This window comes from Actinomadura sp. J1-007 (assembly GCF_009793335.1).
Taxonomy (GTDB): domain Bacteria; phylum Actinomycetota; class Actinomycetes; order Streptosporangiales; family Streptosporangiaceae; genus Spirillospora; species Spirillospora yumaensis.
In genome coordinates this window covers 738,297-966,884 of sequence record NZ_WING01000001.1, presented here as the reverse complement: position 1 = coordinate 966,884, position 228,588 = coordinate 738,297, and the positions used below count along the sequence as shown (strand labels likewise).

At 73.2% G+C, this 228,588-nt stretch carries 199 protein-coding genes and 11 pseudogenes (1 of these 210 cut by a window edge); 123 read left to right on the top strand and 87 right to left on the bottom strand.

The genetic code is table 11. The features are described from left to right. Positions 1-80: 80 nt before the first annotated feature. The 5 genes and pseudogenes from GEV43_RS04350 to GEV43_RS04330 all read left to right on the top strand — a co-directional run. Positions 81-646: pseudogene (locus GEV43_RS04350) on the top strand (tRNA (guanine(37)-N(1))-methyltransferase); the annotation flags it as partial. A 132-nt stretch (positions 647-778) separates the two neighbouring features. Continuing rightward, on the top strand, positions 779-1,129 hold the full coding sequence (gene rplS / locus GEV43_RS04345; protein WP_030164333.1) for a 50S ribosomal protein L19: 351 nt from the start codon (positions 779-781) through the stop codon (positions 1,127-1,129). A 171-nt stretch (positions 1,130-1,300) separates the two neighbouring features. Continuing rightward, positions 1,301-2,254, top strand: a complete 954-nt coding sequence (gene lepB, locus GEV43_RS04340) for a signal peptidase I (RefSeq protein ID WP_309239445.1) — start codon at positions 1,301-1,303, stop codon at positions 2,252-2,254. A 1,724-nt stretch (positions 2,255-3,978) separates the two neighbouring features. Next, positions 3,979-4,716: a ribonuclease HII gene (locus GEV43_RS04335; protein WP_206681062.1), complete on the top strand. Its 738-nt coding sequence runs from the start codon at positions 3,979-3,981 to the stop codon at positions 4,714-4,716. Beyond that, positions 4,713-5,027, top strand: coding sequence for a DUF2469 domain-containing protein (locus GEV43_RS04330; protein ID WP_160819573.1), 315 nt, complete (start codon positions 4,713-4,715; stop codon positions 5,025-5,027). The genes GEV43_RS04335 and GEV43_RS04330 overlap by 4 nt, the downstream gene beginning before the upstream one ends. Here the strand turns inward: GEV43_RS04330 and dprA are convergent, their stop codons facing one another. Genes dprA through GEV43_RS04315 form a run of 3 tightly spaced genes read right to left on the bottom strand, consistent with a single transcriptional unit; the run spans position 5,028 to position 8,220 of the window. Continuing rightward, positions 5,028-6,257 (bottom strand): DNA-processing protein DprA, encoded by a 1,230-nt coding sequence (gene dprA, locus GEV43_RS04325; protein WP_309239444.1) that lies wholly within the window; start codon positions 6,255-6,257, stop codon positions 5,028-5,030. It lies immediately after the preceding gene. Between the two features lie 54 nt (positions 6,258-6,311). Continuing rightward, on the bottom strand, positions 6,312-7,868 hold the full coding sequence (locus GEV43_RS04320) for a YifB family Mg chelatase-like AAA ATPase (protein WP_160819572.1): 1,557 nt from the start codon (positions 7,866-7,868) through the stop codon (positions 6,312-6,314). A gap of 1 nt (position 7,869) precedes the next feature. Beyond that, positions 7,870-8,220 (bottom strand): YraN family protein, encoded by a 351-nt coding sequence (locus GEV43_RS04315; protein WP_160819571.1) that lies wholly within the window; start codon positions 8,218-8,220, stop codon positions 7,870-7,872. A gap of 155 nt (positions 8,221-8,375) precedes the next feature. Between GEV43_RS04315 and GEV43_RS04310 the strand changes: the two genes are divergently transcribed. Further along, positions 8,376-9,293, top strand: coding sequence for a tyrosine recombinase XerC (locus GEV43_RS04310; protein WP_160819570.1), 918 nt, complete (start codon positions 8,376-8,378; stop codon positions 9,291-9,293). 434 nt (positions 9,294-9,727) lie between these two features. Here GEV43_RS04310 and GEV43_RS55845 read toward each other — a convergent pair whose 3' ends face one another. After that, positions 9,728-10,564, bottom strand: coding sequence for a murein hydrolase activator EnvC family protein (locus GEV43_RS55845; protein ID WP_375539081.1), 837 nt, complete (start codon positions 10,562-10,564; stop codon positions 9,728-9,730). A 319-nt stretch (positions 10,565-10,883) separates the two neighbouring features. Between GEV43_RS55845 and rpsB the strand changes: the two genes are divergently transcribed. From rpsB to GEV43_RS04280, 5 genes are all read left to right on the top strand, one after another. Continuing rightward, entirely contained in the window at positions 10,884-11,852 is a 969-nt protein-coding gene (rpsB, locus tag GEV43_RS04300) for a 30S ribosomal protein S2 (RefSeq protein ID WP_160819568.1), read from the top strand. A gap of 80 nt (positions 11,853-11,932) precedes the next feature. After that, a complete protein-coding gene (gene tsf / locus GEV43_RS04295; RefSeq protein WP_160819567.1) occupies positions 11,933-12,769 on the top strand; it encodes a translation elongation factor Ts in 837 nt (278 codons plus the stop codon). A gap of 190 nt (positions 12,770-12,959) precedes the next feature. Then, positions 12,960-13,658, top strand: a complete 699-nt coding sequence (pyrH, locus tag GEV43_RS04290) for a UMP kinase (RefSeq protein ID WP_175250311.1) — start codon at positions 12,960-12,962, stop codon at positions 13,656-13,658. A gap of 101 nt (positions 13,659-13,759) precedes the next feature. Further along, on the top strand, positions 13,760-14,317 hold the full coding sequence (gene frr / locus GEV43_RS04285; protein WP_160819565.1) for a ribosome recycling factor: 558 nt from the start codon (positions 13,760-13,762) through the stop codon (positions 14,315-14,317). A 260-nt stretch (positions 14,318-14,577) separates the two neighbouring features. Next, positions 14,578-15,429 carry a phosphatidate cytidylyltransferase gene (locus tag GEV43_RS04280; protein WP_160819564.1) on the top strand — a complete coding sequence of 284 codons (852 nt, stop codon included), beginning with the start codon at positions 14,578-14,580 and terminating at the stop codon, positions 15,427-15,429. Positions 15,430-15,488: 59 nt separating this feature from the next. On the opposite strand, the gene GEV43_RS04275 is transcribed toward GEV43_RS04280, so the two are convergent. Further along, positions 15,489-16,718 (bottom strand): suppressor of fused domain protein, encoded by a 1,230-nt coding sequence (locus tag GEV43_RS04275; protein ID WP_241682782.1) that lies wholly within the window; start codon positions 16,716-16,718, stop codon positions 15,489-15,491. Between the two features lie 72 nt (positions 16,719-16,790). On the opposite strand from GEV43_RS04275, the gene rlmN reads away from it, so the two are divergent. The 3 genes from rlmN to GEV43_RS04260 all read left to right on the top strand — a co-directional run bounded on the left by rlmN (position 16,791) and on the right by GEV43_RS04260 (position 19,513). Next, the gene (gene rlmN / locus GEV43_RS04270) at positions 16,791-17,981 is read left to right on the top strand and encodes a 23S rRNA (adenine(2503)-C(2))-methyltransferase RlmN (protein WP_175249975.1); all 1,191 of its coding nucleotides are present in this window, start codon (positions 16,791-16,793) and stop codon (positions 17,979-17,981) included. A 69-nt stretch (positions 17,982-18,050) separates the two neighbouring features. Beyond that, the gene (locus GEV43_RS53595) at positions 18,051-18,557 is read left to right on the top strand and encodes a DivIVA domain-containing protein (RefSeq protein WP_160819563.1); all 507 of its coding nucleotides are present in this window, start codon (positions 18,051-18,053) and stop codon (positions 18,555-18,557) included. A gap of 110 nt (positions 18,558-18,667) precedes the next feature. Beyond that, a complete protein-coding gene (locus GEV43_RS04260; protein ID WP_160819562.1) occupies positions 18,668-19,513 on the top strand; it encodes a DUF1963 domain-containing protein in 846 nt (281 codons plus the stop codon). A gap of 134 nt (positions 19,514-19,647) precedes the next feature. Here GEV43_RS04260 and GEV43_RS04255 read toward each other — a convergent pair whose 3' ends face one another. Beyond that, on the bottom strand, positions 19,648-20,337 hold the full coding sequence (locus GEV43_RS04255) for a hypothetical protein (RefSeq protein ID WP_160819561.1): 690 nt from the start codon (positions 20,335-20,337) through the stop codon (positions 19,648-19,650). Continuing rightward, positions 20,334-21,104, bottom strand: a complete 771-nt coding sequence (locus GEV43_RS04250; protein WP_160819560.1) for an ATP-binding cassette domain-containing protein — start codon at positions 21,102-21,104, stop codon at positions 20,334-20,336. Before GEV43_RS04250 ends, GEV43_RS04255 begins: the two co-directional genes overlap by 4 nt. A gap of 955 nt (positions 21,105-22,059) precedes the next feature. Between GEV43_RS04250 and GEV43_RS04245 the strand changes: the two genes are divergently transcribed. Then, the gene (locus GEV43_RS04245; protein WP_309239443.1) at positions 22,060-22,503 is read left to right on the top strand and encodes an HIT family protein; all 444 of its coding nucleotides are present in this window, start codon (positions 22,060-22,062) and stop codon (positions 22,501-22,503) included. 1,718 nt (positions 22,504-24,221) lie between these two features. On the opposite strand, the gene GEV43_RS04240 is transcribed toward GEV43_RS04245, so the two are convergent. Both GEV43_RS04240 and GEV43_RS04235 read right to left on the bottom strand, forming a co-directional pair. After that, positions 24,222-24,485 carry a DUF1778 domain-containing protein gene (locus GEV43_RS04240; protein ID WP_160819559.1) on the bottom strand — a complete coding sequence of 88 codons (264 nt, stop codon included), beginning with the start codon at positions 24,483-24,485 and terminating at the stop codon, positions 24,222-24,224. 131 nt (positions 24,486-24,616) lie between these two features. Then, entirely contained in the window at positions 24,617-25,084 is a 468-nt protein-coding gene (locus tag GEV43_RS04235; protein WP_160819558.1) for an Lrp/AsnC family transcriptional regulator, read from the bottom strand. A gap of 160 nt (positions 25,085-25,244) precedes the next feature. On the opposite strand from GEV43_RS04235, the gene GEV43_RS04230 reads away from it, so the two are divergent. From GEV43_RS04230 to GEV43_RS04205, 6 genes and pseudogenes are all read left to right on the top strand, one after another. Beyond that, positions 25,245-26,690, top strand: a complete 1,446-nt coding sequence (locus GEV43_RS04230) for a gamma-aminobutyraldehyde dehydrogenase (protein ID WP_160819557.1) — start codon at positions 25,245-25,247, stop codon at positions 26,688-26,690. A gap of 209 nt (positions 26,691-26,899) precedes the next feature. Further along, positions 26,900-27,993, top strand: a pseudogene (locus GEV43_RS04225) (ABC transporter ATP-binding protein). Between the two features lie 62 nt (positions 27,994-28,055). Then, on the top strand, positions 28,056-29,213 hold the full coding sequence (locus GEV43_RS04220) for a spermidine/putrescine ABC transporter substrate-binding protein (RefSeq protein ID WP_160824294.1): 1,158 nt from the start codon (positions 28,056-28,058) through the stop codon (positions 29,211-29,213). Positions 29,214-29,329: 116 nt separating this feature from the next. Next, complete coding sequence (locus GEV43_RS04215) at positions 29,330-30,139, top strand: ABC transporter permease (protein ID WP_241682781.1); 810 nt, start codon at positions 29,330-29,332, stop codon at positions 30,137-30,139. Continuing rightward, positions 30,136-30,972, top strand: a complete 837-nt coding sequence (locus GEV43_RS04210) for an ABC transporter permease (protein ID WP_160819555.1) — start codon at positions 30,136-30,138, stop codon at positions 30,970-30,972. The genes GEV43_RS04215 and GEV43_RS04210 overlap by 4 nt, the downstream gene beginning before the upstream one ends. 68 nt (positions 30,973-31,040) lie before the next feature. Further along, positions 31,041-32,453: an FAD-binding oxidoreductase gene (locus GEV43_RS04205; RefSeq protein ID WP_160819554.1), complete on the top strand. Its 1,413-nt coding sequence runs from the start codon at positions 31,041-31,043 to the stop codon at positions 32,451-32,453. A gap of 21 nt (positions 32,454-32,474) precedes the next feature. Here the strand turns inward: GEV43_RS04205 and GEV43_RS04200 are convergent, their stop codons facing one another. Together GEV43_RS04200 and GEV43_RS04195 are read right to left on the bottom strand one after the other, a co-directional pair. Next, positions 32,475-33,647 carry a serine hydrolase gene (locus tag GEV43_RS04200; protein WP_160819553.1) on the bottom strand — a complete coding sequence of 391 codons (1,173 nt, stop codon included), beginning with the start codon at positions 33,645-33,647 and terminating at the stop codon, positions 32,475-32,477. Positions 33,648-33,717: 70 nt separating this feature from the next. Further along, on the bottom strand, positions 33,718-34,236 hold the full coding sequence (locus GEV43_RS04195) for a PH domain-containing protein (RefSeq protein ID WP_241682780.1): 519 nt from the start codon (positions 34,234-34,236) through the stop codon (positions 33,718-33,720). Between the two features lie 145 nt (positions 34,237-34,381). Here GEV43_RS04195 and GEV43_RS04190 point away from each other — a divergent pair, with 145 nt between their 5' ends. Beyond that, positions 34,382-35,026 carry a hypothetical protein gene (locus GEV43_RS04190; protein ID WP_160819552.1) on the top strand — a complete coding sequence of 215 codons (645 nt, stop codon included), beginning with the start codon at positions 34,382-34,384 and terminating at the stop codon, positions 35,024-35,026. Here GEV43_RS04190 and GEV43_RS49400 read toward each other — a convergent pair. The 10 genes from GEV43_RS49400 to GEV43_RS04145 form a co-directional block, all read right to left on the bottom strand. Next, entirely contained in the window at positions 34,987-35,157 is a 171-nt protein-coding gene (locus GEV43_RS49400) for a hypothetical protein (protein ID WP_241682779.1), read from the bottom strand. The genes GEV43_RS04190 and GEV43_RS49400 overlap by 40 nt on opposite strands. Positions 35,158-35,216: 59 nt before the next feature. Further along, complete coding sequence (locus GEV43_RS04185; protein WP_241682778.1) at positions 35,217-36,188, bottom strand: hypothetical protein; 972 nt, start codon at positions 36,186-36,188, stop codon at positions 35,217-35,219. A 208-nt stretch (positions 36,189-36,396) separates the two neighbouring features. After that, positions 36,397-37,242 (bottom strand): glutamate ABC transporter substrate-binding protein, encoded by an 846-nt coding sequence (locus tag GEV43_RS04180; protein ID WP_160819551.1) that lies wholly within the window; start codon positions 37,240-37,242, stop codon positions 36,397-36,399. A 44-nt stretch (positions 37,243-37,286) separates the two neighbouring features. Then, positions 37,287-38,867 (bottom strand): hypothetical protein, encoded by a 1,581-nt coding sequence (locus GEV43_RS04175; protein WP_160819550.1) that lies wholly within the window; start codon positions 38,865-38,867, stop codon positions 37,287-37,289. After that, on the bottom strand, positions 38,864-39,376 hold the full coding sequence (locus GEV43_RS47860; protein WP_309239441.1) for an FHA domain-containing protein: 513 nt from the start codon (positions 39,374-39,376) through the stop codon (positions 38,864-38,866). Before GEV43_RS47860 ends, GEV43_RS04175 begins: the two co-directional genes overlap by 4 nt. A 499-nt stretch (positions 39,377-39,875) precedes the next feature. Then, positions 39,876-41,180, bottom strand: a complete 1,305-nt coding sequence (locus GEV43_RS04165; protein WP_160819549.1) for a VWA domain-containing protein — start codon at positions 41,178-41,180, stop codon at positions 39,876-39,878. Continuing rightward, on the bottom strand, positions 41,177-41,737 hold the full coding sequence (locus GEV43_RS04160; protein ID WP_160819548.1) for a PP2C family serine/threonine-protein phosphatase: 561 nt from the start codon (positions 41,735-41,737) through the stop codon (positions 41,177-41,179). Before GEV43_RS04160 ends, GEV43_RS04165 begins: the two co-directional genes overlap by 4 nt. Positions 41,738-41,739: 2 nt before the next feature. Next, positions 41,740-42,543, bottom strand: coding sequence for a protein phosphatase 2C domain-containing protein (locus GEV43_RS54585; RefSeq protein WP_160819547.1), 804 nt, complete (start codon positions 42,541-42,543; stop codon positions 41,740-41,742). Between the two features lie 11 nt (positions 42,544-42,554). Then, entirely contained in the window at positions 42,555-44,777 is a 2,223-nt protein-coding gene (locus tag GEV43_RS04150) for a tetratricopeptide repeat protein (RefSeq protein WP_309239440.1), read from the bottom strand. Positions 44,778-44,976: 199 nt separating this feature from the next. Continuing rightward, the gene (locus tag GEV43_RS04145) at positions 44,977-46,182 is read right to left on the bottom strand and encodes a hypothetical protein (RefSeq protein WP_160819546.1); all 1,206 of its coding nucleotides are present in this window, start codon (positions 46,180-46,182) and stop codon (positions 44,977-44,979) included. A 211-nt stretch (positions 46,183-46,393) separates the two neighbouring features. On the opposite strand from GEV43_RS04145, the gene GEV43_RS04140 reads away from it, so the two are divergent. Then, on the top strand, positions 46,394-46,909 hold the full coding sequence (locus GEV43_RS04140) for a YafY family protein (protein WP_160819545.1): 516 nt from the start codon (positions 46,394-46,396) through the stop codon (positions 46,907-46,909). A gap of 73 nt (positions 46,910-46,982) precedes the next feature. Here GEV43_RS04140 and GEV43_RS04135 read toward each other — a convergent pair whose 3' ends face one another. Together GEV43_RS04135 and GEV43_RS04130 are read right to left on the bottom strand one after the other, a co-directional pair. Beyond that, positions 46,983-47,867: a lysophospholipid acyltransferase family protein gene (locus GEV43_RS04135; RefSeq protein WP_160819544.1), complete on the bottom strand. Its 885-nt coding sequence runs from the start codon at positions 47,865-47,867 to the stop codon at positions 46,983-46,985. Between the two features lie 117 nt (positions 47,868-47,984). Next, positions 47,985-48,731, bottom strand: a complete 747-nt coding sequence (locus GEV43_RS04130) for an SDR family oxidoreductase (protein WP_160819543.1) — start codon at positions 48,729-48,731, stop codon at positions 47,985-47,987. 538 nt (positions 48,732-49,269) lie between these two features. On the opposite strand from GEV43_RS04130, the gene GEV43_RS04125 reads away from it, so the two are divergent. The 3 genes and pseudogenes from GEV43_RS04125 (at position 49,270) to GEV43_RS49385 (ending at position 50,969) form a co-directional block, all read left to right on the top strand. Continuing rightward, a complete protein-coding gene (locus GEV43_RS04125) occupies positions 49,270-50,091 on the top strand; it encodes an SAM-dependent methyltransferase (protein WP_160819542.1) in 822 nt (273 codons plus the stop codon). Between the two features lie 54 nt (positions 50,092-50,145). Next, positions 50,146-50,724: pseudogene (locus tag GEV43_RS49390) on the top strand (TrmB family transcriptional regulator); the annotation flags it as partial. 83 nt (positions 50,725-50,807) lie between these two features. Beyond that, the gene (locus GEV43_RS49385; RefSeq protein WP_241682777.1) at positions 50,808-50,969 is read left to right on the top strand and encodes a hypothetical protein; all 162 of its coding nucleotides are present in this window, start codon (positions 50,808-50,810) and stop codon (positions 50,967-50,969) included. A 31-nt stretch (positions 50,970-51,000) separates the two neighbouring features. Here the strand turns inward: GEV43_RS49385 and GEV43_RS04115 are convergent, their stop codons facing one another. Next, positions 51,001-52,290 (bottom strand): glutamate--cysteine ligase, encoded by a 1,290-nt coding sequence (locus GEV43_RS04115; protein ID WP_206681060.1) that lies wholly within the window; start codon positions 52,288-52,290, stop codon positions 51,001-51,003. On the opposite strand from GEV43_RS04115, the gene GEV43_RS04110 reads away from it, so the two are divergent. Further along, positions 52,289-53,383 carry a dihydrodipicolinate reductase gene (locus GEV43_RS04110; protein ID WP_160824292.1) on the top strand — a complete coding sequence of 365 codons (1,095 nt, stop codon included), beginning with the start codon at positions 52,289-52,291 and terminating at the stop codon, positions 53,381-53,383. The genes GEV43_RS04115 and GEV43_RS04110 overlap by 2 nt on opposite strands. A 2-nt stretch (positions 53,384-53,385) precedes the next feature. Here GEV43_RS04110 and GEV43_RS04105 read toward each other — a convergent pair whose 3' ends face one another. The 3 genes from GEV43_RS04105 to GEV43_RS04095 are packed head-to-tail and all read right to left on the bottom strand — an operon-like array spanning position 53,386 to position 55,950. Further along, complete coding sequence (locus tag GEV43_RS04105) at positions 53,386-54,162, bottom strand: methyltransferase domain-containing protein (protein ID WP_160819541.1); 777 nt, start codon at positions 54,160-54,162, stop codon at positions 53,386-53,388. A gap of 52 nt (positions 54,163-54,214) precedes the next feature. Continuing rightward, on the bottom strand, positions 54,215-54,970 hold the full coding sequence (locus tag GEV43_RS04100; RefSeq protein WP_160819540.1) for a GNAT family N-acetyltransferase: 756 nt from the start codon (positions 54,968-54,970) through the stop codon (positions 54,215-54,217). Between the two features lie 50 nt (positions 54,971-55,020). After that, positions 55,021-55,950 (bottom strand): aminoglycoside phosphotransferase family protein, encoded by a 930-nt coding sequence (locus GEV43_RS04095; RefSeq protein WP_160824291.1) that lies wholly within the window; start codon positions 55,948-55,950, stop codon positions 55,021-55,023. 181 nt (positions 55,951-56,131) lie between these two features. On the opposite strand from GEV43_RS04095, the gene GEV43_RS04090 reads away from it, so the two are divergent. Next, positions 56,132-58,126 (top strand): NAD(P)/FAD-dependent oxidoreductase, encoded by a 1,995-nt coding sequence (locus GEV43_RS04090; protein ID WP_241682776.1) that lies wholly within the window; start codon positions 56,132-56,134, stop codon positions 58,124-58,126. Positions 58,127-58,151: 25 nt separating this feature from the next. Here the strand turns inward: GEV43_RS04090 and GEV43_RS04085 are convergent, their stop codons facing one another. Continuing rightward, complete coding sequence (locus GEV43_RS04085) at positions 58,152-59,759, bottom strand: PucR family transcriptional regulator ligand-binding domain-containing protein (RefSeq protein WP_160819539.1); 1,608 nt, start codon at positions 59,757-59,759, stop codon at positions 58,152-58,154. Positions 59,760-59,915: 156 nt separating this feature from the next. Here GEV43_RS04085 and GEV43_RS04080 point away from each other — a divergent pair, with 156 nt between their 5' ends. Both GEV43_RS04080 and GEV43_RS04075 read left to right on the top strand, forming a co-directional pair. After that, positions 59,916-61,223, top strand: a complete 1,308-nt coding sequence (locus tag GEV43_RS04080) for an aspartate aminotransferase family protein (RefSeq protein ID WP_160819538.1) — start codon at positions 59,916-59,918, stop codon at positions 61,221-61,223. After that, complete coding sequence (locus GEV43_RS04075; protein ID WP_160819537.1) at positions 61,220-62,731, top strand: CoA-acylating methylmalonate-semialdehyde dehydrogenase; 1,512 nt, start codon at positions 61,220-61,222, stop codon at positions 62,729-62,731. Before GEV43_RS04080 ends, GEV43_RS04075 begins: the two co-directional genes overlap by 4 nt. On the opposite strand, the gene GEV43_RS04070 is transcribed toward GEV43_RS04075, so the two are convergent. Then, positions 62,667-64,145 carry a phospholipid carrier-dependent glycosyltransferase gene (locus GEV43_RS04070; RefSeq protein WP_160819536.1) on the bottom strand — a complete coding sequence of 493 codons (1,479 nt, stop codon included), beginning with the start codon at positions 64,143-64,145 and terminating at the stop codon, positions 62,667-62,669. The two genes, GEV43_RS04075 and GEV43_RS04070, sit on opposite strands and share 65 nt — an antisense overlap. A gap of 385 nt (positions 64,146-64,530) precedes the next feature. Here GEV43_RS04070 and GEV43_RS04065 point away from each other — a divergent pair, with 385 nt between their 5' ends. The 3 genes from GEV43_RS04065 to GEV43_RS04050 all read left to right on the top strand — a co-directional run bounded on the left by GEV43_RS04065 (position 64,531) and on the right by GEV43_RS04050 (position 69,010). Then, on the top strand, positions 64,531-64,881 hold the full coding sequence (locus GEV43_RS04065; RefSeq protein WP_160819535.1) for a hypothetical protein: 351 nt from the start codon (positions 64,531-64,533) through the stop codon (positions 64,879-64,881). A 483-nt stretch (positions 64,882-65,364) separates the two neighbouring features. Continuing rightward, positions 65,365-66,792 carry an extracellular solute-binding protein gene (locus tag GEV43_RS49380; RefSeq protein ID WP_309239998.1) on the top strand — a complete coding sequence of 476 codons (1,428 nt, stop codon included), beginning with the start codon at positions 65,365-65,367 and terminating at the stop codon, positions 66,790-66,792. Between the two features lie 715 nt (positions 66,793-67,507). After that, positions 67,508-69,010, top strand: a complete 1,503-nt coding sequence (locus GEV43_RS04050; RefSeq protein WP_160819534.1) for a cell wall metabolism sensor histidine kinase WalK — start codon at positions 67,508-67,510, stop codon at positions 69,008-69,010. Positions 69,011-69,020: 10 nt separating this feature from the next. Here the strand turns inward: GEV43_RS04050 and GEV43_RS04045 are convergent, their stop codons facing one another. Next, positions 69,021-70,013, bottom strand: a complete 993-nt coding sequence (locus tag GEV43_RS04045) for a serine protease (protein WP_160819533.1) — start codon at positions 70,011-70,013, stop codon at positions 69,021-69,023. 214 nt (positions 70,014-70,227) lie between these two features. Here GEV43_RS04045 and dxr point away from each other — a divergent pair, with 214 nt between their 5' ends. The 9 genes from dxr to GEV43_RS04000 all read left to right on the top strand — a co-directional run bounded on the left by dxr (position 70,228) and on the right by GEV43_RS04000 (position 83,272). Continuing rightward, positions 70,228-71,463 carry a 1-deoxy-D-xylulose-5-phosphate reductoisomerase gene (gene dxr / locus GEV43_RS04040; protein ID WP_160824289.1) on the top strand — a complete coding sequence of 412 codons (1,236 nt, stop codon included), beginning with the start codon at positions 70,228-70,230 and terminating at the stop codon, positions 71,461-71,463. A 56-nt stretch (positions 71,464-71,519) separates the two neighbouring features. Beyond that, positions 71,520-72,716, top strand: a complete 1,197-nt coding sequence (locus GEV43_RS04035; RefSeq protein WP_160819532.1) for an RIP metalloprotease — start codon at positions 71,520-71,522, stop codon at positions 72,714-72,716. A gap of 185 nt (positions 72,717-72,901) precedes the next feature. Next, entirely contained in the window at positions 72,902-74,095 is a 1,194-nt protein-coding gene (ispG, locus tag GEV43_RS04030; RefSeq protein WP_206681059.1) for a flavodoxin-dependent (E)-4-hydroxy-3-methylbut-2-enyl-diphosphate synthase, read from the top strand. 277 nt (positions 74,096-74,372) lie between these two features. After that, positions 74,373-76,028 carry an alpha/beta hydrolase gene (locus GEV43_RS04025; RefSeq protein WP_160819531.1) on the top strand — a complete coding sequence of 552 codons (1,656 nt, stop codon included), beginning with the start codon at positions 74,373-74,375 and terminating at the stop codon, positions 76,026-76,028. Positions 76,029-76,344: 316 nt separating this feature from the next. After that, the gene (locus tag GEV43_RS04020; RefSeq protein ID WP_309239438.1) at positions 76,345-77,943 is read left to right on the top strand and encodes an alpha/beta fold hydrolase; all 1,599 of its coding nucleotides are present in this window, start codon (positions 76,345-76,347) and stop codon (positions 77,941-77,943) included. Positions 77,944-78,206: 263 nt separating this feature from the next. Beyond that, entirely contained in the window at positions 78,207-79,865 is a 1,659-nt protein-coding gene (locus tag GEV43_RS04015; RefSeq protein ID WP_164717171.1) for an alpha/beta hydrolase, read from the top strand. A gap of 75 nt (positions 79,866-79,940) precedes the next feature. Further along, a complete protein-coding gene (locus tag GEV43_RS04010) occupies positions 79,941-80,783 on the top strand; it encodes a GNAT family N-acetyltransferase (RefSeq protein ID WP_160824285.1) in 843 nt (280 codons plus the stop codon). A gap of 37 nt (positions 80,784-80,820) precedes the next feature. Next, entirely contained in the window at positions 80,821-82,038 is a 1,218-nt protein-coding gene (locus tag GEV43_RS04005) for a helix-turn-helix domain-containing protein (RefSeq protein ID WP_160819530.1), read from the top strand. A 358-nt stretch (positions 82,039-82,396) separates the two neighbouring features. Further along, positions 82,397-83,272 carry a hypothetical protein gene (locus GEV43_RS04000; RefSeq protein WP_160819529.1) on the top strand — a complete coding sequence of 292 codons (876 nt, stop codon included), beginning with the start codon at positions 82,397-82,399 and terminating at the stop codon, positions 83,270-83,272. Here the strand turns inward: GEV43_RS04000 and GEV43_RS03995 are convergent. The 5 genes from GEV43_RS03995 to GEV43_RS03975 form a co-directional block, all read right to left on the bottom strand. Then, entirely contained in the window at positions 83,269-83,583 is a 315-nt protein-coding gene (locus GEV43_RS03995; RefSeq protein WP_175250302.1) for a DUF3037 domain-containing protein, read from the bottom strand. The genes GEV43_RS04000 and GEV43_RS03995 overlap by 4 nt on opposite strands. A gap of 86 nt (positions 83,584-83,669) precedes the next feature. Beyond that, the gene (locus GEV43_RS03990; protein WP_160819527.1) at positions 83,670-84,497 is read right to left on the bottom strand and encodes a HipA family kinase; all 828 of its coding nucleotides are present in this window, start codon (positions 84,495-84,497) and stop codon (positions 83,670-83,672) included. A 178-nt stretch (positions 84,498-84,675) separates the two neighbouring features. Continuing rightward, on the bottom strand, positions 84,676-85,557 hold the full coding sequence (locus GEV43_RS03985) for a TIGR03619 family F420-dependent LLM class oxidoreductase (protein ID WP_160819526.1): 882 nt from the start codon (positions 85,555-85,557) through the stop codon (positions 84,676-84,678). A 2-nt stretch (positions 85,558-85,559) separates the two neighbouring features. Continuing rightward, positions 85,560-86,810 carry an LLM class flavin-dependent oxidoreductase gene (locus GEV43_RS03980; protein WP_160819525.1) on the bottom strand — a complete coding sequence of 417 codons (1,251 nt, stop codon included), beginning with the start codon at positions 86,808-86,810 and terminating at the stop codon, positions 85,560-85,562. Next, positions 86,807-87,685 (bottom strand): alpha/beta fold hydrolase, encoded by an 879-nt coding sequence (locus tag GEV43_RS03975; RefSeq protein ID WP_160819524.1) that lies wholly within the window; start codon positions 87,683-87,685, stop codon positions 86,807-86,809. The genes GEV43_RS03980 and GEV43_RS03975 overlap by 4 nt, the downstream gene beginning before the upstream one ends. 134 nt (positions 87,686-87,819) lie before the next feature. Here GEV43_RS03975 and GEV43_RS03970 point away from each other — a divergent pair, with 134 nt between their 5' ends. The 3 genes from GEV43_RS03970 (at position 87,820) to GEV43_RS03960 (ending at position 90,415) form a co-directional block, all read left to right on the top strand. Continuing rightward, the gene (locus tag GEV43_RS03970; RefSeq protein WP_160824284.1) at positions 87,820-88,659 is read left to right on the top strand and encodes an LLM class F420-dependent oxidoreductase; all 840 of its coding nucleotides are present in this window, start codon (positions 87,820-87,822) and stop codon (positions 88,657-88,659) included. 164 nt (positions 88,660-88,823) lie between these two features. Next, positions 88,824-89,489 (top strand): serine/threonine-protein kinase, encoded by a 666-nt coding sequence (locus tag GEV43_RS03965; protein WP_160819523.1) that lies wholly within the window; start codon positions 88,824-88,826, stop codon positions 89,487-89,489. Next, on the top strand, positions 89,486-90,415 hold the full coding sequence (locus tag GEV43_RS03960) for a hypothetical protein (RefSeq protein ID WP_160819522.1): 930 nt from the start codon (positions 89,486-89,488) through the stop codon (positions 90,413-90,415). The genes GEV43_RS03965 and GEV43_RS03960 overlap by 4 nt, the downstream gene beginning before the upstream one ends. 24 nt (positions 90,416-90,439) lie before the next feature. Here the strand turns inward: GEV43_RS03960 and GEV43_RS03955 are convergent, their stop codons facing one another. Next, a complete protein-coding gene (locus tag GEV43_RS03955; RefSeq protein WP_160824283.1) occupies positions 90,440-91,537 on the bottom strand; it encodes an alcohol dehydrogenase catalytic domain-containing protein in 1,098 nt (365 codons plus the stop codon). Between the two features lie 293 nt (positions 91,538-91,830). On the opposite strand from GEV43_RS03955, the gene GEV43_RS03950 reads away from it, so the two are divergent. From GEV43_RS03950 to GEV43_RS03930, 5 genes are all read left to right on the top strand, one after another. Further along, positions 91,831-93,087, top strand: coding sequence for an ABC transporter substrate-binding protein (locus GEV43_RS03950; RefSeq protein ID WP_160819521.1), 1,257 nt, complete (start codon positions 91,831-91,833; stop codon positions 93,085-93,087). Between the two features lie 41 nt (positions 93,088-93,128). Further along, entirely contained in the window at positions 93,129-95,849 is a 2,721-nt protein-coding gene (locus GEV43_RS03945) for an ATP-binding cassette domain-containing protein (RefSeq protein WP_160819520.1), read from the top strand. Next, complete coding sequence (locus GEV43_RS03940) at positions 95,846-96,586, top strand: ABC transporter ATP-binding protein (protein ID WP_160819519.1); 741 nt, start codon at positions 95,846-95,848, stop codon at positions 96,584-96,586. Before GEV43_RS03945 ends, GEV43_RS03940 begins: the two co-directional genes overlap by 4 nt. 146 nt (positions 96,587-96,732) lie before the next feature. Continuing rightward, complete coding sequence (locus tag GEV43_RS03935; RefSeq protein ID WP_160819518.1) at positions 96,733-98,787, top strand: tetratricopeptide repeat protein; 2,055 nt, start codon at positions 96,733-96,735, stop codon at positions 98,785-98,787. 55 nt (positions 98,788-98,842) lie between these two features. After that, positions 98,843-99,466, top strand: a complete 624-nt coding sequence (locus GEV43_RS03930; protein WP_160819517.1) for a PaaI family thioesterase — start codon at positions 98,843-98,845, stop codon at positions 99,464-99,466. Positions 99,467-99,488: 22 nt separating this feature from the next. Here the strand turns inward: GEV43_RS03930 and GEV43_RS03925 are convergent, their stop codons facing one another. Beyond that, complete coding sequence (locus GEV43_RS03925) at positions 99,489-100,064, bottom strand: TIGR03086 family metal-binding protein (protein ID WP_160819516.1); 576 nt, start codon at positions 100,062-100,064, stop codon at positions 99,489-99,491. Positions 100,065-100,130: 66 nt separating this feature from the next. Between GEV43_RS03925 and GEV43_RS03920 the strand changes: the two genes are divergently transcribed. Further along, positions 100,131-100,913, top strand: a complete 783-nt coding sequence (locus GEV43_RS03920) for an AraC family transcriptional regulator (protein WP_160819515.1) — start codon at positions 100,131-100,133, stop codon at positions 100,911-100,913. Here the strand turns inward: GEV43_RS03920 and GEV43_RS03915 are convergent. Beyond that, positions 100,867-101,361, bottom strand: coding sequence for an ATP-binding protein (locus GEV43_RS03915; protein WP_175249973.1), 495 nt, complete (start codon positions 101,359-101,361; stop codon positions 100,867-100,869). The genes GEV43_RS03920 and GEV43_RS03915 overlap by 47 nt on opposite strands. Positions 101,362-101,561: 200 nt before the next feature. On the opposite strand from GEV43_RS03915, the gene GEV43_RS03910 reads away from it, so the two are divergent. Further along, positions 101,562-102,287: a GntR family transcriptional regulator gene (locus GEV43_RS03910; RefSeq protein ID WP_160819514.1), complete on the top strand. Its 726-nt coding sequence runs from the start codon at positions 101,562-101,564 to the stop codon at positions 102,285-102,287. 47 nt (positions 102,288-102,334) lie between these two features. Here GEV43_RS03910 and GEV43_RS03905 read toward each other — a convergent pair. Continuing rightward, a pseudogene (locus tag GEV43_RS03905) lies at positions 102,335-103,122 on the bottom strand (SDR family NAD(P)-dependent oxidoreductase). Between the two features lie 132 nt (positions 103,123-103,254). Between GEV43_RS03905 and GEV43_RS03895 the strand changes: the two are divergent. From GEV43_RS03895 to GEV43_RS03875, 5 genes are read left to right on the top strand one after another with little or no spacing between them, the layout of a single operon-like run. After that, positions 103,255-104,385 (top strand): acyl-CoA dehydrogenase family protein, encoded by a 1,131-nt coding sequence (locus GEV43_RS03895; protein WP_160819511.1) that lies wholly within the window; start codon positions 103,255-103,257, stop codon positions 104,383-104,385. After that, positions 104,382-106,082 carry a hydantoinase/oxoprolinase N-terminal domain-containing protein gene (locus GEV43_RS49370; RefSeq protein WP_241682772.1) on the top strand — a complete coding sequence of 567 codons (1,701 nt, stop codon included), beginning with the start codon at positions 104,382-104,384 and terminating at the stop codon, positions 106,080-106,082. Before GEV43_RS03895 ends, GEV43_RS49370 begins: the two co-directional genes overlap by 4 nt. Next, positions 106,013-107,554: a hydantoinase/oxoprolinase family protein gene (locus GEV43_RS03885; RefSeq protein ID WP_309239437.1), complete on the top strand. Its 1,542-nt coding sequence runs from the start codon at positions 106,013-106,015 to the stop codon at positions 107,552-107,554. Before GEV43_RS49370 ends, GEV43_RS03885 begins: the two co-directional genes overlap by 70 nt. Continuing rightward, positions 107,539-109,257, top strand: coding sequence for a hydantoinase B/oxoprolinase family protein (locus GEV43_RS03880; RefSeq protein ID WP_160819510.1), 1,719 nt, complete (start codon positions 107,539-107,541; stop codon positions 109,255-109,257). The genes GEV43_RS03885 and GEV43_RS03880 overlap by 16 nt, the downstream gene beginning before the upstream one ends. After that, entirely contained in the window at positions 109,254-110,114 is an 861-nt protein-coding gene (locus tag GEV43_RS03875; RefSeq protein ID WP_160819509.1) for a TIGR03619 family F420-dependent LLM class oxidoreductase, read from the top strand. Before GEV43_RS03880 ends, GEV43_RS03875 begins: the two co-directional genes overlap by 4 nt. Here GEV43_RS03875 and GEV43_RS03870 read toward each other — a convergent pair. Further along, positions 110,111-110,629, bottom strand: a complete 519-nt coding sequence (locus tag GEV43_RS03870; RefSeq protein WP_175249972.1) for a hypothetical protein — start codon at positions 110,627-110,629, stop codon at positions 110,111-110,113. The genes GEV43_RS03875 and GEV43_RS03870 overlap by 4 nt on opposite strands. Before the next feature lie 27 nt (positions 110,630-110,656). On the opposite strand from GEV43_RS03870, the gene GEV43_RS03865 reads away from it, so the two are divergent. Then, a complete protein-coding gene (locus GEV43_RS03865; RefSeq protein ID WP_175249971.1) occupies positions 110,657-111,340 on the top strand; it encodes a response regulator transcription factor in 684 nt (227 codons plus the stop codon). A gap of 28 nt (positions 111,341-111,368) precedes the next feature. Continuing rightward, positions 111,369-112,712 (top strand): HAMP domain-containing sensor histidine kinase, encoded by a 1,344-nt coding sequence (locus tag GEV43_RS03860; RefSeq protein ID WP_160819507.1) that lies wholly within the window; start codon positions 111,369-111,371, stop codon positions 112,710-112,712. Here the strand turns inward: GEV43_RS03860 and GEV43_RS03855 are convergent. After that, positions 112,701-113,837, bottom strand: a complete 1,137-nt coding sequence (locus GEV43_RS03855) for a serine hydrolase (protein WP_160819506.1) — start codon at positions 113,835-113,837, stop codon at positions 112,701-112,703. The two genes, GEV43_RS03860 and GEV43_RS03855, sit on opposite strands and share 12 nt — an antisense overlap. A 427-nt stretch (positions 113,838-114,264) precedes the next feature. Here GEV43_RS03855 and GEV43_RS03850 point away from each other — a divergent pair, with 427 nt between their 5' ends. The 7 genes from GEV43_RS03850 to GEV43_RS03820 all read left to right on the top strand — a co-directional run bounded on the left by GEV43_RS03850 (position 114,265) and on the right by GEV43_RS03820 (position 120,914). Further along, entirely contained in the window at positions 114,265-114,681 is a 417-nt protein-coding gene (locus tag GEV43_RS03850; RefSeq protein WP_160819505.1) for a hypothetical protein, read from the top strand. Positions 114,682-114,913: 232 nt separating this feature from the next. After that, a complete protein-coding gene (locus GEV43_RS03845) occupies positions 114,914-115,351 on the top strand; it encodes a hypothetical protein (protein WP_160819504.1) in 438 nt (145 codons plus the stop codon). A 389-nt stretch (positions 115,352-115,740) separates the two neighbouring features. Continuing rightward, entirely contained in the window at positions 115,741-117,528 is a 1,788-nt protein-coding gene (locus GEV43_RS03840; RefSeq protein WP_160819503.1) for a BCCT family transporter, read from the top strand. Positions 117,529-117,657: 129 nt separating this feature from the next. Continuing rightward, positions 117,658-118,299: a hypothetical protein gene (locus GEV43_RS03835; RefSeq protein ID WP_160819502.1), complete on the top strand. Its 642-nt coding sequence runs from the start codon at positions 117,658-117,660 to the stop codon at positions 118,297-118,299. 228 nt (positions 118,300-118,527) lie between these two features. Further along, positions 118,528-118,668 carry a hypothetical protein gene (locus tag GEV43_RS03830; protein WP_160819501.1) on the top strand — a complete coding sequence of 47 codons (141 nt, stop codon included), beginning with the start codon at positions 118,528-118,530 and terminating at the stop codon, positions 118,666-118,668. A gap of 912 nt (positions 118,669-119,580) precedes the next feature. Then, complete coding sequence (locus GEV43_RS03825; RefSeq protein ID WP_160819500.1) at positions 119,581-119,814, top strand: hypothetical protein; 234 nt, start codon at positions 119,581-119,583, stop codon at positions 119,812-119,814. Positions 119,815-120,557: 743 nt separating this feature from the next. After that, positions 120,558-120,914 carry a hypothetical protein gene (locus GEV43_RS03820; RefSeq protein WP_160819499.1) on the top strand — a complete coding sequence of 119 codons (357 nt, stop codon included), beginning with the start codon at positions 120,558-120,560 and terminating at the stop codon, positions 120,912-120,914. 141 nt (positions 120,915-121,055) lie between these two features. Here GEV43_RS03820 and GEV43_RS03815 read toward each other — a convergent pair whose 3' ends face one another. Together GEV43_RS03815 and GEV43_RS49365 are read right to left on the bottom strand one after the other, a co-directional pair. After that, on the bottom strand, positions 121,056-123,083 hold the full coding sequence (locus GEV43_RS03815) for a hypothetical protein (protein WP_160819498.1): 2,028 nt from the start codon (positions 123,081-123,083) through the stop codon (positions 121,056-121,058). A gap of 824 nt (positions 123,084-123,907) precedes the next feature. Continuing rightward, entirely contained in the window at positions 123,908-124,198 is a 291-nt protein-coding gene (locus tag GEV43_RS49365) for a hypothetical protein (protein WP_309239997.1), read from the bottom strand. A 323-nt stretch (positions 124,199-124,521) separates the two neighbouring features. Between GEV43_RS49365 and GEV43_RS03805 the strand changes: the two genes are divergently transcribed. Further along, on the top strand, positions 124,522-125,904 hold the full coding sequence (locus tag GEV43_RS03805) for an amidase (RefSeq protein ID WP_309239436.1): 1,383 nt from the start codon (positions 124,522-124,524) through the stop codon (positions 125,902-125,904). A 47-nt stretch (positions 125,905-125,951) separates the two neighbouring features. Here GEV43_RS03805 and GEV43_RS03800 read toward each other — a convergent pair whose 3' ends face one another. The 8 genes and pseudogenes from GEV43_RS03800 to GEV43_RS03775 all read right to left on the bottom strand — a co-directional run bounded on the left by GEV43_RS03800 (position 125,952) and on the right by GEV43_RS03775 (position 132,072). After that, positions 125,952-126,713, bottom strand: coding sequence for a glucose 1-dehydrogenase (locus tag GEV43_RS03800; RefSeq protein ID WP_160819496.1), 762 nt, complete (start codon positions 126,711-126,713; stop codon positions 125,952-125,954). Then, entirely contained in the window at positions 126,700-127,728 is a 1,029-nt protein-coding gene (locus tag GEV43_RS54580) for a hypothetical protein (RefSeq protein WP_309239435.1), read from the bottom strand. The genes GEV43_RS03800 and GEV43_RS54580 overlap by 14 nt, the downstream gene beginning before the upstream one ends. Before the next feature lie 62 nt (positions 127,729-127,790). After that, a pseudogene (locus tag GEV43_RS54575) lies at positions 127,791-128,825 on the bottom strand (acetate--CoA ligase family protein); the annotation flags it as partial. A 60-nt stretch (positions 128,826-128,885) separates the two neighbouring features. After that, positions 128,886-130,457, bottom strand: coding sequence for a class I adenylate-forming enzyme family protein (locus GEV43_RS03790; RefSeq protein WP_160819495.1), 1,572 nt, complete (start codon positions 130,455-130,457; stop codon positions 128,886-128,888). Positions 130,458-130,595: 138 nt separating this feature from the next. Then, a complete protein-coding gene (locus GEV43_RS49355; RefSeq protein WP_375539029.1) occupies positions 130,596-130,763 on the bottom strand; it encodes a VOC family protein in 168 nt (55 codons plus the stop codon). Beyond that, positions 130,721-130,939, bottom strand: coding sequence for a VOC family protein (locus GEV43_RS49350; RefSeq protein ID WP_241682770.1), 219 nt, complete (start codon positions 130,937-130,939; stop codon positions 130,721-130,723). Before GEV43_RS49350 ends, GEV43_RS49355 begins: the two co-directional genes overlap by 43 nt. Then, the gene (locus GEV43_RS03780; protein WP_160819494.1) at positions 130,936-131,337 is read right to left on the bottom strand and encodes a Zn-ribbon domain-containing OB-fold protein; all 402 of its coding nucleotides are present in this window, start codon (positions 131,335-131,337) and stop codon (positions 130,936-130,938) included. The genes GEV43_RS49350 and GEV43_RS03780 overlap by 4 nt, the downstream gene beginning before the upstream one ends. Positions 131,338-131,382: 45 nt before the next feature. Next, positions 131,383-132,072 (bottom strand): endonuclease V, encoded by a 690-nt coding sequence (locus tag GEV43_RS03775; RefSeq protein WP_309239434.1) that lies wholly within the window; start codon positions 132,070-132,072, stop codon positions 131,383-131,385. Between the two features lie 76 nt (positions 132,073-132,148). Here GEV43_RS03775 and GEV43_RS03770 point away from each other — a divergent pair, with 76 nt between their 5' ends. Continuing rightward, positions 132,149-132,772: an isochorismatase family protein gene (locus tag GEV43_RS03770; protein WP_160819493.1), complete on the top strand. Its 624-nt coding sequence runs from the start codon at positions 132,149-132,151 to the stop codon at positions 132,770-132,772. Positions 132,773-132,823: 51 nt separating this feature from the next. Next, complete coding sequence (locus tag GEV43_RS03765; protein ID WP_160819492.1) at positions 132,824-133,558, top strand: SDR family NAD(P)-dependent oxidoreductase; 735 nt, start codon at positions 132,824-132,826, stop codon at positions 133,556-133,558. A 41-nt stretch (positions 133,559-133,599) separates the two neighbouring features. On the opposite strand, the gene GEV43_RS03760 is transcribed toward GEV43_RS03765, so the two are convergent. Continuing rightward, complete coding sequence (locus GEV43_RS03760; protein ID WP_160819491.1) at positions 133,600-134,841, bottom strand: serine hydrolase domain-containing protein; 1,242 nt, start codon at positions 134,839-134,841, stop codon at positions 133,600-133,602. A gap of 35 nt (positions 134,842-134,876) precedes the next feature. Here GEV43_RS03760 and GEV43_RS03755 point away from each other — a divergent pair, with 35 nt between their 5' ends. Beyond that, positions 134,877-135,791: a cyclase family protein gene (locus GEV43_RS03755; RefSeq protein WP_160819490.1), complete on the top strand. Its 915-nt coding sequence runs from the start codon at positions 134,877-134,879 to the stop codon at positions 135,789-135,791. 97 nt (positions 135,792-135,888) lie between these two features. Here GEV43_RS03755 and GEV43_RS03750 read toward each other — a convergent pair whose 3' ends face one another. The 4 genes from GEV43_RS03750 to GEV43_RS53160 form a co-directional block, all read right to left on the bottom strand. Continuing rightward, positions 135,889-137,394: an AMP-binding protein gene (locus GEV43_RS03750; protein WP_160819489.1), complete on the bottom strand. Its 1,506-nt coding sequence runs from the start codon at positions 137,392-137,394 to the stop codon at positions 135,889-135,891. Positions 137,395-137,432: 38 nt separating this feature from the next. Continuing rightward, positions 137,433-138,491, bottom strand: a complete 1,059-nt coding sequence (locus GEV43_RS03745; protein WP_160824280.1) for an LLM class flavin-dependent oxidoreductase — start codon at positions 138,489-138,491, stop codon at positions 137,433-137,435. Between the two features lie 220 nt (positions 138,492-138,711). After that, the gene (locus GEV43_RS53165; protein WP_160819488.1) at positions 138,712-139,230 is read right to left on the bottom strand and encodes a phosphatidylglycerol lysyltransferase domain-containing protein; all 519 of its coding nucleotides are present in this window, start codon (positions 139,228-139,230) and stop codon (positions 138,712-138,714) included. Beyond that, positions 139,227-140,363, bottom strand: a complete 1,137-nt coding sequence (locus GEV43_RS53160) for a phosphatidylglycerol lysyltransferase domain-containing protein (RefSeq protein WP_160819487.1) — start codon at positions 140,361-140,363, stop codon at positions 139,227-139,229. Before GEV43_RS53160 ends, GEV43_RS53165 begins: the two co-directional genes overlap by 4 nt. Positions 140,364-140,566: 203 nt before the next feature. Between GEV43_RS53160 and GEV43_RS03730 the strand changes: the two are divergent. The 6 genes and pseudogenes from GEV43_RS03730 to GEV43_RS03705 all read left to right on the top strand — a co-directional run. Beyond that, positions 140,567-141,013, top strand: a pseudogene (locus GEV43_RS03730) (flavodoxin family protein); the annotation flags it as partial. 200 nt (positions 141,014-141,213) lie between these two features. Continuing rightward, positions 141,214-141,513, top strand: a complete 300-nt coding sequence (locus GEV43_RS03725) for a Dabb family protein (protein WP_160819486.1) — start codon at positions 141,214-141,216, stop codon at positions 141,511-141,513. 238 nt (positions 141,514-141,751) lie between these two features. Continuing rightward, on the top strand, positions 141,752-142,891 hold the full coding sequence (locus GEV43_RS03720) for an acetyl-CoA acetyltransferase (protein ID WP_309239433.1): 1,140 nt from the start codon (positions 141,752-141,754) through the stop codon (positions 142,889-142,891). 99 nt (positions 142,892-142,990) lie between these two features. Continuing rightward, complete coding sequence (locus GEV43_RS49340; protein WP_160819485.1) at positions 142,991-144,310, top strand: sensor histidine kinase; 1,320 nt, start codon at positions 142,991-142,993, stop codon at positions 144,308-144,310. Then, a pseudogene (locus tag GEV43_RS49335) lies at positions 144,307-144,960 on the top strand (response regulator); the annotation flags it as partial. The gene GEV43_RS49340 and the pseudogene GEV43_RS49335, both read left to right, overlap by 4 nt. 554 nt (positions 144,961-145,514) lie before the next feature. Then, complete coding sequence (locus tag GEV43_RS03705) at positions 145,515-147,635, top strand: MMPL family transporter (RefSeq protein WP_241682769.1); 2,121 nt, start codon at positions 145,515-145,517, stop codon at positions 147,633-147,635. Between the two features lie 84 nt (positions 147,636-147,719). On the opposite strand, the gene GEV43_RS03700 is transcribed toward GEV43_RS03705, so the two are convergent. Further along, complete coding sequence (locus GEV43_RS03700) at positions 147,720-148,388, bottom strand: TetR/AcrR family transcriptional regulator (RefSeq protein ID WP_160819483.1); 669 nt, start codon at positions 148,386-148,388, stop codon at positions 147,720-147,722. Between the two features lie 97 nt (positions 148,389-148,485). Continuing rightward, positions 148,486-150,114 carry a zinc carboxypeptidase gene (locus GEV43_RS03695; protein WP_160819482.1) on the bottom strand — a complete coding sequence of 543 codons (1,629 nt, stop codon included), beginning with the start codon at positions 150,112-150,114 and terminating at the stop codon, positions 148,486-148,488. A gap of 240 nt (positions 150,115-150,354) precedes the next feature. On the opposite strand from GEV43_RS03695, the gene GEV43_RS03690 reads away from it, so the two are divergent. Both GEV43_RS03690 and GEV43_RS03680 read left to right on the top strand, forming a co-directional pair. Next, on the top strand, positions 150,355-151,323 hold the full coding sequence (locus tag GEV43_RS03690; RefSeq protein ID WP_160819481.1) for a UbiA family prenyltransferase: 969 nt from the start codon (positions 150,355-150,357) through the stop codon (positions 151,321-151,323). A 1,298-nt stretch (positions 151,324-152,621) separates the two neighbouring features. Beyond that, on the top strand, positions 152,622-153,293 hold the full coding sequence (locus tag GEV43_RS03680) for a hypothetical protein (RefSeq protein WP_160819480.1): 672 nt from the start codon (positions 152,622-152,624) through the stop codon (positions 153,291-153,293). 105 nt (positions 153,294-153,398) lie between these two features. On the opposite strand, the gene GEV43_RS03675 is transcribed toward GEV43_RS03680, so the two are convergent. Beyond that, positions 153,399-155,933 carry a M14 family zinc carboxypeptidase gene (locus GEV43_RS03675; RefSeq protein WP_160819479.1) on the bottom strand — a complete coding sequence of 845 codons (2,535 nt, stop codon included), beginning with the start codon at positions 155,931-155,933 and terminating at the stop codon, positions 153,399-153,401. Between the two features lie 297 nt (positions 155,934-156,230). Here GEV43_RS03675 and GEV43_RS03670 point away from each other — a divergent pair, with 297 nt between their 5' ends. Further along, positions 156,231-157,298 (top strand): zinc-binding dehydrogenase, encoded by a 1,068-nt coding sequence (locus GEV43_RS03670; protein ID WP_206681056.1) that lies wholly within the window; start codon positions 156,231-156,233, stop codon positions 157,296-157,298. A gap of 60 nt (positions 157,299-157,358) precedes the next feature. Here GEV43_RS03670 and GEV43_RS03665 read toward each other — a convergent pair whose 3' ends face one another. Next, positions 157,359-158,375, bottom strand: a complete 1,017-nt coding sequence (locus GEV43_RS03665) for a hypothetical protein (RefSeq protein ID WP_160819478.1) — start codon at positions 158,373-158,375, stop codon at positions 157,359-157,361. A gap of 219 nt (positions 158,376-158,594) precedes the next feature. Here GEV43_RS03665 and GEV43_RS03660 point away from each other — a divergent pair, with 219 nt between their 5' ends. From GEV43_RS03660 to GEV43_RS03635, 6 genes are all read left to right on the top strand, one after another. Continuing rightward, on the top strand, positions 158,595-158,891 hold the full coding sequence (locus tag GEV43_RS03660; RefSeq protein WP_164717170.1) for a hypothetical protein: 297 nt from the start codon (positions 158,595-158,597) through the stop codon (positions 158,889-158,891). 430 nt (positions 158,892-159,321) lie between these two features. After that, the gene (locus GEV43_RS03655; RefSeq protein WP_160819477.1) at positions 159,322-160,404 is read left to right on the top strand and encodes a sugar ABC transporter substrate-binding protein; all 1,083 of its coding nucleotides are present in this window, start codon (positions 159,322-159,324) and stop codon (positions 160,402-160,404) included. A 116-nt stretch (positions 160,405-160,520) separates the two neighbouring features. After that, positions 160,521-161,336, top strand: coding sequence for an ATP-binding cassette domain-containing protein (locus tag GEV43_RS03650; protein WP_309239432.1), 816 nt, complete (start codon positions 160,521-160,523; stop codon positions 161,334-161,336). An 11-nt stretch (positions 161,337-161,347) separates the two neighbouring features. Continuing rightward, positions 161,348-162,631 (top strand): sugar ABC transporter permease, encoded by a 1,284-nt coding sequence (locus tag GEV43_RS03645; protein ID WP_160819476.1) that lies wholly within the window; start codon positions 161,348-161,350, stop codon positions 162,629-162,631. A gap of 183 nt (positions 162,632-162,814) precedes the next feature. Next, entirely contained in the window at positions 162,815-163,576 is a 762-nt protein-coding gene (locus tag GEV43_RS03640) for an ATP-binding cassette domain-containing protein (protein ID WP_160819475.1), read from the top strand. Continuing rightward, a complete protein-coding gene (locus tag GEV43_RS03635) occupies positions 163,576-164,799 on the top strand; it encodes an ROK family transcriptional regulator (protein ID WP_160824275.1) in 1,224 nt (407 codons plus the stop codon). The genes GEV43_RS03640 and GEV43_RS03635 overlap by 1 nt, the downstream gene beginning before the upstream one ends. Before the next feature lie 147 nt (positions 164,800-164,946). Here GEV43_RS03635 and GEV43_RS03630 read toward each other — a convergent pair whose 3' ends face one another. Then, positions 164,947-165,468: a flavin reductase family protein gene (locus GEV43_RS03630; RefSeq protein WP_160824274.1), complete on the bottom strand. Its 522-nt coding sequence runs from the start codon at positions 165,466-165,468 to the stop codon at positions 164,947-164,949. Between the two features lie 405 nt (positions 165,469-165,873). On the opposite strand from GEV43_RS03630, the gene GEV43_RS03625 reads away from it, so the two are divergent. Genes GEV43_RS03625 through GEV43_RS49330 form a run of 3 tightly spaced genes read left to right on the top strand, consistent with a single transcriptional unit; the run spans position 165,874 to position 167,512 of the window. Then, positions 165,874-167,049 (top strand): acetyl-CoA acetyltransferase, encoded by a 1,176-nt coding sequence (locus GEV43_RS03625; RefSeq protein WP_160819474.1) that lies wholly within the window; start codon positions 165,874-165,876, stop codon positions 167,047-167,049. Further along, positions 167,046-167,369 carry a zinc ribbon domain-containing protein gene (locus GEV43_RS03620; RefSeq protein ID WP_309239431.1) on the top strand — a complete coding sequence of 108 codons (324 nt, stop codon included), beginning with the start codon at positions 167,046-167,048 and terminating at the stop codon, positions 167,367-167,369. Before GEV43_RS03625 ends, GEV43_RS03620 begins: the two co-directional genes overlap by 4 nt. Continuing rightward, positions 167,369-167,512 carry a hypothetical protein gene (locus tag GEV43_RS49330; RefSeq protein ID WP_241682768.1) on the top strand — a complete coding sequence of 48 codons (144 nt, stop codon included), beginning with the start codon at positions 167,369-167,371 and terminating at the stop codon, positions 167,510-167,512. Before GEV43_RS03620 ends, GEV43_RS49330 begins: the two co-directional genes overlap by 1 nt. Before the next feature lie 113 nt (positions 167,513-167,625). On the opposite strand, the gene GEV43_RS03615 is transcribed toward GEV43_RS49330, so the two are convergent. From GEV43_RS03615 to GEV43_RS03600, 4 genes are all read right to left on the bottom strand, one after another. After that, positions 167,626-169,242 (bottom strand): AMP-binding protein, encoded by a 1,617-nt coding sequence (locus GEV43_RS03615; RefSeq protein WP_160819473.1) that lies wholly within the window; start codon positions 169,240-169,242, stop codon positions 167,626-167,628. Positions 169,243-169,459: 217 nt separating this feature from the next. Then, positions 169,460-170,455: a hypothetical protein gene (locus GEV43_RS03610; protein WP_206681055.1), complete on the bottom strand. Its 996-nt coding sequence runs from the start codon at positions 170,453-170,455 to the stop codon at positions 169,460-169,462. A gap of 79 nt (positions 170,456-170,534) precedes the next feature. Beyond that, positions 170,535-171,602, bottom strand: coding sequence for an LLM class flavin-dependent oxidoreductase (locus GEV43_RS03605; RefSeq protein ID WP_160819471.1), 1,068 nt, complete (start codon positions 171,600-171,602; stop codon positions 170,535-170,537). Between the two features lie 116 nt (positions 171,603-171,718). Beyond that, a complete protein-coding gene (locus GEV43_RS03600; RefSeq protein WP_241682767.1) occupies positions 171,719-173,053 on the bottom strand; it encodes a lysylphosphatidylglycerol synthase transmembrane domain-containing protein in 1,335 nt (444 codons plus the stop codon). A gap of 231 nt (positions 173,054-173,284) precedes the next feature. Here GEV43_RS03600 and GEV43_RS03595 point away from each other — a divergent pair, with 231 nt between their 5' ends. Further along, a complete protein-coding gene (locus GEV43_RS03595; RefSeq protein WP_160819470.1) occupies positions 173,285-174,679 on the top strand; it encodes a hypothetical protein in 1,395 nt (464 codons plus the stop codon). Between the two features lie 96 nt (positions 174,680-174,775). Here the strand turns inward: GEV43_RS03595 and GEV43_RS03590 are convergent, their stop codons facing one another. The 3 genes from GEV43_RS03590 to GEV43_RS03585 form a co-directional block, all read right to left on the bottom strand. Then, positions 174,776-175,042 (bottom strand): hypothetical protein, encoded by a 267-nt coding sequence (locus GEV43_RS03590; RefSeq protein ID WP_160819469.1) that lies wholly within the window; start codon positions 175,040-175,042, stop codon positions 174,776-174,778. A gap of 151 nt (positions 175,043-175,193) precedes the next feature. Further along, entirely contained in the window at positions 175,194-175,514 is a 321-nt protein-coding gene (locus GEV43_RS49325) for a hypothetical protein (protein WP_241682766.1), read from the bottom strand. Next, positions 175,511-176,788: a hypothetical protein gene (locus tag GEV43_RS03585; RefSeq protein WP_241682765.1), complete on the bottom strand. Its 1,278-nt coding sequence runs from the start codon at positions 176,786-176,788 to the stop codon at positions 175,511-175,513. The genes GEV43_RS49325 and GEV43_RS03585 overlap by 4 nt, the downstream gene beginning before the upstream one ends. Before the next feature lie 361 nt (positions 176,789-177,149). Between GEV43_RS03585 and GEV43_RS54570 the strand changes: the two genes are divergently transcribed. The 4 genes from GEV43_RS54570 to GEV43_RS47835 all read left to right on the top strand — a co-directional run bounded on the left by GEV43_RS54570 (position 177,150) and on the right by GEV43_RS47835 (position 179,505). Then, on the top strand, positions 177,150-177,584 hold the full coding sequence (locus GEV43_RS54570) for an HAD family hydrolase (protein ID WP_206681054.1): 435 nt from the start codon (positions 177,150-177,152) through the stop codon (positions 177,582-177,584). Positions 177,585-177,704: 120 nt separating this feature from the next. Continuing rightward, complete coding sequence (locus tag GEV43_RS47845; RefSeq protein ID WP_206681053.1) at positions 177,705-178,391, top strand: exonuclease domain-containing protein; 687 nt, start codon at positions 177,705-177,707, stop codon at positions 178,389-178,391. Next, positions 178,388-178,819, top strand: coding sequence for a BRCT domain-containing protein (locus tag GEV43_RS47840; RefSeq protein WP_206681052.1), 432 nt, complete (start codon positions 178,388-178,390; stop codon positions 178,817-178,819). Before GEV43_RS47845 ends, GEV43_RS47840 begins: the two co-directional genes overlap by 4 nt. Further along, positions 178,816-179,505, top strand: coding sequence for a TerD family protein (locus tag GEV43_RS47835; RefSeq protein ID WP_206681051.1), 690 nt, complete (start codon positions 178,816-178,818; stop codon positions 179,503-179,505). Before GEV43_RS47840 ends, GEV43_RS47835 begins: the two co-directional genes overlap by 4 nt. An 84-nt stretch (positions 179,506-179,589) precedes the next feature. On the opposite strand, the gene GEV43_RS03570 is transcribed toward GEV43_RS47835, so the two are convergent. The 3 genes from GEV43_RS03570 to GEV43_RS03560 form a co-directional block, all read right to left on the bottom strand. Beyond that, entirely contained in the window at positions 179,590-180,027 is a 438-nt protein-coding gene (locus GEV43_RS03570) for a hypothetical protein (RefSeq protein ID WP_160819468.1), read from the bottom strand. Positions 180,028-180,111: 84 nt separating this feature from the next. Continuing rightward, on the bottom strand, positions 180,112-180,576 hold the full coding sequence (locus tag GEV43_RS03565; protein ID WP_160819467.1) for a ferritin-like domain-containing protein: 465 nt from the start codon (positions 180,574-180,576) through the stop codon (positions 180,112-180,114). Then, positions 180,573-181,067: a hypothetical protein gene (locus GEV43_RS03560; protein ID WP_160819466.1), complete on the bottom strand. Its 495-nt coding sequence runs from the start codon at positions 181,065-181,067 to the stop codon at positions 180,573-180,575. Before GEV43_RS03560 ends, GEV43_RS03565 begins: the two co-directional genes overlap by 4 nt. Positions 181,068-181,256: 189 nt before the next feature. Between GEV43_RS03560 and rimP the strand changes: the two are divergent. The 8 genes and pseudogenes from rimP to truB all read left to right on the top strand — a co-directional run. After that, positions 181,257-181,880, top strand: a pseudogene (gene rimP / locus GEV43_RS49315) (ribosome maturation factor RimP); the annotation flags it as partial. Between the two features lie 232 nt (positions 181,881-182,112). Then, positions 182,113-183,110, top strand: a pseudogene (nusA, locus tag GEV43_RS03550) (transcription termination factor NusA); the annotation flags it as partial. 112 nt (positions 183,111-183,222) lie between these two features. Next, on the top strand, positions 183,223-183,564 hold the full coding sequence (locus GEV43_RS03545) for a YlxR family protein (protein WP_160819464.1): 342 nt from the start codon (positions 183,223-183,225) through the stop codon (positions 183,562-183,564). Between the two features lie 1,291 nt (positions 183,565-184,855). Next, the gene (infB, locus tag GEV43_RS49305) at positions 184,856-186,697 is read left to right on the top strand and encodes a translation initiation factor IF-2 (RefSeq protein ID WP_241682762.1); all 1,842 of its coding nucleotides are present in this window, start codon (positions 184,856-184,858) and stop codon (positions 186,695-186,697) included. Between the two features lie 378 nt (positions 186,698-187,075). Continuing rightward, entirely contained in the window at positions 187,076-187,384 is a 309-nt protein-coding gene (locus GEV43_RS49300) for a DUF503 domain-containing protein (protein ID WP_309239430.1), read from the top strand. Positions 187,385-187,432: 48 nt separating this feature from the next. Next, positions 187,433-187,912: a 30S ribosome-binding factor RbfA gene (rbfA, locus tag GEV43_RS03530; RefSeq protein ID WP_160819463.1), complete on the top strand. Its 480-nt coding sequence runs from the start codon at positions 187,433-187,435 to the stop codon at positions 187,910-187,912. After that, entirely contained in the window at positions 187,909-189,255 is a 1,347-nt protein-coding gene (locus GEV43_RS03525; RefSeq protein WP_309239429.1) for a DHH family phosphoesterase, read from the top strand. The genes rbfA and GEV43_RS03525 overlap by 4 nt, the downstream gene beginning before the upstream one ends. A 7-nt stretch (positions 189,256-189,262) precedes the next feature. Beyond that, a complete protein-coding gene (truB, locus tag GEV43_RS03520; RefSeq protein ID WP_160819462.1) occupies positions 189,263-190,150 on the top strand; it encodes a tRNA pseudouridine(55) synthase TruB in 888 nt (295 codons plus the stop codon). A gap of 83 nt (positions 190,151-190,233) precedes the next feature. On the opposite strand, the gene GEV43_RS03515 is transcribed toward truB, so the two are convergent. After that, on the bottom strand, positions 190,234-191,322 hold the full coding sequence (locus GEV43_RS03515; RefSeq protein WP_160819461.1) for an SCO family protein: 1,089 nt from the start codon (positions 191,320-191,322) through the stop codon (positions 190,234-190,236). Continuing rightward, positions 191,280-191,987 carry a hypothetical protein gene (locus GEV43_RS03510; protein WP_160819460.1) on the bottom strand — a complete coding sequence of 236 codons (708 nt, stop codon included), beginning with the start codon at positions 191,985-191,987 and terminating at the stop codon, positions 191,280-191,282. The genes GEV43_RS03515 and GEV43_RS03510 overlap by 43 nt, the downstream gene beginning before the upstream one ends. Positions 191,988-192,083: 96 nt before the next feature. Here GEV43_RS03510 and GEV43_RS03505 point away from each other — a divergent pair, with 96 nt between their 5' ends. From GEV43_RS03505 to GEV43_RS55840, 10 genes and pseudogenes are all read left to right on the top strand, one after another. Continuing rightward, the gene (locus GEV43_RS03505) at positions 192,084-192,785 is read left to right on the top strand and encodes a hemolysin III family protein (RefSeq protein ID WP_160819459.1); all 702 of its coding nucleotides are present in this window, start codon (positions 192,084-192,086) and stop codon (positions 192,783-192,785) included. A gap of 185 nt (positions 192,786-192,970) precedes the next feature. Then, positions 192,971-193,914 (top strand): annotated as a pseudogene (locus GEV43_RS03500) (bifunctional riboflavin kinase/FAD synthetase). 278 nt (positions 193,915-194,192) lie between these two features. Continuing rightward, a complete protein-coding gene (rpsO, locus tag GEV43_RS03495) occupies positions 194,193-194,462 on the top strand; it encodes a 30S ribosomal protein S15 (protein WP_160819458.1) in 270 nt (89 codons plus the stop codon). 235 nt (positions 194,463-194,697) lie between these two features. Further along, a complete protein-coding gene (locus tag GEV43_RS03490) occupies positions 194,698-197,055 on the top strand; it encodes a polyribonucleotide nucleotidyltransferase (protein WP_375539028.1) in 2,358 nt (785 codons plus the stop codon). Between the two features lie 104 nt (positions 197,056-197,159). Then, positions 197,160-198,500, top strand: coding sequence for a pitrilysin family protein (locus GEV43_RS03485; protein ID WP_160819457.1), 1,341 nt, complete (start codon positions 197,160-197,162; stop codon positions 198,498-198,500). A 280-nt stretch (positions 198,501-198,780) separates the two neighbouring features. Then, positions 198,781-199,164: a phage holin family protein gene (locus tag GEV43_RS03480; RefSeq protein ID WP_160819456.1), complete on the top strand. Its 384-nt coding sequence runs from the start codon at positions 198,781-198,783 to the stop codon at positions 199,162-199,164. Between the two features lie 32 nt (positions 199,165-199,196). Continuing rightward, the gene (gene dapB / locus GEV43_RS03475; RefSeq protein WP_160819455.1) at positions 199,197-199,937 is read left to right on the top strand and encodes a 4-hydroxy-tetrahydrodipicolinate reductase; all 741 of its coding nucleotides are present in this window, start codon (positions 199,197-199,199) and stop codon (positions 199,935-199,937) included. 61 nt (positions 199,938-199,998) lie between these two features. Continuing rightward, positions 199,999-200,583 (top strand): transglutaminase family protein, encoded by a 585-nt coding sequence (locus GEV43_RS03470; protein ID WP_160819454.1) that lies wholly within the window; start codon positions 199,999-200,001, stop codon positions 200,581-200,583. Positions 200,584-200,592: 9 nt separating this feature from the next. After that, positions 200,593-200,823, top strand: coding sequence for a hypothetical protein (locus GEV43_RS03465; RefSeq protein ID WP_160819453.1), 231 nt, complete (start codon positions 200,593-200,595; stop codon positions 200,821-200,823). A 49-nt stretch (positions 200,824-200,872) separates the two neighbouring features. Further along, positions 200,873-201,649, top strand: a pseudogene (locus GEV43_RS55840) (hypothetical protein); the annotation flags it as partial. Positions 201,650-201,794: 145 nt separating this feature from the next. On the opposite strand, the gene ftsH reads toward GEV43_RS55840, so the two are convergent. Continuing rightward, entirely contained in the window at positions 201,795-203,948 is a 2,154-nt protein-coding gene (ftsH, locus tag GEV43_RS03455) for an ATP-dependent zinc metalloprotease FtsH (RefSeq protein ID WP_309239428.1), read from the bottom strand. Positions 203,949-204,131: 183 nt separating this feature from the next. Here ftsH and GEV43_RS03450 point away from each other — a divergent pair, with 183 nt between their 5' ends. Next, entirely contained in the window at positions 204,132-204,650 is a 519-nt protein-coding gene (locus GEV43_RS03450; RefSeq protein ID WP_160819452.1) for an SRPBCC domain-containing protein, read from the top strand. Positions 204,651-204,751: 101 nt separating this feature from the next. On the opposite strand, the gene modA is transcribed toward GEV43_RS03450, so the two are convergent. Then, on the bottom strand, positions 204,752-205,531 hold the full coding sequence (modA, locus tag GEV43_RS03445; RefSeq protein ID WP_160819451.1) for a molybdate ABC transporter substrate-binding protein: 780 nt from the start codon (positions 205,529-205,531) through the stop codon (positions 204,752-204,754). Positions 205,532-205,642: 111 nt separating this feature from the next. Here modA and GEV43_RS03440 point away from each other — a divergent pair, with 111 nt between their 5' ends. Further along, positions 205,643-206,323 (top strand): uracil-DNA glycosylase, encoded by a 681-nt coding sequence (locus GEV43_RS03440; RefSeq protein WP_160819450.1) that lies wholly within the window; start codon positions 205,643-205,645, stop codon positions 206,321-206,323. A gap of 654 nt (positions 206,324-206,977) precedes the next feature. Here the strand turns inward: GEV43_RS03440 and GEV43_RS03435 are convergent. Both GEV43_RS03435 and GEV43_RS03430 read right to left on the bottom strand, forming a co-directional pair. Then, positions 206,978-207,844, bottom strand: a complete 867-nt coding sequence (locus GEV43_RS03435; RefSeq protein WP_160819449.1) for a hypothetical protein — start codon at positions 207,842-207,844, stop codon at positions 206,978-206,980. Between the two features lie 564 nt (positions 207,845-208,408). After that, on the bottom strand, positions 208,409-209,713 hold the full coding sequence (locus GEV43_RS03430; protein WP_160819448.1) for a helix-turn-helix transcriptional regulator: 1,305 nt from the start codon (positions 209,711-209,713) through the stop codon (positions 208,409-208,411). Positions 209,714-210,016: 303 nt separating this feature from the next. Here GEV43_RS03430 and GEV43_RS03425 point away from each other — a divergent pair, with 303 nt between their 5' ends. Both GEV43_RS03425 and GEV43_RS03420 read left to right on the top strand, forming a co-directional pair. Then, on the top strand, positions 210,017-210,199 hold the full coding sequence (locus GEV43_RS03425; protein ID WP_160819447.1) for a hypothetical protein: 183 nt from the start codon (positions 210,017-210,019) through the stop codon (positions 210,197-210,199). Continuing rightward, positions 210,199-210,426, top strand: coding sequence for a hypothetical protein (locus GEV43_RS03420; protein WP_160819446.1), 228 nt, complete (start codon positions 210,199-210,201; stop codon positions 210,424-210,426). The genes GEV43_RS03425 and GEV43_RS03420 overlap by 1 nt, the downstream gene beginning before the upstream one ends. Before the next feature lie 589 nt (positions 210,427-211,015). Here GEV43_RS03420 and GEV43_RS03415 read toward each other — a convergent pair. The 8 genes from GEV43_RS03415 to GEV43_RS03380 all read right to left on the bottom strand — a co-directional run bounded on the left by GEV43_RS03415 (position 211,016) and on the right by GEV43_RS03380 (position 217,091). After that, positions 211,016-211,588, bottom strand: coding sequence for a TIGR03086 family metal-binding protein (locus GEV43_RS03415; protein WP_160819445.1), 573 nt, complete (start codon positions 211,586-211,588; stop codon positions 211,016-211,018). After that, positions 211,575-212,057, bottom strand: a complete 483-nt coding sequence (locus GEV43_RS03410) for an SRPBCC domain-containing protein (RefSeq protein ID WP_160819444.1) — start codon at positions 212,055-212,057, stop codon at positions 211,575-211,577. Before GEV43_RS03410 ends, GEV43_RS03415 begins: the two co-directional genes overlap by 14 nt. After that, on the bottom strand, positions 211,990-212,385 hold the full coding sequence (locus GEV43_RS03405) for a helix-turn-helix domain-containing protein (RefSeq protein WP_160819443.1): 396 nt from the start codon (positions 212,383-212,385) through the stop codon (positions 211,990-211,992). The genes GEV43_RS03410 and GEV43_RS03405 overlap by 68 nt, the downstream gene beginning before the upstream one ends. A 129-nt stretch (positions 212,386-212,514) precedes the next feature. Then, complete coding sequence (locus GEV43_RS03400) at positions 212,515-213,381, bottom strand: 1,4-dihydroxy-2-naphthoate polyprenyltransferase (protein WP_160819442.1); 867 nt, start codon at positions 213,379-213,381, stop codon at positions 212,515-212,517. A 34-nt stretch (positions 213,382-213,415) separates the two neighbouring features. After that, on the bottom strand, positions 213,416-215,101 hold the full coding sequence (locus GEV43_RS03395) for an MFS transporter (protein ID WP_309239427.1): 1,686 nt from the start codon (positions 215,099-215,101) through the stop codon (positions 213,416-213,418). 63 nt (positions 215,102-215,164) lie between these two features. Continuing rightward, entirely contained in the window at positions 215,165-215,728 is a 564-nt protein-coding gene (locus GEV43_RS03390) for a GNAT family N-acetyltransferase (RefSeq protein WP_160819441.1), read from the bottom strand. A gap of 96 nt (positions 215,729-215,824) precedes the next feature. Continuing rightward, a complete protein-coding gene (locus GEV43_RS03385) occupies positions 215,825-216,358 on the bottom strand; it encodes a GNAT family N-acetyltransferase (protein WP_160819440.1) in 534 nt (177 codons plus the stop codon). Positions 216,359-216,434: 76 nt separating this feature from the next. Then, on the bottom strand, positions 216,435-217,091 hold the full coding sequence (locus GEV43_RS03380; protein WP_160819439.1) for a CGNR zinc finger domain-containing protein: 657 nt from the start codon (positions 217,089-217,091) through the stop codon (positions 216,435-216,437). Positions 217,092-217,222: 131 nt separating this feature from the next. On the opposite strand from GEV43_RS03380, the gene GEV43_RS03375 reads away from it, so the two are divergent. Then, the gene (locus GEV43_RS03375) at positions 217,223-217,585 is read left to right on the top strand and encodes a VOC family protein (protein WP_160819438.1); all 363 of its coding nucleotides are present in this window, start codon (positions 217,223-217,225) and stop codon (positions 217,583-217,585) included. A gap of 363 nt (positions 217,586-217,948) precedes the next feature. Here GEV43_RS03375 and GEV43_RS03370 read toward each other — a convergent pair whose 3' ends face one another. Continuing rightward, positions 217,949-219,349: a PLP-dependent aminotransferase family protein gene (locus GEV43_RS03370; RefSeq protein WP_160819437.1), complete on the bottom strand. Its 1,401-nt coding sequence runs from the start codon at positions 219,347-219,349 to the stop codon at positions 217,949-217,951. Here GEV43_RS03370 and GEV43_RS03365 point away from each other — a divergent pair. Continuing rightward, positions 219,348-220,340: a DMT family transporter gene (locus GEV43_RS03365; RefSeq protein ID WP_160819436.1), complete on the top strand. Its 993-nt coding sequence runs from the start codon at positions 219,348-219,350 to the stop codon at positions 220,338-220,340. The two genes, GEV43_RS03370 and GEV43_RS03365, sit on opposite strands and share 2 nt — an antisense overlap. 107 nt (positions 220,341-220,447) lie before the next feature. Next, positions 220,448-221,473 carry a hypothetical protein gene (locus tag GEV43_RS03360; RefSeq protein ID WP_160819435.1) on the top strand — a complete coding sequence of 342 codons (1,026 nt, stop codon included), beginning with the start codon at positions 220,448-220,450 and terminating at the stop codon, positions 221,471-221,473. 16 nt (positions 221,474-221,489) lie between these two features. On the opposite strand, the gene GEV43_RS03355 is transcribed toward GEV43_RS03360, so the two are convergent. After that, positions 221,490-221,837, bottom strand: coding sequence for a hypothetical protein (locus GEV43_RS03355; RefSeq protein WP_160819434.1), 348 nt, complete (start codon positions 221,835-221,837; stop codon positions 221,490-221,492). Between the two features lie 245 nt (positions 221,838-222,082). On the opposite strand from GEV43_RS03355, the gene GEV43_RS03350 reads away from it, so the two are divergent. From GEV43_RS03350 to GEV43_RS03330, 5 genes are all read left to right on the top strand, one after another. Continuing rightward, entirely contained in the window at positions 222,083-223,078 is a 996-nt protein-coding gene (locus GEV43_RS03350; protein WP_309239426.1) for a hypothetical protein, read from the top strand. A gap of 129 nt (positions 223,079-223,207) precedes the next feature. Then, on the top strand, positions 223,208-223,405 hold the full coding sequence (locus tag GEV43_RS03345) for a hypothetical protein (protein ID WP_160819433.1): 198 nt from the start codon (positions 223,208-223,210) through the stop codon (positions 223,403-223,405). 491 nt (positions 223,406-223,896) lie between these two features. Next, the gene (dapA, locus tag GEV43_RS03340) at positions 223,897-224,835 is read left to right on the top strand and encodes a 4-hydroxy-tetrahydrodipicolinate synthase (protein WP_160819432.1); all 939 of its coding nucleotides are present in this window, start codon (positions 223,897-223,899) and stop codon (positions 224,833-224,835) included. Continuing rightward, positions 224,832-226,517 (top strand): ribonuclease J, encoded by a 1,686-nt coding sequence (locus GEV43_RS03335; RefSeq protein ID WP_160819431.1) that lies wholly within the window; start codon positions 224,832-224,834, stop codon positions 226,515-226,517. Before dapA ends, GEV43_RS03335 begins: the two co-directional genes overlap by 4 nt. A 216-nt stretch (positions 226,518-226,733) precedes the next feature. Continuing rightward, positions 226,734-228,588 carry the 5' portion of a DNA translocase FtsK gene (locus GEV43_RS03330; protein WP_160819430.1) on the top strand. The gene runs 797 nt beyond the window's last position, so only the first 1,855 of its 2,652 coding nucleotides appear in the window; it begins with the start codon at positions 226,734-226,736; its stop codon lies off the right edge, out of view.

The window sequence follows — 228,588 nt, the reverse complement described above, 5'->3', positions numbered from 1 at the left end:
GAGCCGCCGGCACACGCCGCTGCCGCTGCCGACATCACTGCCAGTGGCATTGCCGGCGGCGATGCGGGGGCGGGGACCGGGCGGCTGGTGGCGGGGGAGCGCCGCGGCTGATCGTCCCGACTCCGAGCGGGCGGCCGTTCACCCAGGCGCTTGCGGCGGAGTACGCGTCGGAGCCGTGGCTGGTGTTCGCTTGCGGACGGTACGAGGGGATCGACTCGCGAGTCGTCGAGGAGGCGCGCACCCGGATGCGGGTGGACGAGGTCAGCCTCGGCGACTTCGTGCTCGCCGGCGGAGAGGTCGCCGCGCTGGTCATGATCGAGGCGGTCGGGCGGCTGCTCCCGGGGTGCTCGGCAACGCCGACTCGGTCGCCGACGACTCGTTCGCCCCCGGGGCGATGGAATCGCTGCTGGAGGGGCCCGTCTACACCAAGCCTCCGGTCTGGCGTGATCGGGGCATCCCGGACGTTCTGCTGTCGGGGCATCACGGCGCGATCGCCCGCTGGCGGCGGGACGAGGCGTTGCGGCGCACCGCCCGCAACCGTCCCGAACTGCTCGCTCGCCTGGATCCGTCCGCTCTCGACGCACATGATCGGAAAGTGCTCGCCGAAGCCGGTTTTCCGGTTGACGGCGAAGATATGGCACACTAGAGCGTCGCCGTGCGTTCGATCGCGCGGCACGATGACTTCCCAAGAAGATCCACTTCGCGCGGCGCGACGCCCCATGACCAGCACCACCGGGGCCTCTCGATGTCCGCGTTCGACCCATGAGGAACCGCTGCGATGCACACCCTGATCCAGGAGATCGAGAAGGCCGCGATGCGCGCCGACGTGCCGGACTTCCGTCCGGGTGACACGCTCAAGGTGCACGTCCGCGTCACCGAAGGCAACCGGAGCCGGATCCAGGTCTTCCAGGGCGTGGTGATCCGGCGGCAGGGCGGCGGCGCCCGCGAGACGTTCACCGTCCGCAAGGTCAGCTACAGCGTCGGCGTCGAGCGGACCTTCCCGCTCAACAGCCCGTCGATCGAGAAGATCGAAGTCGTCACCCGCGGTGACGTTCGCCGGGCCAAGCTGTACTACCTGCGCAACCTGCGCGGCAAGGCCGCGCGCATCAAGGAGAAGCGCGACTTCTGAGCCGTCCGGCTCGCACGGCGCCCCGGGAACCCTGCAAGGTGACCGGGGCGTTGCCCGTTTCGGATGGTTCCGTCCGCCGGGCACTTTGACGACACGCCCATGCACGAGGTGCCGGGGCCGTAGCGCCGATAGGCTTTCGCTCTGATGACTGACGAGGACGATCGGAGAGACGTGCGATCCGAAGCCGAGGGCGCGGTGCCCGAAGATAAGCAGACCGTGACCTCCGGTGAGGAGACGGCCGACACCCCCTCCGACGACGACTCGGCTCCCAAGGACTCCGAGCAGAAGGACTCCGACCAGGACGAGTCCGCCGACGAGGAGACCGGCCGGAAGAAAAAGAAGAAGCCCGGCTCCTTCTGGAAAGAGCTGCCGATCCTCATCGGCGTCGCGCTCGTGCTCGCCCTGGTGATCAAGGCGTTCGCCGTGCAGGCGTTCTACATCCCCTCCGGGTCGATGGAGAACACGCTCCAGGTCGGCGACCGTGTCCTCGTCAACAAGATCGTCTACCACACCCGCGACATCGCGCGCGGCGACATCGTCGTCTTCAACGGCCTGGACTCCTGGGACCCCGAGATGCAGGTCAAGGAGCCCGGCAACCCGGTGTCGAAGGTCCTGCGCGCCATCGGCAGCGCCTTCGGCGTCGCGCCCAACGAGAAGGACTACATCAAGCGGGTCATCGGCATCCCCGGCGACCACGTCAAGTGCTGCGACGCGAAGGGCCGCGTCACCGTCAACGGCGTCCCGCTCGAGGAGAAGTCCTACCTGTTCACCGAGCCCGTGACGCACGAGCAGAACAAGCCGTCCAACGAGGCGTTCGACGCCACCGTCAAGCCCGGCCAGCTCTGGGTCATGGGCGACCACCGCGAACTGTCGTACGACTCCCGCTCCCACCGGGGCGACCCGGGCGGCGGCACCATCCCGACGAACCGCGTCATCGGCCGCGCGTTCGTCATCGTGTGGCCGCTCAACCGGATCGACACACTGCCGATCCCGGGCACGTTCAAGCAGCCCGCCCTGCACGCCGCCGCCGCGTTCGCCCCAGCGGCCCCGCTCACCTTGGGCCTGATAGGCGCGATCCCGCTCACCTACTTCCAACGCCGCCTCCGCCTGCGCCTACGCCGCTGACTCGCCCGGCCCCGCCGGCCACCGCCGCACACCCACCGTCTACCGCCTACCGCCCATCCCGGCGGTAACCGCGGCATACCCACCACCACCTTTGTCCCGCTCTACTAGCCGCCTGACCCAGACCACTCCTTCACCGGATGAGCGGCTTCTGGTCTTTCACCCATGTGAGGGGCTCCCGGTCTCGCCTGCCCACACAGACGGCCCGGCCCTTCACGCGAGCACACGCCCGGCCGAGCCAGCCTCTCCAGGCCGTCCCGCCACCTGCATGGAGGGACGGCCGCTCCAGGCGGCGTCAATCAGGCCGCCCCGCTACCCGCGCGAGGGGACGGCCGGTCCAGTGCGCCTCACCAGGCCGTCCTGCCACCCGCCCGCACGGAGGACGGCCGCTCCAGGCGGCATCAAACAGGCCACCCCGCACTCACGCGAGCACACACCCAGCCAAGCCCGCCTCACCAGGCCGTCCCGCCACCTGCATGGAGGGACGGCCGCTCCAGGCGGCGTCAATCAGGCCGCCCCGCCACCCACGCGAGCACACGCCCAGTCCAGCCCGCCCCGCCACCCACGCGAGCACACGCCCAGTCCAGCCCGCCTCACCAGGCCATCCCGCCACCCGCACGGAGGACGGCCGCCCTAAGCGGCGTCAAACAGGCCACCATGCCACGGCGTGCCGGGGGACGGCCGGTTCAGGCCGCGTCGGACAGACTGTCCCGCCGCTCGTGCGAGGGGATGGCCGTTCCTGGTCGTCGGCCAGTCGTTCCGCCATCCGCGCAGGGGACGGCCGGTCCAGGCCACGCCGGCCAGAGCGTCCCGCATTCGCGCGAGGGATGGCCGGTCCAGGACGCGTCGAACAGGCCGTCCCCGCCGCTCGCGCGAGAGGACGGCCGCTCTAGCCCGCGTCGCGGACAGCCCGTTCCGTCATCCGCGCGAGGGCGTTAGAAAGACGGGGGCGGCGAGGACCTGGCTGTGCGCCGCTGTGCCGTTCTCTCGGCTTGCCGGAACGCGTGTTCGCCAAGATGGGCACGGACGTCAAGTATGTGTAGGTGGACTTCACCTCCAGTACGTGTCGGCGTTCGCGACGATGCTCCGCGCGGCTTGGCCGATCTGAGTCGTCTCCAACAAGTCGTCCCGCCAGTCGCGTGAGGGCGTTAGAGAGACGGAGCTTGTGGGGTGCTGGCCGTGCGCCGCCTGTGCTGTTCTCTCGATTTGCCCTAGCCCTTGTTCGTCCAGGTGGCACGGGAAATCAGCCTGTGTGGAGGGGCTTCACCGGCTCCTCGTACGTGTGGTTCGAGACCTCTTCGTACGTGCGGGTTCGCGGCGATGCGCTGTGCGTCCTGGCTGGCCCCGATGAGCCCGGCAGGCCGTCCCGGCACCCACGCAGGGGCCCGGTTCGCGTGGCGTTGGGAATGGGGCGGGGGCCACTTGTTCCGAGCAAGCGGGTCCTGCTGTTCGGGTGACGGGTCCGGGCGTGGGGCGTTCCCTTTCTGCTTCGGTTTCCTGCGTTTGCTTGTGCGCTCGCTTGAGGTGCGGGCGTAGGCGGTTCCGGGTGGTCGCGTGGTTTGGGGTGTGGCTGCCGTTCGTGGAGGTGGTCAGGGCAAGGGCTGTGGGGTGGTGGGGGTGAGGGCTGGCTCGGGGTGTTGGGGCGGGGTTATGTGGGCGGTGGGTTGGGGGTCGGGAAGGGGAGTTCGGGGAGCATTGCTGGGGGTTGGCGACGTACGCTGCGGAGCATGATGGGTCGTCCACTTCGCTTCACGCCGCGCCGGGATGCCGGGATGCGCGCCTACGAGCGCGCTCTGGAGCACGGCGGGTTCAGCCCGGTGGCCGGTGTCGACGAGGCCGGGCGGGGTGCCTGTGCGGGGCCGCTGGTGGTCGGTGCGGTGATCCTCCAAGGAGGGCGGGGGACGATCGAGGGGCTGACGGACTCCAAGCTCCTCACGCCGGCCCGGCGGGAGGAGTTGTACGCGGAGATCGTCGAACGGGCGTTCGCCTGGAGTGCCGTGGTCATCCCGTGCCATGACATCGACCGGATCGGCGTGCACCGGTGCAACATCACGGGAATGCGGCGGGCGCTGGCCGCGCTGGACCGGAGGCCCGCGTACGTGCTGAGCGACGGGTTTCCGGTGCCGGGGCTGGACGTGCCGGGGCTCGCGGTGATCAAGGGCGACCAGGTGGCCGCCTGCGTGGCGGCGGCGTCGATCGTCGCCAAGGTCACCAGGGACCGGATCATGGTGGAGACGCATGAGCGCTACCCGGACTACGGCTTCGACGAGCACAAGGGCTATGTGACCAAGGCGCACTCCGCGGCGCTGGCCGAGCACGGTCCGTGTCCGGAGCATCGGTTCTCCTACGTCAATGTCGGGCGGGCGTTGCGTAACAATGGAGAGGTGGCCTTGGGGGAGGAGGCCGGGGAGCTCCCAGTGGAGGAGCTGCCCGGCGACGGCCGGACGGAAGGGGCACGAGCGTGAGCGCCGAGGATCTCGAGAAGTACGAGACCGAGATGGAGTTGCAGCTCTATCGCGAGTATCGGGACGTCGTCGGGCTGTTCACCTATGTCGTGGAGACCGAGCGCAGGTTCTACCTGACGAACTCGGTCGACCTACAGGTGCGCGGCGCGGAGAACGGAGAGGTCTTCTTCGAGGTCACGATGCAGGACGCCTGGGTGTGGGACATGTACCGGCCCGCGAGGTTCGTCAAGAACGTGCGTGTCGTCACGTTCAAGGACGTCAACGTCGAGGAACTCGCCAAGAGCGACTTCGAGCTGCCCGCCGACCAGTGATCATCTGCGCTGCTTCGCGGCGGGAGTGAGCCGCCAGCCTCCTGGGGCTCGTTCGAGGAAGCCGCCCGCGGCGAGAAGCCCCAGTTTGCCGTTGGCGGTCGGAAGGTCGAGCCCGGCTTTCGCTGCGACCTGCGCGGGACCGGCCGCGCCCCGGGCGGGCAGGGCCTCCAGTACGGCCAGAGTCTCGCGATCCAGGCGGTCTCGGGGCAGGACGGGGGTCTCGGGTTGTGGAGCCAGGTCGGCTCCGATGCGGCCGACCGCTTCGATGACCTCCTCGGGACCGGTCACGAGGGTCGCGCCCTCCTCGCGGAGCAGGCGGTGACAGCCCACGGAGGTCCGGGCGCCGACCGGGCCCGGCACCGCCATCAGGACGCGGCCGAGCTTCTGTGACCACGTCGCCGTACTCAGGGCGCCGCTGCGCCGCTCGGCCTCGATGACGACCGTTCCGCGGGAGAGGGCCGCGATCACCCGGTTGCGGACCAGGAAGCGCAGGCGCTGCGGCTGTGTGCCCGGCGGTGACTCGCTCACCAGGAGCGAACGGCGGGCCATCTCCGCGAACAGGCCGTCGTTGGCCGCCGGATAGGGGACGTCGACGCCGTTGGCGAAGACCGCGACCGTTGGCCCGTCCGCCGCCAGCGCACCCCGGTGGGCCGCCGCGTCGATCCCTAGAGCGCCGCCGGAGATCACGGTCCAGCCCTGGGTGGCCAGATCGGCGGCGAGGTCGGCCGAGACCCGCAGCCCGTAGGGGGAGGCCGCGCGGGAGCCGACGAGGGCCACCGAACGCAGGCAGCCGTAGCGGAGATCGCCTGGGCCGCGCAGCCACAGCGCGTACGGTCTCTGCGACCCGAGATCGTCCAGTGTCGTAGGCCACTCCGGGTTTCCCGGGCAGACAAGGCGCCCGCCGAACCGTTCGCAGACGAGGATGTCCTGCTCCGGTGCGGCCGCCGCTAAGCGAATGCTCCATCGTTGGAGTCGACGTTCGAATCGGTGTTCTTCGTCTTTGGAGGCGGCGAGGCCGTCGGGGATCCTTTGCGTTCGGATGGCCTCCAGTGCTTCTCTGGCGCCGACATGGTCGATGAGTCGGTTGAGGAGTGCTTCTCCTGGCTCCGCCGCCGCACACAGCGCGGCTCTGGCCATCGTCTCGTCGGTCATTCCGTCCATCGTCTTCTCCAACAGGTGAAGGTGGGGCGGGCTTGGGGCGCCCTGAGTGGTCGTGGTGCCGCCTGCCAACGGGGACGGCATGGGAGTACTGGAACGTGGGCTGACGTCTTGGCGGGAGCGGGGTCAGGGGCGTCGGCCGGTCCAGAGCGCGAGGGCGCCGCCTACGTCGTCGGCGGACGGTTCGTCGCGAGCGGACAGGTCGGCGATGGTCCAGGCGACGCGGAGGACCCGGTCGAGGCCGCGGGCGCTGAGGGTGCCTCGGTGGAGTGCGTCGTCCGCGGCCCGCATCGCCTTGGGCGGAGGGGTGAAGCGGCGACGTAGGTCCGGGCCCGGGATCTCGGAGTTGCAGCGCCAGGGCGTGTCGGCGAGGCGCTTGAGCGTGCGTTCGCGGGCCTGGAGGACGCGTTCCGCGACGATCTCGCTGGCTTCGGCGAATTCGAGGTCGTAGCGGAGTTCGGCGCGGCTGGCCGGGGTCAGTTCGAGTTTGAGGTCGATGCGGTCGAGGAGCGGGCCGGAGATCCGGGTCAGGTATTTGCGGCGTATGGCGGGGGCGCAGGCGCAGTCGACCTGCTTGGCCGCGGCGCAGGGGCACGGGTTGGCGGCGAGGGCGAGAGTGAATCGGGCCGGGAAGCGGGCCGTTCCTTCGGCGCGGGATATGCGTACCTCTCCTTCTTCCAGGGGCTGGCGCAGCGCGTCGAGGGTGCCTCCCAAGAACTCGGGTGCTTCGTCCAGGAAGAGAATCCCTCGGTGGGCCAGCGAGACGGCGCCGGGCTGTAGGAAGCGGCCCGAGCCACCGCCGACCATGGCCGCGCGGGTCGCGGTGTGGTGCGGGGCATAGAACGGCGGACGGGTGATCAGGGGCTGGCCTGGCGGCAGGGTGCCCGCCACGGAATGGATCGCCGTGACCTCCAGGGCGGAGTCGGGTTCGAGGGGAGGGAGGAGGGTGGGGAGGCGTTCGGCGAGCATCGTCTTGCCGCAGCCCGGCGGGCCGGAGAAGAACAGGTGGTGGCCGCCTGCGGCGCTGATCTCCAAGGCTCGTCGCGCTTCGGCCTGGCCTCGGACGTCGGCGAGGTCGAGCCCGGTCTTTCCGTCCGGGCGCCGTATGGACAGGCCGTCGGACGGGGCGGGTGGGGGCATGTCCTCCTCCACGTCCTCCACCGGAGGCGGCTCGTCGCGGAGGAGGCAGAGAAGGCCGCGGAGGGTGCTCGCGGAGATCACCTCCGTGCCCGGGACGAGCGCCGCCTCGGCCGCGTTGGCGCGGGGAACGACCACCGTGCCGCAGCCGGCGTTGGCGGCGGCGAGGACGGCCGGAAGGACGCCGGGGATCGCGCGGATGCGACCGTCCAGACCCAGTTCGCCTATGAGGACCAGGCCCGCGCAGGAGCGCGGAGGAACGGCTTCGGCCGCGGCGAGCAACGCGATGGCGATCGCGACATCGAAGGTCGAGCCTCGTTTGGGCAGGCTCGCGGGGAACAGGGACACGGTGACGTGGCGGTTGGGCCAGTCTTCGCCGGAGTTGTAGACCGCGGCCCTGACGCGGTCGCGGGCCTCGCTGAGCGCGGTGTCGGGCAGACCGACGAGGTGGAGGCCCGGCACGCCGCTGGTGATGGCCGCCTCGACGTCGACGACGAAGCCGTCGACGCCGACCAGGGACACCGAACGGGTCTTGGCGAGCGTCATCTCAGCACACCTCCCGCAGGTGGTCGACGGTGAAGCCGTCGTCGGCGGACAGCAGGGACAGGACGTCGACGCGCATCTCGGTGTGCACCTGGTGGGCCTCGGCCCAGCGCCACGCGAGCCGCCGTAACCGGACGGCCTTCGACGGAGTGATCGCCTCCAGCGGATCGCCGTAACGGATGGAGCTTCGGGTCTTGACCTCGCAGGCGATGTGCCGCGTTCCGTCGTAGGCGACGATGTCGAGCTCCCCCTCGGGGCACCTCCAGTTGCGGTCGAGGACGGTCCAGCCGAGCCGGGCCAGATAGGCGGCCGCGGCGTCCTCGCCGCGCCGGCCGAGAATGATGTTGGCGTTCATGCGCCTCACCTCCGGACTACGACGGTGCCGGATCGGCCAGGCCAACGAAAGCGATACTCGGCCCTGTGGATAACCACGGAGCCCGGCCAGACGAATCGGCACGAATCGGGTTTCGGTGCTTGCTTTGGCGCGGCTGTTGCCGCAGCGTGGCGGCTGTGAACGCCGATGAAGCCGCACCGCTGAAGGAGGCGATCGCCGCCTTCGGAAAACATCTCCGCGTCGAAAGGGGCGTCTCGCCCCACACCCTGCGCGCCTATCTAGGAGATCTGGATGATTTGTGCGGGTACGCCATCGCGGTCGGTGTGACCGAACCCGAGGAACTCGATATCGGCGTTCTTCGCGCCTGGCTGGCGCGGCAGCACGCTCTGGGACGAGCGCGCGCGACCCTGGCGCGCCGTACCGCGGCGGCTCGGGCGTTCACGGCCTATCTGCACCGGCGGGGTCTGCTCCAGAACGATCCCGGCCCGCTGCTTGGCACTCCCAAGGCACAACGCGATCTGCCCGTGGTCTTCACCCAGGACGACGCGTCCCGCCTCTTGGACACGGTGGACACTCAAGGCCCCCTGGGGTTGCGTGACCTCGCCGTCCTGGAAGTGCTCTACGGCACGGGCGTACGAGTCAGCGAGCTGTGCGGGCTGGATATCGACGACCTCGACACCGAACGCCGCACCGTACGCGTCCTGGGAAAGGGCGGGCGCGAACGAACCGTTCCCGTCGGCGAACCCGCGCTACGTGCCGCTCAAGACTGGTTGCGTGCCGGAAGGCCCGCGCTGGCGAACGAAGGCAGCGGCCCCGCGCTCTTCCTGGGCGCGAGGGGCGGACGTCTGCATCCGACCAGCGCACGGCGGATCGTCCACGGACGCATCGCCGAAGTCGGCGGGGTGCCCGACCTCAGCCCCCACGGCCTGCGCCACAGCGCGGCCACGCACCTGCTCGAAGGCGGGGCGGACCTGCGCAGCGTTCAGGAGATCCTCGGCCACGCCTCCCTCCAGACCACGCAGCTCTACACGCACGTCTCCGCAGAACGCCTCAAGCAGGTCCACCGCCAAGCGCACCCGCGCGGAACCGCCTGAACGGCGCGCGGAACCGGCCGAACGGCGCGTGACTGCCTGAACCCCGCGTGACCGGCTGAGTGGTGGGGGGCCGATTGAGTGGTGCGTGACCGGCTGCGTGGCGCGGGGCTGGCTGAGTGGCGCGGGATCGACTGGGTGGCGCGGGGCTGGCTGAGTGGCGCGGGGCCGACTGAATCGGGCGGGGCTGACTGAGCGGCGCGGGGGCCGGTTGAGTGGCGCGGGGCTGGTTGAGCGGCGCGGGGCCGACTGAATCGCGTGGGGCTGGTTGGGTGGCGCGGGATCGGCTGAGCGGCGTGGGGTTGACTGAGTGGCGCGGGACGGGCTGAGTCGGGCGGTTCGACTGAACGAGTGTGGTTGGCCGAACAGTCGAGGTCGGCCGAACAGGGCCCCGCCAGGCCGTCGGTGGAGTGCGGCGGCCTGGGGGGCCTTGTTGATCACGGTGTTCTGCGGAGGCGGCGTTCTCGGGAGAGGTCGATGACACCCGAGGGCAGGCGCCGACGCGCGCGTACGCGGGTCTGGCGCCAGACGTACAGGACGGCGAATGCCAGGGCCATGCCCGCCACGGCGCCGCCGGTGGCCGTTGTCGCGTCGCGTAGCCCCATTCGAGGGTTCTCGTTCCGGGGTTGCGCGGGTGTGGGTGTAGGGCGTTCCGCTGGCTTCCGTCCGGAGGGAGGCCAGTGGGGGAGCAGGCGTACGCGGGCGTTCACCAGGGAGAGCGGGTCGAGGTAGACGCTGCCTCGCAGCAGTCCCCAATGCAGGCATGGCGTGGAGCAGTGGTAGGGGCCCTCTTCGATGATTCCAATGCGTGCTCCTAGGGAGACCTCACGCCCGCGGCGGACGCTGGGGCGGACGGGTAGGTACGTGGTGCGCAGGACGCCATGGGTGATGGCGACAACCCCGCGCCCCGCCAGGCGGCCCGCGTACGAGACGCGGCCCGGTCCAGCGGCGTAGACGGCCTGACCAGGACGTGCGGCAAGGTCCACCCCTCGATGGCCTGGCAACCAGGCGACGTCAGGCGGCGAGAAGCCCCGTACGACCCGAGGCGTCGGCTCTAACGGCCATCGCCACTTCCCAGAGGGCGGATCCGCGGTCGAGAGGGAGATGGGCGTACGAAGTGCAGGGCCGATTTCCGTGCGCGTGCCGGGAGCCTCGCTCGTTCGCAATGTCCCGCTGACGTGCGGCGGGCCGGTCGCGTGGGCGGCCCGCCCTGTGGACAAAGGAACGGCGCCCGGGAGCGCGGGAACGGACGGGGCGAGGGCAGCGGTGATCATGAGGAGTGTGAGCAGGGTCATGCCCGCAGCCTGGCGGGACGGGGCCACTCCGGGCCAGGGATGCCGCAGGTTGTGGAAAACCTCCGCCACGGCTGGTCAGGTTGATTCCACGTGTGGGCCCCACGTCCCGTAGACTTGGGAAACGGTCGCACGGGGGCTCACCCGGGCGACCGAATTCACGCGCTCGCCAGCCACCTGCGTATCGCCGGTGGGGCACAGCCTCTCGGTCCGTCGGGAACGACGGTGGGGCCGGTGTCCGGGCGCAGGCAGACAACCGAGACGTGGCCCGTACACCGGGCCGGACAGGAGAACACGGGCTATGGCACCCGTCGTCACCATGCGGCAGCTCCTTGAGAGCGGCGTCCACTTCGGCCACCAGACCCGTCGGTGGAACCCGAAGATGAAGCGCTTCATCCTCACGGACCGCAACGGCATCTACATCATCGACCTGCAGCAGTCGCTGTCCTACATCGACCGCGCCTTCGAGTTCGTCAAGGCGACGGTCGCGCACGGCGGCACGATCCTGTTCGTCGGTACCAAGAAGCAGGCCCAGGAGGCCATTTCCGAGCAGGCCACCCGGGTCGGGATGCCGTACGTCAACCAGCGCTGGCTGGGCGGCATGCTCACCAACTTCTCCACCGTCCACAAGCGGCTCACCCGGCTCAAGGAGCTGGAGGAGATCAACTACGACGACGTGGCCGGCTCCGGGATGACCAAGAAGGAGCTGCTCGGCCTGCGCCGCGAGAAGGACAAGCTGGAGCGCACCCTCGGCGGTATCCGCGACATGGCGAAGGTCCCGAGCGCCATCTGGATCGTGGACACCAAGAAGGAGCACATCGCGGTCAACGAGGCGAAGAAGCTGGGCATCCCGGTCGTCGCGATCCTCGACACCAACTGCGACCCCGACGAGGTCGACTACCCGATCCCGGGCAACGACGACGCGATCCGCAGCGTCGGCCTGCTGACCCGCGTGGTCGCCGACGCCGTCGCCGACGGTCTGATCGCGCGCGCGGGCGCCGCCTCCGGCGGGGACGAGAAGCCCGCCGAGGGCGCGGCCACCGCGGCCGAGCCGCTGGCCGAGTGGGAGCGCGAGCTGCTGGAGTCCAAGGAGCAGTCCGGCGAGACCGCCAAGGCCGCCGACACCGAGGAGCCGGCGGCTGAGGCCGCTGCCGAGGCCAAGGACGAGGCCCCGGCCGCCGAGACCCCGGCCGCCGAGGCTCCCGCCGCGGAGGCGCCGGCCACCGAGGCCGCTGCCGAGGCCCCCGCCGAGGCCGAGAGCCAGAGCTGACGACGCGGGGCCCCGGACGCGCGCGTCCGGGGCCCGGTCTCCCCTCAGCCTTTCCGACCACGACAGAGACGAAGAGAGCGATGGCGAACTTCACCGCCGCTGACGTCAAGCGGCTTCGCGACCTGACCGGCTCGGGCATGATGGCGGTAAAGAACGCCCTGACCGAGGCCGACGGCGACTTCGAGAAGGCCACCGAGCTGCTGCGCCTGAAGGGCGCCAAGGACGTCGGCAAGCGCGCCGAGCGCACCGCGGCCAACGGACTCGTCGCCGAGTACTTCGACGGTTCCGGCGACGGCGCGCTGCTGGAGCTGAACTGCGAGACCGACTTCGTCGCCAAGAACGAGCAGTTCATCGAGCTGGCCAACCGCCTGGTCGAGTTCGCGAGCAAGAACGGCGCGGCCGACGCCGCCGCGGTGCTGGCCGCCGAGATCGAGCCGGGCAAGACCGTCCAGGCCCTGATCGAGGAGAACAGCGCCAAGATCGGCGAGAAGCTGGAACTGCGCCGCTTCGCCCACTTCAAGGGCGTGTACGTGGCCAGCTACCTGCACAAGTCCGACCCGTCCCTGCCGCCGACGACCGGCGTGCTGGTCGAGCTCGACAGCGAGAACGCCGAGGTCGCCAAGGACATCGCCCAGCAGATCGCGGCGATGGCCCCCAAGTACCTCACCCGTGACGAGATCCCCGCCGAGGCGATCGAGAAGGAGCGGGCGCTCGCCGAGCAGCTCACCCGCGACGAGGGCAAGCCCGAGCAGGCCATCCCCAAGATCGTCGAGGGCCGGGTCAACGCCTACTTCCGCGACTTCGTCCTGGTCGAGCAGGCGTTCGTCAAGGAGAACAAGAAGACGATCGCCAAGGTCCTCGACGAGGCCGGCGTGAAGGTCGTGCGCTTCGCCCGGTTCAAGGTCGGGCAGGCGTAAGGGCACTCTGGAGACGACAGGGACCCGCCAGATACCGCGACGCAACGAGGAGGCCGCCGACGTGCCGGAGACAACGAACCCAAGCGCGACGGCGGCCTCGTCGTCCGGGCGGCGGGAGCCCTCGCCCGTTCCGGACGGCCACGACGGGGACCACGCCAGCCACGCGCCGCGCGGAGGGTGGAAGAGGGTCCTGCTGAAGCTGTCCGGCGAGGCGTTCGCCGGGAGCGAGCCGCTCGGCATCGACCCCGAGGTCGTGCAGCACGTGGCCGAGGCGATCTCCGAGGCCGTCGCCGACGGCGTCCAGGTCGCGGTGGTGTGCGGTGGCGGCAACATGTTCCGCGGCGCCGTGATGGCCGAACGGGGCATGGACCGCGGGCGCGCGGACTACATGGGCATGATCGGCACGGTGATCAACTGCCTGGCCCTCCAGGACTTCCTGGAGAAGCTCGGCCTGGACACCCGGGTGCAGACCGCGATCACCATGAGCCAGGTCGCCGAGCCGTACATTCCGCGGCGCGCCATCCGGCACCTGGAGAAGGGCCGCGTGGTGATCTTCGGTGCGGGGCTCGGGCAGCCGTTCTTCTCCACCGACACCACCGCAGCGCAGCGTGCGCTGGAGATCGGCGCGGACGCGGTGCTGAAGGCGACACAGGTGGACGGTGTGTACGACGCGGATCCCCGCAAGAATCCGGACGCAGTCAAATTCGACCGTTTGGATTACGGTGAAGTCCTACAACGTGGACTGAAGGTCATGGACGCCACGGCCATCAGTCTCTGCATGGACAACGCGCTGCCCATCGTGGTCTTCGACCTCATGGGGCAGGGCAACATCGTCCGGGCCGTCCGGGGTGAGAAGATCGGCACGCTGGTCAGCCCGGCCGAGGGCTGACCGACCGCAGCACCGCTCCACCGGCGAGACTTCTCTGGCTCACCGGTAAGGGACGTATCACCGGCAAGGGACAAGGCCGACCAGATGACACGGGAGCCGAAGTGATCGACGAGACCCTCCTCGAGGCCGAGGAGAAGATGGAGAAGGCGGTCGCGGTCGCCAAGGAGGACTTCCAGGCCATCCGGACCGGCCGCGTCACCCCCGCCATGTTCAACAAGATCACCGCCGAGTACTACGGGACGCCGACGCCGATCAACCAGCTCGCGTCGTTCACGCTGCCCGAGCCGCGGATGGTCATCGTGCAGGTCTTCGACAAGTCGTCGATGCAGGCGGTGGAGAAGGCGATCCGCGACAGCGACCTCGGCGTCAACCCGACCAACGACGGCAACGTGATCCGCGTGGTGTTCCCGGACCTGTCCGAGGAGCGCCGCAGGGAGTTCATCAAGGTCGCCGGGGGCAAGGCGGAGGACAGCAAGATCTCCATCCGCAACATCCGGCGGCGGGCCAAGGACACCCTCGACAAGCTCGTCAAGGACGGCGAGGCGGGCGAGGACGAGGTCCGGCGTGCCGAGAAGGAGCTCGACGACACCACGCACAAGTACGTGGCGCAGATCGACGAGCTCCTTGAGCACAAGAAGGCCGAACTGCTCGAGGTTTGATGGAACTCGACGAGACCGGGGGGCCCGCGGGCTCCCCGGGCGAGCCGGAGGCTCCCACCCCGCCGGAGGCCGCATCCGGCCACGAGGCGGCGCGTGCGCGTACGGCGGCGGCCGAACGCGCTGACGAGTCCGGCGGGGCGACCACGCCCCCGCGGGCATCCGCCGTTTCGAACTTCGATGACGAGGCTGCGCCGGGGCGTGATGCGGCGTCCGCGACGCCGAAGCGCGCTGCGGATACGCATGACAACAGTGCAGGAACGATGTCCGACGGAGAAGCGCCCGGAAACGCGGCCGCGCAAGGGAAAGCGGGGCGCAACCTTCCGCTCGCCATCGGTGTCGGGCTGACGCTCGGCGCTCTGGTCCTGCTCTCGCTCTACACCGTCAAGGAGATCTTCCTTGGCGTCATGGTCGTCTTCCTGGTCCTCGGGCTGCGCGAGCTGAGCGACGCGTTCCGGAGCAGGGAGATCCGCGTCCCGTTCGTCACGCTCGCGGCGGGCATGGTCGCCGCGCCCGTCTGCGCGTACGTGTGGGACACCACGGGCCTCGTCGCCGTCGTGTCCCTGACCGTGCTGGCGTTGCTGATGACGCGGATGTTCGAGGGCGCCGACGGGTACGTCCGCGACGTCACGGCCGGCATGTTCCTCACCGGCTACCTGGTGCTGATGGGCGGCATCGTGGCGCTGCTCATGCGCCCGGACGACGGCGACCACCGCATCGTCATCTTCATCTCCGTGACCGTCGCCAGCGACATCGGCGGCTACTTCGCCGGGGCGTTCCTGGGCAAGCACAAGATGGCGCCCGCGATCAGCCCGAAGAAGACGTGGGAGGGCCTGACCGGCTCCGCGCTGACCTGCATGGCCGTCGGGGCGTGGCTGGTGGGGTGGCTCCCGGAGGACGGCCGGTGGTGGCAGGGGGTGCTGATCGGCCTCGCCGCCGTGGTGACCGCCACCCTCGGGGACCTGGTCGAGTCCGTCATCAAGCGCGACCTCGGCATCAAGGACATGGGCACGCTGCTGCCCGGGCACGGCGGCGTGATGGACCGCCTCGACTCCCTCGTCGCGACGGCCCCCGTCGTCTGGCTGCTCCTGGAACTCTTCGTTCCGCCCGGCTGAGCGGCGGAAGCCGCCCTGGGGCGCCTAGGAGTGGCGCCGTTTCCCAGCAGACGAGGCCGTTAGTCGCCCGTCGCCGAGACGACCCAGGAGCGGCCTTGCTGCGCCAGACGCCGCACCAGGGCGTCCGAGCCCTCGTTCTTGGCGTAACGGTGCTCCTCGCCCGTGATGGGCACCAGCCATAGCCAGCGGACCGGGTCGCCCCCTACGTGGAGGCCGGTCAGGCCGGGAGCGACGGGCCCCGCGAGCCTGCTCGGGTCCTCCAGGAGCAGAACGCCCTCCCAGACGGAGTCACCGGTGCTGAGGGGGAAGGTGGCGGACTCGTGGTACCACTTCACCACGTCCCCTGGCGCGAACCAGGTCACCGAACGCCACGGATACTGGGCGAGCCAGGGGAAAATGCTGCCTGCGCGCTGGCTGGGCAGGGACGTGGCCACTGCGAGCTCGATACGGGAGTGCGGAGCGACGTCGTCCTCGTACAGTTCGACGGTGGGCATCCGCTGACGGCTCATCCCGACGGTGCTCAGCACCGTGAAGGAGCGATCCCCGCGCGCGGGACGTTCCGTGACCCCGACCGTGGGGACGCCGCCGCCGCGGCCTCCCGGAAGCTGCCGCCCTACGTCGTGCCAGTAGTGGCCACCCGGACCGAGGCGCTGCAACAGATGACCCAGAACGGACTGCTGGAAATCGGCCCAGGACCCGTCCGCCCTGCACGCCTCCCAGTGCTCCCGCGAATGCTCGATCCGGGGGAGGAAGTCTTTGAGCTCGTCCTCCAGCGGGAACGCGAACGGGCTCTGCGCTGTCACGTCGCGGCTGTATCCGGGGATTCCCCTGCTCATGTCGGACCAGCCCGGGATGACGCAGATCGGATCGCCGGATTCCAGGATCGCGACCCCGTCGCCCTCCTCGAACCAGACCACCTCTAGGGCGGACTCGTCCAGTTCCTTGCGTCCCTCGGGAAAACGCACGTGGGAGGCGGGCAGGAGGGGCACCTGCCCCGCATCCAGCCGCGTCCTGTCGAGATCGGACGGCGCGTCACCGTGGTTCGTCACCCACGCGGCCCCGACCACCGCGTCCCGATGGTCCTTCAAGTAGGCGGCCGTGACGGCGCCGTCGGACTCGACGACGAGCCGACGGCTCCCGTACGGGCTCGTCTCCGTATGGACGACCGTCGTGGAGCCCCGGGGCGAAGCGGAACCCCTGCGCAAAACCGACATGATCGAGACCTTAGCCGCAGACAAGGCCGTGTGCAGGGATGTCGCGTCCTGCGCGCGCGTAAGGGGCCGTCCCATGCAAAACGCCTGCCGAACGGAGCGCGCCTTACGGACGAGGCATCAACGAAGGTTTGCGACACTGGAAGGACCATGTCTGCCACCACCGAGCCCGCCGCTGAGCCCATCACCCCTCCCGCCGAGCCGACCGAGTCGTCCGCCGCCGGGGCGGGGGGCAAGAAGACGCCTCCGAAGCTCGTTTTCGCCGCACCGCGCAGGGGGAAGCCGCCGCGCCATCTCGCGGACCTGACCGTCGCCGAACGGCGCGAGGCGGTCACCGAGCTGGGGCAGAAGCCGTTCAGGGCCGACCAGCTCTCCCGGCACTACTTCTCGCGCCTGGTGGACGACCCCGCGGAGATGACCGACCTGCCCGCCGAGGTCCGGGAACGGCTCGCGACGGAGCTGCTGCCGCCTCTGCTCACGTCCGTGCGCGAACTGGCCTGTGACGGTGGCAAGACGCTGAAATCCGTCTGGAAGGCGTTCGACGGCGTCCTTTTCGAGTCGGTGCTCATGCGCTACCCGGATCGGGCCACGATGTGCGTGTCGTCCCAGGCGGGATGCGGCATGAACTGCCCGTTCTGCGCTACCGGGCAGGCGGGGCTGACCCGCAACCTTTCCACCGCCGAGATCGTGGAGCAGGTCGCCGCCGGGGCGCGTGCCCTCGCGCGCGGGCGCGTCGCCGGAGGGCCCGGACGGGTCTCCAACATCGTGTTCATGGGAATGGGCGAGCCGCTCGCCAACTACAAGGCGGTCATCGGCGCCGTCCGGCGGATCACCGATCCCGCGCCCGCGGGGCTGGGCATCTCGCAGCGCTCGGTGACGGTGTCGACCGTGGGCCTCGTCCCGGCGATCGAGAAGCTCGCCGCCGAGGACATGTCGGTACGGCTCGCGGTGTCCCTGCACGCGCCCGACGACGAGCTCCGCGACGACCTCGTCCCCATCAACAACCGCTGGAAGGTCTCCGAGGTCCTGGACGCGGCCTGGGCGTACGCGGACCGGTCCGGGCGCCGCGTCTCGATCGAGTACGCGCTGATCAAGGACGTCAACGACCAGGCGTGGCGGGCCGATCTTCTCGGGAAGCTCTTGCGCGGCCACCTCGTACACGTCAATCTGATCCCGTTGAACCCAACGCCGGGTTCCAAGTGGACCGCGTCGCGCCCGCAGGACGAGCGGGAGTTCGTCCGGCGCCTGGAGGCCCACGGAGTTCCGGTCACGGTGCGCGACACTCGGGGCAGGGAGATCGACGGGGCCTGCGGCCAGCTGGCCGCGGCGACGAAGGACTAGGCGGCCGGCGGACGCGTTCCTCGCGTTCCCGCGGGCGCGCGGGAGCACACGCTGAGGAGCCCGGAGCCGGTGAAGAAGGGGACGCGCCTTCCGGTGGCGCTGCGCGGGTACGACCGCGCGCAGGTGGACGACCTGCTCGCACGGGTCGCCAAGGCGCTCAACGGCGGACCGGCGCTCCGGGCCGACGACGTGCGCGCGACGAGGTTCGACACCGTCCTTCGCGGATACGAGCCGAGCGCCGTGGACGCCCTCGTCCAGGAGTGCATCAGGGAGTTGCAGGCGGTGGCGCCGATCGGGGAGCGCCCCGGGCGCCCGCGCGTGCATCCCGGCTGGTTGATCAACTGGATCCAGAACGCCCGGTTCTCCGGCGCGGGGTTGCGCACCGGGTACGACGTCCGCGAGGTGGACGCGTTCCTCGACCGCACGATCGCCGGGCTGCGCGGCGTCGCCCCGCCGATCACGGCCCGTGACGTGCGCGAATGCGTCTTCCGGTCGGTGCGGCTGGGCCCCGGTTACGACGAGCAGGAGGTCGACCGCTTCCTGGACCAGCTCGCCGGAGCCCTGGAACGCCGCTGACCTGGGCCCGAACAGCCCGTGCAGCGGCTTCGGAGACGTCCGGGCGGCGAGTTATCCACAGGTCTGATCCGGGGTGGCGTTCGGCGGCGATCCGCGCGACGCTTCGTGACATGGATCACTTCGACGCGCAGCGGCAGCGGCTGCGCTCCCTGTTCGGCGTGTTCTTCGCCCCCGAGGTCATCGGCGCTCTCCTGAGCCTGGCCAGGCCCGCCCTGCGGCTCGGCGGCGAGGGCGGCGTCCCCGTGCGGTTCGGCGGCACGCCGCTCCTCCCTCCGGGCGAGCCGTGGCCCATGTGGGACGGGCGTCCCCTGGCGTTCCTCGGCGCCGTCGACTTCGCGAAGCTGGCGGCCGCGCTCGGGCCCGTCCCCGGCCTGCCCGGCGGAGGTTCGGCCGCCTTCTACTACGCGAACGGCGCCGCACGCCCGTGGGGCGACGACCCGTCCCAGCGTGACGGCTGGCGGGTGTTCGCCGGCGACCTGAGCGAGGTCGAGGCCCCGCCCGACGCGGTGGCCTGCCCGCAATGCCTGGTCGGCGCCGCGCCGTTCCTGTCCCTCCCGTCCCCGCAGGAGCTCGCGGTCCAGCGCCTGGAGCAGGACTACCCCGGCACCCTCGCCGTGTACGAGCAGCTCCACGTGTCCTGGGCGCAGCACGCCTGGCCCGACGACACGCCCGTTCACCAGCTCGGGGGCTGGCCGGCACTGGTGCGCCGCCCCGTCGGCACCGACTGCCTCTACGCCTCGTCCGGCCGCCCCGTCGATCTCCCTGCGGGCGGTCTCGGCGAACTCCCCGAGGAGGAGCTGGCCGAGGCCGAACGGTGGCGCCTGCTCCTGCAACTCGACTCCGATGCCCGCCTCGGCTGGCATTGGGGCGACCCGGGCCGCGTGTACTTCTGCACCCACCAAGACCAGCCGCTCGAACGAACATGGCTGACCGTCCAATCCCTCCAACCAACGTGAGCAACGCGAACCGCGCGAGACGATCCGTTCCTGGCCGTTCCTGGCCGCTCATGGTCGTTCGTGGTGATGGGCGAGGAGCGATCGAGGGCGAGACAGGGGTGGGTGGCGTCTATGGGTGGCCGCGATGTGAGGAGTCAGGGCCGTGTGCGGGACGTCAGGACGTATGCGGTGCCGACCGCCAGCGACCAGAGGGCGAGATGAAGCGCGATCGGAGGGAAGTCGGAGACGAACTCGGTGGCGCCGTGGTTGCCGGCGCGCAGCCATTCGATCATCGGTACCGACAGCCAGGAAAGGGAACCGAGCCCGAGAAGGAGCGCGGCGGCCACGCCGCCGAGGAGGGCCAGCAGCGAAACGCCGGCGTCCGGAATGATCGCGCGGCTGGTCCAGGCGCCCAGAAGCGTGGCGGCGACCGCGACGAGCAGTCCGAGGGCGGTACCGGTCAGCATCGCGCCGCCGCCCACTCCGGCACCGGGGGCATACGCCAGCGGTGCCGCGAAGGCCAGCACCCCGAGCCCGATGTTCACCGCGTACGCCGCGAGGAGGCCGGCCCACACGGGCGTGGTCCGCCCACGCGCCGCGGTCGCAGACAGGGCACGCTGCTCGTCCGGCTGGGTGTCCAGGAGCGCGCGGGCCGTCCACGCCCACACGGGGAACATGAACGCCGCCACGTCACCGAACGAACCGACCGCCAGCCTTGTCCGATCGATCCCGCCGGGCTTCTGGAGGAGTACCAACATCATGATGAGGAGTACGACGATCACCGGTTGCAGCACCCGCAGCGAGCGCACGTACCCCACGATCTGGAACCGTGCCAGGGCGATCACGTGTCCCGCCTCCGCACCTCGTAGCCGTCCGCGCGCAGCTTGTTCTCCAGCGTCTCGACCTCGTCCAGCGGCACGGAGACCTCCAGCAAGGCCATGCCTTCCTCCTGTTCGACCGCCGCCATGGGCCGGACGCCGTCCTCGGCGGTGGTTGATTGTGTCGCGGGCAGGAGCGTCGCGGTGGTGTCGGCGACGCGGACGCGGGCCACTCCTGGGAGGGCTTCGATGCAGCGTTGATGGTCGCTGACCACGATGGTCGTGCCCTGTTCGGACAGGTCGCCGATCAGGGTCGGAAGCGCGTCGCGGGTCGCGGCGTCCAGGCCGGCGAACGGTTCGTCCAGGATGAGCAGGCCCGGGTCATCGAGGAGGGCTTGGGTGAGGCCGACCTTCTGCGCGCTGCCTTTGGAGAGTTCCGGTAGGCGTGTGTCGAGGAGGTGATCGAACGCCAGTCGTTCGGCCCATGCGGCGATGGCAGTGCGCGCGTTCGGGATCTTGCGTATGGCGGCCATATGGCCGAGGTAGGCCCGCACGGTGAAAGGCTGGTCGACCGGGAAGCGCTCTGGTGCGTAGCCGACGCGTTCAGGGCGGTCGGTGATCGTCCCGCGGGTGGGGGAGCGAAGCCCGGCGATGACGCGGAGGAGCGTAGATTTCCCCGCGCCGTTGTGGCCGGTCACCTCGGTCACCGTGCCGGGAGGCAGCGCGAGGTCGACGTCCTGGAGAACCCACGGGGCCCTCCGGTGATAACGGAAGGCAACGTTGTCCAGCCGCATAGGCTACGGACGGTAGCGGCCCATGGGTAAAGGCGACGTTAGCCCGAGACACTCGGTGGTGACCGGACCGTAGGGGGCCGCGCGGGGGCGTGCGGGGCCGTGCGGGGGTGCGCGGGGCCGTGCGGGGCAGTGCGGGGGGCGTGCGGGGGCGTGCGCGACCGTGCGGGAGCCGTGCGGGGGCATGCGGCGCGGTGCGGGGTGCGGTGCGGCGGGTGTGTGGGGCCGTGCGGGGGCATGCGGCGCGGTGCGGGGTGCGGTGCGGCGGGTGTGTGGGGCCGAGCGGGGTGTGCGGGGCAGTGCGGGGTGCGGTGCGGCGGGTGTGTGGGGGCGTGCGGGGCCGTGCGGGGTGCGGTGCGGGGGCCGTGCGGGGTGGTGCGGGGTGCGGTGCGGGGGCCGTGCGGGGTGGTGCGGGGTGCGGTGCGGGGGCCGTGCGGGGTGGTGCGGGGTGCGGTGCGGGGTGCGGTGCGGGGGCCGTGCGGGGTGGTGCGGGGTGCGGGGTGCGGTGCGGGGGCCGTGCGGGGTGGTGCGGGGTGGTGCGGGGTGCGGTGCGGGGGCCGTGCGGGGGGCGTGCGGGGGGCGTGCGGGTGGTGCAGGGTGTGGTGCGGTGGGTGTGTAGGGCGCGCGGGCGGTGTGGGGTGCGGTGCGGGGGCGGTGTGGTGGGAGTGTGGAGGCGTGCGCGACCGTGCGGGGGCGTGTGGGGGCGTGCGCGACCGAGCGGGGGTGGTCCGGTCACCGTCCTGCGCATCGAGACCATCGAGCCGTTCTCCCCGCGCGAGCGGGGGGCCGGGTGATGCGTGATGGCGTCGCGTACGGGTGCCGTTCTCCCCGCGCGAGCGGGGGTGGACCGGGGACGAACTGGTCGAGCATCCTCGCGCTCGTGTTCTCCCCGCGCGTGCGGGGGCGTGCGGGGGCGTGCGCGCCGGAGGCAGGGAGCGCTGGTGGGAGAATGCCGCGCATGAGTGATCCGGTGTCGGGCAAGCCGTGTGTCTTCTGCGAGATCATCAAGGGGGAGCGGCCCGCGTACGTGGTGCTGGACGAGCCGGACGCGGTGGCGTTCCTGGACACGCGGCCCCTGTTCAAGGGCCACACGCTGCTGGTCCCGCGCGAGCACTACGAGACGCTGACCGATCTGCCCGCTGAGCTGGTGGGCCCGTTCTTCCAGCTTGCGCAGCGTCTCGCTGGGGCGATGGAGTCGACGTTGGACGCCGCCGGTTCGTTCGTGGCGATGAACAACCGGATCAGCCAGAGCGTGCCGCACCTGCACGTGCACGTGGTGCCCCGTAACCGCAAGGACGGCCTACGCGGGTTCTTCTGGCCGCGTGGGAAGTACGAGTCCGACGCCGAGGCGGCCGACTACGCCTCGCGGTTGGCCGAGGCGATGACCGTTCAAGGGCGATGACCGTTCAAGGGTGAGGACGTTCCCGGGATTTCGGTCGCGGTGTTGGGATCCGTCCAATCCTGGCCAGAGCCTCGGCGTTGGCCCACTGCCTGGGGCGGGGTGGGCTGTAGCGCTCAGCGTTGCTTGACGGTGCTCGGTGCCGCTTGGCGGTGCGTGGTGCGCTTGGCAGTGCGTTTAGCAGTGCGCTTGGTGTGCCTGATGGTGCTGGGTGCTGGGTGCTGGGGGTGTGGGGGCTTGGCAGTGCTCGCTAGGTATTCGAAGGATGCTCGGAGATGGTCTTGCGGGGGGGGCGTGGGTTTGTGGGGGGATGTCGCTTCTTGGAGCGCGGAGGCGGCTGTGTTTCGGTAGTGGAGTTGGGGTCATCTGGCTCAGCACGCGCCTGTGGGAGCCGGCGTTGAGGGATCGGGGCCGGAATCGGCCCGTCCGACGCAAAATATTTCTTGCAGGATGGGGTTGCGGTTGGCCATTTACTCCACGCCGGGTGGGGGCCGTCTCGTTGAGCGTGTCGTTCTAGTGCTGAGTGTGGACGGTATGCGTCGGGACTAGGTGGAGTTCTTCTGTCGTAACAGCTTTCTATGGGAATCTGTGCTGTTGTGTCAGGGGGCGGCCGGGGGGCTTCGGGGATCGCAAGGGTATTTGTGAAGGGTGGGCAGGAGTGTTTCCTCTGAAGGGGGTGATCGCTTGGTTGGGAGGAGGGCGGCGCGTCTGTTGTCGGCTTGGAGGTGGGCTGGGCGTCTCGCTTCCGGTCGTGTCAGCGGTCGCGGGGGAGTCGTGCTGACGTTCCGGAGGGGCGGGGGTGAGGAGCCTGCTATTTTCACGGGCCGAGGGGCGTTGGGGTGCGGTGAGGTATCTGCTGGCTCGAAACGTTGAGGGTGTTGGGCAATCCGCAAAGTGCGTGTCACGTAACGGGTGAGCTGGCGGTGCTGTCGAATGGGCGGAGTCGAGCCATGGCGACGCTCATAAAGGAATTGAAGGTCGCGTCTTCCATGTAGAAGGGAGTGGAACCGTACTGGGGGATGGGCGAGTGCTGCGCAAACTGGATTAGGGCCTTATTTTTCGCGCTCTCATGTGCACGGGACGCTGTGGCTTGGATCTAAACCGTCGCTGTCGCATCTGGGCGCGCCAATGTCTTGTGACTCGTTCACTTGCTCTACTCGCCCCTGGTACGACACTTCGCGAGCATCTCCCTCTCCGCCCCCACGTCCTCGCCCACGACTCGCGCTGCCGGGGCTGTCTGCTCCTAACCCGCACACGCCTGCTCGGAACGCAGTGGTGTGTTCGTTGCTCCTTGTTTCACACCTGGCTCTGCCTTGATTGGGGCCGCGCCAGCGAGCACCAAGGGGCACAGCATTCACGTCATTCACACCGTTCGCTTATGTGCAGCATCTCTCCAGCCGTTTGGCGGCGCGGCACCACCTGGATTGTTCAGCAGTACGTCCTCGGTGGGGCTGTGGGGCGGTTGCGGTCTGGGGGGCGCTGGTATTGACGGTGTGTCTCAGGGTTGCCGCGTGGGTGAGGGGGTGTGGGGGCAGAGGAGAGCTTGGGTGGGCAGGAGAGGGCTGGGGAGTGGGACCTTGGGGCGAGGGCGAGGGCGAGGGCGAGGGCGAGTGTGAGCGCGGGTGCGGGGGTGAGGGCGAGGGCGGGGGGTGGAGGCGGGGGGTTTGGGCGGGGGTGAGGGGGCGCCCGCGGGGGCTGGGCGGGCGCGTGGGGAGGGGGCCTCAGCCTAGGGCGGCGATGACCGCTACGTAGGGTTCGGCCTCGTCGGCGTCGGTGGGGATACGGGGTGCGGTCCGTTCGGAGGCCGCGGCGTGCTCGTACAGGTCGCGTTCGGCCCTGTCCAGGGCGGCCGACAGTACGTACTGGGGGACCGTCCAGCCGATCAGCTCGGCCGCCCTCCGGATGACGAGGTTCTGCTCCTCGGTCGTCCGGAACTCGATGGGATCCTCGGTGGCGGGAAGGTCCTGGCGAACCGACTCAGACATGGCCGGTCTCCTTCCTTGCAGCATCTAGAAAATACGCCGGAGCGCGTTGATGCCGCATCCCCACCAAGAAGGAGAATATTGGGCTGTTTCGTATGAGACATGCCCATTCCTGCTTCGAATGGGCCGAAAAATCAGCGGGTGCCCCAGGAGTAGGTCTGCTTGCGCAGCTTGAGGTAGACGAAGCTCTCGGTGGAGACGACGCCGGGGACGGCGCGGATGCGGCCGAGCAGGCGGAGGAGCTGCTCGTCGTCCTCGCAGACGAGTTCGAGGAGGACGTCGAACGAGCCGGCGGTGATGACGACGTAGTCGATCTCCTCGACGGCGGCCAGCTCGTCCGCGATGCGCTCCAGGTCGCCCTCGCACTTGACGCCGATCATGAGCTGGCGGGAGAAGCCCAGCATGAGGGGGTCGGTGACGCCGACGATCTGCATGACGCCGGTGTCCAGGAGCTTCTGGACGCGCTGGCGGACGGCGGCCTCGGAGAGCCCGACCGCCTTGCCGATCGCCGCGTACGAGCGGCGGCCGTCCTGCTGGAGCTGCTCGATGATCTGCTTGGCGGTCTCGTCGAGCTGGACGGCGAGGCGCCGGCGGTCGGTCATCGTGGGTCTCCTCGCTGCGGCATCGTGATTGTGAAGTGTGTGGGCCAAGGGAATTCGTCGTGAAATTCGATCGTAACAACGGAATCACTTGTCAGGCCCCGGAACCTCTGTCAGGGTCGGGCGTATGGGACAGATCGGGCGGCGGCCATAGGGAGGGTCGATGACGACCGGCGACGGCAGGATCGGGCTGCGCAACTTTATCGGCGGGGAGTACGCCGACGCGAAGGACGGCCGGACGCTGGAGGTGGTCGATCCCAGCACCGGTGAGGTCTACGCCGAGGCCCCGGTGTCGGGCGCCGAGGACGTCGACGCGGCGTTCCGCGCGGCGGCGGACGCGTTCCCGGGCTGGCGCGACGCGACGCCGTCGGAGCGCAGCCTCGCCATGCTGCGGTTCGCGGACGCGGTGGAGGCGCGCGCCGACGAGCTCGTCCGGCTGGAGAGCCGCGACACCGGCAAGCCGCTGCGGCTCACGGCGGAGGAGGAGGTGCCGCCGATGGTGGACAACCTCCGGTTCTTCGCGGGCGCGTCGCGGGTGCTGGAGGGCAAGGCGACCGGCGAGTACCTGGCCGGCCACACCTCGTCGGTACGGCGCGAGCCGATCGGGGTGTGCGCGCAGGTGACGCCCTGGAACTATCCCATGATGATGGCGGTCTGGAAGTTCGGGCCGGCGCTGTCGGCGGGCAACACCGTGGTGGTCAAGCCGTCCGAGACCACGCCCGCCAGCACGCTGCTGCTCGCGGAGATCGCCGCCGGGTTCCTGCCGCCCGGGGTGTTCAACGTCGTGTGCGGCGACCGCGACACGGGGCGGGCGCTCGTCGGGCATCCCACGCCGCAGATGGTCTCGATCACCGGGTCCGTACGGGCCGGGATGGAGGTGGCGGCGACCGCGGCCGAGGACCTCAAGAAGGTGCACCTCGAACTCGGCGGCAAGGCGCCGGTGGTCGTGTTCGACGACGCCGACGTGGCGTCCGCCGCGTCCGGGATCGCGGAGGCCGGCTACTTCAACGCCGGGCAGGACTGCACGGCCGCCACGCGGGTGCTCGTCGCCGAACGGCTCGCCGACGACTTCACCGCCGCGCTCGCCGAGGCCGCGCGGGGCACCGCGGTCGGTCCGCCGAGCGACGCCGGCGCGTACTACGGGCCCGTCAACAGCGCGGGCCAGCTCGCGCGGGTGCAGGGCTTCCTCGACCGGGCGCCGGACCACGCGCAGGTGCTGGCGGGAGGGCGGCGCGTCGGGGAGCGCGGCTACTTCTACGCGCCCACGGTCGTCGGCGGGCTCCGCCAGGACGACGAGATGGTGCAGGACGAGATCTTCGGGCCGGTCATCACGGTGCAGCGGTTCGAGGGCGAGGAGCAGGCCGTGCGCTGGGCCAACGGCGTCAGGTACGGCCTGGCCGCGAGCGTCTGGACCCGCGACCACGGCCGCGCGATGCGGATGAGCAAGGCCCTCGACTTCGGGGCCGTCTGGGTCAACACGCACATCCCGTTCGTGTCGGAGATGCCGCACGGCGGCTTCAAGCACTCCGGCTACGGCAAGGACATGTCGATGTACGGCATCGAGGACTACACGCGGATCAAGCACGTCATGCACTACATCGGCTCCTGAGCCGTCCCGGCCGAGGCCCGCGGCGCCTGCGGGCCGGTGCCCGGTCGCGGCGTCTCGGCTCCCTGCGGTATACCGGTTCGTCCCATCCCGTCCGGAACGGCCTCCTCCGCGGCGTTCCCGTCCCCGACCTCGTAAGGAACCCCCATGACCGAGACCAGCCGAGCGGAGGTCCGCGAGGACCCCGGGCGGCCCGACGCCGCGGTCCCGCGATCGAGCTGCGCGGGGTCGGGAAGACCTTCCAGTCGTCCGGCGAGAGCGTGGCGGCCGTACGGGAACTGGACCTGGAGATCGCGCAGGGGAGTTCTTCTCGCTGCTCGGGCCGTCCGGGTGCGGCAAGACCACGACGATGCGCATGATCGCGGGGTTCGAGGAGCCGACGGCGGGGGTGGTCAGGCTGCTCGGGCGGGACGTGACGGGGGTCCCGCCCAACCGGCGCGACGTCAACATGGTGTTCCAGTCGTACGCGCTGTTCCCGCACATGAGCGTGTTCGAGAACGTCGCGTTCGGGCTGCGGCGCAAGGGCGTCGCCAAGCGCGAGATCGCCGAGCGGGTCGGCGCGATGCTGGAGATCGTCGACCTGGCGGGGCGGGAGCGGCGGCGGCCCGCCGCGCTGTCGGGCGGGCAGCAGCAGCGGGTCGCGCTGGCGCGGGCGCTGGTCAACCGGCCGCGCGCGCTGCTGCTGGACGAGCCGCTCGGCGCCCTCGACCTCAAGCTGCGGCAGGCGATGCAGGTCGAGCTGAAGCGGATCCAGCGGGAGGTCGGCATCACGTTCGTGTACGTGACGCACGACCAGGGCGAGGCGCTGACCATGTCCGACCGGATCGCCGTGATGAACGACGGGGCGGTCGAGCAGCTCGGGACGCCCCGGGAGATCTACGAGCATCCGGCGACGCGGTTCACCGCCGGGTTCATCGGCACCTCCAACCTCCTGGCGGGCGAGGTCACCGAGGTCGTCGGGGAGCGCGCCGTGCTGGCGTACGGCCCGGACGGGCGGATCGAGGTGCCGCTGCGCGGGGGGCCGGGCGTCGCGGCGGGGGAGCGGCTGGAGCTGACCGTGCGGCCGGAGAAGATCGGCATCGGGACGGACGCGCCGGGCGGCGGCCTGTGCGGCGTGCGCGGCACCGTCACCGAGGTGGTCTACCTCGGCACGTCCACCAACTACAACGTCACCACCGCGACGGGCGCCGACGTGGTGGTCTTCCTGCAGAACGCCACGTCCGCCGACGACATCGCCGTCCGCGGGGACGGCGTGTGGCTGTCGTGGGACCCGCGCCACTCCTACGCCATTGGAGCAGCCAAGTGAACGACGACCACGCCGCGCCGCCGCGCGGCCTCCCGCGGCCCCGGCGCCGCGACGTGCTGCGGATGGCGGGCGCCGCCGGAGCCGGGCTGGCCCTCGCCGCGTGCGGCGTGGAGGGGCGGGGCGGCAAGGAGAAGGTCAGCTCGGACGACGTCCGGGAGTACTGGCGCGGGAAGGCGCGGACGGGCCGCCTGAGCTGGGCCAACTGGCCCGGCTACATGGAGGACGACCGCGCGACGCTGAAGGCGTTCGAGAAGGCGAACGGCGTGAAGGTGACCTACAAGGAGGTCATCCAGGAGAGCGCGCCGTGGTTCGGCAAGATCCAGGCGCCGCTCGCGGCCGGCCAGTCGATCGGGTTCGACCTGATGGTCATGACCAACGGCATCCAGCTGGAGAAGTGCCGCCGGCTCGGCTATCTCGCGCCGCTCGACCACGCCCGGCTGAAGAACTTCGCGGCGAACGCCGGGCCGGGCTTCAAGAACCCGTCGTACGACCCGGGCAACGCGTTCACCGTCCCGTACGTCTCGGGGATCACCGGGATCGCCTACAACACGCGGTACGTCAAGGAGGAGATCACCAGCATCGCGCAGCTCTTCGACCGGAGGTACAAGGGCAGGGTCGGGATGATGAGCGACTCCCAGGAGCTCGGCAACTTCGGGATGTTCGCCGTCGGCGCCGACCCGGAGAAGTCGACGCCCGCCGACTGGGAGAAGGCCGCGGCGAGGCTCCGGCGGCAGCGCGACGACGGGATCGTCCGCAAGTACTACACGCAGGACTACATCGACGCGGTCAGCAAGGGCGACGTGTGGCTGACGATGGCGTGGTCCGGCGACGCCTACAGCCTGGCCGGGCCGGACGTGGAGTTCGTCGTGCCGAAGGAGGGCGGCACGATCTGGACCGACTGCATGTGCATCCCGAAGACCGCCGAGAACCCGGTCGACGCGCTGGCGCTGATGGACTGGCTGTACGACCCGGCCAACAACGCGCCGCTCACCGAGTTCATCAACTACATCACGCCCGTGCCCGCCACCAGGCCGATCATCGCGCGGGACGCGGCGGCGGCGACGGGCTCGGAGCGCAAGGACCTGGAACGGCTGAGCTCCAGCCCGCTGGTCTTCCCGTCGGCGGCCGACCTCGGCCGGCTCAGGCACTACCGCAGCCTCACCCAGGACGAGGAGGCCCGCTACCAGAAGATCTTCGAGCCCATCGCCAAGGGCTCCTGATGACCGCCCACGAACCCCCCGCGACCCCCGACCCGTCCGGCGGACCTGGCGCGGCTGGTGGCAGAGGGGCCGGGCGGGGGCGGCTTGCGCCTTATCTGCTCGTTCTGCCGTCCGGGTTGTGGTTGCTGGCCTTCTTCGCGGTGCCGATGGTGCTGATGGCTTCGCTGTCGTTGCAGACGGGGAACCTCATCGACGGGTTCCGGCAGACGTTCCACTGGGCCAACTACTCCGACGGGTTCAGCACGTACGGCGACAAGTTCGCGCGGTCGCTCTGGTACGGGCTGCTCGCCACGGGCGCCTGCATCGTCCTCGCGTACCCGGCCGCCTACTGGATCGCGTTCCGCGGGGGGCGCAACAAGTCGACGTACCTGTTCCTCCTGCTGCTGCCCTACTTCGTGTCGTTCGTTCTGCGGACGGTCTCGTGGAAGCTGGTGCTCACCGACAACGGGCCGGTCCTCGGGCCGCTGCGCGACCACGGGCTCCTGCCGGACGGCTTCCATGTGCTCGACACCGGGTGGGCGGTGGTGTCGGGGCTGACCTACAACTTCCTGCCGTTCATGGTGCTGCCGATCTACGTGGCGCTCGAACGGATCGACCCGCGCGTGGTGGAGGCGGCCCGCGACCTGTACGCGAGCCGGCTCCAGTCGTTCGCCCGGGTCATCCTGCCGCTGTCGCTGCCCGGCGTGTTCGCGGGGGTGGTGATGACGTACGTGCCGGTCTCCGCCGACTACGTCAACGCCGAGGTGCTCGGCGGCCCCCGCAACACCATGATCGGCAACGTGATCCAGTCGGAGTACTTCGACAACAGCGCCTACCCGGTCGCGTCGGCGCTGTCGTTCTCGCTGATGGCGATCCTGCTGCTCGGCATCTTCGCCTACGCGCGGACCCTCGGCACCCAGGACGTTCTGGAGGCGGCGCGCCGATGACCACGACCACGACCCGTGCGCCCGCGGCCGAGGCGGGCCCGGCGGGACGCCGGCGGCGCCGGTTCGCCGGGAACGGCCTGCGGATCTACACGTTCCTGCTGATCGGGTGGCTGCTGCTGCCGATCGCGGTCATGATCCTGTTCGGGTTCAACGACACGCACGGCAAGCAGAACTTCCGCTGGGAGGGGTTCACGCTCAGGTGGTACGCCCACCTGCTCGACAAGGAGGACCTCACCACCGCCGTCGTCAACTCGCTGACGATCGCGCTGCTCAGCACCGCGATCACGACCGTGCTCGGCACCCTCGCCGGGCTCGCGCTCGGCCGGTACCGGTTCCGGGGCAAGGGCGCGACGAACCTGGTGCTGTTCATGGCGATCTCGTGCCCGGAGATCGTGATGGGCGCGTCGCTGCTGTCGATGTTCGTGACGTTCAACCTGCCGCGCGGCTACCTGACCATCCTGGTCGCGCACGTGATGTTCTCGATCGCGTTCGTCGCCGTCACCGTGCGGGCGCGCGTGGTCGGGCTGGACCCGGCCGTGGAGGAGGCCGCGCAGGACCTCGGCGCGGGGCCGTTCACCCGCTTCCGGCTCGTCACCCTTCCGATGATCATGCCGGGGGTGCTGTCGGGGGCGCTGCTGGCGTTCGTGCTGTCGGTGGACGACTTCGTGATCACCAACTTCACCAGCGGCGCGACCGTCACGTTCCCGCTGTGGATCTACGGCTCGACCCGCACCGGGACGCCGCCCCAGGTCAACGTGATGGGCACGCTGATCTTCGCGGTCGGCGTCGTCATCGCCGTGCTGTCCGCCCGCCGCGGCCTCCGCCGCCGGTGAGGCCCGGCCGGGACGGGCTTTGCGCGCGCGTGGGGCTCGCTTCACGGGCGCGCGGGGAGGAGACCGACGTGAACGTGGCGCAAGCGCTCGCCGACGCCGAGCCCGTCCCGTACTGGCTGGCGGACGCCGCGCTCCCCGAGCCGCGGCCCGCGCTCGCCGGGCCGGTGGCGTGCGACCTCGCCGTCGTCGGCGCCGGGTACACCGGGCTGTGGACGGCGCTGCGCGCCAAGGAGCGCGACCCGTCCCTCGACGTCGTCGTGCTGGAGGCCGACCGGGCCGGCGGGGCCGCGTCCGGACGCAACGGCGGGTTCTGCGCGGCCAGCCTCACCCACGGGCTCCGCAACGGCATGGACCGGTGGCCGGACGACATGCCCGCCCTCGAACGCCTCGGCCGCGACAACCTGCGCGCCATCGGCGACACCCTCGCCCGGCACGGCGTCGACGCCGAATGGGAGCCGACCGGCGAGATGAGCGTCGCGACGGAGGAGTGGCAGCTCGGCGGGCTCGCCGAGGAGTGCGAACTGGCGCGCGTGCTCGGCTGGCGGCCCGTGCTGCTGGACGGCGCGGCGGCGCGCGCCGAGGTCGGCTCGCCCACCTACCTCGGCGCGCTGTGGGACCGCGACGCCGTCGCGATGGTGCATCCCGCGAAGCTCGCGTGGGGGCTCGCCGCGGCGTGCCGTTCGCTCGGCGTGACGATCCACGAGAACACGCGCGTCACCTCGCTGCGGGACGCGGGCGGCGGGCGGCTGCGGCTCGGCGGCGCGTACGGCTCGGTCACCGCGCGGCGCGTCGCCCTCGGAACGGGCGTGTTCCCGCCGCTGCTGAGGCGGCTGCGCAACTACCTCGTCCCGGTGTACGACTACGCGCTGGTGACCGAGCCGCTCTCCGCCGAACGGCGCGCCGCCGTCGGCTGGCGGCACCGGCAGGGGCTCGGCGACAGCGCCAACCAGTTCCACTACTACCGGCTGACGTCCGACGACCGGATCCTGTGGGGCGGGTACGACGCGGTCTACCACTACGGCAACGGGCTGCGGCCCGAGCTGGAGCGGCGGCCCGCCACGTTCGCGACGCTCGCGCGGCACTTCCTCACCACGTTCCCGCAGCTCGAAGGGGTCCGGTTCAGCCACGCGTGGGGCGGCGTCGTCGACACGTGCAGCCGGTTCTGCGCGTTCTACGGCACCGCGCACGACGGCCGGCTGGCGTACGCGGCGGGCTACACCGGGCTCGGCGTCGGCGCGACCCGGTTCGGCGCCGACGTCATGCTCGACCTGCTCGGCGTCGGCCTCCCGCCCGGCGAGCGGACGGAGCGGACGGAGCTGGCGATGGTCCGGTCGAAGCCCGTGCCGTTCCCGCCCGAGCCGCTGCGGTACGGCGTGATCGAGCTGACCCGCCGCGAGATCGCCCGCGCCGACCGCAACGGCGGTCGGCGCGGTCTCTGGCTCCGCGCCCTCGACCGCATGGGCCTCGGCTTCGACTCCTGACCCCGGCGCGACCCGCGCGCGTCAGGTGAGGGCGGCGTAGGCGGTCGTCCAGAAGTCGTTGTAGACGGGGCTCAGCGGCGGGTAGCCCATGCGCGGCGTCAGGAGGATGCCGGTGAAGTCCTCGGCGGGGTCGTTCCACCAGGAGGTGCCGAGGCCGCCGTCCCAGCCGTACCGGCCGGGCGTGGAGCTCAGGGCGTCGCGGCGGGTCACGATCGACACGCCGAAGCCCCACGTGGCCGCGCCGCCGAACGCGTCGGCCTGCTGCTCGGGCGTGAGCTGCCCGGACGTCATCAGCTCGACGGACGCGCGCGACAGGATCCGCTCGCCGCCGTACGCGCCCTTGCCGAGCAGCATCCGCGCGAACGCCAGGTAGTCGTCCGCCGTCGAGACGAGCCCCGCGCCGCCGTCCTCGAACGCGGGCGGGCGCGCCCACGGGCTGTCCTCGGGGCCGTCCATGGGCGAGCCGTCCTCGCCGTACTGGGTCGTGAACCGCGGCAGGCCGCCCGCCGGGACGGTGAAGCCGGTGTCGGCCATGCCGAGCGGCTCGAAGATCCGCTCCCGCAGGAACGCGCCGAGCGACCCTCCGGTGGCGCGCGCGATCAGCACGCCGAGCACGTACGAGCCGGTGTTGTAGAGCCAGCGCTCGCCGGGCTGGTGGACGAGCGGCAGCGAGCCGAGCCCGGCCATCCACTCGTCCGGCGTGAGCGCCGCGTCCGGCGCCGGGGGCCCGTACCCGAGGAGCCCGAGCGCGTGCGCCGCCTCGTAGACCGGGTACCCGAACGCCTCCGCGTCGAGGATCATGCCGGTGCCGAGCCGGAAGTCGAGCAGGTCGCGGACCGTGATCGCGCGCCGGGCGGGGACGGTGTCGTCGACCGGGGCGTCCGGACGGCTCAGCACGCGCATGTCGGCGAGCTCGGGCAGCAGCCCGGTGACGGGGTCGTCCAGCCGCAGCACGCACTCCTCGACCAGGACCATCGCCGCGACCGCCGTGACCGGCTTGGTCATCGAGCTGATCCGGAACAGGCTGTCGCGCCGCATCGGCGGCCCGCCGAACGCCTGGTCGCCGAGCGCGTCCGCGTGCACCTCGCCGCCCCGCGCGAGCAGCGCCACCAGCCCCGGGACCGTCCGGTCCCCGACATGGGAGGCCAGCACGTCGCGCATCCGGTCGAGCCGTCCCTTGGAGAATTCGCTCATGTCCGTGCAGACCTCGGCGGGCGGCCGAACTCATCGGTCCGGACGCGGGTGGCGCGGATCGCGGGCGCGGTCAGTCCGGCGACTCGTCGGAGGCGCCGAAGATCACCGACGACACCTCCAGGTAGAGCTGCTCCGGGTACGGCATGAAGCCCACGTTGCGCAGCGCCTGCTTCTGCCCGGCCGACTCCATGACGAACTCGCCGTACCCCATCATCCGGCCCAGCACCGAGCGCTCCAGCGCGATGTCGGTGACCTTGGCGAGCGGCATCATGGCGACGTTGCGGTTGAGGACGCCGTTGATGACCATCACGCGGTGCTCGGTGACCAGGAAGAACTCCAGCGACCAGGCGATGACCTTCCAGACCAGGAAGCCGAGCGTCAGCAGCCACAGCCACCACACCCAGATGATCCCCGCGAACGCGCCCGCCACCGCGCACACGACCAGCCCGCCGACGGCGACCGCCACCGGCAGCAGGAGCACCGCGGGATGGCGGCGCACGGCGATGACGCGTCCCTCGTAGGACATCAGGTACCGGTCGACGGTCCGCGACCCGGCGTCGCGGAAGACCATCATGTCCTGCATGTTCATGGCGGCGTCCTCGTCATGATCCAGTGACCTCAACCGTAGCCGACCGCGACCCCCGCGCGCAGGGCCCGCACGGTGCCTCCACCGGTACGCCGGGGTGGCCGCGGCGGCCTTGTGCGGGCGGGGCGGGCACCAGATGATGTTCGTCATGGACGGCGCGCGGGAGCCCGGGACGGGGCCGCAGGGCGGCCCGGCGGGCTGGCGGGGGCCGCAGGGGGAGTTCTCCCCGGACGTGACGGGACGCCCCGTGTGGCGGCTGCTGGTCCGCGGCCTCGGCGTCTACCTGCCGGGCTGGACCGTGCCCGGCGGGGCGCTGCGCGTGTCCGCGGACGCCCCCGGCCCGGACGGGTTCGGGCCGCCCGCGTTCCTCGACGGCCCCACCGGGTTCGGCCTGCACCTGCCCGAACGGCGCAGGGGCCTGGAGCCCGACCGGGAGATCTACGTGCGCGGCCGCGAGGACCCGAGCTTCGGCATCGTGATCGCGGGCCCGTCCGCGGCGATCGGCAGCCGGGTCGTGGACGCGGCGGGGCTCGTGCGGTTCGCGCGGCGCCTGACGTTCGAGGAGCTGTTCGACGCGGGCGACGCCGACTCGGTGCCGTACGCGGTGCGCGCGGCGCGGGCCGTGGAGAACGTGGTGTTCCTCGACCGCGCGGCGGGCGTCGGCCTGTGCGCGGAGGCCGACCCGCTGACCGGGGCCGTGCGGTGTCCGGTGTTCGTGCGCCTCGGCACGCCCGCCGACCGCTCCGTCCGGGCCTACGGCGTCGCCGCCCAGCCGGTGAGGTCCCACAGCTGATGCGTCGGCAGCCGCCGGAGCCGTTCGGTGGCGGCCGACGGGTCCCAGAACACCTCGTCGCTCTCCAGCTCCAGCGACTGGCCCGCCGTCAGCACGGCGCACAGGATCTCGTCGCGCGTGCGCACGGCCATCAGCGGGCCGATCTGCGCGACCGCGCCGCTGCTCTCGTAGAGGGTGCGCAGCAGGGCCTTCAGCGCCGCCTCGTCCTCCGGCGCGCGGACGGGGCCGACGCCGGGCGGCAGGCGCGGCGGCTCGCCGCGCCCGAGGCCGCCGCGCGGGAGGCTCGCGCCGCCGTTGCGGGGCAGGTCGGCGCCGGTGGAGATGAGCAGCGCGGTGAACGCCCCGAGAGGTCCTCGGCGCGCTGCCCGCCGAGGAAGTAGCGGCGCCGGTCGGGCGTGCCGGGCGCCAGCCCGTCAGGCCCCTCGACCGTGCGGAACCGGACGTCGAGGCGGCTCGCGCGGACGCACCGCTCGTACATCTCGGTGAGGATGTCGTCGAGCTGGTCGTCGCGCGTCCACAGCCGCCCCGTCGCGGTCACCGCGGCGCCGTCGGCGTCCGGGCGGGGACGGCCCGTGAGCGCCGAGGCGACCGCGTCGTCCAGCTCGCTCTCGGTGTACTGGAGCAGCTCGGCGACGACGTCCTCGACGTCCTCCAGCGTGCGGGTGAGGGTGCGCTGGAGCTCCAGGATCTCGCCGCCGCTGCGCTCCAGGTCGGCCAGCCGGTCGAGCGCGGTGTCGACCTTGCCCTCGACGGCCGCCGTCCCCGCGCGCCGCACGGCCTGCACGGACGTCTCGACCTCGGTCAGCTTGCGGCGCAGCGCGGCGAGCGTGATCCGCTGCTGCTCCAGGTCCTGGAGCCGCCCCGCCTGCGAGCGCAGGAACCCGTCGGCCTGGTGGACGAGCCCGGCCAGCTCCTCGACCTGCCCGCTGTTGTGCCGCAGCCGCGAGTCGAGGGCCGGCAGCACCTCGCGCTTGACCTTCGACAGCTCGGCGGTGAGCTGCTCGCCGACCGTGACCAGCACGCTGTTCTGCTTGGTGACCTGCTCGTTCAGCTCGTCGATGCGGCGGACGAACGCGCGCGCCTGGTCCTTGCTCTGCTTGCCGGCGTACAGCTCCAGCGCCCCGACCACGACGCACATCACCACCAGGATGACCGTCGTCATGGCGCTCCTTGAGGGGGTCGGCCAGGGGGCCGCTGGTTGCCGGAACGGGTTTTGATCGCGACCATAACTTACGATCACGCGCGCCGACCGGCACTTACGTAACCGCCTGATCTCAGTGACCGACCGGTCTTATCCGTGCCGCGCGTCCCCGCGCCAGCACCGGGCCGACACGGGGCCGGCGCCGGGCCGCGCGCCGTCCGGCGGCCCCTCAGTCGCAGCCCTCGAACTGCGGGACGGTCGTGGTGATCTTGAGGTCCGTCCGGCCGAACGACGCGCGCAGCAGCTTCACGGCGGTGCCGTCCTGGTACATCCCGGTGATCGCCTTGTTGACCGCCTCGCAGCCGTCCACGTCGCCGCGCCGGACGCCGATGCCGTACGGCTCGTCCGAGAACGGCGCGTTGACGAACCGCAGCGGCTTCCCGCCGCGCTCGGCGGACCGCGCGGCGAGCCCGGCGAGGATCAGGTCGTCGGTCGAGACCGCGTCGAGCGAGCCGCTGGACAGCAGGTCGAGGCAGCCCTCGTAGCCCTTGGCCTCGACCGGGTCGGCCGCGACGCCCCGCTCGTCGTGCACGCGCGGGAACGACACCGAGCCCGGCACCTTGCAGAGCGCCCTGCCCTTGAGGTCGCGGACGTTCCCGACCGACGCCGCGTCGGACGCGCGGACCAGGATGTCCTGGTGCGCCACGTAGTAGGGCCCGGCGAACGTCACGCTCCTCTTGCGCTCGGGCGTGATCGAGTAGCTCGCGACGACCATGTCGACGTCGCCGCCGTCGAGCATCTTCTCGCGCGTCGCGGACGAGACCTCCTTGAACTCGACGTTCCCGCGCGGCACGCCGAGCCGCTTCGCGACCTCCCGCGCGACGTCGATGTCGAAGCCCTCGTACCCGCCGCGCCCGTCGCGCGCGCCGACGCCGGGCTGGTCGGGGTTGACCCCGATGACCAGCTCGTCCTTCGACGCGACGGAGTCCTCCCCTGCGCCCGCGACGCCGCACGCGCCCGCGGCCGCGACGGCCGCCGCGGCCAGCACGGCGCCCCCGATCCGGCGTGCTCGCATCGTCCGCTCCCTCCTCACGCCACCGCCCCCGCCGCCACCGATGCTCACCGGTACTCCGTCAGCCGCGGGCGCACGCCGAGCAGCACCAGCGCCGCGATGACCAGCCCGGCCACCGGCAGCACCGCGTACCAGCCGCTCGTCCCGTCGTCGGCCTCCGCGACCGCCCCGTCGAACGCCGTCCGGTGGATCGCGACCAGCTCGTTCAGCGACGCGTCGTAGGCGGTGAACGCGCGCGCGGACGCGGCGCGCGCCGCGACCGCCTGCGCCCGCTGCCCGGACGAGGCCAGGTTCCGGATCGTCCGGTCGTCGCGCTGGTAGCGGCGCCAGTCGTCCACGACTTTGGCGAACGCCCGCGGCTGGCCGGGCAGCGAGGAGTGCGCCCGCTCGTCGCCGAGGAACCCGAGGATCTTCGGCCGCTCCTCCTGCGCGCTCTTCTGCAACGCGTCGTTGTACGCCTTCAGGTTGCCCGCGGCCAGGTACAGCACGGACTGCGACTTGCTCAGGAACACCTGCTCGTAGGTGTCGGCGCGGTCCGGGTCGAGCAGGAACCGCGTCTGGTCGGCGTTCGCGCTCACCCCGATCGCGCGCGCCCGCGACAGCGCGAGCATCGAGTCGAAGCCGTCCTCCTTGGCCTTGCGGAGGTGGTCGGTCTGCCCGGTCAGCACCACGCCCGCCGCCGCCGTCAGCGCGAGCGCGCCGAGCGTCGCGACCGCGAGCGCCGGGTTCAGCAGCCGCCGGAACCGCGCCGCCAGGTAGAGCTGCAAAGCGACCAGCACGATCAGGAGCAGCGCGCCGACGCCGAGCGTCCACGCCCGGCCGGTCTGCACCGCCGACTTCTTCGACTCGTAGGTGTGCCGGACGAGCGTTCCGTTGTCGAGCGTCAGGTTGTACGCCTTCGGGAGCAGGTCCAGCTTCATCAGGTCGGTGGCCTGCCGGTACAGCGTCATCGCCTCGTCGCGGACGGGACCCGCCCCGCGCTCCGACCGCTGGTCGGTCAGCAGCGCCTGCCCGGCGAGCCGCTCGTACCGGACGAACGCGTCGAGCAGGTCCCGCGCGGTGGCCTCCTCGGTGCCCTTCTCCGCGCCCTTCTGGGTGCTCTTCTCGGTGGCCTCGTCGGCGAGGTTGGCGGCCTTCAGCAGCGCGTCGCCCGCCTTCCTGCGGTCCTGGTCGTAGCGGGCCAGCGCCTGGTCGCGGCCCGCGCCCGCGCCGTTCAGCAGCGCGTTGGCGAGCTGGGCGTCCATGTCGGTGAGCTGGAAGTACAGGTCGCCCGTCGTGACCACTTGGGGGCCGGCGTCGTGCCCGATCACGCGGACGCCGTCGCGCGCGTTCGCTATCGCCGACCACGCGATCGCGAGCACCGCGACCAGCACCAGCACGGCCGCGCCCGCCAGCGTCCGCACACGGCCCGAGACCGTACGGGGCAGGAGCCGCGCGACGCCCGTCGGACGCCGCGCCGCCGCGCGCCGCTGGAGCTCCAGCCGCGACGGGCGCGCGACGCCCGCCGCGCCCGGCGCGCCGTTCTGGGCGGGCTGCGCTCCGGTGCCCGCGCCGTTCTGGGCGGGCGGGCCGTTCGGCGGCGGGGCGGCGGGCGGGCCCGCCGGCGTCCCCTGGGGTACGACCGTCATGTCGCCTCGCCTCTCCTGAGCGTGATGGTGGTCCAGGCGCCCACATGGATGCGGTCGCCGTCGCCGACCGGGACCTCCACGTTGAACGGGATCGGCACCGTCGTGCCGTTCAGGCAGGTCCGGTTGGTGGAGCCGGGGTCGACGAGCCGCCAGCCGCCGTCCGGCGCGGCCATCAGCACCGCGTGGGTCTTCGACACCCCCGGGTCCTCCGGCGGCTCCCGCAGGTCGATCTCCGGGGTCCCCGTCGAGCTCCGCCGTCCGATCCGCACCTCCCGCCCGACCAGCGGGATGCGCCGTTCGGGGCAGTAGGGCGGGAACGGCAGCTCGGCCTCCGTCCGCTGGCCCTCCGCGAGCATCGTCCGGTAGTAGTCGCGGTCGGCGTTGACGACGGCCACCCACCCCGTGCCGGGAGCCTGCGCCGCAGCGCCGCCCACGGGCGGTGAGCCGGGCTGGGGCGGGGCGGGCGGGTACGAGCCGGAGCCGCCCGGCGGCGCCAACCCGCCGGGCACGCCCGGAACCGGCGACGCGGGCCCGCTGGGGACCGGCCTCGGCGGTCCGCTCGGCGGCCGGCCGGTCGTACCGCTCGGTCCGCTGGGACCGCTCTGCGGCGGTGCGCTCGGACCGCTCGGGCCGCTGCTCGGGCCGCTGGGCGGTGGGGCGCTCGGGGCATGGCGGGCGCGGGGCCCGGCGGCGCGGGCGCAGGCGGGGGGCCGGACGGCGGCGGCGCGGCGGGCGGAGGGCCCGCCGGAGGCTGCCCGGGGGTGGGACGGCCGCCGCCCGTCGCGAAGTCGTAGCCGCACTCCTCGCAGAACCGGTCGCTCGCGGGCGTGCCGCAGTCGGGGCACAGGGTGCCGCCCGCGCCGGACGGCATGAGCTGCGTGCTGACGCCGCCGGACGGGCCCGTGCCGCCGGTTCCCGGCCCGGAGGGCGCGCCGCCCATGCGCTCGCCGCAGACGTCGCAGTAGTCGGTGGACGCGGAGGCGTGCCCCGCGGGACAGGTCGCCATGCTCAGCCCTCGCCCTTGCGGGTCCGGACGGTCTTGGTGGAGATCGTGTCGAGGCCCATCTCGTCGGCCTTCTCCACGTTGCGCTTGAGCCGGACGGTGCCGGTGGCGAGGTCCACGACGTCCACGACCTTGCGGAGCTGCGTGGTGATCTCCTCGTTGCCCGCCTCCTCGGCGAGCACGACGGCGCGGCCGAGGCGGGAGGTGGCGGTGTCCAGGTCGCCGTCCTTGCGGGCCTGGAGGCCCTCCTGGATGACCGCGGCGAGCTCGGCCTGGCCGGTGTAGTGCGCCACCCGCGCGTTGATCTTGGTGGACTGGGCCTCGTCGTCGGTCCACTGCGCGAGGACGTTGCCGGTGGCGAGCACCTGGTCCTCCTGGCCGGGGCCGCCGGGGACCACGAGCTTGACCCACGCGGCGCGCAGCTCCTTGCCGATCTCGCCGGGCGGCACCTCCACGCCGATGTGGTAGTCGCGGCTCTCGGCGCCCCACGCGCCGAGCGGGTAGTCGCCCGCCTGCGGGCTCACGTCCGTGCGGCGGCCGGTCAGGTCCTCGACGGACGGCATGACCTGCTTGACGAAGCGCACCTTCGCGGTCTGCGGCGTCTGCACGCGCAGCGCGACGTCCGCGACGGCCTTGCCCATCGCCGCCTGCGTCATCGCCTGGAAGTCGGCGATGAGGTCCTGCGGGTCGGCGACCAGGCCGACGCTGCCGAGCAGCGCGGACGACACCTTGCGCAGCTCGGCGACCTCCCAGTCGGTGCCGACGCCGCGGCAGTCGCACACGAACCGCCCGCCGCAGCGGAACAGCACGGCGTCGAGCTCCTCGGCGGTCTCGTGCTGGTTCTTGCCGTCGGTCAGCAGGATGGCGTGCCGGATGCCGTCCTGGTGGGCGTCGAAGAGCTGGTCGGCGAGCCGCAGCCACGCCCCGATGGCCGTCCCGCCGGACGCCTTGAGCCGCGACAGCGCCTGCTTGGCCTGCGCGCGCGAGGCCGCGACGGCGGGCACCAGCGCGGGCTGCGGCGGGTACACCATCGAGGCGGTGTTGGCGCCGGAGACGACCGCGAAGTTGACGCCGTCGCGCAGCGTGTCGATCGCGACCTGCGCGGCGGCGATCGCCGCCCGGAGCTTGGTGTCGGGGTACGACATCGAGCCCGAGGTGTCGATGATGATGACCTCGGCCGCGGCCGCGGGGGCCGCCGCGAGGGCCGCGCCGGTCGCCTCGACGGACACGATGGCGTGCACGTCGCGTCCGCCGTCCGGCAGGTACTTGTTCTGGTCGACCTTGATGCTGAACTGCGGCTGCTCGCTCATCGGTCATGCTCCGTGCTCGAAGGGTCGGGTGGCGAGGCGGGGGAGGCGGGCGGGGCGGCGGAGGGGGCGTCCTCCGCGCGGGCCGGGATCGGGATCACCGCGACGGTGATGTTGTCGCGCCCGCCCGCGTCCAGCGCGTGCCGGACGAGCGTCCGCGCCGTGCCGAGCGGGTCCGCGGCCGGGCCGGACGCCGGGTCGCCGACGAGCGCCGCGAGGTCGGCCGCGCGGGGGAAGTAGTTCCACAGGCCGTCGCTGCACACCAGCAGCGTGCCGGGGCCGTCGGGGGTGAACGTGCGCACGTGCGGGCGGACGTCCTCGGCGTCCCCGCCGAGCCACGCGGTGATGACGTGGGCGTTCGGGTGCGCCTCGGCCTCGGCCTCGGTGAGCGCGCCCTGCGCGACCATGATCGCGGCCCACGAGTCGTCGTCGGTGAGCTGCCGGGACGGGCCGAGCGCCAGGATGTCCGCTGTGTCCAGGTCGGCCGTGTCGAGCGGCCCGCTCGCCGCGCCGCCCCCGGCTCCGTCCGCGTCCTCGTCGTCCGCGGTGAGCTCCGCCATGCTCAGCTCGGCGGTGTCCGGGCCGTCGCCGTCCGGGCCCGCGGGCCCCGGCGCGGCCCCGAGAGCCAGTAGGCGCGGCTGTCGCCGATCCAGCCGACGGTCACCGAGTCCGGGCCCGTCACCGCCGACACGTACGTGCACGACGGCGACTCCGACGGGGACGGCGCGAGCGCGGCGACGGCGGCGGCGGCCTTGAGCGCGGCCTCCCGCGTCGCCGCGGCCGGGTCCTCGCCCGCGTCCAGCCGCGCGACCAGGTCGGCGGCGCCGGTGTCGGCCGCGGCGCGCGAGGCGTCCTCGGGGTGCGGGGACGAGCCGACGCCGTCGCACACGACGGCCGCGATCCCGTTCGCGTGGGCGGCCATGGCGAGCGCGTCCTCGTTGCGGCTGTACCGCTTGCCGCGGTCGCTCGCGCCCGCCGCCGCGGGCGGGTCGCCGCCGGACGCGGACGGGACCTCCAGCTCGACGTGGTCGCGTTCGGCGGGCTGGCGGAGGCCGCACGTCTCGCAGTAGCCGTCGGCGTCGATCCGGGCGCCGCCGCATCCGGCGCACACCCGGGCGGACGGGCCCGGGGCCGCGGGCGCGCCGCCGGAATCCGGCGCGGGACCGTTGCCGAGACGTCCGCCGCACGCCTCGCAGAAGTCCTCGCCGGGGTAGACGACCTCGCCGCACGTGGGGCAGGCCAGCTCCGCCGGCTTCGTCCCGCCCTGCGCCTCCGCGCCCTGCGCTTCTCCGCCCTGCGCTTCTCCGCCCTGCGCTTCCGCGCCGTGCCCGTTGACGTCGTGTTCGTCCACGCTGTGCTCATCCACGTAGGGCTCCTTCACAGCAGTGTCCTCGGGCGGACGGCGTTGGCCGAGTCGATGAGCACCCGCCGTTCCTCGCGATCGTGGGTGTGGTGGGCGAGCGCCCGGTACGTCTCCTCCAGGCGGCGGCGCAGCGGGGCCTCCGCGAGCGGCGCGCCCAGCACCGACCCGCCCTGCGCGCCCGGCGGCAGCCCCGGTCCGGACCCGCCCGAGCCGAGCAGCACCCAGTCGAGCGCGGCCTCCAGGACCTCGGCGGCGAGCGTGTCGTGGCGTTCGGCGTCCAGGTCCAGGGACTGGAGGCGGGCGCCCGCGCCGACCAGCTCCGCCGCGGTCAGCTCGTTCGGGGACCGCCCGCGCACCGCCGTCGCGACCGCCGCGATCTGCGCGGGCACGTACCGGATGGAGATCTTGGGCACCGAGTCCAGGACGGCCGACGCCGACGCCCGGTCGCCCGCCGCCAGGCGCACGCGCGCCAGGCCGAACGCGGCGTTGATGTAGTTCTGGTCGGTGCGCCAGACCGTCTCGTAGAGCCGCGCGGCGTCCTGCGGCGCGCGCTGCTCCCGGCAGTACGCGAGGGCGAGCTTCGGCGCGGCCTCGCCGGGCAGCAGGCCGTACAGCCGGTCGAACCTCGGTTCGGCCTCGGCGACCCGGCCCTCCGCGAGGAGCGCCAGCGCCCGGTACCACTCGACGCGCCAGTCGCCGTCCAGGTCGGCCTCAAGGCCGTCGAGCATCGACAGCGCCTCCCCGTACGCGCCGAGCTCGATCTTCACCCGGGCGAGCGTCAGCCGCACCTCCGGCGTCTGCTGCGGCGCGCCCGCGACCGCCCGCGCGAGCTGGTCGGGTTCGAGCGCGGTGAGGCCCGCGAGGAACCCGGCGGACGGGTCGCCGCCGTCCACCAGCGGCACCGGCAGCGCGGCGGCGGCCGACGCGGGCGGGACGGGCGGCAGCGCGGACCCGGGGGCGTCCTGCTCCGGCCGGCCCGCGACGAACCGTTCCGGCCCGAACTGCCCGGACGGCGCGGGCCTCGGCTGCCCGTCCTCGGCGGCGAGCACCTCCCGCAGCACGCCGGTGAGCTGCTCGGCCATCTCCGCCGCGTCCTGGAACCGCTGCGCCGGGTCCTTGTGCGTGGCGCGCCGCAGCAGCCGGTCGAACGACTCGAACCGCTGGAGCAGCGGCACCTCGGCCCGCGCCGGGAGGGCGTCGGCGTACGTGCTCGTGTAGCCCTTGAACGGGAAGCTCAGCACCGCGAGCGCGCGCCCGACCGTGTAGAGGTCGGAGCTGACCGACGGCCCGTGGTCGGCGATCTCGGGCGCCTGGTACCCGACCGTCCCGTAGATCGCGCCGTCCGGGTCGTCGAGCCGGCGCACGCCGCCGAGGTCGATCAGCTTGAGCTGCTCCTCGGTCTGGATGATGTTGTCGGGCTTGAAGTCGCAGTAGACGAGGTTGCGCGCGTGCAGGTAGCCGAACGCGCGCAGCACCTCCAGCGCGTACGCGATGGCCTGGCCGACCGGCAGCGCCTCCTCGCCGAGCTCGCGGCGGCGGTGCAGCAGGATCTCCTTGAGCGACTGCCCGCCGACGTACTCCATGACGATGTAGCCGTCGCCCGCGTGCTGGACGAAGTTGTAGATCTTGACGATGTTGGGGTGCTCGACCTCCGCGAGGAACGCGCGCTCGGCCGCCGCGGCCGCCATCGCGTCCGCGTCGCCGGTGTCGAGCAGGCCCTTCAGCACCACCCAGCGGTCGTGCACGTTGCGGTCCTTGGCGAGGTAGATCCAGCCGAGGCCGCCGTGCGCGATGCAGCCGAGCACCTCGTACTGCCCGCCGACCAGCTCGCCGGCGGAGAGCTTCGGCGTGTAGGAGAAGGCCGTGCCGCACTTGGCGCAGTACCCTTCGGCACGGCCGGGGCGGTCGCCGCGGCTGCGGCCGACGGGCTCCCCGCAGTTGCTGCAGAACCGCCGGTTCTCGGCGACCTGCGGGTCCCGCATGATCGCGGCGGAGGGGTCGCGGTACGGGACGCGCGGCACCTCGACCAGCCCGAGGCCGAGCATCCCGCGCTGGCCCGACGAGCGGGACGAGCCCGTCCGGCCGCTGCGCGAGCGGACGCCGCCCGTCCCGAGGCTCCCGCTGCCGAAGCCGCCGGTCGGCCCGCTCGCGTACGACGGGGACGACGGCCCGCTCCCCGCGGCGCCCGCCGGGACCGCGGCGGGGCGGGGGCGGCCGGGGCGGCGGCCGAGCCGCACACCTCGCAGTAGCCGTCCTGGATCGTGCCGCCGCAGCCCGGCTGCGCGCAGGCGCCCGGAGCCGCCTGCGCCGCCGGTTGCGCGGCCGGTTGCGCGGACGCCGCCGCCGGAGGCGGGCTCGGGGCCGCGGCCTCGCCGCACAGAACGCAGTAGCCGTCCTCGACGGTTCCGGTGCAGCCCGGCGCGGTGCATCGAGTCATCATCCCGCTCCATTCGCCGATGAGTTGATGGCCTGCTGATAGCCGGACAGCGTCACGGTCGCCTTCCGCAGGTCGCAGGGTGAGGTCCAGAGCAGGGTCCGGGCGTGCTCGTACAGCCGCGTCAGCTCGGCGTCCTCGGCGAGGCCGAGCCTGGCGGCCTTCACCCGGTACGCGTCCAGCCGCCCGCGCAGCTCGTCGCGCCGGTCGAGCAGGCCGCGGATCACGCCCTCGTCCGCCCGCGCGCGCTCCAGCGCCGCGCCGGCCGCGCGTTCGAGGTCGTCGAGGCGGGCGGCGAGCCCGCTCCAGGCGGCCGGGTCGCCGCGCGGCGCCGCCAGCGCGTCCAGCCGGTCCGCCAGCGCCGGCGACGCGTCCGCGAGGTCCGGCAGGACGGGTGAGGCGATCTTGGCCAGCACCTCGTCGCGGGCGGCGCGCGCGCCGGCCTCCGCCTCGCGCAGCCGCTGCACCGTGTCGCGGACGGCGCGGATCCGCGCGGCGAAGCCCTCGCGCAGCCGTACGGCCTCGTCCAGCGTGCGGGTCAGCGCGGCCAGCGCCGAGGCCGCCGCGTCCAGCCGGGAGGTGTCGGCGGCGCCCTCGCGCGCGAACGCGAGGGGGTCGGCGCGGACGGTGGTCGCGATCGCGTCGACCTCCAGCCGCAGCCGCTCGTACTCGGGATCGGCGCCGCCGAGCGCGGCGAGCAGCGTCGCCGCGTGCCGCCGCGCCTCGTCGAGCTCCGACAGCCTGGACAGCAGGACGCTCCACACCGCGTCGACGGCCGCGACCTCGCGGGCGACCTCCTCGAACAGCGGGTTCATCCGCTCCACCGCCGCGCGCAGCGTGAGCCGCTCGGGGCCGGGCGCCGCCAGCAGCGTGCGGCGTTCGAGCGGCACCTCCTCGGCGGGCAGCTCCACCGACTCGCCGACGAGCAGCCGCGTCAGCTCGGCGAGCTGCGCCTGGCCCGGCCGGCCGTGCCGGGCGCGCAGGTCCTCGGCCGCGCCGAGCACGCCGCCGTACAGGTGGAACAGCGCCCACAGCGAGGCCATCCGGCCCCGCACCGCCTCGCGGACCCGCAGCGTGCCGCCGCTCAGCGCGGCGCCCTCCAGCAGGCGGTAGCCCTGGTGGTCCTCCAGTTCGAGCAGGGCCGAGCCGATCCGCTCCTTCTCGTCGCGCAGGGTCGCGAGGGCGCGGTCCACCTCGTCCCGGGACATGGGAGGACGGAACGCCGCGCCGTCACTCAACGCCGATCCACGGTTGGCCCATGTTCGCCCCTGATTCCCCCAGATGAAGCCCGTTTGGGGGAACAGTGTTCCGCATCGGCGGGTTCGGGCTCAAGCGAACGGCCGCCGGACGATCAAGATGCGCCGCGGGACGCAGGTCCGGTGCCTCCACAATGTCAGTGTTCGAACGTATGATCGAACCATGGCGAACATCGCGACGCACCGTACCGGCGAGGCCGCCCGCGCCGGCGACCACGCACAGCTCACCGCCGCCGAGATCGCCGCGCTGGCGCTCTCGCTGGCCCACCTCGGCGCCGGGCCCCAGGCCGCCACCGCGCGGCGCGCCCTGCGCTCGCTGCTCGACGCCGAACCGCACGGCGACACCGTCACCGCGACCCTGGCGACGCTCACCGAACCCCTCGACGCCTCCACCGCCGACCGCGCCCGCGTCGTGGCCGCCGCGATCACCGAGCACCGCGTCGTGCGGCTCTGCTACGGCGACGCCGGCGCCAACGTCACGATCCGCGAGGTCGAGCCCGTCACCTGCCTCGTCCACCGCGACCACTGGTACCTCGTCGGCTGGTGCCGGATGCGGCGCGGCGTCCGCGCGTTCCGCTTCGACCGCATCCTCGCCGTCGAGTCGACCGGCCTGCCCGCGCGCCCCCGCCGGGCCGACCGCTACCTGCCGTTCCAGCGCCGCACGCCCGCCGCCGCCTGACGCCGCCCGCCGCCTGACGCCGCCTGACGCCTGACCGGGCTCCGCGCCGCACCCCGTTCCGGCGGGGTGCGGCTCAGCGGCTGATGACGCCGGGCACCACGCGCGGCAAGACGCGCGCGCCCCTCGCCAGCCCGCGCCCGAGGCGGCCGAGCGGCGTGCGGCCCGGGTCGGACGACTGCTCGGCGCGCAGCTCGGCGATGATGTCCTCCACCGCCTTGCGGGCCAGGTCGCGCACCTCGGCGGCGGCCGCGTCGTCGTCCTGCCGGCCCGCCCACGGCGTGGTGTCGATCGGCTCGCCGAAGCCGTAGTAGAGGCGTTCGGGACGGGGCACGGGCGTGAGGCCGATGCCGCGCGACAGCGGCGGGACGACGTCGTCGCGCCGGCCGCGCTCACCGAGCACGCCGCGGCCGATCGCCCGCACGGGCGCGAGCAGGCGGCTGCCGGGGTCGACCAGCGTCGTGAACATCTCCTCCACCCCGACCGTCCCGAACGGGACGATCGGGCACCCGGCCTCGATCGCGAGCCTGGCGAACCCGAGCCGCCCGCCCCACTGGAGGCGGTACGAGTCGTTCCTGCCGCGGGTCGCCTCGCGCGCCCCGCCGGGGAACACCACGACCATCTGCCCGTCGCGCAGCAGCGCGCGGCAGTTGTCGCGGGTGCCGTCCACCGACCCGCCGAGGTCCATGACCGTCCGCCAGACCGGGACCTGCCAGTGCACGTGGTCGGCCAGCGAGCGGACCCAGATCCCGCGCCTGCGGTGGATCTCGAAGAAGATCAGCGGCGCGTCCACCACGCCGTAGACGGTGTGGTTGCCGACCAGCAGGGCCGGGCCGCGCTCGGGCAGCCCGTCCAGCCCGTGGAAGACGGGCGAGGTCCACGCGCGCCAGGGCCGCAGCGCCGCCTCGGCGGCGCGGATCAGGTGCGGGGACGGCGGGGTCCAGTCGGCAGGGGAGGCCATGGCGCGCAATCGTAAGTCAATCCGACCGGGCGCCTGACACGGCGGTTGTCACCCGGCTGACAACCGCGCGCCCGCGACCGCTCACAGCGGCGTGGACGCTCGCGGCGGCGTGGACGCTCACAGCAGCGCCGCGTACTCGCCGCCGTCCACCGGGATCGCGCTGCCGGTCACGTAGCGGGCGTGCACCGAGCAGAGGAACGCCACGAACGCGCCGAAGTCGGCAGGGTCGCCGACCTCGCCCGCGGGGACGCCCGCCGCGACGCGGTCGAGGTCGCCGTCGTTCAGCTCCCTCAGCCGGTCGGTGGCGTGCGAGCCGGGCAGCAGCGAGTTGACCGTCACCCCGTCGCCCGCGACCTCCCGCGCGAGCGTCTTCAGGAACCCGGTCGCCCCCGCCCGCGCGGTGTTGGACAGGATCAGGTTCCCGATCGGCTGGCGCACCGACAGCGACGTGATCGCGACCACGCGCCCCCACCGGCGCTCCCGCATCGCCGGGACGGCGGCCTTGCACATCGCCACGACCGAGATCAGGTTGAGGTCGAGCGCCGCGCCGTACGCGTCGACCGGCGTGGACGCGAAGCCGCCGGGCGGCGGGCCGCCCGCGTTGGTGACCAGGATGTCCACGCCGCCGAGCGCGTCCTGCGCCTCGCGGACGAACGCGGTCGCGCCCTCCGGCGAGCCGACGTCCGCGAGGATCGGGTGCGCGCCGCCGCCGACCGCCTCCGCGGCGGACGCGAGCCGTTCGCGGTCGCGCCCGCAGATCGCCACCCGCGCGCCCTCCGCGGCGAGCGCGCGCGCCGCCGCGAGCCCGAGGCCGCTGCTCGCCGCCGCCACCGCCGCGCGGCGGCCCTCCAGTCCGAGATGCACCCTCCGAACGCTATCGCGGCAGGCCACGAAGGTCCGGAGGCGGGTCCGGGCGGCCGTCACGGGGCGTGGCCGGGCGCGGGCCGGGTGTCCGCATCCGGCCATCGTGCGCGGGGCGGCTGACCGGCGGCGGTTTATGCCGTCAGGCACGCCGCAAACGCGTTAGCGTGCTCCATTCGGAACCCTGACTTCGCCGGAGGTGAGCCGCGGTGTACGAACCTTTTCACGAAGGCGCCAATGTCCCACTTCTCGACGGTGATCCCGTCCGCAGCGGGAATGGATCTCCGTTGCGCCCGCCGCGCTCCGGCCCTGCTCCCCCTGCGGACCACGCGCGCCCCAGAGGTTTGAGAATCTCAATACCGATGGGCATTCGGGCCGTTCCCGCAGTTCAGCTCCGTACCGGTGAATCGGGGGCGCGGAATGGCTTGACGGCGGCCGGTGAGGCGTGAATGACTGACGTTCGCAGCGGAGGGGCCCTGTCGAGAAAAGGCAGTGACTTGACGCCATCGCGCCGCCGGGCCGCCGGATCCGGGTGGCCACCATGAGCGACCGCGACCCGGGCCGGACGCGCGGCGCCCTCGACCTCGACGTGCCCAACGTCGCCCGCATGTACGACTGCTTCCTCGGCGGCAAGGACAACTACGAGGCCGACCGCGCCGCCGCCGACGACGTCCTGCGGTGGCTGCCGCAGGGACCGCTGCTCGCCAGGGCCAACCGGTGGATGGTGGCGCGCGCCGTCCGCCACGCGGTCGAGTCCGCCGGAGTGCGGCAGGTCGTCGACCTCGGCGGCGGGCTGCCGACGTTCCCGAGCGCGCTCGACGCCGCCCGCGAGGCGGCGCGCGGCGTGCGCGCCGTCGTGGCCGACAACGACCCGGTCGTGGTGTCGCACTACCGGGCGTTCGCGTCGGGCGACGACGTGCACGTGCTGGAGGCCGACCTGCGCGACCCCGGCCCCCTCCTCGACCGGCTCGACGGGATCATCGAGCTCGGCCGCCCCGTCGTGTTCGTCCTCGGCTCGGTCCTGCACCACCTGCCCGGCCCGGCCGCCGCCCGGGCCGCCGCGCTCGTCCGCGAGCGCATGGCGCCCGGCGCGCACCTGCTGGTCACGCACGCCACCGCCGACCGCGCCGACCCCCGCACGGCGCGCGGCGTCGAGGACGTCTACCGGCGCGCCTCCGCGCCCCTCGCCTGCCGTTCCGAGGACGAGATCCGCGCGCTGTTCGGCGACCTCGACCTCGTCGAGCCCGGCCTGGTCGACGTGCACCTGTGGCGCGCCGAGTCCGGGCCCGGCGCGCTCCGCGCCCCCGGCCTGCGCGTCGTCGGCGCCCTCGGCGTTCGGGGAGGCCCCCGCCCCGCCCGGTAGCGCGCCTCCGGCGGGGTTCCGAGCGCGGGGCCCCGGCGCGGGGCGGCGCGTAGCATGTCGGCGGTGAGCATGCGGGACGTCCTCGACCACCTCCAACGGCTCGGCATGTCCGGCTACGAGGCCAAGGCGTACGTCGCGCTCGTCGCGGCGGGCGGGCCGGTCAACGGCTACGAGGTCGCGAAGCGCTCGGGGGTGCCGCGCAGCACGGTGTACGAGACGCTCGGCAAGCTGGTCGCGCGCGGCGCGGCGTACGAGCAGCGCGGGCCGGCCGGCGCGACCGGCTACCTGCCGCTCCCGCCCGAGGCGCTGCTCGACCGGATGCGGCGCGAGTTCGACGGGTCGGCCGAGGCGCTGCGCACGGCGCTGCCCGCCGTGGTCGCGCAGCCGGAGGGCCACCCGATCCACGACCTGAAGGACGGCGAGGCGATGCTCGCCCGCGCCGAGGACGTCGTCGCGGGCGCCCGGCGCGACCTGTTCCTGTCGGTCTGGCCGGAGGAGCTGCGCCGCCTCGGCCCGCACGTCCGCGCCGCGGCCGAACGGGACGTGGAGGTGTCGGTCGTGTCGTTCGGCGACCCGGGGGAGGACGGCGCGGGCCGCGTCCACCGGCACCGCTACTCGGCGCCCGAGGCCGTCCTGGACGAGCTCGGCTACCGGCTGATCGTCGTGGTGGCCGACCGGCGGGAGGCCGTGGTCGGCGGGTTCGGCGACGGCACGGCGTGGGGATCTACACCGCCGATCCGGCCGTCGCGCTCATGGCCGCCGAGTACGTCCGCCAGGACATCGCCCTCCAGGTCCTCGCCGAGGCGGTCGGGGCCGAGGAGATCGACCGGCTGTTCGCCGCCGACCCCGGCCTGCTGCGGATACTCGGCCGCGCCTGACCCCCGCCGCGTCCCCGGCGGCCGGCTCGCGTCAGGCCGCGCGCGTGCGGGCGACGGCGTCGGAGACGACGGCGGTCACGTCGCGGGTGCGGGAGTAGACCGCGCGCTGCACCTGCGCGCCGTTGCCGCGCTCGAACACCGCGTCGAGCAGGGCGGACGCGGCGGACAGGTCGCCGGCGCGGTCGAGCGCGGGCGCCACGTGGTCGAGCAGCGCGCCGACGACGGCGCGGGCCGGGGCGGCGCGGCGCGACACCGGGTGCACCAGGTCGCCGCGCAGGCCCGAGCGGCTGGCCCGCCACATCGCGAGCCGCAGCAGGTCGGTGCGGACGGGCGCGGGCGGCTCGCCCGCGCGCCACGCGCGCGCGGCGGTCTCGACGAGCGCGCGGATCAGCGCGGCCAGCAGCACCGTATCGCCGGCGTGCAGGCACACGTCGGCGACGCGGATCTCCACGGTGGGGTAGTGCCGCGACAGCCGCGCGTCGAAGTAGACCATCCCCTCGTCGATCAGCGCGCCGGTCTCCAGCAGCGCGTCCACGGTCGCGCGGTAGGTCTCGGCCGACCCGAACAGCTCGGTCGGGCCGGTGGACGGCCAGCGCCCCCACACCTGCTGCCGCCACGAGTCGTACCCGCTGTCGGCGCCCTGCCAGAACGGGGAGTTGGCGCTGAGCGCGAGCAGCGGCGGCAGCCACGGGCGGATCCGGTCGAGCACGGCCGCGCCCTCGTCCGGCGAGCCGACGTTGACGTGCACGTGGCAGCCGCAGGTGAGCTGCTCGTCGGCGGTCAGCGCGTAGGCGTCCGACATCCGCCGGTAGCGGCGGGTCGGGGTCAGCGACGACCGCACCGCCACCGGGGACGTCGCCAGCGCCGCGATCGCCGCGCCCGCCTCGCCCGCCGCGCGCGCCGCCGCGTCCCGTCCCCGCCGCACCTCGTCCGCGAGCCGGGACAGCGACCGGCAGACGCCGGTCCCGGTCTCCAGCTGCTCGCGCTTCAGCTCCGTCTCGATCGGCCGGCGGTCCTCCGCGAACCGCGCGGCGCCGTCGCCGTGCCGCTCGCGCGCGTACCGGACCGTCTCGCCCGAGAGCGCCCGGGGACGCCGCTGAGGGATCGACGAGGAGCAGCTCCTCCTCCACGCCGAACGTCCGGCTCTCCTCCGGCTCGTGAAGTGCCACGCAGGGGTTGTGCCCTCCCGTCCCGGTTGTACGTCCGGTCGGGGGCTCGTGCGGCGCGGGGCGGCGTGCCTACAATGCGGCGACTTGAACGAGCGCTTGGTCACGTACGCGGCCCCGGCCCGCGGGTGCGGGCCGGGGGAGGACGGTGGCATGTCGTACCGCGTCGGGCAGTGGGCCACGGGGAACGTCGGGAGGGGGTCGCTCCGCGCGATCATCGAGCACCCCGACCTGGAGCTGGCCGGCGTCGTCGTCAGCGACCCCGCCAAGGTCGGCCTGGACGCCGCCGAACTGGCCGGGACCGGCCGCCGCACCGGCGTGCTCGCCACCGCCGACCCGGCCGAGCTGATCGCCGCCCGGCCCGACGCGATCAGCTACACCGCCGTCGGCACCGCCGGCCGCCGCGAGGTCGCGACCGGCCGGCGGCCGTCCGGCGCGGTCGACGACCTGTGCCGCGTCCTGGAGAACGGCATCGACGTCGTGTCCAGCGCGCTGATCCCGATGGTGCACCCGCCGTCGGCCGACCCCGCCGACGTCCGCCGCCTGCGCGCCGCCTGCGCCACCGGCGAGGCCGCCTGCCTGACCACCGGCCTCGACCCGGGCCTGATGAACGACGTGCTCCCGCTCCTGCTCAGCGGCGTCTGCCTGCGCATCGACTCGATCAGGGTCAGCGAGGTCATGTGCTACGGCCGGTGGGACAAGCCCGAGGCGATCGTCGGCAAGTTCGGCTTCGGCCGCCCGCTCGGCCACGTGCCGCCGATCCTGCGGCCGGGCGTGCTCGCCCTCATGTGGGGGCCGGTCGTCCACCTGCTCGCCGAGCACCTCGACGTCCCGCTCGACGAGGTGGCCGAGTCGTACGAGCTGTGCCCCGCGCCCGAGCCGTTCGACATCCCGGCGGGGCACATCGCCAAGGGCACGTCGGCGGGCGTGCGGTTCCAGGTCAGCGGGCTGCTGCGGGGCCGTCCGGCCATCACCGTCGAGCACGTCACGCGGCTGCGCGAGGACCTCGCGCCGGACTGGCCCGCGCCGCCGTTCGGCGAGGCGGGCGGCTACCGCGTCGAGATCGACGGCGAGCCGCCGTGGCGGATGGACGTCGCCAACCCCGGCGCCGCCGACCCGACCGTCCCCGGCACGCTCGCGACCGCGCTGCGCCTCGTCAACGCGATCCCGGCGGTCGTGCAGGCCCCGCCGGGCCTGCACACGCCGCTGTCGCTGCCCCTGTTCACCGGCAGGCACCTGCTCCGCTGAGGTCAGGGCGCGCCGTTCGCGGCGACCACGATGACGAACGACGCGGTCGCAATGAACGTCCCCGTGCCCTCCAGGTGGGCCAGCCAGCGCTCCGCCGCGTCTTGGTCCAGGTAGCCGGCGGTGACGGCGCGGGCGGTGTTGCGCCGCAGATGGAGGACGCGTTCGGCGGTCGCGGCGTCGCGGAAGACCGGCGCCGCGTTCACGACCGAACGGACCTCGAAGCCCGCGTCCGCCACCAGCCTCGGCACCTGGCGCCCCATCGCGCGGTTGCGGTTGGCGCTCTCGGCGACGAAGCGGGTGAACGCGAGGCTCGACTCGACCTCGGGGTGGTCGATGGCGAGGGTGTCCCAGTCGGGCTCGGCGAACGCGGCGAGGCCGCCGGGCCGCAGCACCCCGCGCAGCGCCCCGAGCGCCCGCGCCGGGTCGTCCAGGTGCATCATGACGCGGTCCATGCGCGCCCGGTCCACGCTGCCCGCGCCGAGCGGCAGGGCGTGCGCGTCGCCCGGCAGCACCCGCACGCCCGGCAGCCCGGCCGTGCGCCGCCGCGCCTCGTCCACCATCGCGGGCTCGCGGTCGACGCCGGTCACCTCGCCGGACGGCCCGGCGGCCTCGGCGAGGGCGGGCAGGTCCGTGCCGGGCCCGCAGCCGACGTCGAGCACGGCGTGGCCGGGCCGGATCTCCAGCGAGTCCAGCATGTACCGCTTGTAGCCCGCGCCGGCGCGGGTCGCGGCGACGTCGTCGAGATAGCCGATCGGGTCCGGCCGCGCTGTTTCCGCCATGGCCCGACCGAACCAGACGGATATGGAGATCGTGTGCGGGCCCCGGGGAGGTTCAGGGAATGATCGCGTACTCGGTGAACGTCCCGCACGGCCGGAAGCCGAGCCGCCGGTAGACCGGCTCGCCCTCCGCCGACGCCTGGAGCACCGCGACCGCCCCGAGCTCGCGCGCCGCGCGGAGCGTCGCCAGCGTCATCGCGCCGCCGAGCCCGCGCCGCCGGTACGCCCTCAGCGTGCTGATGTTGTAGATGCCCGCGACCCCGGCGTGGTGGAACACCTCCGCCGAGCACACCGCCACGCCGTCGAGGTAGCCGACCAGGTACCGCGCGGGCGAGCCGTCCGCCAGCGCGTACGGCTCGGTCACCTCGTGGAAGCGGCGCACGGTCGCGGCGGGCGGGTCCCAGAGGGCGGCGAGGACCGCCGCGTAGTCGGCGAGCGAGGCCGCGCCGTCCACCGTGCGGATCTCCAGCTCCCCGGTGTGCGCCGGAACGTCGCCCGGCTCCGCCCACATCGCCGTCTCCCGCTCCGACGGCGCAAGGCCCGCCTCCTCCAGCCGTTCGGGCAGGTCGGCGGGCCGCGAGGCCGGCCCGGTCCACCACGAGAAGGGCCGCCCCGTCGCCTTCAACGCCCGCACGGTCTCCGCGATACGGGCACGCTCGCTCCCCGGCGCGAAGCGCGCGGCGGCGACGATGTTGAACGTGTCGTCGTCCAACCCGCTGTCGGCGACGAGCAGATCGGCGCTCTCCGCCACCGTCATCCCGGGCGCCCGCCGGTGCAGATGGCAGGCATGCTCCGCGAGATTGCGCTCCATAGCGTCCCGAACGTCCACCCCTCACCCCTCCAGCCAGGCGGCGTGCAACTTCATGGTCGGATCCTTGGGAGGAGGGCCTCGCCGATGGTGAGCTGGACGTCGCTCATGCGGTCCTCGCCGTCCTCGATGTCCCACAGGGTGTTCTGGAGGACGCGGCCGAGGGTCCAGCCTGCCGCGCGGGCGCGGTCGAGGCCGAGCCGCTCGGTCATCAGGTCGAACCGGCGGCGGACGGCGCGGGCCGCGTCGCCGCTCGCGACGATCTCCTCCCACCGGTTGTGGAGGGCGGGCATCAGGTCGAAGCCCGGGTCGCCCGCCAGCGGTTTCGGGTCGATCGCCAGCCACGGCTCGCGGGTCCCGGCGAGGACGTTCTCGTAGTGCAGGTCCCAGTGCAGGAGGCGGTCGCCGGGCTCGTCCAGCAGGTCCCGGACGACGTCCGCCGCCGTGGCCAGCATGGCGCGCTCGCGGTCGCGGCCCAGTTCCTCCGCGGCGGCCGGAGCCTCGGCGACCATGTCGCGCGCGATGTCGGCGAGGCGCCGGAGGCCCGGGGGCGCGGGCAGCGCCACGAGCCGGGCGAGCAGATCGCTGAGGACGCCCAGCGCCTCGTCCGGGTCGGGGACCGACAGCAGTGACCTGGTGCCGAGCCGTTCCATCAGGATGGCGCCGGTGGCGGGGTCCTCGTCCAGGAGCAGGACGGCCCCGCGGCCGCCCCACGCGCGCAGGGCGAGCGGCTCGCCCTCGGTCTCCTCGTCGACGAGCCGCAGCTTGACGATCGCCGGGGTCCCGTCCGCCCGGCGCACCGGGACGACGAGCCCGGCCCAGCCGTGCATGAGCCCGCCGTCGGGGCGCAGGTCCCACCGCTCCAGCGCGGTCCGCGCCAGCCGGGGCAGCGCCTCGACCCATGCTCTGCCCGCCTCGCCGTTGCACTTGGCCTGGATCTCGGCGAGGAGGGCGGGCACCTCGATGCGGTAGGCGTTCGGCAGCGTCACGGTCCGATCATCGCGGAACCGGCCGCGTGTCCCCTACTCCTTTTTCGCGCCGCCAGGTGAGGGCCGCGAGCGGAGCATGCCCCGGAATTGCGGGAAATCGGGCCTTTGGTGCGGTGCTTGTTTTCGTTCGTCCGCACCGTGGAAGATCTCTCCAGGGGGCGGTGATCGGGGGATCATGTCGGAGAATCATTCGTACGAGCCCGTCCATTCCGACCGGGAACTCGGAATGGACCGGAAGATCAGCCGTCGGGACTTCCTCGACGGAATGGCCGTCGCCGCCGGGGCGGCGGTCGCGGGCGGGGCGCTGTCCGGATGCGCGGCGGGCTCGTGGGGCGGCCTGCACAGCACGGTCACCTCCCCGCCGGACGGCTGGCGCTACTCGGGCCAGGGCGACCCGGCGTACCCGCCCGCCATGACGGGCCTGCGGGGCAGCGCCAACCCCGCGATGAAGATCCCGCACCAGCTCCGGGACGGCATCTTCTGGGAGGGCGACCAGGGCAGCCGCAGCGTCCACAAGACGGGCGAGCACTACGACCTGGTCGTGGTCGGCGCCGGGATCAGCGGGCTCAGCGCCGCGTACTTCTACCGCCGCGAGCACCCGGGCGCCAAGGTGCTGATCCTCGACAACCACGACGACTTCGGCGGGCACGCGCGGCGCAACGAGTTCCGTCCGAACGGCGAGCTGCTCATCGGCTACGGCGGCTCGCAGTCGATCGAGGGGCCGTCGGTGTGGAGCCCGGTCGCCAAGGGGCTGCTGGCCGAACTCGGCGTCGAGGTCCGCAAGTTCGAGAAGTACTACGACCAGAAGTTCAACGACCGCTGGAAGCTCAACGATTCCGAGTTCTTCACCCGCGACCTTTTCGCCGGCGATTACCTCGCGGTGATGGACGGCGACCGCCAGACCGCCGAGACGTTCAGGGACGCGCCGATGTCGGAGGCGGCGAAGGCGGCGTTCCTCACGCTCCAGGACAAGCCGGGCGACTACCTGCCGGGGCTCACCGACGAGCAGAAGAAGCTGCGGCTCGTCGGCCTGTCCTACAAGGAGTACCTGCGCGACTACGCGCGCATGCCCGACGAGGTCCTCAACTACCTCCAGACCTACACCAGCGACGAGTGGGGCTTCGGCATCGACGCGTTCGGCGCCATCGACTCGTGGGCCTCCGACTACCCCGGCTTCTCCGGCCTGAAGCTCAAGCGCACCGAGGAGCCGTACCCCTACTGCGGGCCCACGGTGCGGCTCCAGTGGAACGAGGACGAGCCGTACATCTACCACTTCCCCGACGGCAACAACGGCATCTGCAAGCTGCTGATCGGACGGCTGATCCCCGGCACCGGCGCGCCCGCGACCATGGAGCAGGAGCCGCTCGCCCGCCTCGACTACTCCAAGCTCGACGTCCAGGGCAACGAGGTGCGGCTGCGCCTCAACGCGCCGTGCGTCCGCGTGCAGCACGAAGGCGGCGACGTCTCCGCGCCCACGGTGAACGTCGACTTCTACCGCGACGGCAGGGTCTACGGCTGCACCGCGAACGGCGTGGTGATGGCCTGCTACAACACCATGGTCCCGTACCTGATGCAGGACCTGCCGTCCGAGCAGAAGCAGGCGCTGTTCTACGGGACGAAGCTGCCGGTCATCTACGCGATGGTGCAGCTGCGCGACTGGCGCGCCTGGGAGCGGCTGAAGATCTACCACACCCGCTTCACCAGCGGCGACTGGTGCGTGGCGGAGCTGGACTACCCCGTCAGCATGGGCGGCTACCGGTTCTCCAGGGACCCCGGGCAGCCGGTCCTCGTGCACATGATCCGGATGGCGACCTCGCCCGGCTACCGCGACCCGCGCGGCGGGATCGGGCCGGGCCGCCGCGAGCTGTTCGGCAGCCCGTTCTCCCGCTACGAGCGGTCCATCCGCGACCAGCTCACCCGGCTGCTGGCCCCGGGCGGCTTCGACCCGGCCAGGGACATCCAGGCGATCACCGTGAACCGCTGGGGGCACGGCTACGCCCTGGAGTACGGCCGCCCGTGGGCCTGGTTCTGGCCCCAGGGCCCGCTCCCGTCCGTCGCGGGCCGCCGCCCGTACGGGCGCGTCACCATCGCCAACTCCGACTCGGAGAACCGCGCGTACGCCGACGCCGCGATCGACGCCGCCTGGCGCGCCGTCCGCGAGCTGCCCTGACCGCGCGCCCGCCGGGGCGGCGCGGTCAGGAACGTTCCCAGCGGACGGAGCTGAGGGCCAGCAGCGCCACGTGCAGGGAGGCGCACGACTCCACGTCGTCCAGGTCGGCGTCGAGGACCCGCTCGATGCGGTGCAGGCGCTCGTAGAAGGCGGGGCGGGACAGGTGGGCGAGCTGCGCCGCGACCGCCTTGTTGCGGCCCGCCTCCAGGTAGAGCTCCAGGATGCGGGTGAGGTCGCTGCCGCGCTGCGCGTCGTACTCCAGCAGCGGGCCGAGCTCGCGCTCGACGAACGTCTGGACGCGCGCGTCGTCGCGCAGCAGGTGCAGCAGGCCGCGCAGGCGCAGGTCGGGCAGGCGGTAGAACAGCCGGCCGCCCGAGCCGCGGCAGGCGACGTCGGCGACCTGCTCGGCCTCCTGGAACGAGCGCCGGACGTCGCGGATCGAGTCGACCACCGACCCGGCGGCCATGACGCAGTCGCCGCCCGACTGCTTGCGGACGCGGGCCGCGACCTCGCTCAGCGCGGTCTCGACGTCGGTGCGGGCGGGCAGCGAGGCGAGGACGCCGACGCGGGCCTGGGCGCCGCCCTCGCCGAGGACGCCGACCAGGGCGGCGAGGCGGGCGTCCTTGCACGCGGCGGCGGCGACCTCGGCGAGCTCGGGCAGCTCGGTCGGCAGCGACTCGGTGCGGGGGCGCAGCACGACGCCGAGCAGGCGGCGGCCCGACAGGGGGACGCCGAGCGCCCGCGCGCGGGCGGCGGCCTCCTGCGGGTCGGAGTAGCTGTGCGCGAGGATGCGGGCGATGATCGTTCCGTGCGCCTGCCGCTCGACGCTCTCGGCGTGCCGGTCGAGCAGGCGGCCGAGCGCGAGGGTGGTCGCGGCGCGCTCGATGAGGACGGTCTCGCGCGGCGTCGGCGGCGACCCGAGGGTGATGATCAGGCGGCCCCAGTCCTCCCCGCGCGCGCCGACCGTCGTGACGAGCCAGCCGGACGAGGCGTCGTAGCCGGTGCGCTGCTCGGGCCGCACGGCGCGCGAGCGGGTCTCCCACGCCGACAGCAGCTCGGCGGGGTCGCCGCCGTCGGCGTCGGCGGCGAGGACCTGGTGGGCGAGGTTCTCCAGGACGACCGGATGGCCGCCGAGCGCCGCGACCTGGCGGACGACCTCGTCGGTGGAGGCGCCCTCGACGGAGAGCTGCGTGAAGATCTCGTGGAGCTGCTCGGAGGCGCGCAGCTCGGCGAACTGGTCCTGGACGATGCGCGCGTGGACCGACTCGGTGATGTCGACGAACGCGGGCTCGTGCGCGAGGACGACGACCGGGAGGCCGTGGTCCTCGGCGGCGGAGACGAGGGCGGGCGGCGGGGACGAGGCGTAGCGGCGGCCGAGCTCGATCATCAGGCCGCTGACGCCCACCTCGGACAGCTCGGCGATGTAGGCGCGCAGCCGTTCGGGCTCGTCGGGGAGCGCGATGCCGGTGGTGAGGACGAGCTCGCCGCCGTGCAGCAGGTGCGCGATGTCGGCGACCTCGGCGACGTGCACCCAGCGGACCCGGTTGCCGGTGCGGTCGGCGCCCGCGACGACGCGCGGCTGCCCCCGGCGCACCGCGTCGAGGTGGAGGACGTCGTCGAGGGTGGGAAGCATCGTTCCGGATCATAATCCTACAGGGTGTTAATTTCCAAGACGATTGTGTTACATGATGTAGGTGAGGGACGGAGGCTGGCACACCGTCAACCGGCGGGCCCGTGTGTTGACACTCTGCGGGTAGCCGGACGCGGACGCGCGAACGAGACTTGGGCCATGTCGGAACACGCGAACCTGCTCAAGCGCCACCGTGCCGTCATGCCCGGCTGGATGGCGCTCAACTACGAGGCACCGATCGAGATCGCCGGCGGCAAGGGCAACCGCGTGACCGACGCGGAGGGCAACGGCTACCTCGACTTCTTCACCGGCATCCTCACCAACATGATCGGGTACGACGTGCCCGAGGTGCGCGAGGCGGTGGAGCGGCAGCTCGCCACCGGCGTCGTGCACACCTCCACCGCCTACCTGCTGCGCGGCCAGGTCGAGCTGGCCGAGAAGATCGCCCGCCTGTCGGGCATCCCGGACGCCAAGGTCTTCTTCACCAACTCCGGCACCGAGGCCAACGAGACCGCGCTGCTGATCGCCGCGTACGCGCGCCGCACCGACGAGGTCCTCGCGATGCGCGGGTCGTACCACGGGCGGTCGTTCGGCGCGATCGGCGTCACCGGCAACCGCGCCTGGACGAACCTGTCCTACTCGCCGCTGCGCGTCCACTTCCTGCACGGCGCCGACCGGCACCTCCCGCAGTTCGCCGGGATGGACGACCGGGCGTACGCCGACGCGTGCGTGCACGACCTGCGGCACGTGCTCGCCGCCGCGGCCGGGCCCGACGTCGCCGCGCTGATCGCCGAGCCGATCCAGGGCGTCGGCGGGTTCACGATGGCGCCGGACGGCCTGTTCGCGGCGTACAAGGAGGTCCTGGACGAGCACGGCATCCTGTTCATCTCCGACGAGGTGCAGACCGGGTGGGGACGCACCGGGCAGGGCTTCTTCGGCATCGAGAACCACGGCGTCCGGCCCGACATGATGACGTTCGCCAAGGGGCTCGGGAACGGCTTCGCCGTCGGCGGCGTCGTCGCGCGCGGCGACCTGATGGACGGCCTGCACGCGCTCGGCCTGTCCACGTTCGGCGGCAACCCGGTCTCCATGGCCGCCGCGAACGCCACGCTCGACCTCGTCCTGGACCGCGGCCTCCAGGCCAACGCCGCCCGTCAGGGCGAGACGATCATCGGCGGCCTGCGCGCCGCGGCGGAACGGCTCGCGATCGCCGCCGACGTGCGCGGCAAGGGCCTGATGTTCGCCGTCGAGCTGGCCGACCCGGCGACGGGCGAGCCGAGCCCGCGGCTCGCCGCCGCGGTGATGGAGGCGACCCGCGAGCGGGGCCTGCTGGTCGGCAAGGGCGGCCTGTACGGCAACGTGATACGGATGGCGCCGCCGCTGACCCTGACCGACGCCGAGGCCGCCGAGGGCCTCGGCATCCTGACCGACTCCCTGGACCACGTGAACGAGGCCGCCGCATCATGACCGACACCCCTGCCAAGCACGTCACCCACTGGATCGGCGGCAAGCCGTACGCCGGGACCGCCGACCGGCGGGGCGACCTCTACGAGCCGTCCACGGGACGGGTCTCCGGCGCGGTCGACTTCGCCGCCCCCGCCGACGTGGACGCCGCCGTGGCCGCCGCGAGGGCCGCGTTCCCCGGCTGGCGCGACACCTCGCTGTCGCAGCGCGGCAAGGTGCTGTTCCGCTTCCGCGAGCTGGTCCACGAGCACCGCGACGAGCTGGCCCGGATCATCTCGTCCGAGCACGGCAAGGTCGTGTCGGACGCGGCGGGCGAGGTCGCGCGCGGCCTGGAGGTCGCCGAGTTCGCGTGCGGCATCCCGCACCTGCTGAAGGGCGGCTTCTCCGAGAACGTCTCCTCGAAGGTGGACGCGTACTCGATCCTCCAGCCCGTCGGCGTCTGCGCCGGGATCACGCCGTTCAACTTCCCGGCGATGGTGCCGATGTGGATGTTCCCGGTGGCGATCGCGTGCGGCAACACGTTCGTGCTGAAGCCGTCGGAGAAGGACCCGTCCGCGTCGGTGCGGCTCGCGGAGCTGTGGGCCGAGGCGGGCCTGCCCGACGGCGTGTTCAACGTCCTGCACGGCGACAAGGCCGCGGTGGACGGGCTGCTGCGCCACCCCGACGTCCGCGCGGTCAGCTTCGTCGGCTCCACCCCGATCGCCCGGCACGTCTACGAGACCGCCGCGCGCGAGGGCAAGCGCGTGCAGGCGCTCGGCGGCGCGAAGAACCACATGGTCGTCCTGCCGGACGCCGACCTCGACCTCGCCGCCGACGCCGCCGTGTCGGCGGGGTTCGGCTCGGCGGGGGAGCGCTGCATGGCGATCTCCGTCGTCGTCGCGGTCGACCCGGTCGGCGACGAGCTGATCGCCAAGATCCGCGAACGCGTCGCGAAGCTGACCGTCGGCCCCGGCGACGACCCCGCGTCCGACATGGGCCCGCTCGTCACCCGCGAGCACCGCGACCGCGTCGCCTCCTACCTCGACGGCGGCGCCGCGCAGGGCGCCGTCCTCGCCGTGGACGGGCGCGACGCGCCGGTGCGCGGCGGCGGGGGCGACGGCTTCTGGCTCGGCCCGAGCGTCCTGGACCGCGTCACCCCCGAGATGGACGCCTACAAGGACGAGATCTTCGGCCCGGTGCTGTCGATCGTCCGGGCCGGGTCGTACGAGGCGGCCATGGAGCTGCTGAACGCCAACCCGTACGGCAACGGCACCGCGATCTTCACCAACGACGGCGGGGCCGCGCGCCGCTTCCAGAACGAGGTGGAGGTCGGCATGGTCGGCATCAACGTGCCGATCCCCGTGCCGATGGCGTACTACTCGTTCGGCGGATGGAAGGCGTCGCTGTTCGGCGACAGCCACGCGCACGGCATGGAGGGCGTCCACTTCTACACGCGCACGAAGGCCGTCACGGCGCGGTGGCTCGATCCGTCCCACGGGGGAGTGAACCTGGGCTTCCCGACGAACGGCTGACCCGCCGCCCCTCCCGCCGCCGCTCCCACGCCGCCCACCCGGAGGACAGGGCGAGGCCGAACGCCAGGCAGGCGAACGGCGCCGACGGGACCACGTACCGGTAGTCGAAGTCGGCGGAGGCGATCGGGAAGACCAGCAGCGTCGCCGCCGAGCCCCACGCCATCAGCACCGCCCGGCGCCGCCGGACCGCGACCGCGATCCCGGCGGCGCCGAGCGCGAACAGCGCGCCGAGCGCCGGGCCCGGCAGGTACGCGTGCCGCTGGTAGTCGATCATCCGGTCCGCGTGCGGGCGGACGACCTCGCTCGGGGTGTCCGTCCGGCCGTAGCGCATCGCGTCCGAAAGCGCCGTGCCGTGCCCGCCACCCCAGCTCCGTCCGCCGGGGAAGAACTGCGGCGAGCGCGGGAAGTGGTAGAGCGCCTCGGTGTTCTCCGTCGGGTGCGGCTCGCGGTGCGTCCCGAACGCCATGCCCAGCCCGTCCCCGACCGCGCGCAGGTAGTCGCCGGGCTGGGCGAGGATCGCGCGGACCGCGAAGTCGCGGAGCGCCGTGTTGGCCTCGGGGTCCACGACGCTCGCGTACAGCACGTGCGGCGGGATCTCCGAACGCCAGATGAGATGGCCCGGCGCGTCCCGTTCGGCCTTGAGCGCGGGCGGCAGGCACAGCGCCTCCTCGTGCGAGGGCGGGCGGATCCGCGCGCAGTCGGCGAAGCCGGCCGTACGGCCCCACAGGTAGATGCCGTCGCTGGTCGTCAGCGCGTACGTGCCGCGCTCGGAGTGGAACCACATCGCGTACGCGACGAGCGGCACGGCCGCGGCGGCCCCGAACGCCAGCGCCGGCCGCCACCCCCGGCGGCGGACCAGCAGGCACAGCAGCAGCACCGGGATCAGCGGCGCGCCGGCCGACCGCACCAGCACCGCGTAGCCGAGGACGAGCCCGGCGGCGAGCGCCGCCCACCAGGGCGGCCCGGCGCGCGGGTCGCGCACCCGCCACAGCAGCAGCGTCAGCGCCGCCGCGACGAGGAAGGTGAACAGCGCCTCCGACATCAGGAGGTGTTCGAGCTCGATCTGGTACGCGTCGTACAGCACGGGCACGTTCACCGCGGCCGCCGCCCAGGCGGGCAGCCCCGCGCGGCACAGCACCGCGTAGAACATCACCGCCACGCCGAGGCCCATCAGGTGCTGGAGGGCCGTGACCGAGCCCAGGCTGTGCAGCGGCTCCATCAGCCGCAGCAGGAACGGGTAGCCCAGCGTCTTGCTGGGCGAGGGGTAGGGCGACAGGGCGTAGCCGATGTAGAAGTACGAGTCGCCGGTGAACCACAGCCCCTTCGGGTAGCCGCGCTGTGCCGTCCACCGCAGCCAGGCGCCGCCGAGCACCGCCACCGCGAACGGCGCGTGCCGCGCCACTGCCACCGCCACCGGCCGCGCCCGGCCTGACGTGCGCGGATGAAACGCCCACGGTGTCTTAAAGGCTACGAATATCCGGCGGGGGAGGTGTGTCCCGTTCGTCCTGTCCTCGGTCACAAGGTCCGCCACGCTAGGGGCCGGCGGTGACACCGGGGTGAACGCCGGATGGCGGGCGGTGAGAACGGGCAGGTCCGGCCGGTGGGGACTTTCTGTCCGCCGTGGCTTTTCGTCGTCAATTTTCGTCTCCAACGGCTGGATAAATAATAGCTACAAGTGTTGACTGGCTCTGTGCCCGGCGACACAATCTGACTGTCTCAATTAATTGGGATGGAATTATAAAAGGTCAGGATCCGGAGTCAGAACCGGAGACACGGGGCCCGGCGCAGGGAGCCGCGCTATGACTGCTGACGGCCACGCCGCCGAGGTGGAAGCCCTCGGCAGGCGCTACCCCGGCTGGACCGTCTGGTTCGGCCTGTGCACCGGTCACTGGTGGGCGCTGCCCCCGCGCGACCGCGACACCGGGGACTTCGTCGAGGCCGAGACCCCGCAGAGGCTCATCGCGCTGATCGAGGTGATCCAGCACACCGCACCACTCGTCCGCAACTCCGTCACCGACGGCCTCAGGCCGTCCCGAGAGCCCCGGCAGGACGTGCGCCGACCCTCGAATCTCCTCCGTCTCGAGGGCGTCACACCGTCGCCGTTCCGCCGGGTACCGGTGATCGCGTGGCCAGGCAGCACTGCAAGGTGATCCGCTGTTCCCCAACCTCGCCACGTCCGCCGGTGCCGCCGCGGCTCCGGGTAGGGCAGTAGCCCGCGCCACATCCCTCTCCAGCAACCTCCGTGTGTGGCGCGGACGCCAGCACCCGCTGCCCCCCGGGTCGCGGCGGTTTCACGTCCGCCTTAGATTCCCGTCCGAAATCCCCGCTACGAATGGCTCCAAAAAACCATTGACCGTGTTTGCGGACTGTCGTGATCGTCGGTAATCATCCGTCCGGCGGCGCCGTCCGGACGAAAAAGCGCCGAATGGCAGGCGATTGATTCGCCGGCCGCCCCGGCCGCCCCCGGAATGGCGGAACGGCCCCGTCCGGGCGAACGCGGCGCGGCGGGCGGGCGCGGCCCCGCGATGCGGGAGGCGCTACGCTGCGCCGACGGGCCGTTCCGGACGGAGCGGGCCCGGCGCGGACGGAGCCGGCGCGGACGGATCGGGAGCGACATGCGGCTGACAGCCAAGGTGACGGCCTTGGCGGCGACTACGGTGATCGTCGCGGGGGCCCTCTCCGCGTGCAGCGGCGGCGGCGGCGAGCAGGCCGGGACGGTCAAGGTGGCGAGCACCCTCGGCCCCGGCGAGGGCAGCCTCAACCTGGTGTCGCTGTCCGGCTTCGTGGAGAACGGCGGCAACGACCCCCGGGTCGACTGGGTCACCCCGTTCGAGAAGCGCACCGGCTGCAAGGTCTCCTGGAAGCTCGCCCGCGACCCCCGCGAGATGGCCGACCTGATGCACGACAGGGGCCGGCGCTACGACGGCGTCTCCGCCCCGCCCGAGGTGGCGGGCCAGCTCGTCGCCGACAAGCAGGTCGTCGCGGTCAACCCCGACCTGGTGGACGGGTTCAAGAAGATCGAGCCGCGCCTGCGCGCCCTGCTCAGGAAGGACGGCGAGTACTACGGCGTCCCGTACGTCTGGGGCTCCAACCTGCTCATGTACGACACGCGCGCCGTGCAGCCCGCGCCGGCGAGCTGGGCCGCGCTGTTCGACCCCGGCCAGGCCCGCCGCTACTCCGGCCGGCTGGTCATGCGCGACAGCCCGCTCGCCATCGCCGAGGCCGCCCTCTACCTCAAGGGCGCCGAGCGCAAGCTCAAGATCAGCGACCCGTACTCGCTGACGCCGAAGCAGCTCGACGCCGCCGTCCGCGTGCTGGCCCGGCAGCGCCCGCACGTCAAGCACTACTGGTCCGCGCCGGCCGACGCGGTCAGCGCGTTCGCCGACGGAGGCACCGGCCACGGCGGCACCGTCGCCCCGTCCCCGTCCGGCGCGCCCGGCTCCGCCGCCCCCGGCTCCGCCGCGCCCGCGTCCACGCCGCCGCCCTCCGGCACGTCCGCGCCCGTCTCCGGCACGCCCGCGCCCGGCGTGACGACGCCTAGCCCCTCCGCCTCGTCCTCGCCCTCCGCCTCGCCGGGCGCCTCGGCGTCGCAGGGCGTTCCGGTCGTGCGCGACCGCGGGGAGCCGCCGGCCGTGCTCGGCGAGGCGTGGCCGTACCAGGTGGACGTGCTCGGACGGTCGGGCAAGCCGGTGCGGGGCGTCGTCCCGTCCGAGGGCGTGACCGGCTGGATGGACGCCTGGATGATCGGCGCCCGCGTCCAGCACCCGAGCTGCATGTACCAGTGGCTCCAGTGGACCGCGTCCCCGGACGTGCAGCAGCAGGTGGCCGAGTGGGCGGGCGTCGCCCCGGCCAACCCGCAGGCGTGCGCGGGCGACCGGCTGAAGCCGGGGTTCTGCGACGCGTACCGGGTCGGCGACCGCGGCTACCTCGACGAGGTGGTCTTCGCGCACACCCCGTCGAAGACCTGCGCGGGCAAGCGCGGCAAGGACGGCGGCGGCAAGCGCGGCTGCACCGACTACGCCGAGTGGACGCGCAAGTGGATCGAGGCCACCAAGCTCTGAGGGGGCGGTCTCGCGGGCGAGCGCTCCGGGCCGCCCGGCGGGCGGGGACGGTCTCTCCGGCGCGCCCGGCCGCCCCCAGCCGGGCGCGCCTGTGGGGTGGTCCCGGGCTTCCCCCCGAATGCCCGGGTCACCCTCCTCCTGGAGAGACCTCCGAGGCGGCGGTCCTATCCGGAGACCGTCGCCCCCGCCGGGACCGGCCTCGCGGCCGGCGCTCCGGCGTTCGTGGCCGTCTCCCGGGGCGCCCGCTTCGCGCGGGGTGCCGGCAGGGCGGGTGCGCAGTCGTCGCACGCGAACACCCCTGATGAATCCGGCAGGCGGCCGACGCGGTGGCGCGGCCTGGGCCACTTCTTGCGGCAGACGGCGCACGCCTCCCCGTCACGCTGAGCGGTGGTCAGCGTGGTCGGATCGAACGTCGGCTCGTCTGCCCGGCCCATGCCCATCCCCCTCGCGGGAGTCGACTTCACGTGATTCCTTTATAGGCTGCGAAGTGTGTTCTGCCCGTTACGGCAGGTGAAAGTGGCGGCAAAGGCTGCCGTGTCGGCGCGCAGGCAAGATCATCGAGGGTTACGCGCGGGCGCGCGAGCGCTGGCGCGGCGGGCCGAGGCGAGGCGGCGCGGGGGCCGTACAGGGACCGCGCGGGGGCCGCGCGGGGCCGAGGCGCGATCGGGGCGCGGCCTTTGCCGCCGGTTTGACGGCCGCCGCATACAAAGGAGACATGCCGGACCGGAACGCCTCGCCGGACCCGTCCGGGCCGTCCGGCGGGTGGGAACGGCTCCGGCCGCGCCGTCCCCGCTCGATCCGCGCGCGCGTGACGCTCGTCGCGATGGGCGTGATCGGCACCCTGCTGCTCGTCGCCGTGGTCGTGACGGCGGTCGTGCTCCAGCGGCTCGTCCGGGGGCACCTGCACGAGACGGCCGCGCGCGCGGCGAGGCAGGTCGCCGTCCAGGCCACCTCGTCGCGGCTGCCGGCGCCGATCCCCGCGGAGAACGGCGTCCTGCTGATCCAGGTGGTCTCGGACGACACGCGCGGGGTCGTCGCGTCGAGCGCGTCGCTGGAGGGCGCGCCGCCGATCACGACGGCCGGACCGAGCCGCAGGGACACCCGCGTCGACACCAAGGTGTGCCAGCGCAGCGACCTCGTGCCCGACTGCGTGACCGTGGTCGGGTTCGACATCATCTCCGACGTCTACGGCGACGTGACGGTGTACGCGGCCGTCCCGGAGCCGTGGCTGCTCGGCAACCTCGTCCTGGAGGCGGTGATGGCGGGCCTGTGCGCGGTCGTCCTCGCCCTGACCGCGTGGGGGATCTGGCGCGCCGTCGGGCGGACGCTGCGGCCGGTCGCGCGGATCGAGGCGGAGATGGCCGAGATCACCGCGTCCGACCTGAGCCGCCGGATGCCCGTGCCCGCCACCCGCGACGAGGTCGAACGGCTCGCCCGCACCCTCAACGAGACGCTGGACCGGCTGGAGCGCTCGGCCGAGCAGCAGCGCAGGTTCGCCGCGGACGCCTCGCACGAGCTGCGCACCCCGATCACCGGGCTGCGGACCCGGATCGAGCTGGCCCTCACCGCCCCCGAAGAGACCGACCTGGTCGAGACGCTGGAGTACGCGCTGCGCGACACCGACCGGCTGCACCAGATCGTCGACGCGCTGCTCGCCCTCGCCCGGCTGGACTCGGGCGTCGAGCCGCGCCGCGCGGCGCTCGACCTCGGGGCGCTGGTCGAGAACGAGCTGGCGCGCCGTACGCCCCGGGCGCCCGTCACGGCGCGCATCGAGCCCGGCGTCCTGGTCGAGGCCAACCACCTCCAGCTCTCCCGCGCCGTGGTCAACCTGCTCGCGAACGCCGACCGGCACGCCGCGTCGGAGGTGGAGGTGGCGGTGTGGGCGGAGGGCGGCGAGGCGGTGGCCGAGGTCGCCGACGACGGCCCCGGCATCCCGCCGGACGACCGGGAGCGCGTGTTCGAGCGCTTCACCCGGCTCGACTCGGCGCGCAGCAGGGACGCCGGAGGCAGCGGCCTCGGGCTGCCCATCGCCCGCGAGATCGCGACCTCGCACGGCGGCCGCCTCTACGTCGCCGACGACCCGGACATGGACGTCCCCGGCCCGGGCCGGGGCGCCCGCCTGGTCCTGCGCCTTCCCCTCCTCACCGACCCGCGCGCCGGCATCGGTCCCGGCGCGGGCCCCGGCGCAGGGCCCGGCGCGGACCCGGGCCCTGGCTGACGGACGTGCTTCAGGAGGACTGGGCCGTGTCGTAGAGGTTCTTGGCGTCGGCGCCGAAGTACGGGCCGAACATGTAGTCCGACAGCAGCGGCAGGTTGTACTTGAAGCTGTTGACCGAGTTCTGGATGCCCGTCCCGGCCTGCTCGCCGAAGTTCAGGAACCACGGCCCGCCGCTCGACCCGCCCGTCATGTCGCAGCGCAGCCCGATGTCCTTGCTGGTGAGGAAGTCGTTGATGACCTTCCCGCTGCAATAGACGAGCTTGGATCCGTCGTAGGGGGCGGCGGCCGGGTAGCCGAACGAGTACATCGTCTGGCCGCGGGCCTGGTTGAACGCGATGCCCTGCCCTCCGACGGCGTCGACGAGCTTCCGGCCGTCCAGGGGGTTCACGACGGCGGCGCCCACGTCGTAGTTGAGGTCCTCGCTCGCGGTCCACTGCGGGGTGGACAGCGTCTTGCTCGCGGTCCACGTCCCGTACGGGCGCCGGCCGTTGTCGTAGCCCGGCACGAACACCCAGTCGGTGTGCCACGCGCCGTCCAGCTTCACGCAGTGCCCCGCGGTGACCACGGTGCTCCGGTTGGCGCTGGTGACCGCGTCGCCCGAGCACGACGCCGTACGGCCCTGGTAGGTGAAGAAGACGCGTCCGGCCGTCTTCGCCACGGCGCCGCCGCCGGTCCAGGGCGCGCCGCCGTTCGGGACCGACATCGGAACGATCTTGGAGAGGCCGCGGCGGACGTCCGCGAGCCCGGCGCCCTTCGGCTTGAACAGCCGCTCCATGGGCGTGGCCGACCGCATGCGCCGCGGCGTCCAGTACCTCAGGACGCGCTGCCGCGCCGCGGCGTCCGCCGCCTGGGTCCGCACCGAGGGGGACGGCAGGGGCCCGGCGGCCGGGACGGCGGCCGGAGCGGCGGGCGCGGCCGAGGCGGGGGCGGCGGCGAGCATCGGGGCGACGAGCGCGGCGCCGCCGAGCGCGGTGAGCACCGCGGCCCGTGGGGAGCGTCTCATGTGGCCTCCGTTCGGGGGAGCGGGGAGGTGAGGCCGGGCAGCGATACTGTCCGTGACCCGGAAGTTACTTTCGCGATCTTCAGTGCGACTAGTGGCATATCTGGACAAAGGTGACAGTCGATCTCTGGCGGCCTTCGCCGTCCCCGCAGGTCGCGGCGGGCGTCGCGCGGGGCGTCCGCGGGCGCGGCCGGTGATGGCCGACAATGGGTCCGTGATGCCTTCTCCCGGCGCCGCCCCAGGTGCCCCTCGTGACCTCGTCGTGCTCGGCTCCACAGGGTCGATCGGCACGCAGGCCCTCGACGTGATCCGCCGCAACCCCGAGCGGTTCCGCGTGGTCGGGCTCGCGGCCGGCGGCGGACGGGTCGAGCTGCTGGCCGCGCAGGCGCTGGAGTTCCGCCCGGAGGTCGTGGCGGTGGCGCGGGCCTCGGCCGCGCAGGACCTCCAGCTCGCCTTCTACGCCGAGGCCAAGCGGCGCGGCTACGCCGCCGGCGAGTACGCCATCCCCAAGATCGTCGCCGGTCCGGAGGCGGTGGCGGAGGTCGCGGCGTGGCCCTGCCACACCGTGCTGAACGGGGTGGACGGCGCGCTCGGCCTCGCCTCCACGCTCGCCGCCCTGGACGCGGGCCGCACCCTCGCGCTGGCCAACAAGGAGTCGCTGATCGTCGGCGGGCCGCTGGTCAAGCGGCGGGCCCGTCCCGGCCAGATCGTGCCGGTCGACTCCGAGCACTCGGCGCTCGCCCAGTGCCTGCGCGGCGGCACGGCGGACGAGGTGCGGCGGCTGGTGGTGACGGCGAGCGGCGGGCCGTTCCGCGGGCGGAGCCGCGACGAGCTGGCCGGCGTCACCGTCGAGCAGGCCCTGAACCACCCGACCTGGGACATGGGGCCCGTCATCACGATCAACTCCGCGACCCTGGTCAACAAGGGCCTGGAGGTGATCGAGGCGCACCTGCTGTTCGACCTGCCGTTCGACCGGATCGAGGTGATGGTGCACCCGCAGTCGGCGGTGCACTCGATGGTCGAGTTCACCGACGGCTCCACGCTCGCCCAGGCCAGCCCGCCCGACATGCGGCTGCCGATCGCGCTCGGGATGCACTGGCCCGACCGCGTCCCCGACGCCGCGCCCGGCCTCGACTGGACCCGGTCGCACACCTGGGAGTTCTTCCCGCTGGACGACGAGGCGTTCCCCTCGGTGGCGCTCGCCCGCCGCGTCGGGACGCTCGGCGGCGTCGCCCCCGCCGTCTACAACGCGGCCAACGAGGAGTGCGTCGAGGCGTTCCGCGCCGGACGGCTCCCGTTCCTCGGGATAGTGGACACGATCTCGCGGGTAGTGGATGAGCACGTGCCCGACGAACGGGCGGCGGGCACGCGCGAGGGCCTGACCCTGGACGACGTGCTCGCGGCCGACGAGCGGGCGCGCGCCAGGGCGCGGGAGCTGACCCGGGAGGGCTGACCCCGGCGCTCCGCGGCACGGCCCGTGCACGGCCGCCCCGGCGAGGAGGGAGCGCGATGGCCTTTCTGCTCGGCGCGGCGGCGTTCGTGGTCGCGCTCCTCGCCTCGGTGATGCTGCACGAGGCGGGCCACCTGCTCACCGCCAAGCGGTTCGGGATGAAGGCCACGCAGTACTTCGTCGGCTTCGGGCCGACGCTGTGGTCGCGGCGGCGGGGCGAGACCGAGTACGGCGTGAAGGCGATCCCGCTCGGCGGCTTCGTCAAGATCGTCGGCTACACGCCGCTGGAGGAGGTCGACCCCGCCGACCGGGGCCGGGCGTTCTACCGGCAGCCCGCCTCCCGGCGCGCCGTCGTGATCGGCGCGGGCGTCGTCGCCAACTTCGCCGTGGCGTTCCTGCTGCTCGCGCTCATGGCCATGACCGTCGGCGTCCGCGACCAGGGAACGGTCACCGCCACCGTGGACGAGGTCACCGCCTGCGTGCCCGCCGACCTCCAGGGCGAGTGCGGGAAGGGCCGCCCGCCGTCCCCCGCCGCCTCGGCCGGGCTGCGCGCGGGCGACCGGGTCGTCTCGTTCAACGGCGTGCGGGTGAACGACGAGTGGGCGCGGCTGCGCGACGCGATCGACGCGTCCGAGCCGGGCCGGACGGTCCCGGTGGTGGTCCAGCGCGGCGGCGCGCGGACCACGCTGTACGTGCGGCTCGCCGAGGTGGGCGGCGCGCCGTTCGTCGGGATGGCGGCCAAGGTCGTCGGGGCGGGCTACGACCGCACCGGCCCGGCGGGGGCCGTGCGCTTCGCGGGGCGCGCCATCGGCACCAGCCTGGAGGGGATCGGCCGCACGCTCGCCGACCTGCCGAGCGCGATCCCGAAGCTGTTCTCGCCCGAGCGGGCCAGCACGCCGGGCGGCCAGGTGGGCAGCGTCGTCGGCGCGACGGACGTCTCGGGGCAGATCTTCTCCTCGGAGGGGTCCGCGCGCGACAAGCTCGCCCTGTTCCTCTCACTCGTCGTCTCGGTGAACATCTTCTTAGGAGCGCTCAACGTCCTGCCGCTGCTGCCGCTGGACGGAGGGCACCTCGCGGTCGTGGCGTACGAGCGGGTCCGCGTCAGGATCAACCGCCTCAGGGGGCGCCCCGACTCCGGGACGGTCGACCTGACCAGGCTGATGCCCCTGACCTACCTGGCGGTCCTCGTGCTCGTGGGCCTCGGGGTGCTGCTGATCCTCGCCGACCTCGTCAACCCCTTGAAGCTTCCCCAATAGCGCCCATGGGTAACAGTCGGTCATGAGTCCGTTACGTCATTGCTCGCCGGTGCGCGTCATGACATGGGCCGCGGACGCCTAAGGTTGGAAGGGCTGAGCGGTCGCAGCGGAGCGAGGTCTTCGGCCCCTCACTGCGGGGGACTGGGGGTCTCCCCCAGGAGAGCAGAGTGAGTCAGAGGAGAAGGATGAGCGTTTCACTGGGTATTCCGAGCGTCCGCGGCGAGGACGGCGCCGGGGAGGGCGCGCGCCCGGTGGCGCCGCGGCGCCGCTCCAGGCAGATCATGGTGGGGTCCGTGCCGGTGGGCGGCGACGCCCCGGTCTCGGTCCAGTCGATGACCACGACGCTGACGGCGGACGTCAACTCCACGCTCCAGCAGATCGCGGAGCTGACGGCGTCCGGATGCCAGATCGTGCGGGTGGCGGTGCCCTCGCAGGACGACGCCGAGGCGCTGCCGGCGATCGCGCGCAAGTCGCCGATCCCGGTGATCGCCGACATCCACTTCCAGCCCAAGTACGTGTTCGCGGCGATCGACGCGGGATGCGCGGCGGTGCGGGTCAACCCCGGCAACATCAAGAAGTTCGACGACAAGGTCGGCGAGATCGCGCGGGCCGCGAGCGACGCGGGCGTGCCGATCCGGATCGGCGTGAACGCCGGGTCGCTCGACAAGCGGCTGCTGGAGAAGCACGGCAAGGCCACCCCCGAGGCGCTGGTGGAGTCGGCGCTGTGGGAGTGCTCGCTGTTCGAGGAGCACGGCTTCCGCGACATCAAGATCTCGGTCAAGCACAACGACCCGGTGGTGATGATCGAGGCGTACCGCCAGCTCGCCGCCGCGTGCGAGTACCCGCTGCACCTCGGGGTCACCGAGGCGGGCCCGGCGTTCCAGGGCACGATCAAGTCGTCGGTGGCGTTCGGCGCGCTGCTGAGCCAGGGCATCGGCGACACGATCCGGGTGTCGCTGTCGGCCCCGCCGGTCGAGGAGGTCAAGGTCGGCACGGCGATCCTGGAGTCGCTCGGGCTGCGCCGGCGCGGCCTGGAGATCGTCTCCTGCCCGTCCTGCGGGCGCGCGCAGGTCGACGTCTACACCCTGGCCGAGCAGGTCACCGCCGGGCTCAAGGACTTCCCGGTCCCGCTGCGCGTGGCGGTCATGGGCTGCGTGGTCAACGGGCCGGGCGAGGCCCGCGAGGCCGACCTCGGCGTCGCCTCCGGCAACGGCAAGGGCCAGATCTTCGTCAAGGGACAGGTCGTCAAGACCGTCCCCGAGTCGCAGATCGTCGAGACCCTCATCGAGGAGGCGATGCGCATCGCCGACGAGATGGGCATCGAGGTCGGCGAGGACGGCACCGTCGCCGGCCCCGGCGCGGAGGTCGTCGTCAGCTGATCCCCGCCGTCCGCGCGACGGCATCACGAGGCCCCGGGGAGTTCCCCGGGGGCCTCGCCGCGTCACCGGACCCCTTCCGGCCGCCTCCTCCCTGCGGCGATGGCGCGGGGGAGGCGGCCGGTGACGTTTCGGAGCATCACGAAGTTCCGTTGATCTTGTCACGATTTCGCATCCACTCGCCGCGGGCCCTGCCCTCCGAACGGGACCGGGCGCAACAATCTTCACCGTTTACCCATATGTCCGACTCGCTGTGGAGTCGGCATGCAAAGGGGGAATTGTGAAGAGGATCGTCGTCCTGGCCGCGGCGGCCGGGCTCGGGCTCACCGGCGCCGGGGCCGCGAGCGCGCAGGCGGCCGCGGGACCGTCCGGGGCCCCCGCCCCGTCCGGCGCCGGAGCGTCCGCGCTCCGCTGGCACGCCTGCCCGCCCGACTTCGTGAAGTCGGTGGCCGCCTATGACGTGAAGTACCCCGTCTCGAAGATCGTCCAGTGCGCCGAGCTGAAGGTGCCGCTCGACCACGCCCGGCCCGGCGGCACGAAGATCACCCTCCAGCTCACCCGGCTGCCGCACACCGGCTCGGGCCCCGCCAAGGGCGACATGGTCGTCAACCCGGGCGGTCCCGGGGCGGGCGGCGCCCTGTTCGGGGCCCGGTTCTTCGCCGAGAGCTCGCCCGCGCTGCGCGCCGCGTACAACGTGATCGGCTTCGACCCGCGCGGCATCGGCATGAGCGTGCCCGCTCTGAGCTGCGACCCCAACTACACCAACGCCCCCAGGCCCGACTACGGCACCGGTGACCGGAAGAGCGTCGCGACCTGGCTGAAGAAGGCCAAGGGGTACGCCGAGGCGTGCGCCAGGAACGACAAGGTCGGGCTGCTCAAGCACGACAAGACGATCGACTCGGTGCACGACATGGAGTCCATCCGCAAGGCGCTCGGCAACGCCAGGCTCGACTTCTACGGCGCCTCGTACGGCACCTACCTCGGCTCGTCGTACGCCACCGTGTTCCCGAAGCGCGTCGGGCGCATGGTGCTGGACGGCAACGTCGGCCCGAGCGACGCCTGGTACGACGCCAACCTCAACCAGGACGTCGCGTTCGACAAGAACATGGACTACTACTTCGGCTGGATCGCGAAGTACGACTCGGTCTACCACCTCGGCACGACGCAGCGCGAGGTCCGGTCGTTCTTCTACGGCCTGCGCGCCAAGCTCGCGAAGAAGGCGGTCTACTACACCGACCCGGACAGCGGCGCCCAGGTCGCGGTCGGCCCCGACGAGCTGACCGACGTCATCCAGAACGCCGGGTACCGCCGCAGCCAGGCCGTCTGGCACGGCTTCGCCACGGGCCTGTCGGCCTACAAGCGCGGCGACACGGCCACGTTCGCCGGCACCTTCGGCGCGCAGACGAGCGGCGGCGCCGACGACAACGGCTACATGGGCTACAACGCCGTTCAGTGCACGGACGTTCAGTGGCCGACGAGTTGGAAGAAGTGGCAGCGCGACAACGAGCGGATCAACAAGAGGCACCCGTTCCTGACGTGGGGCAACGCCTGGTACAACGCGCCGTGCCTGTTCTGGCCCGCCAAGGCCGGCAAGCCGGTCGACATCGGCCGCGGCAAGGACTTCCCGCGCAACATCCTCCAGTTCCAGTCCACCGCCGACGCGGCGACGCCGTACGAGGGCGCGCTGGAGATGCACCGGCGGCTGAAGGGCTCGCGCCTGGTCGTGCAGGACGGCGACCGCACGCACTGCATCGTGCACCGCGGCTCGGCGGCCGTGGACGCCCTCTTCGACGCGTACTGGCTGAAGGGCGAGCGCCCGGCGAAGGACACCGTGCACGTTCCGCAGCTCGGTGACCCGGTCCCGCCGGCGCAGGCGAAGGCGCCGGTCGCGGCGGGCGGCCTCGCCGCCGCGCTGCGGCACGACGTCATCCGCTGACCCGTCCGGCGCGGGGGTCCCCTGCCGGGACCCGTGTCCGGGGCGCGGCGCACGCGCCCCGGACCCGCGCCGGGCACCCGGCGGCCGGGCCTCCCGGCGGCCGGGCCTCCCGGCCGCCGGGCGGCGCGGGACGAACGCGGCGGTCCTGGAGTTCCGCGGATGTTGTCACGATTTCGCATCCACTCGCGACAGGCCCTGCCGTCCCCGCCGTACTGAACGCCACAATCTCCACTTAATACTCGTTTCGGCTATTTCTTCGGCGCCGTTCCCGCCGCCCCCACCCCGGGCGCGCGGGCGCGCCGAACGAGGGGGTCTGGTGAAGAGGATCGTTCTCGTCGCGGCCGCGACGGCCGTCGGTGTCGGCGGCACCGGCGCCGCCGTCTCCGCGAGCACGGGCGGGGCCGGACGGGCCGCGAGCCCGGTCGCCGCCGCGTCCGGCATCGCCTGGGGCAAGTGCGAGGTCAGCGGGCCGACCGACCCGATGAACAACGCCGAGTGCGCCCAGCTTCCGGTGCCGCTCGACTACCGCAAGCCGAACGGCCGCAAGATCTCCATCGCGGTCTCCCGGGTCAAGGCCACCGACACCAAGAACTACCAGGGCGTCCTGCTCGTCAACCCGGGCGGTCCCGGAGCGAGCGGCCTGCCCTACTCGGCGGCGTTCCCGCGCTGGTTCAAGGGGGTCGGCCACGCCTCCACCATCGCCAAGTACGACGTCATCGGCTTCGACCCGCGCGGCGTCGGCGCCAGCAAGCCCGCGCTGAGCTGCGACCCGCACTACCAGGACCCGATCCGGCCGGACTACGTCCCGCACTCCGCCAAGGAGGAGCGCGCCTGGATCGCCAAGTCCAAGCGGTACGCCGCCGACTGCACCAGGAAGTTCGGCTGGCTGCTGCCGCACCTGCGCACGACCGACGCGGCCCGCGACATGGACGCGCTGCGCGCCGCGCTCGGCCAGAAGAAGATCAGCTACTACGGCTTCTCGTACGGGACCTACCTCGGCGCCACCTACGCCACCCTGTTCCCGAAGCGGGTGAAGCACGCGGTCTTCGACGGCAACGTCAACCCGAAGACCGTCTGGTACGACGCGCAGCTCGAACAGGACAAGGCGTTCGAGCGCAACATCAAGTTCTGGTTCGCCTGGACCGCGAAGTGGGACTCGGTCTACCACCTCGGCAAGACCGGCAAGGCCGTCGAGGCCCGGTACTACGCGATCAGGGCCGCCGCGAAGAAGGCCCCGATCGGCGGGAAGATCGGCCCCGACGAGCTCGACGACATCGTGCTGAACGCCGGGTACAACACCGGCTTCTACATCCCGTACGCCGAGGCGCTGTCCGCGTGGGCCACCAAGAAGGACCCGGCCGCGCTGCTCGACAACCTCAACCCGGGCGGCGACGACAACAGCTTCGCCGTCTACAACGCCGTCCAGGCCGCCGACGCGAAGTGGCCGCGCTCCTGGAGCAAGTGGCACAACGACGCCGCGAAGCTGTACCGGCAGGGCTACCGGTTCAACACGTGGAGCAACGTCTGGTTCAACGCCCCGGTCGCGTTCTGGCCGTTCAACGGCGGTCCGGAGCTGAGGCTCGGCGCGAAGGGCCTGCCGGGGATGCTGCTCGTCCAGTCCACCCTGGACGGCGCGACGCCGGTCGCGGGCGGGCTCGCGATGCACAAGACGTTCCCCTCGTCCCGGCTGGTCGAGGAGATCGGCGGCAAGACCCACGCCAACACCCTCAACGGCAACCTCTGCCTGGACGACAAGGTCGCGGCGTACCTCGACAGCGGCCGGCTGCCGAAGGGCCGTCCCGGCGCGGACGCCACGTGCAAGGCGCTCCCGGAGCTGAACGACCCCGACCCGACGGCCGCCAAGGCCGCCGCGGCGGGCCCGAAGGGCAAGGACCTGCCGGTCGGCCGCCCGTAGGCGGTCGCCGGTAGGAGGGGCGGGCCGCGAGGCCCCGCCCGCGCACGCTCGCGGCGTGCCGCCCGGTCCGAGGTCCCGGACCGGGCGGCGCGCCGCGTCCCCGTTCCGGGACGGCGACGGTTTGCGGCGGAAGCGCCCGGAACGTTCGGTGGTCGGCCTCCGGTCGCTTCCGCAGGTAGAAAGCGGGAGTGAACGCCGCTGGAGAGAACGCCGCCGCGAAGAACCGCCGGACCGCCCGCCGGGACGCCCGCCGGAGCGGCCCCGTGAGAGGGGCCGGGAGGGGCGCCGGGAAGGCCGTCGCCGCCGGCGCCGCCGCCGTGACCGTCGCCTTCGGGACCCTGACCGCCGCCGCGGCCGAACGTCCCCCGGGACCGAACCCGGCCCCCAACCCCGCGCCGAGGCCCGCCGGGCTCGCCTGGTCCCCGTGCCCGAAGAAGGACCGGATCGAGGGCGACGCGCTGAAGAACCTGGAGTGCGCGAACGTGCGCGTACCCCTCGACCACGCCCGTCCGGGCGGGGAGCAGATCACCCTCGCGCTGACCCGGGCCAGGCACACGGCCCGCACGTTCCAGGGCGTCGTGCTGCTCAACCGGGGCGGCCCCGGCGCGCACGGGCGCGACCTGCCCGCCTCGTTCACCGCGGCCCTGCCGAAGGAGACCGCCGCGCAGTACGACTGGATCGGGTTCGACGCCCGCGGCGTGGGCGCGAGCGAGCCCGCGCTGCTGTGCGACAGGAGCTACCTGAACCCCGGCAGGCCCCGCGCCGACACCGTGCCGTCCTCCGCGGCCGAGGCGCGGGCCTGGCAGCGGCGGGCGACGGCGTACGCCGACGACTGCGCCCGCAGGTACCCGCGGTTCCTCCCGCACCTCGGCACCGCCGACTGGGCGCGGGACCTGGACGCGATCCGCGCCGCGCTCCGCCAGGACCGCATCAACTACTTCGGCTACTCCTACGGCACCTACCTCGGCGCCGTGTACGCGACGATGTTCCCCGGCCGGGTGCGGCGCATGGTCCTCGACAGCGTGGTGCGGCCGAGCGGCGTCTGGTACGACGCCAACCTCGACCAGAACGTGGCGTTCGAGAAGCGGATCCGGATGTTCTTCGGCTGGGTCGCCCGCCACCACGACGTGTACCGGCTCGGCAGGACCGCGAACGCGGTCGCCGCCTCCTACGCCAAGGCCCGCGCGCGCGTGAAGGCCGAGCCGATCGACGGCCTCGTCGGGGCGTCCGAGCTCGACGACACGTTCCTCACCGACGGGTACGCCGACTCCGTCTGGCCGCGGCACGCGGCGGCGCTCTCGGCGTACCTGGTCCGCGCCGACCCGAAGCCGCTGCGCAAGGCGTGGAAGCCGCCCGTGTGGCTCGACCAGAACAACTACGCCGTCTACAGCGCCGTCCAGTGCCGGGACGCCGCCTGGCCCCGCGACTGGAGCCGCTGGACCGCCGACAGCGCCCGCCTCTACCGGGCCGGATACCGTTTCGAGACCTGGAGCAACACCTGGTACAACGCGCCCTGCGCCGCCTGGCGCGTGCCGGGCGGGCCGCCGCCCGCGGTGCGGGAGCGGCGGGGGATGCCGCCGATCCTGCTGGTGCAGGCCACCGAGGACGCCGCCACCCCGTACTCCGGGGCGGTCGAGACGCACCGGCTGTTCCCCTCGTCCCGGCTGGTGGTGCAGGTCGGAGGGGGCAACCACGGGGTCGCGCTGTCCGGCGACAAGTGCGTGGACGGCGCGGTCGCCCGCTACTTCGCCTCCGGCGCCCTGCCCCCGGGCCGGCGCGGCCCGGACACGGCCTGCCCCGCGCCCGCCGGGCCGAAGCCCGCGCGCGCGAGCGGGCGCCGGGAGGCCGTGCGGAGCCCGGCGGCGGACGCCGGGGCCCCGGTCCGGGAGCCGGTTGCGGTGATGGGCGCGCGGACGTCATAGGCTGGTCGGCGTGGTGCTGACAGTGGCGGGGCCCCACCCGGGCCCCAACCCTCGCCGGAGCCGGTAGCCGTGCGCATGCTCGGGTCGCTGCCCGTCCGGGTGCTGGACGACCGGTACCTGGACGAGGCGCTGCGCATCCTCGACGCCGACCCGGTCGGCAACGTGTTCGTCGCGTCCCGGGTGCACGCCGCCGGGCTCGACCCGCGCCGCCTCGGCGCCCAGGTGTGGGGCTACGCGCGCGACGGGCGGCTCGCCTCGCTGTGCTACTCGGGCGCCAACCTGATCCCGGTCGCGGCCGGTCCCGAGGCGGTCCGGGCGTTCGCCGAACGGGCCCAGGCGCAGGGCCGCCGCTGCTCGTCCATCGTCGGCCCGGCCGGCGCGGTCGGCGAGATGTGGGAGTTCCTGGCGCCCTACTGGGGGCCGCCGCGCGCCGTGCGCGCCGCGCAGCCGGTGCTGGCGACCTCGGCGGTGCCGGACGTGCCGCCCGACCGGCGGGTCCGCCGGGTCGGGATGGAGGAGTTCGACATCGTCTACCCCGCCTGTGTGGCGATGTTCACCGAGGAGGTCGGGATCTCCCCCAACACCGGCGACGGGGGAGTGCTCTACCGGGCCCGCGTCGCCGAGCTGATCAGGGAGGGCCGGGCGTTCGCCCGGATCGAGGACGGCCGGGTGATGTTCAAGGCCGAGATCGGCGCCGTCACCCCGCACGCCTGCCAGGTGCAGGGCGTGTGGGTGCCGCCGGACCTGCGCGGCCGGGGCCTGTCGGTGACCGGGATGGCGGCCGTGGTGGACGAGGCGCTGCGCGGCGTCGCGCCGACCGTCTCGCTGTACGTCAACGACTACAACACCCGGGCCCGCGCCACCTACAGCCGGGTGGGATTCACCGAATCCGGCACGTTCATGTCGGTGCTGTTCTGACATCGGGTCCGGGCCGCGCACCCGGTACGATCCGGCCGTGGAGTTCGCCGGAGCGTTGAGGCAGGCCATCCAGGCGAGCGGCCTGACCCTGGAGCGGATCCGGCACCGGCTCGGGCAGCGGGGCCTGACCGTCAGCGTGGCCACGCTGAGCTACTGGCAGCGGGGCCGCAGCCGTCCCCGCTCGCGTGCCGTGGTCACGACGCTGGAGGAGATCCTGCGCGTCCCCGCCGGGACGCTGACCGAGCTGCTCGACGACCCCGCGCCCGCCGCCGTCCCCGCCCCGGGCGGCACGGCGCGCGGCGCGCCGGGACGCCCGGGGCACGCGAAGGGCGCCGCCCCGGGCCCGTACCCCGGCGGCGAACGGTCCCGCGCCGCCGCCGAGCTGTGGCCGGATCCGGACCGGTACGCGCGGCTCGTCGCGCAGCTCGACCGGTCCGGCGACCACCGGCTGGAGCGGCTGAGCACCCACGACGTCCTCGTCCTCGGCCGCGACCGGCGCCCGCGCGGCCTGACCGTCCGGGAGGTCCTGCGGGCCACCGGCGACGACGTGGACCGCGTCGTCTGCGTGCACCTCGCGGTCGTCCCCGAGGACCCGGGCTCGGTGCCCGACGCCGACCCGGACCCGGACCCGCCGGCGGTGCGGGGCTCCGGGTCCGCGCTCGGTCCGTCCGCCCCGCTCGGTCCGGCCTCGCCGTTCGGGTTGTCCGGAACGGTCGGTCCGTCCACGCCGCTCGGCCCGTCGGCCCCCGCCGTGCCTCCGCTGCCGACCGTCCCGCTCGGGGAGGGGGGAGCCGCCGACGCCGCCGGGGCCGCCGACGCGACCGGCGTCACGGTGGACGCGGTCGGGACGGTCGAGGGGGCGGCGCGGGCGAGCGTCGAGCTGGCGCGGACCCGGTACTGCCGGCCCGGACGGATCCGGACGGAGGGCGGGCTGATCGGGTTCGAGCTGGTCTTCGACCGGGTCCTCGCCGCCGGGGACACGGCCGTCGTCGAGTACGAGCTGAGGCTCCCGGCGGACGGGCCGGTCCGGCGCCGCTTCGAGCGGCGCTTCCCGCGCCCGGTCCGCGACTACCTCGCGGTCGTGCAGTTCCACGACGGCATGTTCCCGGCGCGCTGCTACGGGTTCTCCCGGGAGTCGGGGAGCGCGGCGGCGGTCCGGGCGGGGGAGCTGTGGATCGGGACGTCCGGAAGCGCGCATCTCACGGTGGGCGACGTGCGGCGCGGCATCCTCGGCATCGAGTGGGAGTGGGAGTGAGCGCGACGGCTCCCCGAAACCCGCGACCGGAGGCGTGCTTTTCGGTACAATTCGGTACGAGCTGATCGGGCACGCGACGACGGGTGCCGTCTCCGGCGACCGTCGGGCACGCCTGGCCGGCTGATCCACACCGGCGGTCTCTAGCCGAAAGGTCCCCCCGGAAGGCCGCCGGGCGCGGCCTTCCGGGGACCTGTTGTGAGAAGTTGCCGATTGGCATCGCGACGCGGTGGCCTTACAGTGAGCGCGGAAGTTGCAAGTGCGGTTGTCAAGGCCGTAGACGGGGGCCGGCCGGAGCCCGATCCGGAGGCCGATAGCGGTGCAGAGCGTCACGAGCGTCACGGACGAGGATCTCCTCCAGATGCTTCAGTACGGTCCCTTCAACGTCGCCCTCCACGCCGCGATCCAGGCCCGCGGCCTCAGCCTTGAGGCGCTGCGGCGCCGCCTTGAGGAGCAGGGCATCGCGGTCAGCCTTTCCACCCTCAGCTACTGGCAGCGCGGCAGGACCCGGCCCGAACGGGCCGACTCGCTGCGCGCCGTGCGCGGCCTGGAGGTCATCCTCGAACTGCCGCGCCACTCCCTGCTCACGCTGCTGCGCCCGACCGCCGACCGGACCGCCGGGCCGTGGCTGCCGGTCGAGGAGCTGTGCCCCGAGCCGGGCGTCCGCGACCTGCTGGACGAGATCGGCGACCGGGGCGAGCGGCAGCTCACCGGCCTCAGCCTCCAGGACCAGCACATCATCGGCCGCCGCAGGGAGCTGCGCGAGGTCCGCACGCGCGCGGTGTTCCAGGCGCAGCAGCGCGGCGTGGACCGGTGGATCGCCGTCTACCACCACCCGTGCCGCATCCTGCCGTCGTCCCGGACGGCGCGCGGCTGCCGGTTCGGCCGCGTGCGGATGGACGCCGCGAGCGGCCTCATCGCGGCCGAGTTGCTGTTCGACCGGGCCCTCGGGCGCGGCGAGACGTACCTGCTCGAATACGGCTTCGGGTTCGACGAGACGGGCCCGGCCGTGTCGGAGGAGGGGCGCGGGTTCCGCACGCCGCAGCACGAGTACCTGATCGAGGTCCGGTTCCATCCGGCGACCCTGCCCGCCCGCTGCTACCGCACCTGGCGGCCCGACGCGCAGACGGCGCTCAAGGACTCCGCCGACCTGCGCATGTCGAGCTACCACAGCGTGCACTTCATCGAGTTCGGCATGGCGGCCGGATACCACGGCATCCGCTGGGAGTGGGACTAGAGCACCAGGAGGCGGAGCAGGCGTTCGGGCTCCGCGGCGGGGTCGCGGGTGAGGCCCGCGTGCACCGGTCCCGGCTGGACGACCGTGCTGCGCGGCGCGGTGAGCCAGCGGAACCGCCCGCCCGGCGGCTCCGCGGCGGCCTGCCCGGCCCCCTCGCCGCCCTCGCACAGCCCGGCGACGCCCTTCAGCGCCGTCCGGACGCCGTCCACGTCGAGGGACGCGTCGAGGGCCAGCAGGCGCCCGTCGTCCACGTGGACGCGGCATCCGAGGAACTCGAACGCCCGGCAGTAGACCACGACGCCGACGTTCATGGCCTCGCCCCGTTCGACCCGGGGGACGACCCTCAGCGCGGCGTACTCGAACACGGTCGGCTGGTCGGCGCCGCGCAGGTTGGTGCTCACGACGGGCCTCCCAGCCACGAGGGGCGGTCGCCGCCGCGCCGCGACGGGCCGGGCCCGCCGCGCCCGCCGACGTCGAGGTCGGGCAGCCAGTCCCTGGGCCCGGCGGCGCGCTTGAGCAGCAGGTCGACGTAGGCGTCCCGGACGGCGTCGGGGCCGTCGAAGCCGGGCTCGCCCTCCAGCCACCGGTCCGGGACGAGGCCGGTCACCTCGCGCAGCAGGCCCTCGGTGATCCGCGGCGCGAACTCGGCCTCGGCCGCCGCCAGCTCCGCCGCGTACGGCGTCAGCACGTGGTCGTCCACGTCGTACGGGCCCGAGAACAGCCGCGCCGCGTTGGCCCACGCGTGGTGGAAGATCAGGCTCGCGCCGTGGTCGATCAGCCAGACCTTCCCGTGCCAGACGAGCATGTTGGGGTTGCGCCAGCTCCGGTCGACGTTGCCGATGAACGCGTCGAACCACAGCACCCGCGACGCGAACGCCGCGTCCGGCCGCCAGCCGAGCGGGTCGTAGCCGAGCGACCCGGGCAGGAAGTCGACCCCGAGGTTCCAGCCGGAGCTGGCCTTCAGCAGGTCCTGCACGTCCGGGTCGGGCTCGTGCCGCCCGATCACCGGGTCCAGCTCGATGACCACCTGATCGGGCACGCGCAGCCCGAGCCGCCGCCCGAGCTCACCCGCGACGACCTCGGCGATCAGGGCCTTGCGCCCCTGCCCGGCCCCGTGGAACTTCATCACGTACGTGCCGAGGTCGTCGGCCTCGACGACGCCCGGCAGCGACCCGCCCTCGCGCAGCGGCGTCACGTACCGGACGGCGGTCACAAATGGCAGCACGCGCCAAACGCTACCGGTATCCGCGCAGGCGGCGGGCACGGGCGGCGGCCGGGCGGCCCGCGCGCGCAAACGGCGCGGAAAGGGCGCAGACGGCGCGGACCCGCCCGTCCGCGTGGTCGGCGGGCGGGCGGGTCCGGCGCGTGCGGCGGGTCCGGCGGGTCCGGCGGGTCCGACGCGGTCACATCTTGGCGATGACCTCGTCGGCGAACCGCTCCATCGTGGCGATCTTGAGGGCGAGGGGATCGGGGTGCCGCTCCCTCTCCTCGGCGGTGGGCAGCCACCAGGGGGCCGCCATGGTGCCGGTGACGCCGCGGTCGGCCCACCTGCGGTACAGCTCCGCGCTCGGCATCGCGCCGATCGGGGCGATCACCTTGAGGTCGTCCAGGGTGCGGCCCTCTTCGGCCAGGTATCCCTCCAGCCGGGTGAGGAGGGCCTCCAGCCTCTCCTCGGAGTAGACGCGGTTGCCGATCCAGCCGTCGCCGGTCCGGGCGGCGCGGCGCAGGGCCGCGTCGCTGTCCCCGCCGACGTAGACCGGGACGGGCTCGTCCGGGACGGGCGAGATGCTGAGCGGCCCGTGGTCGTAGTACGTGCCGTGGTGCTCGACCGTCCCGCCCGCCCACAGCGCGCGCAGGGCGGGCAGCATCTCGTCCAGGCGCCTGCCCCGGGTGTGGAAGTCCTGGCCCGTCTGGAGGAACTCGTCCTTGCACCAGCCGACGCCGACGCCGAGGATCGCCCGGCCGCCGGACAGCACGGCGGCCGTCGAGACCGCCTTGGCGACGGTGAACAGGTCGCGGGCGGGCGCGATGTAGACGTTGGTGGCGAAGCGCACCCGCTCGGTCGCCGCCGCCATCGCCCCGATCGTGACCCAGGCGTCGGGCCAGTGCGTGTCCGGCTCGTACGGCGGCGCGCCCGTCTCGGTGTACGGGTACGGCGCGTCGTAGTCGGTGTAGAAGATGTGGTCCGACACCGCGATCGTGTCGTAGCCGAGCCGCTCCGCGGCGCGCGCGAGCGGGACGAACTCGCGGGTGTCGACGAACGCCGCGCCGAGCCAGAACTCCACGGTCAGTCCTGGAACTCGGGGATGACCTTGGTGGCGAACATCTCCAGGTTGCGCTTGACCGTGTCGAGCGGCAGCACGCCCTGCTGGCCCTGCATGAACAGGCCGAACCACTCCAGGTCGGGCATCCGGTCCAGCATCCGCTGGATGCCGCGCTTGACGTCGTCCGGCGTGCCGAGCAGCGCCATCTCGACCTCGTTCATGCGCTTGAAGTCGCCCTTCTCCGGGGAGATCGGCTTGTGCTTGTCGTCCTCCTTCTTGCGCAGCACCTCCAGGTAGCCGAACGGGCCGAAGAACGACGCGAAGTCCTTCTGCATCCCCTTGCCGTACGTGGCGATGGCCTCCTCGCGGGTGTCCGCCATGCCGACGATCTTCAGGATGCCGGTGTGCTCGCCGAGCTTGTAGTCCTTGCCCTGGCGCGCGCACTCCTCCTGGTAGAGCTTGGCCTTGGCCGCGTGGTCGTCGGGGTTCGGCGTGAACATCCAGGGCATGATGCCCTCCTGCGCCGCCCGGACGACCGACCGGTCCGAGACGGTGAACGGCTGCCACAGCTCCGGGTGCGGGTTCTGGTACGGCTTCGGGCAGACCGACACCGACTGGATCACGCCGTTCTCGTCGATCTCGCCGGGCGCGCCGAACGTCTTGGTCCACTCCTGCGCGGGCCAGCCCTCGATGCCGCTGTAGGGGTTCGGCACCTCGTAGTCGAGCACGTCGCTCTTGTAGCGCAGCGAGTCGTTCTCCCACGCCATCTTCATGATCTTCAGCACCTCGCCGAAGACGTCGAAGTTGCGGTTGTCGGACTTGGAGCCGTCCGAGCGGGCCGCCGCCGCGTGCCAGCGCTGGCCGAGCACGTTCGCCCAGCGGGCCTGGTAGCCGCGGGCGACGCCGAGGCGCAGCCGGCCCTTGGAGAAGTGGTCGAGGAGCGCGACGTCCTCGGCGGCGCGGATCGGGTCCCAGGCGGGCAGCACCAGGCCGAGCGGCGCGAGCAGGATCCGCTCGGTGCGGGCCGCGAGGTCGGTCAGGAACATCAGGGGGTTGACCGAGAACTCGAAGCCCTCCGAGTGGAAGTGGTGCTCGGTCATCATCAGCGCGTCGAAGCCGACCTGGTCGGCGTGCACCGCGATCTCGCGGACCTCGTGCAGCAGCTTCTGGTACGACTCGACGTCCCGCCCGATCGGCCGCTTGGCCTTGGCGTTCTCCTCGGCGGCCCAGCCCGACCCCGGGATCTGCGGGTTGAGGAAGATCGAAAACTTCACGCGGACTTCTCCTTGTCGAGCTCGTCGAGCCGGCCGAGTTCCTCTAGCCAGTCGATTGCGGCGTGCAGGAATTGCTCCGGCCGCTCTTCGTGCAACCGGTGCCCGCTCTCCGGCCAGTGGACGGCCCTGGAGGCGGGGTGCTTGGACAGTTCGGACTCCCAGGCGGCCTGCGCGGCGTCCGCCCGGATCGTGAGGACCGGGCAGGCGCGCGCCGCGATCCGCTCGTCGGAGGCGGGCCTGGCGCCCCACGCGCCGTCGCCGGTGAACATCGCCGGGAACGCCTGCGCGAGCACGTGCGCGGGCGTGGCGAGGATCTTGCGCGCGTGCGACGTCCGGACGAACGGGGGAGTGGACGGCACGTACAGCACCGGCTCCATCCCGAGGACGGTCGCGTGCGGGTCCTTACCGAGGGCGTCCACCATGGCGGGGAAGAACGCGGCGACCTCGGCGGGCTGCCCGTAGGCGGGATCGACGCAGAGCAGCCCGCGCACGCGTTCGGGGTGCGCGTGCGCGAGCGCCGTCACGACCATCCCGCCCATCGAGTGGCCGAACGCGACGACCCGTTCGACGCCTAGGTGGTCGAGGAGCCGGGCGAGGTCGCCGGCGAGGTCCTCGGGGCGGTAGCCGGTCTCCGGCGCGGAGGACGCGCCGTGGCCGCGCAGGTCGGCGGCGATGACGCGGTGCCCGGCGGCGCGCAGGGCCTCGATGTGCCAGGCCCAGTCCTGCGAGTCGGCCGCGAACCCGTGCACGAGCAGCAGCGGGTCGCGGCCGGGCGCGGGAACGTGCTCGGCGGACTCGGCGGACTGGAGGGACTGGGTGGACGCGGCGTCGTCGGTATAGAACAGACGCACGTCCCCGAGGTCGGCGAACGGCATGGCACCCGGCTCCCTTCGTCCCGCCCGGCGGCTTCCCGAACAAGCGCACGCTACATCAATTCCGCTGGCCCGAGCAATCGCTTGGTCAGCTCGGTAGGGTGTGACCCGTATCGCGCGAAGAGGAGGCCGTGAGGATGCGCCTGGGCGTCACGATGTTCGCCACCGACCTGACCATGGAGCCGCACGAGCTGGCGCGGGAGGCCGAGGACCGGGGCTTCGTCTCGCTCTACCTCCCCGAGCACACCCACATCCCCGTCTCGCGCGAGACCGCGCCGCCGACCGGCGCGGACCAGCTCCCCGAGGAGTACGCCCGCACGCTCGACCCGTTCGTCGCGCTCGCCGCCGCCGCCGTGGTCACCGAGCGGATCAGGCTCGGCACCGGCGTGTCCCTGCCCGCGCAGCGCGACCCGATCGTCACCGCCAAGGCCGTCGCGACGCTCGACCGGCTCTCCGGCGGGCGCGTCACGCTCGGCGTCGGCTTCGGCTGGAACCGGGAGGAGGCCGCCGACCACGGCGTCCCCTGGAAGCGGCGCCGGGCCGTGGCCCGCGAGCACGTCCTCGCGATGCGCGAGCTGTGGACGGCGGAGGAGTCCGAGTTCAAGGGCGAGTTCGTGGACCTGCCGCGCACCTGGTCCTGGCCCAAGCCGGCCGCCGCCCGCGTCCCGGTGCTCGTCGGCGGCGCCGCCGGGCCGACGCTGTTCGCGCACGTCGCCGAGTACGGGGACGGCTGGATGCCGATCGGCGGCGCCGGGATCCGCGAGGCGCTGCCCGCGCTGCGCGACGCGTGCGCCGCCGCCGGGCGCGAGCCGGTGCCGGTCGTCCCGTTCGGCACGCTGCCGTCCCGCGAGAAGCTCGACTACTACGCCTCGCTCGGCGTCGAGGAGGTCGTGCTGCGCGTGCCCGCCGCCGGGCGCGACGAGGTGCTGCCCGTCCTGGACGGCTACGCCCGCACTTACGGAGTCCCCGGCCGCTGACCGGCCCGTGTCCCCGCCTCGGGGCGCGCGCCGGCGGCTCCGGGTGGCGGTGCCCCGGAACGGTCACTACGGTTCTCTTGATCTCCTTCGGGAGAATCACCGGAACGTAACGCGAACCGGGCGCCGGACGACGGGGTGGCGCCGGGCGGGGAGGGCGGAACGTCATGCCTGCGGCCGAAGCACTGCGCCCTGAGGATCCCGAGCGGCTCGGGCCGTACCGGCTGGTCGGCCGGCTCGGCGACGGCGGCCAGGGCGTCGTCTACCTCGGGGAGGCCGAGGGCGGCGGCCCGGTCGCGGTCAAGCTGCTGCGCACCGGGCTCGGGAACGACCCCGAGGCCCGCGCGCGGTTCCTGCGCGAGCTGGAGACCGCCAAGCGCGTCGCGCAGTTCTGCACCGCCGCCGTCCTCGACGCGGACGTGGCGGGGGACCGCCCGTACATCGTCAGCGAGTTCGTCGACGGGCCGTCGCTGCACCGCGTCGTCACCGGCGACGGGCCGCGCGAGGGCGGCGCGCTCCAGCGGCTCGCGGTCGGGACGGCCACCGCGCTCGTCGCGATCCACCGGGTCGGCGTCGTGCACCGCGACTTCAAGCCGCACAACGTGCTGCTCGGACCGGACGGCCCGCGCGTCATCGACTTCGGCGTGGCCCGCGCGGCGGGCGGCGTCACCATCACCACCGGCGGCGTGATCGGCACGCCCGCCTACATGGCCCCGAGCAGCTCGCGGGCAAGCGGGCCGGACCGGCCGCCGACGTGTTCGCGTGGGCCTCGACGATGGTGTTCGCCTCGTGCGGCAGGCCGGCGTTCGGGGACGACACGATGCCCGCCGTGATCGCCCGGATCCTGCACGACGAGCCCGACCTCGGCGGGCTCACCGGCACGCTCCGCGACGTCGCCGCGCGCTGCCTCGCCAAGGACCCCGCCGAGCGCCCGTCCGCGTCCGCGCTGCTGGGCGTCCTGCTCGGCGAGGCCGACGCGGGCGGGCCCGTCCCGGCGGCCGGACCGGAGGCCGCGGCCGCGCAGGGCGCCGCGTACGCCGCGACGCTGGGCGCGGACGCCTGGGGCGGCGGCGCCGGCGGCATGGGCGGCGGCGCGCCGTCGGGGCCGTCCGGGACGCACGGCACGTGGGCGAACACGCCGCACCCCGCGCCGATGCCCGTACCTCCCGCGCCGCCCGCGCCGACCGGGCAGCCGCCCGCGCGGCGGACGTCGGGGATCGTCGCGGTGTGCGCGGCCGTGGTGGCGGTGGTCGCCGCGGCGGTCGTGACGGTGGTCGCGCTCAACGGGCGCGGCTCGTCCGGCGGGGCCGCCGCGCCGTCCGCGAGCCCGTCGCGGAGCGGCGCCGGGCCCGCGAGCAAGCCGGCGAACAGCGAGCGGCCGTCCCACAGCCCGACCCGCGAGGCGTCGGAGACGCCCGCGCCGCCGAGCGGGTTCCCCGTGTCGCACGCGGGCCGGTGGACGGGGCGGCTGCGGCAGAGCGACGGCAAGGCGATCACCGTCGTGCTCGACCTGCCCGCGGGCGGGCGGCAGGGCCGGATCAGCTACCCCGACGAGGGCTGCGGCGGCGTCGAGACGTTCGTCGGGAACGCGGGCGGCACGGTCACCGTGCGCGAGCGGATCACCGAGCGTCCCGACAAGTGCGTGGACACCGGCACGGTCACGCTCGTCCGGCACGGCGGGGCGCTCCAGTTCAGCTACACCGGCACCGAGGGCGGGCGGACGTGGGCCGTCGCCGGGCCGATGCGGCGCGCCGGCTAGCGCCGCGAACGTCCGCGGGCCGGGTCAGTCGAAGACGATGACCGAGCGGGCCACCGCGCCGGAGCGGACGTGGGCCACGGCCTCGTTGACGGCCTCCAGGGGGACGCGCTCGCTGACCAGGCCCTCCAGGTTGAGCCGGCCGCGGCGGTGCAGGTCGGCGAGCAGCGGCAGGTCGCGGGCCGGGGTGGCGTCGCCGCCCTGCGTGCCCATCAGCCGCCGCGAGCCGAAGAGCTGGCCCGCCGGGATCTCCAGGTTCGCGCCGGGCGCGGGGCTGCCGACCATGACCGTCGTCCCGCCCGGCTGCGTCGAGGCGAACGCCTTGGTCAGCACCTCGGGGACGCCCGTCACGTCGAACGCGTAGTCGGCGCCGCCCCGGACGATCTCGCCCACCTGCTTCGGCAGGTCGTCGGCGAGGACGGTGTGGGTCGCGCCGAACTCCTCGGCGAGCCGCAGCTTGGAGTCGACGACGTCGGCGGCGATGATCGTGGTGGCGCCCGCGAGCACCGCGCCCTGGAGCACGTTCAGGCCGACGCCGCCGCAGCCGACGACCAGCACGCTGGAGCCCGGCTCGACGCGCGCGGTGTTGAGCACGGCGCCGACGCCGGTGACGACGCCGCAGGCGGTGAGGGCGAGCAGGTCCAGCGCGGCGTCCTCGGCGACCTTGACGCACATCGCCTCGCGCACGACGACCTTCTCGGCGAACGAGCCGATGCCGATGTACGGACGGACGGCCTCGCCGCCGCTGCTCAGCCGGGTCGTGCCGTCGGCCGTCAGGCCCATGATCGCGGTCATCCGGGCCTTGCCGCCGCACAGGTGCGCGCGCCCGCGCGAGCAGTTGCGGCAGCGCCCGCACGGCCCGTTCATCGCGACGACGACGCGGTCGCCGGGCTTGACGGACGCGACGCCGGGGCCGACGGCCTCCACGGTGCCCGCGCTCTCGTGGCCGAGCACGCACGGCAGGTGCGTGACCACGGGGCTCTTGCCGTCGATGGCCTTCAGGTCCGAGCCGCAGACGCCGGACGCGGCCACCCGGACCAGCACCTCACCGGCGGCCGGGGCCGCGACCTCCACCTCGGCGATCTCCAGCGGGGCGCCGTACTCCCGCAGCAGCGCCGCTCGCATCACCGTGCTCGTCACGTCGTCGCTCACCTTCCGTCGGGTCCGCGCGGGCCCGTCCCGGCCACGCTAGCACCAAGCACTTGCTTGGTCGAGGGGACCGGCGTCCCAGGTCGGACCGTTGACAGGCTCTCCCCGGCGAACTTACCCTCCGGACCAAACGAGCGCTAGGTCACGACCTGGACCGCCGGCTCGACCGTTCCGATCGCCTGCATCCCCTCCGATCGCCCGTTCCGATCGTCCCGACGTCCGTCCCGACCGTCCTGACCGTGCTTGCCAACGTGCCTGGAGGCGCGCCCATGAACACGTCCACGCCCCCGCGCGGTATCGCGCTCGCCGCCGTCGCGACCGCCGCCCTCACCCTCGCCGGAGCCTGCGCGACCAGCAACGAGTCGTCCTCCGGCGGCGGCTCCGGCGGGGTCTCCGACGACTCGATCAAGGTCGGCGGGGTGCTCACCGAGACCAGCGCGACCGGCTACTCGACCGGCGGCGCCGAGCTCGGCGCGAAGGCCCGCTTCGACCGCGCCAACGCCGAGGGCGGGGTGCACGGGCGCAAGATCGAGTTCGTCGGCGCCGAGGACGACGGGATGACCCCGGACAAGGGCGCCGCGGCGGCCAAGAAGCTCGTCCAGAAGGAGAAGGTCTTCGCGCTCGTCCCGGTCAGCGCCCCGCAGTTCGGCGGCGCGGAGTTCCTGGAGCAGCAGAAGGTGCCGTGGCTCGGCTGGGCGACCGGGCCGTTCTGGTGCGGCAAGCGGAGCGCGTTCGGGTTCAACGGCTGCCTCGCGCCGAAGCCCGGCCAGCAGACGCAGACCTGGTGGGGCAACCAGGTCGCCGCGCAGCTCGGCGGCGCGAAGGGCAAGAAGGTCTGGATCCAGGCGACCGACTCGACGGCCAGCAAGTACGCCACGCAGACGATGTCCAAGTCGTTCACCGCCGCCGGGTTCTCGCTCGCCGGGACGTCGGCCGCCCTGCCCGCCCAGTCGCCGCCGCAGGACTGGTCCCCGTACGTCAACAAGATCATGAAGAGCGCGGGCGGGAAGGCGCCCGACGTGCTCGTGTCCACGATGGCGGGCGGCAAGTTCGCCACCGGCCTCTACACGGCGCTGAAGAAGGCGGGCTTCAAGGGCCTGATCACCGACGCCACGTCGTACGACCCGCACGTGCTGCGCGACCCGCAGACGGCGCGGGCCCTCGACGGCGTGTACGCGGCCCCGCAGTTCGAGCCGTACGAGTCCGACCTCCCCGAGGTGCGGACGATGAAGGCCGACCTCCAGAAGGCGGGCGGCGCGTCGGCGGTGCTCGACCAGCACGCCGCGACCGGGTACTGGTCGGCCGACGTCTTCCTGAAGATGGTCGAGAAGGCCGGCGAGGACCTCACCCGCGAGTCGTTCCTCAAGGCCGCCGAAGCGTTCGCGTACGAGAACAAGGGCTTCGGCCGCATCGCGTTCCCGTCCGGCAAGACCGCCTCCAACGGCTGCGGCTCCCTCGTGAGGCTGGAGCGCGGCGCGTTCACCGTCGCCCAGCACCTCAAGTGCTTCGACAACACCACCCTCTGAAGCGCCGCCCCCTGAGTCCTGCACGCACGCGGAGGTGACGTGTGTCCGAGCTACTTGGCTATGTCCTCAGCGGGCTGGTGACCGGAGCGATCTTCGCGCTGATGGCGTCGGGGCTGACGCTGTCGTACTCGGCCACCGGGGTCTTCAACTTCGCCCACGGCGCCGTGGGCTTCCTCACCGCGCTGCTGTTCTTCGAGCTGACCACCGGCCTCGGCTGGCCGGTCTGGGCGGCCGGGCCGCTCGCCGTCCTCGCCGTCGCGCCGCTGCTCGGCTACCTGCTGCACCGGCTGATGTTCCGCGGGCTCGCCGCGGCGGGCGAGACCGCGCAGATCGTCGCGACGATCGGCCTGACGATCGCGCTGCCCGCGCTCGGCCTGTGGGCCGTGGACGTGCTGGTCGACACGTTCGGCGCGGACCTGCCGAAGGTCACCGAGGGCGCGTCGGCGCGCGGCCTCGGCCCCCGGCCCGTGCACACCTGGCACCCGTTCGGCGGGATGAGCCTCGACTCCGACCAGCTCACCACGTTCGTCCTCGCCGTCCTCGCGGCGGGCGCGCTGTGGACGCTGCTGCGGCGCACCCCGCTCGGCCTGCGGATGCGCGCGACCGTGGACCGGCGCTCGCTCGCCGCGCTGCGCGGCGTGGACGCCGACGCCGCGTCCGCGCAGGCGTGGATGCTGAGCTCCGCGCTGGGCGGGCTCGCGGGCGTCCTCGCCGTCCCGGCGCTCGGGCTCGACTCCAACGCGTTCACCGTGCTGCTGTTCGCGTCGGCGACGGCGGCGGTGTTCGGACGGCTCCAGTCGATCCCCGTCACGTTCGCCGCCGGCCTCGGCCTCGGCGTCGTGCAGAACCTCGTCGCCGGGTACGCCGACTTCGCCGAGAAGGTCACCGGGTTCCGCACGGCCGTCCCCGCGATCCTGCTGTTCGGCGGGCTGCTCGTGCTCGGCCGGGCGCGCGGGCGCGCCGCCGGGTCGATCGCCGAGGACGCGCCGCCGCCCGACTACCTCGCCGACCTGCCGCGCTGGCGGCGGGCGCTGCCGTGGAGCGCCGGCGTGCTCGCGCTGCTCGTCTGGACGTTCACGATCGGCGACGACTACTGGGTGGGGCTCGTCGCGCAGGGCCTCGTGCTCGCCCTGATCTTCTGCTCGTTCGTGGTGGTCACCGGCATCGGCGGCATGGTCAACCTCGCGCAGGCGTCGTTCGCGGCGCTCGCCGCGCTGTCGGCGGGGCTGGCGTTCGACAAGGGGCTGCCGTTCCCGCTCGCCCTGCTGATCGGCGTGCTCGCCGCCGTCGCCGCCGGGATCCTCGTCGCGCTGCCCGCGCTGCGGCTCGGCGGGCGCGTCCTCGCGCTCGCCACGCTCGCGCTCGCGCTGCTGGCCGACCAGGTGCTGTTCCAGGTCGACGCGTTCAGCAACGGGACCGTCGGGTGGAAGCTGCCCGCGTTCTCGCTCGGCTTCGCCGACACCAACGACGCGCGCGTGCGGGTCGTCGTCCTGCTCGCGGTCATCGGGCTCGTCGCGCTGCTGATCCGCAACCTGGAGCGGTCCGCGTCCGGGCGCGCGATCCTCGCCGTGCGGTCCGCGCCGACCGCCGCGCAGTCGGTCGGCATCTCCGCGCCCCGCGCGAAGATCACCCTGTTCGCCCTCGCGTCCGGGATCGCCGGGCTCGGCGGCGTGCTGTACGCGACGTTCAACGGGCAGATCACCGCGACCGACCTGCCCGCGCTGACCGGGTTCGTGTGGCTCGCCGTCGTCGTGCTCCAGGGCGTGCGGCGCGTCGGCGGCGCCGTCCTCGGCGGCCTGGTCATGGCGCTGTTCCCCGAGGTGCTGGGCAACGTGACCGACTCGCAGTACGTCGGGATGATCCTGTTCGGGCTCGGCGGCGTCATCCTCGCCCGCCACCCGGACGGCGTCCTCGCGCAGTTCGCCGAGCGCCGCTACCGGAGGCGCAAGCGCGGCGAACGGCTCGCGGAGGCGCAGACGGCCGTCGCGGGCGCGGCGGTCGCCGCGGTCGCCGAGCGGCCGGAGCGGCCGGAGCGGCCGGAGACGCCCGACGCGGCCGGCGCCGTGCTGCGCCTCCAGGACGTCGTCGCCGGGTACGGGGACGCCACCGTCCTGCGCGGCGTGGACCTCGCCGTCCCGGCAGGGGAGGTCGTCGCGCTGCTCGGCCCGAACGGCGCGGGCAAGTCCACCGCGTGCGCGGTCGCGGGCGGCACGCTCGCCCCGACCGCCGGGCGCGTCCTGCTGGACGGGCGGGACGTCACGGCGTGGCCCGCGCACCGCCGCGCCCGCGCGGGCCTCTACCTCGCGCCCGAGGGGCGCGGCGTGTTCCCCGCGCTGACCGTCGAGGAGAACCTGACCGTCCGGCTCCCGTCCGCGCGGGACCGGGCCGAGGTGTACGACCGGCTGCCCCGCCTCGCCGAGCGCCGGAGCGTCGCGGCGGGGGCGCTGTCGGGCGGCGAGCAGCAGATCCTCGCGCTCGCGCCCGCGCTCGTCCGCCCGCCCCGGGTGCTCGTCGCGGACGAGCCGTCGCTCGGCCTCGCGCCGATGGTGGTGGAGCAGGTCTTCGAGCTGTTCGGCGAGCTGCGCGACCGGGGCGTCGCGCTGCTGGTGGTGGAGGAGAAGGCGAGCGAGGTGCTCGCCCTCGCCGACACCGTCGCGTTCATGGGGCCCGGCCGGATCATCTGGGCGGGCCCGCGTTCCGAGGTCGACGAGGAGAAGCTGACCTCGGCCTACCTGGGTCTGGCGGGAGTGGGTGACCAGTGATCGCGGTGGAGGACGTCGGCGTCCGGTTCGGCGGCGTGCACGCCCTGAGCGGCGTGAGCTTCGCGGTGGAGGAGGGCCGGACCTGCGGGGTGATCGGCCCGAACGGCGCGGGGAAGACCACGCTGTTCGACGTGGTGACGGGGCTGCGCCGCCCCACCACCGGGACCGTCCGCCTGCGCGGCGAGGACGTGACGGCGACCGGCGCGGTGCGGCGGGCGCGGCTCGGGGTGCGCCGCACGTTCCAGCGGCCCCAGGTGTTCGGGCGGCTCACCGTCCTGGAGAACGTCCTCGCCGCGGTCGAGTGGCGCGGCGGCGGGGGCGGCCTGCCCGCCGACCTGGTCGGCCTGCGCGCCCGGCGGCGGGCGGAGGCCGCGCGCCGCGAGCGCGCCGCCGAGGTCCTCGACCGGTGCGGCATCGGCGCGCTGTCCGGCGCGTACGCCGCCGACCTGCCCATCGGGCAGCGCCGCATGGTCGAGCTGGCCCGCGCCGTCGCCGACGAGCCGTCCGTGCTGCTGCTGGACGAGCCCACGTCCGGGCTGGACGGCGAGCAGTCCGAACGGTTCGCCTCCGTCGTGCGCGGCCTCGACGCGACCGTGCTGCTCGTCGAGCACGACGTCGGCTTCGTGATGGCGGCCTGCGAACGGATCGTCGTGCTGGACCTCGGCCGGGTCATCGCCGACGGCGAGCCCGCCGCGGTCCGCGAGGACCCCGCCGTCCGCGCCGCCTACCTCGGCTGACCCGCCCGCCCGGCGGTGCGCCGCCGGGCGGGCCGTGGCGCCGGACGCCGCGGAATGGTGAAATTCTCTGGTGCGGTGCGTGACGGAACGCATACTGAGGTCACCGGGCGCGGGCGGCGCCCGGGACACGGGCGGGAGGCGGCGCCATGGACGGTTCGCTGCGGTCCGGGGACGAGCTGCCCGAGGAACCGACGCCCCTCGTCGGCCGGGCCCGCGAGCTGGCCGAGGTGCGCGCCGCGCTCGCCGGCGCGCGGCTGGTCACGCTGACCGGTCCCGGCGGCGTCGGCAAGACCCGCGTCGCGCTGCGCGCGGCCCGCGACCTCGCCGGGACGTTCCGCGACGGCGTCCGGATGGTCGAGCTGTCGGGCGTCCGCGACGGGGCGCTTCTCGCCGACACCGTCGCCGGGGCGCTCGGGCTGCGCGACGCGCTGCCCGTACCGACGATCGACCTGCTGGTGGAGTGCCTGCGCGACCAGCGGTTCCTGCTCGTCCTGGACACCTGCGAGCACCTGGTCGGCGACTGCGGCGCGTTCGTCACCACCGTGCTGCGCGGCTGCCCCGGCGTGCGGGTGCTGGTCACCAGCAGGCAGCCGCTCGGCCTCGCCGGCGAGCACGTCCTGCCGCTCCCGCCGCTCGCGGTGACCCCCGAGGCGGACGGGGCGGCGGTCGAGCTGTTCGCGGCGCGCGCCCGCGAGGCCGTGCCCGGCTTCGAGCTGACCGGCGCCGACCGCGACCTGGCCGTGCTGCTGTGCGGCCGCCTCGACGGCGTCCCGCTCGCGATCGAGCTGGCCGCCGTCCGGCTGCGCACGATGCCGCTCGAACGGCTCCTGCGGCGGCTGGACGACATGTTCCGGCTGCTCGCCGACGGGCCGTCCGAGGTCTCCCGGCACCGCGCGCTGCGCACCGCGATCGGCTGGAGCCACGAGCTGTGCGAGCCGCGCGAGCGGCTGCTGTGGGCGCGCCTGTCGGTGTTCGCCGGCGGGTTCGACCGGGTCATGGCCGTGGCCGTCTGCGCCGACGAACGGCTCGCCCGCGGCGCCGTGGGGGAGTGCCTGCGCGGGCTGGAGGAGAAGTCCATCGTGCAGCGGACCGACGACCGCTACGCCATGCTCGACACGATCCGCGAGTACGGCGCGGCCTGGCTGAACGAGGTCGAACCCGTCCGCCCCCTGCGCGCCCGGCACCGCGACCACCTCGCGCGGATCGCGTCCCGCGCCGCCGCGGCCTGGCTGACCGACGACCAGGAGCGCTGGACGCGCCGCCTCGACGCCGAGCGCGACAACGTCCGCCTCGCCCTCGACTACTGCTTCTCCGTGCCCGGCGAGGAGCGCGCCGGGCTGCGGCTCGCCGCGGACCTGTGGAGCTCGTGGCTGTGCCGGTCGCGGTTCGGCGAGGGCCGCTACTGGCTCGACCGGGGCCTCGCCGCCGTGCCCGCGGACGCCCCCGAACGCGCCGACGCCCTGTGGCGCAACGCGTACCTGCGCACCAACCAGGGCGACTCGCCGAGCGCCCTGCCGCTGCTCGCCGAGGCGCTGAAGCTGACCGAGCGCGACGGCGACGAGGTCGGCTACGCCCGCACCCAGCGCACCCTCGGCACCGCCGCCACGTTCATGGGCGACGGCGACCGCGCCGGGCGCTGCTTCGATGAGGCGCTGGAGATCCTGCGGCGCCGCGGCCTGCGCGCCGACCTCATCCTGCTGCGCGTGCTGCGCGGCTTCCACTGCGCCCGCTTCGGCGAGCCCGCCGCCGCGCTCGCCGAGTGCGACGAGGCGTTCCGGCTGCTGGAGGACGCGCCCGCCGAGGGCTGGGTGCGGGCGTGGGGCGGCTACGTCAAGGCCCTGGCCCACTGGTTCGCGGGCGACGTGGAACGGTGCGCCGCCGAGCTGCGCACCGGCCTCGAACTGTTCCGCCGCGTGGAGGACCCGGTCGGCCTGACCAACGGGTTCGAGCTGCTCGCATGGGTGTTCGCCGCCCAGCGCCGCTACGCCGACGGCGCGACCCTGCTCGGCGCCGCGGCCCGCTTCCCGGCCCAGGTCGGCCTGCCCCGGCTCGGCGACAGCGCCCTGGAGTCGGTGCACGAGCGCCTCGCGGGGCAGGCCCGCGAGGCGCTCGGCGACGACGCGTTCGCCCGCCACCACGAGCGCGGCATGGCGCTCACCCTGGACGAGACCGTCCGCTTCGCCTGGGACGACCGACCCTGACGTCCGGGCCCCCGCGCGCAGCGTCCTAGAATCCAGTTCGGCTCTAGGAGGCTGGATGACGACGCGCGTCTACCGGACGGACGAACGCCACCTGCTCGGCGAGGGCGAGGTGGCGGACCGGGCCGGTCTCGCCGCCGCCGTCCGCGAGCTGATCGAGGCCGCCGTGCTGACCGCCGCGCCGCCCGCCGACGTGCGGGCCGCGACCGCCGAGGTCGAGGCGGCCACCGCCCGCCTGCGCACCGCGCGGCACGACCTGCCGCCGCTCGCCCCGCCGGAGGCCGGCGGGATGGCGCGCCAGCTCGCCAACCCGGTCGGCGGCGCCCTCAACCCGATCGCGCCGCCGGTCGCCATCGCCGTCCTGCCGGACGGGACGGCGCGCGCGGAGTTCACGCTGAGCGCCGTCCACGAGGGGCCGCCGTCGTTCGTCCACGGCGGCGTGTCGGCCATGATCCTCGACCAGCTCCTCGGCGTCGCCGCCCTCGCCAACGGGACGCCCGGCATGACCGCCAGGCTCGACTTGCGCTACCGCCGCCCGACGCCGTTCGGCGTGCCGCTCGTCGCGGAGGGCAAGGCGTCGGGCTCGGAGGGCCGCAAGACGTTCGCCGAGGCCAGGATCACCGGTCCGGACGGACGCGTCACGGTCGAGGCGACGGCGATGTTCGTCATGCCCGTCCGCTGACCCGCCCGGCTGGACGCGGGCGCTATCGCCATGCGGGGTCGCGGCCGGAGAGGGCGATCGCGCGCTCGAACGCCGAGGCCCCGTCGGGGACCGGCACGGGATCGGCGAACCCGTCGTACTCCCGGTAGGTGGCGCCGTGCCGCTCCACGACGTCCAGGACCAGCGCGCCCAGCGCCTCCGACGCGCGGAAGTCCTGGCCCGTGGCGCGTGCCACGTCCCATCCGTGCACGGCCATCTCCTTGACGACGACCGAGGCGAGCTCCGGGGCGGGCATCGCCATGAACCCGAGGTCGATGTCGCCCTGCCAGACGCCCGGCTCCGCCCACGCCGCGACCGCCCGGTCCAGCCGCTCCGCGTACGTCTCGGCCCACCCGTCCTCGCCCGCGTGGTCCCGTTCGAGCACCACCTCGGGGAGGGGGACGCGGCGCGCCCGGCACTCCAGCCCGTACGAGGTGAACGTGACCCAGTGGTTCACCAGCGCGCGGACGTCGAACTCCGCGCAGGGGGTGCGGTCGCCGAGGCGGTCGGGCGTGACGCCGCGCGCCACCCGGGCCGCCTCCGCCGCGCACTCGTTCATGAGTTTGTGCAGGTCTTCCATGCCTTCGACCCTAGGGACGGCGCCGGCGCCCGCTCTTGAACAAACGCGCCAGATAGCCTGGGGCCCATGGATGCGCGCCCGCCGAGGGGCGTCCTGTACCCGGACGAGCACGCCCCTCGCGTGGAGACCTCGGGGCGGGCGCCCGACCCGCCCTCGCCGTTCGTCGAGCTGTACTGGCACGTCCGCTGGCGCGTCGGGGCGCCGTACGACTCCAAGGTGCTCTCCTACCCCAACGTCCACCTCGTGTTCGAGGAGCCCGCGCCCCTCGTCTACGGGCCCGTGCGGGGGCTGTTCGTGCGGCGGCTGGAGGGCGAGGGGCAGGTGCTGGGCGTCAAGTTCCGGCCGGGCGCGTTCCGCTCGTTCACCACCGGGCCGGTCGCGGAGCTGGCCGACCGCCGCGTCCCCGCCGAGACGTTCCTCGGCCCGGGGGTGGCCGAGGCCGGGCGCGCCGTCCTCGCCGCCGCGTCCCTCCAGGAGATGATCGCGGCGGCGGAGCGGTTCCTGCTGCCGCTCCTCCCCGCGGCCCCGGACCCGGCGGCCGTGGAGGCCGCCGGGATGGTCGACCGCCTGATGGCCGACCCGGGGCTGCTGCGCGTCGACCAGGCCGCCCGCGAGTTCGGCGTCTCGGTGCGCACCCTCCAGCGCCTCTTCGCCGACCACGTCGGAACGAGCCCGAAGTGGGTGCTGCGCCGCGCCCGCCTCCACGAGGCCGCGTCCCGCGCCGACTCCGGCGCGCCGGTCGACTGGGCGCGCCTCGCCACCGACCTCGGCTACGCCGACCAGTCCCACCTCACGAGGGACTTCACCGCCACGGTCGGCGTCCCCCCGGCCGCCTACTCCCGCTCCTGACCCGCGCCTTCCCTCCCGTCGGTTCGCTCCGTTCGCTCCGTTCGCTCGGTGCCGTGTGTTCCGAGGACGGCCCAGACGCACTTGCCGCCGTCGGCGGGCCCCCACCCCCACACGTCCGCGAGCGCCTCGACGATGACGAGCCCCGGCCGCAGCCGCCCGTCGGGTCGTCGCCGCGCGGAACTGGCGGCTCGGGGCTGTCGTCCCAGACCTCCAGGGTGATCCGCCCGGCGTCCCCGGCGCGGACGGTCATCACCACGGAGCGCGCGCAGCGGACGGCGTTGGTCACCAGCTCGCTCGCGACGAGCGCCGCGTCGTCCGCGAGGTGGGAGGCGTCCCACTCGGCGAGCGCGGCCTTGAGCAGCTCCCGGGCGACGCGCACCGCCGCGTCGGCGGGACGCAGCGCGAGGCTGTAGTAGGGCCGGTCCAGGACGTCCGGGTTCAGGCGCATCGTTCCGCTCCTCGGCAGCTCTCGGCTCCACCCACTCCGCGGCGAAGCTAACACATATGTCATATGAAGGTTCGGGAATCGTGCGGACGGGGCCCGGCGGGGACGGCGCGCCGCCGATATGGTCGCCAAGGCCGGAGTTCATCTAGCGGACGGTGGGAGGGCCGGTGGGCTTGGAACGGCCCAGAGCGCGCTATCGGCAGGTGGCCGACGAACTGCGCGAGGCGATCGTGCGCGGCGACGTCCGGCCCGGTCACGCCCTGCCGAGCCAGCCCGAGCTGGCGCGCAGGTACGGGCTCAACCAGACGTCCATCAACCGCGCGATCGCGCTGCTGGAGGCCGAGGGCTACATCCGCACCGAGCACGGGCGCGGCTCGTTCGTGCTGGAGGCGCCCGCGGCCCGGCGCGTCAGGCGCGTCCCGGCCCGGGGCGACGGGTCCGGCAGCGCGTTCGCCGACGAGATGCGCGAGGCGGGCATCGCCCCTCGGACGGAGCTGGTGCGGGTCGAGGCCGCCGACGCGCCGCCCGCCGTCGCGGAGTGCCTCGGCATCCCTCCCGGCGACGGCGTCCTGCTGCGCGAGCGCCACATGTTCGCCGACGAGCGCCCGGTGCAGATGGCGACCTCGTACATCCCGCTCTCGGTCGCCGGCGGCGTCGAACTCGCCCACCCGGACGCCGAGCCCGCGGGGATCTACCGGCGGCTCGCCGAGCGCGGCCACCGGGTCGTCCGGTTCTCGGAGGACATCGAGGCGCGGCGCCCGCTGGCCGACGAGCTGGAGTTCCTGCGCATCAGCCGTTCGCAGTACGTGCTGGAGGTGCGGCGGGTGGCACGCGGCGAGGGCGGCGAGGCGCTGGAGGTCGCCTTCAACGTGTTCCCGAGCCACCTGTGGCGGCTCTCGTACGAGTGGGCCGCCGGGGACGCCGGCTGACGCGCGCCCGAGGGGCGCGGCGCGGGGCTGCGCGGGCGCGGCGCGGGTCAGGTGAACTGGTGGCCCGCGTTGACGTCGATGGTGGCGCCGGTGGTGGCGGCCGAGTGGTCCGAGGCGAGCCAGAGCACGGCGCGGGCGACGTCCTCCTCGGTGGCGATGCGGCGCAGGGCCATGGCGTTGACGTCGCGGGCGAGGATCTCCTCGTACGGGACGCCCTCGGCGGCGGCGCGGGCGCGCATCCAGTCGTCCAGGACGTCGCTGGCGATCCAGCCGGGCGCGACGCAGTTGACGCGGACGCCCGAGGGCCCCAGCTCGTCGGCGAGGCAGTGCGAGAGCAGGTGGACGCCGGCCTTCCCCGCGGCGTAGTCGCTGCGGCCCGCGTAGCCCGTACGGCTGGACATCGAGGTCAGGTTGACGATGGAGCCGTGGCCCGCGGCGACCATGTGCGGGGCGAAGTGGCGGCAGGCCAGGAGCGTGCCGTACGTCGCGATCTCGACGGTCCTGCGCCACTGCTCCAGGTACGCGGCGTCCATGTCGAGGACGTTCCTGCGGTGCGTGCCGGGGAACGCGGCGTTGACCAGGACGTCCACGCGCCCGAAGCGGCCGACGGTCCGCTCGGCCAGCGCCTCCACCTCGGCGGGGACGAGACGTCCGTCGGGACGGGGAGGGCCTCGCGGCGCTCGGCCCTGACCAGGGCCGCCGTCTCGGCGAGCGGCTCGGGGCTGCGGGCGGCGAGGACCACGTGCGCGCCCTCGCGGGCGAGGAGCACGGCGAGGGTGCGGCCGAGGCCGGGGCCCGCGCCGGCGATGACGGCGACGCGGTCGCGGAGCAACATGCGCCGGAGTTTAGCAAGCGGTTGCTTGGTCACGTCGGCCGCTCCCCGCCCGCGCCGACCGCCCTTGCCGCGGGGGAACGGGCGCGCTAGCGTACCAAGCGATCGCTAGGTTGGTTTCCTTCCGGAGGTCGTGTGGATCTCACCTTCTCCCCGCGGCGGCGGGCGTTCCGCGCCGAGGTGCGCGCCTGGCTCGCCGAGCACGTGCCCGCCGCGCCCCTGCCCTCGATGGACACCGCCGAGGGCTTCGAACGCCACCGGGCCTGGGAGCGCGAGCTCGCGGACGCCCGGCTCGCCGCGGTGTCGTGGCCGCGGGAGTACGGCGGGCGCGGCGCCGACCTGATCGACTGGCTGATCTTCGAGGAGGAGTACTGGGCGTCCGGCGCGCCCGGCCGGGTGAGCCAGAACGGGATCTTCCTGCTGGCCCCCACCCTCATGGCGTACGGCACGCCGGAGCAGAAGGCCCGCCACCTGCCGCGCATGGTCCGCGCCGACGACGTGTGGGCGCAGGCGTGGTCGGAGCCCGAGGCGGGCAGCGACCTCGCCGCCCTGCGCGCCACCGCGGCGCCCGACCCCTCCGGCGACGGCGGCTGGCGGCTGAACGGCCAGAAGACCTGGAGCTCGCGCGCCGCGTACGCCGACTGGTGCTTCGGCCTGTTCCGCACCGACCCGGACTCCGAACGGCACCGCGGCCTCACCTACTTCATGCTGCCGCTGGACAGCGAGGGCGTGACGGTGCGGCCCATCGCGCAGCTCGACGGCGAGCACGGCTTCGCCGAGATCTTCTTCGACGACGTGCGCGTCCCGCCGGACGGCGTCCTCGGCGGGATCGGGCAGGGCTGGAAGGTCGCGATGGCGACCACCAGCTCCGAGCGCGGCCTCACCCTGCGCAGCCCCGGGCGGTTCATGGCGACCGCCGACCGGCTCCTGGACCTGGCGCGCGGCAGCGCCGACCCGTCCCTGCGCGACGCCGCCGTCCAGGCGTGGACCGACAGCGAGGCGTACCGGCTGCACACCTTCCGCGCCGCCGCCCGCCTCGCCGAGGGCGTCGAGCTCGGCGCCGACTCCAGCCTGATGAAGGTGTTCTGGTCGGAGCTGGACCTGCGCATGCACGAGCTGGCCCTCGACCTGCTCGGCCCCGGCGCGCCCGTCGCCGGGCCCTGGCTGGACGGGTACCTGTTCGCGCTCGCCGGGCCGATCTACGCCGGGACCAACGAGATCCAGCGCAACATCATCGCCGAGCGCGTCCTGGGGCTGCCGAGATGAGGTTCTCCTTCAACGAAGACCAGTGGCTCCTGGCCGAGACGGTCCGCGAGGTGCTCGACAAGACCTGCCCGCCGGACGCGGTCCGCGCGGCCGCCCGCGCCGACGCCTCCGCGCGCCCCGGCCCGGCGTGGCGCGCCCTCGCCGACGTCGGGCTCCTCGGCGCGCACCTGCCCGAGGAGCGCGGCGGGCTCGGGCTGACGCCGCTCGACACCGTCCTCGCGTACGAGGAGACCGGCTGGTTCGCGGTGCCCGGACCACTGGTCGAGACGGCCGTCGCGGCGCCCCTGCTCGTCCCCGCCGAGCACCACGAGCGGATCGCCGAGGGCACGCTCATCGTGTCCGCGCGCCCCGCCGGGTCCCCGTACCTGCCCGACGCCGACCTCGCCGGCCTCGTCGTCGCGGGCGCGACCGTCGCGCCGCGCGAGAGCGTCACGCTCACCCCGCGCGCGTCGGTGGACGCGACCCGCCGCCTGTTCACCGACGACCTGCCCGCCCCGAACGAGTCCGCCCCGCACACCGGGTCGATCCCGGCGGACGGCGGGCCGGCGGGGGAGGCGGCGGGGAGCGCGGCGTTCGAACGCGCGGCCCTCGCCACCGCCGCGCAGCTCGTCGGGCTCGGCCGGCGGCTGCGCGAGGAGGCCGTCGGGTACGCGCGGCAGCGGCGCCAGTTCGGCAAGGTCATCGGGTCGTTCCAGGCGGTCAAGCACCGGCTCGCCGACGTGGCCGTCGCGCTGGAGTTCGCCGCGCCGCTCGTCTACCGCGCCGCGTACTCCGCCACGCACGACGCGCCCACCGCCCGCCGGGACGTGTCGGCGGCGAAGACGGCCGCGAGCCGCGCCGCGCACCTCGCCGCCCGTACGGCGCTCCAGGTCCACGGCGCGATCGGCTACACCGACGAGCTGCACCTCGGGCTGTGGCTCAACCGGGTCGTCGCGCTCCGCGCCGCGTGGGGCGACGACGGGCCGCACCGCGCCCGCCTGCGCGCCGCCCTCCTGGACGGCCCCGGCCCGCAGCCCCCCGCCTCCCGTGACCCCGTTCCGACCGAGCCCGTTCCGGAGGAGGATCGGATGACCATCACCCTCGCCAGCGACGTCGGCGGCACGTTCACCGACGTGGTGCTGACCGGCGCGGACGGGCGGATCCGGGTCGCCAAGACGCTCACCACGCCGGACGACCCGGCGGACGGGCTGATGCGGGGCGTCGAGCAGGTCCTCGCCGCGTCGGGCACGGCGCCCGGCGAGGTCGGGCGGTTCGTGCACGCCACGACGCTCGCCACCAACGTGATCCTCGAACGGACCGGCGTGCCCGTCGCGTTCGTCACGACCGAGGGGTTCCGGTCGATGCTCGCGCTCGGGCGGCAGGCCCGGGTGGAGGAGGAGCGGTACGACCTGGCGTACGAGCAGCCGGACCCGCCCGTCCCGCTCACCCGCACGTTCGCCGTCCCCGAGCGGATCGCCGCGAACGGCGCCGTGCTCACCCCGCTCGACGAGGACGCCGCCGCGCGCGTCGCGGACGAGATCGCCGCGCTCGGGTCTCCGCCGTCGCGATCTGCCTGCTCCACTCCTACGTCAACCCCGCGCACGAGGAACGCCTCGCGGAGATCGTCGCCGCCCGCCTCCCGGACGGCGTGCCCGTCGTCGTGTCGTCCGCCGTGTGGCCGGAGCTCGGCGAGTACGAGCGCGCGACGACCACGCTGATGTCGGCGTACGTCGGCCCGGTCATGGCCGCCTACCTGCGGCGGCTCGGCGAGCGCCTGCGCGGCCTCGGCGTCACCGCGCCCGTCCGGGTGATGGAGTCGGCGGGCGGCGTGCTGCCCGCCGCGCTCGCCGCGTCCCGCGCCGTCTACACGATCGAGTCCGGCCCCGCCGCCGGGGTGATCGCCGCCGCGCGGCAGGGCGCGCGGCGCGGCCTCGCCGACCTGATCTCGTTCGACATGGGCGGGACGACCGCGAAGGCCGGGCTGGTGCGCGGCGGGCGCCCCGGCATCACGCACGAGTTCCAGGTCGGCGGCAAGGGCAGCTTCGGCGGCCGCCGCCCCGGCACCGGCGTGCCGATCAAGGTGCCCGCGATCGACCTGGCCGAGGTCGGCTCCGGCGGCGGCTCGATCGCCTGGACCGACGGCGGGACGCTCCGCGTCGGCCCCCGCTCGGCGGGCGCGGACCCCGGCCCGGCCTGCTACGGGCGCGGCGGCGAGCTGCCCACCGTCACCGACGCGAACCTCGTCCTCGGCTACCTCGACCCCGGCGGGTTCGGCGAGCTGCGCCTGTCGCCCGAACGCGCGCGCGAGGCCGTCGAACGGCACGTCGCCGCGCCCCTCGGCGTCGGCGTGGTCGAGGCCGCCGCCGCCATCCACGACATCGCGAACGCGCAGATGGGCGCCGCCGTGCACGTGGTGACCGTCCGCCGCGGCATCGACCCGCGCGGGTTCACCCTCGTCGCGCTCGGCGGCGCCGCGCCCACCCACGTCGCCCGGCTCGCCGAGCGGTTCGGCATCGCGCGCGTGCTCGTCCCGCCGCGCGCCGGCGTCGGGTCGGCGGTCGGGCTCCTGCACGCCGACCTCGCCATCGAACGGGCCCGGACCTTCCTCGCGCCCGCGGCCACCCTCGTGTCCTGCTCGGCGAGCCGCGACGCGCTCGGCGAGCTCGGCGACGCCCTCGCCGACCTCGAACGCGCCGCCCGCTCCGACCTGTCGGTCGCCCCGGACGACGCGCCGCAGGTCGTACGGTCGATCGGGATCCGGTTCGTCGGGCAGGCGCACGCGTTCACGGTCGAGCTGCCCGCCGGGCCGGTCACGCCGGAGACCGTCCAGCGCGCCACCGAGGAGTTCTACAAGCGCTACAACGAGTCGTACGGCATCGACCTGCGCGACCCGGTCGAGCTCACCACCGCGCGCGTGCGCGTCGTCCTGCCGTCCTCCCCGGACGACGTCCCCGCCGCCGGGCACCGTCCGTCGACGGACCCGCCGGGCACGCGCCGCGTCTGGCTGGACGGCTCGTTCCGCGACGTGCCCGTACGGACCCGCGAGAGCTGCGCGCCCGGCGAGGTCCTCGCCGGGCCCTGCGTCGTCACCGAACCCCAGTGCTCGCTGCTCGTCCCGCCCGGCTGGCACGGCGCCGTGGACGAGCACGGCGCGCTGCTCCTCGAAGGAGGCTCATGGCCCGCGACGTGACCGCCCCCGGCCCGGACGCGGGCGGCGACGACACGACCGCCGCCCTCACCGCCGAGATCCTGCGCAACGCGCTGTGCGTCGCGGCGGAGGAGGCCAGCATCGTCGTGGTCCGCTCCGCTTACTCGACGTTCATCGTGGAGGGCGCCGACGCCGCCGCCGCGATCCTCGACGCGCGCGGGCGGCTGGTCGCGCACTCGCTCTCGACCGCGCTGATCCAGTGCGCCAGCCTGCGCAGCGGCCTGCCGTACGTCCTGAAGGCGTACCCGGCCGAGACGATGGCGCCCGGCGACGTGTTCGTGCTGAACGACGTCTACCAGGGCGGCATCCACGCCAACGACCTCCTGGTCTTCCGCCCCGTCTTCGTGGACGGCGCGCCCGCCTACTTCACCGGGACGCTCATCCACGTCGCCGACCTGTCCGGCCTGTCGGCGGGCGGCATGGCGTCGGACGCGACCGACATCTTCCTCGAAGGCGTCCAGCTCCCGCCCGTCCGCATCGCCACCGCGGACGGCCTGGTGGACGACCTCGTCCGCGTCCTCGCCGCCAACAGCCGCACCCCCGGCAAGCTCGTCGGCGACCTGCGCGCGCTCATCGCGGGCGCGAACGTCGCGGCGCGGCGGCTTGAGGAGATCATCGAGTCGCACACCCCGGACGGCCTCGCGCGCGGCGTCGAGGACTACCTCGCCCACACCGAGCGCCGCATGCGCGAGGGCCTCGCCGCGCTCCCGCCGGGCACGCACCGCGGCGAGTACCGGCTCGACGACGGCCACACCGTCCGCGTCGCGGTCACCGCCGACGGCGACGGCGGCCTCGCCGTGGACTTCGACGGCACCGACGAGCAGGTCCCGCTGCCGATCAACTCCGGCTTCTCCCAGACGCACGGCGGCGTCATGTACGCCGTCCGCTGCTTCGTCGACCCGTCCCTGCCCATGAACGAGGGCTGCTTCGCGCCGGTGGACGTCCGCATGCCGCGCGGGACGCTGGTGCACTGCACGCCCCCGTTCCCCGGCGGGGGCCGCTTCGGCACGGTCGCCGCGGCGGAGGAGGCCATCTTCGCCGCCGTCACGGGCGCGTTCACCGAAGGACGGCGGGGCGTCGCGGCGTCCGGCATCCTCCAGGCGTTCAGCATCAGCGGCGTACGGAAGCCGTGGCTGCACATGTCGTTCGACCTCGGCGGCGCGGGAGCCCGCGAGGACCGCGACGGCGCCGACGCGACGGGCGCCCTCTTCGGCGGCGGCCGGAACATCATCCCCCAGGCCGAGCCCATCGAGGCCCGCCTCCCCGTCCGCGTCGAGGAGGTCTCCCTCATCCCCGGCTCCGGCGGCGCCGGACGCCACCGCGGCGGCCTCGGCACCCGCACCGTCATCCGGATGCTGGAGGACGCGCGCGTCGACACCCGCGGCGACCGCCTCCTGCGCCCCCCGCCCGGCGCGGCGGGCGGCGGACCGGGCCGCGCCGGCGGCTACTACCGCGAACGCCCGGACGGCACCCGCGAGCCCCTCGGCACCAAGGCCACCCGCCAGCCGCTCGCCGCCGGGGACGCCCTGGTGGTCGAGACGTCCGGAGGCGGCGGCTACGGCGACCCCGCCGACCGCGCCCCCGAGGCGGCCGCCCGCGACCGGGCCGACGGCCGCACGACGGCCCCTTCCCCCGACCCTTCTCCCGATGCGAATCCGAATCCCGAGCCGGAGGCGATGGCGTGAAGTTCGGAGTGCCGCTGGGGCTCGTCCACCCCGCGATCTGGCGCGACCTCGCCGTGGACGCCGACCGCCTCGGGTTCGAGTCGGTGTGGCTGCCCGAGCACCTGGTCTTCGCGACCGACCTGTCCACGGCCCGGTACCCGGGCACGGAAGAGCCGGGCATCCGCCCCTCGACCCCGCTGTTCGACGCGCCCGCCTACCTGTGCGCGCTCGCCGCCGTGACCGAACGGGTCCGGCTCGGCACCGCCGTGTACCTGTTCGGGCTGCGGCACCCGTTCGTCGCGGCCCGCGCGTTCGCGACGCTCGACCAGATCTCCGGCGGGCGCGCGATCGCCGGCGTCGGCGCGGGCTGGTACGAGGGGGAGTGGATCGCCGCCGGGGTCGACTTCGCCACCCGCGGACCCCGCCTGAACGAGGCGATCGAGGTCGCGCGCCGCCTCTGGACCGAGGACGCCGTCGAGCACCGCGGCGCGTTCTTCTCCTTCCCCGAGGTCGCGTTCGAGCCGAAGCCCGTGCAGGCGCGGCTGCCCGTCGTCGCGGGCGGCGAGTCGAAGGCCGCGCTGCGCCGCGCCGCGACGCTGTGCGACGGCTGGATCAGCATGCCGCAGACCCTCGACCGCGTCCGCCCGCGGCTCGACCTGCTCCGCCGCTACCGCGAGGAGGCCGGGCGCGCGGACGAGCCGTTCGAGATCACCGTGCACGCCTACGAGCTGTCCGGCCCCGACGAGATCGACGACTGGGAGCGCCTCGGCGTCGACCGCCTGATCGTCCGCCCCTGGACCCGTACCCGCGAGGCCGCGGAACGCCTCGCCGCCTTCGCCGCCGACCACGCCCTGACGTCCACCGCGAAGCCGCTCTAGTACTCGTAGACGCGGACGGCCGGAGCGCGCTGGTACCAGGTCGCGATGACCGAGCTGGTGTGCTCGTCGCCCAGGAAGTCGACGCGCAGCCAGCCGTCCGCCTCGGTCACCCGCGTCTCGTAACCCGGGTTGGGCGTCGCCGACACGAGCCGCACGCGCCCGTTCACGATCGCCAGGGCGGCGCGCCCGCCGCGCGTCGCGTAGCTGCGCACGTTGGCCGGGGAACGCGACGGCTGCGGCTTCGGCCGCGTCCGCGTCGGAGCCGGGACGGGCGCGGTGGTCGCCGCCGACTGGTCGCCCTCGGACGGGACCGGACGCGCCGTCGGCGACCCCACGCTCCGCGACGGCGGCGGCATCGACGGGCTGCCGTGGATCACCGGCCCGCCGATCGGCGGCGGGGTCTCCCGGTCGGACACCGCGCCGCGCACGACGTCGCGCACGCCGAGCCATGAGAGCGCCACCGCGAGCGCGGTCGCCGCCGCCCAGGGCGCAACATAAGACATCGCGCGACGCATGGGCACATGGTGGCATACGGTGCGTTCATGGCGAGTGTGCTCGTGGTCGAGGACGACGCGAACGTCCGTACCGCCCTGATCCGTGAGCTGAGCGCGCGGGCCCACGCCGTGCGCAGCGCCGGGAACGCGATGGACTGCCTGCGCGAGATCACCCAGACCCCGCCCGACGTCGTGATCCTCGACCTCGGCCTGCCCGACCTCGACGGCGCCGAGGTCCTGAAGATGCTCCGCGGCGTGTCCGACGTCCCCGTCATCATCGCGACCGCCCGCGACGACGAGCCCGAGATCGTCCGGCTGCTGAACGCCGGCGCCGACGACTACCTCATCAAGCCGTTCTCCGCCGAGCACCTCAGCGCGCGGCTCTCGGCCGTCCTGCGCCGCTCGGCCCGGTCCGGGCCCACCGCGGACCTGCGCGTCGGCGGCCTGCACATCGACGTCGACCGGCGCGAGGCGACCCTGGACGGCGCGCCCCTCGAACTGACCCGCCGCGAGTTCGACCTGCTGTCCTACCTCGCCGCCCGCCCCGGCCGCGTCGTCGCCCGCCGCGAGCTGCTCGCCGAGGTGTGGCGGCAGGCGTACGGCGACGACCAGACCATCGACGTCCACCTGTCGTGGCTGCGCCGCAAGCTCGGCGAGACCGCCGCCGACCCCCGCTACCTGCACACCGTGCGCGGCGTCGGCGTCCGCCTCGCCGAGCCGCCCCGCCCATGACCCGGCCGGCCGCGCGGGGGCCGGGGGCATGAGGCGCACGCTCGTCCTGGTCTCGCTGGCGGTCACCTCGATGGTCGCGCTGGCGTTCCTGATCCCGCTCGCCCTGACCGTCCGCGAGATCGCCCGCGACCGCGCCCTCACCACCGCCGAACGCCAGGCCAGCGCGCTCGGCCCCGTCCTCGTCGTCACCCAGGACCCCGCGTCCCTCGACCGCGCCGTGGCCAGCACGCAGGCGGGCGCGGCCGGGCGGATGACCGTCCACATGCCGGACGGCGACCGCGTCCCCCGCACCGCGCGCCCCGACTCCCGCGCCGACCGCGGGCGGATCGCCGAGGCGGGACGCCGGGGCCGCTCCCACACCGCCCGCGTCTCCGGCGGCTACGCCCTGCTCCAGCCGGTCGCGCTCGACGCGGGCCGCACCGCCGTCGTCGAGGTGTACGTCCCGGACGCCGACCTGTCGCGCGGCGTCTGGAAGGCGTGGCTCGTCATGACCGCCGTCGCCGCCGCGCTCGTCGCGGGCTCGGTCGCCGTCGCCGACCGCCTCGGCGCCCGCATGATCCGTTCGACCCGCCGGCTCGCGGAGGCCGCGGGCGCGTTCGGCGACGGCCAGCTCAACCTGCGCGTCGAGCCGGACGGCCCGCCGGAGCTGGTCGAGGCGGGCCTGGCGTTCAACGCGATGGCCGACCACGTCGTCCAGCTCCTCGCCGCCGAACGCGAGATGGCCGCCGACCTGTCCCACCGCCTGCGCACCCCCCTCGCCGCGCTCCGCCTGAACGCCGAGGCCCTCGGCGACGGCGCCGTCCCCGACCAGACCCGCGAGGCCGTCCACCGCATCGAGCGCGAGGTCGACCAGATCATCCGAACGGTCCGCCGCCCGACCGCCCGCGGCTCCTGCGACGCGTCCAAGGTGCTGCGCGACCGGGTCGCGTTCTGGTCGGTCCTCGCCGAGGACGAGGGCCGCTCCTGCGAGCTGATCGGCGCCGACCGCCCCGCGCCGCTGCCCCTCCCGGGCGCCGAACTGGCCGCCGCCGTGGACGCCCTCCTCGGCAACATCTTCCGCCACACCGCCGAGGGAACGGGCTTCGCCGTCACCCTCCACCAGGGCCAGGGCGTCACCGGCATCCTCGTCGCCGACGGCGGCCCCGGCATCGCCGACCCCGACGCCGCCCTCCAGCGCGGCCGGAGCGGCGGCGGCTCCACCGGCCTCGGCCTCGACATCGCCCGCCGCGCCGCCGAGTCCACGGGCGGCTACCTCCGCATCCACCGCTCCGTCCTCGGGGGCGCCCAGATCCAGATGTGGTTCCGCACCCGCTGGCTGCCCCCCGCCCGCCGCTCCCGCCGCCTAGTCCGCCGCCGCCCCTCAACCCACTGAACGCCCGCAGAGCGCCGCCCCGACAGCGGCCACCGTGTCACCGTCCTGCGCGGCCGACTCACCCGGATAGAGATTCACCATGACCGTCGCCTGCCTGCCGTCCACCGTCGCACCACCGAACGTCTGGAACCCGGGAATGCCACCGTCATGCCCCCAGTACAGACCCCCGCAGGGCAACCGGTAGCTATCCAGCCCAAGCCCGTGGGCAGCGCCACCACTCGACCGAGTCCTCATCATTTCCCGCAACTGCGCCGGACGCAGCAGCCTCCCGCGCACGAGCGCCCCGAGAAACCGATTGAGATCGGCCCCATTGGAGATCATCGAACCCGCCGCCCCCGCGACCGTGGGATTGATGCGGGTGATGTCCAGAAGCTCCACATCTTGACCGACCCGCGCATACCCGCGCGGATGCGGCCCCGGAATCCCCGACCTGTCTCCCGGCACGTACGTACGACTAAGCCCGAGCGGCTCGATAACGCGCCGCCGGATCTCCCGCCCATAGGAACGGCCGGTCACCTTCTCGATAAGCATCCCGGCCAGCAGGTAACCGGTGTTGGAGTAGCGCACCGCGTCGCCCGGCTCCTTGCCGGTCGCCGGATGGGCGAGCGCGAGTTTCACCAGGTCCCGGGCATCATGGTGAACGAGCGGATTGTTGAGCACGTCCTCCACGCTCAGATAGTCGAGGTAGTCGGGAATGCCACTGGTGTGCTGGAGCAACTGCCGAACAGTGACCACCCGCCCGTCCCCGCCGGGCCCGCGTACAACACCGGGCAGATAACGCTCCACCGGCGCGTCCAGCACGACGCGTCCCTCTCCCACCAGTTGGAGCACGGTCGTCGCCACGAACATCTTCGTCATACTGCCGATCCGGAACGTACTGTCCCCACGCACCGGCGCCCGGCTAGCAACATCCGCGACCCCACTGGTCAGCACCCGCTCACCACCCCGACCATCCATCCGAACCAACGCCCCCGGCCCCCCATCGACCGTGGTCAGCCGCTCCAAGACCTCCCGCACCCCATCCCGGCCGGTAGAGGCGCTCGCAGCCGCTCCGACCACGACCTCCCCCGCAACCACCACAGCCAGAACAACTACACCGCTCAACGCCCGCCGATGCTTGATCATGCGTGCTCCCTGGATAGCGAGACCCCTCACGCTAGCCACCAGGCCCCCCAACCCACGTCCCCCCGAAGTGCCACAACCCACCTCACACCAGAGTCCCGCCCAGTCCACCGCCACTCGCCGCCGTCCGGTCCAGCGGGTCTGTGGCTCGGGCGAACGGTTGAGCCGCATACTCACCCAGCCGGTCGTGAGCGACCGGCGCACGTTTCCGCCAGCGCCGCTCGTCGACGGACTCGGGGCGCCACGGGGCGGTGCCCGCGGCCGCGACCAGCACCACCAGGTCATTACCGGGCGGCCTTCGCCGCTGCCGAAGGCCCGGGCGTTGAGGAGGATCGGGACGGCCAGTAGCGTCTGGGACTTCGTTGAGGCGGTATGGGAAGGAAAGCGTCAGGACATGAATGGACCGCGCCGAACGGTCACTGCCGGAGTGGTGGCCGCAGCGCTGGCGACCATCGTGGCCGCGACGCTGGTGGCGGGCGTCTCCTGGTTCGGCGACGCTGGGGACGGGGCGGAGGCCGAGGGCGGAACGCACACCGTCACCCTGGAGGTAACCGGGCCGCACGTCCCTGATTGGATCCACTACTCCTTCACCCTCCTCACCACGGGCATGACCGGGGGACTGACCTACGGCAGCGGCGAGACCGTGCGGCCGCCATCACTGCCGTGGACGAAGACCGAGACCGTCGCCGGCACCCGCCCCGGGCGCCCGATCTTCCTGGACTCGGGCACCGTCGTGAAGAACGGGCAGTACGGCTTCGCGCCGTGCGCGATCAAGGTGGACGGCGAGGTCGTGGCCGACAACGAGAACGGCAGATCAGGCCAGGGCTGTAGGTACCTCCTCAAATGACCGGCGCATCCTCACCCCTCCGGAAGCGATGGAACACTTCTTCGCCCCTGACGGGGCCGAGGCGTCTCGGACCGGCGGCCGGAGGATCTTGATCATTATGCGATGGAATCGCCCCATGGCGGGCTGTGCGTGCGCGGTGGTCCTGGTGACCTCATGCGGTGGGGGCACGGGTACGGCCGCCGGACGGCCGCCCGGTTCCGGCTCGTCGGCGTCGAGCAGGTCCACTCCGCCCATGCCCACCACGTTCCCGACGCCCAACGGCTTCGCCGACATCGAGCCGGGCGACCTCGTCCACCCGCCCGACTTCGAGGGCCTCGGCCCGCCCGCGGCGAAGCGTGATCTCCGCGAGATCGTCGGCACCTGGCGGACGGGCGCCGGCGAGACGGACGACAGCATGTCCTTCGACGCCGACGGAAGCGTCGACGGCGGAGGGGTGCCCGACGTCTGTTCCGGTCACGCGTACCGCCACCAGAAGGGCTACCTCGTCAAGCGGGCCTGCTCCAACGGGACGTACTGCTGGCTGATCATGTCCCGTCCTCGCCCCGGCAAGGGCGGCAAGAAAATGATCAGACCTCTCCGGAGGGCCTGCTTCGAAAGCGACGGCTCGGGCCCGCGCAAATTCGGCCCCCTCAAAAACAACGGCCCCGAATACTACTTCCAGCCCAACTAGGCGCCAACGATTCCCGAAGGCCCCGACGCGCTCGCCACGGTCCCCTGCCCGGCCAGGGACCGCCCGTCATTCCGCCAACCGTCCCCCGACGGCCTCCCCTCAAGCCAAGATCACTGGGGCCTTAACGGGGGCTTAAGCGGGGGCCGGACGGGCCCGGCCTGGCCTAACTTGATCTTTGCGTCCTCCCGTCCGCGGGCTCGGCGGCGTCCCACACCGCCGGCGGGGCCGTACCGGGGACTCCGACCGCGGTTCCGGCGACTTCCTTCCCCGCCGGACAGTCGCCGGGACCGCGCCCGCCCGTCCGGGATTTCACCAGCGAATGGTCTGCGAACGGTCTTCGCGCCGTGTCCCACGTGCCCCATGCGCCCCGGCGGGGAAGGGTGATCGGCATGCTGGACGAAACCCGAACCCCCCACAGGCCGAAGACGGACTGGACGGTATTCGGCGTCACGGCCGTCCTGACCCTGGCGTTCATCGTCTGGGGCGCGGTCGCCACCGACTCCCTCGAATCGGTCTCGACCTCCATGCTGAACGGCACCATCCGCAACGGCGGCTGGGCGTTCGTGCTCGTCGCGTCCGGATTCGTGGTCTTCGCCCTCTGGCTGGCGTTCAGCCGCTACGGCCGCATCACGCTCGGCGCCGAAGGGGAGACGCCCGAGTTCCGCACCGTCTCGTGGATCGCGATGATGTTCAGCGCCGGCATGGGCATCGGCCTGATGTTCTACGGCGTCAGCGAACCCCTCAGCCATTTCACCGACCCCCCGCCCGGAACGTTCCCCGCCAACGCCTCCGCCGCCGACCGCATCGACATCGCGATGGCGACGACCCTCTTCCACTGGACGCTGCACCCGTGGTCGATCTACGCGGTGATGGGCCTGGCGATCGCCTACAGCGCGTTCCGCCGCGGACGCCGCCAGACGATCAGCGCCGTGTTCACCCCGTTCATCGGCGAGCGCCACCTCAACGGCCCCGTCGGCAAGATCATCGACATCCTCGCCATCTTCGCGACCCTGTTCGGCTCCGCGGCGTCGCTCGGGCTTGGAGCGCTCCAGATCGGCAGCGGCATCGAGGAGCTCGACTGGGCCTCCGATGTCGGCGAGACGCTCCTCATCATCGTCATCGCCGTCCTCACCCTCGCGTTCGTCGCCTCCGCGGTCTCGGGCGTCGAGAAGGGCATCCAGTGGCTGTCCAACATCAACATGGTCCTGGCCCTGATCCTGCTGGTCTTCGTCTTCTGCGTCGGCCCGACGATCCAGATGCTGAACCTCGTCCCCACCTCGATCGGCGAGTACGTCGGCGACCTGCCCCAGATGGCCGCCCGCACCAAGGCCACCGCGGGGAACGACGTCGACGCGTGGCTGTCCAAGTGGACGGTCTTCTACTGGGCCTGGTGGATGTCCTGGACGCCGTTCGTCGGCATGTTCATCGCCCGCATCAGCCGGGGCCGCACCATCCGCCAGTTCGTCGGCGGCGTCATCCTCGTCCCGAGCGCCGTCAGCCTGGTCTGGTTCGCGGTCTTCGGCGGAACGGCCACCAAGCTCGAAGCCGACGGCGCCGGCCTCGCCGGCAAGGCCACCCAGGAGGGCCAGCTCTTCTCCCTCCTGCGCGAGTACCCCCTCGTCGGCCTCACCAGCGTCATCGTCATGATCCTGGTCGGCATCTTCTTCGTCTCCGGCGCCGACGCGGCGTCCATCGTCATGGGCACCCTCTCTCAGGACGGCACCCTCGAACCGTCCCGCCCCATCGTCGTCGTCTGGGGCGTCCTCACCGGAGCCGTCGCCGCCGTCATGCTGCTGATCGGCGGCGGGGGCGATGCCGCCCTGACCGGCCTCCAGAACCTCACGATCCTCGTCGCCGTCCCGTTCCTCATCGTCATGGTCGCCATGTGCTTCGCCCTGACCAAGGACCTCCGCAAGGACCCCCTCATCCTCCGCACCCTGAGAGGCCGCGAAGCGGTGGAGACCGCCGTGATCACCGGCCACGAACGCTACGCGGGCGACTTCGAACTCGAAGTCATCGCCGCCGACCCCGCCACCACCCTCGACACCCCCGACCTCCCCGCGAAGACCGCTGACCGCTCCGCGAAGTCGGCTCCGTTCCTCCCCGGAGCCGACACTCGTCTCTACCGCCCGCCGAACGGCGTCACTCGCCGCGAAGGATTCCCCCGGCCGCCGTAACGACCACGTGCCCCGACCCGTTGCAACGCGCCGCGGACGCCGTTCACACGTTTTGCAGACGTCCTCGCTCTTGCTGCCGAAATGACGCCGCCGTTAAGGTCGGCGTTGTCCCTGCGGGGGAGGCGTCCCGTGAAGTTCTCCTGGTTTCCCAGTGTGGTGACTTGCCTGCTGATCGGATCGGCCTTAGCGGGCTGCGGCTCCCACGATCCGGAGCGCCCCGTTGCCACGCCGAGCAGCCCGTCCCCGAGCACGCCATCTCCCCAAGGGAACGCCATCTCCGCCGCCACCCTGCGAGCAGCCCTCATCCGCAACTTCCGAGGGGCCGTCCTGGACGATGGCGACGTCCAGTTCGGCAAGCCCATCGACTCGGGGCCTCTCGCCGAACTCGACCACTCAAGCACGATGGAGCTGCCCGGCATCGTCCCCGAAAAGTGCAAGGACACCGCCCGGGAAATCGACGCCACCCGTACTCCCCACGCGCCCGCCGCAGCGATCACGCTCCGCAAGTCGGACCGCGAAACCGCGACCCAACTCCTCGTCAGCCTCCCCGCATCCGAGATCAACGCCGCACTCGCGCGCAGGGTCCAGAACACCTGCCGGAACTTCACGGTCCCCGGCGGCGGAGTCATGCGCTTCGAGGACTTCCAGCCTCCCTCCATCGGCCTCGGCGCCCACGGCCTGCGAACGACACTCAAGCCCCCGCCGGCAACCCCTACCCACCCACCAGCGGCTGCACGATCACCTTCCGCACAGCCGGCGGCAAAGCCCTAGGAATAGTCGGCTACACCGCCACCAAACCGTCCAACTCCTGCCCCTTGGCAACAACCCTGGCCCGCCAACTCCACCCCCGCCTCCACCCCTGAGCCCACCCCACCGTTGGCCCACAGCACGCGCGCAGATTCCTCATTCCCCCAGGTGAACGAACACCGAAGCTACTTCCCCTTCAAGACGTCTTGGCAGGGGGCACCGCCGCTTCAGCGAGTGGAGCGCTGTGCGGGTGTGGACGAGCTGCACCGGGTCCTACTGGACGAGCACGGCGTGGCCGGGGAGCCGGACTGGTCGCGGTACGGGATCGAGTCGGTCAGCGTCCGCGCCATCGAAGCGGGAGCTGACGGGCCCGCATCCTGCCAGCACTCATGACAAGCTCGGGCTGGAACCGCTGGTGAAGGGGAGCGCGCCGGTCCGGTCCCGGCGCGGTATCCAGACCTCCAGCCGACTCCCACAGCACCGCCGGGTGGTCGAACGCATCGTGTCATGGACGAACCATCGCCGCTGCTGGCCGCGCCGCCGCCACGAACGCAAGGCCGAGCATCTCCCGGTCTTCGCCGGCATCACAGCCGCCTTCATCCGCTACCCCCGCCTCACCAAGCGAGACGACACCCAAGCCGTTCCCACTAAGGAGCGGTGGGCCTAACGAGGACTGGTGGGGTCCACGGCCCCGAGGTGAACGGGCAATACCACCATGCAGACGGGGGCGATCTCGTCTCTGCACTCAGGGTGCTCCCATGCTGCCGGTGGAGCACGGCCCGTGAACAGGAGCCACCTACGGCGTCTACCAGGGTAAACGCCAGGAATGACTCTTCGTCAGATGTTAAATCGAGGCATATTCGCAACCGAGTAACCCGTTGTGTCGTAGCCTGGCTGTGCAATCCCACATCCTCGACAACGGAACACGCAGGTGGGACGTTGTTCTCCAGGAGAGAGCCAAGCATGGAACGGGCTGGCCAGTCGGCAGGTCGTTATGATCATATACGCCGTCCGTGTAAGTCCTTGCCGCAGGCTGTTCTTCTCGTGGCCGGTGCCGTTGTATTGGTATCGATTGCCTTCGCTGTCACTTTCACGGGTAAGCCTTCGACGCTGAATGCCAGCCCTTGTCCCACCTATCCACCTCAACCTGGGCGGGCCAGTAGACAGGACGAGTATCGTTCCACTGACGAACGGAGAATGATTCCAGGGAAACCTCGAAGGGTTTTCGCTTGTTTCTACAAGAGCGACGGCGGGGTTAGTTCGAAGGTCAGGCTTCGAAAGCGCCATGTTGTCCCGCAGGATGACGTGGCGAGCGTAGTGCGGGTGCTCGGGGAGCCTGTGCGTGAAGTCGTAAGCGGCTGCCCACTCCTGGGACAGCAGCAGCAAATCATGTTCATTGCTCAATTTGCCGACGAGCCGGACCTCAGAGTGTTGACGCGCATCAACGGATGCCGCTTCGTATCCAATGGAACACTGCGTGGTTCCTATCGGTCGACGTCAACCGATCTGGACATCATCAGAGCATCGAATCTGATGTGAACCTGGGGGACTCGGTTACGAGCGCCCCCAAGTCTCATCCCGGTGTGCTCGACGGGTTACTTGATCACGCTCGGTCGGCCGAGTTGGGCCAACGGGGCCTGGGTGTTGGAGATGCCCCAGTCACTGATAGTTCCGTCGCTCGAATTCACGACCAGGGTCAGCGTGTTCCCGTGTGGCGCGTTCTGCCCCTGAGGTCGACTCGCCACAGCTCCATCGAACTGGCCTCGAACCTGAACCATGTAGGACGCGCTGTCCTCCGCGACCTGTGACCCGGTAAGGGCGACGGCCTTCTTCCTCGAAGTCTGTACGTACGTGATGTCTACGGGTTCTCCTCTCCGTTGGCGGCGCTGAGGTCGTGGGCCAGCGTCCGGAGAATCGTCGGTGCCGACGATTCTGTTACCGGAGTCCTCGCGGTGGTCGCCGGCTGAGGCTGCGCAGCACAGTTGTTCGTCCAGGCGTGCCCGTATGGCCCGGTTACATCGTCGCCATGGTCTGTGGCGCCACCCTACCCCCGCCACCGAGCGACCCTCTGTGCCCTCCTGGACCACACCGCAGACGACCTGTGGCCCCAGCTCTCCGCACCGCGCCCGCTCCCCGAACCACCGGGCGCCCAGATCCTCGCCACCTACCCGCACCGCTGGGCCGTCCCCCGAGCCGTCTGGCAACACCACTTCGCCAGCGCACGCCACGAGATCGGCATCCTCGCCTACGCCGGCCTCTTCCTCGCCGAAGACCAAGGCGTCATGCGAACCATCGCCGACAAGGCCCGAGACGGCGTCACCGTCCGCATCCTCCTCGGCAACCCAGACGGCCCTCGCATCTCAGAACGAGGCGCAGACGAGGGCGTAGGAGACTCCCTGGCAGCCAAGATCCGCAACGCCCTCGTCCTCTACGAACCCCTGCGCGACCTCGACAACGTAGAGATCCGCCTACACGACACTGTGCTCTACAACTCCATCTACCGAGCCGACGACGACCTCTTGATCAACCCCACGCCTACGGCATCCCCGCATCCCACGCCCCCGTACTCCACCTCCGCAGCACGCAACCCACCGACATGGCCGCCACCTACCACCACAGCTTCGATCGAATCTGGATAGGGGCTATTGCGTAAAAAAAACTACATGTCCGGAGCACTCTGGAGAGCACTTCTGCCATCTCATCAGGTGCCTTCTTTGCGTTGTCACCGACCGCGACTCTACTCACTTTCCCTCAAAGAAGAAGGAAGTGCTTATAATCAATCAGAGCACTTGAGAATCATCGTCTTCTAAGTCATGGAATCCTTCTGGTGGAGGCAGTTTATCAACCATTGCCCGAGCCTGCTCGTCCCCCCGACTAGCCGCTACTCGCATCCATATATAGCCACCCAGTGTAAGGCCGACTTCAGTCATATCAGTTGCAAAAGCGCGAATCTCCATGGAAGAGATGGATTTGCTCGCTTGTTGAACTGCTGTGCCTTCCTGGTCTGGGCGCCCGTCTTTAGCAAAAGCAGCCAAAGCGAGTAGAGTGTCTACCGTTCTGGAATCGAGGTCGAGAGCATCTTCGGTGTTCCTATGTGGTAGCGCCTGTACCAACTCAACCAGAACTCGAGTAATGTCCAGTTCCAGCATGGTTGCCATGCAGGCGACGCAGAAGTTAATGGCTAGGCAAGTGCGGACAAGAGAAACTATCTGTAGTTCACTGACGTCGGGCAGCTGTCCTTTCTTGGCCCACTGTCGCATCAGAATCTGTAGAATTGGGTGGCCGGCAAGAATTCCGATGCATGCGCAGCCGAAGAAGTGTGGATCGTCAATCGACATCTGACACAAAACTTCATGCCAGATCTGTTCTGGGATCTCTTTGAAGATGCTCAGTGTCGACGTAAATCCGGTAGGGTCGTCCTCGGTTGTGACCGCCTCGCTATTTCCCTGCCTGTGCTCGAGTAGATAGTCGAAGGCAATATAGGTCTCGTCGCCGCACGGAATAAGACACGAACTGGCTCCTTGTACTTCTTCGGTAGCCCATTGAAGTGCCTCGTCCAGATCGATGCGGGTCGTGCGTGCCAAAAGGCGGGGGTCTAGGTAGGCTGAAAAAGCTTGCTCTAGCCAAACCCTTGGGACGGGGGAGATGTATCCAGCAAGACGTATATCAACGGCGGCGGAGACTAGAGAGGCCCCAAGTTCACAACCGCCATGCAAGCCAGAAAGCCAGCGGTCGACTGCAGCAGGACCAGCAGCCAGATACTCTGCGAACCCTGCGCCTGTCTCATTGTGCAGCGCTGCGGCAACTCGCGAGTCCGATGTCAGGCGTCGAGCAGTAGCTATCTCGCTCTTATCTAGATGGCGCCCTAAGCGCACTGTGGTTGATGCCTCGATCGCTCGTTGGGCACCTATGACGACATTGGACGACTGAGGCAATCCACCGCTCATATATAGAGCACTTTTTGCCTGAGCGCGAAGCGTGGCCAAGATTAGAACTTTGTTTCCCTCGGCGCGGGCTATGGCACCTATCAAGGAATCGTCCAGGCCGTCGGGAGTTAGAAACCGCTCCAAGTCGTCGAGCCAAATTGCTGCACGGCGAAGCCTTCCACCCGACTCAACGTACCTCCTAAGGGCGTTACCGTCCCTAGGTATTACTATTGATTGCCATGTGTCTCGGAAACGCTTAAGTGCTTCAAAGGCTGTTCGAGACTTTCCCGATGCAGAATTTCCTTCCACGATGACGAAGCCGCCCTGTTTGATCGCTTGATCTAGGTTGCTATCAATGGTCCGAGCGACATAAGGCGGTAGCGGCGATTTATCCTCAGACCTTAGGGAGGGATGGATTCGGCAGTTTCTAATGGGATCAATGTCATTCAAATCGGCGACGAGGACCGCGCCTGTTCTGTGTAGGCCGGCGAGGGCAATATCTTCCTTGGTGACTTGTCCTCGGACGTCGGAAAACGCTTCATCTGTCACTACCGTTACGGTGAACGAATCATCCAGGAATGAGAGATTCTTTGCTCGATATTCACGACTTTTGCGCTGAGCATGTTTGACAATCTTGCGAGAGTCAAGCGCTGGGACCATGAACAAATAGTGACGAATTGGTGCATTGCCTAGTATCTCGGCAAGTTCTATGCGATACTTTTCCAGCTTGCATAGGTCTTCAGTCAGCTTATCTCGCTGCTTTTCATACCTATCTTGCGCGGTTGTCTCACTTATTGGGGCGTAGCATTGGATTGCGATTCCGGTAAAGGTGAACGCCTCAATCCCAAGATCGCCGCCATGTCGCGAAGGAACCACCTGCACATTTTCAAGACCGTATTGCCTTCTGAGAAGTGAGAGGCAGTATGACTCCCACTCTGTGCCAAGCCAATTAGTCATGCGTCTTTCCCTTGCGCCCCGCGATCGTCGTACCATCCCAAGATACAATCATCCGCTTGCTCGCGCAGGGCTAGTGTTGGCAGGGTTCCGGTCTCGGCAGAACTACTCACCTGGAGCGGTAGGGATGGGCCTCGGAGAGTGTCTGCGCTGCACCTCCTCCCTGGTAGGAGGCTTCAATCCCCTTGAGCAGCCTCCGCCTGGTTGGTGAGGCGCTCGGTGAGCATGAGGACTGTGATCGCGAGTTGCGTTCCAGTGAAGTCGCCTAGATGGTGACTTCGTAGTCGGCGAGGGGCTGTTGGTTGACCTTGCCGTTCTCCATGGCGATCATCGCGGCGCCGGTGATCTGTAGGCAATGAAGCGGCTATGCCGCTGGTTGGAGGAGCCAGGGAGCCAGTCTCGGGAGCCAATGCCTCTCGGCCTAGGGCGACAGGGGCCGACTGAGCCGGACTGGTTCCCGGGCTCCTACTCTTGTTCGTGCAGGTCAGCGGCTCGGCATGCGACTTCCCCGGATGGCCCCGGACGGTGCCTGAATAAGGGTGGCTCAGCGGTTCCCTAAGTGAGGGTTAAGGGTGGGGGTGGGGGTGTTGGGGCGTTCTAGGTTGAGGGGGTCATGTTGGAGATACGGCGGAGGTGGTGGGTGGAGAGCTTTGTGAGCGTCGGCTGAGGTTCCGACTGAGGTTCCTGAATGAGACAGGTTTTCGGCCCGTACGGCCTTGCAACCCCGCTCTGGGGCCGTGCGGGCCGGAGGCTTATCTCGGGAGGGCGCCGCGGAGGAGGAGGCGGAACGCGTCGGCGGTGCCGGTGGCGGACGTGTCGCCGGTGGCCAGGCGGCGGACGGCCAGGCCGTAGAGGAGGGCCACGGCGGCGGGGGCGTGCGACTCGGCGTCGGGGATGCCGAGGGCGGTGAGGACGGCGGTCGCCAGGCGGTCGTACGCCTCGACGGAGCGGGCCGAGGTGGCCTGGACCTCGGGGTCGCGGGCGGCGTGCAGGTGGAGTTCCAGGTTGGCGATCTGCTCGGGGCCGTGGGCGAACTCGGCGATGGCCTTCTCGACCTCGTCGGCGGCCTGGTCGGGGTGGGGTTCGCGTCGCGGAGGGTGGCGATGCGGGCCGTGATGCGGGCGATCTCGGCGTCCACGAACGTCTGGAGCGCCTCGCGGAGCAGGTCGCTCTGGCTCGGGAAGTGGTAGGTGAGGGAGCCCAGCGAGACGCCGGCGGCCTTGGCGACGGCGCGGTTGGTCACGGCGCCGACGCCCCTCTCGCCGATCAGGCGGAGGGCGGCCTCCAGGATGCGGTCTCGGGTCACCCGGCCAGTATTGCGGGGGTACGCCGCGCGGTCTATCGTTCGTTCGAACGAACGAGAGGTGTGGCGATGGACGGGCTCGCGGAGCAGGCGGGGTTGCTGGCCAGGGGAGAGGTCTCCTCGGTGGAGATGGTCTCGGCGTCGCTGGAGCGGATCGAGCACAAGGCATCGCTGGGCGCGTTCCGGGTCGTGCGGGCGGACGCCGCGTTGGAGGAGGCGCGGCGGGCCGACAAGCGGCTGGCGGAGGGGGAGCGGCTGCCGCTGCTGGGGGTGCCCGTCGCCATCAAGGACGACACCGATCTGGCGGGGGAGACGACGCCGTTCGCGGTGCGGGGCGACCATCCGGTGGCGGCGCGGGACGCGGAGGTCGTGCGGAGGCTGCGGGCCGCCGGGGCCGTGATCGTGGGGAAGACCACGACGTGCGAGGTCGGGCTCTGGCCGTTCAGCGAGTCGGCCGGGTACGGGGCCGCGCGCAATCCGTGGAACGAGGCGTACTCGCCGGGCGGGTCGTCGGGCGGCTCGGCGGCGGCCGTCGCGGCGGGGATGGTCGCGGCGGCCGTGGGGTCGGACGGGGCCGGGTCGATCCGGATCCCCGCCGCCTGGACGGGACTGGTCGGGATCAAGCCGCAGCGGGGACGGGTGTCGGGGTTCCCGCACACCGACCCGTTCAACGGGATCACGGTGTGGGGGCCCATCGCGCGCAGTGTCGGGGACGCGGCTCTGCTGCTGGACGTGCTGACGGGGAGCCATCCGGAGGACGTCTATCAGCTTGATCCGCCGGTGACGCCTTTCGCGGAGGCGGCGAGGCGCGATCCTGGGCGGCTGAGGGTCGCCGTGTCGTTCAGGACCGCGTTCGGGGTGAGCGGGCGGCTCGATCCCGAGATCCGGGCGGCGGTCGAACGGATCGCGCGGCGGCTCACGTCGCTGGGGCACAAGGTGTTCCCGGCCGATCCGGACTACGGGCTGGTCGGGCTGGGATTGGTCCCGCGGGGGACGTCCGGGGTGGCCGACCGGCTCGACATGATGAACGACCCGCGGCCCGAGCGGCGGACGGAGGTCGAGGCCCGCATCGGACGGCTGGTGGGGAGGCGGCTGCTGCCGCTGGCGAAGCGGATGGACCCGGGGCTGCGCAGGCGCGTCGGGCGGATCTTCCAGGTCGCGGACGTGGTGCTGACGCCGACGACCGCTCGGCTTCCGCTGAGGGTCGGGGCGTTCGACGGGGCGGGGTACCAGCGGACGCAGTCGGGGTCCGCCGCCGCCTGCCCGTACGCCTGGACGTGGAACGTCCTCGGGTGGCCGGGGGTGAACGTGCCGGCCGGGTTCAGCCGGAGCGGGCTGCCCATCGGGGCCCAGCTCCTCGGGCACGACTCGGACGAGGCGACGATCATCTCGCTGGCCGCGCAGCTGGAGGCCGTCGAGGGCTGGACCGACCGGCGTCCGGCGTAGAGCGGGGCCGCCGGGGACCACCACGCCCGTCCCCGGCGGCCCTCCGTTCAGTAGCCCGCGCCGGTCACGAGGCCGCCGTCGACCAGCACCTCGCTGCCCGTGCAGTAGCCGGAGTCGTCCGACGCGAGGTAGACGACCAGGCCGGAGACCTCGCGGCTGTTGCCGAGGCGGCGCAGCGGCAGGCCCTCGACCAGCGCGTCGGCGCGCTCGGCGGTCGCCTCGATGACGTCCGGCTGCATCGACATGGACGTGATGATGCCGCCGGGGTGGATCGAGTTGACGCGGATGCCGTCGGGGCCGAGCTCGCGGGCGGCGGCCTTGGTGAGGCCGCGGACGCCGAACTTGCTGGCGCTGTAGGCGGCGAGGCCGGCCGCGCCGATGAAGCCCTCGGTGGACGAGACGTTCACGATCGAGCCGCCGCCCGCGTCCCGCATGGCGGCGGTGACGGACTTGACGCCGAGCCACTGGCCGAGCAGGTTGACGTCCAGGACCTGGCGGAACTCGTCGAGGCTCATCTCCTCGATGGTCTTGTGCCGCATGATCCCCGCGTTGTTGACCAGGACGTGCAGGGCGCCGAAGTCGGTCACGGCGGTGCCGACGGCGCGCTCCCAGTCGGCGGGCTCGGTCACGTCCATCCGGACGAAGCGGACGGCGTCGCCGAGGTCGGCGGCGAGCTTGCCGCCCTCCTCCTCCAGGACGTCCCCGAAGACGACCTTGGCCCCCTCGGAGACGAACCGCCGGACGTGGGACTTGCCCATGCCGCGCGCGCCGCCCGTGATCAGGGCGACCTTCCCGTCAAGCTGTCCCATGAGCGCTCCTCGCGTGGTTCTTCGCGGCGGCCACCGCGACGGCGGCGGCCTCCATGCTGCGGTACACCGGCACCCCGGCGGCCCTGGCGATCTCCCGCACGGCGTCCTCGACCCCGGGCGGCGCGCACTCGGCGTTGCGCATCACCAGGGTGACGCGGGTCGCCGCAAGCTCCGCCTGGAGTGCGCCGACGCCGCGCGTGTAGGCGAGCAGCGGGTCGGCGCTGTCGCCGAACGTGAAGAAGCTCTGCGCGTTGACGTGGGCGATCACGTCGGCGTACGGGCGCTCGGCCAGGATCGCGGTCACCGCGCGCCGGACCAGGCCGGGGTCGCCGCGCGGGCCGACCGGGATCTCCAGCGGGTTGGCGAGCGAGGTCCCGGCGCCTAGGCCGAGGCCGCGCAGCGCCTCTCGGGCGGCCTCGGGGAGGGCGGCGAGGTCGAACCCCGCGCCGTCGAACACGTCGGCGGCCAGCACGCTGGCGCCGCCGCTCGGGCCGATGACCAGGATCTCGGGGCCGCCGGGCGCGGCGGGCCGCGCGGCGCTGTGGAGGTCGAACGCGTCGAGCACGCCGATCAGGTCGTCCTGGCTGGTGACGAGCGCGACCCCGGCCTGCGCGGCGAGCGCGGCCCAGACGCGGGTGTCGCTGACCATGCCGCCGGTGTGGGACGCGGCGGCCTCGCGGCCCTGCCCGCTCCGGCCGCCGACGAGGGCGACGACGGGCTTGCGCACGTTCCGCAGCGCCTCGAACAGGCCGCGCCCGTCGCGCGGGTCCTCCAGGTAGAGGCCGATGGCGCTGGTGGCCGGGTCGGCCGCCAGGTGGCCGAGCAGCTCGGCGGGCGTGACGTCGGCGCTGTTGCCGACGGTGGCGACCTTGGAGAACGCCAGCCCGCGCCGTTCGCCGACCTTGACGACCTCGCCCGCGAGCCCGCCGCTCTGCGAGACGACGGCGACGCGGCCGGGGCGTCCGGGCGTCCCGCCGAGGAACGTCTGGCCTCCGGCGGGGGAGTAGACGCCCATGCAGTTGGGCCGAGGAGGCGGACGCCCGCGGAGCGCGCGGCGGCCAGCAGGTCGTCCTCCAGGTCCGCGCCGCCCATCTCGCGGAAGCCGCCGCTCATGACCTGCACGAACGGGATGCCGGACGCCTGCCGGACGACGTCCGGGCACCGCTCGGCGGGCACGGCGACCAGCGCGTAGTCGATGTCCGGCCCGGCCTCGGCGAGCGACGGCGCGCACGGCACGCCGTCGATCTCGGACGCGGTCGGGTGGACGGCCACCAGGCGGCCCTTGAAGTCGGCGGCCTTGTAGAAGCCGAGGAACATGTTGCCGAAGTTGGGCTTCTTGGTGGACGCGCCGACCACGGCCACGCCGCGCGGGGCGAAGAGCCGCTCGAAGTCGGTCGGCGGGGCGGGCGCGGCTCCGGCGGACGTCGCGCGCGGCCTGCCCGGCAGGGCGGACGGGTCCAGGGGCGACGGCGAGATCAGCCGGGCGTCCACGGCGACGGCGCCGCCGGGCGTGCAGATGACCGGGTTGAGCTCGAACTCGGTGAGGTCGTCGCCGAGCGCCTCCACGATCCCGCCCTCGCCGCCGACGGCCAGCAGCACCCGGACGAGGGCGTCCCGGTCGATGGCGGGCTGCCCGCGGAAGCCGTCCAGCAGGGCCCGGCCGCGCAGCTCGTCCAGCATCGCGCGCGCGTCGGCCTCGGTGACCGGGCACAGCCGCAGGGCCGTGTCGCGGAGCACCTCGGTCCACACGCCGCCGAGCCCGGCGAGCAGCACGGGCCCGAACGCCGGGTCGCGGACGGCGCCGACGATCACCTCGACGCCCGCCTCCCGCTGCTCCTCCACGAGGAACCCGTCGGGCGGCTCCGGCAGGGCGGCGCGGATCTCGGCGGCGGCAGCAGCGGCGGCGCCCGGCGAGCCGAGCCCGAGGCGTACGGCGCCGGCGTCGCTCTTGTGGAGCAGGCCGGAGCCGTACGCCTTCACCACCAGCGGTGTGGCCAGTCCGCGGGCGGCGGCCTCGACGGACTCCGGGTCCGGCGCGGTCGCGCCGCGCGGCACGGCGACGCCGAACCCGGAGATCCACGCCTTGACGACATGCTCTGGGAGGTTGCTCATCTACTTCCTCGCGCGAACGGACGGGAGCGGAATCGGAGGGGCGTGCGGGCGTCCGGGAGGTCAGACCCGGTCGGCGTACGCGTCGCGGATGCCGCGGCGCAGCAGCTTGCCGGGACCGCCCGACGCGTCCTGGGTGTGGGGCAGCTCGCCGGTGACGACGACCGCGTCGGGCGCCTGGTGGGCGGGCAGCCGGGCGGCGAGCGCCGACCTGACCGCCTCGGCGTCCAGGGACGCGCCGGAACGGGGGACGACGGCGACGAGGATCTTCTGCTCCACCGCGTCCTGCCCCTCCGGGTGGGCGGGGACGCCGACGACGCCGGCCTCCGCGACGCCCTCGACCTCGATCGCGGCCTCCTCGATCTGCGCGGGCTGCGTCCACTGGCCGCCCTTGAGGATGGAGTCCTCGCGGCGGCCGAGCACGTACAGGAACCCGTCCTCGTCCATGCGGCCGAGGTCGCCGCCCACGTACCAGCCGTCGCGCAGCACGTCGGCGGTCTTGCCGGGCTGCTTGTCGTAGCCGGCCATCACGTTCGGGCCGTTGAGGTTGATCTCGCCGACCTCGCCGACGACGCGCTCGCCGTTCGGGTCGGTGACCCGCGCGGCGCACGACATGCGGGCGCGGCCGACGGACGAGATGTCCTGGCTGCCGTCGTCCTGGCGGCCGAAGCAGGTGTAGGGCGCCTCGGTCTGCCCGTAGTAGCTGTAGATCGCCGCGTCCGGCAGCCGCTTCATGATGCGCTCTCGCAGGCCGGGCAGCAGCGGCTCGCCGCCGAGGACGATCGCCCGCAGCGACGACAGGTCCACGTCCGCGTGGTCGTCCGAGCCGAGCAGCGCGGAGAAGAAGCTCGGGATCAGGCTGACGTGCGTGACCTTCTCGCGCGGAACGACCTTGAGGAAGTTGGCCGGGCCCCAGTCCTGTTCGAGGACCAGCGTCATGCCCGCGTAGAACGCCGGGCCGACCAGCGCCGGGAACCCGATGCCCCAGATGATCGCGCCCGTGCCCATGACCGAGTCCTGGTCGCGGTCCACGTCCAGCCAGATCTGGGCGGACGCCAGGGAGCTGAAGTGCGTGTGCATGACCGCCTTCGGCAGCCCCGTCGTCCCCGAGGTGTAGAACAGCGCGAGCAGGTCGTTGCCGAACCCGCCGAGCGGCGGCTCGGCCTCGCTCGCGCCCTCGGCGAGCGCGTCGAGGTCGACGGTGCCGGGCGCGGCGCCGCCGACGCGCAGCCACAGCTTGACGTTCGGCAGCTCGGGACGGATCGCGCCGACCAGCTCCTCGACCGTCGCGTCGTACACCAACACCGTGCACTCGGAGTGCTCGACGACCTGCCGCAGCGTGTCGGCGGGCCAGTACGGGTTGAGCGCCGCGACCGTCGAGCCGATCTTCATCTGCGCGAGGTACACCTCGGCGACGTGCAGCGTCTCGTTCATCAGGGACGCGACGCGCGCGCCCGGCGTCACCCCGGCGGCGAGCAGCGCGTGCGCGACGCGGTTGACCTTCCGGTTGAGCTGGTCGTAGGTGAAGCTCTGGTCGCCGCAGTAGGTCAGCGCCACCTTGTCGGGCGTGCGCAACGCGTTCGCGGTGAGGATCGCGTAGGCGTAGTTGCTGAACGGGGAGTTCTCTCGCGCCACGGCTCGGCTCCTTCGGCTCCGGCAGGGGTGGGACGGTGCGGCGGGGGGCGGTTGTGCGAGGGCTGCGGGGCGGACCGCGCGGTTACGGTGCGGGCCGCGCGGCCGGGAGCCCGGCGCGTCACGGGACGGCGGCGCCGCTCACTTCCGGCCGGCGTAGAGGATGAACGGGTTGCCCGCGGGGTCGCGGAGCACCGAGCGGACCTCGTGCGGGCCCTCCTCGGGCCCGCGGACCAGGCGCGCGCCCGCCGCCGTGAGCGTCTCGGTCATCGCCGCGACGTCGTCCACCTTGAACGAGATCGCGGGCACGCCCCGGTCACGTCCTCCTCCGCGCCCGCGATCGCGAACGTGGTGCCGCCGCCGTCCAGCGCCGCGAACCGGTCGCCGTCGCGGAACTTCAGCGGCAGGCCGAGCGCGTCCCGGTAGAACGCGACGGCCTCGCCCACGTCGCCGGCGCTGTAGAGGACGTTGCCGATACGGGTCATGGTGCGGGCCTCCAGTAGGGCATCGGGCCGAAGCCGTCCAGGTCGTCGAAGCACACCTCGACCGGCATGCCGATCCGCACGTCGCCGGGCGGGCAGCCGGTCACGCCGCCGAAGACCCGCGCGCCCTCGGGCAGCTCCACCCACGCGACGGCGTACGGCGGCGCGAAGCCGGGGAGGAACGCGCGGTGCACGACGGTGAAGGTGTGCACGGCGCCGCGCCCGCCGACGGTCTCGTACGGCAGGTCGGCGCCGCCGCAGTAGGGGCAGGCCGGCTCGGGGAAGTGCACGTACCGCGCGCATCCCGCGCAGCGCTGCAACGCCAGCTCGCCGCGCCCGCAGGCGTCCCAGTAGGGCGCGGTCAGCGGGCTCGGCGTCGGCACGGGGCGCGGGCGGTCCATCGCGAGCCAACCTAGCGCACGCTTGGTTTGCCGGACAAGGGCCGGTCAGCGGGCGGCGAGCGCGTCCCGGGAGAGGCGGTCGGCGCGCCGGGTGGTCTCGGGCAGCCGGTAGCGCGGGGTCAGCGCGAGCGCCAGATGGCAGGCGGTGTCGAGGTCCACCCGGTGGCCGACCGACACGAACACCGGGCGCACGCCGTCGCGGGTGCGCAGCACCCGGCCGACGACCTCGCCGCCGTCGCGCAGCGGGCTCCCGTCGCCCCGGCGCCGCCCCGGCGGATCGTACGAGCCGATGAACCCGGTCTTGGCGATCCCGATCGTCGGCAGGCCGGTCAGGACGCCGACGTGGCAGGCCAGCCCGAAGCGGCGCGGGTGCGCGAGGCCGTAGCCGTCGCAGACCAGCAGGTCGGGCGAGACGGGCAGCGCGCGCAGCGCCTCGACCAGCGCGGGCAGCTCCCGGAACGCGAACAGTCCCGGCACGTACGGGAACGCCGCCGTGCCCGTGACGACGCGTTCGGCCACGACCTCCAGCGAGCCGGTGTCGAGGACCACGGCCGCCGCGGCGAGCCGCACGCCGGCGCCGCCGCCGTCCCCGGCGTACGACACGTCCAGGCCGGCGACGGTGCGCGGCTCGCGCGGCCCGGGGCCGTCCAGGTCGAGCATCGGACGCAGCCGGTCCTGGATCTCCTCGGCCTCCCGCGGCGTCGCCGGCCACGGATGCAGGTCCGCCACCTCCACGCGCCCCACCTCCAGGACCGGCACGTTACCCGCCGCCGCCCCGGAACGCTTCCCAAGCAAGTGCTAGATTGATTACGTGGCGATCGATCTCGCCGGGCTGGCCGCCCCCGGGCACACCGCGCTGCTGGTGATGGAGATGCAGCGCGGCGTGGTCGGAGACCTGGCCAAGTTCCCGGACCTGGTGAAGACCTGTGACGAACGCGGCGTGGTGGCGAACGCCGCCCGCGCGGCGGACGCGGCCCGCGCCGCCGGGGTGCGGGTGGTGCAGTGCACCGCCGCGTTCCGCGCCGACCGGGCGGGCAGCCATACCGGCAACTGCCCGTTCATCAAGGGGCTGCTGAAGGACCCCGCGCACATGCTGGAGGGCACGGGCGCGGTGGAGGTGCTGCCCGAGCTGAGCGGCCCCGGCGACCTGGAGTCGCGGCGCTACCACGGCTTCTCGCCGTTCACCGGGACGGCGCTCGACCAGACCCTGAGGTCCCTCGGCGTGACCACGGTCGTCGCCGCCGGGCTGTCGCTGAACCTCGGCATCCCCGGGCTGTGCCTGGAGGCGGTCAACCTCGGGTACCGGGTCGTGGTGCTGACCGACGCGGTCGCGGGCATGCCCGCCGAGTACGGCGACGCGGTCATGGCCAACACCATCAGCCTGCTCGCCGCCCGCGCGACCAGCGCCGACCTCGCCGCCGCCTGGGCCTGCTGACCCGGCCGCCCTCCCGGCGGCCGCCTCCAACGCCCCGAACGAAGGGACGCCATGCACGGAATGGACCTCTCCGGCCGCACCGCCGTCGTGACCGGCGGCGCGGGCGGCATCGGACGGGCGATCTGCGCCGACCTGGCCTCGCTCGGCGCCCGCGTCGTCGTCGCCGACCTCGACCTGGACGCGGCCGAGGACGTCGCCAAGGAGCACGGCGGCACCGCCCGCCGGGTGGACCTCGGGGACGCCGCCGACGTCGAACGGTTCGCGGCCGAGGCCGGACCCGCCGACGTCCTCGTGCACAACGCGGGCGTCAGCATCGTCGAGCCGTTCGTCGACAGCGACCCGGCCGCGTGGGACCTGATGTGGCGCGTCAACCTGCGCGCGCCCATGCTGCTCACCAAGGCGCTCCTCCCCGGCATGACCGAACGGGGCTGGGGGAGGCTGGTGTTCGTCTCGTCGGACGGGGCGCGCGCCGGCTCGGGCGGCGAGGGCGCCTACGCCGCCACGAAGGCCGGGCTGTTCGGGCTCGCGAAGACGCTCGCGCGCGAGGCCGCGCGGGGCGGCGTGACCAGCAACGTCGTGTGCCCCGGCCCGACCGACACCCCGATGGTCCGGGCGGTCTCCGACCGGCACCCGGGCCTGCTCGACAAGCTCGCCAAGCAGATCCCGCTGCGCCGCATCGGCCGCCCGGACGACATCGCGGGCCTCGTCGCCTTCCTCTGCACCGACCGCGCCGGGTACATCACCGGCCAGACGGTCTCGGTCAGCGGCGGCATCACCATGTCCTGACCGTGCCGCCCAGGGAAGCCGAGCCGTACAGGAACCGCGCGTCAGGCCAGCGACGCGTAGGCGGCCTCGACCAGCCGGTAGGCGCGCAGGTCGCCGGAGAGCTGGTCGCCCATCAGGTTCGGCAGGTACGCGAGGGCCAGCCCCGCCTCCGCGTCGCCGAGCCCGATGGAACCGCCCGCGCCCGTGTGCCCGAACGCGTTCTCCCGTCCGGCCTCGGGCGTGAAGAACGTCATCGCGGGGCGCATGAACCCGAGCCCGAACGCGCTCTCGACGAGCATCGTGCGGTCCGTGCCCCGCACGCGCGTGCGGACCGCCTCGCGGAGCGTGTCCGGGCGCAGGATCCGGCCCGCGACCAGGTCGCGGTAGAACGCGGCGAACGAGGGCGCCGTCGCCATCATGCCCGCCGACGGCCAGCCCGCCCGCAGCACGACCGGGTTGTTGAACCCGCCCTTGCCCGGATGCGGGTTGTTGAGCGCCCGGTTGAGGGGGCTGTCGGGGTCGACGTAGGCGCCCGCGAGCCGTTCGAGGACGTCGCCGTCGCCGACCGCCTTCGGCGCGTCCGCCCCGCCCGGCGCGGCCGTCTCCCCGCCGGAGCCGGAGGACCCGGAGCCGGAGGACCCGGAGCCGCTGTTGAGGCGGCGTCCCGCGGAGAGCTTGGCGGCCCGTTCCAGCACGTCGTCCGGGGCGCCGATCCACAGGTCGAGGTCGCCGGCGAACTCGTCGCGGACGAACGTGCCGACCGGCCGCCCCGCGTGCCGCCGGACGATCTCCCCGGCGAGCCACCCGTACGTCAGGGCGTGGTAGCCGTGCGCCGTCCCGGGCGTCCACTCGGGGGCCTGCGCGGCCAGCTCGGCGGCGCGGGCGGGGGCGTCGGCCGCCTCCTCCGCCGACACCGGGCGGGCGAACGCGGGCAGCCCCGCCTGGTGCGACAGCAGGTGCGCGGCGGTCGTCCCCTCCTTGCCCTCGGCGCCGAACTCGGGCCACCAGTCCGTCACCGGGCCGTCCACCTCGTACGCGCCGCGCTCGGCGAGCAGCAGCGCCGCCGCCGCGGTCACCGCCTTGGTGCACGAGAACCCGAACGCCGGGGTGTCCGCCTCCCACGCGCGCCCCGTCCTGCGGTCGGCGACGCCGCCCCACAGATCGACCACCTTGCGGTCGCCGGCGTACACGGCGACCGCGGCGCCCAGCTCGCGGCCCTCGGCGAAGCCGGCCTCGAACGCCTCGCGTACGGCGCCGAACGCCGGATCGCAGTGGCCCTGCACGCCCTGCGCGGATGCACTCATGCGCGGTCCTCTCACTGGAAGGTCTGAACCGAATCATGCTCGAAGAGCCGAACAACTGGGGACGGTGGGGGGCCGGCGACGAGCGCGGGGCCCTCAACCTGCTCACACCGGAGACCGTCGTCGCGGCGGCCGGGTGCGTGCGCGAGGGGCGGGCCCTCAGCCTGTCGCTGCCGATCAGGGGCGCCACGTCCTCGCCCGCGCCGACGACCGTCCCGCACCTGCGGGGCCGGCCGCTGCCGCAGCACTTCATGTCGGTGGACGGCGGGGACTACGCGGCCGGGACGCGCCCCATCGGCGCGGGCCTGAAGATGGCCGACGACGCCCTCGTCGTCACGCCGCACGGGACGACGACGCACATGGACGCGCTCTGCCACATGTGGTCGGGCGACGAGCTCTACAACGGGCACCCGGCCGGGCGCGTCCGCTCGTACGGGGCGGGGCGCTGCGGGATCGACAAGGCGGGCCCGGTCGTGGCGCGCGGCGTCCTGTTCGACGTGCCGAGGCTGCGCGGCGTCGAGCGGCTGGACGCGGCGGACCGGGTCGGCGTGGACGACCTGGAGGCCGCCGGCGTCGAGGTCCGTCCGGGCGACGTCGCGGTGGTCCGCACCGGCTGGCCCCTGGCCTGGCGGGACGGCGGCCCGGAGGCGTACTGGGCGGGCCAGCCGGGCCTGTCGGCGGACGCGGGCCGGTGGCTGGCCGGACGGGACGTGTCGGTCGTGGCGAGCGACAACGCGGCGATCGGCGGGCTGAACGAGCATCAGCTCGCCGACGAGGGGCTGGACGACGACCTGCACATGATCTTCCTCTGGCGGCACGGGATCCACCTGGCCGAGATGCTGTGGCTGGAGGAGCTGTCCGAGACGGGCCGCACCGACTTCCTGTTCGTGGCCGCCCCGCTCAGGATCGAGGGCGGCACCGCCAGCCCGATCAACCCGCTGGCCGTCCTCTGACGCAGGCCCGGCGCGTACGACGCGTACCGCGCGCATGACGCGCACGGCGCGCACCGGCGTGCGGCGGGCCGCGGCCCGCCGCACGCCCGAGCGGGGCTCAGGCCCCCGGATAGGCGCCGCCGCCGTGGGCCGCGTCCAGGGCGTCGTAGTCGGGGGTGTAGCCCTTCTTCGGGATGGCGTCGGCGAACACGACCTCGCGCGGCTTCTTGTACGAGGCGATCTCGCCGCGGACGTGCTCGATGATCTCCTCGGCGGTGGCCGAGGCGCCGTCCGCGAGGACGACCACCGCCTTCGGCGACTGGCCGAACCGCTCGTCCGGGACGCCGATCACCGCCGCGTCCGCGACCGCCGGGTGCGCCTTGAGGGCGCGCTCGACCTCGGCCGGGTAGATGTTCTCGTTCGCCGACTTGATCATGCGCAGCCTGGGGCCGATGAACGTCAGCGTGCCGTCCGGCTCGCGGCGGCCGAGGTCGCCGGTGTGGTGCCAGCCGCCCGCCGCCTTCGCCGCGTTCAGCGCGGGGCGGTTCCAGTAGCCGGAGAACAGGCTGTGGCCGCGCGCGCAGATCTCGCCGACCTCGCCCGCCGGGACCTCCGCGCCGGACGGGTCCAGCAGCCGGACGTGCACCAGCGGCGACGGCCGCCCGGCGAGGCCCGCGCCGCCCATCCCGAGGCCGAGGAAGGTGAGCATCCCGCCCGCCTCGGTCTGGCCGTACCCGCCCATCCCGGACGCGCACCACGGGCTGGAGTCCACCGTGATCATCTCGTCCCACTCGGGGGAGTGCGAGACGAACCGCAGCGACGACAGGTCGTACCGGCGGTCCTTGTTGGCCTCCACCAGGCCGTCGATCATCGGGCCGAACAGGAACGCCTGCGTGCACCGCTCCGCGTCGATCAGGCGGCACACCTCGGTCGGCTCGTACGCGGGGGTGAAGACCAGCTTGCCGCCGATCTGGAACGTCGCGAGCGTGAACATCATCGTCCCGACGTGGAACAGCGGCCCGCACGCGAGGAACGCGAACCCGTCCTCCATCTGCCGGACGTGCAGCAGCGCCATGCTGTGCGCGACCAGCGCGGAGTGGCTCAGCAGCGCCGCGTTCGGCCGCCCGTCGAACGCCGCGGTGTAGAGGGCGAGGACCGGCGCGTCGTCCGGCACGTCCGGCTCGGCCGCGAGCGGGACGCCCGCCGCGGCGTACGCCTCGTACTCCTCGCCGGAGCGGACCCAGCGCGCGTCCAGCGACACCTGGCTCCGCGCCTTCTCGACCGCCTCGGATTCCTCCCACACCACGAGCCGGGGCGTCAGGTCGTCCAGGACGTGGGCCAGCTCGTCGGCGCTCTGCCGCCAGTTCGCCGGGCACAGCACCGCGCCGAGCGAGCCGCAGGCGAGCAGCAGCTCCAGCACGCGGAACGAGTTCTGGCCGAGCCACAGCACGCGGTCGCCGGCTCCGACGCCGTCCGCCGCGAGGGCCCCGGCCAGGCGGTCCACGCGGTCGCCGAGCTCGGGATAGCTCAGCCGTACGTCGCCGTCCACGACGGCGGTGCCGAGCGGCCGGCCGCGCCGGTGCTCGCTGAGGACGTCCCCGAGAGTGAGCCGGTGTACGGACATCGCGCCTCCATGCGCCTGCGGGGGGGGTGGGGTCTCGCTTAACGGAACGCGGGCATGACCTCGGCCGCGAAGAACTTCAGGACCTTGCGCATCTCCTCCAGCGGGAGCGGGCGCGTCGAGCCGAAGTCGCACATCAGGTTGGAGTAGCCCATCTCCTGGATCGACTTGATCTGCCCGATGACGCGCTCGGGGTCGCCGATCACCTCGAGCTGGTTCCAGCGGAACTCGTTGTCGACCGAGCCGCCCTTGAGGTAGCGGTCCTGGTAGAACTCGAAGCCCTTGGCGGCCTGGCCGGTGCTCGGGTCGATCGGCGCGCTCTGCACGTTGAAGATGCGCGAGCGGTCGAAGCCCTCCTCGAACCGCGCCTGGTCCGCGCGGGCCTGCTCGACGGTCGGCGCGACGTACACCGAACGGCTCGCGACCAGCTCCGCGCCGGAGGTGTCGACGCCGTTCGCGGCGGCGGTCGCGTGCCACGTCTCGGCCGCCTTGGCGATCTTCTTGAACGGGGCGGCGGGGTCGGCGAGGATCGGCAGCCCGCGCGCGGCGTACAGCTCGACGGTCTCGGGGCTGACGGCGGCGACGTGCAGCGGCGGGTGCGGGCGCTGGACCGGCTTCGGCATCAGCGTCAGCGGGTGGTTGGTCTCGTAGAACCGGCCCTTGTACTCGAAGCCGTCCTGCGTCCACAGGCCGATCAGCATGTCGAGGCACTCGTTGAACCGGTCCCGCGCCTCGGACAGGTCGAGGCCGAAGTTCTCGAACTCGACGCTCTGGTAGCCGCGGCCGATCCCGACCTCCAGCCGGCCGCCCGACAGCAGGTCGACCATCGCGGCCTCCTCGGCCACGTGGACGGGGTTGTGCAGCGGGAGGACGACGATGCCGGTGCCGAGGCGCAGCCGCTCGGTGCGGGCGGCGAGGTTCGACAGCAGGTTGAAGATGTTGGGGACGACCCCGTAGTCCCGGAAATGGTGCTCGGCGACCCACACCCCATCGAAGCCGAGCTCCTCCAGGAGCTCGACGATCTCGATCTGGTAGTCGTACACCTCCCGCGCGGTCTGCCCCGCGAACTGGTGGAAGAGGTGGAAGGTCGAGAACTTCATCGGGCGGTCAGCCACGTGTACGGCTCCTTCTTCACCGGGCCCGGCGGGCGCACGCCGTGCCCTCGCCGTGTCATAACGCCTACCCATCATTACGTACCAAGCGCTCGCTTGGGAAGCCTAACAGGTCGCCGCCGCGCGGTCACATGGACGGCGCGAAAAGCCGTATTCCACGCTGAACGCCCCGGACCGCCTGGTCCGGGGCGTTCAGGGGGAAAGGGCGTCAGTGGTGCTCGAACTGGCCCGCCGGGTGCGCGATGGCGTCCTCGGCGCGCGCGGCCGGGCGGGTCCGCCCGAACTCCAGCGTGAGCAGCGCCGCCGCCAGCCACGCGATGTCGAACCACGAGCGGAACACCACGCTGCGCGGCCGGTAGGCGGGCCGGAACTTCTTGTCGAACAGGTACAGCGACTCCACCGCGATCAGCGGGTCGAGCAGGTGCAGCGCCTTGTAGCCCACCTTCTCCACGGCCTTGCGGTCCTCGGAGTCGAGCAGCTCGCGGAACGCCGCGAAGTTGAGCGAGACGACCCCCGCGCCCTGCTTCGCCGCGTACTCGATCATCTCGACGATCAGCCGCTCGTTCACGCCGTTCGGGCCGCCGGGCGCCCGGCGCATCGCGTCCAGGCTGATCCCCTCGCCGGCCGTCGCGTACCGCTGGAACGCGATCGGCTCGTCGTTCTCGCCGTAGGCGATCGCGACGAGCGCGCCGTCGTGGTAGCCGGTGAGCAGCTCGTCGAGGTTCATGGAGAAGCCACGCTCGGCGGCGCCCCGAGCGAGCGGGACGCCACGTCCAGCAGCCGTTTGCGCAGCTCGGGCGGCAGGTCCCGCTCGGCGACGATCTCGCTCGTGACGCCCGCGTTGCGGGTCCGCTTGACCGCCTGCCGGACGTTGCGCATCTGCCGGCCGGAGAGGCTGAACTCCTCGGGCCGCACGTACACCTCGTCGCCGAAGCCGAACGACCGCAGCCGGCCCCACGCGGGCAGCACGTCGGCGCTCGCGCCGAGCACGGCGGGCCGCCAGCCCGTCCGGTGGCACATCTCGATGAACGCGTCGACCGCCCGGCCGTACGAGCGCGGGTCGCCGACCGGGTCGCCGCCCGCGACCGCGACGCCGAACAGCACGCGGTAGCCGATCGCGGCGGCCCCGTCCGGGCTGAACACGTAGCTCTTGTCGCGGCGCAGCGCGAACGGCGCGAGGGTGTCGGAGCCCGGGTGCCGGACGAGCCCGGCGACGCGGCGCCGGTCGATCTCGTCGCCGGGCGGCGGCGCCGGGTCGGGGGCCAGCAGGGTGACCACCAGCACCAGCAGCCCGACCCCGCCGACCAGGCCGAGCACGCCCGGAAGCCAGGACGCTCCGTCGGTCGGCGCGCCGGTCGCGCCGAGGCCGCCCGCGACGGCCGGGCCGACCGAGCGGATCGAGACGCCGCCGACCAGCACCGAGCCGACGACGGCCGCGACGACCAGGCCCGCGCCGGTCCGCACGGCCGTGCGGATCCGCTCGTGGTGCGGCCGGACCGTGAACGCGTCGCGGCTCAGCCACACCGCCGCGAGGGCGACGACCAGCAGCGGCAGCCGCCACAGCGCGTCGTCGCCGGTCAGCACGGCGGCCAGGCCCATCACGATCAGGACGAGCAGCCCGTACCAGGCGGCCCGGCGGCGCAGCAGCACGCCGCGCGCGACCAGGCCGAGCGCCAGCGCCAGCACCACCGCGTGGGCCGGGGCCAGCGGGCGCCCGGTGACGAGCAGGGACAGCCGGTCCAGCCAGTCGGGCGTGGTCACCGCCGGAACGGCGAGGAGCGCCGCGACGGCCGCCGTGACGAGCGCCAGTGGCCACACCGGCGGCAACGCCCTCATCCCGGCCGGTTTCGCTGCAAGCACGTGTTCACCTCCGCCAAGACCACAACCATGATCCTTTGGAACTCATTCCCGGGATCGAACGTTATTTGTGGCCTTTTGAGGTCATAGCCCCTTCAGATTAGGGGCGCACGGTAAGTACGACGCAGATCGTCGGTACGCCAACGGTCGATCGCGATGGCCGGACGCGGCCATCCCCGCGGCCCCCTTGACTACGCTCGGAGCCGATGAAGACGCTGCTGATCGTCCACCACACGCCCTCCCCGTCGCTGCGCGCCATGTACGAGGCCGTACGGGCGGGAGCCGCGACCGACGAGATCGAGGGGGTGGAGGTCGTCTCCCGCCCCGCCCTCACCGCGTCGGCCCCGGACGTCCTGGAGGCCGACGGCTACCTGCTCGGCACGCCCGTCAACCTCGGCTACCTGTCCGGCGCCCTCAAGCACTTCTTCGACCAGATCTACTACCCGTCCCTGGACGAGACATCCCGGCGGCCGTACGGCGCGTACCTCCACGGCAACAGCGACGCCGCCGGCGCCCTGCGCGCCCTCGACTCGATCACCACCGGCCTGCGGTGGCGCGCGGTGCGCCCGCCGCTGGTCGTCAACGGCGACCCGGCCAAGGCCGACCTGGAGGCGTGCTGGGAACTCGGCGCCACGGTCGCCGCCGAACTAGCCCCCTCTGACCCACCCCGACCCGCACCCTCCCGCCCTCCCGCGCCCTTCGGCGCTCCGGCGCTCCCGTGCTCCGGCGCTCCCGTGCCTCTCCGGCGCGCCGGGCTGAAGCGCCCCGCTCTGACGCACGCCTCAGCACCCGCCCTTCGGCGCGCCGTTGCGGGCGGGGGTGCGGCGGGCGGGGCGGACGCTACGGTGATCTCATGAGCGGTTTCCGTCATGTGGTGATGTTCGTGTGGGCCGAGGGGACGACGACCGGCCAGCAGGAGGAGGTCGCGGCCCGGCTGGGCGAGCTGCCCGGCGTGATCCCGCAGATCCGGTCGTACAGCCTCGGGGCCGACGCGGGCATCGGCGCGGACAACCACGACTTCGTGGTGGTGGGCGACTTCGCGTCCGAGGAGGACTTCCTCGTCTACCGGGACCATCCCGCCCACCGCGCCGTGATCGACGAGTACATCACCCCGATCCTCGCGGGGCGCGCCGCCGTCCAGTACGAGCTGTAGCGCCGGGACCACCCAGCGGCAGACCCGGCGCCCCGTTCGCGAATGAACCGAGCAAGCGCTTGTGTCAAGAGGGTGTCAGGCGTTAGTTTCGGCTGCGACGGCGGCGCGGCCGGAACGCCGTCACCGCGGGCCCGGCCCGCCCAGGGACGCCGGCCGCCGGGGATGGATCGCGCCCCATCCCCGGCGGCAGGCACCCCCGTGCCGGCCGGCGGACGGCGGGACACGCGGAGGGCGGCACGTGAGCGGCAGGCAGGGGTTCTCGGGCAGGGCCGCGATCGCCGGGGTCGGGATGACCGCGCTGTCGCGCGAGTCCGGCCGGACGGAGCTGGAGCTGGCCGCCGAGGCGTCGCGCGCGGCCCTCGCCGACGCCGGGATCGAACGGCCCGACGCCGTCCTCAGCTACCACCTCAACGACTCGGCGCCCGTCCTCTACCTCGCGCGCGAGCTGCGGCTGCCCGAGGTCGGCTGGCACAACGAGATCTACGGCGGCGGCACGCAGAGCGCCTCGATCCTCGCCGACGCGGCGATGCTCGTGGACGCCGGCCTCGCCGAGAACGTGCTCGTCTACCGGGCCCTCAACGGCCGGTCCGGCAAGCGGATGAACGCGCTCGGCCTCAAGCTGGGGGAGGGCACCGAGGAGCAGTTCACCCACCCGTACGGGATGGCGGGGCCGGTCCACCAGTTCGCGCTCGCCGGGCAGCGCTACCTGCACGAGGCCGGGCTCGGCGAGGTGCACACCCACGCGGTCGTCGCGCAGTCCAGGGCGCACGCGACCCGCAACCCGCGCGCGCTCCGCCGCGAGCGCCTCGACCTGCCCACCTACCGCGACAGCCCCATGGTGGCCTCGCCGCTCCGCCGCCTGGACTGCTGCCAGGAGACCGACGGCGCCTGCGCCCTCGTCGTCACGCGCGCCGACCGGGCCCCGAGCGCGCCGCGCGTCCACGCGGTCGTCCGCGGCGGCGGCCCCGGCGCGTCCACCATGGACAAGGCCCCGGACATCACGCGGATCTTCTCGTCGTACGTCGCCGGGCCCCTGTTCGAGGCGGCCGGGATGAAGCCCGCCGACATCGACGTCTCGCTGCTGTACGACGCGTACTCCTGGCTCGTCCCCCGGCAGCTCGAAGACTTCGGGCTCGTGCCGAGGGCGGACCTCGGCGTCGTCCTGCACGCGCAGGACATCGCGTGGAACGGGCGGTTCCCCGTCAACCCGCACGGCGGGCTGCTGTCCGAGGGCTACGTGCACGGGCTCAACAACGTCGCCGAGGCCGTACGGCAGCTCCGCGGCACCGGGACCAACCAGGTGCGCGGCGCGGGCGTCGCCCTCTGCACGGGCTTCGGCGGCAGCTACGGGAGCGCCGCGATCCTCACCGCCCCCTGAGCCCCCGGCGTCACCGCCGCCGTCCGTCCCGGGTGCTCGCGCGCCAGGGGACCGTTCGACGCGTTCCGCTGGGGAGGGCGGGCGTCGTACGGTTGCGACGTGCCGTTCCCCATCAGCGGCGTCGCCCGACGGGCCCGGCGGACGCCGGTGTGGCTCGCGGACGCCGCGATCGCCGCCGTGGTCGCGGTCGTGCTGGCCATCATGATCCACGAGGCGACCGAGCCGCACTCCCGGCCGCCCGACGCGCAGGCGTACGCCCTCGCCGTCCTGATGGCGCTGCCGCTGCTGGTCCAGCGGCGCCGGCCGGTCGCGGCGATGCTGCTCGCGAGCCTCGGCCTGTTCGTCTACTACACCGCGGGCTACCCGGGGATCTCGCCGACGACCGTGCTCGCCGTGCCGTCCTACACCGCGGTCGTCGCCGGGCACCTGCGCTGGGCGACGGGGATCTACACGATGTTCTTCACGCTCGGCTACGCGATCGTGGTGGCCACCGAGCAGACCCCGGCGCTGATGGCGCTCGCGGAGTTCCTGACGCACCTGTCCCTCGCCGTCGCCGTGGTCCTGCTCGCCGAGGTCGTGCGCAGCCGCCGCGCGCTCGCGGCCGAGACCCGCGAGCGGCTCAGGCTCGCCGAGGACGAGCACGAGCGCGAGGCCGCCCGGCGGGTCGCCGAGGACCGGGTCCGCATCGCGCGGGAGCTGCACGACACCGTCGCGCACAGCATGGCGACGATCACCGTCCAGGCGGGCAGCGCGCTGCACCGGCTCGGCGACCGCGAGGACGAGGTGCGGCCCGCGCTCGCCGCGATCCGGACGACGAGTAAGGAGGCGCTGCGGCAGATGCGCTCGACGCTCGGCGTGCTGCGCTCGTCCGCCGAGGACGGCCCCGGCGGCCCGCACGGCCCGGACGGGCCCGACGGACCGGACGGCCTCGGCGGAGACCGGCTCGGGCTGGGCCGGCTCCCGGCGCTGCTGGACGCCGTCCGGGCGGCGGGCGTCCCGGTCGAGCTGGACGTGGCCGGGGAGGCCGCGCCGCTCGCCCCGCCGGTCGACCACGCCGCGTACCGGATCGTCCAGGAGTCGCTGACGAACGTGCTGCGCCACGCGGGCTCCGGCGTCAGCGCGCGGGTCAGCCTGGCCTACGGCGACGGCGCGGTCGAGCTGAAGATCACCGACGACGGGCGGCGCTCCGGGGACGCGGGCACCGCCGCCTCCTGGAACGGCGCGGCGCGGCCGGGCGGCGGACACGGCCTGAACGGGATGCGGGAGCGCGCCAGGGCGGTGGGCGGCTCGTTCACCGCGGGCCCCGGGAACGGCGGCTTCGTCGTCGAGGCCCGCCTCCCCTGCGGCGACCCCGCTCCGGCCCGGACCGCCGGTGCCGGAGCCACCGGGGCCGCGGGCGCCGAGGGGGCCGGGCCGTGATCCGCGTGGTGCTGGCCGACGACCAGTCCCTGGTGCGGGCGGGGTTCGCGCTGCTGCTGGACTCGGCGGACGGCATCGAGGTCGTGGGCGAGGCGAGCAACGGCGGCACGGCCGTCGCGATTGCCAGGGAGCTGCGGCCCGACGTCGTCCTGATGGACCTGCGGATGCCCGACGTGGACGGGCTCACCGCCACCCGCCTGATCGCCGCCGACCCCGCGCTCGGCGCGGTCCGGGTCGTCGTGCTGACCACCTACGCCGAGGACGAGAACGTGTTCCGGGCGCTGCGCGCGGGCGCGGCGGGGTTCCTGGTGAAGGACATCGACCCCGCCGAGCTGCTGCGGGCCGTCCGGGTCGTCTCGGGCGGCGAGTCGCTGCTCTCCCCGGCGGTGACCCGCGCCGTGATCGAGGGGTACGTGGCGCGCCGCGCCGGCCCGGCGCCCGCCATCCCGGAGCTGGCCGCGCTGACCGTGCGCGAGCGCGAGGTGGTCGGCCTGGTCGGGCGGGGCCTGTCGAACGAGGAGATCGCCGCCGAGCTGGCGGTCAGCCCGCTGACGGCCAAGACGCACGTCAGCCACGCCATGGGCAAGCTCGGGGCGCGCGACCGCGCCCAGCTCGTCGTGGTCGCCTACGAGTCCGGCCTGGTCACCCCGGGACCGCTCGGCCATGATCGCGTCGCGGAGGCCCTGCGGTGTCGGGGCCTCCAGCAGGCGCGGGCCGTCCCTCCCGGGGACGAGCGCCCACCAGGACTTCGTGGATTCGCCGTACCAGGCCCGGACGCCGGGGAACTGCTCCTGGAGCCCTCTGGCCGTCGCCGCGCGGATGGCCGCGGGCGTGGGCTCGTCATGCTCGGCGCCCCCGTGAGCCGTCATGGCGCCCTCCCCCGTAGTTCTCTTCGGTAACAGCGTCCCCACCACCCAAAGCGTCACCCCAGTCCGTCAATTTGTGACTAACGACACTATGAACGATTGGGGACGTCTGTAGTGCTTTGTCGGCACATGAGCGTTCAGTGGGCCCGGCGTTACCGCGCTGGACGTACTCCGGAGGGAGTAGGCGGCCGGGCAAGTGCCCCCGGCGGCCGGTCGCGGCGGCGGCGCGGGCCCGGAAGCCTCGTGGGAAGCCCCCTCCCGCCCGTGCGGAGGGGCCCGACCCGGAGGTGACGTCCCATGACGCTGGCCAGGCTCGCCCGCTTCTGCCATCGGAGGCGATGGCTCACCGTGGCCGCCTGGATCGCCGGGACGGCCGCCGCCCTCGTGGTCGGGTTCGGCTTCGCCGCCGACCCGCTGAACGACTTCGCCGGCGGCGACTCCGAGTCGGCCAAGGCCCAGGAGCTCCTGGACGACCACTTCCCCGAGGCCAGCGGCGACAGCATCACCCTCGCGATCCGCGCGGACGGCGGCGTCCGCGCGCCGCAGGCGCAGGCCCGCGTGCGCGAGGCGACCGAGCGGATGCGCCGGACGCCGCACGTGACGTCGGTGACCTCCCGTACACGACGCCCGGCCAGATCTCCGCGGACGGCCGCGTCGCGTTCGCCACCGCCAACCTCGACGTCGCGTCCGGCGACATGCCGAAGGGCGAGGTCACCAAGCTCATCGACGACGTGCGGACCGCGTCGGGGCCGGTCCGGCTGGAGCTAGGCGGCGCGGTCGTGGACACCGCCGAGACGCCGGGCGGCGGCGGCTCGGAGGGCGTCGGGCTGCTCGCGGCCATCGTGATCCTGCTCGTCGCGTTCGGGTCGGTGCTGGCGATGGGGCTGCCGATCGTGACCGCGCTGTTCGGGATCGGGACGGGGCTCGCGCTGATCTCCCTGCTCGGCCACCTGCTGCCCGCCCCGTCGTTCAGCCCGATCGTCGCGGCGCTCATCGGGCTCGGCGTCGGCATCGACTACGCGCTGTTCATCGTGACCCGCTACCGCGAGGCGCTCGCGTCCGGCGAGGACCCCGAGGACGCCACCGTGACCGCGGCGGCCACCGCGGGCCGGGCCGTGCTGTTCGCCGGGACGACCGTGGTCATCGCGCTGATGGGCCTGTTCGTCATGCAGCAGAGGCTGCTGAACGGCGTCGCCGTCGCGGCCGGGGCGACCGTCCTGATGACCATGCTCGCCGCCGTGACGCTGCTGCCCGCGCTGCTCGGGTTCACGGGGCGGGCGATCGACCGGTTCAAGGTGCCGGGCCTCGGCCGCACGGGCCGTCCGATGGCCGAACGGTGGGCGCGCGGCGTCCAGCGGCACCCGGTCGCCGCCGGGCTCGCCGCCGCCGCGCTGCTGCTCGTGCTCGCCGTGCCCGCCCTGTCGATGCGGCTCAGCCTGCCCGACTCCAGCACCCAGCCCCACGACACCACCGGGTACGCGGCGAGCCGCATCCTGGCCGACGGCTTCGGTCCGGGCACCGCGGCGCCGCTGGTCCTCGTCGCCGAGCTGCCGGGCGGCGGGCCGCCGCGCGCCGCCGGGCCGGGCGCGCCGAGCCCGCTCGGGCCGCTGGAGCGGGCCGTCCGCGGGACGCCGGGCGTGGCGGGCGTCCAGCCGCCGATGACGAGCCGGGACGGCAGGGCCGCGCTGTTCATCGCGTACCCGAAGAGCGGCGCGCAGGACGAGGCGACGCCCCGGCTCGTGCACGAGATCCGCGACGAGGTGGTGCCTCGCGCGACCGCCGGGACGGGCCTGCGGGTGCACGTCGGCGGGCCCAACGCCGGGTCCATCGACTTCGCCGACGACGTCGCCGAGCGGCTGCCGTGGCTCATCGCGGTCGTCGTCGGCCTGTCGCTGCTGCTGCTCGTGGCGCTCGTCCGCTCGCTGACGGTCGCGCTCCAGGCCGCCGTCATGAACCTGCTGTCCATCGCCGCCGCGTACGGGGTGCTGACCGCCGTCGTGCAGTGGGGCTGGGCGGGCCGGGTGCTCGGCTTCCCCGTCGAGATGCCGGTGACCACGTGGGTGCCGCTGATGATGTTCCCGATCCTGTTCGGGCTGTCGATGGACTACGAGGTGTTCCTCGTCTCCCGCATCCGCGAGTTCTACGAGGACGGCGTCGCGACCCGCGAGGCCGTCGCGCGGGGCCTGACCCGCACCGCCCGGGTGATCACGGCCGCCGCCGCGATCATGGTCATGGTGTTCCTGTCGGTGCTGCTCGGCGCGGACGTCCAGGTCAAGCAGATCGGCCTCGGCCTCGGCGTCGCCATCCTCATCGACGCGACCGTGGTGCGGCTGGTGCTCGTCCCCGCGCTGATGGAGCTGTTCGGCGACGCGAACTGGTGGCTGCCCCTGCCCCGCTCGCTGCGGGCCCGCGGGTCCCGGCGGGCCGCCGCCCGCCCGGCGCGCGCGAAGGGCGACTAGAGGCCGATCGCGAGGCCGTCCCGCGCCCGCTCGAAGGCGACCTCGGCGTCGGGGCGGCCGAGGCGCGTGACCCGCACGGCCGGGTCAGTGCGTGTTGATGCCGTCGAACATGACCTTGAGGTAGTGCTCGGCGAGGCCCTGCGCGTTGAGCCGCCCGCCCGGCTTGAACCAGCGGACCGCCACCCACACCGTGTCGCGGATCATCCGGTAGGTGAGCTTCGGGTCGATGTCGGCGCGGAACAGGCCGTCGGCCTGGCCCGCTTTGATCGTGTCGACCCACATCTTCTCGACCTCGTCCTCGGACTTGGTGAGGTAGGCGAACCGGTCCATCCCCTTGAGGTAGTTCCAGTCGTTCTGCATCACCGTGATCGCGGCGCGGTGCGGCTCCAGCGTGCCGAACGCGATGCGGACGAGCCCCGCGATCGTCTCGCGCGGGTCCTTGCCCTCGTCGAGGACGCCCCGGTAGGCCGACATGATCTCCCGGAAGAAGCCCGCCAGGATCTCGTCCACGATCGACTCCTTGGAGTCGAAGTGGTGGTAGAGGCTGCCGGAGAGGATGCCCGCCTGGTCGGCGATGTTGCGCACCGTCGTGGCCTGGAAGCCCTTCTCGGCGAAGAGTTCGGCCGCGAGCCTGACCAGGTGCTCGCGCCGCTCCGAGGCCAGGGCCGGCGAGCCCTTGCCGCGGCGGCGGGCCCCGCCCTCGCCCGCGGCGCGGGTCCTGGGTCGTCCTGAGTTCGCGCTCGTGGTCGTCACCCTCTCATTATGCCGTGCGCGCCCAACCGCTTGTTCAACCTGGCACGTCGCCCCCCAGGTTACGCGTACACCAAGCGCTTGGTCCCGCAGTGCGGGATCAGCGGCAGCGGCGCAGGTCCACCGCCGCCTCCCGGCCGCGGTCGACGAGCACCCGGACGGTCGTGCCGCCGCGGCCGTGCCGCGGCGTGCAGGTGAGCGTCCAGCGCTCGCGGACGAGCCCGGTGACGGGGCGGACGCCGTCCGCGGTGAACGGCGACTTCGGCCGTACGGACGGGTTGACGTCCCACGCGAAGCGCCCGCCGCGCGGCACGACCATCGTGGACGACAGGCGCGTCGGGACGGGCCGGGCCCTGCCGCCGACCGGGGACGTCCACAGGGTGAAGCTCTTGGTGATCTTCAGCGTGGCGCCGGACGGCGCGCGGCCCCGGATCACCGAGTGCGCGTCGCGGGACGCGGCGTTGCGCAGCGCCAGCAGGAACGCGCCGCGCGCCCCCTTCCCGGCGTACGGCCCGGCGCCGTTGTACTCGCCGGGCAGCGACGCGAAGTCCGGGTGGAACGTCTCGCGGCCGAACTCGAAGGTGTAGCCGAGGCCCCGCGTCGCGTAGTACGACCAGTCGTTCGTCTCGCCGGTCGTCTCGTAGTCGTCGCCCGACCTCATGCCCTTGTAGCCGTTCTGCGCCGACATCGCGTCGCTGAGGGCCTTGTAGGCGGCCTCGTCGGGCGTCGTCCCCTCGGCCTTGCTGAAGTAGGGGCGCAGGATCGTCCCGCCGTAGGTGTGGTTGGTGATCAGCGTGGTCACCTGGCGGGACGCGACCAGGTCGCGGACGTTGCGGGACTCGGGCTCGGAGAACGGCCCGGCCCCGCGGTAGTCGCCCGCGGTCCGGTCGTCGCCGGAGCCGGTGCCGCCCCACCCGAACCCGTAGTTGCGGTTGACGTCCACGCCGAGCTCGGCGCTGCCCGGCCTCGTGCACAGCGGCGGCGGCGCGGGCTCGCCGTCCACGACGCGGCAGTTCTTGCGCTTGTCCTCGTTGGCGCGGCTGCGTGAGGCGTCGAACCCGTCCGGGTTGACCACCGGGACGATCACCACCCGGGCGCGGTCGAGCAGCCGGGTGATCTCCCGGTCGCGGCCGTCGCCGCGCAGCAGGTCGTACCCGAACTCCATCGTCATCTCGCCGGACGGCCACTCGCGCGCGTGGTGCAGCCCGACCATGAGGAACACCGGGCGCCCGTCGCGGGCGCCGACCCGGTGGCCGATCTCCATGCCGTGCACGCGGCGGCCCTCGACCGTGCGGTGGGGGAGCGTCAGGCGGCGGACGCGGTCGGGGTGCCGGCGGGCCAGCGCGGACATCTCGGACTCGTAGTCGGCGAGCGTGCGGTACGACGTCCGGCCGGACGGCAGCGTCCCGGCGGCCTTGGGCGCGGCGCCGGGCGTGCGGGCCGTCCAGGAGAGGCCGGCTCCGCGCAGGCGCGCCGCGTCGGCGGGGCCGTGCAGGAGGACGTCGGTCCAGCCGGGGCCGCTCGCCTCGGTGCGGTCGAGGGCGAGCCCGGCGAGCCTCGCGGCGGCGGCCGCGTCCGGGACGCTCACCCGCACGATGCCGCCGGACGCGGAGGGAGGAGTGGGGGACGGGGCGGCGTCGGCGGCGGCGGGCTGGGCGACGGCGGCGAGGGCCAGGACGGCGGCGCCGGCGGCCGTCGGCCACGCGCGGGAACCGGAGAGGGACCGCATGATGCTCCTCGGGTCGGAGGACCGGCGGTTCATACTTCTTCACGAAGATCGTCCAAGCATGGGCGAAAGGTGACAGCGTGCGGGCCGGTGGTACGGGAGGTTTCTCCCTATCCGGGCGGGCCGGACGGACCCCGCGTCCGCGCGTCCGTACGGGGCCCGCCCTGGAGCCCGGAACTGAACAGGGTGTCTAATAGAGCCGGGCGCCCCGTACACCGATCGCCGATCGCCCGGGGGTGACGGATGCCGCGCGTTCGTACCGAGACCGCCCCGGCCCGCGCGCCGCGCCGCTGCCGGATCCTGCTCGACCTCTGGCTCATCGCGAGGCCCGCGCTCTGGCTGGTCTCGCTCGTCCCGTTCTACGTCGGCCACCTGCTGGCCACCCGGTGGCTGGTCGCCGGGCAGGACGCCTGCGTCCCGCCGTCCGGCGCGTGCCCGGCCGCCGCCGCGCCCGTCCTCACCGGCCTCGTCGTCTGGGGGCCGCTGGTCTGGCTCGCGGTCCTCGCCATCAACGACGCGTTCGACCTGCCCGGCGACCTGCGCAACCCGCGTAAGGACGACGCGCCGCTCGTGGACGGCCGGATCACGGTGCGGGCCGCGCTCGTCGCCGCGCACGCCACCGCCGCCGCCGCGCTCGCCGTCGCGCTGTCGGTGCGGCCCGCGTTCGCCGCGGTGACGCTCGCGTTCCTCGTGCTCGGCTGGCTCTACAGCGTGCCGCCGGTCCGGCTGAAGGACCGGCCCGGGTTCGACGTGGCGGCCAACGCGGTCGCGGTCGGCGGCCTCGCCGTGCTCGCCGGCTGGACGGTCGTCCGCCCGATCGGCGGGTTCCCCTGGATCATGGCGGTGGAGGGCGTGCTCGTCGCGACCGCGCTCTACGTGCCGACGACCGTCACCGACTACCGGGCCGACCTGGCGAGCGGCTACACCACCATCGCGGTACGGCTCGGCCCGCGCGGCGCGTACCGCGTCGGCCTCGCCGCGTGGACGGCGTCATGCGCGGTCGCGGTGGTCCTGGCCGCGACCGGCCACGTCTTCCCCGAGCGGTCCCTGTGGGTCCAGGCCGCCGCCGCGCCCGTCCTCGTCGGCGTCTACCACCGCCTCCTCGGCCGGGCCCGCGAGCCGGGCGAGGTCCTCCACGGGATCATCGTGGTGAGCTGGGCGTTCCTCGTCCCGTACCTCGTGTTCGCCCTGATGTACACCGGCACCGTCTAGGACGTCCGGCGCGGCCGTGGTCGTGGGCGTGGGCTCGGGCCGCGGCGGCGGGAGCGGGGCCCCGGCCTCGCCGCCCGCCTCGGCGGCCTCCGCGAGGCGCGCCCGCAGCGTCCGGACGAGCTCGTCGCTCTGCCCCGTGAGCCGTTCGATCGCGGGCAGGGCCAGGTCGTCGCGGACGGTGTCGGCCAGCAGCTCGTCGTACTCGTGCGCCCGTTCGGCGAGCGTCTCCAGGTAGCGCTGCGCGCGCAGCGCCTCGTCGGCGGCGCGCGTGCGGTCGGCGTAGCGTTCGAGGGCGGCGACGCGGCGCGTGACCGCCTCCACGGACGCGTCGAGCTTCGCGCGCAGCGGCCTCAGCGCCGCCTCGACCTCCGGCAGCGCCGCCGGCTCGGCGAACTCCTCCTGCTCGGCGCGCAGCCTCGACTGCCGCGCCAGCACCTGCGCGATCTCCCACTCCTGGCGCGGCAGCGTGACCGCGTTGTCGACCGCGTCGAGCAGCCCCTCCCGGTTGACCTCCGAGTCGCGTACGGCGTCGACCGCGGTCTGGACCCGCACCAGCAGCGCCTTCGCGTCGCCGTCGAGGTCGTCCGGCGTGAGGTAGCGGTCGCGGCGGCGCTGGAGCTCGCGGGCGCGCCGCAGGTCGAGCGAGACCGACGGGGTGCCGAGCGCGACGAGCACGGCCAGCATCGCGAGGCCGAGCAGCCACAGCGACCCGAGCAGCGGCGACCCGGCCAGCCCGACGCCGAGGACGGTCAGCGGCGCCAGCCACACCAGCGGCCTGCGCCGCGCCACGATCGTGTCGAGCTCGGCGCGCAGCGCCGGATCGGCGACCGGCCTCGGCTCCGCGCCCCCGCCGTCCTCCCGCGAACGGGCCGGGGCGATCCGCCGCCAGTACGTCCCGACGTGCGTCTCGAACGCGAAGTCGGTCGGCGCGATCTCGATCTCGGTGGGGCCCGCGGGCAGCGGCCACGACCCGACGGGGTCGCCGCCGCCCGGCCCGGTGAAGCGGACCCACCAGCCGCCCTTGCCGTCGTCGCACCGGTACCGGCCGGGGGCGACGTCGATGCCGACGAAGAACGTTCCGATTCCTGGGATGGAGTTGCTCCAGGCACCACTGGTCACCGGCGACCTCCGACCCGAACTCACCCGCCGTAGTCCCTCGCCCCCTCCGGCGAGGACGTCCCGCGGCCGCCCAACCGCACCAGGAAAGACGTCCGAAGAACGATAAGAGTTGCAATACCCGGTTCCCGCGACGGGAAGCCGCGCGCGGGGCCCTGTATTCCGGGTGGAATACTCCAGGCGTGCGACCTGACTACGACCCGCTCGACGATCCGCCCTGGGCGATGCAGCTGGTGGTGCGCGCGGAGAAGGCCGATCCGCCGGACCACGGCGCGGTGTGCGAGGCCGCCGCGACGGCCGTCGTGAGACTGCTCACCGATCCCCACGCGACCGAGCCCGAGGGCGAGTGGCGCGAGGCCGTCCGCGCGTGGGAGTCGCGGCGCATCCGCAAGGTGACGCGGCGGGCGCGCGGGGTCCGCTGGCCCGAGGCGCTGGCGCTCCCGGGCGTCACCGTCGAGCGGGACGGCGCGCAGGTGCGGGCGTTCCCGCCGGGGCCGGTGTCGGACGTCCCGCCGGAGCTGGCGAAGCTCCAGGTGGCGGGCCTCGACCTCGCCGACGCCGAGGACCCGAAGCCGCCGCCGGACGCGCCGTACGCCGCGATCGCGCTCAACCCCCGCGTGACGATGACGACGGGGAAGGCCGCCGCGCAGTGCGGCCACGCCGCCCAGCTCCTCCTGCGCGAGGGCGGGCGGCGCGACGTGCGCGCCTGGACCGAAGGCGGGCTGCGCGTCCACCTGACCCGCGACGCGCCGTGGGACCGCTGCGTCGAGCGCGCCGCGATCGCCGTGCGGGACGGCGGCTTCACCGAGGTCCCGCCGGGCACCATGACCGCGATCGCCTGGATCGTCCGCTGACCGTCCACCGCTGACCGGGCGGCCGACCGTGCGCCGCCGACCGTTCTCCCGCTCGCTGTTTCGCGGCGGGAGGACGGCCGGCGGCGTTCCCGGGTCAGGCCCCGGTCAGGGGAGGGTGACGGCGACCGGCGTGATGTCCGCCGCCTTGATCCGGCCGGGCAGGGACGCCGCCCACGGGTGGTGGTCGGTCGGCAGTCCGCTCGGGTTGTCAACCACGTAGTGGACGACGTCGCCGGAGCGGCTCTCGGTCCACTTCGCGCCGACCGAGCGCAGCACGGACGCGGCCTTCCCGGCGTCCGCCGCCTTGACCGACACCCGGATCGGCGACTCGTACGACGGCAGCGCCGCCGCCCGCTTCGCCGCGTCCGCCAGGGACCGCGCGGAGAGGGCCGGCGCGTTCCGCGGGTCGGGCCCGAGGATCGCGTTGCGGAGCAGCTTGGCCGTCCCGTCGCTGAACGCCCGGAAGTTCGGCTCGGCCGCGAAGAGCACCGAACGTCCCTCGCCGACGGGCTGGTCCACGACGGCCGCCGTCCCGCCCAGCTCCGACCCGCCCTTCTCGAAACCGGACACGAACCAGCCCGGCGAGTCCGCCCGCGGGTAGGAGGCGACCACGCCGCTGTCGGCCTTCATGACCGGGTCGTACGAGGTGAAGTTCCAGGCCGTCGCGCCGACGCCCTTCGCGAGCGGGCTGCGGCCGTCCACCTCCATCCGGAACATCGTGCCCGGGATGTCGGAGGTCGGCGCGCTCAGCGTCGCGGTGGTCAGGCCGAGCCGCGCGGCCAGCTCCGCACCGCCCTGCCAGCCCACGTAGCGCCCGCCGCCCTTGGCCCACGCCTGGAGCGCGGTACGGCCCGCGTCGCCGAGCGCGGTGTACGCGGACGCCGCCGGGCCGTTCGGCGTCAGCAGGACCTGGACGCCCTTCAGCTTGCCCGCCGCGACGTCGGCCGGGGTGAGCAGCGTGAACGGCATCTTCCAGTCGCGGTCGAGCCGGTGCCGGAGCCAGCCGGCCGACTGGCGAGCACTGGACGAGGTGGTCGAGAGCTGGAGGATTCCGATCTTCGGCGTCCGGCCGCTGTGGCCGGGACGCGGCGCGGGCACCGGCGGCACGCGGACGGCGCGGGGACGGAGCTCCGCGCCGGACGAGCCGCCCGACACGTTCTGCAACAGCGGCATGCTCCACGCCGTCACGTCGTAGAAGTACGGGAACGGCGTGTAGGAGTCCTCGTTCAGCATGGCCTGGATCCAGTGCTTCTGGGCCTGCGCCATGGAGATGTAGTACGTCCCGGCGGGCAGCGTCGTCCGGCCCTCCGGCCGCCCGTACGCCTTGTAGTCGGGCACCGCCAGCGGGCGGGCGAGCCGTTCGACCTTGACGCCCATGCGCTGGAGCCGCCGCACGATCGTGCGGACCTCGGCGCGCTTGGCGCGGTCGTCGTCGCGCAGGAAGTACTGGCGGATCCTGCGGTCGGGGACGGGGCGGTCGATCTGGTTCGGCGGGTTGTAGATCCGGTTCGGTTCGAGCCGTCCGGCCTTGCCCTGCTCGTAGGCGTCCACCGACATCCGGTGCCACTCGGTGAGGATCTTCTGCCGGTTCCGCGCGGCGGCCGACAGCGACACCCACTGGGTGAGGTACTGCTCCTTCACCCGCTCGGGGTACGGGCTGTCGCCGCCCTTCTCGTACGTCATCCCGGCCGCGTGGAACGCGCTCGTCGGGACCGTGTCGCCGTACCCCTGGTAGAACAGGTCGTAGGTGGCGCGGTTGAAGAAGTCGATGCCCTGCCGCCTGAACTCGGCCGCCATCGGCGCGCCGTAGACGTCGTTGATCCAGCCGATCGCCTGCTCGGGCGTCTCGTGGTAGATCGGGTCGGCGTTCGGCGGGAAGAAGAACGATGTCCCGCCCATCTCGTGCGCGTCGATGTAGAGCGCCGGCGGGTACTGGTTGAGCATCGCGAGCTTGCCGTCGGTCTCCGGCTGCGTCCGCGCGAACCAGTCGCGGTTCATGTCGAAGCCGTAGGCGTTCTGGCGGGTGTCGGCGGTGCGGCCGTCGGGGTTCTGCGTCGGCAGCACGACGACCAGCGCGTTGGCGAGGACGTTCGCCGCCGCGCAGTCGGAGCGGTCGCCGAGGTCGCGCAGCACCCTGAGCGCCGCGTCCGTGCCGCTCGGCTCGTTGCCGTGCACGTTGCCGCTGACCCACAGGATCGGCACGCCGCGCGCCGCGATCCGCTCGGCGAGCTTCGCGGGCGTGCGCGGGTCGCGCAGCAGGCCCGCGTCGAGCCGTACCTTGGCGAGCCCGGCCCTGGTGAGCAGCTCGGGGCGGCCGACGATCGCGTACTTGAGCGGACGGCCCTGCGCGGTCTTCGCGAGCGTTCCGGAGACGACGCGCTCGCTCCGGCCCGCGACGGCCTCCAGGTAGCGGTCGGACTCCGCGGCGCTCGCCTGGCGCTCGCCGAGGTCGAAGCCGAGCACCTGCTTCGGCGAGGGGACCTTGCCGCGGTACACGGGGGAGGTCTGCGTGGGATCGCAGCCGGCGGCCGCGCCCGGCGCGGCGAGGGGGGTCTGCGCGGACGCGGACGCCACGAGCGACGTCGGCACCGCCAGGGACGTGGCCAGCAGCGCCGACCACGCCAGGTTTCGGGCTCTCATGAGCCCCAAAACTGACATCGGTCAAACCCTTCACCAATGGCAACCCTTGCCAAGATCGAGCGCTTGCTTGATGGCCTTCACCGGTTTACGGGCCGCCCGCCGCGCCGTCCGCGATCCGGCGGGCGGGCGCGGCGGCTGTCACCCCGTCCAGCAATTGCGCCAGCGGATACTGGCGCGCGGGACTACCGCCGGGGCGGCGGACATGGTTCGGTGCGAGGTGGCGGACCGTCCGGTCCGGGTGACGGGCGGTTCCGGGCCGGGCGAGCGGCCGGGACCGCGGAGGCTGGGAGGCCGAGCGTGCGCGCAGCGTTGACCCACGGCAAGACGATGATCGTGACCGAGGTCCCGGACCCGGTGCCCCTGGAGGGCCAGCTCCTGGTCCGCACGCTGGCCTGCGGCATCTGCGGTTCGGACCTGCACGCCCTCGCCGACCCGGACGCGTTCATGGAGACCACGCGGCGCTCCGGCGGCACGCCGTACGACCCGCGCGACGGCCTGGTCTTCGGGCACGAGTTCGCCGGCGAGATCGTCGAGTACGGGCCCGGGACGCAGCGCGCGCTGCCGATCGGCGCCGCGGTGTGCGGGCCGCCGATCGGGATCGGGCCGCAGGGCGCGGGCATCATCGGGTACGCGCCGATGTTCCCCGGCGGCTACGGCGAGTACATGATCCTCAACGAGGGCCTGACGATGGCGGTCCCGGACGGGCTGGACCCCAAGGTCGCCGCGATCACCGAGCCGTTCTCCGTCGCGACCCGCGCGGTGAGCCGCAGCGGCATCGCCGAGGACTCCGTCGCGGTCGTCCTCGGCCTCGGGCCGATCGGCCTCGGCGTCGTCGCCGCGCTGAAGGCCCGCGGCCACGGCCCGGTGCTCGCCGCCGACTTCTCGCCGCGCCGCCGCGCGCTCGCCGAGGGCCTCGGCGCGGACGAGCTGATCGACCCGGCGGCCGTCTCCCCGTACGGCCGGTGGGCCGACCTCGGCGTCCCGACCGGCACCGTCGACCGCATCGCCGCCGAACTGCTCGGCACGCCCGCGCGCGAGGCCGTCATCTTCGAGTGCGTCGGCGTGCCCGGCGTCCTCAACCAGGTCATCGACGGCGCCCCCGCCGGTTCGACGATCATGCTGGTCGGCGTGTGCATGCAGCACGACACGGTCGAGCCCGGCGTCGCCGCCACCAAGGAGCTGACCCTGCGCGGCACGTTCGGCGCCTACCCGGCCGAGTACGGCGCGACGCTGCACGACATCGCCGAGGGCCGCGTCGACGCGGGCTCCATCATCACCGGCACGGTCGGGCTGGACGACGTCGCGGACGCGTTCACCGGTCTCGCCCGCCCGGACGCCCACGCCAAGATCGTCGTGGTGCCGTAGCGGTCCGCGCCGGGGCCCCGCGGTCCGCGGTTCGCGCCGGGCCCGCGGTCCGCGCCGAGGTCAGGAAGGCGGCGGCTGCTGCGGGTTGCGGCGGGCGCGGTTCACGCGGTCGATCGCGGACAGGGCGAACTCCTGCGTGCGCGTGAGCCCGCCGCCGGGCCGTCCGCCCTGGTCCGTCCCGGGCGCCGGGTCCGTTCCGGCGCGTCGGGCCGCCGCGGCTTCGACGACCTGGACGCGCGCGCTCAGCCCGTACGACAGGAAGAGCAGGACGATGAACGCGGCCAGGTAGAGCAGATGCTCGACCAGCCCGCCCCACCTGCCCTTGAGCACGTCCAGCACAGCGAACATCGCGAAGCCCGCCATCCAGCCCGCGAGCGGGGCCACCAGCCACATGTCGCGTCGGCGCGCCACGGCCGCCGCCGCCGTCAGCGCGAGCACCAGCTCGAACGCCTTCACCACGACGAGCGCGGCACCGGCGGAGCCCGACCCGAAATAGCCTTCGAGCTCGTGCCGCCTCGCGCCCCAGTCGAGCGCCGCGGCGACCAGCACGGTGATGCCGTACGCGATGAGGAACGCGCCGACGGGATAGTGCAGCCGATGCCACGTCGAACCGTTCGTCCGGCTCGCGGAAGCGGGCGCGGACGCGGCCGGGGGCGCGGGTGTGGGTGTGGGCGGGGCCGCGGGTGCCTGCGCAGGCGGGACCTGAGCGGGCGGCGGCGGAGGAGGAGACGGCGCGGGGGACGGCGCGGGTACGGGGGCGGTGCTCTCGGACGGGTCGACGGGCCTCGGGAGCGGAAGCCCTTCGGCGCGCGTCGGCTCGCTGTCGGTGTCAGCGGGCGGCGCGGCCTCCTCCGGCGGCTCGCCTGCTGAAGCGCTCGCCGCGTCGTTCGCCGGACCGCCGTCCTGAGCGCCGTCCTCGGCGCCGGCGCTCTCGGGGCCGCTGGACGCGCCCGCGACCGGCGTGTCGTCCCGCGGGGGCGAGGGCTCCGGCGGAGCCTCGGCAGGCCGGCGGGGGAGGGGCTGGTCAGGCCGGGTCCGCTCGGCGGCCCGGTTCCGGCCGGCTCCAGCACTCGCCATCATCGCTCCCCCATCGTTCCCATGTGCCGACTATGCGCAAGATATCCCGGATGGGGTACCCGTGATCACGCCTTCGCACCGCGTGTCGGCGGACCGCCGCGCGAGCCGGCCGGCCGCGCGCGGCGTACGGGCCGCTGACCTGCCCGAAGTGCTTGCGCAAGCCCCGGCGGCGCGCAAGGCTGACCGTCGTCGGGCCACGCGAAGTCCAAGGGATCGGGGATGACGCCTGACGATACGGGAACGGCCGCGTCCGTGAAGACGGGGATCGAATATCTGGAAGAGCTCGGCGACGAGCTGGTCGAGCGGGGTCTCCGGGTGCGCCTCACCCTGCCCCGCGGCCAGGCGCCCAGCCTGCACGTGATGAACCCGGACGCGTCCGCCCTCACGGAGAACATCCTCGCGGAGCAGGGCGCGGACGGCTGGTGGTACTGGTGGTCGTGGGCGGAGCGCATCGCGCCCACGGGCGACGCCGCCGCCGCGGCCGACCGGGTCGCGCTGGTCCTCGCCGTCCACTGAGCGGCCGTGGTCATGCGGCACGCCGCCGGCGCACTCCGGCCGGCGTCTGCATGATCACGTCCCCGCCTTCTGACCCCGCGCCCGCAGCCCCCGCCCCGCGCGCTCGCGCTCGCTCCAGCCCGCGCCCGCTCCCGCGCCTGCGGCTTCGAGAGCCCGCCCCCACCGGCGAATGTTGAGGCGGCGAACATATGGACGCGGCGGCCCTCGCGCCGCCCGGACGCGGCGCCGCGTGGGTGAACGGCCCCGCCTCCAGGTCGCGTCCGGGTTGATCACGCGTTACGGGATTGTTACCGCCAACAACAAATCCGGCGGGTCGCAGGTCTGGCGCGGCCGCGAAGCGCGACATAAGTTGCGGGGCACAACATTCACGCCGGATGGTTCCCGAACGCGGTCACCGGCGGCGTATCACCCCCCAGAAAGGACCCGGGCCATGCGCAAGGGGATCCTCAGCCTCGCGGTCGCCTCGGCGGCCGTGCTCACCCTCTCCGCCGCCTGCGGGGACGACGACTCCGGCGAGGCGAAGACCGGCTCCGGCTCGGTCAAGGGCAAGATCGGCGTGATCCTGCCCGACACCAAGTCCTCGGTCCGGTACGAGAGCTTCGACCGGCCGTTCCTGGAGCAGTCGTTCAAGGCGGCGGGCGTCCAGTACGACATCCAGAACGCCGAGGGCTCCACCCAGCGGTTCCAGACCATCGCCGACCAGATGATCACCGGCGGCGTGACCGTCCTGATCGTGGACGGGCTGGACTCCAACTCCGCCGCCGCCGTGCAGCGCAAGGCGAAGTCGCAGGGCGTCAAGACGATCGACTACGACCGGCTCACGCTCGGCGGCGTCTCCGACTACTACGTGTCGTTCGACAACGTGAAGGTCGGCGAGGAGCTCGGCAAGGGCCTCCAGAAGTGCCTCGGCGACAAGGCGGCCAACATCGCCTACCTGAACGGCGCGCCGACCGACAACAACGCGACGCTGTTCGCGCAGGGCGCGCACAGCGTGCTGGACAAGGTCGCCAACTACAAGAAGGTCGCCGAGCAGGCCGTCCCCGAGTGGGACAACCAGAAGGCCGCCACGATCTTCGAGCAGATGTGGACGCAGCAGCGCGGCAAGATCGACGGCGTGCTCGCCGCCAACGACGGCGTCGGCAACGCGGCGGTGTCGATCCTGAAGAAGAACGGCGAGGCCGGGAAGGTGCCCGTCACCGGCCAGGACGCGAGCCTCCAGGGCCTCCAGAACGTGCTGGACGGCTCGCAGTGCATGACCGTCTACAAGCCGGTCAAGCAGGAGACCGACGCGGTCGCCAAGCTCGCGGTCTCGCTGCTGAAGGGCGAGAAGGGCGAGGCCACCGGGAAGGTCAACGACCCGCAGGGCAAGCGGGACGTCCCGTCGGTGCTGCTCGACCCGATCGGCGTCTTCAAGGACGGCGTGAAGCAGGTCGTCGACGACGGGTTCGTCAAGCAGGCCGACCTGTGCAAGGGCGCCTACGCGGCCAAGTGCAAGTCCGCCGGCATCCAGTGACCGACCCCCGCGGCGGCCCCCGCGCCGCTGGGGCGCCCGTCCCGCCCGGCCGGCCTCCGGGCCCGGCCGGGCGGGCGCCCGGGGCCCGCCGCGGGCCGTCATCGAAAGGCACGAACGTGGCAGACACGAACGTGGAAGACACGCCCCCGGCGGACGACGGCCACCCCGTCCTCCGCATCACCGGGCTCAACAAGAGCTTCGGGCCCGTCCACGTCCTGCACGACGTGGACTTCGCGCTGCGCCGGGGCGAGGTGATGGCCCTCGTCGGCGACAACGGCGCGGGCAAGTCCACCCTGATCAAGTGCGTGGCGGGCATCCACCCGGTCGACACCGGCCGGATCGAGTTCGAGGGCCGCGAGGTGCGCGTCACCGGCCCGCGGGACGCGGCGGCGCTCGGCATCGAGGTCGTCTACCAGGACCTCGCGCTCGCCGACAACCTCGACATCGTGCAGAACATGTTCCTCGGCCGCGAACGGCGCCGGGGCATCGTGCTGGACGAGCACTCGATGGAGGAGGCGGCCCGCGAGACCCTCGCGCGCCTGTCGGTCCGCACCGTCAAGTCCGTCCGGCAGCAGGTCGCGAGCCTGTCCGGCGGGCAGCGGCAGACCGTCGCCATCGCCAAGGCCGCGCTGTGGGAGTCGAAGGTCGTCATCCTGGACGAGCCGACCGCTGCGCTCGGCGTGCAGCAGACCCGGCAGGTCCTGGACCTGGTGCGGCGGCTCGCCGACACCGGGCACGCCGTGGGCCTGATCTCGCACAATCTGAACGACGTGTTCGAGGTCGCCGACCGGGTCACCGCGCTGTACCTCGGCCGGGTCGCCGCCGAGGTGCGGACGGCCGACGTCACCACGAGCCAGGTCGTGGAGCTGATCACCGCGGGCCGGTCCGGGGACCTCGGGCTCGCGCCGCACACCGCCGCTGAGAACATCTGATGGGGGCTTCGATGTCCACGAACATCCCCGAGGGCAAGGAGGCCGCCGTGAAGCTGGCGGACTCGGACTTCGCCGCCGACCGGCGCGAGCACGACGTGCGCGCGGCGGTCGGCGACTACTGGAGCCGGGTGCGGTCCGGGGACCTGGGCGCGGTCCCGGCGATCCTCGGCCTCGCCGGGCTCGTCGTGCTGTTCACCGCGCTGAGGCCCGAGACGTTCCTCAGCACGGGCAACATCGCCAACCTGTCCACGCAGGCGCTGCCGGTCACGATCCTCGCGATGGGCCTGGTGTTCGTCCTGCTGCTGGGCGAGATCGACCTGTCGGCGGGCGTGGCGAGCGGCGTGTGCGCCGCCGTGATGGCCAAGCTGATGGTGGACGCCGGCCAGCCCTGGTACGTCGCGGTCATCACCGCGATCGGCGTCGGGATCGTCATCGGCACCGCGATCGGCTGGCTCGTGTCGGTCGTGCGGATCCCGTCGTTCGTCGTGACGCTCGCGCTGTTCCTCGGCCTCCAGGGCATCACGCTGCGGCTGATCGGCGACGGCGGCACGGTGCCCGTGCGCGACGACGTGATCGTGGCGCTCGCCAACAAGAACATGCCGGTCTGGCTCGGCTGGACCCTCGCCGTCCTCTGCGCCGCCGGGTACGCCGCGACGCAGCTCTGGCGGTGGCGGCGGCAGCGCGAGCGCGGCCTGGTCGGCCGGCCCCTCGTCCTCGTGGCGGGCCAGGTCGCCGTGATCGCCGCGGCGCTGCTGGTCGCCACGTACGTGCTCAGCCTGGACCGCGCGCCGAGCCCGCTCATCGTGATCAGCGGCATCCCGTGGGGCGTCCCGCTGGTCGGCGTGCTGCTCATCATCTGCACGTTCGTGCTCGGCCGCACCCCGTACGGGCGGCACGTGTACGCGGTCGGCGGCAACGCCGAGGCCGCGCGCCGCGCCGGGATCAACGTGACCCGGATCCGGATGTCGGTGTTCATGATCGCCTCCACGTTCGCCGCGCTCAGCGGGATCGCCGCCGCGTCCCGGCTGAACTCGATCACGCCCGACGCGGGCGGCGGCACCACGCTGCTGCTCGGCGTCGGCGCGGCCGTGATCGGCGGGACGAGCCTGTTCGGCGGCAAGGGCAAGGCCCGCGACGCCGTGCTCGGCGGGCTGGTCATCGCCACCATCGACAACGGGCTCGGCCTGCTCGGCGCCAAGGCGTACGCCAACTTCCTCATCACCGGGGGAGTGCTGCTGTTCGCCGCGAGCATCGACGCCCTGGCCCGACGCCGCCGCGCCGCCACCGGGCGGTGACCGTGCCGCCGCACGACCCCGCCGCCCGTCCCGCCCGGCCCGGCGCGGCGGGGGCGGCGGAGGCGGCGCGCGGCCCGGCGGGGACGGCGGCGCGGGGCGCGGCGGCGGCCCGGCGGCTGGTACGCTCACCAGCCACGACCGCCTGGCGGGCGGCGGCGGTGTGGCACGGTGGGAGCCCTCGGCATGTCTGTGACGACACCCCTGCTCGAGCTGCGAGGCGTCGACAAGAGCTTCGGCTCGATGAAGGTCCTGCGCGATGTCGCGTTCTCGGCCTACCCGGGCGAGGTGACGGCGCTCGTCGGCGACAACGGGGCCGGCAAGACCACGCTGGTCAAGTGCATCGGCGGCATCCACCCGTACGACTCGGGCGAGTACCTGTTCGAGGGCCGCCCGGTACGGCTCGGCAGCCCCCGCGACGCGGCCGCGCTCGGCATCGAGGTCGTCCACCAGGACCTCGCCCTCTGCGAGAACCTCGACATCGTCCAGAACCTCTTCCTCGGCCGCGAGCGGCGGCGCGGCCTGGTCCTGGACGAGGCGACGATGGAGGAGCTGGCCGCCAAGACGCTGTCGGGCCTGTCGATCCGCACGATGGGCTCGGTGCGGCAGCGGATCTCGACCCTGTCGGGAGGGCAGCGGCAGACCGTCGCGATCGCCCGCGCCGTCCTGTGGGACAGCCGCCTCGTCGTGCTGGACGAGCCCGCCGCGGCGCTCGGCGTCGCGCAGACCCAGCAGGTCCTGGAGCTCGTGCGGCGGCTCGCCGACCAGGGCCTGGCGGTCGTGCTGATCTCGCACAACATGAACGACGTGTTCGCCGTCTCCGACCGGATCGCCGCGCTGTACCTCGGCCGCATGGTCGCGCAGGTGCGCACCGCCGACGTCACGCACACCAACGTCGTCGAGCTGATCACCTCGGGCCGCAGCGGGGACCTGGGGCTGCCCCGATGATGAAGGGGGGCCCGTCACAGGAGGACATCCGGCGGCACAACCTCGGCGCGCTGCTGCGCTTCGTGCACCTGCGCGGCCCGGCGTCGCGCGCGACGCTCGCCGAGTCCCTCGGCCTGAACCGCAGCACGATCATGGCGCTGACCGCCGACCTCACCGCCGCCGGGCTCGTCCGCGAGGAGCTGCCGCGCAAGCCGGGCCGCCGCGCGGGCCGTCCGTCCCTGGTCGTGCGGCCGGAGTCCACCCGGGTGTACGTGCTCGCGTTCGACGTCGGCGTGGACCGCCTCGTCGTCGCCCGCGTCGGCCTCGGCGGCGAGGTCCTGGACCGCCGCGAGGGCGCCCGCGACCGCGGCGCGGACGCGTCCGACCTGGTGACCGCCCTGGTCTCCGCGGCCCGCTCCCTCGTCCGCAAGGCGGGCCGGGACGCGGTCTGCGTCGGGGCGGCCGTGGCGTTCCCCGGCATCGTCCGGCGCGCGGACGACGCGATCATGTTCGGCCCGAACCTCGACATCGGCGACCTGTCGCTCGGCGAGGCGCTGTCGCGCCGCCTCGGCCTCGGCATCCCCGTCGCGGTCTGCAACGACGCCGACCTCGGCGCGCTCGCCGAGCACGAGCGCGGCGCGGGCGTCGGCTGCGACAACCTCATCTACCTGCACGGCGACGTCGGCGTCGGCGGCGGCATCATCGTCGGCGGCCGGCTGCTGGGCGGCGACCAGGGCTTCGGCGGCGAGATCGGCCACATGGTCGTCAACCCCGGCGGCCGTCCGTGCGCGTGCGGGGCGCAGGGCTGCCTGGAGGCCGAGGTCGGCGAGCGCACCCTGCTCGCGCACGCCGAGCGCGAGGAGGGCCCGGACGGGCGCGAGGCCGTCCGCGCCGTCGTCGAGGCGGCCGACTGGGGCGACATCGTCGCCCGCGAGGCCCTGCACCGCGTCGGGACGTGGCTCGGCATCGGCGTGGCCAACCTCGTCAACGTCTTCAACCCCGGCCTGGTCGTCTTCGGCGGCACGCTCCGCGACGTCTACCTGGGCTCCGCCGCGCAGGTCCGCAGCGTCCTCGCGACGAACGCGCTGGCCGCGTCCCGCGAGAAGGTCCGGCTCCGGACGGCGGCGCTGGGCGACGACACCACGCTCGTCGGCGCGGCCGAGTTCGCCTTCACCGAGGTCCTGGCCGACCCGGTGCAGGTGCTCGCCCGGTTGAAGGCCCCCGAGGACACTCCGGTCCTGTGAGCCGCCGCCGGGCGCCGGTGAACGGGGCCGGGCGGCGCGGGCAGCGCGGGGGCGTTCGTTTGCGGCGTGCCGTCGTCGTGGGCGCCAGGAAACGGCGGCACGCCGCAAGTCGTGGGGACGGCGGGGTACGGCCGCCGTCCGGGCCGGTCAGCCGTCGAAGCGGCCGTAGCCGCCCTTGTAGAACAGCAGCGGGTCGCCCTCGTGGTGCTTGTCGAGGGCGTGCACGCGGGCGACGACGATGACGTGGTCGCCGGCGACGTGCTCCTGCTCGACCGTGCACTCGATCCAGGCGAGGGCGCCCTCGATGACGGGGCTGCCGTTCGGCGAGCCGGACCACTCGATGTCGGCGAACTTGTCGCCGCCCTTGATGGCCAGCCGCTTGCAGACCTCCAGCTGGGGCTCGCTCAGGATGTTGATGCACAGCCGCTCGGCCGGGCGCAGCCGGGGCCACGAGGTGCTGGTGTGGGCGACGCAGAACGCCACGAGCGGCGGTTCGAGCGACACGGAGGTGAACGAGTTGGCGGCCAGGCCCGTCGGGCGCCCGGTCTCCGGCTCGATGGCGGTGATCGCGACCACTCCGGTGGCGAACCTGCCGAGGACCGAGCGGAACCGGGCGCCGTCGATGTCGGTGACCGGTGTTGCTGGGGAGCCGTTCGGCGATCCGTGCATGCGGCGTTCCATTCCCTGGCCGGGGGGTCGTTCGGCCGAGTCGCTCACGTACGCGGCGGCCGCTGCGGTGGCACCGTCGGCCATCTGACCCGTCCCTTCTCTTAGCCAAGCGCTTGCTTGGACGATAGGGCGGGTCGAATCGAGGTGTCAAGCGGGCGGTGCGCCGTACGGCCCCGCATGACCAGTGAAGCCCCTGGTCGGGCATGGTCATTCCCGTATCGGCCGATTCGGCGCCATCTCGGCCGAAGGTCCCGGTCGTCCCTCGGTCCGCGGACCGAGGCGCGTTGACCGGACGCGGGCCCGCCGACTACCCTGGAAACGGCCAAGCGCTTGCTCGGTTTCGTTGGGCGGGCGCCCGGCGCGGACGCGGGCAGGAGCAGGACGCGTGCAGGACAAGGAGGACGTGTGGGCAGCTTCCGGGACCGCGCGGCGGTCGCCGGCGTCGGCTACACCCCGTTCAGCAAGGACTCCGGGGTCTCGACGCTGACCCTCGCGGTGGACGCGATCCTCGCCGCGCTGGACGACGCCGGGCTCGGCGTGGACGACGTGGACGCGCTCGCCACGCACCGGGTCGGCGACTCGACGCCGCCCTGGGTGGTCGCGCCCGCGCTCGGCGTGCCCGAGGTGTCGTGGTACCTCGACCAGTTCGGCGGCGGCAGCGTCTCGCACTCGGTGGTGGCGCAGGCCGCGATGGCGGTCGCGTCCGGCGTCGCCGAGACGGTCGTGTGCTACCGGGCGATCAACGCGCGGTCGGAGTTCCGGATGGGCGGCACCGGCCGCGCCCCGGCGCCGGTCTTCGACGTGCAGTACCAGGCGCCGTACGGCTACTTCGCGCCCCCGCAGCAGTTCGCGATGTACGCCCGCGCGCACATGAACGCGTACGGCACGACCCACGAGCAGCTCGGCGCCGTCGCCGTCGGGCAGCGCGCCAACGCCGTCAAGAACCCGCGGGCCCTCAAGCGCGACCCGATCACGCTGGACGACTACCTCGCCTCCCGCTGGATCGCCGAGCCGCTCCGCCTGCTCGACTGCTGCCTGGAGACCGACGGCGCCTGCGCGGTCGTCGTCACCTCGCGCGAGCGCGCCCGCGACCTGCGGCACACCCCCGTCCTGGTGTCCGGCGCGGCGTGGGGCGGCGGCGACAGCTTCTTCTCCGGCGCGGGCAACGGCCCGTCCGGGACCGACTTCACCGTCACCGAGGCCGCCCGCATCGCGCCCCGCCTCTACGCGATGGCGGGCGTCGGCCCGTCCGACATCGACGTCGCCGAGATCTACGACTGCTTCACCTACTCCGTCCTCGTCCAGCTTGAGGACTACGGCTTCTGCGCCAAGGGGGAGGGCGGCCCGTACGTCGAGTCCGGCGCGACCCTCATGGACGGCGACCTGCCCGTCAACACCCACGGCGGCTTCCTGTCCGAGGGGTACGTGCACGGCGTCAACCACATCGCCGAGGCCGTCGCGCAGCTGCGCGGCACCGCCGGCGACCGCCAGGTGCCCGGCGCGGAGGTCGCCCTGTCGACCGCCCAGCCGGGCTACGTCCTCGCCGGAACCTCGGCGCTGATCCTCAGGAGTGACACGTGAGCCTGCGGCAACGCCCGAGGCCGGAGCCCGACCGCGACTCCGCGCCCTGGTGGGAGGCGGTGCGGCGGCACGAGCTGACCGTGCAGCGCTGCGAGGGCTGCGGCACGCTGCGCTTCCCGGCCCGCGCCGTCTGCAACCGCTGCCGCTCCCGCGCGTCCGCGTGGGTGCCCGCCCTCGGGACGGCCCGCGTCTACTCCTGGATCGTCAACCACCAGGTCTTCATGCGCTCGATGGCGGACGAGGTGCCGTTCCCGGTGCTGCTCGTCCGCCTCGACGACGGGCTGGGCGGCGGGGGAACGACGGCCAGCCGGACGACCTGATGATGTACGGCGGCCTCGTCGGCGCCGACCCCTCCGTCCTGCGCCCCGGACTCCCCGTCGAGGCCGTCTTCACGGACGTGGAGGAGGCGGACGGCGCGGGCGGGGCGATGACCCTCGTCCAGTGGCGTCCCGCCGGAGCCTGACCGCGGACCGCCCACGCGCCCGTACGGCCATCGGCGTACGGGCGCGCGGTCGGTCTGGGCGGATCAGGCCGCGGTCGGTCTGGGCGGATCAGGCCGCGGGCGGGCCTGGCGGATCAGGCGGTGAGGGACTCGGCGGCCCATGTGCGGAGCGTGGGCTTGTCGAGCTTCCCGTTGACGTTGAGGGGAAGCGAGTCGACCTTGACGACGCGGCGCGGCACCTTGTAGTTGGACATGTTGGCCCTGGCCCACGCGATGACCTCGTCGGGGGACGCGGAGCCGACGACGTAGGCCCAGCCCGCCTCGCCCTGGCGGTCGTCCGGCATGCCGATCACGGCGACCTGCGCGACGCCGGGGCAGCGCAGCAGGAGGCCCTCGATCTCGGCCGGGTAGGCGTTGAAGCCGGAGACGATGAACATCTCCTTCTTGCGGTCCACGATCGCGAGGTTGCCCGCGTCGTCCAGCGTGCCGATGTCGCCGGTGTGCAGCCAGCCCTCGCGGTCGACGGCCTCGGCCGTCCGCTCCGGGTCGCGCCAGTAGCCGCGCATGACGCCGTAGCCGCCGACGAGGATCTCGCCCGGCTCGCCGGGCGGCACGTCCCGTCCGCCGTCGTCCACGACCCGCACCGACACCCCGGGGACGGCGCGGCCGGTCGTCGCGGCGATCACCTCGACCGGGTCCTCGGGCCGCGTCATCGACACGACCGTGCCCTCCATCAGGCCGTACGCGTTGATCATCCGCTCCAGGCCGACGCGGTCGACCAGGCGGCGGATCAGCTCGGGCGGCACGGCGGCGGCGCCGCAGATCGCGACCCGCAGGGACGACACGTCCCGGCCGTCCAGCTCGTCCAGGATCTTGAAGAACATCGGCGGCGCGCCCGCGAGGACGCTGACCCGGTTGCGCTCGATGAGGTCCATCAGCTCGTCCGGCCTGAACACCGCCACCGGCATCATCGTGGCGCGGCGCAGCACGCAGGCCAGCAGGCCCGCGTTGATCCCGAACCCGTGCGAGAACGGGGCGATGATCGGGTAGCGGTCGCCCTCCCGCAGCGTGACGAGCTCGGCCCAGTCCCAGTACCCGCGCAGGAGCTGCGAGTGGTGCAGCATCACGCCCTTGGGCGCGCCGGTGGTGCCGGACGTCGCCATGATCGAGGCGATGTCGTCGGGGCCGACGGACGCGGCCCGTTCCTCCGCGGCCTCGGCCGTGACCGCCGCGCCTCCCGCGACGAAGTCCGCCCAGGACAGCACGCCCGGCCGTCCCGGCGGGACGGGCGCGTCACCGAGGACGACGACGTGGGACAGGTCGGGAAGCCCGGCGTAGGGGCGCCCGCCGGCGGGGTCCCCGGCGGTGTCCGCGAGCATCGCGAGGTAGGAGGTGTCCATGAAGCCTTCGGCGACCAGGAGCACCTTGGCGCCGACCTTGGCCAGCAGCTCCGCCGCCTCCAGGCCCTTGAACCGGGTCGACAGCGGCGCGATCGTCGCCCCGGCGTCCCAGATCCCGTACGCGGCGACGACCCATTCGGGGGAGTTGGGCGCCCACACCGCGACGCGGTCGCCGGGGGCGACGCCGAGCGCCATCAGCGCGCGGGCGGTCTCGGCCGCCGCCGACGCCAGCGCGGACAGCGTCAGGCGGGTGTCGCCGGAGACCACCACCTCCACACCGCCGTGGCCGGACGCCTGGTCGCGCAGCATCCGCGGGATCGTCCCCCAGGCGGGTACGGCTTGCAGATCCATCGATGCTCCTCCTGGGAACTGTCCGTCCGTACGGGCCGCCGCCCCGGAGCGGGACCCGCGACCCGCGGCGCCTGGCCCACCGGACCCGGCGGCCCGCGCCCTGCGACGAGACGCCGGCGCGGACGGGACTCGGTGGAACGGCCACGGGCTGCGGGACCGGGCCCGGGGGCACGGAACCGGCCGGAACGGGACGGCTGGTCGGGGACCGGGGCTGGGATCAGGAGAGTTCGGCGCGGTCCCGGCCCAGGTGGTGGCCCCGTTCATCGGTGACCGTGGGGGGCCGCCTGTCCTCGCGGGCCTCGGGCTCGACCACGACGTCGATGGAGACGGGCGTGAGGGCGTAGAGCGCCTGCGCGATCCGCGACTTCCACATCGGGTTCTTGATCAGCGTGTCCCGGTTGAACGTGACGTGCAGGGCCGCGGCGTCGAGCGTCCCCTCACGGCGGATCCGCAGCTCCCAGTGGCTGAGGCCGTCGATCCGGGTGAGCGCCGCGGCGACCTTCGGCAGCGAGACCCAGCGGCCCCGGATCTGCACGTGCTCGCCGATCGTGTGCTCCGGCGCGGGGATGCCCTGCTCTCCGCCCGCGAGCCGTACGGCCTGGCCGGTGCGCAGCGTAGTGCCGCCGAGCGTCGAGTGCCACGCCGGGGTCACGACCAGTTCGGCGAGGCCCTCGGGGTACGGGGCGTCGAGAACGGCGTCCTTGCCGGGCGGCGCGAGGCCCAGCAGGCCGTCGCGGGTGGGCGTGAGCGCGGCGTCGGACGGCGCGCGGTAGGCGATCGGCACGCCGAGGTACGGATCGGCGTACAGCTCGCGGACCGACGCCTCGAACTCGCTCGCGAGCTGCGCGCACGCGTTCGGCGACGGGATCTCGCCGACGAGGAAGATGTGCCGCAGCTCCAGATCGAGGGGGTCGAGCAGGAACTCCAGGTGGAGGCGCGCCAGGAAGTCCATCGCCCCGGTCGGGGTGGTGATCAGGGCGGTGGCGCCGACGCCCTCCAGGGCGGAGTGCAGCCGCATCCGGCCGCGCGCGCCGACCGACGCGCCGGCCTTGCCGACGTCGACGGCGGCCTTGGCGATGGGAGAGCCGACCGGCTCGCCGTCGTTGTTGAGCGCGACCACGACCCGGTCGTTCGCGCCCAGCCCGGCGGCGCGCAGCGTCTCGACGGTCAGCGCGTGCGCGGTCTCGCGGTCGGCCGCGCTGGACGGCACCACGAGGTCGCCCTCGGGGAGACCCTCAGCAGGCCCTCGGCGGAGCGTCCGGCGGGGAACGCCGTCCGCGTGGTCCACGACGTCACTTGGCGACCTCCTGCATGAACAGCTTCATCGAGTCGCAGACGTGCTCGTGCGCGAGCCCGCCGACCTGCGCCTGGAGGATCAGGTCGGTGGCCCCGGCGGCCTCGATGCGCTCGACGGCCTTGCGCGAGCCCTCGACGTCGTCGATGACGACCATGGTCTGCTCGCGCAGGATGGCCATCGCCTCCTCGGGCGGCATGCCGACCGCCTGCTGGCCGAGGACGCGGTGCGTCGCGTGCCGGGCGTCGGTGTAGTCGGGCGGGGCGACCAGGTTGATCTGGCGGCGCAGGTACCACAGCACGGGGTCGGCGGCGACGTCGACCGCCTCCTGCTGGGTGGCCGCGACGTGCCACGGGATCATCAGCGCGATCCGGCGCGACTCGGGGTCGAACCCGTTGTCGGCCAGCGCCTGCTTGTACTTGGCGATGTCCTCGGCCACCTCGTCCAGGCCCTTGAGCATGGTCATGCCCAGCAGGTTGTAGCCCTGCTTGGCCGCGGCGAGGTAGCCGTCCAGCGAGGTCGAGGCGACCCACACGGGCGGGTGCGGCTCCTGGACGGGGCGCGGGTAGACCGCCACGTCGGGGATCTCGAAGTACTCCCCGGAGCGCGTGATCGGCTGGCCGTCGGCGTTCCAGATCGCGAGGACGGCCTCCAGCGACTCCTCCCACAGCTTGCGCGACTGCTCGAAGGGGCGCTGGAACGCCTGGTACTCCAGCGGGGACGCGCCCCGGCCGGTGCCGAACTCGACGCGCCCGCCGGAGATGACGTCGAGGGTGGCGACGCGTTCGGCGGTGCGGATCGGCGACTGGAACGGCAGGAGCACCACGCCGAGCCCCAGGTGGATCCGCTCGGTCCGCTGGGAGATCCCGGCCAGGACCAGGTCGGGCGCGGAGGAGTGCGAGAAGCCCCGGGTGAAGTGGTGCTCGACGAACCAGGCGGTGTCGAAGCCGAGCCCGTCGGCCAGGACCACCTGGTCCATGACGTTCTCGAACGCGCGCCGTTCGACCTCGCGGGAACGCCCGCGCACCTCAAGCTCGTAGCCAAGGCTGACCCGTAGGGACGTCATCGAGCCTCCGTTTAGTGTATGACCAAGCGCTCGCTTGGGAGATTAGCAGCAGCCGCGCGCCCCGAACAAGTCAGCCCCCCGCCGAGACGGCGGGGGGCTGGTACGGGTGGGGGCGGTTACGAGCGGCGGGCTTCGGCGGGGAGGGTGTGGGCCGAGCCGTAGGGGGTCAGGCACGCGGCGGACGTGAAGCCGTTCAGAACGGCGTGCCCCGTGGCCGCCAGCCTGCGCCGGGTCCGCGCCGAGACGCGCGGGCCCTCGTGCAGGGCGAACCACGCGATCCAGCCGACGAGGACGACCGCCCAGTACGAGACCAGCCGGTAGAGGCCGACGGCGGCCGCGGCGGGCGTCAGCGTCGCGCCGAACGCGACCAGCGACGCCGCCATGCTGCTCTCGATCGCGCCGATCCCCCCGGGCAGCAGCGGCAGGGCGCTTCCGGCGGCCTGGGCCGCGAAGTAGGCCAGGGTCACGCCGGACGGGTCGACCTCGATGCCGACCGCGCGGGACGCCGCGAGCAGCGCCATGATGTCGAACACCCAGTTGAGCGTGGCGAGCACCGCCAGCACGCCCCAGTCGCGGCGGGTGGGCCGCAGCACGTCGCGGCCCTCGCGCAGGCGCGCGGCGTACGGGGCGATCCTGCGGTGGTCCATCGCCGCCCGCCAGAGGCGGCGCGGCGGTGCGGTCAGCACGGCGCGCGCCCTCGGCACGCGCAGCACCGGAACGAGCAGCGCGGCCAGGACGAGCAGGAACCCCATGGCCGCCAGCGCCGGGCCGCGCGCCCGCGCGTCGGCCATCACCGCGAGCATGCCGATCACCGTGTACGCGGCCGTCGTGATCACGCCGCCCGCCAGGATCACCGCCGTGGCGAGCCGTCCGGACGCGCCTCCGCGCCGGAACTGCTGGTAGGTGTAGACGACGCTGACCGCGGGCCCGGCGGGGAGCGTCGTGGACAGCGCGTTGCCCGCGTAGGTGATCGCGAACGCCCGGCGCAGCGACATCCGCAGCCCGCCGATCCTGAGCAGCCGGCGCTGGAGCCGCGCGAACGACGCCATCGACGCCGCTTCGGCGGCGACCACGACGACCAGCCAGATCGGCTCCGCGCGCGAGGCGGTGGACCAGAGCATGGCGGGGTGGGGCAGCCGGTCCCAGACGAGGGGCAGCGACGCCACCGCCGCGAGCACCATCCCCCACTGGAGGATCAGCCCGCGCCGCCTGCGCCACCACGAGGCGGGCGCCCCGTCCGACGGCTCGGCCTCCGCGGCGCCGAGCCCCGGGATGTCGGGGAGGTCGTCCGCGACCGGGTCTCCCGCGCCGCGCGCCGGAGCGGACGGCTCCGCGAGGACGGACGGCCCGCCGCGCGCCGGAGCGGAAGGCTCGGCGGGAACGCCCAGGTCAAAAGGGACATGCGAGGGCCCCGAAAGGGTGCGCGACGGTGTCGTGCGTGTATCGCCCATGCCGCCGTCACCTCGCAAGCTCGCCCTCAAAGGGGAACCCTCGCCCGGGTAAGGACATTCCCTGCCGTGGGGCGGAGAACCTCAAAGTGATCCTCGACACTTTCGGTCGAGAAGGGCTCGACACGTCCCCGTGGCGGTGGCCCGGCAGGAGACTCCCACGCCCCACTGACAGTTCCGGGCGGCCGGTATCTATCATCTGCCGCGATCGTGTCCTCATCCGAAAGGGAACCCATGCCAACCCCCCGAAGGACCACCGCGATCGCGCTGGGCGCCGGGGCCGCCGCCCTCGCCACGGCCGGGACCGTGGTCCTCCAGGCGCCGTCCGCGCAGGCCGGGAGCGCGGCGGCGCGCGCCGCGGCCGCCGCGACGGGCGACACCGCTCCGCTCCCCGGGGTGTCGTTCACGCTGAAGTCCACGCCGGTCTCCTCAGCGGCGCTCCAGCAGCTCGACGAGATGGCCGCCAACCCCGCGCGCGGGATGACGCGGCAGGCGGACCTGTCGGCGGCCGCCGCCGGGGCGCAGAACGGCCTGACCTACAAGACCGGCTGCCCCTCCGGCAACGACGCCGTCAAGGCCATGGACGCCAAGGTCAAGGTCGGCGCCTGGTGCTTCGACAACGGCGACAAGAGCACCGACCAGTGGATCCCGCAGGGCGTGGCGACCAGCCGTTCCCGGCAGCTCGACGGGCTGGTCCTGAGCTGGTACCACCGGCACCTGTCCGGCGACAAGTGGGTGACCGACGGCTCCAGGGTCACGGTCGGGCCCCGCCCGCGCGTGGAGGCCAAGGGCACGTACCAGCCCGTCACGCTGGCGATCCCGACGACGACGGCCGAGGGCAGGCTCGTCGTCAAGGACGTCCGCCCCTCGAACGCGCCCGGTGGAGGCGTCACCACCAAGGGAGTGGCGGAGGCGACCCAGCACCAGGGCGGCACCGCGCTCGCGGGCGACTTCCTCTACACCGCCGACACCGCGGGCCTGCGGGTGTACGACGTCCGCCGCACCTACCGGGTCGCCACCGGCAAGAACAAGCTCGGCGTGGACGCCGACGGCAAGTTCTACGCGCACAACGAGAAGTACGCCCTCTTCCAGACCGGCATGTACCGGCCGGAGAACGCCGGAGCGTGCCCCGCCTGGGAGAAGCCGCCGTCGGCGCAGGACAAGGACCTGTGCTTCAGCACGGTCACCTACGACCCGACGTCCAAGAGCCTGGTCACGGGCGAATTCAAGACTGAGGGCGGTGTCACGGCGGCCCGGCCGATGCGCGTGGTCCGCTGGCCGCTGAACGACGACGGCTCGCTGAAGGCGGACGCGTCCGGACGGGTGAAGTCGTCCATCGTCTTCGGCGGGAACGTCCTGAAGGCCCAGGGCGTCGGCTCGTACCACTCCGACGGCGGCGACACCGTCTACTACAACACCTCCAACGGAGGGTCGCCCGGCACCGTCTACGCCGACCGTGACGGGGACGGCAAGGCGCCGTTCAAGCTGACCGGCCCGATCGGCGGCGAATCCCTGGCGTACGACCCGTACTCCGGCGGCGACCGCATGTACGGCGTCACCGAGCGCAAGAACCAGCGGATGATCTACTGGACGTACCGCAAGGACATGCAGCACCCGGGCATGCCCTGACGAGCGTCCCGGAACGTCGCGACGGCGCCCCTACGGCTCTCGGCCGTAGGGGCGCCGTCGCGTTCGTGGATGCCCTCCCGCGCGGACGCGCGAGGATCAGGGGCGGCGCGTGGGGTTGACGGCGTCGGACTCCGCGGGCGCGTCGTCCTCCGGCCACGGCGGGGAACCGGCGTCGGACTCCTCGCGCTCGTACTCGAAGATGCCCACCCGGCCGTCGTCGTCCCGCTCCTGGATGACGAGGTCGTCGGGCGGGTCCTCCACGTACTGCTGGGCCAGCGCCGTGTCCTCGGCCTGGTCGTCGTCCCCCATGTCGTCGATGTTGTCGCGCGGGTCGCGGTTGTCGTCGAAGCTTCGCTCGGTCATGGCCCCCTCCAAGCGTCTCTGTCCTTCAGGCGTCTACGCCGTTCTGCAAGCGTCTGCGTCGTTGGCGTCCGCCAGGGGACCTTCCCGGCGCGGGACGCCCTACTCACGATCGCCGAGGGCGGCGGGGGCCGAGCGGACGCCCGACGGGGGGCTACCCGCGGTCGCGTACGGCGACGAGCCCGCCGATGACGCCGACGTACGCGGTGCCGTCAGGGCCGAGGGTGATGGGCGCCCAGTTGTTGTCGAACCACTTTCCGGTGCCCGTCAGGACCTTGTAGGCCGTACGGCCCGTGTGCACATCGACGGCCGTCAGGTACCAGGCGTCGATGAGGTCCTTCCGCGGCTCCTTCGTGTAGAGGTACAGCAGGCCGGACGCCACCGACACCTTCGCCACCGTGGACGGCGACCGCTCGGGGCTCGTCCAGACCGTACGGCAGCCCTTCCCTCCCGGCTCGACGTCGATCCGGCTCACTCCGCCGACGGACGAACCGCCCGGGGCAGCTCGAAGAAGTTGCGGTAGCCGTAGTTGTTCTCCACGAACAGGCTGCGGCCGTACCCGATCAGCGAGTTGTCCGTCGCGCTCGCCCCGCTCCCGAAAACGGGGATCCGGCACACGAGCGACCCGTCCGCGCGGCGTCGCACGATCACGTTCATCCGGTCGTCGGCGTTGTCGGTGATGGCCACGTACCCGTCGCCGAAGAACGTCGGCGTCGTTCCCGAGCCCTGGTCGATCTGGCCGGGCTTGCGCCCGCTGCCCCGGTCGTACGGCTGCCGCCAGACGACCTCGGGAGTGCCGTCGGTGCGCGCCCGCATCTGGTAGAGCGCGTGGTCGGAAACGATCGATACGCCGTTCTCGGCGGCGGCGAACGAGTTCTGGATCGCCTCGTTCGGCAGCCGCGTCGAGCGCACGGTCCCGGTCTCCGGGTCCAGCGTGCCGAGCCGCCCGTTCCGCGTCACCCACCAGATCAGCCCGCCCCAGTCGGGGCCGACGGCCGTGATCGGGTCGCATTCGCCCTTCGGCCAGGGGTTGGTCCAGGTGGCGCAGTCGTGGGGGAGCGTCCCGCTCAGATCCCAGTCGTCGGTGACCGTGAACCGCCACGCGCCGTCCGCGCCCTTCCCGTGCGAGAACCGCCGCACGTGGAACGCGGAGTCGGCCAGCACCACGCGGTCCTGCGGGTCCAGATACAGGTAGGCGCCGCCGGAGGTGTCGGTGAAGACCTTGTCGAGGCTCCCGGAGAAGACCGCCTGCACCGTCGAGGGCCTCGGCGGCAGCTCGTACGTGGCGAGGTCCTTCAATGTCTTCGGGTCGATCAGGCGCAGCATGAAGTCCTGCCCGCGCGTGCACTGCGCGACCATCAGCCCGCTCTTCCGGGCGAACGTCTCGGTGGAGCACAGCCCCGGAAGCAGGCCCCCGCCCTTGGCCTCGTTCTGCACCCGCGGGTTCCGTCCCAGCGGGCCGCCGAACGGATAGGTGTCGGACGCGTAGCTGTCGGCGTGCATGGACGACGTTCCGACCGGCCCCAGGTACGGGTTGGCGGGGACGGGCCTTCCCGCGAGCGCGCGCGGGGTGGCGGGCCCTCCGACGTACGCGGGCACCCACCCCCTCCCCGGCCCCTCCGGGATCGGACTCGCGGCGGCCGGCGACGTGGCGGTGGTGGCGGTGGCGGTGGTAGAGGCGGTGGCGGCGGGCACGGCGCCGGCCGCGAGCACGGCGGCGCTCGCGAGGGCCGCGAGGCTCCTGCGCATTCGGGACTCCCTAGGACGCTGCGGCCCCGGTCGCGCCTCCGGGTCGGTCCACGCATAGGGATCATCGTCATGTCCGACCGGATGGTTACGATCCGGGCATGGGTCTCCAAGCAGTGATCTTCGATTGGGGCGGCACGCTGACCCCCTGGCACGACATCGAGCTCGCCGAGATGTGGCGCGACGTCTGCGCCCCGCACCACCCGCCCGAGCGCGTCGAGGAGGTCGCCGCCGCCCTGCACGAGGCCGAGCTGGCCCTGTGGCGGCGCGGCACCGACGAGCACCGCAGCGCGACCCTCGACGACCTGTTCGCGATGGCCGGGGTGGAGCCGACCGAGGCACTGCTGGCCACCAAGTTCGAGCTGTGGACCCCGCACACCCTCACCGACCCGACGTCCCGGGCCTCCTCGACGCCCTGCGCGAGCGCGGCATCAAGGTCGGCGTGCTGTCCAACACCATGTGGTCGCGCGCGTGGCACGAGAAGATCTTCGCCCGCGACGGCATCCTGCACCTGCTGGACGGCGCGGTCTACTCCAGCGAGATCCCGTGGACCAAGCCGCACGCCGAGGCGTTCCGCTCCGCGCTCGACGCCGTCGGCGCCACCGATCCGTCCGCCTGCGTGTTCGTCGGCGACCGGCCCTACGACGACATCCACGGCGCCAAGTCGCTCGGCTTCCGCGCCGTCCAGGTCCGGCACCAGACGACGCAGGCGTTCACCCGTCCGGGTCTCACCCCGCCCGACGCCGTGATCGACCGGATCGGCGAGCTGCTCCCGCACATCGAGACCTGGCACGCCTAGACCGGACGACCCTGGGCCGGACAATCCGGGGGGCGGACGATCCGAGCGGCGCTGGCCGCATGTGGGCAGGTCGCGATGTATCCGCTCACGCGCCGTTCACCCCGTGATTAGCCTCCGGCCATGCTGTCGCCTACGGCCGCCGCCGGCACCCGCTGGGTCCCCGACTATCCGCACGACTGGGCCATCGTCGATGTGGAGACGTCGGGGTTCCGGGCGGCCACCCATCGCGTCCTGTCCCTCGCCGTCCTGACCGTCGCGGCCGACGGCACCGTCCACGGGGAGTACTCCACGCTCCTCGACCCGGGCTGCGATCCCGGGCCCGTCCACGTGCACGGCCTCACACCCGAACGGCTCCGCGGCGCCCCGCCCTTCGACCAGGTCGCCGAACGGGTCGAGGCGCTGCTGCGCGGACGGGTCCTGGTGGCGCACAACGCCCAGTTCGACTACTCGTTCCTGGCCCAGGAGTTCCTGCGCGTCGGGAAACTCCTGCCGGTCGCCCAGCGGCTGTGCACGCTCGCTCTCAACCGCCGCCTCGCCCCTCCGACCGCCGACCTGAAACTGGGCACACTCGCCGCCCACTACGGAATCCGCCACGCCAAGGCCCACGACGCCTTGGAGGACACCCGCGCGCTCGCGGGGGTGCTGGGCGCCTCACTGGCCGCCGCGAGCAGCCTCGGCCTGTCCCTGCCGCTCGTTCCGTGCCCGCCCAGGGCGAACGGCTCGTACGGACCGCGCATCCCCAAGATGCGCTGCTCCTACCGCAGCCCCGGACCGTTCGCCCCGGCGGCCCACTCGTCCAGGGCATGAAGATCGCCATCACGGGCGCGACCGGCATCCCCCGCGAGGAACTGGCCGTCCGCGCCGCTTCCGCAGGGCTGAACGTCATGTCCACCGTCAGCAGGCACACGAGCGTCCTCGTCGCCAACGACGCCGCCTCGGGCAGTGCCAAGGCGCGCAGGGCCCTGGCCGAAGGCGTCCCCGTCCTCGACGAACGAACCTTCCTGGCGCTCCTCGAAGACGTCCGCCCAGGCACGCCCCACGACCAGCCCACGCCCCCGCCGCCCGCCGGCCCGCCTACGCCCATCGCCGCGCCGCCTGCCGCGCCGCCTGCCGCGCCGCGCCGCCGCGCCACCGGGCCGGTGGCGGGCCGCCGCGTGCTCGTCCTCGGCGGCACCCATCCGGACGCCTCCGCCGCGCGTGCGCGCGTAGTCGAACTCGGGGAGCGGCGGCGGTGAACCTCTCCGCCAGCGTGACCGACGTGCTCGTCCTCGCGGAAGGGGAGGAGGACCGCCGGATGCCGCGAATCCGCAAACTCCTGATCCCGTTGCACCACACCGACTGGCTGGACGCCGGGGCGCCCACCGAGACCTTCAACGCCTCAATGGACGGGAATCCCTCCGTCCTCGCGCGCGGGGCCGTCATCGACCTCCCGAGCACGAGAACGGCCCGATGGACGGTCTCCGCGTCGTGGGCCCAGCGCACGGCCTGCGAGGTGGACGTCGTCGCGTTCGCGCTGGACGAGGACGGCCAGGTCTCCTGCGACGAGGACTTCGTGTTCTACGGCGCTCCCGACAGTCCCGACGGGGCCGTCCACCTGTCCACCGACGGCCCGTCCGAGCAGTCGGTCACCGTGGACCTGTCCGCGCTGCCCGCCGCCGTGCGCAAGGTGACCGTCGCGGCGGCCGTCGGCGGAACGGCGCGCTTCGGCGACCTCGGCGGCGTCGAGATCACCGCCGCGCCCGACGGGTCCGGGAGCCCTCTGGCGCAGGCCGCGCTGGACGCGGCCACCACGGAACGGACCCTGCTGCTCTGCGAGATCTACCGCCGCGGCCCGGTGTGGCGGCTCCGCGCGGTCGGCCAGGGCTACGACCACGGCCTCGCCGGCCTGGCCCGCTCCTACGGCGTGGACATCGAGGACTGAACCGACCGACCGCGAACGCGGGCAAGCCAACGACCCGTTCGGCTGCGCGGGGACCGCACGGCCGAACGGGGCCGTGGCGAGCGCTCAGGCGGCCCTGATGGGCGCGGCGTCCTCGGAGCGGGCCTCGGTGAGGGCCGGGCGTCCGGGCGCCGCCTCCGGGGCCTCCAGCGCCGGAAGGTGCATCGACGCGGCGGTCAGCAGTTCGTGCACCCGCGACTTCAGGCTCGCGAGATCGGCGCGGGCGACGTCGGCCTCCGCCTTCGCGCGCCGCGCGGCCCTCCGGGCCTCGTCGCGCTCGGTCGCGAGCTGGGCGAGCTGGACGCGGTAGGCGGCCTGCAACTCGCGCAGGCTGTCCATCGCCCCGCCATGCTGCGCCGGACCGCCATGCTGCGGCGCACCACTGTGCTGGCCGGCCCCACCGTGCTGGGCCGCGCCGCCGCGCTGGACGCCGCCGTGCTGAGCCGCGCCGCGCTGGTTCGTGCCGTCGTGCTGTGCCCTGCCGCCGTGCTGGGTCATGGTCATACCGGTCTGGCTCCTCCCCCGAGTGATCCAGTGCAAACCGGACCAACGTGCACACAGGACCCAGAGTTCCCACTGTGCGGGAGATCACTCGCCCGGCCGCGCCTTGGGGGAGAGGGCCTCGGGCGGCAGTCCCGGGAACGCCGCCGAACGCGCGGGCTGCCCGGCGGCGGCCGACCACCGCGCCGAACGCGTCATCGCCTCCTGCATCGCCCGCGCCGCGAACGACCGCAGCGCCGGATCGGACGCCCCGGCCAGCCCCACGTACGCGCCGACCAGGTCGTTCTCCAGCGCGGCGGCGAGCTGGGCGGCGGACCGCGCGGACGTCGGCTTGACCGGCAGGCTGTAGACGGGGGCCGCGGCGTCCGGCCGGGCGCCCTGCCCCGCGAGCCGGGAAGTCAGGTCGTCGCGGCGGAGCCGGTGGGCGTCCCAGTACGTCTTGGCGGTCTGCTGATGAACGCCGCGCAGGCGCGCACCGAGAACGCCGTAGCCGTAGACGGCCGCGTGCTCGGCCCGCAGGGCGCTTTGCAGCGCGTTCACCGTACGGCTCATGACGTCCTCACCAGGGCGGCGGCGTGTCCCGCCTCGCAGGCGCCGATGCTGGCGAGAAGCTGCGCCAGCCCCGGATCCGCCTTGCCCGCGTCGGCGGCCCGCGCGTTCGCCGCCCGCGTCTCCGCCTCGCGCAGGCGCGCGAGCGCCGCACGGGCCTCGGCCGGGATCTGCTGCGCGCGCGGCGCGGGAATCCTGCCACCCTCTCCCGCGCGGTCGCCCGAGCCGGGAACGTAGTGGCGGCGCAGCACCGCGAGGTGCTCGCGATGGTGGGCCAGGAACGGGTCGATGCGGCGGGCCAGCGACGCGTGCGCGGCCCGCGCCGCCTCGTACGAGGCGATGAGATCCTGTTCGGACGCGATCGCGCCGACGAGTGTGGAGACGTCGCCGCGCGGGGCGTCGGCCTCGGCGGCGCAGCCGGCCAGCAGCGGAAGGGCCAGCGTCCCGCCCAGCACCGCGCGCCGCGGGACCGGCGGCGTCGTGGCCTCAGGCAAGCGTGTCTCCTCACCGGGTGGTGCGGGTGGTGGAGCCCCGCGGCGGCGGTCCGCCCATCGGGCCAGCTCAAGCATTCCATATCCGGCGCGCCGGTGAGCTGTTCGAACTACCGCCGAGGTGTCCGGCTGTCGATAGTCTTGGGACGTTGACCGGCACACGGTGATTTCAGCACAACATGAGGAGGTCCCATGAGCGCCCAGTCCGGCGGTGACCGCGCTCAGCGGGGCCGCGACGGGGCCCCCGCCAGGCGGGGCCGCGAGGCCGCCGTCACGGAGCTGGCCCGGCTGCTCGAACCGGCCCTCGCCGAGGCCGGGTTCGACCTCGAGGAGGTCGACGTCCGGCCCGCCGGGCGCCGCCGCCTGGTCAAGATCGTGGTGGACGCGGACGACGGGGTCGGCATCGACGACGTCGCCACGCTGAGCCAGACCGCGTCCGACCTGCTCGACGGGTCCGACGTGATGGGCACGGCGCCGTACGTGCTGGAGGTGACCTCGCCCGGCGTCGACCGTCCCCTCACCGAGCCGCGGCACTGGCGCCGCGCCACCGGCCGGCTGATCGTCGCCCCGCTGGCCGAGGGCGGCCAGATCGAGGGCCGCGTCGTCGCGGCCGACGACGCGTCCGTCGTGATCGACGTCGTCGACAAGCGCCGCGGCAAGGGCCAGGGCGGCAAGAACGGCAAGGGCAAGGGGCAGGGGGCCAAGGGCGGCGGCAAGCCCGGCGCCCCGGCGGTCTCCCGTCGCCGGTTCGCCTGGGGCGAGCTGGGGCGCGGGCGCGTTCAGGTGGAGTTCCGCCGCGCGGACGACCCGGCGGACCTCGCCGACACCCCCGACACCGCCCCTCGGCGGCGCGCCGCCGAAACCGCCGCGCCCGCCGAGACCGCTTCCGCAGCCTCAGAGGCCGGCGCCGCGCGGAGCGCCGAGCATGAAGCCGCGCGGGAGCCTGCGCACGACGCTGCGGCCGCCGCCGCGGAACCCGCCGGCGAGACCGGCGAATCGCGTTCTCCGGCTGAGCCGGACTAGAGGGGGGAACCTCGTGGACATCGACATGACTGCCCTGCGCGGCCTGGAGAGCGAGAAGGACATCTCGCTCGACGTGGCGGTGAAGGCCATCGAAGACGCCCTGCTGATCGCCTACCACCGCACGGAGGGCGCGGCCCAGCGCGCGCGGGTCGAGCTCGACCGGCAGAGCGGGCACGTCACCGTGTGGGCGACCGAGACCGACGAGGAGGGCGAGTCGGTCCGGGAGTACGACGACACCCCCACCGGTTTCGGACGGATCGCGGCGACGACGGCCAAGCAGGTCATCCTCCAGCGGCTGCGCGACGCCGAGGACGAGCTGACGTTCGGCGAGTACGCGGGCCGCGAGGGCGACATCGTCTCCGGGATCATCCAGCAGGGCAAGGACCCGCGCAACGTGCTGGTCGACCTCGGCAAGATCGAGGCGGTGCTGCCCCCGCAGGAGCAGGTCCCCGGCGAGCGGTACGAGCACGGCGAGCGGCTCCGCGCGTACGTGGTGCAGGTCCGCAAGGGCCACCGCGGCCCGTCGGTCCAGCTCTCGCGCACGCACCCGAACCTCGTGCGCAAGCTGTTCGCGCTGGAGGTCCCGAGATCGCCGACGGCACCGTCGAGATCGCGGCGATCGCCCGCGAGGCCGGGCACCGCACCAAGATCGCGGTCCGGTCGCGCAAGCCCGGCGTGAACGCCAAGGGCGCCTGCATCGGCCCGCTCGGCAGCCGCGTCCGCAACGTGATGGCCGAGCTGCACGGCGAGAAGATCGACATCGTCGACTGGTCGGACGACCCGGCCGAGTTCGTCGGCAACGCGCTGTCCCCGGCGCGGGTCAGCAGCGTGGAGGTGATCGACCTCGACGCCCGCGTCGCGCGGGTGATCGTCCCCGACTACCAGCTCTCCCTCGCCATCGGCAAGGAAGGGCAGAACGCCCGGCTCGCGGCGCGGCTGACCGGGTGGCGGATCGACATCCGGTCCGACACCGAGCCCGAGGGCGGCGCGGCCGACAGAACCGACAGGGCCGGCAGGACCGACAGCGCCGACCGGGCCGACCGGTCCGCCAGCGCCGACGGGGCCGACACGGCCCCGACCAGGGCCGACAAGCCGGTCGACCCCGACGAAACCGGATCTTCTACGTCTGGAGAGCATGCGACAGGTCCCGCCGACGCCTCGGCGCGGTAGACTCGGTTCACGTGGCCTGGCGGCCCCCATTCGCATGTGTGTGGGCTGTCGGGTTCGCACGGCCAAGTCCGACTTGCTGCGCCTTGTGGTGATCGAGAACGTCCTCGTCCCCGATCCCCGCGGGCGGCTGCCGGGCCGGGGCGCACATCTGCACCCCGACCTGGGATGTCTTGAGCTCGCAGAGCGACGTCGGGCGTTCCCCCGGGCCTTTCGCCTGGCGGGCCCGCTCGACGGCACGATGCTGCGGGACGGGCTTGCGGCACGGGCCGCGCAGCAGCAGGATGGCCGAACGGTAAGCGACGTCTAGTCGGAAGCAGGTCGAGATTGCTATGAGCGCTCGATGAGCACGCCGCGATGAGTACGGCAAGTTAGCTACGGTCCGGAGGCCGCACCCCCGGACCGAGTAGGGAGTGCAGTGGCCAAGGTCCGGGTTTACGAACTCGCCAAAGAGTTCGGTGTAGAGAGCAAGGTCGTCATGGCCAAGCTCCAGGAGATGGGCGAGTTCGTCCGTTCGGCGTCCTCCACGATCGAGGCGCCGGTCGTTCGCAGGCTCACCGAAGCGTTCTCCAACTCGTCGGGCAAGCCCGGCGGGCAGAAGGGCGGGCAGAAGCGCCCGCAGGCTCCGCGTCCCTCTGGACCGCGTCCCGGCCCGTCCGGTGGCGGCGGCGAAGGCGCGCGCCCGGCGGCCCGAGGCCGCAGGCTCCGCGCCCGCCCGCGCCGAAGCCGGGTCCGGGCGCCCCGAGCGCCCCAGGAGCCCCGAGCGCGCCCGGTGGTTCCGGCGCGCCCAAGCCCGGCCCGCGGCCGCCCGTGCCGCCGGCGCCGAGCACCCCGGTGCCGAGCGCGTCCAACGCGCCCAGCGCACCGCAGGCGCCGCCCGCGGCGCCCAAGACCCGAGCGCCCCGCCCGCGGGCGGTCCCGCCGCTCCCGGCGGCTCCGCCCCCGGCGGTCCGAAGCCCGGCCCCCGCGCGCCCAAGCCGGGCCCGCGTCCCGGGCCGCGCCAGGAAGGCGGCGGCGGTCGCGGCGGCGGCCGTCCCGGCGCCCCGCGCCCGGGCAACAACCCGTTCAGCTCGACCAACACCGGCATGGGCCAGTCGCCCAAGCCGGGCCCGCGCCCCGGCCCGCGTCCGGGCGGCGACCGCCCGGGCGGCGGCGACCGTCCCCCGCGTCCGGCGGGCGGCCGTCCCGGCGGCGCTCCGGGCGCCGGCGGTCCCCGTCCCAGCCCGAGCGGCATGCCGCCGCGTCCGGCAGGCGGCGGCGGTCCGCGTCCGAGCCCGATGAACATGCCCTCGTCCCGTCCCCAGGGCGCCCCCGGGCGCGGCGGACCGGGCGGTGGCGGCGGCCGTCCCGGCGGCGGAGGCCGCGGTCCCGGCGGTGGCGGCGGAGGCCGTCCCGGCGGCGGCGGTCGTCCGGGCGGCGGTGGCGGCGGCTTCGGCGCGCCCCGCGCAGGCGGCGGCGGTCGTCCGGGCGGAGGCTTCGGCCCCCGTCCCGGTGGCGGCGGTCGCGGTCGCGGCGGCACGCAGGGCGCGTTCGGCCGTCCCGGCGGACGTCCGGCCCGCGGGCGCAAGTCCAAGAGGGCGCGTCGCCAAGAGTTCGAGAACATGCAGGCGCCCGCCGTCGGCGGCGTGCAGGCTCCGCGCGGCCACGGCAAGACCATCCGGCTGCCGCAGGGCGCGTCGCTGACCGACTTCGCCGAGAAGATCGGCGCCAACCCGGCGTCGCTCGTCGCGATCATGATGCATCTCGGCGAGATGGTCACCGCGACCCAGTCGGTGAGCGAGGACACCCTCAAGGCCCTCGGGCTGGAGCTGGACTTCGACGTCCAGGTCGTCAGCCCGGAGGACGAGGACCGCGAGCTGCTGGAGTCGTTCGACATCGAGTACGGCGAGGACGAGGGCGGCGAGGAGAACCTCCAGTCCCGTCCGCCGGTCGTGACCGTGATGGGCCACGTCGACCACGGCAAGACCAAGCTGCTGGACGCGATCCGCAGCGCGAACGTGGTGGCGGGCGAGGCCGGCGGGATCACCCAGCACATCGGCGCCTACCAGGTCGAGACCGAGGTCGACGGCGAGGACCGCAAGATCACCTTCATCGACACCCCGGGCCACGAGGCGTTCACCGCCATGCGCGCCCGCGGTGCCGACACCACCGACCTGGTGGTGCTGGTGGTCGCCGCGGACGACGGCGTCAAGCCGCAGACCACCGAGGCGATCGACCACGCCACCGCGGCCGGGGTGCCGATCGTGGTCGCGGTCAACAAGATCGACAAGGAGGGCGCGGACCCGCAGCGCGTGCGGGCCCAGCTCACCGAGTACGGCCTGGTGGCCGAGGAGTACGGCGGCACCACCCAGTTCGTCGACGTGTCCGCCCGCGAGCGGATCAACATCGACGGGCTGCTGGAGTCGGTCATCCTCACCGCCGACGCCGAGCTCGACCTGAAGGCCAACCCGGACATGCCCGCGCAGGGCTCCGCGATCGAGGCCCACCTCGACAAGGGCCGGGGCGCCACGGCGACCGTGCTCGTCCAGCGCGGCACGCTCCGCGTCGGCGACTCGATCGTCTGCGGCGTGGCCCACGGCCGCGTCCGGGCGATGCTGGACGAGAACGGCACCAACCTCGACGAGGCCGGACCGTCGCGTCCGGTGCTGGTGCTCGGCCTCACGGCCGTGCCCGGCGCGGGCGACAACTTCCTGGTCGTCGAGGACGACCGGGTCGCCCGCCAGATCGCCGACAAGCGGACCGCGCGCAAGCGCAACGCCGAACTGCTCCGCAGCCGCAAGAGCAGCTCCCTCGAAGAGCTGTTCAAGGACCTGGAGCGGGGCGAGCGGGACGAGCTGCTGCTCATCCTCAAGGGCGACGTGTCCGGTTCGGTGGAGGCCCTGGAGGACTCGCTCCTCAAGATCGACGTCGGGGAGGAGGTCGCCCTGCGCGTCATCCGCCGCGGTGTCGGCGCGATCACGCAGGACGACGTCAACCTGTCGCTGGCGTCCGAGGGCGCGGTCATCATCGGCTTCAACGTGCGGCCCGAGCGCAACGCGCAGGAGCTGGCCGACCGCGAGGGCGTGGACATCCGCTACTACTCGGTCATCTACCAGGCGATCGAGGAGGTCGAGGCGGCCCTCAAGGGCATGCTGAAGCCGGAGTTCGAGGAGGTCCAGCTCGGCACCGCGCAGATCCGCGAGATCTTCAAGGTGCCGCGGATCGGCAACATCGGCGGCTCGATGGTCACCTCCGGGATCATCCAGCGCAACGCCAAGGCCCGCCTCGTCCGCGACGGCGTCGTGGTCTCCGACAACCTCACGGTGTCGTCGCTGCGCCGCTTCAAGGACGACGCGACCGAGGTCCGCGAGGGCTTCGAGTGCGGTATCGGGGTCGGCTACAACGACATCAAGGTCGATGACGTCATCGAGTGCTTCGAGATGCGGGAGAAGCCCCGCGCCTGAGGCACCGGCCCGGCCGCGCGGCCCTGACCCGAGCGTCAGGGCCGTGTTGCCGTCCGCCTCGAAAATCAAGTGACACGGCGCCAGGCGGATCTTCTAGCCTGGCGTCTGTCATGTCCCGGTTCCCGCCCCCACCCGGGGCGGGGACCGGCCACGCGAGGCCGCCGTCCCCCGGCGGCCGAGCACCGTGTGACGGCCGCGCCCCCGCGTGGCGGTCGCGCGCCCGCGCGACGACCGCGCCCAGGCGAGATGGTCGCGCACCCCGTGCGGCGGCCGCGTCCAGGCGCGTCCGGCGCGCGGTCCCCGCCGACGCGACCGCGGTCACGTGCGGGCGGGGAACACGGCGGCCTCCCGCCGTCGTTCCAACTGGAGAATCCCGAGGTGATCGACCAGGTGTACGTGGGTGCGCTGACACTCGACCTGCTGCTGGGGGACGTGCGTTCGCTCAAGCAGAAACGCTCCGTGGTACGGCCCATCGTCGCGGAGGTGCGCAAGCGGTTCCCCGGGGTCGCGGTCTCCGAGACCGGCGGTCAGGACCTGCACCGCAGGACGGAGATCGGGGTGGCGGTGGTGTCGGACTCCGCCGCCAACTGCACCGAGGTGCTGGACCAGTGCGAACGGCTCGTGGCCGGGCGCCCCGAGATCGAACTGCTGTCGGCGCGGCAGCGGCTGTTCAACGACGAGGACTGAGCCCCGCGCGGCCCGGCCCCGCGAGGACCATAGAAAGGGAGTGCGATCATGGTGGACGCAGCTCGCGCGCGCAAGCTCGCCGACCGCATCCAGCAGATCGTGGCGGAGATGCTGGAGCGGCGGATCAAGGACCCGCGGCTCGGCTTCGTGACCGTGACCGACACCCGCATCACCAACGACCTGCGCGACGCGACCGTGTACTACACGGTCTACGGGTCCGACGGGGAGCGCGCGGAGTCGGCGGCGGCCCTGGAGAGCGCCAAGGGGATCATCCGGTCGGAGGTGGGGCGCCAGACCGGGATCCGGCACACGCCGTCCATCACGTTCGTCATGGACTCCCTGATGGAGAACGCCGCGCACATCGACGACCTGCTCGCCCAGGCGCGCGCCAAGGACGCGGAGGTGGCGAGGGCCGCCCAGAAGGCCAAGCCCGCGGGCGAGGCCAACCCCTACCGGGAGACCGACGCCGGCACCGCGGACGACGAGGAGGACGACGACGACGGCGAAGCGGGACGCCCGTCATCGTGAACGGCTCACAGGGCCGCGGCGCCGAGACGCCGGCCGCCGCGCGGCAGGGCGAGTGCGCGCTGTACGAGGCGGCCGGGCACGGCTCAGGCGGCCACGACATCGTGCCTCGCGGCGCGTCCCGGACGCGCGGCGAGCGCTCCCACGCGCAGGGCGCCCGCCACGCCGCGCCGCCCGTACCGGTCGCGCCCGAGGCGCCGCCGCCGGTCGAGGCCACGGTCGCGCCTGAGGCGCCGCCCGCGGCCGACACCGACCCGGTCCGGCCCGCGGCGTCGGCGCCGCGTCCGGCCGGCTCCGGCGGGTCCGCGGCCCCGGGGCCGTCCGTGCCGCCGGGGCCGGAGTGGGAGCGCGCCGTCGAGCTGATCTCGGCGGCCGACGAGATCTGCCTCGTCTGCCATGTCGCGCCCGACGGCGACGCGCTCGGCTCGATGCTCGCCCTCGCGCAGGCGCTGCGGGCGCTCGGCAAGAACGCCTACGCCTCGTTCGGCGAGCCGTTCACCGTGCCCGGCATCCTGCGCTTCCTGCCCGGCCAGGACCTGCTGGTCGAGCCCGGCCGGCTGCCCGCCGCGCCCGAACTGATGATCTCCCTGGACGCGGCGGGCGCGGCCCGGCTCGGCTCCCTCGCCGAGCGGGCCGGACGGGCCGAGCGCGACGGCGCGCTGATCGTCGTCGACCACCACGCGTCCAACACCGGGTTCGGCGTCGTCCGGCTCGTCGATCCCGACGCGGCGGCGACCGCCGTGCTGGTCGACGAGCTCGTCCGGCGGCTCGGCGTGCCGCTCGACCGCGACATCGCCCAGGGCCTGTACGCGGGCCTGGCGAGCGACACCGGGTCGTTCAAGTACCCCTGCACGACCCCGCAGGTGCACGACCTGGCGGGACGGCTGCTGGCCGCGGGCGTGCGCGCGGAGGCCGTCAGCCGCGAGCTGTGGGACCGGGCGCCGTTCGGCTACCTCCAGGTGCTGGCGGGCGCGCTGGCGCGGGCCCGGCTCGAACGCGACGCGGCGGGCGGCCGCGGCCTGGTCTGGACGACCATCGCCCGCACCGACCGGGACGCCCGCGACGTGCCGTACGACCAGCTCGAAGGCGTGATCGACCAGCTCCGCCGCACCGACGAGGCCGAGGTCGCCGTCGTGTGCAAGGAGGACGACGTCGGCGACTGGTACGTCTCGACCCGTTCCAAGGGCGGGGTGGACGTCGGCCGCGCCTGCGTGGCGCTCGGCGGCGGCGGCCACAGCACGGCCGCCGCGTTCACCGCCTCGGGCGAGCCCGCCGACATCATCGACGGGCTGCGCGCGGCGCTGCGCGCGGCCGAACCCACCGGAGAGGCGGAACCCCCGCAGTGACCCCGCAATGACCAGCGCGGAACCGGCGGCCTCGGGGCTCGTCATCGTCGACAAGCCGGCCGAGTGGACCTCCCACGACGTCGTCGGCAAGCTGCGGCGCATCGCGCGCACGCGGCGGGTCGGGCACGCGGGCACCCTGGACCCGATGGCGACCGGGGTGCTGGTCGTCGGGGTGGAGAAGGCCACCCGGCTGCTCGGCCACCTCGCGCTGACCGAGAAGGGCTACGACGCCACGATCCGGCTCGGCCAGACGACCAACACCGACGACGCCGAGGGCGAGATCACCGCGAGCGCGTCCGCCGCGGGCGTCTCCGACGCGGCCGTCCGCGCCGGGATCGAGGCGCTGACGGGGACGATCCAGCAGGTCCCGCCGCAGGTCAGCGCGATCAAGGTGAACGGCGAGCGGGCGTACAAGGCGGCCCGCAAGGGCGAGGAGGTCGCGCTCAAGGCCCGGCCGGTGACGGTGCGCGCGTTCGAGGTCACCGGCGTGCGGCGCGACGGCGACCTGATCGACGTGGACGCCTCGGTCACCTGCTCGTCCGGCACCTACATCCGCGCGCTGGCCCGCGACCTCGGCGCCGCGCTCGGCTGCGGCGGGCACCTGACGTACCTGCGGCGCACCCGGGTCGGCCCGTACGACCTGAGCATGGCCCGGACGATCGAGCAGCTCGCGGAGAAGCCGGAGATCCTGCCGATGGCCGACGCGGTCGCCTCGGCGTTCCCGCGCCGCGACGTGTCGGAGGACGACGCCCGCAAGGTCAGGCACGGCGGGCGGCTCCCGGCGGCCGGGCTGGGGCCGGGCCCCGTCGGCGTGTTCGCGCCGGACGGGACCCTCCTGGCCCTGGTCGAGGAGCAGGGCCGGGCGGCCAAGCCCCTCGCCGTCTTCGTCTCCTAGCCGTCCAGGCCCGCCGGGGACCGCCGCGCGACGAGAGGCGCGGAGGTCCCCTGCGGGCGGCGGTACGGCGCCGTCCGGGACGCTCAGCTCCCGGCCGGGACGACCTTCGCGGTGACGGTGACCTCGCCGGCGTTCGCGAACGTGAGCTTCAGCGGCACCGACTGGCCCTCCGTCAGCTTCCGGGGCTTCATCAGCATCAGGTGCATGGCGCCCTTGCTGAACGCGACCGTGCCCTTCGGCACCGGAACGGTCATCATCCGCTGCATCTTCATGGACGAGCCGTTCATGTCCATCCGGTGCATCTCCGCCGAGCCGGCGGCGGGCGTGGTGATGCCCGTGAGGGTGTCGGGCGCGCCGTTGTTGACGATGGTCAGGTATCCGGCGGTCACGTCGGGCGTGGACGGCACGCGCACCCGCGCCCCCGAGACCGTGATGCCCGCCTTCGCCGCGCCTCCCGGGTCGGGCGCGGAGGGACGGCCGGAACCGGCGGAGCCGTCCGGACGGGCGGTCTGCGCGGTCTCGGCGGCGCCCCGCGCGCCCAGCAGCGTCTTGAGGTCCTTCGCCATGCCCGCGCTGCCGAACTGGTACGGGAACATCAGCTTCCCCGACCCGTCCGGCCCGTAGACCATGACGTTGCTGCCGTGCGAGACCAGGTAGTTGCCCTTGGCGTTCTCGGGCGGCGGCGTGATCGACACCTTGGCGTCCGCGGCGGCCCGCTGGATCGTCTTCATCGGGCCGGTCAGTCCCATGAACGACTTGTCGAACCGGCCGAGGAAGTCCTTCAGCGCCTTCGGGGTGTCGCGCGCCGGGTCGGCGCTCACGAACACGACCTGCACCTTCGCGCGCTGCTCGGGGCTGAGCAGCGACATCGCCCCGGCGGCGTCCGCCATGGTCGTCGGGCAGATGTCCGGGCAGTGGGTGTAGCCGAAGAACAGCAGGGTGGTCCTGCCCGCCGTACGCTTCGGCAGGTCGTACGGCCGGCCGTCCATGCCGGTCAGCTCGACGTCCGGGATCTTGTACGAGGCGGGCAGCATCGACGCCTTGTAGGGCGAGGCCGGCGGGCTCTGCTCGGCGGCGGCCTTGCCGTCGCCCGACCCGCCGCAGGCGGCGGCGCCGGCGAGCACGCCGGTCAGCCCGAGCGCGACGATCCCGGGCCGTACGGAAAAACGCATGACGACTCTCCACAGGTGAACAAGAACGAAGCCCGGCCCCGGAAAGGGGACCGGAGGGTGTGCGTGGTGGAGAGTGCCGGGGGAGGGCCCCGGCGTACGACGGCGTACCGCAGCGGGGCCGTGGGGACGAGGCCGGGCGGCGCGTCGGGGCGTACCGCCGGACGGCGCCCGGCCGGCAGGGCGGGCGAGGGGACCGTCATCGGCCGGGGCCAGCGCGCCCCGGCCGCCGTCGCGACCCGCCTGGCGAGGGACCACATGGCCGCCTCGCCCCGGCGCAGCCACCAGGCCGCCGCGAGGGCGGCGACCAGGTGGGCGAGCGTCATGGCCGTTCCGCCGTGCAGGGGCGTGCCGCCCAGCGCGGCCGCGTGGTGGCCGGCCTCCGGCGACGCGGACGCGGGGGAGTGGGCGGACGAGGCGCTGGCGGACGTGAACAGGACGTGCAGGGCGAACTGGGCGCCCAGCAGCCCGCCGAGGATCGTCCGGAACGACCGCTCGGTGCCCGCGAGGAGCGCGGACAGGCCCATGACCAGCAGGAAGCCGAGACCGACCGCCGACGGCGGGACGGCGCACCGCGCCGCGTACGCGTGACCGGCGGTGGTCAGGGTCAGGCAGACCGTGGCGAAGACCACCGCGCGGGCGAGACGGAGTGAGGGCTGATCGGGCATGGGTACGGCCATCCTCCCACCGGGTCCGGCGGAGGCGTGTTCAGGGTCACGGCGCGATCATGTCGCCACACCAACCTACGGTCGCGTAACCTACGGATGCGTAGGTTGATCGAGGAGGTGCAACCCCATGGCCACACTGAGAACCCGCCCCCGGCGGTGGCGTCCCCCACCCGTCCGCGGCTGCGCGGCTGGCTGCATCTCGGCGCGTTCCCGGCGGTCCTGCTGGCCGGGCTCGTGCTCGTCGCGCTCGGCCCGAGCCCGGCGGCCCGGCTGGCGTCGGCGGTGTACGTGGCGACGTCGGCGCTGCTGTTCGGCATCTCGGGGACCTACCACCGGCAGCGGTCCCACCGCGTGATCGAGGTCCTGCGCCGGTTCGACCACGCCAACATCTACCTGATCATCGCGGGGACGTACACGCCGTTCGCCGTGGTCGCCCTCGACGGCGGCGCCCGCGCCGCGGTGCTGGCGATCGTCTGGACGGGCGCCGTCGCTGGGGTGGTGTTCCGGACGACCTGGATCGGCGCCCCGCGCTGGCTGTACGTCTCGCTCTACATCCTGCTCGGCTGGGTCGCGGTGTTCTTCCTGCCGCAGTTCCTCGACGGCGCGGGCGCCGCGGCCTGCACGCTCGTCGCGCTCGGCGGCGTCTGCTACAGCGTCGGCGGCGTCGTCTACGGAACGCGGCGGCCCGACCCGTCGCCGCGCTGGTTCGGGTACCACGAGGTGTTCCACTCGTTCACGCTCGCCGCGTACGTCTTGCAGTACGTCGCGGTCTCCCTGGTCGTCTACCAGTCGGCGTGACGGGCCCCGAGCCGCCGCGGGGCGGCTCGTCTACCAGCGAGTAGACTCCCGGTGGGCCGCGGGGCGGGTCCGCGCGACGGAGCCCCAGGGGTCACCCCGTCCGGCGGCGCATGGCACTCTTGACGCGACAGGAAGCACCGGGCAGGCAGTGGCCGGGCAGGCACGTCAGACACAGGGAGAACATGGTGCGGCGCTGGCATGGCCTCGACGAGGTTCCCGCCGACTGGGGCCGGTCGGTGGTCACCATCGGAGTGTTCGACGGCGTGCACCGCGGCCATCAGCGGATCGTCGGGGCCGCGGCCGAGGAGGCCCGCCGCCGCGGCCTGCGCTCGGTGGCGATCACCTTCGACCCGCACCCGGACGAGGTCGTGCGCCCCGGCACCCACCCGCCGCTGCTCAGCACCGCGCGCCGCCGCATCGAGCTGCTGGAGGGGCTCGGCACCGACGCGGTCGTGGTCGTGCCGTTCACCCTGGAGCTGTCGCGGGTGCCGCCGGACGAGTTCGTCCGGTCGGTGCTGGTCGAGCGGCTGCACGCGGCGCACGTGATCGTCGGCGAGGACTTCCGGTTCGGGCACCGCGCCAAGGGCGACGTGCCGCTGCTCCAGGAGCTCGGCGAGAAGTACGACTTCACCGCCGAGGGCGTGCCGCTGGTCGCCAACGGCGGCACGATCTCCTCCACCTGCATCCGCGAACGGCTCGACGAGGGCCGCGTCGAGGACGCCGCGCACGCGCTCGGCCGCCCGCACCGGGTCGAGGGCGTCGTCGTCCGCGGCCACCAGCGGGGGCGGGCCCTGGGGTTCCCCACGGCCAACCTGGAGACGCTGCCGCACACCGCGATCCCCGCCGACGGCGTCTACGCGGGCTGGCTGGTCTGCGACTCCGACCGCTACCCGGCGTCCCGCTGGCCGTCCGCGATCTCGATCGGCACCAACCCGACGTTCGAGGGCCCGGGGAGCGGACGGTCGAGGCGTACGCCCTCGGCCGCGACGACCTCGACCTGTACGGCGAGCACGTCGGGGTCGACTTCCAGGCCCGCATCCGCGACACCCTGAAGTTCGACTCGATCGAGGCGCTGATCGAGGAGATGCACCGCGACGTCGCCCGCGCGGGCGAGCTGACGTCCGGTTGACCGGCGGCCCGGCCCTCCCGGGCCCGTCCCGCACCGTTCGGCCGCGCCGGTCTGGACCGTTCCGTCGCCGCGCGACGCCGCATACCGTGTGATCACGGTGGGTACCGCTTCGTGACGGGGTGGCTTTCGGGCATGGTACGGTGAATAGTCGCCGGGAAGGGCCCCGGCTCGGCTTGCTGCACCCTCATGCGGCCTGCCATGTTCCCAACGCACCATGCGGACCCGGTGCGCCCCCAGGGCCAGGGATCTGCGGGTGACGACCTCACTGAAGGAGCCTCGTGTCGCTCGACACCGCCACCAAGAACAAGATCATCGCCGAGTACGCGACCACTGAGGGTGACACCGGATCCCCGGAGGTCCAGGTCGCGCTGCTGACGCGCCGGATCAACGACCTGACCGAGCACCTCAAGGAGCACAAGCACGACCACCACAGCCGCCGCGGCCTCCTGCTGCTGGTCGGCCGCCGTCGCCGGCTCCTGAAGTACCTCAGCAACAAGGACATCAACCGCTACCGGAAGCTGATCGAACGACTCGGTCTGCGCCGCTAGCACGGTGAGGGAGTGGCTCGCTGGAGCCACTCCCTCTCGTGTGTCCCAGCACAATTCGACAACCCTCGCGGACGCCGCTGGTGCGGCCGGTCCTCGGTAGTGGCCTCCGGATCCGCCCCCGCCGCAAGCGTGCGGCGGGCCGGGCCGATCCGGGCGCTTCGATCGAAGACCGGCATCGCTCGCAACCATGGGAGACGGCCGCGGGGAACGATGGAGAACCCCAAGGAGGTTTCCCGTGACAGCATCCTCTGAGCAGGCCGTCCGCATCGACGGCGCACAGAGCACCGAAGCCGTGATCGACAACGGCTCGTTCGGTACCCGCACCATCCGTTTCGAGACCGGGCGCGTGGCCCGGCAGGCGGCCGGCTCGGCCGTCGCCTACCTCGACGACGAGACGATGGTGCTCTCGGCGACCACCGCGTCCAAGAAGCCGAAGGAGAACCTCGACTTCTTCCCGCTGACCGTGGACGTCGAGGAGCGGATGTACGCCGCCGGGCGCATCCCCGGCTCGTTCTTCCGCCGCGAGGGCCGTCCCTCCGAGGACGCGATCCTCACCTGCCGCCTGATCGACCGGCCGCTGCGCCCGTCGTTCACCAGGGGGCTGCGCAACGAGATCCAGGTCGTCGAGACGATCATGGCGCTGCACCCCGACCACCTGTACGACGTGGTGGCGATCAACGCCGCGTCGATGTCCACCCAGCTCGCCGGGCTGCCGTTCTCCGGCCCGATCGGCGGCGTGCGCGTCGCGCTGATCGACGGCCAGTGGGTCGGCTTCCCGACCCACCCCGAGCTCGAGCGCGCCACGTTCGACATGGTCGTGGCGGGCCGGGTGCTGGCCGACGGCGACGTCGCGATCATGATGGTCGAGGCCGAGTCCACCCGCGACACCCTGCGGCTGGTCGGCGAGGGCGCGGTCGCGCCGACCGAGGAGACCGTCGCCGAGGGCCTCGACGCGGCCAAGCCGTTCATCAAGGTCCTGTGCAAGGCGCAGAGCGACCTGGCCGCCGTCGCGGCCAAGGAGACCGCCGAGTACCCGATCTTCCTCGACTACCAGGACGACGTCCTGGAGGCCGTCACCGCGGCGGTCAGCACGGACCTGGCGCAGGCGCTGACGATCGCGGGCAAGCAGGAGCGCGAGTCGCGGCTCGACGAGATCAAGGCGGGCGCCGCCGAGAAGCTCGGGCCCGACTTCGAGGGCCGCGAGAAGGAGATCTCCGCCGCGTTCCGCGCCGTCACCAAGAAGCTGGTCCGCGAGCGGGTCATCCGCGACGGGCTGCGCATCGACGGCCGCGGCGCCAAGGACATCCGGCAGCTCACCGCCGAGGCGCACGTGATCCCGCGGGTGCACGGCTCGGCGCTGTTCGAGCGCGGCGAGACGCAGATCCTCGGCGTCACCACGCTCAACATGCTCCGCATGGAGCAGACGATCGACACGCTCAACCCCGAGCGCACCAAGCGCTACATGCACAACTACAACTTCCCGCCCTACTCGACCGGCGAGACCGGCCGCGTCGGGTCGCCGAAGCGGCGCGAGATCGGGCACGGCGCGCTCGCCGAGCGCGCGCTGATCCCGGTGCTGCCGACCCGCGAGGAGTTCCCCTACGCGATCCGGCAGGTGTCCGAGGCGCTCGGGTCCAACGGCTCGACGTCGATGGGCTCGGTCTGCGCGTCCACCATGTCGCTGCTCGACGCGGGCGTCCCGCTCAAGCAGATGGTGGCGGGCATCGCGATGGGCCTGATCAACGAGGGCGGCGAGTTCGTCACGCTGACCGACATCCTCGGCGCCGAGGACGCGTTCGGCGACATGGACTTCAAGGTCGCCGGCACCCGCGACGTGATCACCGCGCTCCAGCTCGACACCAAGCTCGACGGCATCCCCGCGTCGGTGCTGGCCGCCGCGCTGAAGCAGGCCAAGGGGGCGCGCCTGGCGATCCTCGACGTGATGCAGGAGGCGATCGAGGCCCCGGCCGAGATGAGCCCGAACGCGCCGCGGATCATCACGATCAAGGTCCCGGTCGACAAGATCGGCGAGGTCATCGGCCCGAAGGGCAAGATGATCAACTCGATCCAGGACGACACCGGCGCCGACATCACGATCGAGGACGACGGCACGATCTACGTCGGGGCGACCGACGGCCCGTCCGCCGAGGCCGCGCGGCAGGCGATCAACGCGATCGCCAACCCGCACATGCCCGAGGTCGGCGAGCGCTACCTCGGCACGGTCGTCAAGACCACCACGTTCGGCGCGTTCGTGTCGCTGCTGCCCGGCAAGGACGGCCTGCTGCACGTCTCGCAGATCCGCAAGCTGCACGGCGGCGCCCGGATCGAGAACGTCGAGGACGTCATCAGCGTCGGCGAGAAGATCCAGGTCGAGGTGACCGAGATCGACCAGCGCGGCAAGCTGTCGCTCGTCCCGGTCGAGGTCGTCGAGAAGGAGGCCGACAAGGGCGACGCCGACGGCGGCGCCCCGGCCGCCGCGTCCTCCGACGAGGGCGACGACGACCGGCGCTCCGGCGACGGCGAGGGCGACAAGCGCGCCCCGCGCCGCCGCCGCACCCGGCGCGGCGACGACGGCGGGCAGCGCAACTCCTGACCCGCGCACGGCGATGACCGGCCGGCCTGCCCCGCGGAAGGGCAGGCCGGTCGGCCCGTTTCACCGGCCGTCCCACCGGCCGCCCCGACACCACGTCCCACAGAATGAGAGCGACCACCGTGACGCTGCCGGCGAGGGCGCAGGAGCCCGGCACCACCCACACGATCGACCCGGGGGAGGGCGGCGCGGGCGCCGTCCGCCGCACCGTCCTGCCGGGCGGGCTGCGGGTCATCACCGAGACGATGCCGACCGTGCGGTCCGCGGCGTTCGGCGTCTGGGCGGGCGTCGGGTCGCGCGACGAGGCCCCGGCCGACGCGGGCGCCAGCCACTACCTGGAGCACGTGCTGTTCAAGGGCACCCGGCGCCGGTCGGCGCTGGAGATCTCCTCGGCGATCGACGCGGTCGGCGGCGACCTCAACGCGTTCACGGCCAAGGAGTACACCTGCTACTACGCGCGGGTCCTGGACTCCGACCTGCCGCTCGCCGTGGACGTGGTGTCCGACATGGTCGCCGAGTCGGTCAACCGGCCCGAGGACGTCGAGGCCGAGCGCGGCGTGATCCTCGAAGAGATCCACATGCGCGACGACGACCCCGGCGACCTCATCCACGACGAGTTCGCCACCGCGCTGTACGGCGACACCCCGCTCGGCCGCCCGATCCTCGGCACGGTCGACTCGATCAACGCGCTGTCGCGCGACCGGATCCACGCCTACTACCGCGAGCGCTACGTGCCGTCCGACCTGGTCGTCGCGGTCGCGGGCAACATCGACCACGACGAGGTCGTACGGCTCGCGGCCCGGGCGTTCGAGGCCCACCTGACCGGCGACGCGCGCCCGTCCGCGCCCCGCCTGAACGGCGGGCCGGTGCCGGTCTCGCCCGAGGTCAAGGTCATCGACAAGGACACCGAGCAGGCCCACATCGTCCTCGGCGGCGCCGGCGTGTGCCGCACCGACGACCGGCGGTTCGCGCTCGGCGTGCTGAACGCGGCGCTCGGCGGCGGCATGTCGTCGCGGCTGTTCCAGGAGATCCGGGAGAAGCGCGGCCTGGCCTACTCGGTCTACAGCTACACCGCCCAGTACGCCGACTCGGGCGTGTTCGGCGTCTACGCGGGCTGCCAGCCCGGCAAGGCCGACGAGGTCCTGTCGATCTGCCGCGACCAGGTGGCGGAGGCCGCCGCGCACGGCCTCAGCGACGAGGAGCTCGAACGCGGCAAGGGCCAGCTCCGCGGCGGCATGGTCCTCGGCCTGGAGGACACCGGCTCGCGGATGAGCCGCATCGGCAAGAGCGAGCTGGTGTACGAGTCGCTGCTGCCCGTGGACGAGGTCCTCGCCCGGGTCGAGGCCGTGACGCCCGACGACGTCCGCGCGGTCGCCGCGCAGGTGCTCGCCGAGCCGCAGGCCCTCACCGTGATCGGCCCCTTCGGCGACCGCGACTTCTCCCTCTGAGCACCGTCCCGGCCCCGGGACGTTCCGGCTCCCGCGGCGCGGCGGCGAGCGCGGCGGGCGCGGCGGGCGCGGCGGGCGGCAAGGGCCCGGCGACCGCGACCGCGACCGCGACCGCCGTCCGCTCGCGCCTTGGCGCGGTCCCGGCGACCGCGGCCGCCTTCCGGTCGCGCCCCGGCACCGTCCCGGCGACCGCTACCGCGACCGCTTTCCGGTCACGTCCCGGTGCGGTGCCGTTCCGCTACTCCGGGTAACTCGGCCGCCGCGGGGTAGGGACGCGATCATGAAGCTCCTCGTCCGGGTCGTGATCTCGGCCATCGCGCTGTGGGCGGCGACCGCGGTGGTCGGCGGCATCTCGGTCACCGCCGCGAGCTGGGGCCGCCAGGCGCTCACCCTGCTCGCCGTCGCGGTGATCTTCGGCATCGTCAACGCCGTGCTGAAGCCGATCATCAAGGTCCTCGGCTGCGCGTTCTACGTCCTGACGCTCGGCCTGATCGCCCTGGTCGTGAACGCGGCGCTGCTCCTGCTGACCAGCCGGCTCGCCGGTGCGCTGGACCTGCCGTTCCACGTCGAGTGGTTCTGGCCGGCGTTCTGGGGCGCGATCATCATCGGGGTGGTGAGCTGGCTGCTCAACCTGTTCGTCTCCGACGACGCGCGGTCCCGGTAGGCTCGGCGCGGAGCACGAGCCAGGAGGAGAACGTGATCAAAGTCGGGGTGCTGGGCGCGCGGGGCCGGATGGGGTCCGAGGCGTGCCGTGCCGTCGAGTCCGCGGACGACCTGGAGCTCGTCGCGGCCGTCGACCAGGGCGACACGCTGGACGCCCTCACCGCGGCCGAGGCCGTCGTCGACTTCACCCACCCGGGCGTGGTCATGGACAACCTCCGCTGGTGCGTCGAGCACGGCCTGCACGCCGTCGTCGGCACCTCCGGGTTCGACCCGGCCCGCCTCGACGCCGTCCGGTCCTGGCAGGAGTCGTCGCCGGGCGGCAACGTCCTCATCGCGCCCAACTTCGGCATCGGCGCCGTCCTGATGATGCACTTCGCGCGCAAGGCCGCGCCGTTCTTCGAGTCCGTCGAGGTGGTGGAGCTGCACCATCCCAACAAGGCCGACGCGCCGAGCGGCACCGCCTACCGCACCGCCGAGCTGATCGCCGAGGCCCGCGCCGAGGCTGGCGTCGCCGCCTCGCCCGACGCCACCACCTCCGAGCTGGACGGCGCGCGCGGCACCGACGTCGGCGGCGTCCACGTCCACTCCGTACGGCTGTCCGGCCTGGTCGCGCACCAGGAGGTGCTGCTCGGCGGCCACGGCGAGGTCTTCACGATCCGCCACGACTCGATGAACCGCGAGTCGTTCATGCCGGGCGTCCTGCTGTCGCTGCGCGAGGTCGGCGGCCTGCCGTCCCGGCTGACCGTGGGCATCGAGTCCCTGCTCGGCCTGTGACGGCCCGCCGACCGCGGCGCCCGTGTCGCCCGCGCCGTCCGGCGACGGGGGGACGGCGTTGATGGAGTTCGACGCCGAACCCTGGGACTACCTCGCCGCCGACGAGGCGATCGACATCGAGCACCCCCTCGTCCAGGAGCACGCGGCCCGGCTGCGCACGGGCGACGACATCGCGTTCGCGCACGCCGCGTTCGACTACGTCCGCGACGAGATCACGCACTCTCTGGACGCCCGCGACCCCCGCGTCACCTGGCGCGCCTCCGACGTCCTGCGGGAGGGGACGGGCCTCTGCTACGCCAAGTCCCACGCGTACACCGCGCTGCTGCGCGCCGCGGGGATCCAGGCGGGCCTGTGCTACCAGCGGCTCCGTTCCGGCGACGGCTTCGTCCTGCACGGCCTCACGGCCGCGCTGATCGACGACCGGTGGGTGCGGCTGGACCCGAGGGGCAACAAGCCGGGTGTGGACGTGGCGTTCTCCCCGTCGGAGGACCGCCTCGCCTACGTCCCGGACGGGGCCGCCAGCGAGTCCGACTCCCGCACCGTCTACGCCTTCCCCCACCCCGCCGTCCTCGACGTCCTGAAGTCCGCGACCGACTGCGTCGGGCTGTGCGAGAGCGGCGCCCTTCCTTCGTCGCTGACTGGGTAGGGGTCACCCATGAGTGATCGCGACCTGGGCCATGAGCCCGCGCAGACCCACGACAAGCGCTTCGCCCCCGTCACCAAGGACGCCGACGCGCGGGGGCGCACGGTGCCCGACGGCGACGAGGACATCAGCGGAACGGGCGTCCCCGGCGTGGACACCGGCAAGTCCGAGGCCCTCCCGCCCGACGAGGAGGGCGTCGAGCACGCCGAACGCACCGACCCGTCCCGGCGCCACCGGTCCTGACGTCCCCGCCCGGCTCCGGTCCTGGCGGCGCGAGGGGCACAATGCGGGGATGGACGATTCGTTCGCGCGGGAGATCTGGAAGGTCGTCGAGCCCGTTCACGCGGTGACGTACTTCGCGCCGGAGTGCATCGAGGCGCACAAGGCGGCGGGGCTGCGCGGGTTCTGGATGGGGTACTTCGGGAGCCGCGGCGCGCCGCTGGGGCCGGTGGGGCCGGGGGTGATCGAGGCGACCTTCTACGGGTTCCACCCGGCCCGGGTGCGCAGGGCCGTTCCGGACGCGTGGTCGTTCGCCGAGCCGCAGGCGATCCTGCGGGCGCGGACGGAGGGCGCGGCGCGGGCGCTGCGGCGGCTCGTGCCCGGCGTGGACGGCATCGCGGAAAGTGTCGTACCCCTGCTGGAGACTGTGGTGACGGTGGCGGACGGGGCGGGGCGGGCCCTGTTCAGCGCCAACCGCGACCTGCCCGCCGTGGACGATCCCGTCGGACGGCTGTGGCAGGCGACGACGGCGCTGCGCGAGCACCGGGGCGACGGGCACGTCGCGCTGCTGGCGGGCGAGGGGCTCGACGGCCTCCAGGCCAATGTGCTCGCGTCCGAGACGGCGGGCGTGCCCGCGGAGCGGCTGCGGGAGAGCCGCGGGTGGTCGGAGGACGAGTGGGCCGCGGCCGTCGAGGCGATGACGGCGAGCGGGCTGATGGCGGCGGACGGCGTGACCGCCCTGGGACGGGAGGTGAAGGCCAGGATCGAGGCACGGACCGACGAACTGGCCGCGCGCCCCTACCGGGCCCTGGACGACCCGCAGGCGCTGGTCGAGGCACTGAGCCCAGCGGCCCGCGGAGCGAGCGAGGTCATCAGATTCCCCAACCCGATAGGCCTCCCCGAACCTGAACCACGCCCTGCGCGCCGCGTTCCGCGCACCCCGCGCCGCGCTCGCTTTGCAGTGCGTGCGGGGGACGTAACGGGCCGGGCAGGGACTAGGGGAGGGGGTCGATGGGGCGTTCCTGGAGGGGGCGGTCGTCCTGCTCGGCGCGGGCGCCGCGGGAGACCCCGGCCGCCGCGTACGCCTCGCGCTCGTCCAGGGTCTCCCGTTCGAGGAGCGCGCCGGCGAGGGCTTCGAGCTTGCCCCGGTTCTCGGTGAGGGTGCGCAGGGCCTCGGCGTAGCAGCCGTCCACGATGCGGCGGGTCTCCTCGTCCACGGCGTCGAGGGTGCCCTGCGCCGCGTACCGCCCCATCGGGTCGGCGCCCTCGGCCGGGAGGACCGACAGGCGGCCGATGCGGTCGGACATGCCCCAGCGCCCGACCATGTTGCGCGCGATCTCGGTGACCTGTTCGAGGTCGCTCTCGGCGCCGGTGGTGACCACGCCGAAGACCAGTTCCTCGGCCGCCATGCCGCCGAGCGCGCCGATGATGCGGCTGCGCAGGTACTCCTCGTCGTAGGCGTACCGGTCGGCCTCCGGCGTGGAGACCGTCACGCCCATCGCCCGCCCGTGCGGGACGATCGTGATCTTGCGGACGGGGTCGGCGAGCGGCAGCAGCATGCCGAGCAGCGCGTGCCCCGACTCGTGGTAGGACGTGCGGCGCCGTTCCTCCTGCGGCATCACCAGCGAGCGGCGCGTGCCGAGCTGCACCTTCTCCAGCGCCGACTGGAAGTCGGCCATGTCCACCGCGCCCTTGCCGCGCTTGACGGCGAGCAGCGCCGCCTCGTTGACCAGGTTGGCGAGGTCGGCGCCGGTCATGCCGGGCGTCATCTTCGCCGCGGCGGCGAGGTCGACGTCCCCGGCGAGCGGCACCTCCCGGGTGTGCACCCGGAGGATCTGGACGCGCCCGTCCTGGTCGGGCGGCGAGACGGCGATCTGCCGGTCGAACCGGCCGGGCCGCAGCAGCGCCGAGTCGAGGATGTCGGGACGGTTCGTCGCGGCGATCACCACGACGCCCTCCGACCCGGTGAACCCGTCCATCTCGGTCAGGATCTGGTTGAGCGTCTGCTCGCGCTCGTCGTGGCCGCCCATGCTCGCGCCGCCGCCGCGCGTCCGCCCGATGGTGTCGATCTCGTCGATGAAGACGATGGACGGCCCGGTCTTGCGCGCCTCGGTGAACAGCTCGCGCACCCGCGCCGCGCCGACGCCGACGACCATCTCGATGAACTCCGACGCCGCCGCCGAGTAGAACGGCACGTCCGCCTCGCCCGCGACCGCCCGCGCGAGGAGCGTCTTGCCGGTGCCCGGAAGGCCGGTGAGCAGCACGCCGCGCGGCGCGCGGGCGCCGAGCCTGCGGTACTTGCCGGGGTCCTTGAGGAAGTCGACGATCTCGCTCAGCTCGTCCTCGACCTCGTCGATGCCCGCGACGTCGGCGAACGTGGCGCGCTTCTGGTCGGGCGCGACGGGCTTCGGCGAACGCCCGAAGCCGCCCATGAGCCCGCCGCCCCCGCCGCCTCCGGACATGCGGCGCTGGAGCCACACCATCGCCGCGATCCACAGCCCGACGAACAGCAGCGTGGGCAGCAGGGACAGCAGGAGGTTGGACAGCAGCCCGCGGTCCTGGTTGACCGGCTTGGCCTCGACCTCGACGCCCTTCGCGACCATCTCGCTGTAGATCTTGTCGTCGGCGAACGAAGGCCGCAGCGTCTCGAACGCGGTGTAGGTCCTGCCCTTGTCCTTCTGTCCGGGCACCCGCTGGGCCTTCTTCAGGTCGCCCTGGATCTGGAAGCCCTTGGTGTAGACGTCCTTGACGTTCCCGGCCGCCACCTGCTGGGTGAACGCGGTGTAGGGGACGGTGACCTTGTCCTGCTTGCCGGTGAAGTGCATCGACAGGTAGCTGATCGCGAACACGACCAGGAGCAGCAGCCAGAACAGGTAGGTGTTGCGGCCGGGCCTGAACCCGCCGCCGCGGAAGCCGCCGCCGTCCCCGTCCTTGCGGTCGGCCCGGTCCGGGACGCCCTCGGCGCGCCACGGCTGCTCGGGGTCCCTGCGGGGCGGCGCCGACCGCCGCCGGTCCGGTCGCGCCCGGCCGTCCCCGCGCCGTACGGAGACCTGGGGCTCGGGCCGCGCCGGCCGCTCCCGGCCGCGCCGCTCCGCCGGCCGCCGTTCCCCCTGCTGCCGGTCGTGCTGCGTCGGTCGCTTGGACGGCACGTCTGACTCTCCCCCGTACGCGTGCATCACCACGGCCCCCGGCCGGAGTGATCGGGATCTTCCCCTCCGCCCCGGCGCGAAAACGTGCCGCTCATCGCCCCCTTGCCAAAGCTAATGTCGTTAGCTATCGTTCAGCTAACGTGATTAGCCAATAGGCGAATCCGAATCCCCCGAGGAGTTCCCGTGTTCCGTCTCGCCCGCCGCGTCGCCCTGTCCGTCCTGGCCCTCGCCGTCCTCGCCACCGGCGTCCTGTTCGCCTGGGGGCACCTCGCCCCGCGCGAGGTGAGCACGACCATCGAGATCGCCGCGCCCGCCGACCGCGTCTGGGCCGTCCTCACCGACTTCCGCGCCTACCCCGAGTGGAACCCGTTCATCGTCCGCGCCGAGGGCGAGCCGAGGAAGGACGCCAGGCTGCACAACACGCTCCGCGACTTGGACGGCGGCACGATGAAGTTCGACCCGAAGGTCCTGGTCGCCGACCCCGGCCGCGAGCTGCGCTGGATCGGCCGCATGTGGATGCCCGGCATCGCCGACGGCGAGCACCACTTCACGATCGAGCCCCTCGGCCCCGGCCGCGTCCGCCTCACCCAGGGCGAGCGCTTCACCGGCGCCCTCGTCCCCGTCGCGGGCGGCCAGCTCGACGTGAAGGAGGAGTTCGCCGCCATGAACGCCGCCCTCAAGGCCCGCGCCGAACGCTCTTGAGGCGGCGGTCCCTCCCCACCGCACTCCGCGCGCCGCAGGTGAACGCTCCGTTCACCTGCGGCGCGTCGCCGTCCGTCGGGGCTTTTCGAGCCGGACGATGCTCAGTGCGGGACGGCGGGAGTGACGAAGCCGTACTTGTTGAAGAGCCGCTGCGCGTCCGGAGTCGCCAGCCACGCCACGAACCTCTCCGCGGCGTCCTCACGCCCGGTGTCCTTGACCGCGGCGGCCTGATAGGTCGCCGTGACGTTCTGCGCGGCGGGGATCGGGACGCTGCTCGCCGCCGCGCCCGCCGAACGCAGGTCGGTGATGTAGACCAGCCCGGCGTCCGCCTCTCCCGAACGGACGCGGTCCAGCACCGCGCGGGCGCTGATCTCCTCCGAGCTCCACCGGACGGTCAGCCCGGCCTTCGTGAAGATCTGCCGCGCGTACCGTCCGATCGGCGTGGTGCCGGCGCCGACCACCACGCGCAGCCCCGGACGCGTCAGCGACTGCACGCCCTGGAGGCGGCGCGGGTTCCCCGGGCCGACGGCGACCGTCAGGGCGTTCTGCGCCACGATCCTGCGGCGGCCGGTCAGATGGTCGGCGGCCTCGTCCATCGAGGCGGCGTCCGCCGTGACCAGCACGTCGCCGGGCTCCCGGTCGGCGAGGCCCTCGGCCATCTCCTGCGACCCGCCGAACGCGACCCGCACCTTCACGCCCTTGTGCGTCTGCCCGTACGCCGTGCCGATCTCGCCGAACGCGTCGGTCAGCGAGGACGCGGCCAGCACCCGCAGCGTGACGGGCCCGGACGGCCCGCCGCACCCCTGGGCGGCGACACCGGGAACGAGCGTGACCAGCGCGGCGAACGCGCCGAGGCGTAGCCACCGGGGGGAGTCGGGCATATGACGCCATCCTAGGGTGGAGGGCCATTTCCTCCGGTGATTCGGCTCTGGCGTGTCAGACCCGCGCACTAGGGTTTTTCACGAGTTGGAGCACACTTCCCCGGAGGCCCGATGTCCCTCGACCTGATCGAACTGCTGCCCGGCGACTGGAGGGAGCGGCTCGACCCGTTGCTCGACCCCATCGCCACCGCCGCGCTGGGCGCCTTCGTGGGGGAGGAGTACGAGAAGCGGACGGTCTACCCGCCGCGCGAGGACCTGTTCAACGCGTTCCGGCACTGCCCGTTCGACAAGGCGCGCGTGCTGATCCTCGGCCAGGACCCCTACCACGGGGAGGGCCAGGCGCACGGGCTCAGCTTCAGCGTCCGCGACGGCGTCCGCCTGCCGCCCTCCCTGCGCAACATCTACAAGGAGCTGGCGGCCGACCTCGACGTCCCCGCGTCCAAGGCCGGCGACCTCACCCCGTGGGCCGACCAGGGCGTGCTGCTGCTCAACGCGGTGCTGACCGTGCGCGCGAGCGAGGCCGGCTCCCACGCCAACAAGGGCTGGGAGGACTTCACCGACGCCGCAATCCGCGCGCTCAACGACAAGTCCGAACGCGTCGTGTTCGTCCTGTGGGGCGCGTACGCCCGCAAGAAGGCCCGCCTCATCACCGGCGTCCAGCACACGGTCATCGAGTCGGCGCACCCGAGCCCGCTGAGCGCCAAGAAGTTCTTCGGCACCCGCCCGTTCAGCGCGGTCAACAAGGCCCTCGCCGACGCCGGCCAACCCGAGATCGACTGGCGCCTCCCCTGACCCGCCCCCTCCCGCCGCGGTCGCCCCCTCACGGACCTGCCGGTTCTCGCGACGGGCGCCCGCTTATCCACAGGCGCCCGACCCGCTTGGATCCGTGAAGTCGCTCGCTCACCATGGATCCATGGCGGAGAACGAAGGGATGCCCAGACGGTGGAAGAGCAGCCGGAGCGTCACGCCTGACGAGAGTCCGTGCGTGGACGTCGCCCGGCTGCCGACGGCGAAGCCCTCTCGGCGGCCGTTCGCGACTCCGAGCCCCCTGAGGGGCCCACCCGCCGCCTGAACGCGTCCGGCTGGACCCCGAGAAACCCCCTCGACACGGCGCCGTTCGCCGCACTGCTCCGTGCGCTCAAGGAGTCCCAGCGGGCGACGTTCCGGAGGTGGCGGAGTGAGACGGAGGGGGCCGTCAGTTCCGTTGGCCGGTGGGTGAATGGCGCGGCGGGTTCCGCAGTCGTCAGCCGGCGCTAGGCGCACCCTTCGCTCACGGCGGCGGGGTGAGGTGAAGAGGACGGTCGGTCGGCTTCGTTGGCCGGTCGGTGAATGGCGCGGCGGGTTCCCGCAGACGTCAACCCGCGCTGGGCGCACCGCTCACTCACGGCGGCGGGGGAGGGCGGCCAGTTCCGCGTGGTGTGGTTGCCGGCCTTCTGCCTCGGCGGTTCAGGCCCGGGCGGTGAGCGCTTGGAGTTCGCGGGCGGCGGGAAGCTTGCGGGCGCGTTCGGGCACGGCGTCCAGGACGTGCCGGGCGGTGAGCCGGACGCGCTTGATCCGCTTTTCGGGCGGCACGTCGTTGATGATGCTTAGCGCTTCCTTGCTGGCCTCGTCGGGATCGGTACGGGCGTGCATCGCAGCCCGGTAGAGCTTGAGTTGAACGGCCGAGTAGAGATGAGTGTCGGGTCGGTAGAAGCGCAGGGCGGCCCGCTGGGCCTCCTCGGCCGCCTCGTGCTCTCCTGCGAGCGAGTACACGCAGCTCTGATCGAAGCGCAAGAGTTCTTCGCGGTGTGGGTCCCCCGACGGGATGTGCTCAAAGGTCGTCTCGGCCTGACGGATCATGTCCACCGCCGCATCATGGCGGCCCATGAACGCGAGTACCTCGGCCTCCACCGTGGTCGCGTACATCAGGGTCGGGGTCGGTCGGCGTCCTGCGCAGCGCCGTGCGTCGCGTGCCAGAGTGAGCAAATCCGACAGGTTCTCTCGCGGCTCCGAGACGCGGTTCGTCACTTCCCACGTGCGCGTGTACGCGGACAAGAGCGCGTCGCCCGACTGGTCGGCGAGGTCGCGTGCCGTACGCCACCATCGGTCGGCCAGCCGCGCGTCGTGCAACTGAACCGCCGTGCCGGCGATGAGGTAGGCGTGTTTTGCGGCAGCATGGGCGAGATCGCGCCCGACGTCATCGGGCTGCCGCTGGGCAAGGTGGGGTGCCATCTCGGCCCATTCGCGCGTGAGACCGGCCAGGACGACTTCCGGAGGGTCGATGACGTAGCTCCGGATGTGGAAGGCATAGGCGGCGGCCCAATCGTCGATCATTGCTCGCGAAACGCTCGCCCCGGGCAGCCGAGGTTCGCTGTCCTGCCACGCTTGGACGAGGGTGGCCAGGATCGGGGCGACGGCCGCACCAACGGCCACATAGGCGCCGTCTTGGAGTAGGGCTCTGCGTTTCACGTCGTCGTCCCCCTGTTCGGGAGTTGGACTTTGATCCACGGTACCCACGGGTGTTGGGTTTCGAAGTGGGGTGAGTGTCGGCGTGCTGTGAGCCGACGCAGCGAGGTCTCCGGTAGATGGTTCATCGACCAAGATGAACCATCTACCGGAGACCTCGTAGGCACCCTAGCGGTGACGAGGCGGTTCGACCTGACCGGCGCGCAATGGATGGTCCTGGGCCGGGAGGTCCGAGAAATCGCCTCGACACGGTGCCGTTCGCCGCGCTGTTCCGTGCGATCAAGGGGTCCTAGCGGCGACGTTTCGGAGGTGGCCGGGTGAGACGGACAGGGCCGTCAGTTCCGTTGGTCGGTGGGTGAATGGCGCGGCGGGTGCCGGAGTCGTCAACTCGCGCTAGGCGCATCGTTCACTGGGGCGTTCTCATGTCCGTGGTCAGGTCCCAGCGGTGAGCGCGTGCAGTTCCCGCGCGGCCGGAAGCGCTCGCGCGTCCTCGGGTGCCTTGTCGAGAACGATGCGTGCTTCGGACAGGTAGCGCGTGCGGCGGTGTTCGGCCGGTAGTTCATCGATGATCCGCACGGCTTCCGCGATGCCTTCGCTCGGGTCGGAACGAACATGCAGTGCAGCCCGGTGGAGGCGGATTGAGGTACGTGTCAGAGCCTCGGCTGACGGTTGGCGCAGTACCGCGTCTTGCGCTTCGGTGGCGCGTTGCACGTCTCCCGCGAGCGTGTAGATCAGGCTCTTGTCGAACCACAAACCGTCTTCGCGCTGGCTCCAACTGCGAAAGCGGGGATGATCCACGGTGAACGCTGAGAGCCGCCCAAAGACGCTTTCAGCCTGTTGCAGGGTGGTGGTTGCGCTGTCGTGCCGGCCCATGAGCGCGAGCGTCTGAGCTTCGGCGGTCAACGCGGCCACGAGTGGTGCGCTTGGGCGGGTGCCTGCCAACCGTCGGGCTTGCTGGGCGACGGTCAGCACGTTGCCGAGATCCTCGGTTGGGTCGCCGCGCCGGTACAGCGCTTCGCGGCTCCGCACCCAGGACGCAAGCAACCGGTCCCCGGATTCGTCGCTGAGTGCCCTGGTCTTGGTCCACCAACGGCGCGACTCACGCCGGTTGCCGAGATCGACGCACTTCCCCGCGACCAGCAACGCGTGGGATGCGGCGGCGTGCGCGAGATCCTGTCGAACCTGGTCGGGTTGCCTTTTGGCGAGATGCGGAGCCATGGCGGCAAAGTCGGTCGCCAGCACGGCGAGGATGACGGCCGGGGGTTCGATGCGAGAACGCTGGGAGTGGACGTGAGCGGCGTCTTCCCAATCGTCGATCATGGCCTGAGACACGCTCGCCCCCGGCAACGCCGGTTCGCTCTCCTGCCACGCTTGGGCCAGGGTGGCCAGGATTGGGGCGACGGCCGCGCCAACGGCCACATAGGCGCCGTCTTGGAGTAGGGCTCTGCGTTTCACGTCGTCGTCCCTCTGTTCGGGAGTTGGACTTTGATCCACGGTACCCACGGGCGATGTGTTTGGCGCGGTGCGGCGGGTGGTCTTTCGGCGGAGGGATTTCAGTTCGCCGTGGGCGTTCAGTAATTCGTCCAGCCGCTGGGCGAGACTGTCCGAGGGGTTCCGGTCGCCTGTGCGGATCTTGGAAAGGTGGCCGGGATCGCAGAACGCGAGCCGGGCCAGCGCCCGCACGCCGATCCCGCGTTCGTCCATCAGCGCGCGCAGTTTCTCACTGAAGATCATCATCCCGCCCGCTTCGTGTCCGGGGTGATCTGTTGTCACGGTGCCTTTTCCGCAGTGCCAACAGGCAACGCCTTCCACGGTAGACCGGTGTGCGGTCGGCTAGGGGCAGGACGGTGTCACTGGACACAAAGGCGGCCCCGGGCCGGTGCGCGAACACCGGCGGTTCCGGGGCCTTGACCGGAAGAAAGGTTCCGGCCCATGACCGATCGTAGGGCGAACGCACGGCCTGAAATGACGGAAATTCGGCGATCCTGGACCGATCCGCCGTCGTTGTACTCCTGGGACGTCGCATCGGGGGTCGGCGGGGTGACCGATGACGAGGTCCGCGCGCTCCGCCACGTGCGCGAGGAGTTGGCCGACGCGGCGCCCGGGACGTGCGGGATCGTGCGGCGGGTCGGGCTGGCCGGGCTTTCCGGCCGTGTCTACGCCGACCTCGGCACGGTCGCGACCGCACGGCGCGACGAGACCGGCGCGGTGGTGTGGGGCTGATGGCGATGGACGCCGAGACCCAGGCCGCGCTGCGAGCGCTGCGCGATGAATTCACCGAATGGTGGATCGGGTGGCAGGACATTTATCTCGGGTGGGATGCCACGGCCCAGATCGACCTGGACTGGAGCGGCGGGATTGTGCACGTGAAGGCGTCCACCCCGCAGATGCTGCGGGCCCTGCTGCTGGACGCCCGGATCACCAACGCCAAGTGCCCCGCGAGACGGTGAGGGCGGTGAATCGTGGGCGCGCATCGGGTGCCGGCCTTCCGCCCTCCCCGGGGCACGGTGGCTCGAACCGGTGCGCGTCCGCTTCAGCGCCGTACGGCCGTCTGAGCTTCCCCCGCCGGAAGCGTGTGACAGGCGGCCGTGCGGTCTGACCCCCCCGGGGGCGGGGAGGCGGCTGGGGAGCCACGCCCCGTCCCCGGGTGAGGGGGCCGCGCGGCCGGTGTGCTCTCTTCCCCCGAAGACGCACCGGCCGCGCGGCCCCACCCCGCATGAACCGCGTGGCGGCTCGGTGGCCTTCCGCCCGGCCCGTTCCGCCGGGCCGCCAACCCATCGTCGGGAGCGGCGACGTCCGTTCGCGGCGTGGTGCCGGGGCGCGCTTGCGGTTTGGGGGGCGGCCATGGTCCTCGCCTCCTGTCAGGTGAGGATCAACGTCCCAACGGGTGTTACCGCACCTTGCTGGGGGCCGACTTCATGACAGGGGCGTCCAAGGGATGGTCGCGGTGGGCGAGGCGGGTGCCCGGGTGAACGGGGGCCGGAGATCGCGTGGTTTGGCGATCTCCGGCCGGCCGGGGTCAGTGGACGTCGGGATCGGTCACCGGGCGCGCCAGGACGGGTCTCGGCCGATGAAGCCGAGGAGTCTGGTCTGGACGTCCGCGTCGGCGGGGACCTCGACTCGGGGGCCGTACTGGCCGGAGGAACGGAGCACCTCTTCCATCTGCGCCATTCCGCCGAGAAGGTCGGCGCAGAAGTCGGGGTCCAGACGGTCGTCCTGGCCGGTGGCCCTCGACAGGTCCCAGGTGTGCATGAACACGTCGGCGGTGTAGAACTGGTCGATCGCGGCCGCCAGCGGCAGGGAGCCGATGTGCGGGTTGGTGAGTTCGCGGTCCGCCGTCTTCGGGTCGTCCAGCACCGCCTGCACGCCGTCGCAGTGCACCTGCCAGGCCGCGACCGGGTCCTCGTCCACGGAGGGCCCGTGCGGCAGTTCGACGCCTGCGCCCGAGGCCAGGAATCCGGGGAACCAATCGGTCAGGTGGCGGACGACGTCGCGGGCCGTCCAGCCGGCCACCGGGGACGGTGCGTCCCAGGACCGGGCGCCGCGGACCCGTTCGGTGAACAGTCCGGCGACCTGCCGGTGCCGCTCGGCCGGAACCTCAGACAGCGCCATCGTTGAGCATCCTCTCCAGTTTGGCGTAACCCTCGTTGACGCCGACCTCCATGCCGCTGCGCAGGAACGCGTCGCGGCCTTCGAAGCTGTCGAGCAGCGACTGCGTACGCAGCCGTGTGCGGCCGTCGCCCAGGTCGTCGAACCACAGCGTCTCCAGCGCGACCCCGTCGGGGTCGCCTTCGAACGTGAAGGTCTGCACGAGGCGGTCCGGCCGTATTTCGTGGAAGCAGCCGCGGAACCGGTACTCGACGCCGTCGACCACCGAGACGTACCGCCAGCTCCCGCCGGTTCTCGCGTCCCAGTGCTCGATCCGGGTGGACGTGGCGTCGGGGCCCACCCACTGGGCGAACAGCGCGGGATCGGTGTAGGCGCGCTGGAGCCGGTCGGGCGTCGCCGCGAAGTCACGGCCCGTCCGGATGATCGGCAGCCTCGGATCGGCCTCGATCGTCGTCTCCGCGGTCTTGGTCATGCTCGTCCTCCCTCATCCGCGCCAGGACGGCGTCGAGGCGGCGGTAGCGCTCCTCGACACGGCTCCGGTGGCGCTCGATCCAGGTGTCCAGCAGGTCGAACGCCTCGACCTCCAGGCGCACCGGCCGCGGCTGCGGTCCGGGCGGCCGGCTGACGAGCCCGGAGTCCTCCAGCACCCGCAGGTGCTTGTAGACGGCCTGGAGCGTGATCCGGTACGGCCCGGCGAGCTCGCTCACGGTCGCGTCGCCCTCCGAGAGCCGGGCCACCATGTCGCGCCGGGTCGGGTCCGCGAGGGCGGCGAACACCCGCGACAGCGCGTCCGTGGTCATCGTCCCGCTTTCAACTCGTTGGTTGAAAGGACCGTAGGGCGCGCGGCGTCCACGCGTCAACCTTCTGGTTGAAAGACCGCTGCGATCAGGGGTTCCTTCCCCATGCGGCGCGTGTCGGCGGGTCCCGGGTCAGAGGGCGAGGCCGATGGCGAGGAGGACGCCGTAGGCGATCTGGAGGCGTCCGGTCTCGCCGAGGACGGGGATCAGGGCCGGGCCCATCGCCCCGTTCAGGACCTTCTGGGTCGGGGGGATCGAGAGGGGGGCGGCGAGGAGCGCGATCAGCGCCCACGGGTGCGGGGCGGCCAGCGCGAGGACGACCATGAACGGCAGGGCGGCGCACGCCGCGTACAGGACGCGGGTCCAGCGGTCGCCGAGGACGACCGCGAGGGTGCGCTTGCCCGACTCGCGGTCGGTCGGGATGTCGCGCAGGTTGTTGGCGACGAGCAGCGCGCAGGCGAGCAGGCCGATCGGCACGGCCGCGGCCCACGCCTCCCACGGCAGCCCCTCGACCTGGACGTACGTGGTGCCGACGACGGCGACGAGGCCGAAGAAGACGAACACCGAGATCTCGCCGAGGGCGCGGTAGCCGTACGGGTTCTTGCCGCCGGTGTAGAACCACGCGGCGAGGATCGCGAGCGCGCCGACCAGCAGCAGCCACCACGTCGTCACGGCCGCGAGGACGAGGCCGGCGACGGCGGCGACCAGGAAGCTGCCGAGCGCGGCGGCGAGCACCTGCTTCGGCTTGGCGACCTTGGAGCCGACCAGGCGCAGCGGCCCGACGCGTTCCTCGTCGGTGCCGCGCACGCCGTCGCTGTAGTCGTTGGAGTAGTTGACACCGATCTGGAGGATCAGCGCGACGCATCCGGCGAGGACGGCGCGCCACCAGACGGCGTGGTCCTCGCCGGCCGCGACGCCGGTGCCGACGACGACGGGGACGAGGGAGGTGGGGAGGGTCCGGGGCCGGGATCCGGCGACCCATTGGGAGAGCGTGGCCACTGGTTACCGGTTCTTCTCGTGGGACGACAGGGGACTACGCCCTCGATTCTCGCGGATCCCGATCAGTGCTCGTGCGCGAACCCCCGCCCCGGGCGGCGCGCAGTCGCAGCGACAGCAGCAGGCCGAGCGCCAGGATGGCGGCCGTGGTGAGCGCGCCGCGGCGGGTCGCGACGGCGAGGCTCTGGTCGGCGGCGCGCGCCTCGACGGTGGTCGCCGCCGACTCGTGCAGGTCGCGGCCGTACGTCCCGGCGCTCTCCCGCAGCTCGTGCGCGACGGCCGCCTGGCGTTCGGCGGGCAGGGACGTGTGCGCGAGGCGGTCGGTCATCGCGTGGCCGAGGCCGGTGGCGAAGACCGTCCCGATCACGGCGATGCCGAGGGCGGCGCCGACCTGCCGGGCCGTGGACTGCGTGCCGGACGCCTGCCCCGCCTGCTCCGGCGGGACGTCCGCGAGCGACACGTTGGTGAGCTGGGCGGACGTGAGCCCGAGGCCGAGGCCGTAGAGCAGCATCCACGGCGCGAGCCCGAACCCGGTGGTGGACGCGCCGACCGTGACGCCGATCCCGACGACGGCCGCCACCTCCAGGACCATCCCGATCTGGACGACGCGGTGCGCGCCGCGCTTGTTGGCGAGCCTGCCCGCGTACCCGCCGGAGAGGAACGCGCCGACCGCCAGCGGCAGGATCGCCACGCTGATCTGGACGGGCGACGTCCCGTGCACGCCCAGCAGGAACAGCGGGACGATGAAGACGATGCCCAGCTCGCCCACGTTGATCAGGGACGAGGCCAGGTTGCCGTGCCGGAAGTTCGGGATCGCGAACAGGGACAGGTCGAGCATCACCGGCCGCCCGGACGCGGCGCGCGACCGTTCGACGGCGACCAGCGCGGCGAGGAGCGCGACGCCGAGGGCGATCACGACCGGCACCGGCGACAGCCCGCTCTCCGGCCAGTCGAACCCGGCCATCGTGAACGGCCGCGTCACGGCCCACCAGCCGTACGTCTGCCCCTCGATGAGCCCGCACACCAGCGCGCCGAGCCCGAGCGCCGACAGGGCCCCGCCGGGCCAGTCGATCTGGCTCAGGGCGCTCCCGGCCCGCCGCGCGCCGTCCTGGCGCGTCTCGGGCATGAGGACGAGGGCGCCCGCGATGAGCGCGGCGCCGAGCGGCAGGTTGATCCCGAACGCCCAGCGCCAGCCGCCGCCCGTCGCGACCGCGCCGCCGACGAGCGGGCCGAGCGCCGCCATCCCGCTGATCAGCGAGCCCCAGATGCCGAACGCGACCGCGCGGTCCCGCCCGGTGAACACCGCGTTCACCGTCGACAGCGTCGCGGGCATGATCATGGACGCGCCGACGCCCTGGAGCGCGCGCGACCCGATCAGCGCCGACCCGCTGCCCGACAGGGCGGCCAGCACGCTGGCCACCGAGAAGACCGCGACGCCGAGCACGAACATCCGGCGGCGCCCGAACAGGTCGCCCGCCCGTCCGAACGGGATCAGCAGCGCGGCGAACACCAGCGAGTAGACCGAGGTGATCCACTCGGCGTCCGTCGTGGTGAGCCCGAGCCCCGAGACCAGCTGGGGCGTCAGCACCCCGACGATCGTGGCGTCCACCACGATCAGCGAGACGCCGAGGCTGATCACGATCATGCCGAGCCAGCGCCTGCGGCCGGACGGCGGGACCGCCGCCGGGGCGTCCGGCGGCGTCAGGAAGGTGGTCTCGGGCACGACTTCAAACATAAGGCCGGGCCCCGAATGCCCTGCACCGACCCCTGCCTTGCGCTCCGGCCGCTATCCGGCGCCGGCGGCGTCCCCGGCCTCGGCGGCGCTGATGTCGGTGTGGAGGCGGACCTGGCGGACCGGCTCGCCCATGTCGAGCGTGCGGGCCGTGCCGTCCGGCGCCCAGCCCGCGCCGCCGAGGAACGTCCGGAGCACCTCGTCGCGTTCGAACGCCCACGTCACGAGCAGCGGGAACCCGTCGTCGCGCAGGACGTCCACGGTGGCGGCGACGAGCCGGCTGCCGTGCCCCTCCCGCGCGTGCAGCGGATCGACGAGCAGCGTCAGCAGCTCCGCCGCGCCCGGAACGTCGTCGTCCTCGGCGGGCCCGTGCGCCGCGAACCCGACCACCAGGTCGTCGGCGACCGCCACGAGGACGCGGTGGCGGGGGCTCGGCGGCGACGTCACCGCGTCCGTCCACCGCTGCCGCCACACGCCCCGGGCCTCGTCCCCGGTCACCTCGCTGAGCACGGCCGCCGGAAGGATCTCCCCGTAGCCGTGGCGCCAAGCGCGCACCTGGATGTCGGCGACCGCCGCCGCATCGGCGCGCCGCGCGGGCCGTACGCCCACGTCCGCCATGCCGTCACCCGCCCTCTCGACCCGAACCGTCCGTCCGCCACCCTAGGCCCACCCCGGCGTTCCGGCTTCTTCGCGCCGACGGCCCACTCTCTCGGCTCAGGGAGCGGAGGGCGTGAGGGGGCGTTCGTAGCGGGTCTCCGGGATGATGTGGCCTGCCATGTCGTAGTCCCGGTGGCCTTCCTCGGTGAACCCGGCGCGGTCGTAGAAGCGGCGCGCCCTGGCGTTGGTCGTGAGGACCCACAGGACGAGCCGGTCGTGGCCCGCCTTCCGGCATTCCTCGACGACGCGGTCCATCAGGGCCCTCCCGACTCCGGCGGCCCAATGATCGGGCGCGACGTAGATCGAGTAGAGCTCGACGCGGGAACGGCCGATGAGCGGGCCTTCCGGCGGATGCCGCTCAGGCCCGTACGCCGCCATCCCGGCCGGTGCGCCGGACACCTCGGCGAGCAGCGTACGGCCCCGCGGATTGGCCGCCGCCCACTGCCTGCGCCGCTCGACGGCGGCGGGACCGGTCAGCTCCTCGATCATCGTGCGCGGGAGCAGGCCCTCGTACGCGGCGCGCCATGACCGCCCGCGCGCGTCCTCGACCGCCTCGGCGTCCTCGGGCCCCGCCGAACGGATGATCATCATGGCGCCCAGGGTAGAGGGCCCCGGTGAGCGCGCCGCGGGCCGTACGCCCAGCGCCCCGCCGGCGGGTTCGAGTAGGTCAGCCGGGCGTGGGCGGGCGGCGGCGGGCGCGGTAGGCGCGGGTCTTGGTGCGGTTGCCGCACACGCGCATGGAGCACCAGGCGCGCGAACGGTTCTTGGACGTGTCGAGGAACGCCCAGCGGCACGTGTCCTCCTGGCAGACCTTGAGGCGCGTCCACAGACCTGCGGCGGAGGCGTCCACGACCGCCGCCGCGATGCGGGCCAGCCCCGCCTGCGCCCCCTCTCCCAGGGGAACGAGCGCCGGATGCCCGTTGACGAAGCTCAAGCGGACGGGCAGAGCGCTCAACGAGCGTTCGAGGGCGTCCGAGGCAGATGAGGACCCCGAAGGGCCTGTCACCTGCGGCCCAGCCGTAACAGACGCGACGGCGAGGCGCGACTCCGACGGTGCCGGGGACGCGTCGGGCGGGGACGTGTCGGCTGGCGGTGGGTGGTGCGCGAGCATGGCGGCCCGCAGACCTTCCCGCAGCGCGATGGCCGTGTCCAGGTCGGACCGGGTGGCGGGGGTGCGGGGCCGGACGAGGCGGTGGTCGGCGAGCCAGCGGGCCAGCTTGGCGGGTGTGCCGAGGCCGTCGAGGGCGCGGTCGAGGTCGAGGGTGTTGACGAAGTCCCGGAGCAGGGCGGCGGCGTCCGCGCCCGCGGCGTCCTTGTCGGCCATCAGCTCTCCTGCCCGTCACGCGAACACTACCAATAACGACACCGGTGTACGGATATGACTGGTTGCGGTCATGGGACACCTTCGTTACGGTTTAGGTGGTGTCGAACCCCGAGCCCGCAGAGGAGCGTCCGATGTCCGCCGTGAAGCCCAGGGTGACGAACCTCGTCATCGACTGCACCGACATGGACGCGCTCGCCGCCTTCTGGGGCGAGCTGCTCGCGATGAAGGTCACCAGCCGCGAGGACGACTGGCTGAACCTGGAGCCGTTCGGCCAGGGCGGGCCGCGGCTTTCGTTCCAGAAGGTGCCCGAGGGCAAGACCGTCAAGAACCGCCTCCACCTCGACCTGTACGTGCCCGACATCGAGGTCGCGGGACGGCGGGCCTCCGCGCTCGGCGCCACCCCCGCGGGCGAGCCCCTCGGACGCCCGGAGGCGCCGTTCCGGGTCTGGTACGACCCGGAGGGCAACGAGTTCTGCCTCTGCACCGAGCACTGACCCGCCCATCACCCGCCCCCGCGACGGGGCCCGCCCGGCGCCCGCCCCGCAAGAGCGCCCGCCCTGCGATGGGCCCGCCCCGCGAGAGCGCCCGCATCGCGACGGCGGCCGTCCCCGCGAGAGCGGCCGCCCCGCGACGGCGGCCGTCCCCGCGAGAGCGGCCGCCCCGCGACGGCACCCGCCCTGCGAGAGCGCCCGCCCCGCGACGGGGCCCGCCCCGCGAGAGCGCCCGCATCGCGACGGCGGCCGTCCCCGCGAGAGCGGCCGGCACCGCGACGGGGCCCGCCCTGCGACGGGGCCCGTCCCGCGAGAGTGGCCGCACTGCGACGGCGGTCGTCCGTGACGGTGTGCGGGGGAGGCGGGTCACGGGGCGGGGAGCACGGTGGCGAGGCGGCGGACGCCTTCGGCGAGTTCGGTTTCGGAGGCGGCGGTGCCGTAGCTGACGCGCAGGTACGGGGCGGGGGCCTCCGCGGGGAAGAACGGGCGACCCGCGCTGACCAGGACGCCCGCGCGGAGGGCGGCCTCGGCCAGGTCCGTGTCGTCGGTCCCGTCCGGCAGTCGCGCCCACAGGTGGAAGCCGCCCGCCGGGCGGTTGACGCGCACGTGGGGAAGCGAGCGGGCGAACGCGTCGCGGGTCGCGTCGCGGCGGGACGCCAGCGCCGTCCGGACGGCGCGGAGGTGGCGGAGCCAGCCGGGGGAGCTGACGAGTTCGAGCAGCGTCTCCTGGAGCGGGCGGGCCGGATAGAACTCCTCGACGAGCTGGGTCGCGCGAATCCGTTCGGCGACCGGGCCCCGGGCGATCACCGCGGCGACGCGCAGGCTCGGGGCGGTCGCCTTGGTGAGCGAGGCGATGTGGACGACGCGGCCGTCGTCGTCGCGGGCGACCAGCGGCGGCGGGCCGGACTCGATCCCGAGGTGCCGCGCGAAGTCGTCCTCGATCACGAACGCGCCGGCGGTGCGGGCGATGTCGAGCACGCGGGCGCGGCGTTCGGCGGACAGCACCGCCCCGGTCGGGTTGTGGAACGTCGGCTGGCAGTACAGGACGCGCGCGCCGGTCATCGCGAACGCCTCGGCGAGCAGGTCGGTGCGGACCCCGTCGGCGTCCACCGGCACCGGCACCGGGTGCAGGCCCGCGGCGCGGGCGATGGCGAGGACGCCGAGGTAGGTGGGCGACTCCACGAGTAGCGGTGCGCCGGGCGGGAGCAGCGCCCCGAGCACCGTCGTGAGCGACTGCTGCCCGCCGCTGGTGATCAGCACGTCGCCGGGCGAGACGCCGCCGCCGACCGTGCGCGCGAACCAGGTGCGCAGCTCCGGCAGCCCGCCGAGCGGCGCCATCTCCCAGGCGGCGGGGCGCCGGGCGGCCCGCGCGGCGGCGTCGGCGAGCGCCCGCACCGGCTGGAGCGAGGGGTGCAGGTAGCCGCCGCTGAGCGCGACCGCGCCGTCGGGCGCGGGCGTGAGCAGCCACGACACGCCGCTCGAATCGACCGAGCGGTCGCCGAGCGCCACCGCCTGCCAGCTCAGGTCGGCGGCCGTCCCGGAAGGGCGCGGCGCGGGCCGGTCGGCGGCGAACGCGCCGCTGCCGGGACGCGTGACGACGAGCCCCTCGGCGGCGAGCAGCCCGAGCGCGCGGGACACGGTGACCGGGCTGACGCGGTGCCGTTCGACGAGCGAGCGGCTGGACGGGAGCCGCTCGCCGGGCCGCATCCGCTCGACCTCGGCACGCAGCCGATCGGCCAGGACGGACACGCTGCTATCGTGTTGCATGAAGAAAGAGGATAGCGCTACCGCCTCCGGCTCGATAGCGCTCGGCGGCCTCGGGCTCGCCGCGCTGGGCGTGCTGATCTACTCGTTCACCTTTCCGGCGACGGTCCTCGGCCTGGAGGGCCTCGACCCGTACATCATCGGGATCGGACGTTCCGCCGCCGCGTCCGTCCTCGCCGCCGCCTCCCTGCTCGCGGTGCGGGCCCGGCTGCCGCGCCGCGGCCAGTGGGCCGGGCTCGCCGTCGTCGGCGCCGGGGTGGTCTTCGGCTTCCCGGTGCTGACCACGCTCGCCCTCGACCGCGGCGCGTCCTCGGCGCACTCGGCGGTCGTGATCGGGTTGCTGCCCGCCGCGACCGCCGTGCTCGCCGTCGTGCGCGGGGGCGAACGGCCGTCGCGCGCGTTCTGGCTGGCGAGCGCGGCGGGCGCGCTCTGCGTCACCGGCTTCGCGGTGGTGCGCGGCGCGGGCCGCGTCACGGCCGCCGACCTGCTGCTGTTCGCGGCGCTGCTCGCGGCGGCGGCCGGCTACGCGGAGGGCGGACGGCTCGCGCGCGACATGCCCGGCTGGCGGGTGATCTCGTGGGCGCTGGTGGTGACGGCCCCGATCACCGTCCCGGTGACGCTGTGGCTGCTCGCGACGACGCATCCGCACTGGACGGGCCGCGCCGTCCTCGGCTTCGGCTACGCCTCCCTGTTCTCCGCCTACCTCGGCTTCTTCGCCTGGTACGAGGGGCTCGCGCGCGCGGGGATCGCCCGTGCCAGCCAGGTCCAGCTCGCCCAACCCGTCCTGACCCTCGTCTGGGCGGCCTTCCTGCTGGACGAGACGGTCGACGCCACCACCGCCCTGGCCGCGGTCGGCGTCCTCGTCTGCGTCGCCCTGACCCAGCGCACCCGGATTTCCCGCCGTTCAGCCGCGCCCGAGACCCCACCGACCCCGGAGACGCCAACGCAGTCCGCCGCACCCGTCAAGGCCGCCCGCGCCCCGCACGTCCCCTAGGCGGCGGCGGGACGCGGCAGGCCGGGGAGGGGCTTGCGGGATGTGACACTTTCCCGCACGATGGGAGCGAAAGCGTCACATCGACGTGTGCCCCAGGGGAGCCGTGCATGGCCGACAACCTGATCGTTCCCGAGGGCGGCTTCTGGCCGGCCCCCGAGATCCCGCAGCCGAACATCTACCCGATGGAGTGGCGGGTCGAGACCGACAAGCTCGCCGCCATCTACGAGAAGTCCAAGCGCACGGTGTGGAACCCCGCCGACCTGCCCTGGGACGAGATGCGGCCCGAGGAGTTCACGCCCGAGCAGCGCCTCGGGATCATGTACTGGTTCGCCGTGCTGGCCAACTTCGACGCCTCGGGCCCGGCGGTGTTCGCGCGGGCCACCATCCACGCGTTCGAGCAGCACGAGGAGGACCCGGTCCGCAAGTGCTTCTTCTCGATCACGCGGGACGAGATGAACCACGAGGAGTGCTGCCAGCGGGCGATCGCCCGCGTCTGGCCCGGCGGCCCGCTCGACTGGACGCCCGCGACCGACCTGGAGAAGGCCGCCCACAACAACATCGGCTGGCTCTACCACAACGGCGGCCGCTACTGGCAGGGCTACAACAGCGCCGTCCGCAAGTACTCGCTCGCGGTGCTGTTCACCAGCTTCATGATGGGCGAGATGGCGGCCTCCACGCTGTTCAGGGGCATGGCGACCGGGACGCGGCATCCGCTGTTCGGCGAGATGTTCCAGCGCATCGGGCGGGACGAGTCCCGGCACCTCCAGATCTGCATGACGATCCTGGAGAACGAGTGGCCGGGGCTCACCGAGGACGTCAAGGGCCAGATCACCAAGCAGCTCCGCGCCGGGTTCGTGTTCCTGTCGATGATCCTCTGGGAGCCGCCGGACGGCTTCTGGGACCTGCCGCCGTACTTCCTCGGCAACCACCGCGTCCTGATGAACCACGCCCGCGACGCGGGCCTCGGCGTCCTGTCGTTCGAGGAGCAGGCCGACAACTGGAAGACCGCCATCGCCCGCGTGCGCGCGATCGTCGAGCGCTGGGGCATCGAGTTCCCCGCCATCCCCGAGCTCGACATCGACGGCGTCCCGGTCGACTTCATCGACCCGGAGGACATCATCCCGGTGTTCTGAGGCCCCCGCGGCCCTGTCAGTCGCGGACGATCTGGGCCAGCAGGGTCAGGACCGCCACGACGACGCCGATGGGGATCGCGGCGGACGGGAACGCCGCCGCGACGCCGCCCGCCGCCCCGGCGGTGAGCAGGATCGCCAGGGCGCGGGTGCTGATGAGCGGCTGCGGCCCGTCCGTCCGGTGGGCGGGCTCCGCTCGCCCGCCGGACGGCGCTCCGCGGCGGGCCGGGGGACGGCGTGGAGCGGGGGCGCGGCGCGTGGAACGGGCGCGCGCGTCTCGGGTGCGGCCGGTCCGGGACGCGGCGCGGGCCGCGGCCCGGCGGGCGCGGCCGGGATCCGTCCGGCCGCGGTTCGATCGTCGTCGCATGACCGCTCGACCTCCATCCCCGTTGAACGGGTGGCGACCGCGGTGCCGCGAGGGCCGTGCCGTACGGCCGGGCTGCCGGACCGCCTACGCGCATCATGCATCTCACCTGCGGCGACGCGCTGGCACGACGCGCGGTGCGGACGGAACCGTGGACGGCCCGTGAGTGGCGGGAAGGGCGATCCGTCCGGGACCATGGCCCGATGGCATGGAAAAGGGCACGACGGGCGATCCGGTGGACAGGCCGGGTGGCGGGGTTCGTGCTCGGGCTGGCCGCGCTCGCGCCGGCCGGCGCGTGGGTGTGGTGGCAGCCGGAGCCGCGGTCGCCCGGGACCGGGGCGAACGCCCTGTGGGCCCGGCACCAGTGGGTCGGCGAGGCCCACACCGAGGACGAGTACCGGGCGCTCGGCCGGCTCCTCCGCGAGAACCGGATGACGGACGTCTTCTTCCACGCCGGGCCGTTCGAGCCGGACGGCGGCGTCCCCGCGGCCAAGTACCGCAACGCCCGCAAGCTGATCGAGGCCGTGCGCCGGCACGCGCCGGGCGTCCGCGCGCAGGCGTACCTCGGGCAGATCAGGAAGGTCGAGGGGCACGGGGCGATCGACCTGGACGACGCCGCGGTGCGCGAACGGGTCCTCGCGACCGACGCGGTCTTCCTCGACCTCGGTTTCGACGGGATCCACTACGACTTCGAGCCGGTCTACCCGGACGACGCGGCGTTCCTGACGCTGCTGGACAGGACGCGGGAGCTGACCCGGTCCCGGGGCCGCCTGCTGTCGGTGGCGCTGGAGCAGGGCACGCTGGCGGACGCGGCGCAGCCCGTCCTCAAGGCGCTGCTGCCGAGGACCGGCGGGCTGCGCTACCCGCCGCGGCCGACCGAGCGGTTCCTCAAGGACGTCGCCGACCGCGCCGACCAGGTCGCGATCATGACGTACGACGCGGCGCTGCCGACCCGTTCGCTGGCCGGATGGCACTACGCGCGGCACACCGCGTGGACGCTGAGGACGATCGGCGACCGGACGACCGTGTTCATGGGCGTGCCCACCTACCGGCCGGCCATGGGCTGGGCGGAGGACCTGGACGGCGCGCTGCGGGGCGTCCGGCGGGGCGTCGACGAGCTGGACCGGCCGCCCGCGCGGCCGTACGGCGTCGGGGTGTACGCCGACTGGACCACCGATCCGGCGGAATGGGCCCGTTACCGCGCGAACTGGCTGCCGGGACCGCCAGAGAACGATGGCCGTTAGGCAAGCCCGCTCGTAACGTTCCAGGACGCGCGTCCGAGCAGGTCAGAAGCCCTGCCTAGCGATGGTGCGGCGGGGTACTCATCGGTGCGGGTAAGCCTACCGCCGGAAAGGGAAGTGGGGACGAGGCCGATGGGCATGCAGCAGACCGCGCGCAACGAGGCCGCCCGGCTCACCGAGCTGGCCGCCGAGTTCACCGGATGGCGGATCGGCCGCGGCGGCTCCGGGCACTGGTGGGCGGTCCGGGGCAACGAGCTCGTGCGCACCCCGGACGTCGAGGACCTCCGCGTGCGCCTGCGCCGGCTCACCGCGTCCCGGCGGGGCGCCTGACCGCGCGCGGGGGCCGGGACCCCGGCCGCACGGGAGCCGCAGGCAGGCGCCCCGGACACGGCCCGCCGCGTTATTGAACCGAGTCCGGGAAGTGGCCGGACTGACCCCGTAACGCGGCATTTGCGTGCCACGATGTGGATTGTGGGAGCCGTCGCCACGCGTACCCCCGAGCGTGTGGCGGCGGCTTCCTCACGTTCACGCGGGTTCCGTCTCCGCGGTTTCAGCGCCTCCGGAAGGCCGGAAAAAGCACGGACGGCCGCCGGGCGGCGTTCGGGCGAGGTGGAGGAGAACGGGTGGATTTCCTCGCGTGCGCGGGCGGGGCCGCGACGCTTCTTCCGGCGCGCGGCACGGGGGCCGCCGGGGTTTCCGCCGGACGGCCCGCCGGGCGCCTCCGCAAGACCCCTCGCAGGCGGACGACCTGGTGTGACATTCCCCCGCGGGGAGGGACCTGCGGGTCCAACTCGATCCTCCGGAACGGTACCGTTCGATGCATGGCACCCAGCACACCGAGTGACGCTCCGTTCGGGCGGATGCTGACCGCGATGGTCACGCCGTTCCTGCCGGACGGCGGCGTCGACTACGACGGCGCCGCGCGCCTCGCGACCCACCTGGTCGACGAGCGGCGCCACGACGGTCTCGTGATCAACGGGACGACGGGCGAGTCGCCGACGACGAGCGACGCCGAGAAGCAGCGCCTGCTGAAAGCCGTGATCGAGGCGGTGGGCGACCGCGCCGTCGTCGTGGCCGGTGCCGGCACCAACCACACCGAGCACACGCTCGGGCTCGCCCGGCAGGCCGAGGCCGCCGGGGCGCACGGGCTGCTGGTGGTCACCCCGTACTACAACAAGCCTCCGCAGGAGGGCCTGCTGCGGCACTTCACGGCCGTGGCGGACGCCACCGGCCTGCCGTGCATGCTGTACGACATCCCCGGCCGCGCCGGGGTCCCGATCCAGACCGACACGCTGCTGCGGCTCGCCGAGCACCCGCGGATCATCGCGGTCAAGGACGCCAAGGGCGACCTGTTCGCCGCCTCGCAGGTGATGGCCGAGACCGACCTGGTCTGGTATTCGGGCGACGACGTCCTCAACCTGCCCTGGCTCTCGGTGGGCGCCGCCGGGTTCGTCAGCGTGGTCGGGCATGTCGTGGGCGCCGAGCTCCATGAGATGATCGACGCACACCGCGCCGGCGACCAGGGGCGGGCGCTGGAGATCCACCGGCGGCTGCTGCCCGTGGTCGCCGCCATCATGACCCGTACGCAGGGCGCGATCGCCGTCAAGGCCGCGCTGAACCTGCTGGGCCTTCCGGGCGGCGGCCCGTTGCGCGCGCCGCTCGTCGAGGCCCAGCCGGAGTTCGCCGAGCGCCTGCGTGAAGACCTCACGATTGGGGGAGTCAAAGTGCCGGAGGTAACCATTCCGGAGGTCGCTAGGTGAGCCATCCTCACCCCGAGCTCTCACCACCGCCCGCGCTCGCCGAGGGCGGGCTGCGCATCGTCGCGCTGGGCGGCCTGGGGGAGATCGGCCGCAACATGACGGTCTTCGAATTCGGCGGACGGCTGCTCGTCGTCGACTGCGGGGTGCTCTTCCCCGAGACCGAGCAGCCGGGGATCGACCTGATCCTGCCCGACTTCGAGTACATCCGCGATCGCCTCGACGACATCGAGGCGGTCATCCTCACGCACGGCCACGAGGACCACATCGGGGCCGTGCCCTACCTGCTGCGCGAACGGCGCGACATCCCGCTCGTCGGGTCGAGGCTGACCCTGGCGCTGCTGGAGGCCAAGCTCACCGAGCACCGCATCCGCCCGGTGACCGAGGTCGTCGCCGAGGGCGAGCGGCGCTCGTTCGGGCCGTTCGACTGCGAGTTCCTGTCGGTCAACCACTCGATCCCCGACGCGCTCGCCGTGGCGATCCGCACGCCCGCCGGCCTCGTCCTCGCGACCGGCGACTTCAAGATGGACCAGCTCCCGCTCGACGGGCGGCTGACCGACCTCGGCGGCTTCGCGCGGCTCGGCACCGAGGGCATCGACCTGCTGATGTCCGACTCGACCAACGCCGAGGTGCCCGGGTTCGTCACCAGCGAGCGCAACATCGGCCCGGTGATCGACGAGGTGTTCCGCACCGCGCAGGAGCGCCTCATCGTCGCGTGCTTCGCCTCACACATCCACCGGGTCCAGCAGGTGCTCGACGCGGCCGTCGCCAACGGGCGCAAGGTGTGCTTCGTCGGGCGCTCGATGGTGCGCAACATGGGCGTCGCCCGCGAGCTCGGCTACCTGACCGTGCCCGAGGGCATCATGGTCGAGCAGAAGGAGCTGGACGACATCCCGGGCGACCGGCTCGTGCTGGTGTGCACGGGGTCGCAGGGCGAGCCGATGTCGGCGCTGTCGCGGATGGCCAACCGCGACCACCAGATCCGCATCACCGACCGCGACACGGTGATGCTGGCCTCGTCGCTGATCCCCGGCAACGAGAACGCGGTCAACCGGGTGATCAACGGCCTGACCCGCTGGGGCGCCAGGATCGTCCACAAGGGCAACGCGCTCGTGCACGTGTCCGGGCACGCGTCGGCGGGCGAGCTGCTGTACGTGCTCAACATGACCAGGCCCGGCAACTTCATGCCGATCCACGGCGAGTGGCGGCACCTGCGGGCGCACGCCAAGCTCGCCGCGCTGACGGGCGTCCCGGACGACAACATCGTCATCGCCGAGGACGGCGTGGTCGTCGACCTGGTCGACGGGCAGGCCCGCATCGTCGGGGCCGTCCCCGCGGGGTACGTCTACGTCGACGGGCTGTCGGTCGGCGAGGTCACCGAGACGTCCCTCAAGGACCGCAGGATCCTCGGCGAGGAGGGCTTCGTCTCCATCGTCGTCGGCATCGACTCCTCGTCCGGCAAGGTCGTGGCGGGCCCCGAGATCCACGCGCGCGGCGCGGGCATCGTCAACGAGGACTTCGAGGACGTCATCGAGCGCCTGGAGGCCGCCCTCCAGGACGCGGCGGGCGACGGCGTCAACGACGTGCACCAGCTCAGCCAGATCATCCGCCGCACGGCCGGCAAGTGGGTGAGCGACAACTACCGCCGCCGCCCGATGATCATCCCGGTGCTGGTGGAGGTCTAGCGAGCGGGCCCCCGGCGGCCGGGACGGAACGTTCCGGACGGCTCCGCGGGCCCGTGCGGCGGTGGTCCCGCCGCGCGGGCCCGCGCCCGTCTCGCGCCGTGCCGCGGGCGTTCCGCGCGGCCTCGCGGGCGTTCTGAGGGGCTTTGGGGGGTCTAAGGGCAACACGCCGCCCTCGTTCCTGGGGAACCCGGAGCCTACGTGGTTACTCTCATAACCATGGCCACACGTGCGTCCGGGGGAGCGAAGACCTCATCGCGTACCGGGGGCAGCGCGGCCCGCAAGCCCGCCGGGCAGGCCCCCCGCAAGCGGCCCGCCGCCGGCGCCAAGGGCGGGGGCGGCGCCCGGGGCGGAGGCGGCCGCGGCAAGGGCCGCCCGCCGCAGAAGCCCGATCCGATCCCCCAGGCGATCCTCGGCTTCTTCAAGCTGCTGTTCAAGCTCTACCAGCTCGCCGCGGTCGCGGTCGGCTCGGTGTTCCGCGCGTACGGGCACGGCGCCCGCAACCTCGACCCCGAGCACCGCCGCGACGGCCTCGGCCTCGCCCTGCTCGCCTCGGCGATCGTGCTGGCGTCGGTCACCTGGTTCCGGCCGGACGGCGTGGTCACGATCGCGCTGGAGAAGCTCGCCCGGGGCGGCATCGGCATCGTGGCCATGGTGCTGCCCGTCCTGCTCGCGCTGCTCGCGTGGCGCACGCTGCGCCACCCCGAGCACCACGAGGACACCGGCCGCATCGTCATCGGCATGACCGCGCTCACCGTCGGCGTGCTCGGCGTGCTGCACATCGCGGCGGGCATCCCGTCGCCGTCGAAGGACATGCCGGGCGTCCGCGAGGCCGGCGGGGTCGTCGGCTGGCTCGTCTCGGCGCCGCTGGAGGCGGGGCTGAGCGGCTGGGTGGCCGTCCCGGTGCTGCTGCTGCTGTCGGTGTTCGGCCTGCTCGTCGTCACCGCGACGCCGATCAACCGCGTCCCCGAACGGGTCGCCGACCTGTGGGCCGTCGCGACGCTCCAGAGCCGCGCCGAACGGGGCGCGGGCGGCGCCGAGGGCGACGAGCCGTCCCGCCCGCGCAGGCGCAGGGCCAGGAAGGACGCCGCCGGCGACGACGTCGCCCTGGAGGTCGGCGAGCACTCCAAGCCGTACGACACGCCGCTGCTGGACGACAAGCCGGGCAAGGACGCGCGGCCCCAGCGCGACCTGGCCGACGAGCTGTTCGAGCCCGACCCGTTCGGCGACGCCGACGTGCCGCCGCCCGCGCCGCCGGTGGAGGACGAGCTCCCGCCGCCGACCGTCCCGGACGAGCCGCGCGTGCCCGACCCGACCCCGGCGCCGGGACGCAGCGAGCAGCTCCCGCTGTCGTCGTCCGGCGAGATCTACGAGCTGCCCGAACCGGCGATGCTGCGCCCCGGCAGCGTCGCCAAGCCGCGCACCAAGGCCAACGACACCGTCGTCAACGCGCTGACCGAGGTGCTGGAGCAGTTCAACATCGACGCGCAGGTCACCGGGTTCACCCGGGGGCCGACGATCACCCGCTACGAGATCGAGCTCGGCCCGGCGGTCAAGGTCGAGAAGATCACCGCGCTGACCAAGAACATCGCGTACGCGGTGAAGAGCTCCGAGGTCCGGATCATCTCCCCGATCCCCGGCAAGTCCGCGATCGGCGTGGAGATCCCCAACGTCGACAAGGACATCGTCAGCCTCGGCGACGTGCTGCGCTCGCCCGCCGCGACCAACGAGCACCACCCGATGATCGTCGGGCTGGGCAAGGACGTCGAGGGCCGCACGGTCGTCGCCAACCTCGCCAAGATGCCGCACATCCTCATCGCGGGCGCCACCGGCGCGGGCAAGTCCACCTGCATCAACGGCCTGATCACCTCCGTGCTGATGCGCGCGACGCCCGACGAGGTGCGGATGATCCTGGTCGACCCGAAGCGGGTCGAGCTGACGATGTACCAGGGGATCCCGCACCTGATCACGCCGATCATCACCAACCCGAAGAAGGCGGCCGAGGCCCTCGAATGGGTCGTCGGCGAGATGGACCGCCGCTACGACGACCTCGCCGCGTCCGGGTTCCGCCACA

Excerpts from the sequence above, each read along its gene's own strand:
- rplS (WP_030164333.1), top strand. The coding sequence starts at position 779 with ATGCACACCCTGATCCAGGAGATCGAGAAGGCCGCGATGCGCGCCGAC.
- GEV43_RS04335 (WP_206681062.1), top strand. The coding sequence starts at position 3,979 with ATGATGGGTCGTCCACTTCGCTTCACGCCGCGCCGGGATGCCGGGATG.
- GEV43_RS04320 (WP_160819572.1), bottom strand. The coding sequence starts at position 7,868 with ATGACGCTCGCCAAGACCCGTTCGGTGTCCCTGGTCGGCGTCGACGGC.
- GEV43_RS04315 (WP_160819571.1), bottom strand. The coding sequence starts at position 8,220 with ATGAACGCCAACATCATTCTCGGCCGGCGCGGCGAGGACGCCGCGGCC.
- GEV43_RS55845 (WP_375539081.1), bottom strand. The coding sequence starts at position 10,564 with ATGATCACCGCTGCCCTCGCCCCGTCCGTTCCCGCGCTCCCGGGCGCC.
- rpsB (WP_160819568.1), top strand. The coding sequence starts at position 10,884 with ATGGCACCCGTCGTCACCATGCGGCAGCTCCTTGAGAGCGGCGTCCAC.
- tsf (WP_160819567.1), top strand. The coding sequence starts at position 11,933 with ATGGCGAACTTCACCGCCGCTGACGTCAAGCGGCTTCGCGACCTGACC.
- GEV43_RS04280 (WP_160819564.1), top strand. The coding sequence starts at position 14,578 with ATGTCCGACGGAGAAGCGCCCGGAAACGCGGCCGCGCAAGGGAAAGCG.
- GEV43_RS04275 (WP_241682782.1), bottom strand. The coding sequence starts at position 16,718 with ATGGGACGGCCCCTTACGCGCGCGCAGGACGCGACATCCCTGCACACG.
- rlmN (WP_175249975.1), top strand. The coding sequence starts at position 16,791 with ATGTCTGCCACCACCGAGCCCGCCGCTGAGCCCATCACCCCTCCCGCC.
- GEV43_RS04260 (WP_160819562.1), top strand. The coding sequence starts at position 18,668 with ATGGATCACTTCGACGCGCAGCGGCAGCGGCTGCGCTCCCTGTTCGGC.
- GEV43_RS04250 (WP_160819560.1), bottom strand. The coding sequence starts at position 21,104 with ATGCGGCTGGACAACGTTGCCTTCCGTTATCACCGGAGGGCCCCGTGG.
- GEV43_RS04245 (WP_309239443.1), top strand. The coding sequence starts at position 22,060 with ATGAGTGATCCGGTGTCGGGCAAGCCGTGTGTCTTCTGCGAGATCATC.
- GEV43_RS04240 (WP_160819559.1), bottom strand. The coding sequence starts at position 24,485 with ATGTCTGAGTCGGTTCGCCAGGACCTTCCCGCCACCGAGGATCCCATC.
- GEV43_RS04235 (WP_160819558.1), bottom strand. The coding sequence starts at position 25,084 with ATGACCGACCGCCGGCGCCTCGCCGTCCAGCTCGACGAGACCGCCAAG.
- GEV43_RS04230 (WP_160819557.1), top strand. The coding sequence starts at position 25,245 with ATGACGACCGGCGACGGCAGGATCGGGCTGCGCAACTTTATCGGCGGG.
- GEV43_RS04220 (WP_160824294.1), top strand. The coding sequence starts at position 28,056 with ATGGCGGGCGCCGCCGGAGCCGGGCTGGCCCTCGCCGCGTGCGGCGTG.
- GEV43_RS04210 (WP_160819555.1), top strand. The coding sequence starts at position 30,136 with ATGACCACGACCACGACCCGTGCGCCCGCGGCCGAGGCGGGCCCGGCG.
- GEV43_RS04200 (WP_160819553.1), bottom strand. The coding sequence starts at position 33,647 with ATGAGCGAATTCTCCAAGGGACGGCTCGACCGGATGCGCGACGTGCTG.
- GEV43_RS04195 (WP_241682780.1), bottom strand. The coding sequence starts at position 34,236 with ATGAACATGCAGGACATGATGGTCTTCCGCGACGCCGGGTCGCGGACC.
- GEV43_RS04190 (WP_160819552.1), top strand. The coding sequence starts at position 34,382 with ATGGACGGCGCGCGGGAGCCCGGGACGGGGCCGCAGGGCGGCCCGGCG.
- GEV43_RS49400 (WP_241682779.1), bottom strand. The coding sequence starts at position 35,157 with ATGGCCGTGCGCACGCGCGACGAGATCCTGTGCGCCGTGCTGACGGCG.
- GEV43_RS04185 (WP_241682778.1), bottom strand. The coding sequence starts at position 36,188 with ATGACGACGGTCATCCTGGTGGTGATGTGCGTCGTGGTCGGGGCGCTG.
- GEV43_RS04180 (WP_160819551.1), bottom strand. The coding sequence starts at position 37,242 with ATGCGAGCACGCCGGATCGGGGGCGCCGTGCTGGCCGCGGCGGCCGTC.
- GEV43_RS04175 (WP_160819550.1), bottom strand. The coding sequence starts at position 38,867 with ATGACGGTCGTACCCCAGGGGACGCCGGCGGGCCCGCCCGCCGCCCCG.
- GEV43_RS04165 (WP_160819549.1), bottom strand. The coding sequence starts at position 41,180 with ATGAGCGAGCAGCCGCAGTTCAGCATCAAGGTCGACCAGAACAAGTAC.
- GEV43_RS04160 (WP_160819548.1), bottom strand. The coding sequence starts at position 41,737 with ATGGCGGAGCTCACCGCGGACGACGAGGACGCGGACGGAGCCGGGGGC.
- GEV43_RS04145 (WP_160819546.1), bottom strand. The coding sequence starts at position 46,182 with ATGTCCCGGGACGAGGTGGACCGCGCCCTCGCGACCCTGCGCGACGAG.
- GEV43_RS04140 (WP_160819545.1), top strand. The coding sequence starts at position 46,394 with ATGGCGAACATCGCGACGCACCGTACCGGCGAGGCCGCCCGCGCCGGC.
- GEV43_RS04135 (WP_160819544.1), bottom strand. The coding sequence starts at position 47,867 with ATGGCCTCCCCTGCCGACTGGACCCCGCCGTCCCCGCACCTGATCCGC.
- GEV43_RS04125 (WP_160819542.1), top strand. The coding sequence starts at position 49,270 with ATGAGCGACCGCGACCCGGGCCGGACGCGCGGCGCCCTCGACCTCGAC.
- GEV43_RS04110 (WP_160824292.1), top strand. The coding sequence starts at position 52,289 with ATGTCGTACCGCGTCGGGCAGTGGGCCACGGGGAACGTCGGGAGGGGG.
- GEV43_RS04115 (WP_206681060.1), bottom strand. The coding sequence starts at position 52,290 with ATGCCACCGTCCTCCCCCGGCCCGCACCCGCGGGCCGGGGCCGCGTAC.
- GEV43_RS04105 (WP_160819541.1), bottom strand. The coding sequence starts at position 54,162 with ATGGCGGAAACAGCGCGGCCGGACCCGATCGGCTATCTCGACGACGTC.
- GEV43_RS04100 (WP_160819540.1), bottom strand. The coding sequence starts at position 54,970 with ATGGAGCGCAATCTCGCGGAGCATGCCTGCCATCTGCACCGGCGGGCG.
- GEV43_RS04090 (WP_241682776.1), top strand. The coding sequence starts at position 56,132 with ATGTCGGAGAATCATTCGTACGAGCCCGTCCATTCCGACCGGGAACTC.
- GEV43_RS04085 (WP_160819539.1), bottom strand. The coding sequence starts at position 59,759 with ATGCTTCCCACCCTCGACGACGTCCTCCACCTCGACGCGGTGCGCCGG.
- GEV43_RS04080 (WP_160819538.1), top strand. The coding sequence starts at position 59,916 with ATGTCGGAACACGCGAACCTGCTCAAGCGCCACCGTGCCGTCATGCCC.
- GEV43_RS04075 (WP_160819537.1), top strand. The coding sequence starts at position 61,220 with ATGACCGACACCCCTGCCAAGCACGTCACCCACTGGATCGGCGGCAAG.
- GEV43_RS04065 (WP_160819535.1), top strand. The coding sequence starts at position 64,531 with ATGACTGCTGACGGCCACGCCGCCGAGGTGGAAGCCCTCGGCAGGCGC.
- GEV43_RS04050 (WP_160819534.1), top strand. The coding sequence starts at position 67,508 with ATGCCGGACCGGAACGCCTCGCCGGACCCGTCCGGGCCGTCCGGCGGG.
- GEV43_RS04045 (WP_160819533.1), bottom strand. The coding sequence starts at position 70,013 with ATGAGACGCTCCCCACGGGCCGCGGTGCTCACCGCGCTCGGCGGCGCC.
- dxr (WP_160824289.1), top strand. The coding sequence starts at position 70,228 with ATGCCTTCTCCCGGCGCCGCCCCAGGTGCCCCTCGTGACCTCGTCGTG.
- GEV43_RS04035 (WP_160819532.1), top strand. The coding sequence starts at position 71,520 with ATGGCCTTTCTGCTCGGCGCGGCGGCGTTCGTGGTCGCGCTCCTCGCC.
- ispG (WP_206681059.1), top strand. The coding sequence starts at position 72,902 with ATGAGCGTTTCACTGGGTATTCCGAGCGTCCGCGGCGAGGACGGCGCC.
- GEV43_RS04010 (WP_160824285.1), top strand. The coding sequence starts at position 79,941 with ATGCTCGGGTCGCTGCCCGTCCGGGTGCTGGACGACCGGTACCTGGAC.
- GEV43_RS04000 (WP_160819529.1), top strand. The coding sequence starts at position 82,397 with ATGCTTCAGTACGGTCCCTTCAACGTCGCCCTCCACGCCGCGATCCAG.
- GEV43_RS03995 (WP_175250302.1), bottom strand. The coding sequence starts at position 83,583 with ATGAACGTCGGCGTCGTGGTCTACTGCCGGGCGTTCGAGTTCCTCGGA.
- GEV43_RS03975 (WP_160819524.1), bottom strand. The coding sequence starts at position 87,685 with ATGCCGTTCGCCGACCTCGGGGACGTGCGTCTGTTCTATACCGACGAC.
- GEV43_RS03970 (WP_160824284.1), top strand. The coding sequence starts at position 87,820 with ATGCGCCTGGGCGTCACGATGTTCGCCACCGACCTGACCATGGAGCCG.
- GEV43_RS03965 (WP_160819523.1), top strand. The coding sequence starts at position 88,824 with ATGCCTGCGGCCGAAGCACTGCGCCCTGAGGATCCCGAGCGGCTCGGG.
- GEV43_RS03955 (WP_160824283.1), bottom strand. The coding sequence starts at position 91,537 with ATGCGAGCGGCGCTGCTGCGGGAGTACGGCGCCCCGCTGGAGATCGCC.
- GEV43_RS03950 (WP_160819521.1), top strand. The coding sequence starts at position 91,831 with ATGAACACGTCCACGCCCCCGCGCGGTATCGCGCTCGCCGCCGTCGCG.
- GEV43_RS03935 (WP_160819518.1), top strand. The coding sequence starts at position 96,733 with ATGGACGGTTCGCTGCGGTCCGGGGACGAGCTGCCCGAGGAACCGACG.
- GEV43_RS03930 (WP_160819517.1), top strand. The coding sequence starts at position 98,843 with ATGACGACGCGCGTCTACCGGACGGACGAACGCCACCTGCTCGGCGAG.
- GEV43_RS03925 (WP_160819516.1), bottom strand. The coding sequence starts at position 100,064 with ATGGAAGACCTGCACAAACTCATGAACGAGTGCGCGGCGGAGGCGGCC.
- GEV43_RS03920 (WP_160819515.1), top strand. The coding sequence starts at position 100,131 with ATGGATGCGCGCCCGCCGAGGGGCGTCCTGTACCCGGACGAGCACGCC.
- GEV43_RS03915 (WP_175249973.1), bottom strand. The coding sequence starts at position 101,361 with ATGCGCCTGAACCCGGACGTCCTGGACCGGCCCTACTACAGCCTCGCG.
- GEV43_RS49370 (WP_241682772.1), top strand. The coding sequence starts at position 104,382 with ATGAGGTTCTCCTTCAACGAAGACCAGTGGCTCCTGGCCGAGACGGTC.
- GEV43_RS03880 (WP_160819510.1), top strand. The coding sequence starts at position 107,539 with ATGGCCCGCGACGTGACCGCCCCCGGCCCGGACGCGGGCGGCGACGAC.
- GEV43_RS03870 (WP_175249972.1), bottom strand. The coding sequence starts at position 110,629 with ATGCGTCGCGCGATGTCTTATGTTGCGCCCTGGGCGGCGGCGACCGCG.
- GEV43_RS03865 (WP_175249971.1), top strand. The coding sequence starts at position 110,657 with ATGGCGAGTGTGCTCGTGGTCGAGGACGACGCGAACGTCCGTACCGCC.
- GEV43_RS03860 (WP_160819507.1), top strand. The coding sequence starts at position 111,369 with ATGAGGCGCACGCTCGTCCTGGTCTCGCTGGCGGTCACCTCGATGGTC.
- GEV43_RS03855 (WP_160819506.1), bottom strand. The coding sequence starts at position 113,837 with ATGATCAAGCATCGGCGGGCGTTGAGCGGTGTAGTTGTTCTGGCTGTG.
- GEV43_RS03845 (WP_160819504.1), top strand. The coding sequence starts at position 114,914 with ATGCCCACCACGTTCCCGACGCCCAACGGCTTCGCCGACATCGAGCCG.
- GEV43_RS03840 (WP_160819503.1), top strand. The coding sequence starts at position 115,741 with ATGCTGGACGAAACCCGAACCCCCCACAGGCCGAAGACGGACTGGACG.
- GEV43_RS03820 (WP_160819499.1), top strand. The coding sequence starts at position 120,558 with ATGCGAACCATCGCCGACAAGGCCCGAGACGGCGTCACCGTCCGCATC.
- GEV43_RS03800 (WP_160819496.1), bottom strand. The coding sequence starts at position 126,713 with ATGGGACAGCTTGACGGGAAGGTCGCCCTGATCACGGGCGGCGCGCGC.
- GEV43_RS54580 (WP_309239435.1), bottom strand. The coding sequence starts at position 127,728 with ATGGGCGTCTACTCCCCCGCCGGAGGCCAGACGTTCCTCGGCGGGACG.
- GEV43_RS49350 (WP_241682770.1), bottom strand. The coding sequence starts at position 130,939 with ATGACCCGTATCGGCAACGTCCTCTACAGCGCCGGCGACGTGGGCGAG.
- GEV43_RS03780 (WP_160819494.1), bottom strand. The coding sequence starts at position 131,337 with ATGGACCGCCCGCGCCCCGTGCCGACGCCGAGCCCGCTGACCGCGCCC.
- GEV43_RS03765 (WP_160819492.1), top strand. The coding sequence starts at position 132,824 with ATGCACGGAATGGACCTCTCCGGCCGCACCGCCGTCGTGACCGGCGGC.
- GEV43_RS03760 (WP_160819491.1), bottom strand. The coding sequence starts at position 134,841 with ATGAGTGCATCCGCGCAGGGCGTGCAGGGCCACTGCGATCCGGCGTTC.
- GEV43_RS03755 (WP_160819490.1), top strand. The coding sequence starts at position 134,877 with ATGCTCGAAGAGCCGAACAACTGGGGACGGTGGGGGGCCGGCGACGAG.
- GEV43_RS03750 (WP_160819489.1), bottom strand. The coding sequence starts at position 137,394 with ATGTCCGTACACCGGCTCACTCTCGGGGACGTCCTCAGCGAGCACCGG.
- GEV43_RS03745 (WP_160824280.1), bottom strand. The coding sequence starts at position 138,491 with ATGAAGTTCTCGACCTTCCACCTCTTCCACCAGTTCGCGGGGCAGACC.
- GEV43_RS53165 (WP_160819488.1), bottom strand. The coding sequence starts at position 139,230 with ATGAACCTCGACGAGCTGCTCACCGGCTACCACGACGGCGCGCTCGTC.
- GEV43_RS03725 (WP_160819486.1), top strand. The coding sequence starts at position 141,214 with ATGAGCGGTTTCCGTCATGTGGTGATGTTCGTGTGGGCCGAGGGGACG.
- GEV43_RS03705 (WP_241682769.1), top strand. The coding sequence starts at position 145,515 with ATGGCTCACCGTGGCCGCCTGGATCGCCGGGACGGCCGCCGCCCTCGT.
- GEV43_RS03695 (WP_160819482.1), bottom strand. The coding sequence starts at position 150,114 with ATGCGGTCCCTCTCCGGTTCCCGCGCGTGGCCGACGGCCGCCGGCGCC.
- GEV43_RS03690 (WP_160819481.1), top strand. The coding sequence starts at position 150,355 with ATGCCGCGCGTTCGTACCGAGACCGCCCCGGCCCGCGCGCCGCGCCGC.
- GEV43_RS03675 (WP_160819479.1), bottom strand. The coding sequence starts at position 155,933 with ATGAGAGCCCGAAACCTGGCGTGGTCGGCGCTGCTGGCCACGTCCCTG.
- GEV43_RS03665 (WP_160819478.1), bottom strand. The coding sequence starts at position 158,375 with ATGGCGAGTGCTGGAGCCGGCCGGAACCGGGCCGCCGAGCGGACCCGG.
- GEV43_RS03660 (WP_164717170.1), top strand. The coding sequence starts at position 158,595 with ATGACGCCTGACGATACGGGAACGGCCGCGTCCGTGAAGACGGGGATC.
- GEV43_RS03655 (WP_160819477.1), top strand. The coding sequence starts at position 159,322 with ATGCGCAAGGGGATCCTCAGCCTCGCGGTCGCCTCGGCGGCCGTGCTC.
- GEV43_RS03645 (WP_160819476.1), top strand. The coding sequence starts at position 161,348 with ATGTCCACGAACATCCCCGAGGGCAAGGAGGCCGCCGTGAAGCTGGCG.
- GEV43_RS03640 (WP_160819475.1), top strand. The coding sequence starts at position 162,815 with ATGTCTGTGACGACACCCCTGCTCGAGCTGCGAGGCGTCGACAAGAGC.
- GEV43_RS03635 (WP_160824275.1), top strand. The coding sequence starts at position 163,576 with ATGAAGGGGGGCCCGTCACAGGAGGACATCCGGCGGCACAACCTCGGC.
- GEV43_RS03630 (WP_160824274.1), bottom strand. The coding sequence starts at position 165,468 with ATGCACGGATCGCCGAACGGCTCCCCAGCAACACCGGTCACCGACATC.
- GEV43_RS49330 (WP_241682768.1), top strand. The coding sequence starts at position 167,369 with ATGATGTACGGCGGCCTCGTCGGCGCCGACCCCTCCGTCCTGCGCCCC.
- GEV43_RS03615 (WP_160819473.1), bottom strand. The coding sequence starts at position 169,242 with ATGGATCTGCAAGCCGTACCCGCCTGGGGGACGATCCCGCGGATGCTG.
- GEV43_RS03605 (WP_160819471.1), bottom strand. The coding sequence starts at position 171,602 with ATGACGTCCCTACGGGTCAGCCTTGGCTACGAGCTTGAGGTGCGCGGG.
- GEV43_RS03600 (WP_241682767.1), bottom strand. The coding sequence starts at position 173,053 with ATGGGCGATACACGCACGACACCGTCGCGCACCCTTTCGGGGCCCTCG.
- GEV43_RS03595 (WP_160819470.1), top strand. The coding sequence starts at position 173,285 with ATGCCAACCCCCCGAAGGACCACCGCGATCGCGCTGGGCGCCGGGGCC.
- GEV43_RS03590 (WP_160819469.1), bottom strand. The coding sequence starts at position 175,042 with ATGACCGAGCGAAGCTTCGACGACAACCGCGACCCGCGCGACAACATC.
- GEV43_RS03585 (WP_241682765.1), bottom strand. The coding sequence starts at position 176,788 with ATGCGCAGGAGCCTCGCGGCCCTCGCGAGCGCCGCCGTGCTCGCGGCC.
- GEV43_RS47845 (WP_206681053.1), top strand. The coding sequence starts at position 177,705 with ATGCTGTCGCCTACGGCCGCCGCCGGCACCCGCTGGGTCCCCGACTAT.
- GEV43_RS47840 (WP_206681052.1), top strand. The coding sequence starts at position 178,388 with ATGAAGATCGCCATCACGGGCGCGACCGGCATCCCCCGCGAGGAACTG.
- GEV43_RS03570 (WP_160819468.1), bottom strand. The coding sequence starts at position 180,027 with ATGACCATGACCCAGCACGGCGGCAGGGCACAGCACGACGGCACGAAC.
- GEV43_RS03565 (WP_160819467.1), bottom strand. The coding sequence starts at position 180,576 with ATGAGCCGTACGGTGAACGCGCTGCAAAGCGCCCTGCGGGCCGAGCAC.
- GEV43_RS03545 (WP_160819464.1), top strand. The coding sequence starts at position 183,223 with ATGCGACAGGTCCCGCCGACGCCTCGGCGCGGTAGACTCGGTTCACGT.
- infB (WP_241682762.1), top strand. The coding sequence starts at position 184,856 with ATGCAGGCGCCCGCCGTCGGCGGCGTGCAGGCTCCGCGCGGCCACGGC.
- rbfA (WP_160819463.1), top strand. The coding sequence starts at position 187,433 with ATGGTGGACGCAGCTCGCGCGCGCAAGCTCGCCGACCGCATCCAGCAG.
- truB (WP_160819462.1), top strand. The coding sequence starts at position 189,263 with ATGACCAGCGCGGAACCGGCGGCCTCGGGGCTCGTCATCGTCGACAAG.
- GEV43_RS03515 (WP_160819461.1), bottom strand. The coding sequence starts at position 191,322 with ATGCGTTTTTCCGTACGGCCCGGGATCGTCGCGCTCGGGCTGACCGGC.
- GEV43_RS03510 (WP_160819460.1), bottom strand. The coding sequence starts at position 191,987 with ATGCCCGATCAGCCCTCACTCCGTCTCGCCCGCGCGGTGGTCTTCGCC.
- GEV43_RS03505 (WP_160819459.1), top strand. The coding sequence starts at position 192,084 with ATGCGTAGGTTGATCGAGGAGGTGCAACCCCATGGCCACACTGAGAAC.
- GEV43_RS03485 (WP_160819457.1), top strand. The coding sequence starts at position 197,160 with ATGAGAGCGACCACCGTGACGCTGCCGGCGAGGGCGCAGGAGCCCGGC.
- GEV43_RS03480 (WP_160819456.1), top strand. The coding sequence starts at position 198,781 with ATGAAGCTCCTCGTCCGGGTCGTGATCTCGGCCATCGCGCTGTGGGCG.
- GEV43_RS03470 (WP_160819454.1), top strand. The coding sequence starts at position 199,999 with ATGGAGTTCGACGCCGAACCCTGGGACTACCTCGCCGCCGACGAGGCG.
- GEV43_RS03465 (WP_160819453.1), top strand. The coding sequence starts at position 200,593 with ATGAGTGATCGCGACCTGGGCCATGAGCCCGCGCAGACCCACGACAAG.
- modA (WP_160819451.1), bottom strand. The coding sequence starts at position 205,531 with ATGCCCGACTCCCCCCGGTGGCTACGCCTCGGCGCGTTCGCCGCGCTG.
- GEV43_RS03440 (WP_160819450.1), top strand. The coding sequence starts at position 205,643 with ATGTCCCTCGACCTGATCGAACTGCTGCCCGGCGACTGGAGGGAGCGG.
- GEV43_RS03435 (WP_160819449.1), bottom strand. The coding sequence starts at position 207,844 with ATGATCGACGATTGGGCCGCCGCCTATGCCTTCCACATCCGGAGCTAC.
- GEV43_RS03430 (WP_160819448.1), bottom strand. The coding sequence starts at position 209,713 with ATGATGATCTTCAGTGAGAAACTGCGCGCGCTGATGGACGAACGCGGG.
- GEV43_RS03420 (WP_160819446.1), top strand. The coding sequence starts at position 210,199 with ATGGCGATGGACGCCGAGACCCAGGCCGCGCTGCGAGCGCTGCGCGAT.
- GEV43_RS03415 (WP_160819445.1), bottom strand. The coding sequence starts at position 211,588 with ATGGCGCTGTCTGAGGTTCCGGCCGAGCGGCACCGGCAGGTCGCCGGA.
- GEV43_RS03410 (WP_160819444.1), bottom strand. The coding sequence starts at position 212,057 with ATGACCAAGACCGCGGAGACGACGATCGAGGCCGATCCGAGGCTGCCG.
- GEV43_RS03405 (WP_160819443.1), bottom strand. The coding sequence starts at position 212,385 with ATGACCACGGACGCGCTGTCGCGGGTGTTCGCCGCCCTCGCGGACCCG.
- GEV43_RS03390 (WP_160819441.1), bottom strand. The coding sequence starts at position 215,728 with ATGGCGGACGTGGGCGTACGGCCCGCGCGGCGCGCCGATGCGGCGGCG.
- GEV43_RS03385 (WP_160819440.1), bottom strand. The coding sequence starts at position 216,358 with ATGATGATCATCCGTTCGGCGGGGCCCGAGGACGCCGAGGCGGTCGAG.
- GEV43_RS03380 (WP_160819439.1), bottom strand. The coding sequence starts at position 217,091 with ATGGCCGACAAGGACGCCGCGGGCGCGGACGCCGCCGCCCTGCTCCGG.
- GEV43_RS03375 (WP_160819438.1), top strand. The coding sequence starts at position 217,223 with ATGTCCGCCGTGAAGCCCAGGGTGACGAACCTCGTCATCGACTGCACC.
- GEV43_RS03365 (WP_160819436.1), top strand. The coding sequence starts at position 219,348 with ATGAAGAAAGAGGATAGCGCTACCGCCTCCGGCTCGATAGCGCTCGGC.
- GEV43_RS03370 (WP_160819437.1), bottom strand. The coding sequence starts at position 219,349 with ATGCAACACGATAGCAGCGTGTCCGTCCTGGCCGATCGGCTGCGTGCC.
- GEV43_RS03360 (WP_160819435.1), top strand. The coding sequence starts at position 220,448 with ATGGCCGACAACCTGATCGTTCCCGAGGGCGGCTTCTGGCCGGCCCCC.
- GEV43_RS03355 (WP_160819434.1), bottom strand. The coding sequence starts at position 221,837 with ATGCGACGACGATCGAACCGCGGCCGGACGGATCCCGGCCGCGCCCGC.
- GEV43_RS03345 (WP_160819433.1), top strand. The coding sequence starts at position 223,208 with ATGGGCATGCAGCAGACCGCGCGCAACGAGGCCGCCCGGCTCACCGAG.
- dapA (WP_160819432.1), top strand. The coding sequence starts at position 223,897 with ATGGCACCCAGCACACCGAGTGACGCTCCGTTCGGGCGGATGCTGACC.